This is a genomic window from Pseudoalteromonas sp. SG45-2, assembly GCF_014164115.1.
GTDB classification, from domain to species: Bacteria; Pseudomonadota; Gammaproteobacteria; order Enterobacterales; family Alteromonadaceae; genus Pseudoalteromonas; species Pseudoalteromonas distincta.
The window spans coordinates 1-230,686 of record NZ_JACJEO010000001.1; the positions used below are offsets into that span (position 1 = coordinate 1).

Sequence of the window (230,686 nt, forward strand, 5' to 3'; positions counted from 1 at the left end):
TTTCAACTTTAGCAGGCTCTTCAGTGGCTACTGGTGTTTCAACTTTAGCTGGCTCTTCAGTTGCTACTGTCGTTTCAGCTTTAGCAGGCTCTTCAGTTGCTACTGGTGTTTCAACTTTAGCAGGCTCTTCAGTTGCTACTGGTGTTTCAACTTTAACTGGCTCTTCAGTGGCTACTGGCGTTTCAGCTTTAGCCGGTTCTTTAGCTTTTACTGGCTCTTCTACAGCTTCAACTTTTGCTAAGTCTTCAACCGCAACGGCTTGTTCAACTTGTTGCGACGCATCTACCGGTGTTTCTTCTGATTTCGCTTTAAGTTCTGCTTCGTATTCTGCAGCAGCTTGATCAGCAACTGGAATAAATGCAGGGGCTTCATCAGATTTAACTTCTGCTTCACCTTCAGGGCGACGACGACGTTGACCAGATGCACGAAGATGACGAGGAGAACGACGTGAACGTGTACGTGTTTGCTCTTGTTCGTCTTCAGTAGTTGCTGTTTCATCGTTAGAATCAACAACATCAACTTTCTCTTCTTTAATGTGAGCTGTTTTTTCTGCCGGAGTTTGCTTTTGCTTTTCTACAGCAGGAGCTTGCTCTTGAACTTGTGGAGTTTCAGTTACAGCCGTTTGCTCAGGTGCTTGCTCTGTTGAGTTAGCTTGCTCAGCTTTTTCATCTTGCAGACGTACTTTTTTACGTATGTTACGACGTTGACGGCGAACTTTAGGCTTCTGCTCTTTAGGCTCTGCAGCTTGTGCTGGCTTAGAATCAGTTTCTACTTCCGCCTTTGCAGGGGCTTCAGTTTTAACTTGATCTTTTTCTTGGTTTTTATGCTCTGGGCGCTTACGAGAGTTAGGGTTACGACGGCGCTTGTTGCGGTTCTCGCTTCTCTCTTGAGTCTCGGTGCTTGCTGCTGAGTCAGTTTTAGCTTCCTCTTCAGCGGCTGGACGCTCATTGCGCGGCTTGTTAGTGCGTGGGTTATTATTACGACGACGTTGATTGTTATTACGACGACGATTATCGTTACCACGACGCGCATTATTGCGCGTTTCTTGCTGCTCTTTTTCTACAGCTTCTTTTTTCTCTTCTTCAGATTCACTTGCAAATAACGACTTAAACCAATTACCAATAGCAGCTAGTAAGCCACCTTCAGTTTTAGTTTGTGCTACCGCAGCAGGCTCTACGGCTTTAGCTGGCGCTGCTTGTGGAGCAGGAGTAGAAGGCATTACCACACCTTTTAGCATCGGCTCTTCACGGACTGGCGTACTTGGAGATTTTGACATCTCGAATACTTCAGGCTCTGGTGCAACAACTTGTCCGTAACTTACAGTTTCAAGTGTTTCGTCTTTACGTAAGCGCATAACTTCATAATGTGGTGTTTCCATATGTTGATTTGGAATAATCACTACGTCACATTTATGATGTTTTTCAATGCGATGAACACTACGACGTTGCTCATTTAATAAATAAGCAGCAACAGCAACAGGCACTTGTGCATTTACTTGTGCTGTATTGTCTTTAATTGCTTCTTCTTCAATTAAGCGAAGAATTGAAAGTGCTATTGATTCGTTTGAACGAATAGTACCTTGGCCACTACAACGTGGACATGGGCCTTGGCTTGCTTCACCTAATGAAGGACGCAAACGCTGACGCGACATTTCAAGTAAACCAAAGCGTGAGATTTTACCAATTTGAACGCGAGCACGGTCTGGGCGCGCTGCATCTTTTAAACGATTCTCTACTTCACGTTGATGGCGTGGAGGAGTCATATCAATAAAGTCGATTACAATTAAACCACCTAGGTCACGAAGACGTAATTGACGTGCAATTTCATCGGCCGCTTCTAAGTTTGTATTAAGTGCTGTCTCTTCAATATCGCCGCCTTTAGTTGCCTTAGACGAGTTGATATCAATAGATGTAAGTGCTTCAGTAGGGTCAATTACGATTGAACCACCAGAAGGAAGACGTACTTCACGCTGGAATGCAGACTCAATTTGGCTTTCAATTTGATAATGTGTAAATAAAGGCGTGTCACCTTGATAAAGCTTAACACGGCTCATAAAGTCAGGACGAAAACGCTCAATGTGCGCTTTAGCTTCTTCAAAAACACGTGGTTTATCAATTAAAATTTCGCCAATGTCACGACGTAAATAGTCGCGTATTGCGCGGAAAATCACGTTGCTTTCTTGGTGAATCAAAAACGGTGCTTTAGCACTGTCGGCTGCTTGTTTAATTGCATCCCAATGTACTAATAGTGCTTTTAAATCGTAGTTAAGTTCTTCAAATGACTTACCAACACCCGCTGTACGAACAATTAAGCCCATGCCTTTAGGTAGTTCTAAACGGCCTAAAGCTTCTTTAAGTTCAGTACGCTCATCACCTTCAATACGACGAGAAATACCGCCAGCACGAGGGTTATTAGGCATAAGAACTAAATAGCTACCAGCAACGCTGATAAAAGTAGTTAACGCTGCGCCTTTTTGGCCGCGTTCTTCTTTATCAACTTGTACTATTACTTCTTGACCTTCTTTTATTACGTCGCGAATGTTAGGGCGACCATGAAAAGTGTAACCTGCAGGGAAGTAAGTACGTGCAATTTCTTTTAAAGGAAGGAAACCATGGCGGTCAGCACCGTAATCAACAAATGCTGCTTCAAGAGATGGTTCAATGCGAGTGATTTTGCCTTTATAAATATTGGCTTTTTTCTGTTCGTGACCTGGGCTTTCGATATCTAAATCATAAAGGCGCTGGCCATCAACCAGTGCTACGCGCATTTCTTCTTGCTGCGTTGCATTGATTAGCATACGTTTCATATTGTTACTCTACTTATTTATGTCGCTGACATGACGATGTTTTTCTCGCCTGTTCAGTTGTCCCTATTTTTAGAATGTGCAGCCTCACGACTGGGTCTTTAACGGAACGGCTCTGTATCTCGTATGCAGTATTTTAAATGCTGGCAAACAATAGCGATTATTACCGCTATTAAATTCTTAATGGTGCTAAAACTGTCGGCTTTTCAGCTACGTTTACAAGTTTTACCCAGAAGTCGGCCTGTCATATTAATCTTACTAAATATCATTCATATTAGGCGCGTAGGGCTCATTAAGTTGGTGAGCAATACAGACTGATGTATCGCTAATATCCGTTTTAAGAGCAAAAATCGCTGCCGATGTTAATGAACGCTTATTTATTAGATTTTTTTAATTCTAAATAAGCTGCTGTACGGTACTACAATAATTGAGCTAGTGCTGAACGACGTTTTTTACGTCGTCACTATCAGACAAATTATCTGTTCATTGCTTTCTCTAGCACATTAAAAATCGCTTCATGTTCAAACTTAACCAGCAATATATTACGCGCATTGCCGTTAATTGATCGCACGTGTTAACTGAGGAGGCATAAAAGCTTTGGAAAACTTAACTCGGATCTGTATGATCGGCTACCCAGAATGTGCATCACGAATGTTTTAATGTGTTAAAAAGCACCGTTGTTATTTGCAAATACTAAATATTTGCGCTGCTGATTATCCCACTATTATTACAGTGTTAGCAACTAAATTATTTTACTTAAATTAGTGATTAGGCAATGTCAGAAAAAAACGACTTACAAGTAACTTATGTCACGATCAATGAAGACCATTTAGGTCAGCGTATTGATAACTTTCTTATTACCCATTTAAAAGGGGTGCCTAAAAGCGCTATTTATAAACTTTTGCGCAAAGGTGAGGTACGCGTTAATAAAAAGCGTATTAAGCCTGTATATAAACTACAGCTTGACGATGTACTGCGTATTGCACCTATCAGAGTTGCTGAGCGTGAAGAGTTTGTACCATCAAAGTTAGACAAAGTAACTCGCCTAGAAAACGATATTTTATTTGAAGATAAATACCTTATCGTCATAAATAAACCTTCAGGTATGGCTGTTCATGGTGGCAGTGGTTTAAGTTATGGTTTAATTGAAGCGCTGCGCGCGCTTCGCCCAGAAGAGCGCAGCCTTGAGCTAGTACATAGGCTTGACCGTGATACATCGGGCTGTTTGCTTATTGCAAAGCGCCGTTCGGTGTTAACAGCATTGCATGAACAACTTCGTGAAAAAACCATGGAAAAAAATTACTGGGCACTTGTAGAAGGGCAGTGGGACTCTAAAACTAAAAACGTTACTGAAGGGCTGCGTAAAAATACACTTAAATCGGGTGAACGCGTAGTACGTGTAGATAACACTGAGGGCAAGCCTTCGCATACGCGTTTTAAAGTACTTGAACGTTTTAACGATTGCTCACTTGTACAAGCATCTCCTGTTACAGGACGTACGCACCAAATTCGTGTTCATACGCAATGTAAAGGTCATCCTATCGCGTGCGATGATAAATACGGTGACCAGGGGTTTGATGAATCTATGCGTAAAGTTGGGTTAAACCGTTTATTCTTACATGCACACGATTTAAGTTTTTATCATCCTAAAAACGAAACAACGATGCGTATTGAAGCGCCCCTTGATAAAACGCTTAAAAATACATTACTAAAATTACGAGACGCAAAACAGTGATTGCAGTGACACCGATTAAAAAATATAAGCTCGTCATTTTTGATTGGGATGGCACCGTTATGGATTCAGTAACTAAAATAGTTAACTGTATTCGTAGTAGTGCTGAGTCACTTAATTTAGTGGCGCCAAGTGATTTAGCAATTAAAAATATTATTGGTATGTCGCTTGAAAAAGCAATTGATGTTTTATTTCCCAATAATGCCGCGCAGCATCAAGCGCTAATTAAGGGGTATAAACACCAATATAGTGTTGATACCACGCCAACTCCTGTATTTAATAATGTTGCAAACGTTTTAGGTGCCTTAAAAGATCAAGGCATTGTTTTAGCGGTTGCCACAGGTAAAGGTCGAGATGGATTGGAGCGTTTACTTGAACAAAGTAAATTGCGCCACTTTTTTAGTGCAACGCGAACTAGCGACGAAGCGCAATCAAAGCCCTCTCCAGATATGCTGTATCAATTACTTGAAGAGCTTGGAATAAGCGCTCAAGACGCTGTAATGATTGGTGATACCCAAATAGACATGACAATGGCAAAAGCTGCAGGCATGGATAGAATTGGCGTAACAATGGGGGTACATAACGCACAGCAGCTAAATGAGCTTAGCCCTGTTGCAACGGTAGATAATTATCTGCAATTACAACAGGTTTTGCTTGGCTAATTTATTTAATTAGAACTTGTTTTGAGCGGTAAGCACATCAATACCAAACTCAGCCAGTAATTGGCTGAGTTTAATTAATGGTAATCCAATTAAGCTATTAGGATCGTCTCCGCTTAGTTTTTCAAATAAACAGATACCCAACCCTTCACTTTTAAAGCTGCCAGCACAGTTATAAGGCTGCTCTGCGTCGCAATAAGCACTAATTTGTGCATCACTTAGGGTTTTAAACGTCACATTAAAAGGTTCTACGCAGGTTTTTTTTGTTCCAGTTACAATATCGTAAACACAAAGCCCAGTTAAAAATGTTACAGTATTACCGCTAAATAAATTTAGTTGTTTTAGAGCATTTTGTTTATTGTGCGGTTTACCTAAAATTTGATTGTTAAACACAGCGACTTGGTCTGATCCAATTGCTAACCCTTTTTTAAAGTGTTTATTAGCTGCTGAGGCTTTTAACTCACTTAAACGCTTAACCAGTTCAGTAGGTGTTTCGCATTCAAGTGCTGATTCGTCAACGTCGGGTGAAAACGTATCAAAGGGTAAATTAAATTTTTGTAATAAAGACTGCCTAAAAGGCGAGCTTGACGCTAAAATGAGTGGAAGCTTCATGGACTGTTTTCCTACGATAATTCAGATTGAGTTAGGATAAATCAGATCCGAGAGTAAAACACGTTAAAAACCAAGTAAAAATGGTTTTTTACTTTGACTAACAAACTAACTATCTATATGATGCAGCCCCTATGCAAAAGGTGAAAATTCCCATCACTCTTCATCCAGGCAAAGCAGCGCAGCACCGTTTAAAGTATGACGGAATTGTACCGCTTGAAAAACTTACTCGTTTAGAGAAAGTTGTGCAGGAAGAAGTAGGTGAAATAGCGGTAAAAATACATTGCAAAAACGATGATCAAGGTTTCGCTGTGATTAGAGGCAATTTGTCCACACATGTTACTGTCATTTGTCAACGTTGTAATGGTGATTTAGGGTTGGATTTGGTTCAAGACTTTGCATATTCACCAGTAGGTGAAGATACAGAGTTAGATATTTTTCCTGAAGACTACGACGAAGTAGCACTTGATGAAAATGGTGAAGTTAACGTTTTTGATTTAATTGAAGACGAACTAATTTTAGCAATTCCATTAGTGGCTACCCACAACGAAGCTTCATGCAGTTATTCAGCAAAGCCTGCCAGCTTTGGTGTATTAAAGGCGGAAGATGATAAACCTAATCCATTTGATATTTTGAAACAACTTAAGAAAGATTCTTAGGAGAAGACTATGGCTGTACAAAAAAGCAAAAAGTCTCGTGCAAGACGCGGCATGCGCCGTTCACACGATGCGATCAGTGGTCCAACTTTAACTGTAGATCAAACATCTGGTGAGACTCATCGTCGTCACCATGTGACTGCAGATGGTTACTACAAAGGCGTTCAAGTAATTTCTAAATAAGAGATTACTTATATGCTGAAAGATCTAACCATAGCGTTAGATATGATGGGGGGCGATTACGGCCCCCGTTCATCTATTCCTGCTGCCGTTCATGCGGTGAATGCTCATGCCAATTTAAGTCTCATTTTATGTGGCAATGAAGACGTTATATCTAAAGAACTCGAATCCCTCGATTCTTTACCCCATCCTAGACTCATAATTCGTCATTGTAGTGAAATAGTTACTAACGCCTGCGAACCTGCAATTGCTGTACGTTCAAAAAAAGATTCATCTATGCGTGTTGCCCTTGATTTAGTTAAGTCGGGCGAAGCTCAAGCGTGTGTTAGCTCAGGTAATACCGGCGCTTTATTTTTTATGGCTCACTACGTATTAAAAATGCTGCCAGGTGTTAAACGTGCTGCACTTATTTCATCTGTTCCTACAGAAAGCCAAAACCCAGTATATTTACTCGACTTAGGTGCTAATGTGCATTGCGATGCGCAAATGCTCTATCAGTTTGGCATTATGGGCTCTGTAGTTGCTGGTCAAGCACTTGGCTGCGATAACCCTCGCGTTAGCTTATTAAATATTGGCGCTGAGGACATTAAAGGCCACGATGATATTAAACAGGCTGCACAATTAATGCAGCAAAGCTCACATATTAATTACATTGGTTATAGCGAAGGAAGTGATATTTTTTCTGGCAAGGCTGATGTTATTGTATGCGAAGGGTTTGTGGGTAACGTGGCGCTTAAAACATGCGAAGGCATTGCCAAGCTTATTATGAATAAGTTTACAGCTGCGCTCGAAAAGCACCTTTTGTATAAATGTATGGCGTTTATATTGCGTCCAATAATAAAAAAACTCTATAAAAGGGTGAACCCCGACCAGTATAACGGTGCTTCTCTGGTAGGATTGCGCGGTATTGTCGTTAAAAGTCATGGAAATGCGTCAGCTAAAGCATTTCAAGCAGCAATTGATGAAGCGGTAAAAGAGGTTGAACGTCAACTTCCTGATAAAATAGCCGCTATTTTCGAAAAAACACATTCTAAAGACACGGCGGTTAATCAATAATTGATGTGCCGTGTATTTCATTATTTATTTGTTTAATTAAAAAGAGCAAAGTATGGCACAAAAAATTGCACTTCTATTTCCAGGTCAAGGCTCGCAAAGCGTTGGTATGTTACAAGAGCTACTAGAGAGTTCTGACATTGTTAAAGCAACATTTGCAGAAGCATCAGATGCACTGGGTTACGACTTAGCAGAGCTAGTTCTTAATGGCCCAGAAGAAAAATTAAATCAAACTCATCGTACACAACCTGCATTATTAACTGCAAGTGTTGCTATTTACCGTGATTGGCTTGCAGCAAACCCAGATGCAGACGTTGTTATGGCCGGTCACAGCTTAGGTGAATATTCAGCACTAGTATGTAGCGACGTACTAAGCTTGAGCGAAGCTGTTAAGCTTGTTGAAAACCGTGGTTTATACATGCAAGAAGCTGTACCTGCAGGCGTAGGTTCAATGGCTGCGATTATTGGCTTAGGCGATGAAGAAATAAAAGCGGCATGTGCTGCCTCAGCGCAAGGTGAGGTTGTATCTCCAGTTAACTACAATTCTCCTGGTCAAGTTGTTATTGCTGGGCATAAAGCGGCAGTAGATAGAGCATCACAAGCATGTAAAGATGCTGGTGCTAAACGCGCATTACCACTTTCGGTTAGCGTACCTTCACATTGTGAACTAATGAAGCCAGCAGCTGATAAGCTAGCGGTAGACTTGGCCGCTTTAACATTTAATACACCTAAGTGTGATGTAATTAATAATGTTGATGTAAAAGCTGAATCGACCGCTGATGCAATTAAAGATGCACTAGTACGTCAACTATACAGCCCAGTTCGCTGGACAGAAACAGTACAAGCCTTGGTTGCACAAGATGTAACGCAAAGCTACGAATTTGGTCCTGGTAAAGTATTAACAGGGCTTGCGAAACGAATTGATAAAGCAATGGTTTGTGGCTCAGTAAACGATGCCGCTTCAATCGCTGCAGCTAAATAAGAGTATATAAAATGTCTAATTTATTTTCTTTAGAGGGCAAAATTGTCCTAATTACTGGCGCTAGCCGTGGTATTGGTAAAGCAATTGCAACAACATTAGTTGCGCAAGGTGCAAAAGTTGCAGGCACTGCAACAAGTGAGTCAGGCGCTGCTAAAATCAGCGAGTACTTAGGTGACAATGGTAAAGGTTATGCATTAAACGTAACGGATCCTGCCTCTATTGAAGCGACACTTGCCGCAATAAAAGCTGATTTTGGCGATATTGACGTACTTGTTAATAACGCAGGTATCACACGTGACAACCTATTAATGCGTATGAAAGAGACTGAGTGGGACGATATAATCGACACTAATTTAAGCTCAGTTTTCCGTTTATCTAAAGCGGTACTTCGTCCAATGATGAAGAAAAAGAAAGGCCGTATTATTAACATTGGCTCAGTAGTGGGTACTATGGGTAATGCAGGTCAGGCTAATTATGCAGCGGCTAAAGCAGGCGTCATTGGTTTTTCTAAGTCACTAGCGCGCGAAGTTGCATCACGTGGTATTACCGTTAACGTAATTGCACCTGGTTTTATTCAAACAGACATGACTGATAATTTAACTGACGAGCAAAAAGCAGCAACACTTGCAAATGTTCCAGCAGGGCGTTTAGGTCAACCAGACGAAATTGCAGCTGCGGTATGTTATTTAGCATCTGACGCTGCTGCGTACGTATCAGGTGAAACTTTGCATGTAAATGGCGCGATGTACATGGTTTAATAACCATTGTACCCACATTATTACCTAATAAAGTTAAGTAAGTTACCTCAAAAACATTGAATTATTTGTGAACTTGCTTTAAACATACTTGAAATCGCTGCGAAAATAAGCGATAAAAGACAAAACACACACTCAGAGGTTTGACCAGACAATTATTTATGGTCAAATCATTGAATCAGAGAATTATGCCGCGTAAACTACGCGGCAATCTGAAAATAACGCATCGGCGTTTTTAATAAAGGAAAGAAGAATGAGCGATATCCAAGAACGCGTAAAGAAAATTATCATTGAACAACTAGGTGTTAAAGAAGAAGAAGTTAAAAATGAATCTTCTTTCGTAGATGACCTAGGTGCAGATTCTCTTGATACTGTTGAACTAGTAATGGCTCTTGAAGAAGAGTTTGATACTGAGATCCCAGATGAAGAAGCTGAGAAGATCACTACAGTACAAACTGCTATCGATTACGTAACAGCACACGCTGAGTAATTAATCGCACGTTAAAGGCAGCATCCGCTGCCTTTAATTTTTTATATCCAAACCACCTCAAAGTTCGTGATTCAAAACTTAAGCCTCAATGCTCAATTTTAGCTAAAAATTAATTTTGATTGTGTTATGCGTTTTTAATCTATTTTGGGACTAGCACTTTGAGGTAGCTTGGGTATGATCATCCCCTTGTAAATATCCCTTATTGGAGGCAAACCGTGGCTAAACGTCGAGTCGTCGTAACTGGCTTAGGAATGTTGACGCCGCTAGGTAATGATGTTCAATCAACCTGGCAAGGCTTATTAGATGGCAAAAGTGGCATTCAAACAATAACCCACTTTGATACATCAAAATTTGGTACTAAATTCGCTGGTTTAATAAATGACTTTGATGCAACTGCATACATGTCAGCGAAAGATACTAAAAAAATGGACTTGTTTATTCAGTACGGCATTGCAGCGGGTGTTCAAGCCTTTAAAGATTCAGGCCTTGAAATTACTGAGCAAAACGCAACACGTATAGGTGTCGCTGTGGGCTCTGGTATTGGTGGCTTAACGCTTATCGAAGAAAACCACATTAAGTTATTAAATAGTGGTCCGCGCAAGTTATCGCCATTTTATGTGCCGTCTACCATTATTAATATGATCTCAGGTCATTTATCAATGATGCATGGACTTCGTGGTCCAAATATTTCAATTGTAACTGCCTGTACTACTGGTTTGCATAATATTGGCCATGCAGCGCGCATGATTGCCTACGGTGATGCAGATGCAATGGTTGCTGGCGGTGCAGAAAAAGCGTGTACCCCAATTGGTATGGGTGGCTTTAATGCTGCACGTGCACTTTCAACCCGCAATGACGACCCACAAGCGGCTTCTCGCCCTTGGGATAAAGACCGCGATGGCTTTGTGCTTTCTGACGGTGCAGGTGTTGTTGTAGTTGAAGAGTACGAACATGCAAAAGCACGTGGCGCTAAAATTTATGCTGAGCTAGTTGGCTTTGGTATGAGCGGCGATGCGTACCACATGACATCACCACCAGAAGATGGAGCCGGTGCTGCCCTTGCAATGCAAAACGCACTAAATGATGCGCAAGTGAACGCTGAGCAAATTGGTTACATTAACGCACACGGTACATCTACAAATGCAGGCGATAAAGCAGAAACTGCCGCTGTTAAATCTATTTTTGGTAATGCAGCTAAAGATGTAATGGTAGGCTCGTCTAAATCGATGATGGGTCACTTGTTAGGTGCTGCAGGCTCGGTTGAATCGATTATTTCGATTTTATCACTGACAGATCAAAAAGTGTCGCCAACTATCAACCTTGATAACCCAGACGAAGGGTGTGACTTAGATTATATTGCTCACACTGCACGTGATGCAAAGTTAGACTTTGCACTGTGTAACTCGTTCGGTTTTGGTGGTACTAATGGCTCGTTGCTATTTAAAAAGGTATAATCTTTTTTAACAACGAATCAAATTATAAGAGCTCAGTTGTTTAACTGGGCTTTTTTTATATGCCAAATAAAATGCAAACAATAATAGCAGTAGATCAAAACAGCACTTTAAGCACGCGTGACAGAGGCTTAAATTACGGTGACGGCTTTTTTACAACGGCTAAAGTTGTTAATGGGCAAGTACAGTATTGGGCTCATCATAAAGCGCGTTTGATTGAATGCGCACAGCGTTTGGGTTTTCCTGAGCTAGATTTTAATCGCCTTGAAAACCAAATTGCTTTGCATATAAAAGCTGCACCACTCAACGTGCTTAAAATACTTGTAACGCGAGGCGAAGGCGGACGTGGCTATGGGCTGCCAAGTGAGTGTAATATTACTATTTTATTGAGCATATTAGATTACCCTAGTAATTACGAAGCGCTTGTTAAAAAGGGTGTAAATCTCGAAATAAGCCCAATTAAATTAGCAGCACAGCCTTATTTAGCGGGTCTTAAAACACTAAACCGGCTAGAGCAAGTACTAGTTAAAAAAGCAATGCAAACGCAAAACTGCGACGATGTGTTAGTGCTTGATTACAATAACAATGTAATTGAAGCTTCTGCAGCTAATATTTTTGCGATTGAAAATAAGCGTGTGTTTACGCCATTGCTTGATGAGTGCGGAATAAAGGGCGTTTATCTGCAATCGTTATGTGATAAATTGCCTGTTGAATTTAAACGCGTGAAAGTAGAAGACTTAACCCAAGCAGACGCCGTATTTGTGTGTAATAGCTTAATGGGAGCAGTACCTGTAAAACGTATTGAGCAACAGGTATTTAATACAGACGACAGCCACGCATTACTAACTAAATTATTAGCCAAGGAGGCTGAGTGTTAAAAGTTATTTTATCGGTACTTTTTTTAGCTGTTATAACCACTGCTGTTGGTTACCAGCAATTACAAGCAACAATAAATAGCCCGTTAAAGGTAGCAAAAAACACACAATTTGAAGTTAAGCATGGCACTGGCTTTAATAAGTTATGCCAACAATGGCAAGCTAAAAACTGGGTAGAAAGTTGTTGGCGTTATCAGGTAATTGCCAAATTAGATCCCACACTTACCGACTTAAAAGCGGGGCTTTACGAGCTAACAGCCGATAGCGTTATTAACAACGTAAAAAAAATTAACCAAGGTCAGCAAATTAGTTTTAGTTTTACCATAATTGAAGGTCAAAACTTACGTGAAGTACTAAGTGCTATTAAAAAAGCTGATAATTTACAAAACGATTTAAAAACTGACGAACTAAGTACTCAAATACTGGGTAATGACACGCACTTAGAAGGCTGGTTATTCCCCGACACTTACCATTATCATAATAACGATACTGCAAGCAGTGTATTAAGACGTGCAGCACAAAAAATGCAGCAAACGTTAGATGATGCTTGGCAGCAGCGCGCCGCTAATCTACCCTATAAAACAGCATACGAAGCACTAATAATGGCTTCAATTATTGAAAAAGAAACAGGCCTTGCCAGTGAACGTCCGTTAATTGCATCAGCGTTTGTTAATCGATTAAACACCAATATGCGCCTGCAAACCGATCCAACCGTAATATACGGGCTAGGCGCTGACTTTGATGGTGATATTAAACGTAAAGATTTGCGCGATTATACGCCTTACAATACGTATCGTATTAATGGTTTACCGCCAACACCGATTGCAATGCCATCAAAAGCCGCTATTTTAGCTGCAGTTAATCCGCCGCAAAGTGAATACGTTTACTTTGTATCAAAAGGCGATGGTAGCCACCAATTTTCAACCACGTTAAAGCAGCATAACGCAGCAGTTAAAACGTATATATTAAATAAAAAGAATTAATATTTTATGAAACCAAAATTTATAGTAATAGAAGGGCTAGAAGGCGCGGGCAAATCAACCGCTATTTCGTTATGCCAAGACTTTTTAAACAAACAAAAAATAGACTTCATTAACGTGCGCGAACCTGGTGGCACGCCATTGGCTGAATCGCTTCGTACGCTTGTAAAAGCAGAGCATGAAGAAGAGATTGCCTTTGAAACCGAGTTGCTTATTATGTACGCAGCTCGCTCGCAGCTAATGCACAATGTTATTACCCCAGCGCTTGATAAAGGCCAATGGGTACTTGCCGATCGTCATGATTTATCGTCTCAGGCGTATCAAGGTGGCGGGCGTGGTATTAGCTCAAATACACTAGCTTCACTTTCGTCAATGGTGTTAAAAGGCTTAAAGCCAGATTTAACTATTTACCTTGATATTGACCCAGTGATAGGCCTTGAGCGCGCAAAAGGGCGTGGTGAGCTTGACCGTATTGAACAAGAAGCCATTGAGTTTTTTCAACGTACACGTATGCGTTATGTTGAACTTGCTAATGACGACAACACAATTAAAACCGTTGATGCAAACCAAAGTATTGATAAAGTACATCGCGATATTACCAATGTACTGCATTCATTTTTTGAAGGCCTAAAATAATATGCCATTGCCTTGGCTACATGATACTCAAGCACGTTTAGCGAAAAGTTATCGCGCAGAGCGTTTTCATCATGCGCAATTATTTTGTGGGCCTGTTGGCGTAGGTAAGTTTGAGTTAAGTGATGAGCTTGGGAATGCTTTGTTATGCCAAAATATAGCTACGCAGGTAGCTGCGCAAAACAGTATGCTAAAACCTTGCGGACAGTGTAAAAGCTGTTTACTTAACCTGGCTGGCACTCACCCTGACAAACGTTTAACGCAAGTTGATGGGCAAAGTATTGGTGTAGATGATATTCGTGGCATTAGTGATTTTATGAATCACTCAGCAGCGCAAAATGGCAATAAAGTCGCGATAATCGAAAATTGCGAAAAAATGACCACAGCAGCAGCTAACGCATTATTAAAAACGCTTGAAGAGCCAACTAATAGCCGCTTTTTAATATTAACCACAAGCCAACCAGAGCAGCTCCCTGCAACTATTTTAAGTCGATGCGCTAAAAGTGATGTAAAAATAACTAATACAGCACTTGCTCAGCAATGGCTAGAGACATTAGACATTCCTAACTATAGTTGGTTAGCACTTTTTTATAACCAACCGCTGCAAGTAAAGCATTGGCAACAGCAAGACCAGCTAAAAAATATTGATACACTGTATAAGTTTGCAACTGAGTTTAAACAAAGCCATAATTTCAAAGCGTTAGTCGATATAATAAATAAACAGCCTGAACTTGTTCGTATATTTACTTTGTTTTTAAGCGTGCAACTAAAGCAGCAATTACTGCAAGGCATGAGTTTTGACGCTTATCAAAGTGCGCAAAATGCATTAGGCGAGTTTTTACAAAATAACACACAAGTACTTGGCCTTAATTTATCGCTTGCTGTATCACGATTAGCATACACATTGCGAAATTCTTAAAAGGATTAATCATGCAAGAACTACTAGTAGACATAGACGATTTAGACGAGTTATACCGTTGTTATATGCCTTACTTAAAAAAAGGTGGCTTATTTGTACGCACTAATATGCGTTACGAAGCAGGGCATTCATTAGCGCTTAGAGTTACTTTGCCCGATGCCTTAGAAGATGACGTAGTGACAGGTAAAGTGTCGTGGATCACGCCACAAGGTGCACAAAGCTCTAATCCTCCAGGTATTGGTATTAGCTTTTTAGATGATAAAACAAACCTAAACGCTAAAATCGAAAAGCTCCTTGGGACTATGTTAAACTCAGGCGATCAAACATATACCATGTAGTTATAGGGTCGGTTTTTCATTGAGATTAACGCGCCCTATATTGGGTTCTTTTAATTACTAACATAATAAATTAAACGAACAAATTTAAACCCTGAACATAATACAGGCCTTATAGTGATTGTAGATTCTCATTGCCATTTAGACCGTCTTGATTTTGATAAATTAGACTTAAACCTTGACCAAGTTCTTGATAAAGCGCGTGCAAAGCAAATAGAGCATTTTTTATGTGTAAGCGTAACGCTTGATCAGTTTCCAAGCATGCTTGATAAAATTAAGCATTACGACGATGTATCAGCCTCATGCGGTGTACATCCACTTGATCAAAAAGACGCCCTTAATAAACAGCAACTAATCGACTTAGCCTCACACGAAAAAGTTGTTGCCATTGGCGAAACGGGTCTTGATTACTATTATTCAAAAGATACTCACGCAGTGCAGCAAGCCAGCTTTGTTGGGCATATTGAAGTGGCTAACGAATTACAAAAGCCGTTAATTATTCATACTCGTGATGCCCGCAGCGATACCATTAATTTAATGCGTGAGCACAAGGCCGAAAACTGCGGTGGTGTATTACATTGCTTTACCGAAGATTGGGATATGGCAAAAAAAGCCATAGACATGGGTTTTTATATTTCTATTTCGGGCATTGTTACCTTTAAAAATGCTATTGAGCTAAAAGAAGTAGTAAAGCAAATACCGCTAGATAGATTACTAATAGAAACCGACTCGCCTTATTTAGCACCGGTACCGTATCGTGGGCAAACAAATCAGCCAGCGTACGTAGAAGATGTTGCTTATTACATTAGCGAGCTTAAAGGCATTAGCTTTAATGAACTTGCTAAAGCGACTACCGAAAACTTTTATTCTTTATTTAAATTAGCAGCTAAAGGCTAAATACATGATTACTCACACGGCAAACCTTCCTATTTTACTAATGGGGCCAATGGTGCGCCGTGCAGAGCAAACTGGAGTCTGCATTCAGTTTGCTACCTCCAATCCTGCAAACTGCCAAATAAACTTATTAAATGTTGAGTGTTATAGCGATCAACATACTGTTTCTTTGGGCGAACATTTATACCTGCATTTCGTTATCATAAAGCCAATAGACAACAAACTCCCTGTAGATAGCTTATTAAGCTATGAGCTTGTAATTGACGATGCAGCAATCGATTTATCGCCCTGGTGCTATAGCAATCAAACAACGCCTGCATTTGTAATCCCCGATAAACTGAGTGATATTTTGCATGGCTCATGCCGTAATGCACATCACCCAGCAAAAGACAGCTTAGTGTCTGCAAGTCACTGGCAAAATACTCAGCGCGGTAATAATAATCAAGGCGCACAATTGTTATTACTGAGCGGTGACCAAATTTATGCCGATGACGTAGCAGGCCCCATGTTATTAGCTATTCATCAGTTAATTAAAGCCTTAGGTATTTATAAAGAGCAACCACTTGCCATTGAGCTACCGGATGATATAAATGAGCAACTTTATAATCGCCATTTGTTTTTACCAAAAACGCCTTGGCAAAAACGCTCAAAGTTAGGTGTTGGTTACTGGCTAAAAAAAGACGAACCTCATTTTTCAAGCGTAAAAGCCTACAATCACCTTATCCATTTTGAAGAATATATAGCACTGTATTTATTAAATTTTAGTGCTGCTGCTTGGCAATGCGTTGATATACAAAACACAACGTATTCAGGTCAAAACAAGCAAAACAAAACTATTTTTGACGCTGAAAAAACAGCACTGATTGATTATGCAAAAGGCTTAAGTGAAGTAGAGCGATTGTTTGCCAATGTATCTACATTAATGATGTTTGACGATCATGATGTAACCGACGATTGGAACCTCACCGCTGGGTGGGAGCAAGCTATAAATGAAAATCCAAGTAGTAAACGGATCATCAATAACGGCTTAATTAGTTATTGGCTTTTTCAAGGAATGGGGAACGATGCACTAAATAAAACAGGCGAGTTACTAACACCTTTTAAGCAAAGCCGTACTGCTAATAATTTATGGCAGTTTAAAGCATTTGATAAACCACTAAACGATTTTAGTTTTTGGCATTATGAGTTAACTACAACCCCAAAAGTAGTGGTGCTAGATACACGTACGCACCGTTGGCGAAATGAGCAAAACTTTAATGAGCCTTCAGGCCTACTTGATTGGGAGCGTTTAACAGAGCTTGAAGAAAGCCTATTAAGCCACGATCAGGTTATTATTGTATCGCCAGCCCCTGTATTTGGTGTTAAATCAATAGAAGCCATTCAAGCCATGTTTAACATATGTGGCCAACCGCTCATGGTTGACGTAGAAAACTGGATGGCGCACGAAGGATCAGCCAAAAAGCTACTCGATACCTTTAGACGAACCGACACCCCAAACGAAACGCTTATTTTATCGGGAGACGTACATTACTCCTTTTGTTTTTCGGTACAAAAGCGTTTTGGCGATCACCCCAATCGAATTTGGCAACTTACCGCCAGTGGTATTAAAAACGAGTTCCCGCGTAAGTTAATAAACATACTCGATAAGCTCGACTCAATTTTATACGGCCCAAAAAGCCCATTAAACTTTTTTACCAAACGCTGGCACATGGAAGTAGATAAACACCAAACCATAGGTGAAGGGCAAAAATACTTAGTAAGCGACTCCGCTATTAGTTTAATAACACTAGAGCAGGGGAATTTAGCCCGATATCAACTTATACACGGTGAAGGGCATTTAACTGAGTTCGATTTAGAAGAACAGTAATTCTTAATCAATAATTAAATAAATTAAAAGCCTATTTGCACAAAGAGAAGCGAAAGAGGAGTAAGGTTGTTAAGAAAGCAGCGCTTAATTTATTCAAAATCAGCTAAAAATCTATTTGCACAAAGAGAAGCTAAAGAGGAGTAAATGAGAAGGCATAATGCTAATAAAAACAGTATTTTATATTCATTCCCTTCTCTAAAAGCGAAGCGCCTCTTAACCTCTTAGGAAAAAATCACTAATTACAGGCGCTGCTGTTACAAAGCAATGCTTAAAATTATTCAATTTATTTATAAAAACCAGCTAAAGATCTATTTGCACAAAGAGAAGCGAAAGAGGAGTAAATGAGAAAGCAGAATGCCATTCAGGGTATATTTTTGGTTTTATTACTTCCTCTAAAAGCGTAGCGCCTCTTAGCCTCTTTGTGAAAAAATCACTTATAACGGGTACGATTGTTACGAAAGCCATGCTTAAATTATTTAGTCTATTCACCAATAAATCAATTAAAGAACTATTTGCACAAAGAGAAACGAAAGAGGAGTAAATGAGAAGACATAATACTAATAAAAACTGCGTTTGGTGTTTATTTTCTTCTCTAAAAGCGCAGCGCCTCATATCCTCTTAGTGAAAAAGTCACTAATTACATGCGCTGCTGTTACAAAGCAATGCTTAAAATTATTCAATTTATTTATAAAAAACAGCTAAAGATCTATTTGCACAAAGAGAAGCGAAAGAGGAGTAAATGAGAAAACATAATGCTATTCAGGATATGTTTTCGGTTTTATTTTCTTCTCTAAAAGCGCAGCGCCTCATAACCTCTTTGTGAATAAATCGCTTAAAAATTTAATGTACAGTTACTTATAGCCCTTTGGATAACGACTTAAAACCTAAGTAAATAATTTTTATGAATTAAAGCGCTTTATGCCATCGACTAGCTTTAGAACATTGAAGTTTATTAGTAAACCAGTACTTATTTCTGCAAGTTTCATATAAGTTATCAATTGTGCAGAGTGAATTGGAAGAAGCTTATCAACCGCCTTCAGTTCAATTATTAATTTATTAGGTAATAAAATATCTAACCGGTAACCTGTATGTATATATTGATCTTTATAATATATCGGCAGCTCAACTTGGTTTTTAGCAGATAAGCCAATTTTACTTAATTCATATATTAAGCAAGTTTCGTAACTTGATTCTAATAACCCTGGGCCTAAATTCCTGTGTACTTCTATAGCGCAACCTATTACTGTTTTTGTTAATGTATCAGTATCCATAGGTATCCTTTTGCTTAATTTACAAGCATTTAATCAACTAAGAAAGAGTTCTAAAATAAGACTTAAGTGTAGTACAAATAAAATAACAAAATTGAATACTTGTAGGCTATATGAAGCAATATATTAAGTTGTCACTCGTTTGTTGAGCTATTTACTGATAAAATCAATCAAAGAACTATTTGCACAAAGAGAAGCGAAAGAGGAGTAAATGAGAAGACAAAATACTAATAAAAACTGCGTTTGGTGTTTATTTACTTCTCTAAAAGCGTAGCGCCTCTTAACCTCTTAGTGAATAAATCTCTTATTAAAGGCTTTGCTTGTCACGCTAACAAGTTAACCGTAAATTTAACCTTGGCGGTAGACGCTGAACTTGCTCGCGTGAGAAGCGCAGCTTCTAACCACTCTATATTAGGTAATTACTTGGCTTTGTATTTAACCATGCTCTTTTCTGCTTCGTTTAGACGCAGGTAACTTACTACTCAATATTGCTAAACATAAAATAGTCATAAACAACATTGAGTTTGCACCAGCTTGTAAAGAGTAATCTACCAACGAATGCAGCAACATATCTATAATTGCAATGGCACAGCCAAAAGCAACGCCCTGAAACAACGCTGTTTTACGCTTTCGCATAGTTGCTATACATAACCATAAACAATAAAGTATAAGTGAGCCCAGTGCGGCTGTAGTGGGTATACCCAGCTCTACTGCAAACTGTACGTAATCGTTATGGGCATTATCGTAGTAACCAGAATACGGCTCAGACTGATACGCCGGAAACGCAGTATAAAATGTACCACCACCAGAGCCCAACAAAGGCTTATCTAAAATGAGGGGTATTGAATCACGTACAACTTCGTCGCGGGTTTCTGATGAAATACTGGTTTCGCTTATACGCTGTTTAACTTTTTCTACATCGAATATAGCGCCGATAATAATTAAATCGATTATAAAAAAACTAACTATAAGTAGTTTAAACGCTTTAGGTTTTTGCCTGTAAATAAAAAACGCGAGTAAGCTAACAACCATTAATGCAATAAAAAATGCCGAGTTACCCATACGGCTACGCGTTAAAATTAACGCAACAATAATAATAATTAACGAAATACGTAAAATTATTTTCGAGCTTAGAAGTATTTCGGCCCAAGCCCTAAACGTTTGTTTTAATGTTTGTTTGTAATCGCTATTAGAGCGTTTTAATTCGCTAACTAAAACACCAATACCCAAACATAAGCATAAAGCTAAAAAGTTAGCCAAAAAATTAGAGTAAGTAAACGTACCAATAGCACGGTCGGTATGCTTATAACCAAATAGTGGGCTAATAATATCAGGCGATAAATTTAAATAAGTAGCATATAAAGCTTGAAACACGCCGGCACTTATAATTGCATATATTAAATTTTTAATACGCTTTTCAGTATTACAATAAATAAATAATAGCCAACAAAATAAAATCATAAAACTTGTTTTAATAAGCATTTGTTTAGTTTGAAACGGGTCAACACTTACGGTAAATATTTGTACTGCGCATACGCCCGCAACTATACCGAGTACAGTAAATAAGGGCCAAGAATATAACGGAGGGTATAAATGGTGCTTGTTATTAATACTGCTGAAAACTAAATGGATGAAAAAGGTAGCAATAATTAATATCCCCATTGCTAAAATTGCCCAAGGGCGGTAACTACCTAATGGTAAGGGCAGCAAAAATAAAATTGCACAGAGTAAAAAAAATATAAAACGATTCACAGGGTTCTCTAAACTAAGAGCCTAAAAGAAGGACTAAAAAAATAAGCCATATAAAGTAAAACGCAGCCAAAAGGCTGCGTTTTTATTATTTTATTAACGGTTAGTTACCGACTTCAGATATACCTGCATCACCACCTGTGCCGCCTGCACCTTGCGGTACTGCAGTTGTTGGTAAAGTAACAATTACCGGAGCAGCAGGAGCTGGTGCGCCACCTGGGCCAGCTGCTGTTGCTTCAGAGGCAACAGTGGCATCAACGCCAGCTGTAATAGCAGCAAGTGTAACAGTATCGCTGTCAACCCCAGCAGCTACAAGTGCAGCTAAAAAATCAGCAATAAGTGGGCTATCGGCTCCAATTGCGTCTACAACTACAGTCATCATAGAATCAACTTGAGCAGCAGTACAATTTGTACAAACGCCGTTAATAGCAGCTACTAAGTCGGTCTTTAGCTGATCTGGATCTGTTTCAGCAGTTGCGCTATTTAAAACGTTGACTAAATTAGTCATGCCTTCAGTTTGTACTACAGCATCAGTATCCGTTTGTGCATAACTTGGTAAAACTGTAAGTGCAGATGCACCTGCTATTAAGCTGGCTAATATAAATGATTTCATCTCTTGTCCCTTGGTAGAGTATTAATTACAAAATTTTAGCGCATCGGTGCAAAAAGTAAACTCTTTATTTACGCCATTATCACTAGTTTTTATTATTTTAGTTGGCGGCATTATTAAATTACCCTGCACGCCATCGCAACCTAAACTTTCAAGTACCTTTAAAGTTTCAGGTTTTTCAATCAAACAAGCTAAAACTTTAATACCAAAGCCATGACAAATATTATTAACTGTTTGAATAAAAAATTGGCTTTGAGTGTTATCTAATAAGTCTTGAATATAGCTACCATCTATTTTTATATATTCAATGTCTAACCCTTGTAAGTATCTAAACGAGGTTAAACTAGTACCAAAGTGTTCAACACAAACATTTATGCCAATATCTTTTATTGTATCTATATGTAAAGAGGCAACATGTACGTTGTAAAGTAAGCTAATTTCATGCAATTCAAAAATCAAGTTTGTTTTAATAATTGGCTTAGTGTGTGCATAAAGAGTAAGCCATTCAATAAAATCAGTTGAATACAACGAAGCCTTACTAATATTTAACGCAAATGTATCGTCTGGGTGTTGCTCTTTAACGTTTACAAAGTTACGAATTATTTTTTTGTCTAACTCTTCGGTTAAGTTAAGCTTTTCGGCCATAGCAAATAAATGGCCATTATTAACCTTTTCGCCTTCATGCGTAAAATGAGCAAACACCTCAAAGTAGCATTGCTTGTTTTGTGAGTTAGTGCGTTTAACTGGTTGCACCGAAAAACTAACTTCACCAGTAGCAATAATTGACTGAATAAGCGAACGCCACTCTTTAACACTAAACAAAGTATCTTTATCTACTTTATTTACAGCCGAATCGCCAATGGTGCAGCCGGTATCAAGGGCTGAAAGTACACCCCCGATAGATGAGCCTTTATCAACATTTACTAATGCTAAGTTAGCAAAACCATTCACGTGTAAGCTGTTTTTCATTTTACTAAAAGCATCATTTATATCGAGTCGCGTTCTATTTAAAAATTGTATATCGAATGGGACTAAAGCAATAAAAGTACTACCGTTAAGTCTAAATATTTTAGAATTAGTTAAAGCACCAAACACATTTTGCAAAGTAACGCTTACATCATGTACGTGCTCGTCACCATCTTGGTAACTTACAGTTTGGTTAATATTAGCAAGTGAGGGGAGAGTAACCATCATGGCAGTGATTGGAGTGTCGCTAGTAATGGTGTCAACCACTGAGTTAAAGTGGTTCTCAAACGAACGGCGGTTACCTAGCCCTGTGAGTGAGTCTACATATACTTCATCGGTAAGTGCTTGTGTTTGCTTTGTTAAAGAGTCAAAGGTGCTTTGTAGGTTCATTACCATATTGTTAATGGCTTTAGTTACAGTACGTAGCTCGCGTGCAACTGGTATTTCGTCGTTTAATGTAAAGCGTTTACGCGTAACCAAGTGTGCTTGGTTTTCCACTGCTTTTAAAGGTCTAAACACTGCACGTAGTATTAAATATGCTACTGCAAGCGACGCTACCAATAATAATAAAGAACCATAAAAGCTGCGTTTAGTATGTTCCCATAGCGTTAAATACGATTGCCCAACATGGCTTGTTACTTCAAGCACTCCAGCCATAATCCAGCCATTGTTTAATTCTGATTGCATAGTAGGGGCTTTAAGCTTTACTGCTGTAATAAACCAATTAGGCACAGATTCAACGCGTTTTGGGCTTGTTAGGTCAAAAACTATTTTATTATCGGCGTTAGTAAATTTTATTTGTTTGTAATAACCGGAGTCGAAAATAGCGGTTGCCATGGTTTGGGCAATCATTAAGCTATCTTCTTCAAGGTAGGGCGATATAGAAAGCCCTAAGCTTGTTGCTGTATCTTGCGCGTGGCTACCCATTTGTGTTTGTAAGTATTGGCGAGTGGTATCAACGTCAGTAATTATGCGTACAAAAAAAGAAAGTACCGAAATCAATATAATAAGGCCATATACTTGGGTTTTTAAACTTAATCCATTTTTAAAAAGTCGAGACATAACTCGGTGTTCCTTTATCACTTTTGGCGGGCGCAAGCTCACCTTGTTCAATTCGCTCTAACATGGTGTTCCAGGCAGAAACACCACGGCTATTTTTTACTTTATTACCTAACCCTTTTGATTTGGCTAACCATAAACCTTGGCCATTAAAACTATAGATAGGTGTTAAGTCAGGGCGCTTATTAGCGGGTAGTAGTTTAGTGTTAAAATTGCCTAAAACAAAGGGGATTTGATCAGGAGTTTCAATATAAATAAGTACCATATGAGGTTGATTAACTGTTTTTTGACGTACATACATTAAACGTACTTTATCTTCGGGTACGCCCAGTGCTATTAACGTAAAGTATTTGGCAATTACGTAGTCTTCACAATCACCCATACCAACGCCTAAACTCTCAAGTGGGGTGGCCCAATAATCTTTTTGGTGCCAAAGCTCATCATCGGTTTTGTATTTAATGTGTTTATTAAAAAAGTCATTCACTAAATGGATTTTTTGCCATTCACTTTTATCAGCTGACTCATCTATAAAACTTAGCCAATTTTTTATACGTTTATGCCCTTCATCACCATACTGTTTTTGAGCGCGCGCAATTATATCGCTATTGCGTAAATACAAAAGCGTATTTTGTGCGCATACAAAAAAAGACACTAATAATAAAATGTAAAACCCTAAACGCACAAATGTTCCTTAAGTCTGTGTCCCCTGATAACAAAACAAGCCTAGTATAGTATTGGTAGCTTTAAAAGGGTAGGTCATCAAAAAGTATTAGGCACTATGTTAGTGCAATGCAGTTCACTTTTGGTGCAACATAAAATTAACAAAAAAACAATCAAAAAGTACTCTTTAATTATTGAGTGCATTATTGTGTTGTGTATAATAGCAAGCTCACACGGCATGTGAAACGCTCGAAAAGGAATTTTAGCTTTGCAGTTCCTTTTTTTGTTGTTTAACAAAAATAATGAAAGGAATTAAAGTGAAAGTTTTAAAAGCAGTATTACCTGTAGCTGGCCTTGGTACGCGTATGTTGCCAGCCACAAAAGCCATCCCTAAAGAAATGCTTCCTCTGGTAGATAAACCTTTAATTCAATACGTAGTTAACGAAGCTGTAGCAGCTGGCATTAAAGAAATTGTGCTTGTTACACATGCTTCAAAAAACTCAATTGAAAACCACTTTGATACAAGCTTTGAGCTAGAAGCCACATTAGAGGCGCGCGTAAAGCGTAGTTTACTAGAAGAGGTTCGCTCAATAGTGCCAAAAGATGTAACCGTAATTTCGGTTCGCCAATCGGCACCACTAGGCTTAGGCCATGCTGTTTTAGCAGCGCGCCCAATTGTTGGTAATAACCCATTTGCAGTAATGCTACCTGACGTAATTATTGATAAATATAAATCAAATTCAAAAACTGACAATTTAAGCCAAATGATCGACCGATTCGACAAAACGGGCTACAACCAAGTAATGGTAGAGCCCGTACCGCAAGAGCAAGTGCATCAATACGGTGTAGTAGATTTAGCCGGTAAAAAAATTAACGCAGGCGAAAATGCTGCAATTAAAAACATGGTCGAAAAACCAAATAACGATGAAGCACCGAGTAATTTAGCTATTACAGGGCGTTATGTTGTATCTACAGCAATTTGGGATTTACTAGAATACACCCCTCCTGGAGCTGGCGGTGAAATACAACTTACTGATGCTTTATTACAATTGCGTCACCTAGAAACGCTTGAAGCCTACCATCTAAAAGGTAAATCTCATGATTGTGGTTCTAAATTAGGTTACATGTTGGCCAATGTAGAATATGCAATGCAATCAAGCCATATGGGTGAAGAGTTTACTAGTCTCGTTAAAAAGCTAATAGATTAATATTTTCATTCCATTATCAAGTCAAACTATAAAGTCACACTAATCTATTTTACAAAGGAAAATAATTGTTGAGTTTTTTAACCCAAGGTGAATTAGGGCGCGCATTAATAAAAAGTATGACTGGCCGTTATGCTCTGTATGCTGTTCAGATGCTTTCACTTATGATTCTTGCAAGAGTTTTTACACCAGAGCTTTTTGGTATATTTGCTGTTATCCAAGTGTTCGCAACTTTCTTTATACTTTTTAGTGAAATGGGTTTCGGGCCTGCATTAATAAATCAAAAAGAAATACCTAATGGGGTTAGAGACGGTATATTCTCTGTAACTGCTATTATAGGAGTATTTATAGCTGCTTCGTTTTTATTGCTTTCGCCCCTAATATCTTCATTTTATGAAAATGAAATATATAACCTTTTGGTTATTCCAGTTGCAGTTAGCGTTTTATTTAATACTGTCTCAATTGTCCCTTTGGCTATATTACAACGCGAGCAAAAGTTTATTTTAGTAGCCGGTAGTGATATTGCAGGTGAAATAACGTCAGTAATAGTTGTTTTTGTATTACTAGCATTTGTGCATCCAATTTTTGCTTTAAGTAGTAAACCTCTTACAATTAGCATTATTCGGTGCTTTTTTCTTTGGTATTTATCAGGCACTTGCTTAATTGGAAAGCCCCAGTTTGGTAGGCAATTTTATCACGTAAAAAAACTGCTTAGTTTTTCAGCCTTCCAGTTAGGGTTTAATATTATGAATTACTTCTCCAGAAGCTTAGATAATATCTTGGTTGGAAAATATTTAGGTGTTTCTAGTTTAGGTATTTATGACAAGGCATATCAACTTATGAGGTATCCCCTCATGTTATTAACATTTGCAATGACACCAGCCATACAACCCGTGTTGACTAAACTTAAGAATGATAAAAGTGAGTTCGAAAGGTTGCATAATCAGTTGGTTAATTATTTAGCAATCGCCGGGTTGGTAGCTGGTATAAGTATATACTTTTTAGCAGATTTTATTGTTTTAATCTTACTAGGTGAACAATGGGAAGGGGTCTCAAATATACTAAAGCTCTTGTCAGTTACTATACCAATTCAAATGATGTTGAGTTCAAGTGGTGGTTTTTTTCAAGCTGCTGGTAGAGCTGATTTACTATTTTATTGCGGAGTTTTTTCTTCAGTTGTCAACGTAATTGCAATTATATTGGGAATTTATTTCGGCAGTTTAGAGTCATTATGTATAGCACTAATCATAAGCTTTTCAATTAACTTTATTCAGTGTTACACGGTTTTATCAATTTATATACTTCCGCGCGGTTTGAGCGGACTAGTTAAAAAAGTTTGGTGGATCTTAATAATTAATATTATTTTTATTAGCTTCGCCATAATGGAGTTTTTTAATGTCACCTACATTTAGTATAATAGTACCCATTTTTAATGTTGAAAACTATCTAGAGGAAGCAATAGATTCTCTTTTAGGGCAAACTTATGATGACTTTGAGATCATTTTAGTTAATGACGGTTCTACAGATTCTAGTGGAAATATTTGTAAGGAATATAAAGAAAATAATGAAAACATAATATTAATTGAACAAAATAACAAAGGTTTATCTGAAGCAAGAAATACTGGAAAGAAGAATGCATCCGGTAAGTTTATTTATTATTTTGACAGTGATGATGTTTTGGATAAAAACTCTTTGATGGATTGGTATAATATTTTTAAAGACAGTGATGTCGATATTATTTTATTTGAGGGGGTACCATTTGGTATTGAAAATAACTCCTTAAAGTATAAAAGAAGTACAACCCACTATAATAAAACTTTAAAGTCTAATGATTTTCTGTACGATTCTAAAATTAATCAAACTTATACACCGATAGCCTGTCTTTTTGTAGTTAAAAATCAGATTGCTAATATCAACGAATTTTACCCTAATATAATTCACGAAGATGAGCTATATTATGCAAAGCTTCTGCTAAGGAAGCCTTTGAACGTTTATGTATCACCAAATGCCTACTTTAGACGAAGGCTAAGACCCAACTCAATAATGACAAAGAAGAAGTCGGATAAGAATTATTATGGCTATGAAAGGGCGCTGATAGAAATCTTATTAGACGACAAAATATTGAGAAATAGAAAAACTGTACTCTTAATTATAAACGATTTAATTCGTCAAATGTGTAAAGTTGCTGCACAGGTGGATGGCAAAGCTATTTCTTTTAAGAAAAGAATTTCTTTATTACGTATTTTCAAATTAATCTTAAAAAAGAAACTCGTTTCTAAAACTTGTATTTTTTGTTTATTTCCAGACTTTCAAAGGTATAGATAATGAAAGTAAAAGTATCGGTTTATATAACTACCTATAATCGACTTGAGCTTTTAAAGCGTGCAGTGGAGTCTGTTTTAAATCAATCCTATCAAGATATTGAGATTATTGTTGCTGATGATGGTTCGACAGACGGTACTCACGCTTATTTAAAAGAGATGCAAGAACAAGGTTTATTACTGAGCACTATCAATGAAACCGGTAAGTCTAAAGGAGCATGTTATGGGCGAAATAAAGCGTTATCTTTAGCCACAGGTTATTTTATTACTGGTTTAGATGACGATGACTATTTTGAAAATTGGCGAATTGATAGTTTTGTTCAGTATTGGTTTAAATTAGAGCAAGAAAATACTAATGACATAGCAGGTTTGTTCGATGGTGTTTTAGAGGTTCGTGAAAATGGCGAATTTACGCATAATAATTCAGAATGTGTCGATTATGACATGCTTAGATCGCTCAATTACATTGGTAACCAAGTATTTACTAAAAGGGATTATTTTTTAAAAATAGATGGCTTTGATGAAAAAATGCCTGCTCTACAAGACTGGGATACGTGGATACGATTGGCTAAAAAATATGGGATATTTAAAAATATAAAAAAGAATTCTTATATAATAGTTCAGAACCATGGCCTAGAACGGATCTCGGAAAAAAAAGCAAATAACATCAGAAAAGCTTTTGAACGCTTAAATTTAAAACATAAACCTTCAAACCTGAAAGAAAGATCATCTAGGATAGTAGCTATGTGTAACTATTCACAGATTAATGTAAAAGTAAGTGAGCTACTCATATTACTCATTACTTTTGAGTTTAGAGTTATATTACGCCGAATCAAGAAGGCATTAGAGCGTGTTTAAAAATAGGCTTTTTTTACATTCTCCAGCTCTATTTTTTATTTTATTTTTTAGAGCGTCACTAGACCCAGTTTTAGAGTTTACTAAAATTGGTGGCATTGGTTTGGGGGCACTGCTTAACCTTTTAGTGGTAGTGTTATTTTTTATTTGTTGTAAAAATAATAAGTTTGTTTTACCTAAGTCTTTCTTATACGTATGGGGTGCATTCATTTGCATAGGCTTGGCATCTATTATCGTGTCACCAGATAAAGTTCAGTCACTGCGCTCTTTTTTTTCAATCTTGACATACTGGGCAATGTTTTGTTTTGTCTACTTTTTTGTTAAAGATGATCGTGATTTAAAGTTCTTTTTAAGATTTACAATTTATAGCTCTATAGTTCCTTTTATCTTTGTGTTTTTTGAATTGTTATTTCCTGAGGGAAGTACTACCAGAAATGGATTTAGACTGTTCGGTAGCTTCTCTCACCCGAATATATTTGCTTTTTACTTGGTGTTAATTACTACACTTTGTTTTTTTTGTATAAAAACTAGACTTTTTATCTTTTCAAAACAATTTATTAGAAGAGTAAAAATAATTTTATTTATTAGTCTAATTTGCTTAGTGATGACTAAAACTAGAAGTGCATGGTTAGCATTAATTATAATGTTCTCCGTATATGCACTTTTAGTTGAAAGAAGGTACCTATTATATTTATTTTTATCATTATTAATGCTTTTATTGATACCTGAAGTGCAAGATCGAGTATTGGATATTTTTTCAGGTTCTAGTGTAGATAGCTTAGATGTGGGCGAAAGTTTAAATTCTTATGAGTGGCGAAAAGTGGTTTGGTTTGCCTCTTGGGATTACATAGCAGAAAGACCATTTCTAGGCCACGGCTATGACACTTTTTCTTATTATTTTTTAGATTTTTTTCCATTAGAAGAAAGTAAAGGATTTGATGCACATAATGCATATGTACAAATCACCTTTGATATGGGGTTCTTAGGACTACTCGCTTATCTTCTAATCTTTACCTTTATTTTGAAGCGCCTCTTAATACAGTTTAAAAAGGATAAAAGAGGGACGTCAATTATTATTGGCTTAGTAATATCTTACTTAGTCGCTGGCTATTCAGACAATATGTTATTTTATCTATCCTATAACTGGTATTTTTGGGGCTTATTGGGTGGCTTCTTTTTTAAAAAAAATTCATGTAAAAGGGCGGTTATATGAATATTTCTAAGTTAGATATCTCAGTGTTATTAAGAGCAATATCGATATTTTCTATTGTTGCTGGTCATTTTCATTGGCTTGGCATAGCCGGCGGGGCTTATTATCTTATTTTTTTATCTGGTTTTAACTTTGTTCTTTTTACTGCAAAGAAAGCAATAGACTCTAAGGTAACTAACGCTGGGTTTAATGCTAAAAAATTTTATCGTATATACTTCTCTTTTATATGGAAAATAGTTTTACCCACTCTGCTTTACACTGTTTTTTTATATAGTGTGTTAGGTGAGTTTCATATAGGAGGGCTTCTATTAATTTCTAATTTTTATGGCCCTGACTATGCCAATGGTTTAACCTTCTGGTTTATCGAAGTTTTAATACAAATATATTTACTTTTTTCAATTGTTTTTTATATAAACACGAAGTTTTTTGTTTTTCATAAAAGCCCTTATTATTTCATGCTGGTTGGCTTTTTAGTAAGTTATACAGTTTCTATTATCTGTAGGTTAACGTGGGATACATCTTATTATTTAGATAGACTACCTCACTTAATGATTTATATGTTTTTCGCCGGAGGCATGGCTGCACTTAGTAAAAACATTCGACTGAAAATGATTACTACTTCAGCATTGAGTATAATATTGATGGATCTAATCTATTTCGGATGGAGTAGTAGAATTTTATTTTTATATTTTGGCTCGCTGTTTACAATATGGTTACCTTATATTCTTATCCCAAGAGTTATAAATAAAATAGTTACTATTGTAGCTTTTTCATCGATGTTTATTTATCTAACACACTTTCAAACATTGTCATTATTAAATAAAATTTTTAGTTCTGTTTCTCCTGGATTAGCTGTATTGATGTCATTTTTAGTAGGAATAGTTATTACTAAGGTATGGAAGAAAAGACATTCATATTTAGAACGTATGTTTACCATACTACATATAAAGGAAAATAAGTGAATATTACATATTTTATAAACCAGTATCCGAAAGTAAGCCATACTTTTATACGTAGAGAAATATTAGAGCTGGAAAATAATGGTTTTAACGTACAACGAGTTTCACTTAGGGGGTGGGATACTGAATTAAAAGATAGCGTTGATATAGAAGAGCAGGCTAAAACAAATTATGTCCTTAATAGTGGGCTTGCAGCGTTATTACCAGCGTTTTTAAAGTCTTTTGTTAGCTCACCAAGAAGGTTTGCTAAAGCACTAAAATTGGCATTAAAAATGTCTAAAATGTCAGAAAGAGGCATGCTTTATCACGTAGTCTACCTTATGGAGGCATGTACGTTAGCTAATTATGCAAAAGTAGTGAAGAGTTCACATATACATGCACATTTTGGTACAAATTCGACAGAAGTAACAATGCTAGCGAGTATCCTCTCGGGTATTGATTATAGTTTTACTGTGCATGGACCAGAAGAATTTGATAAGCCACTAGGCTTGCATCTAAAAGAAAAAATAAGTCATTCAAAGTTTGTTGTTGCAATTACTAGCTACTGTCGTTCGCAATTATTTAGGTGGGCTGATTTCAAAGATTGGGATAAAGTTGAAATTGTCCACTGCGGTTTAGATTCGGATTTTTTAAAGGGCCAACCAGCTCCTCCAGTAAGTAACAATGTAAAAAAGTTATTATGTATTGGCCGTCTTTGCGAGCAAAAAGGACAGTTATTGCTGCTTAAAGCTTTGAAAAAAGTTTTAGATGAAGGTGAGAATGTAGAATTAGTTCTTGCTGGTGATGGCGAGATGAGAGCTGATATAGACAAATATATTGCAGATAACAGCTTACAAGATAATGTTAAAATTACCGGATGGATTAGCTCTAATGAAGTTCATGATTTGCTATTGCATTCTGATGCAATGATTTTGCCCAGTTTTGCCGAGGGGCTCCCAGTAGCAATTATGGAAGCTTTAGCCGTTGGGCGCCCAGTGCTCGCAACTTACATAGCAGGTATCCCAGAACTAATAACACATAATAAACAGGGGATTTTATTTCATGCCGGTGATGTAGTAGCTATAAAAGAAGCTATAAAAAGCTTTATTAATATGCCAGACGACGAGATTAAAAATATGGTTTCTTCTGGGTATGCTTCTGTAAATGAAAGACATAATATTGAGACAGAGGCTAGAAAATTAGCGTTATTAATAAAAGGTGATAAATGATTACTTTTTTTAGTGTAATAGCAAGTTTATTTATATTGCTATTTATAACCTTTCCAAGCTTATTTTTATCAGCTGAACTACTACTAGGTCTCTTAAATAAACGCGTCGCTAATAAAGTTGATTTTAATAAAAATGAACTAGAAGGAGTATACATTGTTATACCTGCACACAATGAAGAAATGATTATTAAAGACACTTTAGTAAAATTGAAAAGTGAAGTTAATTCTTTATCTAAAGTTTTAGTTGTTGCAGATAACTGTACTGACGCTACAGCGCCTATTGCTGAGGCATTAGGCGCAACAGTAGTTATACGAAACAACAATGAACTTTTAGGTAAGGGTTATGCTATTCAAGCTGGAGTTGATTATTTACAAGCTCTATCACCTGAAGTTGTTATTGTGTTTGACGCTGATTGTGAGTTTACGAGCGGAAGCTTTAATAAATTAGCTAAACGATGTATTGATGAAAACTCTGTCATTCAATCGGCATACATTATGAAATCGCCGGAGCATGCAGATATAAAAATTAAAGTAGCCGAGTTTGCTTGGTTTGTTAAAAATGTCATTAGGCCAAAAGGATTGGCGCTATTTAATATAAACTGCCAACTACAAGGATCTGGGATGGCATTCCCTGCGAGTGTATTAGAACAAGTTTCTTTCTCATCTGGCAGTATTGTTGAAGATTTAGAGTTAGGGTTAAAGCTTAATGCTATGAACGAGGCAGTAATTTTTGATAACTCTTCCCTGGTTATTAGTTATTTTCCTACTTCTGCAGCCGGAACTGATAGCCAACGAACACGTTGGGAGCATGGACATTTAAGCTCCATTAGTATGCTCCCAAAGAAATTTTTGCAAGCTTTATTAACGTTTAAAATCAAGAGTTGCTTTACTATATTAGATGCCATGTTACCGCCCACAGTTTTATGGTTGTTTATTGTGTTTGGTAGTACCTTTTTATGCTTTGTATTCATGTTATTTAATGTATTTATGCCCTTTTTACTTTCGGTTACTTCATTAATTACTCTTTTGTTTAGTTTAAGTTTAGTCTGGTTTGTAGCTGCTAGGCATATTATACAAACTAAAGATATTTTATTAATGTATAAATATATTTTCTCTAAGCTAACTGTTTATAAAACTTTTATTACAAAAAGACAGAAAAAGTGGGTGAAAACAGATAGAAGTGGTGGCCGAAATGAGTAATGAAAAAATTCTAAATAAAATTAGCTATTTAGAGAGTAAAGATTTAGATACTTTTATTGATAACTTAATTACGACTAATAGGCCAGTCTCTTTAGGTTTTGTAAATCAACATAGCATAAATCTAATGCACAGTGATGAAGCCATTTATGAGCAGTTTCTCTCTTTATCTTACCTCCTTCGAGATGGTATAGGTGTCAAGCTAGCTTGCAAATATAAAGGTATAGACCCTAAAGATAATTTAAACGGAACAGATTTTATTCCTAAAATTATTAACGCTATTAATAAGTCTGACCGCGACGTTAATTTTTTTGCCTTTGGTACTTCTGAACCGTGGTTAAGTGAAGGTGCTTTTAATCTTTTTAAGACTGAAGATGTCATTACTGAAAATGGTTTTCAAGATGAAGATGTATATATTAAAAATTTTAAGTTAAACGCTCAAGAAAACGCTCTTAATTGCGTTGTTCTTGCTATGGGGATGCCAAAACAAGAAAAGCTGGCAGAGTTATTGTCCAAAATTCAGGTCCCCTCAATAATAATTTGTGGTGGAGCTATAATAGACTTTCAGGCTGGAAAAGTTAAAAGGTCGCCCGAGATCCTTAGAAAGCTAGGGTTAGAGTGGTTATATAGGCTTTTATCAGAACCTAAACGACTTTTTAAAAGGTACGTGATAGGTATTCCAAAGTTTTTTTATAATTTAATAGTCAATTAATTTTCAGAGGTTTTATTTGTCTAATATTAAGAGAGATCCCGCCATTTGCAGTTTACTTAATAGAATGCCTGAAAGTGTACAAAATAGCTTTACAGAAGAGCAGTTGGTGCATCTCAAGATTGCTATAGGTGCCAGACAGTGGGGGCGCCATACAATTGATTTTAGAGGGGTAGTAAAGTTTTTCAAATATAGGTACTACTATGTTTTGTTAGCAGGTAGAAACAGAAGAGACCTTAGTGAAAATGAAGAAAAAGTAGCTTGGTTTTTACAAATATTATTTATTAGTTTAATTACGTTTGTGGCAATTGTTGTTCTTATGTTAATTATTTATATTGTTAAATCTGCTTTAGGGATTAATATACTTGAAAATTATTCATTTGGTTTATGGGATTCAATAATTAAACTCTTCGAGTAAATATTTATAATTTGTTTAATAAAGTTTATGAGCATTTTCATTTGTTTATTTATTGCTATTAATTGGTTAGTTAATGGTTTGTTGTTTAAGATTAATGTAGTCATAATTACTAACTTAGTTGAATGAACTTATTTGCTCAGGTAGAATTAAGAGAGTTTAGTCATTCTAAATTTATATAAAGATACCTATAGGGATAGATAGTATGAAATCTTCACGGACGTTCAAGCCAACGGGCTCGTCTGATGCTAATTTTTATCGGTTATTCGATATTTTTGCATTATTTTTAGCCTTTCAATGCTCAGCTTTATTTTATAGCTTCGAGCTTTCTCCCATCTATATGGTTTCGGTTTTAACTGTTGCTTTGAGTTTTTTATATTGCGCTGAAATATTTTCCGCTTATCGCTCTTGGCGAGCAGGTAAATTTAGAACCATGGTGCTTTGCGCTTGGGGTGCTTTGTTTTCTGCATTTGTTGTTTTGTTTCTTATATCGTTTGCTTTTAAGTTTACAGAGTCGCTTTCGCGTATTGGGTTAGGTCTGTGGTTTTTATTAAGTATCACTTACTTATATGCATGGCGCTTTGTAGTGCATTTATACAAGCGTCATAGACGTAAATTAGGTTTGAATTTACGCAATGTCGCAATTGTTGGAGCAACAGAATCAGCGGTTAATTTGTATAATGAAATAACTAAAAATGACGAACTCGGCTTTAATTTTTTAGGTTTTTACGATGACCGCCAACCAGAACGCCTGTTTGAAAACTCAACAAAACATGATGTTGCAGGACGTATTCAAGATGCGGTTAATGCAGCTCGCAATGGTGAAATAGGTGTTTTGTATATTGCATTGCCAATGAAGGCAGATAAACGCATAGCTGATATTTTGCGTCAACTAGGTGATACAACGGTTGATGTGCATATAATTCCCGACTTTTTAATATCTAATTTAATACACGCGCGTATAGAGCATGTAGGTGACGTTGATACACTTAGTGTATTTGAATCACCATTCATTGGTGCCCGTGAATTTATAAAACGTACTGAGGATATAATAGTAGCCTTTATTATTTTAATGCTGATATCGCCTATTTTAATTGCCATTACATTTGCTGTTAAATTTACATCTAAAGGGCCTGTAATTTTTAAGCAAGACCGGTACGGATTAGATGGGCGTAAAATTAAAGTATGGAAGTTTCGCTCAATGAGTGTTACCGAAAACAGTGCAGTGGTTACACAAGCTACTAAAAATGATGCACGTATAACACCTTTAGGTGGTTTTTTACGCCGTACAAGCCTCGACGAATTACCTCAGTTTATAAATGTTTTGAAAGGCGATATGTCTATTGTAGGGCCACGGCCTCATGCTGTTGCCCATAATGAGGAATACCGTAAAAAAGTAGAGTTTTATATGTTACGCCATAAAGCTAAGCCAGGAATTACTGGTTGGGCGCAAATTAATGGCTGGCGCGGCGAAACCGATACTCTTGATAAAATGGAAAAACGTGTTGAATTTGATTTACATTATATTAAACACTGGTCTTTATGGTTTGATGTTAAAATTATTTTTATAACAATTTTTAAGGGATTTAAAAATGCAAATGCATACTAAAAAACTAGTTTCATTAAGTGCTTTTTTAACTGTGGTTGTGGCTACACCTGTAGCAGCTAACTTAAAGCCTGGTAGTGTTATCACTAAAGACGGTGCTGAAATTACACCGACTTTACAAACAGGTATTAGCAGTAACAACAATTTTTTTAGCACACCAGAAAACGAAGAGTCGCGATTAATCTGGACTATTACTCCTAATATAAAAGCGGCGATTGAAGATGGCCCAGACAGCTATAATCTTGATTTGCGTTCAAGTAGCTCGTTACATAATAAAGATACCGCTGACAATTTCACTCAAGTAAATATTGGTGCTGGTGTGCATAAAGAATTTACTAGCCAACATCGTTTGGATATTAACGGTGATGCCGATTGGCTATATGAACCTCGAGGTAGTGGCTTAACTGAAGGTCTTGGTGATGCTGTTAATGAGTTAGTTAAATATCAGGAGCAAAATGTCTTAGCGCGATACGAATATGGTGCACAAAGCTCAAAAGCACAAGTTGCTTTGAAAGCTGGTTTTTTTAGTAAGAAATATCAAAACTTTAGAGAAGTATCGCAATATCGTGATTATGATAAATCGTTAATTGGCGTAACTGGCTACTATAATACTCAAGCATCAACTCGTACCTTTTTAGAGGTTAAACAAGAAAACTATCGTTACGACTCTCTGCAAGCTAATGGTATATCACGCGATAGTGACGACGTGAAAATACTTATAGGTATGGAGTGGGAAGCGACAGCCGTTACTTCTGGATCATTTAAGTTGGGTTATCAAAATAAAGATTTTAGCTCAAATGAGCGTGAAAGCTTTAGTGGTTTAAGTTGGGAGGCTGGCGTTAGTTGGCAACCACTTAGTTACTCTACCGTGCAATTTAAAACTAGTCGCTCAGCTAAAGATCCTTTAGTGCAGGGCGATTACATTAAAGAAAGTACATATGGTGTTAATTGGACTCATAGCTGGAGCGATTATTTAAGCTCACTAGCGGGGCTTAGTTATACTAATGAGCAATACACTGGCGATATTGGTCGTAAAGATAAAACTAAAAGCGCGCGTTTAGGTTTAAACTATGTTGCGAGTAAGTTCGGGATGGTATCTACCTATGTAGACTTTATTGATAAAGATTCTACCCAAAGCGCAATAGAATTTGATCGTATTATTGTTGGTGTTAATTTTACATTTGCATTAAAGGCTAATTAATGAAGTTTATTTTTAGTTTAACGCTGCTATTTTTAAGTAGCGTTTGTTTTGCTCAAACTGCACACAGTTATGTATTAGGTGCAGGCGATAAGGTTGAAATAAAAGTATTTGGACAGCCTGATTTAGAAGTTACTGCATTATTAGGGAATAGTGGAGAGATCAACTACCCGTTTTTAGGAAAAGTTAAACTAGCGGGGCTTAACATTTCTGAGGTTGAGCAGGTTATCACTCAGGGATTAAAGCCTGACTACTTAGTTAATCCAAATGTTTACGTTCAGGTTGTTCAATATAGGCCTTTTTACATACATGGTGAAGTTGAAAGCCCAGGGGCTTACCCTTACCAGCCGGCTATGACAGTTAACCAAGCCATCGCCCTAGCGGGTGGTTTAACTGAGCGAGCCTCTATTGATAAAATTTATATTTTTAAAGAGCAGACTAAACAGCAGCAACAAAAAGGTAGCTTAAATAGCCAAATTGCAGCGGGCGATACTATAAAAATTGAACAACGCTTGTTTTAAGCAATCTATAAGGCAGTATTTAATGAACCAAATAAATGAAAGTATAAGCAATAATGAAGAGATTATTGACTTTGGTGCTTATCTCAATGTTGTAAAGCGTGCTAAATGGCGAATTTTAGGGTTTTCTATAATAGTTACACTTCTTACTATTATGGTTTCACTTACCTTAGTTCCTAAGTATGTAGCCACAGCTACATTATTAATTGAAGCAGAACAGGCTAAAGCTGTTAGTTTTCAAGAAATATATGGCTTAGATTCTAATAAGAAAGAATATTACCAAACTCAGTTTGAAGTAATAAAGTCAGACAGTATAGCCCGTGAAGTTATAACTAAGCTGGATTTAAAAAGCCATAGCGACTTTATTGGAAAACCTTCAGCTATTGGGGAGTTCAAATCTTTTGTTAAAAAATCTTTGCCTTTTTTAAATAAAAAAGATACTACAGTATATTCTCCGCAAGAACAGGCTGAACGTAAAATGATTGGCTTATTGGCCGCATTTAGATCTCGTCTAACAGTATCACCAATCTCTAAAACTCAGTTAGTAAGAGTAAGTTTTGAGTCGAGTGACCCAAAATTAGCTGCGCTTGTAGCTAATACTGTTGGTGAAGTTTATATCGAAAGCCAAATACGTGCCAAAATGGGTATTACTCAACAAGCATCAAGTTGGTTAAACACACGTCTAGCGCAATTACGCATTCAGTTAGATAACTCAGAAGAGCGTTTGCAAGCTTATCGAGAGAAACAAAAATTAGTTGATATTGAAGGTATAGCAGGACTTGCCACACAAGAGCTTGAGCAGATTTCTCAGCAGTTAATTGTTGCGCGTAAAGAAAAAAACAACCTTGAAAGTATCAACAGGGTAATTAGCGAATATGGTAATAATAATTTGGAGCTTTTAGGCAGTATGCCGGAAATAACATCACACCAAGTTATCCAAAATGTTAAAAGAGAAGTGGTCATAGTTGAGCGTAAGCTAAGTGAGCTAGGTGAGGTGTATGGCCTTAAACACCCTCGCATTATTTCTGCGAAAGCAGAACTTGCAACCGTTCAAAGTAATTTGAATAAACAGATAAAAGGGCTTGTAACAGGTATTGAAAAAGAGTTAAACCGAATTGCGCGCACTGTGAGTGCTCTCGAGGGGGATTTAGCTAAAATACGTGCTGAATATCAAGATATTACTCGTAAAGAGACTCAATATAATCAATTGAAGCGTGAAGTAGAGACCAATCGAAATATATTTAATACGTTTTTATCACGTTCAAAAGAAACTGAAGTTACTAGTGATTTTAGCTCTGCAACTGCGCGCTTTACAGACCGTGCATATACGCCTAGAGACCCATCAAAACCAAATAAAAAGCTCATTGTTGCACTTGCCTTTTTTGCAAGCCTAGGCTTTGCACTAGTTATGAGTATTATATTTGATGCGCTTAATGACACTGTTAAAACTAAAAATGATGTTGAAAACAAGTTAGCTCAGCGTATGTTAGGGTTATTACCGCACGTACCGATGCCTAAAAAGAGTGTATTTCCGATACATGCGTACCTTGAGGGTAATTATAGGCGTTTTGCAGAATCGGTACGTACGTTTAGAACTAGTTTGTTATTAACTCAGTTAGAGCGGGATCATAAAGTAATTGCAGTTACTTCTAGCTCATCGGGGGAGGGGAAAACGACCACTTCAGCTAATTTAGCGATGTCGCTTGCACAAATGGGTAAAGTATTATTAATTGATGCTGACCTACGCAAGCCAAGTATTGCTAAACGCTTTGATATTCCGGTATTTCACCCAGGGTTAAGCAATTTAATAGTGGGTACTGAACAGTTAACTGAATGTGTACATGTTGATGTAGAATCGGGCGTAGTTATTATGCCAAGTGGCCAAATTCCTAGTAACCCGTTAGAGCTTTTATCTAACGCACGCTTTAGTGAAGTAATAAAGAGACTTAGAGCTGAATACGACTATATAATCATTGATACACCACCAACACAAGCCGTGAGTGATGCATTAGTTATAGCGCAAAGTACAGACTCAGTAATTTATGTTGTTAAGTCGGATATTACGCGCATAAAACCTATTAAAGCGGGTATTGAGCGTTTATTTGAAGCTAAAGCGCATGTTGCAGGTATTGTGCTTAACCAAGTAGATATGGGTAAAAGTAAAGACGAACACAGCCATGGCTATTACGACTATTACGACTATTCACAAAAGCCTGAGCAGCCAAATGCATAGTAAAATGGTAAAGCAGTGATTGATATTCATTCTCATATTTTGCCAGGAATTGATGATGGTGCTAAAGATTTAATGGAATCTTTAGCACTATTAACTATTGCACAAAATGATGGTATTACCCATATGGTTGCCACGCCTCATATACATATTGGGAGATTTAATAACTCGGTCTCACAATTGTATAGCGAGCTTGCTAATTTGAAAGCACAGGCATTAGTAAATAATATTAATATTAAGCTAGCTGTAGCCGCTGAAGTTAGGCTTGATGTAGAGCTAATGAGTTTGGTGCTTGGTAATAAACTCCCGTTCATTGGTACGCTTAATTCAGTAAATTATTTACTATTGGAGCTACCACACTCTCATGTACCGCAAGGTTACGATAAGTTTATAAATTGGCTAGCCAAACAAAATATAAAAGTGATTATTCCTCATCCTGAGCGTAATCGTGATATTCAAGTAAATCCTTTTTATATTAATCGTTTAAAGCAATTAGGGTGTGAGTTTCAGTTAACAGCGTCAAGCATTGAAGGTGCATGGGGCGAAACTGCAAAAAATATTAGTATAGATATGCTAAAAAACGGTTTAGTAACTTATGTTGCATCTGATGCCCATTCAGTTAAGCGCAGGCCGCCTATTTTGAGTAAATCTAAGCAAATAGTTAGTGAGCTAATTGGTCAAAATGATGCACATGATTTATTTTTTACTAACCCAATGCGTTTAACTGAGTCGTTGTTTAATGAGTAATTTAAATACAAACCGCCTCACACAAATTGCAATACTTGCAGTTGCTACATTAGTTATAGGTTATCAGAGTTTACAAAGTATGCGTGCAAATACATGGTATTTTAATGCAGTCAATATTTTAAAGCAGCCTGTAAGCACAATTACTCCTGAAGAGCTAGAGCTTGCAGATAAGGCAATTACGTATGCAACAAGCCAAGACCCTTTACAGCCTCATTACTGGCAGTTAAGTGCTTATATAACAATGCTCAATCTAGCTGTAACTAGCGAGCAAAATAAGAATAAGCTTTTGGTTTATCAACAAGCAGAAAAAGATTTATTAAAGTCATTAGAGTTAAGGCAAACATGGTCAGAAACTTGGATTGCACTAGCGCAAGTAGTTAGTTATCAAGAAGGGCCTACAGAACGAGTATATGAGTATATTCAGCAGGCTAAAAAATTTGGGCCGTACAAGTTTGATGTGCAGCTTGGCATTATTCAAATAGCGTTAATGAACTGGCAGCAACTTTCCCCAAAATATAGAGCATTGTATGTGGCCGAGCTTAACTCTTCAGTTCAGTATGGCAATAAATTTTATGAGATTTTCAGATTGGCAGAGAGAATTAATCGTCTACCTATAATGTGTTTATCACTGCAATTTGGTTCTCATCTTGAAGCCATTAGAAGAAATTATACCTTTAAAGATTACTGTGGCTAAAATAACTAATCGGTTTTAGGTAGATAATATTGGATTCGAATTTCCAGAGACGTTAATTATTTCTTTTTTCTCTGAAAATAAAAATTATAGAGCTATAAAGGGTGTTTTGGCTATGAGGTTTATTGGGTTGGATGGTTTGAGGGGCTTAATGTGCCTTTGGGTAGTTATTGGTCATTCAATAACTATGGCTGGAGTTGAGTTAGATAAAAACTCTTTCTTTGGTAAAATACTTGGAAAAGGTTTAGCCGTAGATGTTTTCTTTATAATAAGCGGATTTGTAATTACTTTATTACTTTTGAGTAAGGATACACCTTATGGAAAGTATCTTAAGCAAAGAGTACTGAGAATTTTTCCTGCTTATTTATTCTTTTTATTATTATCAGCTTTGATACTTAATGAAACTCTATTTACTCTCCAGAATTTTCCTGAAGACATAGGGAAAACTGCTGATAGACTAAAATATACAACTGCCTCATTAGAAGACTTTAAATTGCACTTTTTTACTCATTTATTCATGCTCCATGGTATTACTCCATCGTTCATTCTTAGCAATCCCACATACACCATAATGGGCCAAGCTTGGAGCTTAACACTTCAATTTCAATTTTTTCTCCTTGCACCACTTTTTATATTTATTTTGCGTAAACATGCTTTTTTTCTAGTATTCATAGTTGTATTGATTCTAGCTTCAAGTCGATTTTTTTTGGATATAATGGGGCACCACTCATTCTTTTTAGTTAATTCTAATATGTTTTTTGTGGGTATGTTTAGTGCGATTTTATTAAATGCTAAGAAAATGAATAAATTAACAAATAAAAATTTTTATTCTGCATTAATTATATTCTTACTTTCCGTATCACTTTACCAATGGGTTACTGAACGGTTTTTAGCAGCTTTACCTATTATAATTTGGTCTATTTGCTTTTTTATTGAGGTTTCTCTTATAGCTTCTCCGCTAAAGTCGCTTTATAGAGTGGTGTTAACTAATCGCATTTCAATATTTTTAGGTAACATATCTTACTCAATGTATTGCAGTCATATGTTTTTCCTTTATGGTATTTCATTTGTTTTGATTAAATATAACACTGTTTCAACGTTCTATACTCCTACTATGCTCATAGTACCTTTTTTACTTACGATTCTTGCATCGCATTTCTCGTATGAATATATTGAAAAGTACTTTATTAAATTAGGTAAAAATTCGAAAAAAAATAATTTCCAACAGCGTGCTATTTAATCTAGTGTTATTAGCGAACTTGTATGTAAAACGAGAGTTGTATTAGAAGGCTTTAAGCTTTAGAAAAAGATTGACTCCTAGAAACTAACCGATTTGAATCTAGCACAATAAGCAACTCTTATGGGCGCTTACAATCATTAATTCACAAAATCATTCATATTTTAGATGAAGAAATTCGGGAGATTGAAATGAAATTGATCTCCTCATTTCAGCTGGTTCCATAATGAAAGTTAATCATGAATTATTTCTCAACAGCAATTTAAGCAGCCGCTTATGTTGGCTCAACACCAAAGTTAAATGAGTCTGGCTCATTCAAAGGAAGAACCACTTTAAGTAAAGTCGGGGCATCACGGATTAGAACGAAGATATTTTTAGCAGCAGTCATAGCGGGTACCCATAACCTTGATATAAGTGCAAAGAGAAGTGACTTCTAGCGGCAGACAGAAGCAAGATGTAAGACTTAGGAGCTACAATGAAATGAGAAAGCTAATTAAAATCTGCTATTAGTCTAATAGAAAACCAAGTCAATACCGATATGAGTTAGCATAAAATCAGGGTTGCGAGTGCTACGAAGTGACGGGATTTACACTCTTTATAAAAATATTAATACACTCTTGGCTTGTGTACTCTCTAAGGTATTACTAAACTCAATGAAGACACTTATCAACATGTCTACTACTTAGCTGTCTCTAGCTAACTAAGCAATTTATTTTCAATTTGACTAAGCATAAAGAGGAGTTTCTAATGAAAGTCCAATCAAGCGCTATATTAATTAAACTTTTAACTATTTCTTTTTTTATATTTTTATTGTCTATAAGTAAAGGTTATTCCAAAAGTTTTCAAGATGAATCAAAACACCAATTAGGTGATAGACTTTTATCTACTTTACTTGCGAATGAGGCGCACTCACACGCACTCACAGATGCCATAGCTTCATTGTCAAAAAGTGATGACATTATTTATTTGAATGATATGCAAATAAAAACAACTATTGAGCTGTACAAAAATGGATTTCTCGAAGCTATTTCTGATAGTAAATATAAACGTTTATTATCTTTAGAGGAGCGAAGTCCTTCAAAGAGGATAGAAATATTACAAACTTTATTTATTCTATTTCCTAGTAGTACTCAAGCCATAATTTCCTATCTAATTAAAAATAACCTTTATGATAAAGAAACTCTGTTTTCAATTTTTTTTAAGAGTAAACCTGATCTTTCAGTTGCTTCAGAAAATACAACTGAACCTGACATTATGCGAATTGGATGGGGAGGGGGAGGTGCCTTCAGTAGTATTGTTGAGTATAAAAACGAGGTTTATGCATCTTCTGATGTTACAGGAGTATGGAAGTATTATGGAGATAGCTGGCAGCCGTTTGTAAAAGGACTTACAAACTATAATATTACTGGTCTTTTAGTTCACAACGACACTTTGCTAGCTGTAACAAAAAAACAGGTTCTTGAACTCATAAATGAAGTTATGTGGTCCCCTGTAGGTTTAAAGTTAAATACCTACCGAAGTACTACTCTTCAGTTATTTTCAACATCGCAAGCAGGTACTACTTGTTTTGCGGCATTAGAGGCTCAATTAGGGTGTATAGATATTTCTGGTGATGTTACAAAAAAGCCACTTTCAATTGATAAATTAAAAGGGGTTTATTTTGATGAGAGTCCAGATTATATATATGGTTATAATGGCACTAATTTGTACCGAATAAATCTTCTTGATGGTAGCCACAGACTTGAACACACCTTTAAAGAGAATATCCTACGCATTGCGCGAATAAGTGGTAATGCAAACGCTTTTGTTTTCACAACTAAAGGAGTTTACGACCTCAATTCTCACGTACCTATAAACGCAGATCTAGCTAATAAAAATATAGTAAATGTTTTTATTGATAACAGATTGGATAATAAGAATTTTATAGCTTTAGGGAGTACTTGGAATGTAAGCCTGTATGAGTTAATTGTAGAACCTTTTGGGTTGTCATTAGGTTCGAAGGTGTCTGTAAACTATGGTACATCACTACCTTATAGGAAGTGGCGTAAATCTATAACTAAACCAATTGGAATGCCGAGTGCGGTTAAGGGTAGCATATGGTTTAGTGATTACTGGGGTATATATCAACATGATAGAAAATCGGGTAATTTCTATGAGAAGTCTTATAACGCAAGTAACTTTGTAGGCACTGATATTCATATTGATAATGAAAAGCTATATATTGCTAGTATGGATAATGGCTTGGTATCAATGGAACTGAATCAACCAAACCAATTTATAAATATTTTCCCTAGAACTTCTGGAGACTGGTTATTAGCTGGACACTCATGGTCAGTGGAAACTAACGATGAGGCTGTTTTCGCTACCTTATCTCCTTGGAATTTGCCCCAAGACTATTTGATAACTGCAGATAAAAATAACAATTTTATTAATGTGCAAAGAATAGACAGTTCTCAAAGTAGAAATGATAGTGGCTCTTTTTGGGGGCAAAGTTATTCAAGGAAAATTTCAATATCAGAAAATATCTATGTATACAAGGATGGGGACAATGGTGGTTTGTATAAGTTATCACCGTCGCTTGATGAGAATATTGAACAAAGCACCAGTGAAAAAGTATTTTCGACTAATCATAATAGAGTTTATCGTTCCCTTATAAAAACCGATGACTTTATAGTGACATATCATATTGATGATGAGGAAATGTTGTACTTTCATGATGTTGATAATGGAAGCTTAATTAAAACGGTAAAAGCTCCAAGTGGCTTTTGGGCTTTCAATCTAGAGTATATTGATGGATCTCTATACCTTTTAGGTTCACTTGAGAAGGCTGTAATTTACAAGTTTAACGAACGTGATAGTACTTTTACTGAAATAGTTAACGAACCTTCATCCTCTGCTTTTTTGAGTATGAAACAAGCCCCTGACCATTCGCTCACTATTGCGGGTGCAGTAAGCTGGGGGGGAGAGTCTAATGGTAAAGTGCTATTAAATACTTCACAAAACAATGGCTGGATAGATATGACGTGTTTAATGGCGAACGAAAGTGGTGTTGTAGATATTGTCTATACTGACGATAGTCGGTTTGTATATCTTCTTCAACAGGTCGGTTCTATAATCAGGATCAAAACCTCTATTTTGAAATATTACCAAGGCTGTTAAGTTTAGCTAGATAAATACTCGCATTTTAATTAGTCCTACAACTTAGTTGCTCTCTCAACTGCACGAAATAAGGCTTCAGTAAATATAGTTTGTGGTGGGCAATATAATTAGCGATGGATTTATGTGGAACCTAGTATAGTTTCCAGCTCATAAGGTGTCAGCATAACACTATAGCTCTGAGTTAATATTAGGGCATATTAATAGCTGTAAAAAGAAAATACTTTTCAATTAGAATAAGCCATTTTAAATATGCCTAAAATAGTAGCTTGGTGTTCTTAACTGGTGAAATGCATTATTAAAATACAAATGCAAAAAGGCTTATTGATTTTTAACTACTTCTAATAGTGTAGTGTTTTTTACTTTTTTGGTAAGCAAACACTCTATTAATCAAAAAAGCCCAGAGCTATTTTTGCTCTGGGCTATAAAATGACTCTAAATTGAGCCTAGCGTTAGCTAAAACACTTTCTTGGTTCATTAGGGAGAAGAAGAAAGTACTTTAAAGTGTAGTAAAACTACTAAATAAAGCATAACTAATTTTGCCCCTTGGTTACATTTGATAACAAAGGATTAGATTAATTATGTGTAATTTGTACTTTAGTTTAACCCCAGCTTATTAACTGCGTATTTTGCACTAGATCTCGTGGTAGTGAATTTTTAATCTTATTTTTTTGCCATTTCCCCAGCCCAATAGGGCAACCACACAGTGTTAATACCACTTCACCAATTGTTTGAGTTACTTCAGTTAAGCGTATATCTTTACCTTGAAAATAATCATTTGCTTGCTCGTTATTTAAAGCAAATATATTGTTTTTACACTCATTGCCAAATACGGTTGCAAATTCGTGCGTTAGTCTCACGCCATTTTTATGAATAATGCCAATTTGAATACCTAAGCGTGCGTACTTAATTTTATTTTGCAGGGCTTCAAACCCCTGCGGGAATAACCAAAGTTCTTTATCGCGCTGCATTAAGTTGCCAGGTAGGTTAGTTAACCCAAAATGCTTTTTAAGTGATTGCATAAATGCGGCACTTTGCTTTTTATCAAACTCGTTAAACGGAAATGCGCCTTTTTTAACTGTTTGATTTGGATTATTACAGCTTGTGTGCTTTTTAAACTTAGCAATAAAAAAGCCTTCGCTATCGAAGGTTTGCGGCCATACATGCAAATAGCCTTCACTTGTTGTTGCTTTACTTGCACCTTCAAATAAATCACTTAGCGACTCAGGCGCTATATAGTCGCCAAATTCACTCAGTAAATAATCGCACACTTGTTGGTTTTCGAGCGGGGTAAGTGTGCACGTTGAATACACTAATGTGCCACCTGGCTTTAATGCGTAAAATGCACTTTTAATTAAGTCTTTTTGCACTTGGGCTATTTGTATGTTTGATTCTATTGACCAGTTTTTAAGTGCGTCGGCATCTTTACGAACTGTACCTTCGCCAGAGCAGGGCGCGTCTAGCAATATGCTATCAAAGCATTCAAACATGTAGTTACCAAATATAACACCATCAAAATGCGAGAGCGCACAGTTACCTACTCCCATGCGTTTTAATGTAGCGCTAAGTACTTTTAGGCGCGATGACGAAAGCTCGTTTGCAACAAGTACACCTTGGTTATTCATAAGCGCAGCTAGTTGTGAGGTTTTAGAACCCGGTGCTGATGCCATATCAAGCACATAATTATTTTGAGAGTCTGCGAGTTCAATACTTTGCTTTAAGGCGATGGGCGGCAGCATTGAACTTGCTTCTTGTACGTACATTGCACCGCTTAGGTGTAAGTCGGTATTACCGAGGGCTAGGTTTTGTTCTTCATTGCTTGGGCGCTCTAGCCAAAAGCCTTCACTGCACCAAGGGATTGGGGTTAGCAGCCAATTTTTTTCAGTTGCACGTTTTACAAATTCTTCAATGCTAATTTTTAAAGTATTAACGCGGATAGATTTTCTGAGTGGCCTGCGACACGCATTTAAAAAGTCATCTAAGTTTAGATGCGCTGGTAAATAGGTTTTTACGTCGTCAATAAAGTGCTCAGGAATAAAAGTGTTGGCGTTCACGCGTTAGCTCATACTATAAAAATAAAGCGCGATAATAGCATTTATATAACGCATTTTCAGCGTTTAAAAACGTAACATCCAATTCACTGCTATGTCGACACTTTATTGGTTTGGCCTATTTTAAAGCGTATTTTATACGACTTTAGATTAATAGTGTCGACAATGGGTGTGTTTTTCAGCCGTTTTGATAGGTTTAAGGGTTGACATGATTTTTTAATAAGCCCATAGTAACCACATTAATTGTCGACAATCTAAAAAATAACTTATGACACACACGTTTTTAAACGAAGCGCCTATAACTACCGCATCAGATCAAGTATTTGTAGATATGCGCCGTGAGATTGTTGAGGGCAGCATAGTTCAAGGCAGTAAAATATCAGAGCCCGAGCTTGCCAAGCGTTATGGTGTAAGCCGTGCAACGCTTAGAGAGGCGTTAAATCGCCTAGAAAGTTGCTACCTTGTTGAGCGTAAAGCTAACGTAGGTTGCCGAGTAGTTGCTCTTACCGCTGAGCGCTTGATTGAAGTGTACCAAGTTCGCAGTTCGCTTGAAGGCTTAGCATGTAGGCTTGCTGCCGACAATATGGAACCCGAAGAAGTAAAAGGCTTAAAGCAATTACTTAATCAGCACCTACAAACACAACGTGTTAAAGAGGGCGAATCTTATTATCAAGAAGCCGGCGATTTAGATTTTCATTATCGTATTATTCAAGGCAGTAAAAACGCGCATTTAATTCATTTACTATGTAATGAGCTCTATCAATTAATACGGATGTACCGTGTACAAATGGGTATGGTGGGGCCGCGTGTATCAAAAGCGTTTGATGAGCATTTAGCTATTATTAACGCCATTGAAAACCACGACGGCGAACTGGCCGAAATGCTTATGAAGCGCCACATCAGTGCATCGCAAGCAAATATTCAAACCAAATTTGATTTATTAACTGCTAAAAGTTAAGTAGAGCAGTTAAACAGTCACAATTACAGATTAAAACTATAAGTTACTCCACGTAGCAACCGTTCAAAGTTAGGAGAAAGTAATGTCAGCAGGATTAAAATTTAAACAGGCTATTGCTAATAATCACCCTTTACAAGTTGTAGGGACTATTAACGCATATACAGCGATGATGGCTGAAAAAATGGGTCACCAAGCTATTTACCTCTCAGGTGCCGGTGTTGCAAACGCCTCGTTTGGTATGCCTGATTTGGGTATGACAAGCCTTGATAACGTGCTTGAAGATATTCGTCGTATTACTGGTGCTAGCGATTTACCACTACTTGTTGATGCCGATACCGGTTGGGGTGGGGCATTTAACATTGCACGCACAGTAAAAGAAATGACTAAAGCGGGTGCGGCGGGTTTTCATATAGAAGATCAAGTAGCGCAAAAGCGCTGTGGTCATCGCCCTAATAAAGAAATTGTAAGCCAAGGTGAAATGGTTGACCGCATTAAAGCGGCGGTTGATGCAAAAACCGATAGCGATTTTTATATTATGGCGCGTACCGATGCATTTCAAAAAGAAGGTTTAAACGCCGCTATTGACCGTGCAGCTGCCTGTGTTGAAGCCGGTGCTGACGCTATTTTTGCAGAAGCCGTACACGACCTTGCTGATTACCAAGCATTTGCAAAAGCGATTAACGTTCCAATTTTGGCAAACATTACTGAGTTTGGCCAAACACCTATTTACACAAAAGAGCAGTTAAGTGATGTGGGCGTTAAAATGGTGCTTTACCCACTAAGTGCATTTAGAGCCATGAACAAAGCGGCATTAAATGTGTATTCAGCAATTTTAAATGAAGGCTCACAACAAAGCCAAATTGAAAATATGCAAACGCGCTCTGAGCTTTACGACTTTTTAGATTACCACACGTACGAGAACACACTCGACACCCTTTTTTCATCAAAATCTGACAAATAACAACTATTAAAATAGATACCACACACAAATTTAAGATAGGAGAAGATCATGGTAGATAAAGCATTAAGCGGCGCGGGTTTACGCGGACAAGTGGCTGGTCAAACAGCATTGTGTACTGTTGGACAAAGTGGTTCTGGTTTGACGTATTGTGGTTACGATATTAGCGAACTTGCCGAAAAAGCGCAGTTTGAAGAAGTGTCTTTTTTACTTTCACGTGGTGAGTTACCAAACACAAGCGAATTGGCAGAATATAAAGCAAAACTAAAGAGCTTACGCGGCTTACCAGATGCACTTAAAACCGTGCTTGAAAATATTCCTAAAAACGCGCACCCAATGGATGTAATGCGCACGGGTTGCTCAATGTTGGGTAACCTTGAAATGGAGCTTGATTTTAGCCAAGCTAATGATGCAATCGACCGTATGGTTGCTGTGTTCCCAAGTATTATTTGTTACTGGTACCGCTTTACACACGATGGCGTACGCATTGAAACACAAACTGATGACGACTCAGTTGGCGCACATTTTTTAACACTGTTACATGACAAAGCACCTAGTGAATTGTTTGCACAGGTAATGAATGTATCACTAATTTTGTACGCAGAGCACGAGTTTAACGCCTCTACTTTTACAGGGCGTGTGTGTGCATCAACTTTATCTGATATTCATTCTTGCGTAACTGGTGCGATTGGTACGCTGCGTGGTCCATTACATGGTGGTGCTAACGAAGCGGCAATGGACATGATTCAAGGTTTTACAAGCGCTGAACATGCTGAGAAAGAAATTATGGGCATGCTTGAACGTAAAGACAAAATAATGGGCTTTGGTCATGCCATTTATCGCGAGTCTGATCCGCGTAATGTAATTATTAAAAAGTGGTCTGAAAAACTAGCGGCTGTGGTGGGCGATACCGTGCTTTACCCTGTGTCTGTTCGTTGTGAAGAAATTATGTGGCGCGAGAAAAAACTGTTTTGTAATGCCGATTTTTTCCATGCATCTGCTTATCACTTTATGGATATTCCAACTAAATTATTTACGCCAATATTTGTAATGAGCCGTGTTACTGGCTGGACTGCCCATGTAAAAGAGCAGCGCGCTAACAACCGTATTATTCGCCCAAGTGCCGATTACACTGGGCCTGACGCACGCAGTTACACACCAATAGAGTCACGTTAAAAAAATGGGTGAGCACGCATGTGCTCACTTTTTTATTGCACATAGCCATTAGCGAGTAGTTTTTCTCAAACTTTTTATTAAACACGCTAGCTGTGAGCAAACACCGTCACCAAATTAGCGAACCCTTACCATGACCATAATTAATAACACCCAATACCGTAAACCCTTACCAGGCTCAAACGTCGACTATTACGATACGCAAGAAGCCGTGGATGCAATTAAGCCAGGTGCATACGCCACGCTACCTTATTCATCACGTGTATTTGCTGAAAACCTAGTACGCCGATGCGACCCCGCCATGTTAACCGATGCACTTAACCAGCTAATTGAGCGCAAACAAGATTTAGATTTTCCGTGGTATCCGGCGCGCGTAGTGTGCCACGATATTTTAGGCCAAACAGCACTTGTTGATTTAGCTGGGCTTCGTGATGCAATTGCAGCAAAAGGCGGCGATCCGGCTAAAGTGAATCCGGTAGTACCGACGCAGTTAATAGTGGATCATTCACTGGCGGTAGAGCATGCCGGTTTTGATCCTGACGCATTTGAAAAAAACCGCGCCATTGAAGATAGACGAAATGACGACCGTTTTCATTTTATAAACTGGACTAAAACAGCGTTTAAAAATATCGACGTTATTCCACCGGGTAACGGCATTATGCATCAAATTAATCTTGAAAAAATGTCGCCGGTTATTCAAAACCGAGATGGCATTGCATTTCCAGATACACTAGTTGGTACCGACAGCCACACGCCACATGTTGATGCACTGGGCGTTATTGCCGTGGGTGTAGGTGGGCTTGAAGCTGAAAGCGTTATGCTGGGCCGCGCTTCTTATATTCGCTTACCTGATATTGTAGGTGTTGAGCTTACAGGCAAACGCCAACCCGGTATTACCGCTACCGATATTGTGTTGGCCATTACTGAATTTTTACGCGAACAACGTGTTGTGTCTACTTATTTAGAGTTTTACGGTGAAGGTGCCGACGCGCTAACACTTGGCGACAGAGCAACCATTTCAAACATGACGCCTGAATTTGGCGCAACTGCCGCCATGTTTTATATCGATGATAAAACAATAGATTATTTGCGTTTAACAGGGCGTGAAGAAGAACAAATTGCCCTTGTAGAAAACTACGCAAAAACAGCAGGCCTTTGGAGCGATAGCTTAAAAACCGCAAAATACGAACGTGTACTTAAGTTTGATTTATCAAGCGTGGGGCGCAATATTGCAGGTCCATCTAATCCGCACCGCCGTGTATCGACAAGCGATTTAGCTAAAGAAGGTATTTCGGGCGTTGTTGAAAATGAAGAAGGCTTAATGCCAGACGGCGCATGTATTATTGCGGCTATTACTAGTTGTACTAATACCAGTAATCCACGCAATGTAATTGCTGCAGCACTCCTTGCCCGTAATGCAAATGCTAAGGGTTTAATGCGCAAACCTTGGGTTAAAACTTCATTAGCACCAGGCTCAAAAGCAGTGCAATCATACCTTGAAGATGCAAACCTACTAACAGAGCTTGAGCAACTTGGCTTTGGCATTGTTGGTTTTGCGTGTACAACTTGTAACGGCATGAGCGGGGCGCTTGACCCTGAGATTCAAAAAGAAGTAATTGAACGTGATTTATATGCAACGGCTGTACTTTCAGGTAATCGTAACTTTGATGGGCGCATTCATCCTTATGCTAAGCAAGCATTTTTAGCGTCACCTCCTTTAGTTGTTGCGTACGCTATTGCAGGTACTATTCGCTTTGATATTGAAAAAGGGATACTTGGACAAGATCAACAAGGCAACGATATTACGCTTAAAGATTTATGGCCATCTGACGAAGAGATTGATACGGTTATTAAGCAAAGTGTTAAGCCTGAGCAATTTAGAAAAGTATACGAGCCGATGTTTAATTTAACCGTAGATTACGGTGAAGATAACGACCCACTTTACGATTGGCGCCCAGAAAGTACGTACATTCGTCGCCCTCCTTATTGGGAAGGTGCACTTGCGGGTGAGCGCACTATGACCGGTATGCGCGCGCTTGCAGTACTTGGCGATAACATTACAACGGATCATTTATCGCCATCAAATGCAATTATGGCAAGTAGTGCTGCTGGCGAATACCTGACCAAAATGAACGTCCCAGAGGAAGACTATAACTCGTACGCAACGCACCGGGGCGATCATTTAACAGCGCAGCGCGCAACCTTTGCAAACCCAAAGCTGCTAAACGAAATGGTGTTAGATGAAAACGGCGACGTTAAACAAGGTTCTTACGCTCGCCTAGAGCCACAAGGCACTAATACCCGTATGTGGGAAGCAATCGAAGCGTATATGGAGCGTAAACAGCCACTTATTATTGTAGCCGGTGCCGATTACGGTCAAGGTTCGTCGCGCGATTGGGCTGCAAAAGGCGTAAGACTTGCAGGCGTTGAAGTAATAGCAGCAGAGGGCTTTGAGCGTATTCACCGTACTAACTTAATTGGTATGGGGGTTTTACCGCTTGAGTTTAAAGCAGGCACAACGCGTAAAACTCTAAAGCTGGATGGCAGTGAAACGTACGATGTAACGGGTGATTTAAAACCAGGCGCCACAGTTAATTTAAGCATTACCCGCAAAGATGGTGAAGTGCTTACTGTGCCTATGAAATGTCGTATAGATACCCAAGAAGAGCTTTCTATTTACGCAGCTGGTGGTGTGTTACAACGCTTTGCTCAAGACTTTTTAGAAGCAACGCAATCTGCATAAGGGCAAACACTATGTTTAAACCGCAAATTAAAGTGCCTGCAACTTATATGCGTGGCGGCACCAGTAAAGGTGTATTTTTTAATTTAACTGATTTGCCAAAGCCTGCTCAAGTAGCAGGCGAGGCGCGCGACAATTTATTACTGCGTGTTATTGGCAGCCCCGATCCGTATACCAAACAAACGGATGGAATGGGCGGCGCTACATCAAGCACCAGTAAAACCGTAATCCTAAGTAAAAGTGAGCAAGCCGACCACGATGTTGATTACTTGTTTGGTCAAGTGGCGATAGATAAACCTTTTGTAGATTGGAGCGGTAACTGCGGCAACTTAACGTCAGCAGTCGGAGCTTTTGCCATTAATAATGGTTTGGTCGATAAAAACCGAGTACCTAATAACGGTGTTGCTATTGTGCGTGTGTGGCAGGCTAATATTAAAAAAAGCATATTAGTGCATGTCCCTATGACCAATGGCGAAGTACAAGAAACCGGCGACTTTGAGCTCGATGGCGTTACATTTGCTGCAGCTGAAGTAAAACTTGAATTTATAGACCCAGCTGATGGCGATGGCGCGTTATTCCCAACAGGTAACGTAGTTGATGACTTAGAAGTACCAGGTGTTGGTACTTTAAAAGCCACGATGATAAATGCAGGTATTCCTACTGTATTTATTAACGCCGTTGATATTGGTTATACCGGCACAGAGCTGCAAGACGATATAAATAACGATGTTGCAGCGCTTAAAAAGCTTGAAACCATTCGTGCTTATGGCGCTGTTAAAATGGGCTTAATCACTAATATTAGTGAAGCGCAAGCTCGCCAACATACGCCAAAGGTTGCGTTTGTTGCAGCGCCTTTAGCTTACAAAGCGTCTAGCGGTAAAATGATTGAGGCTGGCAATATCAACTTATTAGTACGTGCTATGTCTATGGGTAAACTGCACCACGCCATGATGGGCACAGCCGCTGTAGCTATTGGCACTGCCGCAGCTATTGAGGGCACACTTGTTAATATAGCCGCTGGTGGCGGTGCATTGAGTGAAGTTAACTTTGGTCATCCGTCGGGCACGCTAAAAGTAGGTGCTGAAGCTAAAAATACTGCAGGTAATTGGCTAGTTACCAAAGCAAGCATGAGCCGCAGTGCACGAGTATTAATGGAAGGGATTGTAAGAGTCCCTTACTAATCATTGGTGAAGTTAAGCGCAACTAAACATTTATTTTAGTTAAGCAAACAAATTTTATAAACGTTTGCTTAGCTAAAGTAAAACCTACTCACACTCGTCATAAATAATCCTTTTTCATTAATTTTTCGAATTATCGTCTTTTTTCGCTCTCATCCACCGCATTTACTTGAAGAATATAATTAACAAACTAGATTATATGTAATATTCATTTAATAAAGTGAATATATTGTATCAATATGTGCTGGTTCTTTATGAGTGTCTATAGGTTATTGAATAATAGAGATGCTGATAAAGAAGTAGCTCATAGAATAAAGATAAATACTTCTATAAAACGTATAAATATGTAGCATAACTATATAGCTTAATGGTATTTTTAATGTTCTAGTAACAAAAGTTATGATTGTGTACTTTTTTGATGCTTTTTGAATATAAAAGCTTACATAAATCACTATCAACTAAACTAATTTCTGATACTCATTCCAGGCTATCAAGGAGAAATAAATGGTAAAGCGTACGATCAAATTTACACCTATTGCAGCTTCAGTTGCACTTACATTAGGCTTAACAGCATGTGGTTCTGATAACGACAGAAATATTCCTGTTACACCTGTAGAATCTTTCACTGCAACGGGCGATGCACAATTTAACATTGAAGTAACAGGTAAAGCAGTTAAAGGTTCAATGAAAAGTGCAGTAGTAACTGTAATGACTTTAGATGCATCTGGTCAAAGCGTTCCTGTTGCATTTCGCTCAGCTGCTTCAGCAGAGGCTGAGTCTTTTTCTGAAGAAGCACTATCACAAGATGCTGCAGATGCAGCGGTAGAAGCAAGTAAAATTGCCGCTAACCCTGAAGTGCTAACTGATGAAAACGGTCGTTACAGCATCTACCTAGATGATGATTTTACTGGACCTGTTTACATTACTGTTAAAACGTCTGAAGAAGGCGATGATAGCTTTTTACGTTGTGATGCTTACGTAGGTTGTGGCACTTACGATGAAGCGCCAGAAGTTGACGACGAAAATGATGGCGATACTGATATTGAGTTTGGCGAATGGTACAAAACTGACCTAGAGCTTTCTGTTGTTAAGTTTATTCCAGCTGTTGAAGCAGATACATCTGGAGCGAGCGGTGCAGCTGGCGACGATAATGTTATAGGTTCTTATAAAGCTAATGTTACTTTTTTAACATCGTTAGTGGCGGGTCTTCTTCTTGACTCAGGTTCAAGTGTAGATGAAGACGCTATTGCTACAGCTAGCTTAAACACTGTTGTACAAGTGATGGGTCAAGACGCAGCACTTTTACTTTCTGCTATTATTGGCGATTTATCTAACGGCGGCGCTGTAGATTTAAGCAATGTTGATGGCGAAGAAGAACTTACTGACGGTATTTTAGCAATTGCACAGCTTTCATCTTCAATTCAAGGTTTACCTTCAATTGGTGATGTAATGAGCAGCATTAAAGCTGGTATTAAATCAGGCCAGTTTAAAGGTAATACTGACGCTGGCATTGCTGCAATAGCTACAATGTTACAAACAGCAATTACAAATACTGCAAACATTTTTGTTGCTGTAGCAACGGGTGATGAAACTGCAATTGAAAATGCTTTAAAAGCGGCATTCTCTATTAACAACCCTAATGCAACACAAGCACAAATTGATGCGTTTGCCGCTAATTCAGTAGGTATTGCTAAAAAAGCAAAAGCAGCTAAAGACAAAGCTGTTAAAAATGGTGCAGCAACTGATGCCGGCCTTGCAGCCGCTGCAGTAAAAGTTAAAAAAGCACTAGAAGTAATTGGTTGTACTGGTGCAGAGTGTACAGTTGGAGATGATTTTTATACAGCTCTAGCAGCTGCTTTAACAGTAGAAGTTACAGCTTCACAGACTGCACTTACTGCATTAGAAATGGATATTGAAACAGCTCAAAGTTCACTTGCTGATGTTCAAGCAATGGGTGGCGATGCTCTTACGGCTGATAACGCAGCTGCATTTGTAAGCGCTGTAACATTACTGAAAAATGAAGCTGCTACTGCTGGTTTAACAGCTAAAGCGGGTTCTATTTTTGTTAAATCACAAGGTTATGTAACTGCTGCAAAAGCGTTAGTTACTCAAAGCTCTGATTACCAACAGATTCTTGATTCTGCAACGTCTTTACAAACAGATGCAGGTGTTGCTGTAACTGACACCGTTGCATACGACGCTGCATTAGCTGCACTAGTAGCGGAAGCAGAAGCAGCGATTGAAACGTTTGATATTGCTCTTGCTGCTGCAAAACTAGTTGCTGAAGACACTGCAGACGTTGCTGATGAGAAAAAATCAGCAGCAGACACAGCTGAAGCAGCTTCTACAAGCGCACTTGCTAACGCAGAAGGTGCAATGGTAGATACAGCCGCAAACGCAACTGAAGCTCTTGAGCTTGCAATGACTGCTGTTACTGCTGCGTCTGACTTTGCTGCTGCTGTTGATGCACTTGAAATTGCTATTGAGCAAGCACTTGTTGCTGCTAATGCTTACCTAGACCTTGAAGGCGAAGGCGCACAAGCAATGATTGATGCGCTTACAGCTATGCAAACAGCTGCTGAAGCTCAAGGTGAACTAGCTAGCGAGCAATTTGTAACAGCTTATAACCTACAACTTGTTGCTGAAGCGGCGGTTGCTAAACTTGAAGTACTAACTTCTGTTAAAGCTACATCAGAGTCATTATCGACTATGACTGTGCTTACTAACACTGGCGGTCAAGCGGTTATCGATGCAGCAGATGTTCTTGCTGACGTAATTGATGAACTAGCTGAAATGGGTAACTCAGGTGAAGGTACTTCTACTCGTCAACCTGATTGGTCATATAACTATGACTTAGATGCGCTAGTTTTAGAATTAGAGAACGAAACTACCGGTGAAATGATCAGTGCTTCAGCTTCTTACCAAGGCGAGCAATTAGTTGTTGCTTGGGGCGCTACATTAATGGGTGAAAATGACGCAACTGTTTCACTTGTTACTGCTGATACACAAGCACAAGCACTTGAAGATTGTGTTGATTTTGCTGCAGGTACAATTGATGCTACGCAAATTGATTCATGTTTAATATTCACATTTGATGGTGCAGTAAATGCTGACACAATTGATGATGCTGAAATTATCGATACGCAAGCTTGGAACCACGTTGAAATTATGGACGGTGATTCTGGTTTCACTGGTATGCTAAACCTTACTGCAACTGAAGAGTCAGATTCTTCAAGTATTACACTTGAAGGTATGTCTGGCGACTTAGACTTTAAAGTAATGGGTATGGTTGACAGTAGTGGTGATGAAGATGAAAGTACATTAGAAGTTATGGTTAAAGGTGACGCAGCAATGGGTTACACATTATCTCTAACTGGTATGGAATCTACAGGTTACACTGGTGATGTTAAAGCTATGTACAATGGCGAAATGATGTCATTTGGTACTGCTTCTAAAGTTACTAACGGTGTATCTATCACTTACATCGATGGTGATGTAGTGCCTTACACTGATGTTGATTTAATTGATTCATCTAAGTAATATTTAAACTATAAAAGGGGAAAGCAGCGCTTTTCCCTTTTTTTATAGAAAGCGATTAAATTATGAAAAAAAAAATTCTCTTGTTAGGATTTTCAACAGCTTTTATTTCTCCTCTTGCTTCCGCAGATAACCAATTTCAAATATTTACTCATTTTGACGCAGAAATTTATACTGAAGCACAACCAGTACAAGCCTTTGTAGATGATTTTGATGCACCATTAAAGTCGGGTGACAGTGCATTTACCTATAATATTTTTGAAGTGGGTGTTGGCTACGGTAATTTTAAAGTGGGTTTACAAAGTCGTTATGACTATGTTCTTAACTTTGATCCTGATACAGCTAAATATACTCATACCGAAAAGAATGACTTAGAGTTTGAAGATAGATTTTATACCTATTACCTCGATGCTAAACAAGCAACGTCTAATGGTGTATTCGTATCTTATGATTTTAAATTTTTAGATAAAAATGCATTAACAATAACACCTAAGCTTTCTGTTTTTGCCAGCTCACACTATCAAGATGCGACAGTAAATGGTGAAATTTTTAGTGATGAAGTTGAAGGTGCTGTAACTGTCGATTACAACTTTTCAAAAGATATTTTATTTAAAGAATTTACACCTTCACAAAAGCCTGAAGGGCTAGGCTATAGCCTAGATATTTTTGCCGATTGGCAAGTAAATGATGAGCTTAAAGTTGGTTTTAGCGTAAAAGATTTGCTCTATAAAACTCAGTACGAAGACAGTGGCTCTGTAAAGGGTCAAACGACTGAAATTCCATTTAGCGAAGATGACAACGGCGATATTATTACTCAGCCAACAGTTTCATTAAAAACATCTGCATTTGGAAATACGGTATCTCATGATTTCGAAATGGAAATGCGACTACAAGCATTTGCCGATTACAGAATAAACGACCGATTTTCGACTCAGTTAACTTTAAAACGTTACGATAAAGACACGTTTAGCCAATTAAAAGGCCGTATTCACTTTTGGGATCATTGGCGAGTACAAGCAGGCTACGAAACAAAAAGCGAAGCATTTTTAGTTGGTATAGAAAACGAATATTTTGGTCTTAATTTACAAACTGATAGCCTAGATTTAGATAAAGCCTATTATGCGAATGTGAATTGGTACGTGAACATTAAGTTTTAAGGAATGAAGATGTTAAAACAAATTATACCTTTAGGGGTCGCTATTGCATTGGCAGGTTGTGGCTCTTCATCAGACAGTGACAGTTCAGAATCTGTTGCAGTGAGTGAAATTGCTACATCTTCTTCTGTGAGTTTTTATGTATCTAATTGGCAATCACCACAGGGCACGCTTAATGTTTTAGATAGCGATGGGGTGGTGCAAGAATCAATTGAAGTCGAAAACATCAATACTGCGAGTGTAAGTGTAACTCCACTTACTTTTAATAGTTTTGAGTTTATACCTAGCGATACAGCTCTACCTTGTCCGCGATTTACAGGGTGTGGCAGAACTGTGCGTGGTGATGTAAATGACTTAAACGCAAACCGGTTAATTGACTACCAAGAATTGACAACCGTTACCCTTAATTACAAAGCGGATGCATTTAGTGCACCGGGTGTAAATAAGGTTTATTTATCGCCATTGAGTAAAGCAATTACAGAAGAAGGCTTTAGTGCTACACAGGCGAGTTTATCAGCCACGCCTTTTTATCATTTAACGCACAGTAATTTAAATGCAAGTGTTGAAGCAGAAATGGTGACAAATGCCTTCACCTACGCGGCAATTTTAGCTGGTGTTGCTGATAGTTCGTTTAGTGTTGAAAGTGCTTTTAATGCATTTACTAACTTGGAGACTGACCAGCAAGCTTGGCAAGATTACAGCGACTTAGCAGCGCAGTATGTTACAGACAACTTATTTAGCGACCAAGGTAATGCTTTGCTGAAAAATGTAGCTGGTCAAGTTAAGCAAACGATTGCAAGTGTAACTACATTTGCAAATTGGCAGGCTCGCTCAGCAGAAGTGCAAAGCTTAGACTCAAGAGAGTTACTTGTTGATACGCGAAATATAATTGGTGTTGCAAGACTTCAAGAAAAAAGCTATTCAGATGAATTAGACGCAAAATTTACTGAGCTTGAAGGTGCGTTTGATGAAGATACACAAAGAACCCTTGATGCACTTAGTAATGCTTTAAACGAAGTTATCACAAATTATTCACCACTAGCTGATGGCTCTACACCATCAGGGCAATATAAGCTTCGTGATTTAGATATTGATTACAACCAATCACCTTATACTTGGGCTATTACTGGCACATATGATGAGTTACCTATAACCATTGATTTATCAATTCCAACTTTCAGAGTAAGTGGTGTATTAGGAAATAAAATCGAAGGTGTAATGAGCGCAACGGTCACAAATGGTACTACGGTATTAAGTGTGGATGTAAGTGAGTTGCTGATTGAGTTTGATGGCATAGATGCTCAAAGTGAATTAAACCCAGAAGCCGATACGGGTATTACACAGGTAACGACCAACGTAATTATCAATAAAGCAGCGGGTAAACTCGAAGGTGATTTATCAGTAAACTTAAATCGTTTTGTTAATTCACTAGGTGAGGAGTCAACCACGTTATCTACTTTTGATTTTAATGGTGATTACGTAAGTGACATTCAAAGCACTGCATTTCATATCACAGCAGTAGAGGCTTCGCCTTTTGTTGGTGAAGATAATGACGATTTAGCATTTACTTTTGAATTAGATTTTCCATTGAGTGGTGCAAGCGATTTTAAATTTGCGTACGTAGGCGATGTGGAAAACTTATCAGAACTTACTTCTACAGATATATTTGTTAGCATACAAAATCGCGCGTTAGATTTACGTATTCGTGATGTTAGTGGCAACATTAATCTAATAGCGAAAGGCGAAAATGGACGTTGGTTAGATGTAAAGCAAAAGGGCCGTAATTACAGTGGCGGTTTATATTTTGGTGATACTATACTAGCTGATGTTACTGCGGTACGTGGTATTCCTGGTGTTTTATTTCCTAATGGTGAGTTTGAGTCGTTATTTTAACCATTAGATTAAATAATTAAAAACTCAGCATATGCCTTACAGCTCAGCGCTTTTTGCGATGAGTGAAGTGTTTTTATAACTATTCGAAATCCGGTATTAGTTTTCTAGTATCGGATTTTTTAATGTTTGTTATATTAGTTAAATGCGCCTGAATCGAGGTAGCTGCCAATCCCGAGTGTAAACATCCATAGCCCCCATAAGCTGTGTTCAATAACACATACGACCGTTGAGCGGCTTTGTGCGTAGGTATACGCAAACAGTAAACCGCCCAAAAAGGCTAAGGCTACTGCAATCCAATTTGCATACACAATATGCGCCAGCGCAAATACACTCGCACTGACTACAATACGCACTGCTTTTTTTGGCATGATGCGTTTATAACGATGAAAAAAATACGTTCGGAATATTAATTCTTGAGGAATAACCGACAGTATTGGATACAGCACCAGCAGTAAAAGCCAATCATTAAACGAGTTACGGGGAAGGGTAAACCAGTTGCCTTGATGAATAATCCCGTAAAACATGCCTGAGAACAGCGCACCTAAAAAAAAGAAGCTAAACACACGCCTTTTAACAGCAGAAAATTGCCCAAGGCTTGTGAGTCTAAACCGTTTAAAATGGGGATCGCCTAGTAGCAACATACAACACACACTCATAAGTATAATAAGCGCAGGGATAAGCCAATTAGCTAAATGCTCGCGTAATCCAAAACCCAACAAGGGCAGCAATATAAAAATGAGGGTAAATTCAAACCAGCGGTATTGATTAGCGTTCAAGGTCGTCTCAACTTGCTTTTTTTAATAAGCTAACAAGCTAAGACGACACTTTTATGACGAGGGGGCTTACTTTGCTGTTTCCTCTTCATCAGGGAGGTATTTGTACAAGGCAATAATGGTGGCAAAAATGCTTACAAAAGTAATACCCATTAAACCAAACACTTTAAAGTTAACCCAAAAATCGAGCGAAAAATTGTATGCAATATAAATGTTTAGTGCCGCTATACCAGCAGTTATAACAACCCACATTAAGTTAAGCTTATCCCATAATGGTTCTGGGACAACAATGGCTTGTTTTGTATCATTAGCGTTTTCGAGGATTGAGCTAAGCGCTTTTTTAACGAGATTTTTATTAAGTACATAACGGCTAACAAGTAACGTTAAACTTAAACCTGCATATATCAGTGTTGCTTTCCATTTAATGTATTGCTCATCATGAAGTACCAGCGTTAGCGTACCAAACACGGCAGCAATGCCAAAAAATATCCAATGACGAGTAGGTACATTGCCATGTTTAAAGTAGCTATAAGCAACTTGAATAAGCGTAGTGGCCATCAATAAACCGGTAGCCCAATAAATATCGACGAGTTTAAACACTGCAAAAAACAGTATGAGTGGAATGTATTCAATTAATGCGTGCATAGTCTACCTAAATTATACAAAAAAGAGTCAAAGGCTTTTTACCACATAAAGCTTAGCAACTACAAGGTTGACTTGTTGCCCTGTAACCCTTAGCCTGCGTGGCTTTATTACCAATTTGGTTTGGTATTTTTCATATCATCATATTCCCACGCTTAACCAACACTGATTTGGCGTGTATTTAGGAGCCTAAAATGAATAAAGCAGAACTCGTTGCTGCCATTGCACACAAAAGTGAATTAACAAAAAAAGATTCTCAAGCGGCACTTTCAAGCTTGCAAAAAGTCATTACTAAATCGCTTTCTGAGGGCGATCAAGTTCAAATTAATGGCTTTGGTACCTTTGCGCTAAGTTATTACCCAGCGCGTACTGGGCGTAACCCACAAACAGGGGCTGCAATTGAAATAGAAGGCGCAAATAAAGCGGTTTTTAAACCAGCTAAGGCGTTAAAAGATCTGCTTTAAATAGCATTACTTAGCTTGGTCATTGATTGAGCTTTGCGTGGAGTTATTAAACATAAAATTATGGGCGTTGCCCATCACGACAACAAGTTGTGCGTCTACAAAATAAACATAATGCCGAGCGTTAGTTGTAGGCGTTGAGCTTGCTCACGCGAGAAGCGAAGCTTCTGTATTTAAATCACCAAGTAGCAAAGCTATGTCTGATCTATGTAGTTTTTTCATCCCTTCTAAATGATTTACATGGCATTATAAATTCCACTTAAATTAACTCCTTTATTTTCAATTGCTTGTTATCGGCACGCATCGTGCTTTTTTGATTGTGTATTTTAAATATACCTTTTAAGAAAATAAGGAGATCTCAATGAGTACATTACAAACAAGCACACGTTTACAAGGCAAAAAAATCGCAATTTTAGCCACTGATGGATTTGAGCAAAGTGAGCTTTTATCTCCACGCAGCGCATTACTTGATGCTGGTGCAAACATCGAAATAGTATCAATTAAAGAAGGCCAAATTACTGGCTGGGATGAAGACAAGTGGGGCGATAAAGTAACAGTAGATAAACTAGTTACAAACGCGGATCCTGCTGATTACGACGCGCTTATGCTTCCTGGTGGTTTATTTAATCCAGACAGTTTACGCCAAGATAAAGATGCTAAAGCATTTATTGATGGATTTTTTGGTGCAGAAAAAAACAAACCCGTTGCTGCTATTTGCCACGCACCGTGGTTGTTAGCTGAAATTAATAAATTGCGCGACCGCACTATTACTTCTTTTCCTAGTATTAAAAGCGATTTAATTAATGCAGGTGCTAATTGGGTTGATCAAGAAGTATGTGTAGACCAAGGTTTGGTAACAAGCCGAAGCCCAGCTGATTTAGAAGCATTTAATGCTAAGTTTATTGAAGAGATTTTAGAGGGTAAACACCAAGCTCACTAATTTGTTTTTCAAAAACAAAAAAGGGCATTTAAATGCCCTTTTTTAATGCCTAAATTTACACTTTTTATAATGCGGTTGCCGCTTTCATTTCACTAACAAATGCTTTTAACTGCGTTGTCATTGCGTCTAAATCGTTAAGGTTAGCTTCAATAATTTTAACTACAGCAGAGCCTGAAATAGCACCTGCTGCGCCTGCATTAAGTGCCGCTTTTACATCATCTGGCGTTGAAATACCAAATCCTAAAAGAGCAGGAGCTGCATGGTATTCTTTTAATTTAGTAACAATATTACCCGCTGGCATTTGTGCTTTTGTATCGGTACCGGTAACACCTGCGCGCGATAGTAAATACGTATAACCACGACCGTAAGAGGCGCATTGGCGAAGTGTGTCGTCATCCGCATTAGGTGTTGCTATAAAAATTGGGTCTACACCGTTATCCATTGCTGACTTTCTAAATATTTTAGATTCATGCAGAGGCACGTCAGCCACTAAAATAGAGTCTACACCTACCGCTTTTGCATCTTTATAAAATGCTTCTATGCCGCGCTTAAAAACTAGGTTTGAGTAAAGCAATAATCCAATTGGAATATCGGCGTTATACTCGCGTATCTCTTTAATAACATCAAAGCAATCTTGCGTGTTAATGTGCATATCAAGTGCGCGAATATTAGCTTTTTGAATTACAGGACCATCCGCAATCGGATCAGAAAACGGAATACCAAGCTCAAGTGCATCAGCGCCGCCGTCAATTAGGCTTTTAATAATCGCAACACTTTGCTCTTTACCTGGATCGCCAATTGTTACAAATGGTACAAACGCACCTTGTTTTTTCTCGTTAAGCGCTGCAAACATTTTGCCGTAACGATCCGTTTTTACTTGGCTCATAGCTGACCTCTTTCAGATAGTACATTGTGAACGTGTGCTAAATCTTTATCGCCACGACCACTTAAATTAATAACTAAAACGCTTTCCTCGGTTTGCTCTTCTGCATACTTAAGTGCATAAGCAAGCGCATGGCTTGATTCAAGCGCCGGAATGATCCCTTCGTTTTTAGCAAGTGATTGAAACGCATCAAGCGCTTCTGTATCTGTGATACCCACGTATTGCGCTCGACCGGTTTCGTGTAAAAATGCGTGCTGAGGACCAACCGCAGGGTAATCAAGACCCGCTGATACAGAGTAAGACTCTTCAATTTGGCCATCGTCGTTTTGCATAATGTACGTGTAAGTACCGTGTAATATACCTTTAGTGCCTTTACAAATTGTTGCACCGTGCTCATTTGTATCAAGCCCTTTCCCAGCAGGCTCAACACCAATTAATTTAACGCCTGGCTCGTCAATAAAGTCGGTGAACATACCAATTGCGTTTGAACCACCACCAACACAGGCAATTACAGCGTCAGGTAAACGACCTTCGGCTTTAAGTACTTGTTGTTTAGCTTCTTCACCAATAACTTTTTGATACTCACGTACAATTGTTGGGAATGGGTGAGGACCAGCAGCTGTGCCTAGTAGGTAGTGCGCGTCTTGATAATTAGCTGACCAGTCACGCAGGGCTTCATTTACTGCATCTTTTAATGTGCCAGAACCCGCTGTTACCGGAATAACCTCTGCGCCCATTAACTTCATTCTAAATACGTTTGGTTGCTGACGTTCAACGTCTTTTGCGCCCATATAAATTCGACATTTTAAACCCAGTAATGCACATGCAAGCGCGGTTGCAACGCCGTGTTGGCCTGCGCCTGTTTCAGCAATTACTTGTTTTTTACCCATGCGCTTAGTAAGTAACGCTTGGCCAAGTACTTGGTTGGTTTTATGTGCGCCGCCGTGTAATAAGTCTTCACGCTTTAGATACAGTTTTACTTTTGGGTTTTTAACTAAATTGCGCGTTAAAGTAAGTGGGGTAGGACGACCCGCATACTCGTTTAATAATTTACTTAGCTCAGCCTGAAACTCAGGATCTTTTTGTGCTTTGTTAAATTCGTTTTCTAACTGCTTAAGCGCAGGGACAAGTAACTCGGGTACAAACATACCGCCAAACTCGCCAAAATAAGCTGGATTTTGCATTTTAACCTCAATAATTTCTGATGCTTGTAAAAGCATTATGTAATTTGTTAGGGCACTTTTTACCCGCAGATTCTTCAACGCCTGAGTTTAAATCAAGGCCTAAGGCACCTTTAAAAAGCGCATCTTTAATATTGTCTGGATTTAAGCCTCCAGCGAGCATAAACGGAGTGGTTGCATCATGAAGCACCGACCAATCAAATGCTTTACCTGTACCGCCAGCTTGTGTATCGCTGTGTGTATCGTAAAGGTGTCGGTCAACGCCATTTACAGGTGTTGGCAATGCATCTTTTATTGCTTGGGCTTTCCAAATCTCGCAGCCGGTAGGTAACTGTGTACGCAACTGAGCGATGTAATCGTCACTTTCTTGACCATGTAATTGAACTGCCGCCAATTTTAGCACACTTGCGTATTGAGCAACTTGATCAATTGGGGCATCTACAAACACACCCACAAAATTAAGCGGGGCACTTTGGCTAAGCTCTTTTGCGCAATCTAAATCAACATAGCGTGGCGATTTAGGATGAAAAATTAAACCACCATAAACAGCACCGTTTTGATATGCCGCTTGTGCATCTTTGGTACGTGTTAAACCACATACTTTATTGTCACCTAAAATAACACGGCGACATGCTTGCTCTAAATCACGCTCGCCCATAAGTGAGCTGCCAATTAAAAAACCATCGCATAATGGAGCTAAACGTTTTACGTCTTGATGGGTGTAAATACCCGATTCCGAAATAACCACTTTATCAGCCGGAATAAGTTTGCGTAGCTTTTCGGTAGTGGCTAAATCGGTGCTTAAATCGCGTAAATCACGGTTATTAATACCAATAATTTGTGCATCAAGCGCAAGTGCACGGTGTACTTCTTCTTCATTACTTACTTCGGTTAATACCGACATGTTCAGAGAATCGGCAACTGCGTGCAGTGCTTTATAGCTTTCGTCATCGAGTACTGAAAGCATCAGTAATATAGCGTCACCGCCATAAATACGCGCCATATACACTTGGTACTCATCTATAAAAAAGTCTTTACAGATAAGCGGTTGTTCTACTTGGCTGCGCACAAATTCAAGATAGTCAAAACTGCCTTGAAAATATTTAGCATCAGTTAACACGCTCATGCAGGTAGCGTATTTTTTATAAACCGATGTGATTTCGGTTAAATCAAATGGCTCTCTAATTAGCCCTTTTGAAGGCGATGCTTTTTTACACTCTAAAATAAACTGTGTGCCTGGGGCGGCTAATGCTTTGTAAAAACTACGGCTTGTAGGCACTGCAAGGTGTTTAAAGCTTTCAAGCGGGCGTGCGGCTTTACGCTCAATTAGTTCTAATTTTTTATCAGCAACAATTTTGTCTAATACATTAGCCATTACTTACCTCAATAATTGCATTTAGTGTGTTCATGGCTTGCCCTGAACTTAATAATGTTTGTACTTGCTTTGCCCCTTCTTTTAACGTTTCTGCTTTACCTGTTAGGTATAAAAGGGCAGCTACGTTAACCACAATGGCAGCATTATGTGCATCTGTGCCTTTGCCTTGTAAGATGGCAAGGCTAGCATTTGCGTTGTATTGTGGGCCTTCACCAGCGAGTTGTTCAAGTGAATAGTTTGCAAGGTCAAAGTCGCTTGGGTTTAGTGTGTACTGTGTAAGCTCGCCATTATTCAGCTCAACTACCGTTGTTGGACCGTGTAGAGCTATTTCGTCAGTGCCCGAGCCGTGAACAATCATAGCGCGCTTTGTGCCAAGGGTTTTAAGTGTTTGTGCCATTGGCATACATAACGCTTCGTTGTACACACCTAACAATTGCACATCAGGTGCTGCTGGGTTAGCAAGCGGGCCTAAAATATTAAAAATAGTGCGTGTTTTAAGCGCTGTACGCACGCCCATCGCATGGCGTACGCCACTGTGATAGTGCGGTGCAAACAAAAAGGTAAAATTGGTTTGCTCAAGGCATTTTGCTGCCTGCTCTGGGCTCATATCTATATTAATGCCCAGCGCTTTTAGTAAGTCGGCAGAGCCTGAATTACTCGATACACTGCGATTACCATGTTTTACCATGTTAATGCCGGCAGCAGCGGCAACTATGGCTGCTGTTGTGCTTATATTTATTGTGTTTGAACCATCGCCGCCAGTGCCACAGCTATCAGCAAGTTGTGTACTGCTGGTAGTAAAAGCAACAGCGTTTTCGCGCATTGAGGCTGCAGCACCTGCTATTTCATCGCTTACTTCGCCTTTAATTTTAAGGCTTATTAGTAGGGCGGTTAGCTCAATCTCGCTCATGTTACCTTGCATTATTTCATCAAACAGTGCTTTGGCGTCTGCATAGCTTAATGATTGCCCTGTAATTAGTTGTTCAATAGCGTGTTGAACATTTATGGGTTGTTCTGGTTGTGTACTCATAATGTCCTCTATTATTTGGCACGTGTTAAGTAAGCGACACTTTGCTGAAGTAGCATTGCGCCGTTTGGCGTCAGTATTGATTCTGGATGAAATTGATAACCCAATGCATTGTCATCATGATGATAAATAGCCATAGGGATATCTTCATACTGGGCAATAACCTTTATATTACCAGGCACTTTTGTTGCCATTAATGAATGGTAACGTGCTACAGGCATTGTATTGCCCATACCATCAAATACAGGATGTTCGCCTAAATTAATAATTGAAGACTTACCATGTACGGTTTCACCCGCGTGACCGATTACTCCGCCATAGCTTTGTGTTAACGCTTGTTGGCCTAAACAAATGCCTAGCATTGGGAAGTGGCCTTTAGAGAGCTCAATAAGCTCCATTAAACAGCCTGCATCGCTTGGTGTTCCAGGGCCAGGCGAAAGTACTAATAGTACTTGTCCTTGCTCTTGGCGCATTTTATTAAAAATAACCTCAGCGCTAATGTTGTTTCTGTAAACAACCAGTTCGCAGCCAAGCATCGTCAGCTCATCAACAAGGTTGTATGTAAATGAGTCAAAGTTATCTAAAAAATAGATTTTGATAGGATTTACTTTGCTCATTTTATACCGCCTTATACGTAGATTTTATGGCGGTGATAACCGCTTGTGCTTTAGCGCGAGTTTCGTTTGCTTCTGAAATAGGATCTGAGTCAAACACCACACCGGCACCGGCTTGCACATACGCTTTGTTATTTTTAACAAAAGCTGAGCGAATAACAATACAACTATCCATTGCGCCATCACCAGTTAAGTAACCTACTGCGCCGCCATAACTGCCACGGCGCTTACCTTCTGTTTGACGAACAAGCTCAGCAGCACGAACCTTTGGTGCACCAACAAGCGTGCCCATGTTCATACATGCTTGGTAAGCGTGCAGTGCATCAAGCTCGGGTTTTAGTGTACCAACAACGCGTGACACCAAATGCATTACTTGTGAATAGCGGTCTACTTTTAATAGCTCTTTAGCAAAACGAGTACCTGCAACACTAATACGTGCTACGTCGTTACGGGCTAAATCAACCAGCATTAAATGCTCGGCGCGCTCTTTTTGATCGTTTCTTAGTTCAAGCTCAATACGGCTATCTAGGTCTGGGTTTATTTGCCCATTAGCAAATTTACCACGCGGGCGAGTCCCCGCAATTGGGTATACTTCTACTTGCTTATTACTTACGTCGTACTTAAGGGCCGACTCAGGAGACGCGCCAAATAATGCAAAGTCTTCATCGCGCATATAAAACATGTAAGGGCTTGGGTTTTGCTTTTTAAGCTGACTATACGCATGTAAAGAATCAGGGCAAGGTAGTGAAAATGTACGCGACGGCACTACCTGAAAAATATCACCATCTACAATGTTCTTTTTAAGCTTAACAACTTGCTCGCAATACGTTTCGTCGCTTATATCAACGCTTACTTCACATTCGCCACTTTGCATATCCGCACTAAATTCTGCTGCGTTATCGCACAGCGTATTTAACCGCTCAAGCTCTTTACCTACTTCAAAACAGTTAGCGTGTACGTCTGGGCCGTTAAATACATTACCAATGAGTTCGGTTGTTTGCTTTTGATGATCAATAACAACTAACGTTTCAGCTAAATAAAATACGTAATCTGGGCAGGTGTTTTCGCCATCAGGTACATCACTTAATTGCTCAAAGTTTGCCACCATATCGTAGGCAAACACACCGCCTAAAAATACCGAAAACGGATTTTCGGTAGTGCTTTGAATGCTGTTAATACAGGTACGAAGAGCGCTGAAGGCGTTATCGGCAACAAGCTTACTTGCTTCGTCTATATCGCTGCTGGTGTCTTGGTAGTTAAGTGTAAGCGTTGTGTCGTTTAATTGTGAATCACAGCTCTTAACATTTGCTTGTAAGTAGCTTAATAATTGCTTGCCGTTATTAGATTGTGCGCTAACAGTTACCGTTTTACCCTTACATACAATGCGCAGGGCGCTATCAACTAAAATTAAACTTTTTACACTGTCTTTAGAATCAATCTCAGCCGATTCAAGCAGTAGTGAGTTAGGCTTATCAAGTGCCGCGTATAATGCAAGAGGGCTACTAATATAGTCGCGTACTTGCGTAATGCTTGTTACTTCGCCTGGTGTGGTAGTTATATGACTAAAAATCAAACCTCATTCCCTCAAAAAATTAAACCCCGCAGTGCTTTTGCAATGCGGGGTTTGAATAACGATATCTAAATTACAAACAGATCATTACCGTCCCGCTATATCAGGCGCCACCACCAACGATGTGTAAGAGTAAGACCGTTATTCATGTTTTTCTGCCTCAAAATTTATTAAATATTTTTAACGTATATGTTTCGTAAAATTTAGTTATAAAAAAACCCGCATAGTTGCGGGTTTTGAATTTTTGCTAGACACGACAATTCATCACCCGAAAATTACGAGTGCCACCACCAAATAGTGTTTAAGTTTGAATTGATCATTATTGTTAATTCTTAATGTGTCTGAAAGTGGCTACAGTAAAACGTATCTTATGCTTTTGTGTCAAGTGTTTATTTAAAACAATTTAGTCAAAAAAGTTGTTATACTTACATAAACACCAGTAACCCTTAATTTTAAGCAGTTTTCTTTTGATAAAATATGATTTACATAGCCATACCACACATTCAGACGGGCGTTTAACGGTTGAAGAATTATTGCATCGCGCTGTTGATAAAAATATTGATGTGTTTGCTATTACCGATCATGACACTGTGGCGGCTATTAAGCCTGCTCAGCAATTTATTGAAGCAGAAAACTTACCGCTTTCATTAATAACGGGTACCGAAGTGTCTACCAAATGGGAAAGCTTCGAAATTCATATTGTAGGTTTAAATATTGATATTAATAATATTGACCTTACTTCTTTATTAACTGCTCAGCAGCAAAAGCGAGAAGAGCGTGCACTAGAAATTGGCGCACGCCTTGCAAAAAATGGCTTTGATGGCATTTACGAGCAAGCTAAAGAGCTGGCAAAAGACGCGCAAATTACGCGCGCACATTTTGCACGCGCTCTTATCGAGCGCGGTGTAGCTAAAAATTTCCCGGGTGTTTTTAAAAAGTACTTAGGGCGCGGCAAAACAGGCTATGTACCTAGTTGCTGGTGCACCATGCAAACCGCTGTAGAGGCAATACATGCTGCTGGTGGTGTTGCTGTACTTGCGCACCCAAGTAGCTATCAAATGTCAAACAAGTGGCTACGCAAATTATTAGTAGAATTTAAAAGTGTAGGAGGAGACGCAATGGAAGTTGCACAACCTCAACAGGCGCCAAGCGAACGTCAATTTTTAGGTGAACTCAGCCGTGAGTACGAACTACTTTGCTCGCAAGGGTCTGATTTTCATTTTCCGACAAGCTATTTAGAGCTTGGCAAAAATTTATACTTACCGAAAGACTGCCAAGGTGTTTGGCAAGTTTGGGAAGGACAAGAAGGGGCATTAACATGAGTCAATTATTCCATATTCATCCTGATAACCCGCAACCAAGACTGATTAGTCAAGCCGTTGATATTATTAAACAAGGCGGCGTTGTTGTTTACCCAACAGATTCGGGCTATGCCATTGGCTGTAACATTGGTAATAAGCAAGCCAAAGAGCGCATAGAGCGTATTCGTGGTATTGAAAAAAACGATAATTTTACGCTAGTTTGCCGTGATTTATCGGAGCTATCTACTTATGCACGTGTAGATAACCAGCTATTTAGATTAATTAAAAATAATACGCCAGGGCCTTATACCTTTATTTTTAAAGGCACAAAAGAAGTCCCTAAGCGTTTATTAAACGACAAGAAAAAAACCATTGGCATGCGTGTAATTGAACACCCAATTGCTTGTGCGTTACTTGCCGAACTTGGCGAGCCATTAATGTCGTGTTCTTTAATTTTACCCGGGCAGCAGTTTACTGAATCTGATCCGGATGAAATATTAGAGCGATTAGATAAACACGTTGATTTAATTATTCACGGTGGCCATTTAGCCGAGCAAGCAACCACAGTAATCGACTTGTCGGAAGATGAAGTTAAAATATTGCGTGTTGGTTGTGGTGATACAAGCCCGTTTGAGTAATAACAAGTGAGCGAAAGTAATGCTGATACAAAAAGTAGTGAAAAGCCAGTGCAGCATAAGCTGCCACTGGCTTTTTTGCATGGTAAAGCGGTTGTAGATAAACCAGAAGACTTATATATTCCGCCCGATGCGCTCGAAATAATATTAGAAACCTTTGAAGGCCCGCTCGATTTACTGCTTTATTTAATTAAAAAGCATAAGCTTGATGTGCTCGATCTTTCTATTTTTAGTATTACAGAGCAGTATGTAAGTTACGTTGAAATGATGACCGAGTTTCAACTCGAACTTGCCGGCGAATATTTAGTAATGGCTGCGTTACTTGCACAAATTAAGTCGCGCTTATTACTCCCTGTTCACGAAGAGCTTGAAGAGGAAGAAGACCCTCGCGCTGAGCTTATTAAACGCCTGCAAGAATATGAGTTATTTAAAAAAGCCGCCGAAAACCTCGATGATATCCCCCGTGTTGGGCGTGATATTTTTATAGCGCATGCCGCTATGCCAATAAATGAAGACACAAGTCATAACCTCCCTGATATTGAACTTAAAGACTTAATGCTGGCGTTGAGTGATGTTATGGCGCGAGCAAAAACGTTTGAACATCATCAAATTACTGCTGAAGTACTCTCAACCCGAGAGAGAATGAGCCAAATATTACAACAGCTATCGAAAGCAAATTCAGCAGTGGTATTTAATGCGCTTTTTACGCCTGATGAAGGGCGTAGTGGTGTTGTGGTTAGTTTTATAGCCATGCTAGAGCTCATTAAAGAAGGACTTGTTACTTGTTTGCAAGTAAGCCCAGAGAGCTTAATTTATGTCAGCTTGAGCGAGCAATCCACCCTATAAACTTATCTGTTTAATCCTCAACTTTTAAAAACTGACTTTAATTATCAAAGTTCTGTGCGTATACGCACGTAAAGTGTTTGTAAATGTTATTTTCATTTACGGCTATGCGCTATATTGTAACGTCATAGCATTATAGGACGTTACACATGTTTAAAAATACACCTTCATCTTACGGACTTGTCGCCATTATTTTACATTGGCTCATGGCGTTGACTATTTTTGGCCTGTTTGGTTTAGGTTTATATATGGTTGAGCTTACTTATTATGATAGCTGGTATAAAGGCTCGCTCGATTTACATAAAAGCATTGGTATTACACTTGTGGCCGTATTTTTATTTAGAACTTTATGGCGTGCTTTATCTACACAACCTAAACCATTAGGTGAAAGTAAAGGCATGAACCAATTAGCACATACTGCGCATATTGCTATGTATATTATTTTGGCCGTTATAGTTGTTGCAGGGTATTTAATATCAACCGCAGACGGACGTCCAATAGAAGTGTTTACCTTATTTAACGTATCAGCGCTTGATTTTACATTTGATGACCAAGCCGATATTGCAGGAAAAGTACATTATTATGGCGCGTGCACATTAATCGGGTTTGCAGTATTGCATGCACTAGGGGCGTTAAAACATCACTTTATCGATAAAGATAAAACCTTAATCAGAATGATCAAACCATTAAAGGATGATTAAAATGAAAAAATTATTAGTAAGCACAGCCGTTTCGGCTGCAATGATGTTATCGGCAACAGCCGCTAATGCAGCTGATTATGTAATTGATACGAAAGGCGGGCACGCATCTGTTAACTTTAAAATTAAACACTTAGGTTACAGCTGGTTATATGGTCGTTTTAATACTTTTGACGGCACATTTAGTTACGATGCTAAAAATCCTGATGCATCAAAAATTATGGTAAATATTGACACCACAAGCCTTGATTCTAACCATGCAGAGCGTGATAAGCACCTACATGGTAAAGATTTTTTAAATGTGGATAAATACCCAAAAGCGACATTTAAAAGCACCAGCATTAAATTTGATGAAGATGGTGAAGAGGCCGACGTAACCGGCGAATTTACGCTGCATGGCGTAACTAAAACTATTACCTTTGAAATAGATAAAGTGGGTGAAGGTAAAGATCCGTGGGGTGGATACCGCGTAGGTTTTGAAGGCGAAACCAGCCTTAAACTTACCGACTACGGTATTGATTACAACTTAGGGCCTGCATCTACTCATGTTGATATTATTTTATCAATAGAAGGCGTTCGTAAGTAATACAGTTATTGAATATAAAAACGCCACTTACTGTGGCGTTTTTTTTGCTTAACAGAAACTCAAATTAAGCGACTTTGAATTTGTTTATTTTGTGCTATTAATACGTGACTTTAATAGAGGCCTTAAATCCTCAGGCAACCAGCGCATAAGTAAATCGTTATAAGCCTGCGTTTTTTTAATAACTTTAAGCTGCTCATTAAGAATAGCGATGTCTTTTGCGCCTTGCTCGTTTTTAGTACAACCAATAAAGCCATAACTGAGCGCTGGAGATTCGGTTAATGGACGCTGCGTTAAGTTTTCTTCAAAGTGCATTGATTTAGCTAAATAGTAATGCTCGCTTGGGTAACCCAGCAAAATATCAATTCGTTTTAGGTTAAGCATATATGTAAGGCTCGCTAGGCTATCGCGTGTGGGTCTAATTACTAAATCAATGTTGGGTGTACTGTTTATTAAAGTATCTATCTCTTGGCCGTAAGAGCGGCTCATAGAAACTCCAAGAGTTAGTTTTTTATCTTGTATTAAATTGAGTAGTGATACTTCTTTTGATTCCGCTATATTTAGCGCTTTGGCCAGCTTTTTATGCATTGCTATTGAAGGCGAGAGGCCTGTTGTTGAGCTTTCTTCTGTGAAATAAATATGCTCTTTTCTGTAATCATTTTTATAAAGCGATAACGCACAAACATTATTTGAAGTATTAGACAGCTCTTGAATTACTTTACCTGAGGGGATAAGCATGCGGTTAAAGGTAATATTAGGAAGTTGTTTTTCAAGTAAAGAAATTATGCTTTCGTCACGGCCTTGGTGTTGATATTGACCATTTAAAATATAATAGGGTGCAAAATCGTGCGCTAGCCAGTTTATGGTTCTAGCATTGCTTATTGAGCTCAGACAGAAAAAAAGTAAGAAAGTTAAAAATATACGGAGCATTACAACAGCTACCAGTAATTATTATTGTAAAACTATTGTAACCAATAAAGGGCTAAAAAGTAAAATGCCAGCAACAAGGCTGGCATAATATCTTATCAATAATTGCAATAATAGAATGGCAATTAAAGTTATATGTTGCTTAGTTAGCTTTTAGCCACTTAACAAACTGGCGTGCATCACTCGCTTTTTGAAATAATGCATTTTTTAAACCTTGTGTATCACTGAAGATTACACGATGTTTGTTTACTGAAATTGATTGCACTGGATGTGCTATTTGGATCATAGACCCGTTATATTTATAAGACATAATAAAACTCACTTTATTCTTGTTATTTATTCTGCGCTATATTTGTATAGCAAATTGCAGTCAATAAATTAACGATGTTGTGTTTAGCTTCATTACAGTGTTGACGATCTTTATGACACTTTTGCGATGATAGTAAAAAATCATCTCGGTATTATTCAAGGGGTTCTCGCCGTACAATAACTTAGCTTTCAAATATACGTTTTGCGGGGCTTACTGGATCAGGGTAAATGGTTAACCGCGGCGGTTTCTTTAAACCAGAGAGGGAAGGTAACTTATATATAAATTGTGTGCAAGCTATTTATTATAAAAATATTTATAATAAATCTTATCAACTGCTTACAAAGCCCATTTTTAGTTACCAAAGGATAAGTATGAATTACCTAATAGTGAGTGATATTTATGGTTTAACCCCTGCTTTAAGTAAGTTATCACAGGCAATTAGTTCAAATTTAGTGATTGTTGACCCATACAATAACAAGATTCAAGCTATTGAAAGTGAACAAGATAGTTATAATAATTTTATACAGCAGTGTGGCCATGACAAATACACGGACAAACTTCTAGAATGCTTTGAGAGTTTAAAAGTGCCGACCACATGTATTGCGTTTAGCGCAGGGGCAAGTGCAGCATGGCGGGCACAGTTATTAACAGGCAATACACACCTTAAAAAGTTAATTGGCTTTTATCCGTCGCAAATTCGTAATTATTTAGCGTTAGATGCAAATGTACCCTGTGAATTCATATTCCCAGAAAGTGAGAGTCACTTTAATGTTGATGAAGTTATTAAAGCTTTAAGCACCAAAGCGGGTGTTAAGTGCTATAAAACCAATTTTTTGCATGGTTTTATGAACGAGTACTCAACCAATTTTAATGCGCAAGGGCTGGTTGAATATAGTAGCTATATAAAACAGAGCAGCCGTTAAAGCGTGTTTAGCTGCTTTTTATTAATATCAGGAAAATCAGTACGGGTATTATATTTTGCATACAGCGTTGTAAAAATGCTGCTGCCGGATAACTTATCTAACTCTTTTATAAAGGTTTTAGCACTAGAACGAGCGGGTCTACAGCATGTTTGATACTGTTTTATTATACCCGCGACAGATAAACCTTGTTTTTGTAGCTTAAGGTCGGCCTGTGCAAAAAAAGCCGCACCCGTCCAATAAACACGTTGCTGGGCGCGTTGTTTCCACATATCGGCAGAGAGCTTATTAAGTGGCTGTGTTTTAGTTTTGGTTTGCAGGCGGGCACGATCAAATCCTGCATTTAAACGTTGTACAAACTGTGGCTGGGTGATTATACCGCTGTCACGCATTATTACGTTTTGCATATAACTGGCAAAACCTTCGCTTAGCCAAAAACCGGAGTAGGGAAGTAGCGGCAAATATAAATGCGAAAGTTCATGGTATAGCGTCCAATCTTTAGTGAATGCATTTAAACTGGCGTAGCGATCTATATGTAGTTCAATCCCATCGGGGTTATTGCGCTTAACTGTAGCCCAAGGTACAGGCTCAAAAGCAAAGTATTGCGGTTTTAAATAAATAGGCAAAGTGGTTTGCTTTAAAGGCCCCAGTGTATTTTGTGTTTTTTCAACACTTTGATTAACCCATGTAGACACCGTATTTTGAGCATTACTTGAGAGCGAACTAAGGTTATGTATGACTACTTCAGCGGCTAATACGTTAAAAGAGCTGATTGATAGTAGCAGTACAAAAAAGTATTTCATTAAAATGCTCCACTGTAATTTAATAACTGGTACGCCAGGCTTAATATACAAGACCAACTAAATGGATAAATAATCACGCCTAATTCTTTATTTTTTAAAATGATAGTAACTATAAAAGTACAAATACAGACACCTCTAGCTAAGCATGGTTTAATCAATTAATCGTTATTTTAAGTTAGGTTTTAGCCATGACGTATCAGCATATTCAAGTTCCTGAGCACGGCCAAAATATCACTATTGATGAACAAGGACATTGGCAAATACCGTTAGAACCTATCATTGCTTTTATTGATGGCGATGGCGTGGGGCTGGATGTTATGCCGGTGATGCGCCACGTTGTTGATAGTGCAATTGAGCATTGTTATAAAAGTGCACGGAAAATTCATTGGATGCAAGTTTATAATGGCGAGCAGGCCGCAAAGCTGTATGACGGTGACTGGTTCCCGCAAGAAACAATTAACGCGGTACGTGCCTGCAAAATTGCCATAAAAGGGCCGTTAACCACACCACTGGGTGGTGGCTTTCGATCGCTTAATGTTGCACTCAGGCAAGAAATGGATTTGTTTGTAAATATGCGCACTATAAAAGGCTTTAGCGCACTTCCTTCTCCTTTAAAAAATCCTTTTTTAACAAACATAACAGTGCTTCGTGATAGCAGCGAAGACGTGTACTCAGGTATTGAGTGGCAAGCAGGCAGTGTAGAAAGTGAAAAAATGCTCGATTTTTTATGTGAGGAAATGGGCGTAACCCGCTTAAGGTTTTCACAAGAATGCGGTATTGGTATTAAAAATATATCTAAAGAAGGCTCTGAGCGACTAATGCGCTTTGCCATTAACTATGCACTTAAAAACGATAGTGAATCATTAACGCTAGTGCATAAAGGCAATGTACTTAAATTTACCGATGGGGCATTTAAGCGTTGGGGGTATGCACTTGCACAAAGCGAATTTAATGCCACTGCACATGAAAATGGGCGTTGGCTGCAAATAGAGCGAGTAAATCAAGCACCTCTAATTATTAAAGAAGTTATAGCCGACAACATGCTGCAGCAATGTTTAATGCACCCAGAGCAATTTGATGTAGTGGTGACGACTAATCAAAATGGTGACTTTTTAGCGGATATGCTGAGCGCACAAGTTGGCGGTGTTGGCATAATGCCTGCTGCAAATTTAAATAACGATGTCGCATTTTTTGAGCCTACACACGGCACGTTTGAACGTATAGCAGGGCAAAATAAAGCAAACCCCAGCAGTAGTATTTTAAGTGCGGTATTAATGCTTAAATTTATGGGATGGGACGAGGCCGCATTACTAATAGAAAATGCGTTAGAGCAAACATTTAAAAGCGGTGAAGTAACCTTTGATTTAGCGCAAGAGCAGAGCGATAACTCAAGTATTCATAACTCGACAACCTTAACTTGTACTGGCTTTGCAAAGAAGGTTATCGAGCACTTTTAAACACATTCATTATTAAGCTGCTGAGGCAGTTTTTACTCTGTGCATGCAAGGGCGGTTGGTTAACTGCGCTGCACGATGGTAAATCTCATGTGCTTGAGGTTCATCGCACTGCGTACCACTAAGCGTATCCATTAACGCAACAACAATAATTGCAGGAACCTGGCAGCAATATTCGTCTAAAACGGCTTCTGTCGTTTGTGCATCAACATGGCAAAGTGGGTGGTTTTTAAGTTGGTATGCGTTTAGCAATGTATCCACTTCTAATACATCATTTGGTTGGTGCTTTGTTTTACGGCATTTACAACCAAACTCATCAACTAAAGTAGCTAATGCTTGGTAAGTTTCAGTGGTGTTAGTTTTTGCGCATAACTGCTCTTCAATAAACTGATGTAAGTTAGCATCAATAAATAACCCGTCTTGTTGTGTGAAGCTTGATGTTGTCATAATTATTACTCTTAGTTTGTTGGCTTAACTTCACTCTAGCGCTAAGTGTATTATTAATGAAATTGTTGTTTTCAATAACTGACATTGATTTAATCAATAGTAAGTTTTAAAACTAAATAAAAATAGAAAACATACCTAAATTATACTAATTAATTTGGTGCAGAGCGGTAAAAACGTGCACAAAACTGGAACAAGGGGATTAGTTGATGAGTTAAGGTGGATGCTTAGTTAATTGTTTTTATTGAATTTTAATTGTTTTATGAAGTTGGTACTAAGCTTGCTAATCTTACACTGTAGGTAGACTCCTATATCGACGATTTCCAAAAGCGCCATGGTATTTTCCCAAAGTTGAATACCACGGCGCTTTTTTATTTTGAGCATTTATTTTATTTAGTCGTTACAGTAGCAATAACAATAGTAATATTAAATTTTAATAAAGTAGGGAATAGCCACTAAAATAGCGCCTACAATCAACAGCATGCTAACACTGCTCATAAAATACGGAAATACCAATAGCGACAAACCAATACAAAGCGGTACTACGGCTTTTTTTCTTCGCCCGTAAGTAAGGTAGCCAATACCTATGCCTCCAAACAAAACACTCCACGCAATTATTGATGCACTATCCATTTGTAAATTACCTATTTTGAAATACTGATTTAAATTACGACCGACATAGCCAGCTTTTCAATACCATGTGAAGGGATCCATCTTTTAAATTCCACGAAGCCATGCTTTTTATATAAATTTATTGCAGGAGTATTAGCAACCGCAGTCTCCACTATTGCATGAGAAAAATCATCCATTGCTAAAACATAACTTATTAGCTTACTTGCGATACCTTTTTTAAAATGACTAGGATCAACGGTTAAACTGCAAATATCTAAATACTCGTTGTTTGTATCTACTTCTATAACGGCTGCTAAACATTCATTTTCGCTGTAGCCATAAAAGGTTGTTTCTGATTTTTTTATACCTTTAATATTACGCGCTAAAGGAGGAAAGTTATGCGCGCCGATCAGTTTAGCCTCTATAGCGTAGGACTTTTGAAAGACAGCAAAAATTATATTTGCAATATCGTTATTCTTATTATTAAGTTTGTTTATCATTATATTCTTCTAATGAAAGTAAAGCTTGGACAGTATGCGCGATAGTAAAATACCTGGTGCTTGATGTGATGAAAATAATAATTTATCTATCTGCAATCGTTTTAGCAAACGCTAATAACTCACGCCTTAACCATTGGTGCGCCGTTGCATGGTGCAGCAGTGGGCTCCATATCATTTTTACTTCAATAGGCACTATTTGAAATGGTACAGGGCTGATTACCAAATCAGTATGAGAGGTTAATAACTTAGCTTGCCTGCGCGGTAGGGTGGCAATAAGTTGCTCTGATTGGCAAAGCAGGCTTGCGACCATGTAGTGGCGAGTAAAAACACGTATTTTACGGGTTTGTTCTAGTTGCCAAAGCGCTTCATCTACCCAGCCTAATTTTTGTTTTCCTGATTTATTAGTAACAGCGGCTTCAGGCCCCCAGCCGGCACGATTTACCCAAATATGCTCTTTTTTTAAGTAGTCGTCTAACCCTGATTGTTGTAAAAATGTATTTTTAGGATGGGTTAAACAACAGTAATTATCGCGCCATACACTGGCTTGATGAAACGAGCGTGGCAAACCATTAAAGCGATTTATTGCTAAATCTATAGTGCCTTTTTCCATGTCTTGCAGGTTTATGTCGCTTGGACTTAATACATCAAAATTAATACCGGGATTTTTACTAAGCTGCGCAGTTATAAAAGGGGCTATTAAGGTCGACTCTATGTAGTCATTTGCCATTATTCTAAAGGTAACTTCAGCGGTTGCAGGGTTAAATTGCTCACTAGGCTGCGTAATAGCTTCGGCCATTTTTAAGAGCGCCTCAACTTCAGGCTTTAACGCAAGTGCCTTTGCCGTTGGCGTCATAGAGCCTGCGGCACGCACAAGTAGCGGGTCGTCAAATAAATCGCGCAAACGTTTTAATGCGTTACTCATAGCCGGTTGCGTAAGCGCGAGTTTATTTGCAGCTTTCGACACACTTTTTTCATCTATTAACACATTTAAATAAACGAGAAGGTTAAGATCGACATTTCTTATATTCATATGGGCGTGTTGGCCTTTCAGGGTTGAAATTTGTTCAATCTAGGGGCGATTTAATCGCGGCGCGAGGTTTGCCACCTAGTGGGCTAAGTAAAAATCGAGCAACAAAGAGTTAATCGTCCCTAGAAAGAACCCTATGGGCAGTGTGTATTTGGCCTTTATGCAGCGTTAAAGTACATTTATGGGGAGCCACCACACTACATGTACTTTGCCTTGCTTATAAACCAAATACACGGCTGCAAAATTAACCTCGAAAGGTCAATACGCCCAATAAATTCTATTTATATGGTTTATTAATTATCTAAATTAAAGCCTGCTTGCTAAGGTGTAAACAATTAATAAAAATAACCGCCATAACTGGCATCAATATAAGTGCTGTATTTATGCAAAATAGGCTAACACATCAATCTAATAATACGCTGCAAAACGTTATTGCCAGTAAGCTTGCACGATCTGTTTTTGCTGGATTTGAGGCGATGTTTTCGCAATTTTTAAATATTACACTGGGTGCACAAAGCCGTTTTGAACAACGACAGTACCATAGTGTGCAAAGTGCTATGCGTGAACGTTTACAAGTGTATGAGCGCGAAGTGAAAAACGTGAGTGAAGCCGTGAGAGTTATTGCTTATGCTGAGCTTACTTGCCCGCAAACGTGGCAGTTAGCTAAAAATATTTACGGCGATATGGTACAAAATCACGAAAACAAACCTATTGCGCATACTTTTTTTAATTCAACGTTTGGCGCAATTTGGGACGATAAAAAAATTCGTACTGTGCATTTGTTTGTATTAAAAGCAAAGTATCGTAGTGAGCCGCGCTCTTATGAAAGCTTAGTGAGCAGGGTATCGCTACATAATGGGTTTAATAACGCCGTTAAAACGCTTATCACTAATCAAGTATTTAGAGTGCCGTTTAGTCATTTAGAACTTGATGTAGCCACATTACAAAGTACGTTAATGCAAGGCGCTAAGCAGCAATGCAAACAGGTGTACGAACTTATAAATTTAAACGACGGTTATATTGAATACGCCAACTCATTATTTTTTAGAAACAAAGCCTGTTATTTAATTGGGCGCTGCATTGCTAAAAATGGCGACAATATGCCTTTTGCTATCGCTATTTTAAATACCGATGAGGGACTAAAGCTTGATGCTGTAATGATGGGCGCCGATCAATTAAGTTTATTATTTGGCTTTGCACGCACCTATTTTATGGTTGATACCGATAAGCCCGCTCGTTATGTAGATTACTTAAGTGTGTTAATGCCACACAAACAACGCTTTGAGTTATTTAACGCCATTGGTTTTATAAAGCACGCCAAAACTGAGTTTTATCGGTATAAGGTCGATACGACTAAAAATAGCCCAGCCAACTTCAGGTATGTTAAAGCGCCAGGTACGCCGGGTATGGTAATGCTGGTATTTACTATTGAAGGGCTAGATTACGTTTATAAAGTAATTAAAGACAAATTTAGTGCGCCAAAAACAGCCACCAAAGCACAAGTGATAGACAAGTATAACTTTGTAAAACAAGCCGATAGGGTTGGTCGTTTGGTAGATACGCACGAGTTTAGATATTTAGCGTTTGATTTAAGCCGTTTTAGTGATGAATTGCTTGAGCAGATGAAAAACCAAATTGGTAGCAGTATGGTTATATCGGGTAAGGCACTCATTTTAAAGCACGTTTATGTTGAGCGTAAAATGACCCCGCTTAATTTATATATTAACCGATGCGATAACAAAACCTTAGAGAGCGTGATGCATGACTACGGTAAAGCAATTAAAGAATTAGCTAGCGCTAATATATTTCCGGGCGACATGCTAATGAAAAACTTTGGCGTAACGCGATGGGGGCGAGTGGTGTTTTACGATTTTGACGAAATTTGCCCACTAACCGATTGCAACTTTAGAGACGTTCCACAAACCCAAAATGCACTCGAAGAGCTAAGTAGTAACTCGTATTTTGATATAGCTGAAAACGATATATTTCCGAGCCAATTTAAGGTGTTTTTTAGTGCCAACGATATTGCGTTTAATTATTTTAATAATGAGCACAGTAACTTGTTTTTAGCGACGTTCTGGCAGGATTGTCAGCAACAAGTACATAATGGTTATCTACCCGATGTTTATCCTTATAAACAAAGTTGGCGCTTTTGAGGTTGTTTGAATCTGTGTTCATCCCCATCTATATGTTATTACAGTTTTTAAACTTGGAGCAACAATGAAATATATTTCTCATGAAGATGGCAACCTTGCATTTAGTGAAACCGAAAAGCCGGTTTTAAAGAGCCATGAAGTACTTGTTAAAGTTGCAGCAATAGGTGTAAACCGTGCAGACAGTATGCAGCGCCAAGGTAAATACCCGGCCCCTGCGGGAGATAGCCCTATTTTAGGTTTAGAATGTGCGGGTACAGTTACTGAGCTTGGAAAAGATGTAGATAAAAGCTGGCTAAACAAGCGTATTTTTACATTGTGCTCTGGTGGTGCTTATAGCGAATATGTAGCAGTTGATGCAAAACAGCTTATGGAATTACCCGATGATGTAACAATGGCTGAAGGCGCTGCAATAAGCGAAGTGTATTTAACGGCATTTGGCGCGTTATTTGAGCTTGGTAAATTACAAAAAGGGCAAACAGCGCTTATTCATGCAGGTGCTAGTGGTGTGGGCGGTGCAGCAATTCAAATGGCTAAAAGCGCAGGTGCTACCGTAGTTATTACCGCTGGTACGGATGATAAATGCCAACACGCAAAAGAACTCGGTGCCGATCATGCAATTAACTACAAAACCACCGACTTTGTAGAATATATGAAAGCAAATGAGTTAACAGCAAATGCAATTGTAGATCCTGTTTCGGGTAGTTACTTAAATAAAAATGCCGCTATTGCAGCCATGGATTGCCAAATTGTGATGCTTGCATTTTTAGATGGACGTTTTGCAGAGGTTGATTTTGCGGCGCTTTTACAAAAGCGTATTTCGTTTCATGCCTCAACGCTTAGAAATCGTAGTATTGAGTTTAAACGTCAGGTGCGCGACGACTTTGTAGCGCGTTTTTACAATGATATTGCCACTAAAAAGTACGACTTTAACTTGTATAAAACATTGCCTTGGAGCGACGCAAACGAAGCCCATGCTATTTTAGAGCGTAATGAAAACGCAGGAAAAGTGGTTTTACTTGTAGAGTAACTCTTTAATTTTAGGGTTTAGCCCATATACTAAGCCCTATAAAAAACACTTAAGGTTTAATAATGAATCCAATACTAGCAATACTTAAAGAGCGCAATGTAAGCGACGAAAAAGTAAAAGCATTGTTTGAAGCGTTTACTCAAAACCCAATGATGGCAATGGCGCTTGTTCAAGAGCTTGGTATTCCGCCAGAAAAGCTACAGCAACTAATGGCAGTCGTGATGACTCAACCGCATCTTATTAAAGAAGCGACTGACGAACTTGGTTTAGATTTTGAAAAAGTAAAAGAAGCGAAAGAAAAACTAAATCAATAATTTGTTATGTCATGAAACAAAAATAAATAAAAAAGCATAAGTATTTACTTATGCTTTTTTAGTTGGCTTATTCTTTTATGACTACTCTTTTGGAAGTAGTACGGTGTCGATAACATGAATTACGCCGTTGCTTGCTTTTACATCAGCTTTTACAACTTTAGCGTCATTTATCATTACGCCCATGCTGTCGGCTTTAACCATAACTGATTGGCCTTGTAGTGTTTTCGCACTATCTACCTTCATTACTTCGGCTGCCATCACTTTTCCAGACACTACGTGATAAGTTAATACCGCCGTTAGCTTATCTTTGTTTTCAGGCTTGAGTAACATTTCTACAGTGCCTTCAGGTAATTTAGAAAATGCAGCATCTGTTGGTGCAAAAATAGTAAAGGGTCCTTTACCTTGCAGTGTTTCAACTAAACCTGCGGCTTTAACAGCAGCAACAAGAGTAGTGAACGAACCATTTTCAACGGCTACTTCAACAACGTCTTTTTTCATACCATGATGATCAGCATAAGCCATTGTAGTAAATCCAAGGCTTGCAGTTGTAAACAATAATGCAGTAGTAATTTTCTTAAACATTTTATTTTTCCTTTAAGTTAATACCCGTTGGTTTCGTTAAATGTTACGACGCTCTAAATTTAATCGATCAATTAAAATTAGTAGTCAACATGTTTTGTTACATCATTGATTGAACTGCAGCTAAATAGCAAAGTCATATAAACAGTTACTTAATTAAAGACTTGTTCAATTGAAGGGAATAGGCATGAAATTAGTTTATAAGTTTTGGAAAAACAACCGCTCTCTTATCGTATTTATTGCACTAATGAGCGTATTTAGAAGCGCTGTAGCCGATTGGTACGAAGTGCCAACAGGCTCTATGAAGCCAACAATTCAAGAAGGTGACAGAATACTTACCGATAAAATGGCCTACGATATTCGTGTCCCATTTACGCATATAAAACTACTTAAACTAGCGGACCCACAAACCGGTGATATTATTGTTTTTGACTCACAAGCTGCCGATAACCGTTTAATTAAACGTGTAATTGGTGTGCCAGGAGACACCGTTGCGCTTGAAAATAATGAGCTCATTATTAATGGTAAAAAACTTAATTATGCAGATCAGCAAAGCAACATAGACTCGCTTGATAAAATCGAAGATTTAAACGGGTTAGCGCATTCGATAAGAGTGGCAAATATTCCTTCACGTTTATCGGGCTTTGACGCAATTACAATTCCTGATGATTATTATTTAGCAATGGGCGATAACCGCGACAATAGCGCTGACTCGCGTGTAATAGGTTTAATTCCGCGTAATGAGTTATTAGGAAAAGCAGAGCGCGTTATAGTCTCACTTGATTACGATAACTATTACTTACCAAGAAAAGACCGCGTATTGAAAAAGCTCAATTAAATAAGATAATTAATTTTATAGTTAAAATATATAAGCTTGGTAAGAACACTACGCTCTTGTTCGGTATTTAATATACGACTAAACATTACTTTAGCCCATAAAAAAACCGCTGACATATCAGCGGTTTTTTTATTGTATGAGTAATATTACATTACGCGCATACCAGGCTCTGAGCCGTCATCTGGGTTAAGAATATAAATTTCTTTTCCGCCAGGGCCTGCTGCTAATACCATGCCTTCAGACATACCAAAGCGCATTTTACGAGGCTTAAGGTTAGCAACCATAACGGTTAGCTTGCCTTCGATATCCTCAGGTGCGTAAGCTGATTTAATACCCGCAAACACTTGGCGAGTTTCGCCGCCTAAATCAAGTGTTAGCTTAAGTAGTTTATCTGCGCCTTCTACGTGCTCTGCTTTAGCAATTTTAGCTACGCGTAGGTCTACTTTTGCAAAATCATCGAACTCAATCTCGTCGCTAATTGGCTCTTTTGCAAGTGGGCTGTTAGGGTCAATTGTTACTTTTGGTGCTAAGCTTTCTTTAGATTCTTCAACCATTTTGTTCACTTTATCCATTTCAACACGTTGCATTAACGGTTTAAATTTATTGATAGGGTGGCTTACTAGTGCATTTTGAACGCCGTCCCATGCAAGGTCGTCATTTAAAAACGCTTGTACGTTGTCTGCCATTCCTGGTAGCACGGGTTTTAAGTAAGTAATTAAAACGCGGAACAAGTTAAGACCAAGAGAACACACTTCGTGTGCTTCTTGTTGCTTAGTTTCGTCTTTAATTAATACCCAAGGCGCTGCGCCATCAATAAATTGGTTTGCTTTGTCGGCAAGCGCCATTATTTCGCGAATTGCGCGGCTGTAATCGCGGTTCTCGTAGTGTGTTGTAATGCTCGGTGCAGCAGCTTGAAACTCTGCTAACAGCTCTGGTTGCATAATAGTGTTGCTTAGCTTGCCATCAAACTTTTTAGTAATAAAGCCAGCACAACGGCTCGCTATGTTGACTACTTTACCTACTAGGTCTGAATTTACGCGCTGTGCAAAGTCTTCTAGGTTTAAATCCAGATCAACAATACCGCTGCTTAATTTTGCTGCGTAGTAGTAACGTAAGTATTCTGGGTTTAAGTTATCTAAATAAGTACGCGCTTTAATAAACGTACCCTTTGATTTAGACATTTTTTCGCCATTCACAGTTACAAAACCATGAGCGAATACGTTAGTTGGCTTTCTAAAATTAGCGCCTTCTAGCATTGCTGGCCAAAATAAGCTGTGGAAGTAGATAATGTCTTTACCAATAAAGTGATAAAGCTCTGCGTCTGAACCTTCAGCCCAAAACGCATCAAAGTCGAGGCCTTTTTCGTCACATAGGTTTTTAAAACTCGCCATGTAACCAATAGGTGCATCTAACCAAACGTAAAAATATTTGCCTGGTGCATTTGGGATTTCAAAACCAAAATAAGGTGCGTCACGGCTAATATCCCACTGTTGCAAGCCATCGGTAAACCATTCGTCTAGCTTGTTAGCCATTTCTTGTTGAATAGTTCCCGAGTGTAACCACTCTTTTAGCATGCCTTCAAATGCTGGCAGGTCAAAAAAGTAATGCTCAGAATCTTTAAGTACAGGCTCAGCACCTGACATTACAGAACGCGGGTTAATAAGTTCGGTAGGGCTGTATGTAGCACCACACGAATCACAGCTATCGCCGTTTTGGTTTTCAGACTTACACGTCGGGCAAGTACCTGTTACAAAGCGGTCTGGTAAGAAAATACCTTTTTCTGGATCAAATAATTGCGAAATAGTGTGCTTTTTAATATGACCGGCATCGTTTAGGCGGTTATAAATAAGTTCGCTTAATTCTTTGTTTTCTTGGCTGTGGGTGCTGTGGTAGTTATCAAATTTGATATTAAAGTCAGCAAAGTCGCGTTGGCGCTCTATGCTCACTTGTTTTACCATTTCTTCAGGCGTGATCCCTTGCTTTTGCGCATTAAGCATAATTGGCGTGCCGTGGGCATCGTCTGCGCAAACATAATAAGCTTCGTGGCCTTGTAGTTTTTGAAAACGTGACCAAATATCAGTTTGAATATATTCCAATAAATGACCTAGGTGAGTAGGGCCATTTGCATAAGGTAATGCGCTGGTAATCAGGATCTTTCGCTGCGTCATAATCATTCCGAATTGAGGATAAAACGCCGTTTTTATTATACAAACGGCAATTATCATTAATTTATCTACAAGCTATCTGCTTAGAGTGCGCACAGCTTATGGATTTTTATTAATTGACTGGTGTTAATGCCCTGAATGTTACATAATTCCGTGGCACTTTTCATCAAAGAAACGCTATTTAATTGCTATGTTTGGACTGTCGAAACTATTCTCTTCTAAATCGGTGCAAAAACAACCGATTATAACTGCCTTAGCGGCATATCGTAGTGCGGCTTTTGCCGTCGGTATTGACGAAAGCTTCATTGATACTATTACTCAAAATGACGATAAATCACTACACATTAAATTAACTCTGCCATTTGCTGGGCAATCAGAAATGCCTTTAGTTGAGCAACACGTAAGTGAAAGCTTAAATGTGCCTGTAACAATTAGCGCCAAGGTTATCATTAAAGAGGCGGCTAAGTTTAAAGCGATTAAACATATTGTACTTATTGCCTCAGGCAAAGGTGGGGTAGGTAAGTCGACTACTGCTGTTAACTTGGCAGGCGCGCTTAAAAATGAAGGCGCAAAGGTGGGTATTTTAGATGCTGACATTTATGGCCCATCTATCCCAATGCTTTTAGGATTAGTGGGCGCAGAGCCCGTCACTAAAGATAACAAACAGCTACAGCCTTTTGATGCAAATGGCATTAAAGCGCAGTCAATTGGCTTTTTAGTTCCAAGCGATGATGCCACGGTGTGGCGCGGGCCAATGGCGTCAGGCGCGCTGAGCCAGTTACTTAACGAAACCGATTGGGGCGAGCTTGACTACTTAATTGTTGATATGCCACCGGGCACCGGTGATATTCAGCTTACAATGAGCCAAAAAGTACCCGCTAGCGGCACTGTTATTGTCACTACACCGCAAGATTTAGCGCTAGCCGATGCGCAAAAAGGCATTGCTATGTTTAATAAAGTAAACGTACCGGTGCTTGGCTTAATAGAAAATATGAGCCACTACATTTGCACTCACTGTGGTGAAGCTAACCACGTTTTTGGTAAAGACGGTGCACAAAAACTGGCGCATAAGCACGGCGTGCCTGTACTTAGCCATATTCCACTTGCAATAGATATACGCGAGTATTCTGAGCAAGGTAAACTTATTGCAAGCGATAACGATGCCGCAATAAGCAAAACATACAGCGCAGCAGCAAGGTTAATAGCCAGCACGCTTTATTATCAACAGCATCACAATGCAATTGAAATTGTGATTACGGAAGATTAATAAATAATGAGACTTTCAGACACACATATTAAAGAATACTTAAGCGATGGCCGCATAGTTATTGAGCCTGCACCAACGAGCGAGATGATTTCAGGTGTAACGGCCGATTTACGCTTGGGTAATAAATTTAGAACGTTTAATGCGCATAACGCGGCATACGTCGATTTAAGTGGTCCAAAAGATCAGTTAAATAAGGCCATGGAATCGATCATGAGTGAAGAAATAGTGCTTGATGAAGGTGAAGCATTCTTTTTACACCCAGGTGAACTTGCACTAGCTATTACCCATGAAAAAGTAACTCTACCAGCAGATATAGTAGGTTGGTTAGATGGACGCTCATCGCTTGCGCGTTTGGGTTTAATGGTGCATGTAACCGCGCACCGAATAGACCCCGGCTGGAGCGGTAATATTGTTTTAGAGTTTTACAACTCAGGTAAATTACCACTGGCACTACGCCCACTGATGAAAATTGGTGCTATGAGCTTTGAAATGTTATCGGGCCCGTGTGAAAACCCATACAATATTCGTAAAGATGCAAAATATAAAGATCAAAGCAGCGCAGTAGCAAGTCGTATTAGTGACGATAAATAATCACCAAATATAGGCATTACTCGTCCATTTTATGAAGCGCATAACCCAGTAGCTCAAAATACTGGTTAAGCGCTTCATTTGCTTTATTAATATGCTCACTATTTGGGTATATTAAATTACTACTTTTTAAGCCTCCCACCAAAAAGCTATTTTTTATATATGTGTGGCCTTCAATACAGGCTTCAAAACACCGTGCTGCAAGCTCTTCGGGCATGCTCATATAATTCATATTGTGGGCTTTATCGTGTTCTATACACGTTTGTACAAAGTTATTTGCATCAATACCATCTTCATCTAAAAACACATGTTTATAAAAACTGTTCAAAGCATTATTAAGTGGATGTGATAAATTAGGCGTGTTTGAAAGCCACAATTTTGAGGCAAAGCCAAAGCGTGGTTTTGTTGCAAATAAGTGCTCGCTTATATGATGGTCAAACGCATGGAACCATTCGTGAGCAAGTGCACCACCGCCTGCATTTTTTGCAAGAGCAAGTGTTTGAGAGGCTGCATTATAATGCGCTTGCACGCCTTTTTGACCACCATGGCCAAATGCAAAGTTAAGCTTCCCGCGCAGGCCAATTGCTTTAGGTGGTAAATGCAGTATTTGCGCAAGGTCGGCCAGTGCATCGTAAATTAAATTGGCGCTAATGTAGCGCTCTTCTTTAGTTACCCATTTACCAACGACCATTGACCTAAAGCCGAAGGTATCTCTTATATCGCTAAAGTCGACTTGGTCGTCAAAGCGATAGTCGGGTCCTTGGCGAGTAAAGCCACGTTTTAGTCTGTTAGGGTAGTTACGCATTGCAAGTTTCATATAGTAACGAATTTAATCTAAGTAACGTGCTTTTACGTGCTCGGGCATGTGTTGGGTTTGTTTTTGTATTAATTCATTAAGCGTATTATAAAGTGGTGCGGGATTTAGCTGCTCTATTAAAAACAAACTATGCGCTACAGCCTCAAGTGTGGATAGGCTGTCGGCCCGAGGGGCTTTACGAATAGCATAACGATTTTTAGGTAGCTGTTTAAAACTGACCGTTTTAAATTGATTTAGTAATGTGGTGAGCTGCAAAATTTTGTAGGCTTTTTTCCATGTACCATCAACCACGATTAAATGGGTGATTTTTTTTACATTTGGTTGCTCAGTGTTATCGTCTAAATTTACAGCGTGTTCGTTAGGGTAGAGTAAAACAGTTGAGCTTACTGGCAGTGTTTTTAGTATGGAAAAGTCATCATTATTTTCGCCTTTGATTATTTGGCAATCAGTTAGGCATAAATTGAGTAGTTTAGCGGTATTTTTTGCTATTTTTTCTTCACTCGGGTGCTGTAGAATAATAACCGTAACTTTGTTGTTTATATTTGTAATTGCGTTGCAAATACAGGTGTTTAGTGAAAAGTTACAATGATTACAAAGTGTGCGTGCCATTTAATAAACTTTTTGTTGCCAGTATGATCCTCGCAATTATACATTTATAAGGTAATTAAGTTGGTTTTTTTTACGCATCAATATAAAGTAGTACTATTAAACTGTAACTTACATGGATTGTTTTAAGGGCTTAAAATATGACAGAAATAAATATTGATACATCAGCATTAGAGAGTATGGAATCGTTATTGGGTGAGCAGTTTGCTGATACACTTGATTTTTGCTGCTCAGAGTTTGAACGTTTAGGCTCAGAAGTGTTAGCAACCATTGGTAAAGATAAAGAAGCAGCTATTCGCCACTCCCATAGCTTAAAATCGAATGCGGCGCAGTTTGGTGCTTCAAGCCTTGCTGAAGTATCGCGTGTTATTGAACAAAATTTAAACCTAGATAACTTAGCTGAAGCTATCGACGCATCTAATAGCTTAATGGCTCAAGTAACAGGCTCTCAAGCTAAGCTAAATGAATGGTTAGCATCTCGTTAATTATTGAAGCTGAAACGTGAATTTATTTCAGTATTAAGCACCTAAATTGACTGGCATTTTACGCCTTTACTAGGTTAGTCTAAAGACTCACTAGGGCGTGTTGATCTTTCGGGATTGAATTTGCAACGAGTGTCTGGTTTTTAGGTTAGGCAGAGCCTATGCAGTGTGGTTTTTCCACATAAATAGGCGATAACAACACATAAAATCCAAACACGCATTGCCCAGAGGGTTCTTCCTAGGGGCTATTTTCTCTTTGTTACTCAATTTTTACTTAGCCCACTAGGTTACAAATCTCGCGCCGCGATTAAATCGCCCCTAGGTTGAACAAATTTAATCCATAAAGTCAATACGCCCTAAAGAGGTAAAAATGTCTGATATTAAAAAGAGTCACAAATTAGAAGGTGTATGTTATGACATTCGTGGGCCGGTTTTAGCACAAGCTAAAAAAATGGAAGACGAAGGTCAAAAAGTATTAAAATTGAATATAGGTAATCCAGCTGCTTTTGGTTTTGATATGCCAGAAGATATGCACCGCGATATTATCCGCAACTTATATTCAGCCCAAGGTTACTGTGACTCTAAAGGCCTCTATTCAGCCCGCGTGGCTATTTATCAGCACTACCAACAACGTGGATTACATAATTTAGATGTAGATAGTATCTATATTGGTAATGGCGTAAGCGAACTTATTCAGATGATCACCCAAGCGCTATTAAATAATGGCGATGAAGTGCTTATTCCAGCTCCAGATTATCCACTTTGGACTGCTTCTGTCACATTATCGGGTGGTAATCCGGTGCATTATTTATGTGATGAAGAGCAAGATTGGTTTCCGGATATTGCAGATATAAAAAGCAAAATAACGTCTAAAACTAAAGCTTTGGTATTAATTAATCCTAATAATCCGACAGGTGCGGTTTACAGTGACGATTTGCTAATGCAATTAATTGATATAGCGCGTGAACATAAACTGCTGTTATTGAGCGATGAGATTTACGAAAAGATTTTATACGATGGTATAACGCATACTTCAATCGGCTCACTGTGTGATGATGTACCAATCATTACTTTCAATGGTTTAGCAAAAACCTACCGTGCAGCGGGGCTAAGAATGGGGTGGATGGTTCTAAGCGGTCGTACCTCGGTAATGGATGATTTACGCAAAGGCCTTGAAATACTTTCATCTATGCGTTTGTGCGCCAATGTGCCTGCGCAATATGCAATTCAACAAGCGTTGGGCGGCGTGCAATCAATTGATAATTTAATTAACCCAGGTGGGCGCTTATACGAGCAGCGCGATATTGCATGGCGCGGGTTAAACGCTATTGAAGGTATTAGTTGTAAAAAACCAAAAGGCGCGCTCTATGCGTTTGCCAAAGTAGATACAGCACTTTTTAACGTTAAAGATGATGAAAAGATGATGTACGATTTGCTAAAAGCCGAAAAAATATTACTTGTACATGGCAGGGCGTTTAATTGGCCCGAGCCGGATCATTTTAGATTGGTATTTTTACCAAGCAAAGATGATTTATCGGATGCGATGTTAAAAATGAAGCGTTTTTTTAAAGACTATCGTCAAGTATAGTTATTTAAAAAATAAAAAAACGAGCCAAATTTGGCTCGTTTTTTACTTTAGTCATGAATATATTGGCTAATACGCTTTATCTACACGCACCGTGTTGTCGTTCAAGTACACTAATCTTACGTTATCGCCTTTGCTAAAGCGCATTGATTGGTCTTGATCTTGAACAACCATAAACTGGTCGCCGTTTTCAACTTGTATTAATAACTCTACAAAATGATTTTGCTGATAATGACTTTGCTGCTGCCTATTGTGTGCAACACTGCCGCCAATTACCGAGCCTAATATTGTTGCTACTGTGCGGCCGCTACCGCCACCAAACTGGTTGCCTACAACACCACCGAGTAATGCACCGCCGAAGGTTTTCCAGCCGTTGTTTTTGTCTTGAATGATTTCTTGTTCGGTAATATTGCGTACCGATTTTACGTCACCAAATAAAACTTGCTGCACAGGGACTGCTTTATTGCGCTCGTATTGAGCAAAAGTTGGCGCGCTCACACTAAGTAGGGCACACATTATTAATATTATAGCTTTCATAATAATCTCCTATTGGTAGCCTTTATGGGCTTATTAGCCCGTAAAGGCTTAGTAACTACCAACCAAATGTCGATTTTTCTTTAGTTTTACGAATTTCAGTTTCGTCAGCCCATTCAACTAGGCCGCTTTCCATATCCATTAAACGCATCGTAAATTTATAGTATACGTCTGATTTATCGGCATTTGATTTAACTATGCTCGATAAATTTCCGTATAACATATATTGCGCGCCAATTTGTTTACCAAATGCAACGGCTGTTGCAGGGTTAACCAGGGCATCTTCGTTTTGAAACGTTAATTGCTCACGTACTGACTCAACACGCGTCATATCTACAAAACGGAACTTACCACTGCGTAGCATTTGCGTTGAGATTGAATCGGTGATTGATTCAGTATCAATGTGCTCACTAGTTTTATTTTTAATACGCTCAACAAATACTACGGGGCGTTTATTAGCGGTCATTGTGCCAACAACGGGTGAGCTGAGTAATGAATCGGTCATTTGGCTCGCTACTTTTTGTAAGTCGGTAGAGCCAAAATTAATATCGGTTGTTTCTACTGCTTGTGCGTCGCCATAACTTACTACGGCTTTATTAGCACAGCCACTTAATACTAAAGCGCTCAGGCCAACTAAAGCGTAAGTTGATGCTGTTTTAAATTTGTTACTGATGATCATGGTTGTTTCCTTTAATCTTTAAATTCTTGTGATTCGGTAGACACTTCTCTTACTGCTAAAGAAAAGGTAACCGCATCAGAGCTCGGTGCTAAGCCCGGTAATTGTGTTTTTGCAAAACCAAATAAGGTGAGTGCTTGCCAAGGTGAGTGGTTGCCTTTAATAACAAAGCCGTCTTTATCAAACCAATTAAATTGATACTGTAAATACTGTGATTTTTTATACTGGCTCGAAAGTGTCACTACCACATCGGTTAATTGGTTAGTTTGACGTGTTTTCACATCAGTAATGGCCAGCTTTTTACCAAGCTCTGGGTTATCTACACGTAATTGCTCATTAAACTGGTTTTTATTTTGTTCAACAGAAATACCCGATGTAACCGGTTGGCTGGAACATGCACTGAGCATTAAGGCTGCTAATAATGGCGCTATGTATTTCATGATGGCTCCTAAAGTTGAACTACGTGGTAATTAAAGTAGTTATTAATAGAGGTTAAGTAAATTAACGTTAACCCTTGCTTACTAATGGTAAAATTTATGGGTGCTTGTGTGCCTATATGCAGAGAATGCTCACCTGTATTTAGGCTTTGCCTTGCGACACTTATTTGATTTGGAAGTGTAAGCCAGCTGCGTGTATCAGCTTGCTCAGACGCCAAATTATAAATATTAGCAAGTATGTTACCTACATCACCGGCACTGCGAGCAAGTTCTGCCCGTACTTTCTCTTTGGCTACTAATCTGAGTACTTGGCGAGCGACTTTTGCAGGTATTTGATCTTCTAGAGTTTTAGCTGCAAGTGCCTCAATGTGTACCAGTGGGCTAAGCGCCAAGCTTTGTGCATCTATATTTATATTGTTAAGGCGGCGCACATAGGCATTATCTTTATATACCGGCATCGCCAAGCTGTAAAAGCGTGCATCGCCACGTGATGAATAAATTGGCAAGCGCAGTTTAAATTCATCTTGTTTTGGTACTAATCCTTGTTCAAATAAAACAATTACTTCGCCTTGTGATGAAGAAATAGTGGGCGTATCGCCAAAGCGTTTTTTAAATTCATTTAGATCTTGGTCAAACCCTTGTTTTTTAGCAAGGCGCATCACATCTTGCTGTAAATAAATATTGTTAGGTTGTATAGCCAATGCTTTTTTATAATCGATATAGGCGTCGTCGTATTGTTTAGCACTTTGGTAAAGCAAAGCAGATAAGTAAAATGTGTAGGCATTTTGAAAGCCATTTTTTATGTTTCTGGTTACATTGCTCATGCTTGGGTAGTGTTGCTGAGCTTCTTTAACGGTTGAGTCTACTTCTGCTTCATTCTCGCTAAGCGCATCAACTTGTACTTTATTAGCTCGGCGAATTTCGACCAATGCGCCTTCAACATCATTTTTATACACGTAGTTAAGTGCTTTATAACTATGAAGCATGCTCATTTCGTAAGCGGGTGGCACATAAGTTATTGCTGAGTCGTTGGTAAATAAAGCGTTACTTTGTTCAAGGCCCGCACTAACTTGTATTTTGGCGGCTTCACGCTTTTTTTGCATTTGCGTATACACGTTCTCAAATTTACTTTGTGCATCATCTGGTGTATTTGCTAAGTCGTTTAAACGAGCTTGCTCAAGTTGGTTGAGTAAGTAGCTGCTGTGCAGGGTGCTATTATTAGCAATAAGGGATTGCGCTTCTTCGATGTTGTTTTTCTCGATCGCATTTCTTATTGGTGTCATTTGTGTGGCATAGTCATTAAATAGGTCATTAAAACCCATTGTGCTACACCCACTTAAAATAAAACAAAAGCTTAAAATTATACTGCGGCGCACTGAGCACTCCTCTTAATTTACCTGTATACATTAACATACTATTTTTAGCTAAATGTGTGAAATATTGTAAAAAATCGTAGAGTAAAACTGCCTGCTAATAAAGAAATATAAAGTGACATTAGTGAACAAAGTGTGAATTTTTTTTGGTTTATTATCACTCCACTGAAATAGTATTTTCGCTTTAGCGGTCTTGCTAAGAGTTATATCACTTAGAGGAATTAAAAAATGAAAAAGTTTACAGGTGCAGCAATGGCTGTAATGGTAGCAGGTTTAGTTGGTTGTAATGCAACAGAGGCAGAAACGGCAACATCAAGTGCAGTTGCTAGTAATGGCGCAACAACTGATTTAGTTCATTGTTATGATGCGAATGTATGTGGTGGCCATAACGATTGTAAAACAGCTGAGAATGCATGTGCAGGTCAAGCGTCATGTAAAGGGACTGGTTTTGTAGCAATGCCTGCAAAATCATGTGCTGACGTTGGCGGTACAGTAAAAGATAAATGGGTTGGCAGTGTAGCTAAAGCAGATTTAGTACATTGTAACGATGTAAATGTGTGTGGCGGTCATAACGATTGTAAGACTGCTAATAATGCTTGTGCTGGACATGCATCATGTAAAGGCACCGGTTTTGTATCAATGCCTGCAAAAGCATGTGGTGATATTGGTGGTTCTGTAGGTAGCTAATACCAATTTATCGAACGCATAAAATAAGCTTGAACGATGTGTTTATTATTCAGGCTTATTAAGGAAGTTTATGACAAATCGTTTTTTAGGTTTTGGTTTAGGACTAAGAGCCCCGCATTTTGAGCAAATTATTGCAGATAAACCAGCTGTAGATTGGTTTGAAATTATTTCAGAAAACTATTTTGTAGCCGGTGGAAAACCTTGGCATTATTTAAATAAAATAAGAGCAGATTATCCGATTGTTATGCATGGGGTATCAATGTCGATTGGTAGTATTGACCCTATTGATAAGGACTACTTAAATCAGTTAAAAAACACAATTGCGAGGGTTGAGCCGCATTGGGTGTCTGATCATTTATGTTTTACCCAAGTGGGCGGTATTAATAGCCACGATTTACTACCAATGCCTTACACCTCAGAGGCGCTTGATCATTTAGCAAATAAAATTTCGCAAGTTCAGGACTACCTAGGGCGCGAAATGATTTTTGAAAATGTATCGAGCTATTTAACCTATAACGATTCACAAATGAGTGAGTGGGAATTCTTAGCGCAATTACATAAGCAAACAGGCTGTAAGTTTTTAATGGATGTAAATAATGTTTATGTAAGTGCGCGTAATCACGACTTTAATGCAATGGATTATTTATCAGCTATTCCGAGTACAGCTATTGCACAAATTCACTTAGCAGGACATCAAGACTTTGGTACGCATATTATAGATACGCACGATGAAGATGTTCCCGATGCGGTATGGGACTTATATGCTCAGTATGCAAAAACATTAAATCCGGTAAGTACCATGATTGAACGCGATGATAATATTGGCTCCCTTGATGATTTAATTACTGAGCTTGAGCATGCCAAAGCGCTAGTGAAACCGTTTTGGGATATAAGGTCATGAGTGGTTTAGCAAAGCTGCAACAACAGTTTATGGATTTACTGCAAGGAGAAAGTTCGGATATTAGCGAGCAAATTGCGCAGCAAGGGCAGTTAAATACACAACAGCGACTCTCTATTTATCAAAGCGCTTATAAAATTCGCTTAAGAGCCGTGATTGAGCAAGATCACGAACAGTTGGGCATTTACTTAGGTGATGATTTATTTGAGATGATGGTTGATGGTTATTTAGCTTTATATCCTTCAACTCATACGTCACTACGAATTTTTGCAGAGAAGCTACCAGATTATTTAGCCGCTAATACTCCTTTTAGTGATTACCCCATACTTGCAGATATAGCAAAATTTGAACGACTATTACTAAGTACTTTTGATGCAAGCGATAAAACATTACTTAATGTATCAGAGCTTGAAAGTATTGAACCTCAGCAATGGCCAACTTTACTATTAAAATTACATCCAAGTGTTCAGTTAGTTGTGTTTAATACGTTGGCGGTTGAAAGTTGGCAGGCAATAAAACAAAAGCAAACACCGCCAGAGCCAAGAGTCTCAGAACCTCGCTTTTGGGTTGTAGCACGTGATGCTCAAAGGCGTACACAATATTTAAGCGTTGATGCACAAGAATACCGCTTACTGAGTTTATTAAAACAAAACACACCCTTTGCACAGTTATGTCAATCCTGTTTAAATGAACTCCCAGGCGAGAAAATCGCTGGGTTTTTAATTACTAAAATTAATCAATGGCTTGAACGTGGTTGGTTAATTAGCGAGTGAGTTAAAACAATATAGTTATTTTTCGTTGCGAAGGAATTTTTTTGAAAGCCACCATATACACATTAATTGCTTTAATTGCGTTTGCCGCAAATTCTCTTTTTTGCAGAATGGCCTTAGCAGAAGGTTATATAGATGCTTGGAACTTTACTGTTATTCGCTTACTTAGCGGGGCTGCATGTTTGGGCATTATAATGGCTATTTATACCCATAATTTAAAACGTAAAGGCACATTCAATCCCGCTATTTTAAGTGACAGAGGAAGCTGGCGAAGCAGTATTAGCCTGCTTGTTTACGCGCTTTGTTTTTCGATTGCCTACGTAGAGCTAGATACCGGTACCGGTGCACTAATTTTATTTTCTGCTGTGCAACTTACTATGATTGGCTGGGGTATTTATCAAAAAGAGCAATTAAGCGTACTCCAGTGGTGTGCATTTATAGTGGCGTTATCTGGTTTTGTATATTTAATGCTGCCATCTGCAGCGGTGCCTTCATTATTAGGTGCATCACTTATGGCACTCAGTGGTGTGGCATGGGGTATTTACAGTATTCGCGGTAAAGTGTGCGTATCGCCACTGCGTACTACTGGGTTTAACTTTATAAGAAGCTTAGTTGCTATCCCTGTTTTATTACTTGTAGGTATGAGTTATTTAAAAAATATGAGTATTGAAGGGGTATTACTTGCGTGTGCCTCGGGGGCAATAGCGTCTGGAGTTGGTTATAGTGTTTGGTATGTAGCAATGCCACTACTTAAAAGTACCCAAGCTGCGGTTGTGCAACTTTGTGTGCCGGTACTTGCTGCCATTGCTGGTGTTATGTTTTTATCAGAGCAGGTAACAATTGAGTTTATAGTAGCAAGCTCGTTAATATTAGGGGCCGTGCTGGTGTTTATTTTAAATAAAAAGAAGGCTTAATAAAACCTAACCTTCTTTTAGGTGTGGGCTTACGTTTGTTACAAAGCGTTTATAAATAGCAGGTAAGTTATCAAGTATTGCCTGCTTACCCTGTAGTTCACTGTTTTTTATGTATTCAAAAAGTACTTGCTCGCTAAGTTTATTCACTAATAATTGTGATTGCTTAATATGGCTTATATGCCAAAGCTCAGGTGCTACGCCACCTAAATCATGCTGGTAAGGGCGATAAAAACCAAATTTAACTAAGTTAGTATCAAGCCAATTACTTAAAGGTGCAAACGGCCCACCTTGCAGGTATTCATCAGGTGTTAGCTGTAGCTTATAATCATCACTGACCGCAGCTTTATCAAACACATCTAAGTCAGTCCCTAAATGGTGTCTGCTTGCGCCAGGTAGTGCAGAGTAGAGCATTATTGCTATGCATTTATCTACATCATTTAATTTAGTTAAATCTACAACCTTTTGCTGTTTATTATAAACAGGTCGAATACCTAAAAACTTATTATTCCAAATAATTGACTGGCGTTCAAAGTCGCGAAAACTTGAGGCAATAGTAAGATCAAATCCCGCTTTTTTAGCTGCACTTTGTAGTGCTAAAAAGTCGCTAATAATAGCGCTGTGCAAGCGATGATTTTGTATGTCAGTTAAATGTGTATCACTTTGCCCTGTGATACACATTATCGATGTTGGTTTAGTTACATCCATTATGCTAAAAGTTGCTCTAGTATTTGCTCGTAAATGTCGGTAAGGGCTATTAAATCATCGGTACTTACGCATTCATCTACTTTATGAATAGTTTCGTTACGTGGGCCAAGTTCAATTACTTTAGCACCTGTTTGTGCAATAAAGCGACCATCTGATGTGCCGCCGGTAGTTTCTAGGTTTGTGGTTAAACCGGTTACTGATTTAATCGCTTTTACTGTGGCATCAACAAGTGGGCCGTGCTCGGTAATAAAAGGTAAGCCATTTACTATCCAGCTTAATTCATAATTTAAGTTATGCTTTTGTAGTATGTCATTTACACGTTGTTGTAATTGCTCATGTGTTACTTGCGTGCTAAATCTAAAGTTAAACTGTACTTCTAGCTCACCTGGGATCACGTTGCCTGCACCTGTGCCGCCATTAATATTTGAAATTTGAAAGCTGGTAGCAGGGAAGTATTCATTTCCGTTATCCCACACCGTTTGGCTAAGCTCAGTAAGGGCAGGGGTTGCTAGGTGAATTGGGTTTTGTGCTAAATGTGGATAGGCGACATGCCCTTGTACACCCTTAACGGTTAAAAAAGCGGTAAGTGAACCTCTGCGGCCATTTTTAACAACATCACCTAATACATCTCGTGATGAAGGCTCGCCTACTAGGCACATATCAATTTTTTCACCGCGCGCCTCTAGCGTATCAATTACACGGGTAGTCCCGTTTATAAACGGGCCTTCTTCGTCAGAGGTTATTAAAAAAGAAATTGAGCCTTTATGATCTGGATGTTTAGTAACAAACCGCTCGGTTGCAACAAGCATTGCAGCTAACGAGCCTTTCATATCGGCAGCGCCGCGCCCATGTAATAAACCGTCTTTTATTAATCCTGAAAACGGCGGGTGTTGCCAATTTTTCTCTGGGCCTGTTGGCACAACATCAGTGTGGCCTGCAAAACAAAAGTGCGGTGATTGTGTGCCTTTTCGAGCCCATGTATTTAATGTGTCGGTAAAAAATAATGACTCAATATTAAAACCAACCGCAGCAAGGCGATCGTTCATCATCTGTTGGCAGCCAGCATCCTCGGGCGTTACTGACTCACGTTGTATTAGTGCTTGAGCGAGTGCAATTACATCATCTTTCATGATTTAAATATCTCATCGTATTGGGCTGCTTTAAAACCTAAGTGGTAACTGCCATTGTTAATAAGTACTGGGCGTTTGATCATTGCAGGTTGGTCAACTAACAATGGGATAGCACTTTCTTTCGTCAAACTCTGTTTTTGCTCATCAGTTAGTGCGCGATAAGTTGTGCCACGTTTATTAACAAGCTGTTCCCAATCGAGTTTATCTGCAAAATCACTTACCATTTGCTCATCTACGCCATCTTTGCGGTAATCATGAAACGTAAATTCGATGTTGTTGTCGGCTAAGTATTTTTTTGCTTTTTTTATCGTGTCGCAATTGCTAATACCGTATAGAGTGATCATAAATTTAGTTCTTCTTAATAATAGTTAATAAGGTATCTACATCCGCATTTACATGCGAATGTGAGTAATGAAATGTGCCGAGATTATGGCCGTTAAGTAAGATTAAACTGGCCAGCATAGGCGTTTCTAGTTCGCGTAAATCAAAATAAGCGAGGCGCTGGCCTTTACTTATTTCACTACCATTTAATTGTGCAATATGAGTATGTGTAATTGATTGCGAACCGGTAATAGTTAAGTTGATTAAAACTTTTAAACCATTTTTAGCCTGTAAAATAAACTCAGTACCTGCGTTTTTTACTTGTAATAACGTGCCATCAAACGGCGCTAAAATTTTGTGGCTACTGAGCTTTACAGTAATACCAGGACCGAGAATACCAAACCTAAAAATAGGTTCGGGGTGTTCTTGAAGCGGTATTACTTTACCTGTAAATGGGCTTGTAATAAGGATGGCACTGCGGGGAGTTTTATTGAGTGCTAGATATTCAATTGTTTGTGCTTTCATATGCTATTGGGCCACCACGTTGTAACCATCTTTTTTTAAGGCGTTAAGTGCTAGTGAGGCCGTTTGCTTTTTTACTAAAATATAATCGGTATCGTAGGTTGAGATTGAAAAAATAGAAATTTTAGCGCGTGCTAATACACCCGATATATTAGCCATTATTCCGGTCAGCGAAAAACCAAGTGGGCCAACCACCTCAAGTGCTTGCCAATCAGATTCGGTATCTAAACTCTCTATTTCAAAGCTACTAGGGCAAACAATAGATAGTTCATCCTGGGTTTTAGATATAAAAAATAAAGGAAGCTTGAGTAGCGCCGCAGGTATATCGGCGTCAACATCTAAACTGTGAATAGATAAAACCGTGCTGTGTAATTGTAATGTTTGTTTTGACATTAAACGCCTGCGATACAGCATTATTGATAGCTTTATAGTATAGATTATTGCCTTCAAGTTAAAGGTGTAAGCGTGACTAAAATGAGCATTTGGAAGTGGGTTTTAATAGAGATTAAAAACTTACCCACAATTTCTGTGGATAAGTATGGGGGTTGCAGGGTATAAATAGCCTAACTAGTTAATTATTAAATAAATAATAGCTAGGCTATAAAAAGCACACGTTGTGTTTAATGTGCTATTAGCGCTTCTGCTTGGGCTGCCTGAATTGCAGTTAAGGCGATTGTATACACAATATCATCGACTAATGCACCACGGCTCAAGTCGTTTACGGGTTTGCGCATACCTTGAAGCATAGGGCCGATACTTATTAAGTCGGCACTGCGTTGTACTGCTTTATATGTTGTATTACCTGTATTTAAATCTGGGAATATAAATACAGTCGCTTTACCAGCTACAGGGCTGTTAGGTGCTTTTTTAAGTGCTACATTTTCCATTATAGCGGCATCGTATTGTAGTGGGCCGTCGATAATTAAATCAGGACGTTTTTGTTTTGCTATTTTTGTGGCTTCACGTACTTTTTCAACATCGGCACCCGTACCTGATGTACCCGTGCTGTAGCTTATCATGGCTACACGTGGCTCTATGCCAAATGCAGCTGCAGAGTCGGCAGATTGAATCGCTATGTCAGCAAGTTGTTCAGCATTAGGGTCGGGGTTAATTGCACAGTCGCCGTAAACTAACACTTGATCAGGTAGCAGCATAAAAAATACGGATGATACTAGTGATGATCCTGGCGCTGTTTTAATTAACTGCAGGGGCGGGCGAATTGTATTGGCAGTGGTATTTACCGCGCCCGATACTAAACCATCTACTTTACCTTGCTCAAGCATCATTGTGCCAAGTACGACGTTATCTTGTAGTTGCTCTTGTGCTACTACAGCAGTTAGGCCTTTGCTTTTACGAATTTCGACCATAGGCGCAATATAATCATTTATAATACTTTTTGGCTCGATGATACTTACATGTTCGTTTAGCTCAATACCTTGCTGCTGTGCAATACGCATTATTTCTTCGCGATCGCCAAGCAATATAGTTTTAGCAATGCCACGTTGACCACAAATAGCAGCCGCTTTAATTGTACGAGGTTCATTCCCTTCTGGTAATACTACGGTTTTATCTGCTTTACGTGCTTTATCGGTTAATAAATAACGAAATGCAGGTGGTGATAACTTACGCGTTTTGCCTACACTTTGAGCTAGAGTATCGAGCCAGCTTGAATTGATATGTTCTGCGTTGTGATCTTTTACTTTTTCAATGCGTTGGTCATCATCATTTGGTACTTCCATATTAAAGTTATGCAGTAATAGTGATGTGCGCCATGTGTCGGCATCGGTTGCGAGTATTGGTAAACCGGTTTGCATGGCTTGTTCACACAAAGCCATAATACGTGGCTCTGGCTCAAAGCCACCGGTGAGTAATATAGCGCCAAGTTTAGTGCCGTTCATAGCAGATAAACACGCAGCAACAAGTATGTCTGAGCGATCGCCTGGTGTTACTAATAAAGCACCTGGCGTAAAATAATTTAAAATATTAGAAACCGTACGAGCGCAAAAAGTGATACGACGCAGGCGACGATGAAGCATATCGCCTTCGTTAATTATTGTTGCTTTTAAATACGCGCTTAAGTCTTTTACGCGTGGCGCTACTAAGTCAAAATCCCACGGGATTGCGCCAAGCAACATAAACGGATTTTTTTTAAAAATAGGTAAAGACGCTAAACGATTTAACTCGTTTTCAAGCTCTTCGGGTTTGTAAGCGTCGACTAAATCGGCGCGTGCACGGCCTTCTTCATCAAGTGGCGCATTTACTTTATTAAAAATACAGCCCAGTACACGAGGATGATCGATTCCACCGTAATTACCTGCTGCAATTTCTAGGCGGTCTTCTATTTGAGTAATGGTGTAATTACCAGGGGTAAGTACAAATACAATTTCAGCGCCGAGTGTTTGCGCAATTTCGCGGTTTACACGCCCAGCATAAGGTTGGCGACGAGTAGGCACCATACCTTCAATAATAGCTACTTCATCGTCGTTTATTTTACTTTCAAAGCGTTCAACAATTTCCTCTAGTAGATCATCACCTTTACCGTCGCCAATCATTTGCTCAGCATAATCAAGAGCAAAAGGGGTGGGTGGGTTAATAGGTGAACCTTGAGTGACTATTTGTGTTGATTTTTCAGGACCTGTTTCGCCTGAACGAGGCTGAGCGATGGGTTTAAAAAAGTTAACTTTAACTGTTTTTTGCTCAAGAGCGCGAACTAAACCAACTGATACCGACGTTAAACCCACACCGGTAGACACAGGAATTAACATAATACGACGTGCCATATTAAAGCTCCTTTACGATGTTAGCGGCATCAAGTGCAATAACCCACTCTTCGTTGGTCGGCATTACTACCACTTTGGATGAAGTATTGGCTGAACTAATAATACCTTGATTACCAAAACGTGCATCAAGATTGCTCTTCTGGTCACAACTGAACCCTAAAAAAGCTAATTGATTAATGACATTTTCACGTATGATATCGGAGTTTTCGCCAATGCCGCCAGTAAATATAAGTGCATCTAAACGTTGTAATGGTACCATGTAGGCTGCAATTTGTTTGGCTAGTCGGTAGCAAAAAATATCCAGCGCTAAACGTGCTTGTTTATGTCCGGCAACAGCGGCTTCTTCAATCGTTCGACAATCGTTAGAGAGTTCGCTAATACCTAGTAGGCCGCTTTCTTGGTTTAATAAATTATCTATTTGCTGAGCGTTGTAACTAAGCTGTGTAGTTAAAAAATTAAATAAACCGGGGTCAATATCTCCACTGCGAGTACCCATAACAATACCAGCCAATGGCGTTAAACCCATACTGGTATCAACACTTTTACCATTTTTTATTGCAGTAACAGAGCAGCCATTACCTAAATGAGCACTAATGAAATTACTCTTCTCTATAGGCTGATTTAATAATTTAGCAGTTTGTCCTGCTACATAGTAATGACTTGTGCCGTGCATACCATAGCGTCTTACACCGTAGCCTGTATAAAGCTTATAGGGTAGGGCGTAAAGGTAGGCAACTTCATCCATAGTTTGATGAAATGCTGTGTCAAATACTGCTACTTGGGGTAAACCTATAAATGAAGCTTGTGCAGATGAAATACCTAACAAGTTCGCATGACCATGTAGCGGCGCTAAAGAAGACGCTTTAGTAATACCGTTAATTACGTCTTCATCAATTAAGACTGACTTTGTGAAATGCTCTCCGCCATGAACAACACGGTGCCCAACAGCAATAAGGTGCTCATCAAGGTTATGATCCTTTATTAAGCTTACAAGCGTATTTATAGCCTCAGCATGTGCTTGATTAGCCGCTAAGTCGATAACCGTCTTAGTTCCATTAAATTTGTATTTAATGGAGGGGGCTTTGGCGCCCAAGCGTTCAGCAAGGCCTGATATAATTTCGTGACCGTCGTTTGCATCAATAATGGCAAACTTTAAACTAGAGCTACCACAGTTTAAAACTAAAACATGTTGGGATTCAGGGGAGGTTGTTGGCATAGATTCAATTTCCATAAACAAGTTTAGTAAGTGAACGTTAATACGTGATAGTTACACTTACGGTATTAAATAAAGCTAAAACAATTAAATGTTCAACTGCAAAGTGGTTAACTCAATGTTAAATATTTTACCTTATTTATGATGTTTAAGTTAGGATTGTTCGCCATTAAAGGGGAAATTTAAGCTCTTTTACTGAGAAAGTGTAACTCCCTCATTTTGTGTTACACTTTGGTATAGCTCGTTTTCTATTGTATTTAAAAGCAGTATCTGTGAGGAGTCATGATGCAAAAAAGTGTGATGTCACAACTACAAACAGGCCGTTTGTATGGTAAAAAATGGCCAATGCGTAAAGAGCTTGCGCCTTTGTTTTTAGAGTTTAGAGTGATTAGAGCGACTGAGCTTGCCATTACAGTAATGCCAATCTTGGCTATGCTAACGTTGTTTTTTCAGCTTAATTACTTAGGTTCTGATTTTTTACCGCAAGCTATTGCGAGTGCATTATTTTTTATATCGTTACCTTTACAAGGTTTATTTTGGTTAGGTAAACGAGCGCAAACGCCTTTAGATCCTGCGATGCAAAAATGGTACAACGAGCTGTACACTAAAATGGCGGCTAATGGATATCAAACGCAGTTAAGTGAGAACAAGCCCCGTTATATGGAGCTTGCTAACTTACTTAAAGATATGTTTGAAAAAATGGATAGAGCATTTACTAAAGAGCAGTTTTAGCGGGTTATACCATCATCTATTTTGGTAAACTGAGTAATATAAAATGATAAGGTGACATTGTGTTCACCTTTTTGTTCGAGTGCTGTCCAGTGCTCGGGTCTAAATTTCCATGCAAATGGCGTCATCATTATTAAGTTTTTAATATCAGTAAAGCTAAGCGCTACATGCTCTGTTAAAAGAGTCTGTTCTGCTTTTTGAAACCCTTTTGGCGTGGCTATTTCAGTATGTTCGTTTACTTCTGAATATATATACGATTTTAGCTCTTTTAAATGATAAGGGCCTGGGCTTGCTACTACTAATGTTGCGTTTTTATTAGCAAGACGTTCAATCTCTTCCTCAAACAAAGGTGCAAATACGCTAATAAGTACATCAGCAAATTGACTTTTAAAAGGCGCTTGGCTAATTGATGCAACACTAAAATAGCAATTAGGGTAGCGCTTTGCCGCATATTTCACGGCAGATTTTGAAATATCGACACCGTATACAACTGCGTCTGTTTTACTTGCTATTGCTTGGGTATAAAACCCTTCACCGCATCCTAAATCTATAACCGTATTCGCACTTATTCGACCGACTAAATCGCTAAGATTTTGTTGTAAAAAGCGGTAGTATCCACGCTCTAAAAATGCGCGTCTAGCTTGTACCATTTCAAGGGAGTCGCCTGGTTGTTTTGAATTTTTTTGTTGCACAGGCAGTAAATTAACATACCCTTCTTTGGCAAAATCAAAGCTGTGGTTATTAGCACAACGAAGTGTTGAATCAGCTTTCAAAAGTGCGAGGTTACATAGCGGGCATTGATATTGTAGACTCATGAGTCTAGGTAGTCCTTATCGTAAAAAGTTTTTACCCAATGCGGGCGATAGGTGATCATAATTGTTATAGCCATGCCGTTGAGCATTGCTTCAGGAAACCAAATTATGGCACTTAAATAAACGTAGTTATCTGCAAGTTCTTGCCAATTGTATTGCCCTATAGCTAAGTAAAGTAAAGCACCTAGGCCTATTTTTATACAGGCTATAAATCCTGCGGTTATAAACGCACAAACAAATATATAAACAAAAAAATGACGAGGTAAATATTGGTAACTAATTATAAAGCCAAGATAGCTCAATAAAATAGGAATAAACGCACCAATAAACAGTTGTACTGGTAACAGCTCAAGTTCAATTTGACCAAAGGCAGCGAGTAGCGCTGTGGCAAGTAGGCTACTTAAAATAGTCAATCGCCAGCCTAAAATTAATGTAGCAGCCGTAACACCTAGGATGTGTAAATCAAGGCCAGTTAAAATGCCAGCCTTTATTCGCCAAAGCACTGCAAACACTAACGCACATGCAAGAACTCCAGTTTGACGGGCTGGCGTATTAAGCAATGTTTTATATGTTTTTTTATCAAAGCTTAGTAGGGCAATAATAATTACAAGGGCCCAAAGTAGCCCTTGTATTGTTATGCTGAGCATAGTAATTACTTAAATGTTGACCATATAGGGGCATGATCTGAGGGTTTTTCAATACCGCGCAGTTCGTAGTCAATACCAGTATCTATACAGCGTGCTGCAAGCTCATTAGTCGCAAGTACTACATCTATTCGAAGCCCTCGGTTATCTACAAACCCTTTAGAGCGATAGTCAAACCACGAATATTGATCGTCTGTTTCTGGGTTTTGTTCTCTAAAGGTGTCTTTAAAGCCCCAATTAAGTAATGTTGCAAGCCATTCACGCTCTACCGGTTGGAAAGAACATTTACCCGTTTTTAACCAACGCTTTGCATTAACTTCGCCAATACCAATATCTAAATCGGTGGGTGATATGTTGATATCGCCCATAACAATGACGTCTTGATCAGGGGTGTGGTTGGTTTCAAGGTGTGTCATTAAATCTTTATAAAATTGTCGTTTATAAGGAAATTTAGTTTCGTGATTAATATTATCACCTTGTGGGAAATAGCCATTCATGACTGTAAGGTCGCGACCGTTATCTTGTTCAACAGTGACGCTTATCATGCGTTTTTGAGATTCCTCTGTATCGGTAGCGAAGCCTTTTAAGACCGATTTAGGCTCTTTTTTGCATAACATAGCTACGCCATAATGGGCTTTTTGGCCATGAAAGTAGACGTGATATCCCATTTTTTGTACATCTTCTAGTGGGAATGCTTCGTCATGAACTTTAATCTCTTGCAAGCCAATAACGTCTGGTTGATGTTTGTCGATAATTGCTTGTAATTGGTGGAGACGAGCACGCAGACCATTGATATTGAAAGAAATCACTTTCATAAAATTTACCTTAAAATTGGATCTATTTAATGAATTAAATTGTATCAGTAAATACGCGTACATAACATGACTGAAATGAGAAAATAGCTGCACAAATGTTGATCAATTGGTGAGTAAAGTTTAAACATTGTAAATGCAGTATTAATTATTTTAAATAAATAAAAAATTCAATTGAACTTAACTTTATTGAATATATAATGCGCGAAATTCACTTGTTTAGCTCGTTCAAATAGGATCTCTCATGAAAACACAACTACTTTTAGCTACTGCTTTATTAGCATCTGCAACTGCTTCAGCACAAAGCAATACTTACTTCAGTCAAGATAATAAAATTGAGTCTAAGTTATGTGTACTAAGCGCAAACGAAGGCTTTAGTGTTGCTCGTAAAGAAGCTGCTCAGCACGGTGTTTACTTATCTCGTTTTTCTAAAAGCATTTTATGTAATGGTGAAGATATTCGCGATATTGCTAAAAAAACGGCATTAAGCAACGCATCAGTTGAGAAAGTAGAAGTATTTGCAAAAGATGCTCAACAAGAAACTCAATTATGTATGACGGCTTTAAAACAAGGTTTAGCACCTGTTCGCCAAAAAATTGGTAACTTAAACTCATTAAAATGTAATGGTCAAAACGTTACTGAGTTTGTTAAACGCTACCAAAACGCAGCAATCTAATTATTAGCTGAACTATATAACTAAAATTGAGATACCTGGTTTTACCGGGTATTTTTTTGCAAAAATTACAAGGTTGTTTGCAAAGCTTGCAAGCTTAACTCATTGAAACTGTTCAATAAATGCACCAATCAAGATTAAGTTGTTGATTCTTATAAGTTAACTATTATTGGCATTGGATTTGTATTAGTTAAAGTGACATTTAATTAATTACGAAGGATACGTCTTATGAAAAAGTTAACATTAGCAGCCACTATTTTAGCATCATTAAGCCTAGCGGCTTGTTCATCTAATCAAGGTCTTGAAAGAATAGACAGTGACTTTGCAAGTTTAGATAATGACAGCGATGGCTACATCTCAAAAGTTGAAGCTGATGACGATAGCATTTGGGGCCATTTTTCAAATATTGATACCAATATGGATAACGAAATTAGCCGCAAAGAATTCAACACTTACATGAAGTTAAACAATGGTAAAGTAGCCACTGATTCTGAAGTAAGTGAGTCGGCATTTAAAGCTGAAATCGCTAAATTCGATAAAATTGAAAGCAGCTTTTCGAGCTTAGATAACGACAGTAATGGCTATATTTCGGTAGTTGAAGGTAACGATGATGATATTTCAAATCACTTTGGTTACATGGATAAAAACCAAGATAAGCGCATCAGTAAAAGCGAGTTTATGGGTTACATTAAAAAATACGGTAACGCAGTAGCTGAAGATGATGCATTAGAAGCCATTAAACACAGCTAATATTTGTTGTTTTAAAGAGTAAATTAAAAGCCAGTGATAATCACTGGCTTTTTTGTGTTTAAAATCTAGTTATTTAGTAGATATATTTTCCTAGTTTGGCGTTGTTCTGTCATAATAGATGGCTGTGTATTTTTATTTGTTAAGGGTGTGTATGGCTGGTCGGCGAATTAGTGATGAACAACTAGTTGAGATCATTGAAGCAGCTATTTTTGTTGCAGATAAGCCTGTGAGTAAACGCCACCTTAAAGATACTGTATTAATAGATTTAGCTATTTCTATGGCGCGAATAAACGACGCAATAGATACAATACAAGAACATTTTCAAACTCGTGGTATTCGCTTAGTTGAAGTTGGTAGCGGTTATCGTTTTCAGGCATGTAGTAGTTTAAGCCCTTGGTTAAATAACTTGTGGCAAGAACGCGCACCAAAATACTCGCGTGCTTTACTGGAAACATTATCACTTATTGCATATAGGCAGCCCATTACGCGCGGTGAAATTGAGCAAGTAAGGGGTGTTACTACGGGTTCGAATATTATTAAAACCCTACTCGAAAGAGAGTGGGTTAAAGTGGTAGGGCATAAAGAGGTTCCGGGTAAGCCGGCTTTATATGCAACTACTAAACAATTTTTAGATTATTTTTCGTTAACTGGACTTGAAAACTTACCTGCGCTGCCAACAGAGCAGCAAAGTAAAATTAACCAGTTATTGAGCGATCCTTCTGTGAGAGAACCATCCGAATGAGTATTATACAAGGTGAAAAGTTACAAAAAGTCTTAGCCCGTGCAGGCGTAGGCTCACGCCGTGAAATGGAAAAATACATTGATGCAAACCGCGTTAGTGTAAACGGTAAAGTGGCAAAGTTAGGAGACCGTGTTGAAGAAACCGATTTGATTCGTGTTGACGGGCACACTGTAAAGATTGAAGAAAAAGCAGATAGAATCTGTCGTGTGATTATGTATAACAAACCCGAAGGTGAGTTAAGCACACGTAAAGATCCAGAAGGGCGTCGTACAGTATTTGACCGACTTCCTCGTATTGATGGTGAGCGTTGGATTGCGGTTGGCCGATTAGACGTTAATACTTCGGGTTTGATGCTCTTTACTAATGATGGTGAATTAGCTAACCGCTTGATGCACCCAAGCTATGAAGTAGAGCGTGAATACTCTGCGCGTGTATTTGGTGAAGTAACCAATGAAACGGTTAAAAACTTACTACGTGGTGTTGAGCTTGAAGATGGTCCAGCCAAATTCACGACTGTAACCCCTATGGGTGGCGAAGGCGTTAACCGCTGGTTTAACGTAACGTTAAATGAAGGACGTAACCGTGAAGTACGTCGTTTATGGCAGTCTCAAGATGCGGAAGTATCTCGTCTTATTCGTATTCGTTACGGTAAACTAGAGCTTGATAAGCGCGTGCCACAAGGTGGTTGGATGGAGTATGATTTAGAAACAGTAAACTACTTACGCAAAACCGTTAAATTAGGGCGCGAGACACAAACTAAGCTTTCTGTTATGCCTGAAAAACGCAAAGATAAACGCGCTAAAATCAACCAGATCCGCAAAGCAGTTAAAAAACACAATCAACGTGTTAAGCCTACCAAACGTAAATAATAAATTAGTTATTTATTGCACACAAAAAAGCCGCTAATTGCGGCTTTTTTAATGTGTTGTTTAAATTTTTTAAACTCTAAATTACTTTTTTACTTGAGCATCTAACGATTCGCCATTCACATTACTAGAATCGTCACTCATTAAATATAAATATGTAGGCATTAAATCCTCTGGTGTAGCAAGCGTTTCTCTATCTTCGCCAGGGTATGCAGCTGCACGCATAGAGGTACGCGTTGCACCTGGGTTAATACAGTTTACACGAATATTCGTTTTACCTACTTCACATGCCCATGTTTGCATCATACCTTCTACTGCGAATTTTGAGATGGCATAAGGCCCCCAAAATTCACGACCTTTTCGACCTACACCTGATGACGTAAATACTATCGATGCATTATCAGACTTACGAAGAACAGGAAAAAGTGCTTTAGTGATCATAGCTTGTGCAGTCACGTTTACTTTCATTATGTTTTCGAACGTAGATGAGCAAAAATGTTCAAGCGGACCGAGTGACCCTAAAATACCTGCATTATTAAGCAATCCATCAAGGCGTCCAAACTGATATTCGATTGTTGCAGCAAGGTCACGGTAGTTTTGCTTCGTTGCGCCTTTTAAATCCATAGGGACTATTGCAGGTTTAGGGTAGCCAGCATTAACAATTTCATCGTAAACACATTCAAGTTTATTAGTTGTTTTTCCTAATAAGATAACTGTAGCGCCGTATTTTGCATACGTAATTGCTGCTACTCGGCCAATACCATCACCGGCGCCTGTTATTAAAATAATTTTATCTTTAAGTGCGTTTTCAGCCGCTTGATATGTGTGCATAAAAGTACCCATTCATCTATTTTTTTTGATTTTAACATAGCGAAACGTGAAGTAATCGAATTTATTGTAAAATTAGGTGGCGAAAATAGAAACTTTACGTTAAGTTTAACTGGTCTAATGTCTCATTAATAACCTGATTACATTGTTTTAACTTAATACACTGATTAAACACACTATAAAAATAAAATATGTGCGGAGCCAACAATATGAAAAAAATGCTACTTTCACTCTCTGTTACAGCTGCCTTGGCAGGTTGTGGCGGCGGAGAAACGTTAGAAGATGTTAAGAACGACACAGCAACCGTTATTCCAACAGCAACGGTTACTTTTGACCCTGCTGCAGGTATCTTATCGGTACCTAATGATTTATTAATGAGTGGAACCCAAGACGGTACACTTAATATTCCTGGAGAATTAGATGACAACAATGTGTCTATTTCTCGAGCAGCTTATGCAGATCCTCAGCTTGCTCTAGGCGCACTTGACGGTTGGTCTTCTCAGGTTCCTTATAAAATCGATTTAACATTCCCACCAAATGTTAGCTTAGATGAAACGTCTGCTGGGACACCAGGTACAGTTCGCATTTTTGAAGTAGTAATGGGTGCAAGTTTAACTGACGCAGAATGTTCAGTTGTTGCTGCCGGTACAGCTTGTAAATTGGTCGGTGAGCTTACTTTTGGTGTTGATTTTGTTACTCAAGCTTCTGGTGATGCCGTTGCAATTATTCCTTTAAAACCATTTACGGCAGGTAGCTCATACATCAATGTACTAACTACTGGTCTTAAAGATTCATTAGGACGCTCTATCGAGCCTTCTTCTACTTATGGTCTGGTTAAGCAAGAAGCGCCATTAATTACAGAAGCCCAACTTGGTTTGCAGGGCGCTGTTAACAGTTACGAAAATGTAGTTGTAAGTTCAGGAAATATAACAAAAGAAGATATTATTTTTTCTAGCGCAATGACTATTCAGTCTGCGGGGCCAGTACTTGGGACAATTAAAAAATTGCTAGCTGCAAGTTTGCAACAGCCTGCGATGCCAACGCCTGCGCTTCAAGTTCCTGAACAACCTATGGTAAATGTGCAACAGGTATTTGCTTCTCAGGGTGTAGAAGTGTCTGCTGCTTTCTCTGGTGTGCAATATCAAAAAGGTAGCATTATGCTACCGATGTATCTAGGTACACCAACGGGTACTGATATTAGTGATTTAAGTGATACATATTGGCAAGGTATGTGTGATAACGCGGTGGCAATAATCGGTTACAAGGCCGTTGCTGGTGATGCATTTCCGACAGATCCTATTAGTGAAAATGATGGTTTATGTTCTGCATTAAGTGACGGGCAATTACGTGACTTAGGACTAGATAGCACACGTCATTTAACAAAATATAACTCCATTCCAAAAGTACAAAGCATGGCAAATGTGCCAGTGCAAGTTACTAAGCCTATTTTACCAATAATTAATGGTGTACGTGCGCAGTTACAATTAGATCCTATCGCAATGCCTGATAGCGGATGGCCAGTTGTTATTATGCAACACGGTATTACAACACAAAAAGAAAGTATGCTTGCTTTAACGGCGCAGCTTTCTATTCAAGGCTTTGCAACAGTTGCTATTGACCATCCAAGACATGGTGAGCGTGGAATAGATGTTGATGGTGATGGAACAGACGACTTTAATGCAACAACGGGTTCTGTGCTTAGTTACATGAACTTAAGTTCATTACTTGTTGCGCGTGATAGCTTACGTCAATCAGCGGCTGATTTATTAGGTTTACGTTTAGGTCTAAACTTTATTAATGATGCAACGATTAATGCGCAAGATGTAACTTACATTGGTCATTCATTAGGCTCTATTGTAGCCCCTGCATTTATTGCACAAGCTAATAACCCATTAGCGCCAACCGTTGACCCATTATTTAATGTAAACACAGTAGCACTTGCAAGCGGCGGCGGCGGTATAGCTAGCTTCTTACTAGAATCAGCTGCATTTGGTCCATTTATTCAAGGTTCAGTACTTTCACAAGCAGGTACAACAGAAGCTGATGAGTTTAACGCGTATTTACAAGTTGATGCAGTGTCTAACTGTGGTGCAGTATTGCCAGATATGGAAGCATATTTAACCTGTGGTTATAACGAGTATGTAGCTTCGTTAACTACAGCTGGCGAAACAAGTAAGCTTACTAATATTCAAGGAGTGTTTACTCAATTTGCATTTGCGGCGCAAACAGCACTTGATAGTGGCGATCCAACTAATTATGCAGCCACTGTAAAAGCATTAGGCACTCCTGTTTATACTAATGTTGTTGTGGGCGATGGTGTTGATAACAAGCCTGACCAAGTGATACCACCAATGGCAGCTAATAATCCTATTTCTGGCACAATCCCATTAGCTAACTTGATGGGTCTTGAAACAGTAAGTACTTCGCAAGCATTGAGTGAAACACCAACAAGCTACTTAGTTAAATTTACTAAAGGGCATCATGGTTCTATATTAACGCCAGCTCAAGATGCTGCACAAGCTGCAACTGTTGAAGGCAGTGCTGCCGCTAATACAGAAATGCAGTTGCAAGTAGCTACTTACTTAGCTGCTCGCGGTCGAATGTTATTAGTTTCCAACCCTGAGGTTGTGACTGATTAATAACCAGTAAAATAATTAACCTTTAAAAGCCACTGAAAAGTGGCTTTTTTTTGCTTTAAAGCATGCTAAATTAGCTGAAATTTATAAATGGAGAAACCAGTTGGAATTTTTATACGAATACGGTTTGTTTTTTGCTAAAACAATTACTTTTGTTATCGCTATAGCAGTTATTCTAATGCTAATAGTTGGCGCTGCAGTTAAGCCTAAAGCCAAAAAAGGTGAAATACAAATTGACGACATATCAGAGCAATTAGTCGATCTTAAAGAAAGTTTTCTACAAAATACGCTGGGTAAAAAAGAGCTTAAAGCACACCAAAAGCAGCTTAAATCGCAAAGTAAAAAAGCAGATAAAGATGAGCCTAAACCTCGTTTATATGTAATTGACTTTGTGGGTAGTATGGACGCTCACGAAGTAGAAAGCTTACGAGAAGAAATAACAGCCATTATCTCTATTGCTAACCCAAGTAAAGACAAAGTACTTATTCGTTTAGAAAGTGGCGGCGGAGTAGTGCATGGCTATGGACTTGCTGCATCTCAGCTACAGCGTATTAAAAATGCCGGTATTCCTTTGAGTGTTGCAATTGATAAAGTAGCAGCGAGCGGTGGTTACATGATGGCGTGTGTAGCCGATGAGATACTAGCAGCCCCTTTTGCCATAGTTGGATCTATTGGTGTGATAGCTCAAATACCTAACTTTAATAAAATATTAAAGAAAAATGATGTGGAATTTGAGCAAATTACTGCAGGTGAGTTTAAACGTACGCTTACTTTATTTGGTGAAAACACAGATAAGGCCCGTGAAAAATTTCGTGAAGAAATTGAACAAACACATGATTTATTTAAAACGTTTGTAAGCACTCAACGCCCAAGCTTAGATATAAACTTAGTTGCGACAGGCGAGCATTGGTTTGCAACTCAAGCGATTGATAAAGGTTTGGTAGATGTTATAAAGACAAGTGATGATGCATTACTGGAGCAGCAACATGAGCGCCAAATTTATAAGATTAAATACAAAATTAAAAAGGGATTAAGCGATAAGCTAGCTCTTGGCCTGAGTAGTGGTGTAAATAAAGTGGGAATAAACTTACTCTCTAAATTTAAATCCCTAAATCCTTAGATTAGAATTTTTTTACGATTCAGTTTAATTATTTCTACTCGAAAAAAAACCTTGATGTATTGCATCAAGGTTTTTTTATAGCTGTATAAATGTAGCTTATGAGTCAATAGACTTATGATAATCTTCTAAGTCTTTAGCTGCATTAGGGTCGTTAAAGATGCTCTCATCAAGTTCACCTTCAGACTTGGCAACAACACAGGTAACCATACAATCACCGGTTACATTAACTGCTGTACGTGTCATATCAAGTAATCTATCTACACCGATAATAATTGCAATCCCTTCTACAGGTAAGCCAACTTGGTTAAGTACCATCGCCAGCATTATTAGACCAACACCTGGTACGCCTGCTGTACCTACAGAGGCAAGTGTTGCTGTTAGTATAACCATTAGATAATCAGAAATTGTTAAATCTACACTAAACACTTGTGCAATGAATACGGTAGCCACACCTTGCATGATGGCAGTGCCATCCATGTTAATGGTAGCACCCAGTGGGATAGTAAATGAGGCAACCGAGTTATTAGCACCTAGTTTTTTAGTAGCAGTTTCAAGTGTAATAGGCATAGTTGCGCTTGAGCTCGAGGTACTAAATGCAAATAAGCATGTGTGCTTCATTTTTGCTAAGAAAATAAGCGGGTTTAAGCCCGTTAATATTTTTAAAAGCAATGTGTAGTTTACGAAAGCATGTAATAACAGTGCAAGCACTACAACGCCAAAGTATTTGGCTAGGCTAACAATTAAGTTAAGCTCAATTGTTGTAAATAGTTTTGCCATTAAAAAGAACACGCCATAAGGTGCAATGTTCATTAACAGCGTAACTAGTTTTAAGATTACTGTGTTTAAATCTTCAAAAACACTTGCTACGCGTTTGCCTGTTTTACCACTTAATGCCATTGCTACACCAAATAATAGTGCAAACACTATAACTTGAAGCATATTACCCTTGGCCATGGCTTCAAATGGGTTAGTAGGAAACATATCTATAATTACACGTGCAAGGGTAGGCGCTTCTTTGGCATCATAAGTTGCATTAGATGGCAAGCTTATACCTTCACCAGGGCTAAATAATAAGGCAAGTGTAATAGCCACCGTTATAGCAATAGCCGTAGTTAATAAATATAAACCAATAGATTTACCACCTAGGCGGCCTAGTTTTTTAGGGTCACTTAAGCTACAGGTACCACAAACGAGCGATACAAAAACAAGAGGCACAACTAACATTTTTAAGCTGGCAATAAATATTTGGCCACCAACATGGAAAATACCATCAACAAAAAAGGCTTTAATTGGCAAAGAGAATAACCCAAGTGGTATTAGATAATCGTCTTCACCAGCTAATATAGCCTGAAATATAAAACCTACTGCAACCCCAAGCGCCATACCAATCATGATGCGAGTGGTTAAACTCATTGAACGGATTTTTGACATATTCCCTGATCTACATTTTATAAATTTGCCATAGACTACCAGCAAGGAAATATTTACTACAGAAAAAATTGGTATTTATTTAAAATTATTTTGCGCAAAAAAGTAATAAAAAACTGAGATTTTAGACTAAGTTATAGGTTAATATTAAGTGAAAATTAATTTTGATTATAATAACAACGCTAGGGAGAGGTTCATGCCTTTAATGCGACTGCTCGGCATTTCATTGCTAAGTTTTTTACTCACAGCCTGTGGTGGCGGTGGGTCACTTGAAAAAGACGGCTCTATTAGTGATGGTGATTCCACGACGGAAACATCAACCTATACAATAAGTTTGAAAGGTTATTTGAAAGCGAGTGATACTGAGTCGAATAGTGTTACTGCTGATGCTCCTTTAGAATTAAGAGCTAGTTTAGTTAATGAAGATGGTGATGCAGTGTCTGGCGAGCGTATTACATTCACGTTAGCGGATTCTATTGGTGAGCTAGACCCAGTAGCAGGTACCGCTCTTACTCAATCAGATGGCGTAGCGACTATTGAACTAATAGCAGGTTCAAGTGCAGGTGCAGGTGAAGTTACAGCCACTTTTACGATTGATAGTGTCAGTTACACGGATACATTTGCTTTTGAATCTGATGGTACCGCGTCAACAGAACCTCAGTTAAGTATCACAGCTGTAAACAGTTCAGGTGAGAATACTCGTAATGTTGATTATTCAAACCCTCTTACTGTTCAAGTTGAGCTAGAGATTGATGGAGAGCCTGCTGCATTTAAGCTTGTTGAATTCGTACTCACTGGTTTAGGAACAATCAATCCAACTAACGGCACAGCACTAACAAATGCTCAAGGCATTGCAACAATAAGCCTTCTAGCTGGTACAGAAGTTGGTGCAGGTTCTATAGTTGCAACCTACACTGATAATGAAAACATTGTTTACAGCTCTGATGGTTATACATTTACTACCGAAGGTGATGCACCCGTTCAGGGTGAGTCGTTAGACTTTTCTATAGGATTGAGTCTTACATCTTCGACTTCATTGACCGAAATTAGTACCATTAGTGCAGCCGATAGTGGTGTGGTTAAAGCAACTGTTCTTGATGGTGATGGTATTAAAGTAGAGGGGGCCGTTGTTAATTTTTCTTCTACCCTAGGTAATCTTATCCCAAGCATTGGAACAGCATTAACAAACGAAAATGGTATAGCTTCACTTAATTTAACTTCAGGTACTGTCGAAGGTGCTGGTTTAATAACCGCACAGTATGAAGGTGTGGAGAAAACGTTGGGCTTTTACACCCGAGGCGATGCTGTAAACCCAGATCAAAGCACTGCGGATATCAATTTTAAAATTTTGCAAAACTGTCCGGTTGATTTTAAAACAACTAGAGATGCAAGTTTATGTGAAGAGGTAACAAGTATTTCAGGTGATTCTTCAGCTATTTTATTTATTGAAGTGACTAATGAAGACTCTACAACACCACTTACTCAAGCTTTAGTAACCGCTACTACTACTATTGGATCTATTACTCCTTCAACAGGCACTGCAATTACAGATGCAAATGGTATCGCACTACTCGATATTGTTCCTGGGCAAGATGTAGGGGCAGGTGAAATCACCGTGTCTGTACTTGATAGTAACTTGACTAAAGCGTTTCAGATTGCTGCGGTAGATATCGAAATTTCTATTTCGAGCTCTATTGCTGATGATGAGCTATTAGCGGCAGGGGCTACGGCTCTAATTTCTATTGAAATTTCTAAAGATGGTGAGTTATATACAACTCCATTAACGGTTGAATTCTCATCGGGCTGTGTAAGTTCGGGGCAGGCATCAATTGATGAAACAGTGACTAGTATTGGTGGATTTGCACGTTCTACATATCGCCCTTTAACTTGTGTGGGTGGTGATATTATTACAGCAACGGTTATTACTGGTGGAGATACCGTTTCTGCAAATACTACAATTAATGTATCACCTGCAAATATTGGTTTTTTACAGTTTATAGATGTTACAGAGCCTGTAATTGCATTAAAAGGTACTGGTGGTGCTGACCGTACTGAAATTTCAGAAGTGACTTTCAAACTTGTCGATTCAAACGGGAACGATTTAGCGTCAAGAACGGTTAACTTTGAACTTTCAACTGCTGTAGGTGGCATTACATTAGGCACTGCCAGCGCTATTACTAATGCCAGTGGCGAAGTGAAGACATCAGTACTATCGGGTTCGATTGCAACACCTGTACGTGTTATTGCATCAAGTGAAGAAGAGGTAGAAGGTAATACAGTTGTTGTAACAGCCCCTTCAGATATTCTTGTTGTTAGTACAGGTATAGCTGATCAAAATAGTTTTTCGCTATCGCGTTCTATTTTCAATCCCCATGCATTAAATGTTGATGGTAATACAGTAGCGGTTAACGCACGTTTAGCCGATCACTTTAATAATCCTGTTCCAGATGGTACGGCCGTTACTTTTATTACAGAAGGTGGAGTTATTGAGCCAAGTTGTACTACAACGAATGGAGCATGTAGCGTTACTTGGACAAGTAGCAACCCGCGTCCTTTTACTGATTCAATGTACGAAAATACAATTGCTCAAAAATGTGATGGTGGATTACCGTGCCCATTAGGTATTTTAAATAATGATCTTACAATAGATTTACCACTTGGTGGACGAGCAACCGTTCATGCATATGCTATTGGTGAAGAGACTTTTTCAGACTTAAATGGTAATGGTTACTTTGATAGCGAAGACTTCTTTGATGATTTATTTGATATCCCAGAAGCTTTTATTGATAACAATGAAGATGGTACTTTTGGCGGCGAAGATTGTAGTGATGGAACAGACCCATGTTCTCGTGACAATTCAACAGGTGATGAGTTTGAAGAGTTCGTAGATTTTGATGGTAATGGTTCTTGGACTACCCAAAACGGTTTATACAATGGTTTACTATGTCGTGAAGAAGACGAAACCGCAGGCCTATGTAGCCGTCAATTGGTTAATGTATTTCAAAACCAAGAGATTGTTATGTCGGGTGATGCGGCATTCTTTAGATTAGTAACCTATGCTGATGATTGCTCTGCTATTGCAGGCGTAACAGCATCTGAGGTGCATATAAACAGTGATCCAGCGAGCCCATTAGTACGTCGCTCACAAGCTGATCCAACAAGCCAACAGATGTGTCAAGTCAGTGAAATAGATTTAACCCAGACTCCAACAGGGACTAGTAGTGTCAGTCTGATTATGTATATTGCAGATATGTATAATAATCCTATGCCTGCAGGTACTGAGGTATCTATTAGTACTGATAACGGTGAAATTACTGGCGAAACTAGTTATGTATTTCCTAATACTACGAGCTTTGTTCCAGTAGGTGTTTCTTTTGGTATTAAACGGGAACCTTTGACAGGTGGTAACGATAGTCCATCGGGTAGCTTAAATATATCAGTTGAAGCTCCTTCAGGTTTAGTTTCACCATTTTCAGTTTCAGTAGTCGACGATTTATAATCGTTTAAAATAAAAAATGCCAACCTTTAGGTTGGCATTTTTGTTTCTGTTCTATATATTCCACATCAATTAATCTAAAAACACCGGTTTGTTTAATTTAACGACAAAAATTGTTCGTTTATTCAGTAAATACTGAAAAGTTTGTATTAAAAGCTTGTAACAACTAGTGTTTGTAGATATACCTATAAATATTCGCGCCGCTTATGTCGGCAAAACACATTTTTAATATTTGGTTAGAAATAGGCAACTATGGGCAAATCGCTAGTAATTGTAGAGTCACCTGCTAAGGCTAAAACAATTAATAAATATTTAGGTAATGACTTCATCGTAAAGTCCAGTATTGGGCATGTACGTGATTTACCTACTTCAGGTTCGAGCAAAGCTAAAGTGCCGGCAACTAAAACGCCAGCAGAAGTTCGCAAAATGGAACCTGAAGAGAAAGCAGCGTATAAAAAGCAACGAGATTATACTAACCTAGTCGCGCGTATGGGTATTGATCCTGAGCAAGGTTGGGAGCCGCATTATGAAATCCTGCCAGGTAAAGAGAAGGTTGTTCAAGAATTACAAAAGCTGGCTGAAAATGCAGATCAAATATACCTCGCAACGGATTTGGATAGAGAAGGGGAAGCAATTGCTTGGCACCTTCAAGAAATCATTGGCGGCGAACCTGAAAAGTATAAGCGCGTAGTTTTTAACGAGATTACCAAAAACGCAATACAACAAGCCTTCGAAACACCAGGTGAGCTTAATACTGACATGGTTTACGCTCAGCAAACACGACGCTTTTTAGACCGTGTTGTAGGCTTTATGGTTTCTCCTTTGTTGTGGGCAAAAGTTGCACGTGGTCTATCTGCAGGACGAGTTCAGTCTGTTGCGGTACGCTTATTAGTTGAGCGTGAACGTGAAATTAAGGCATTTATCCCTGAAGAGTTTTGGGATATTCACGCTGATGTTAAGAATACTGAGTCTGAGTTACGCTTAGAAGTAACCAAACAAGCAGGAAAGGCATTTAAGCCTGTAAATGAAGCTCAGGCTAGCGCAGCTGTTAAAAGCCTTGAGAATGCAGAATACAAAGTAATTAGCGTTGAAGAAAAACCAAGTAAAAGTCGCCCAAGTGCGCCATTAATTACTTCAACCATGCAACAAGCGGCAAGTACACGCCTAGGTTATGGCGTTAAAAAGACTATGATGCTCGCTCAGCGTTTGTATGAAGGCGGTTATATTACTTATATGCGTACCGATTCAACCAATCTTTCAAAAGATGCGGTTGAAATGTGTCGTGAGTATGTAACGAACGAGTTTGGTGCTAAATATTTACCAAAAGATCCAATTAACTATAGCTCTAAAGGCAATGCACAAGAAGCGCATGAGGCAATTCGTCCTTCAAGCGTTACAGTGTTGTCTGGTCATATCGAAGGCGTAGATGCCGATGCTAAAAAGCTGTATGAGTTAATTTGGCGTCAGTTTGTAGCGTGTCAAATGGTACCTGCTGAATACGACTTAACAACACTGACTGTTGCAGCTAACGATTTCCAGCTCAAAGCAAAAGGCCGCGTGCTTCGCTTTGATGGTTGGACAAAAGTACAACCTGCGGTGCGTAAAAAGAACGAAGAAGATCAATCACTGCCAGCTGTTAAAGAAGGTGAAATACTTACTTTAATAGAACTTGATCCTAAGCAGCATTTTACTAAGCCGCCAGCTCGCTTTAGTGAAGCTAGTTTAGTAAAAGAGCTTGAAAAGCGTGGTATTGGTCGTCCATCTACTTATGCGTCGATTATATCAACAATTCAAGATCGTGGTTATGTACGTGTAGAAAATCGCCGTTTCTTTGCTGAAAAAATGGGTGAAATTGTTACTGACCGCTTAGTTGAAAACTTCACTGATTTAATGAACTTTGATTTTACAGCTAAAATGGAAGGTCGTTTAGATGACATTGCTGAAGGCGAGCGTGTATGGACTCAAGTTTTAGATAAGTTTTATGCTGATTTTTCAACGCAACTAACTGTCGCTAAAGACGAGCCAGAGAATGGTGGCATGCGTCTTAATGAGATGGTTGAAACCGATATAGAATGTCCTACATGTAGCCGCAAAATGGGCATACGTACGGCTTCAACCGGTGTTTTCTTAGGGTGTACTGGTTACAGCCTTCCGCCAAAAGAGCGTTGTACTACAACAATGAACTTAGTGTCGGGCGATGAAGCGGTTGCTGCTGATGTCGAAGACGTAGAAACCGAAAAATTAATGCAGATGAAGCGTTGTCCTATTTGTGAAACTGCAATGGACTCATACCTAATTGACGAAACCCGTAAACTACATGTGTGTGGTAATAACCCAGCATGTAAAGGGCATATAGTTGAAGAAGGTACCTTTAAAATTAAAGGCTACGACGGACCAATTATCGAATGTGATAAGTGCGGTTCTGACATGGAGCTTAAATCGGGTCGCTTTGGTAAGTACTTTGGTTGCAATAACGACGAGTGTAAGAACACACGTAAGTTACTTAAAAATGGTGAGGCTGCTCCACCAAAAGAAGATCCTGTTCACATTACTGAATTAGAGTGTGAGAAGTCAGATGCGTATTTTGTTTTACGTGATGGCGCTGCGGGTATATTTTTAGCCGCAAATACTTTTCCTAAGTCACGTGAAACACGTGCACCCAAGGTTGAAGAACTAAAACGCTTTAGAGACCGCATTTCGCCTAAGTTTTATTATTTAGCAGATGCACCAGCTAAAGATCCTGATGGTAATCTTGCTGTTGTACGCTATAGCCGTAAAAATAAATCTCAGTATGTTATGACTGAAGTTGACGGTAAAGCTACCGGCTGGACTGCTCATTATGAAGCAGGTAAATGGACAGAAGAAGCGAAGAAAAAAGCAGCGCCTAAAAAGAAAGCAGCTGCAAAAAAGGCACCAGCTAAAGCTAAGCCTAAAGCGAAAGCTAAAAAAGAAGATGAATAAGCTCGTTATTGCTTATTCATAGCTTTTGTAGATTTAAAAAATCATAAAAAAACCGGAATGCACAGCTTGTGTCTATTCCGGTTTTTTTGTGCCTAGTTGAATGCTTTCGCAACGGCTTTATTAGCAGTACATTCACCTAAGCGTGTTACCAATTTGATTAAAAACATGGTCATTTTAGCGTATTAAATAACTCAGTTACTGCGTTAAAAACTATTCATATATGACTGCATAGATGCAGACAGTAGGCATTGCAGGGAGCAGCTGCCGAGAACAAATATATGTCATGCTTTTTCGCTTAGCTATTGAGCTTTATTCTTAGCGCTATAATTGATCACTAATTAAATGTAATTGGTATAATTAAATCTTAACAGAAGATACTTTTTTATAGCCTTCAGATTCAAGCTCATCATTTACGCATTTTAATACGTAGGCATTTAGCTCTTCATTGCTTACGTCATCATCTTTAGCCCAGTTAACACACATTTCTGTGTATTCTTTTATCATTTCGGCTGAAGCTGTTGGCGCATCGTCTGCAACCGCGTAAGTCGCAGATACTGCAAATAGTGGTGCTACGATTAGTGCTAGCAATGCTTTTTTCATTCGTTTATTCCTAAAAAAATGGTGTGATGACTGATTTATCCAGTTTAAAGTTAGGTATAAATCAGTAGTGCCCAATCCAGAACAACTCTGTTGGTATGTTGATTTTTAATCGAAATTGAAATAAAAGATAACGAAATTTTTTTATCGTGAGGATGAGTAATTTACTTGTCGGTTTTTAAACTTTAGTAAGTACAGCATTATAAGCTGGAGTAATATATTTAGTAGCTAAGAAAACTTGATTCTGCGCTTTATATTAATAACCTTTAGATTGTTTTAGGAAAAGTGATTTTTTAGGTTCAAAAATGAAATGGATAAGCGCCATTGTATATTTCTGCTATGAGGATATTTTAAATTTGTAATATCAGCCGTATTATTTGCTTTAACTGAATGTCTAAATGTTGAAACTAAAAGTCACTAGAATGCGTTAAATACAAAAAAGCCCAAGTGAATAGCTTGGGCTTTTTCGTGTGTAACGCGCTTACGTATACACTAAACGTAACTTTTGAGTCATTAACACTGAGCGTAAAAACATGCGTAAGGCTCAAGTATTGTGGTGCCTCGGTCTAACTTTGCGCTGTGGTGGCTAAGCTCGGTGTATTCTTTAACGATTGATGTTGGCATATCAATACTTGTTTGCTTAGCGCTGAGATTGAACATACAAAGCATTCTTTGCTTTCCAAGCGTTCTATAAAAAGCAAGCACAGGCTCTGGCGTTTCTATAAATTCAATATCACCTTCAAGTAAAACTGTTTGGCTTTTTCGCCATGCCATAAACTCACGGTAGGCATTTAAAATTGAGTTGTTATCATCTGTTTGTATAGCTACTGATTGCTGCTTATGTGCATTATCAACGGGTAGCCAAGGTTTTACTTCACTAAAACCTGCATGAGATGAATCAGCTAGATCCCAAGGCATTGGTGTTCTACAGCCATCACGCCCTTTAAAATTAGGCCAAAATGTAATGCCGTATGGGTCTTGTAAATCTTCAAATGCCACACTTGCTTCACCTAAACCTAGCTCTTCACCTTGATACATACACACGCTGCCGCGAAGAGAAGCTAATAGGGCGGTTAGCATTTTACATTGTTGAGGGTTTACTTCGCCATTTTCGCTCCAGCGGCTCGCTACGCGCTCTACATCATGATTACTAAATGCCCAGCATGGCCAGCCTTCAGTCATACGTTGTTCTAGAGTTTGAACCGTAGTTCTAATATATTCACTTGAGTAATCATTTGTTAATAGCTCAAAGCTATAACCCATGTGCAGTTTGTCGCCACCTTGGGTGTACTGCGCCATTGTAGCTAATGAATCTTCTGATGAGATTTCGCCAAGCGATACAGTACCTGGGTATTTATTAAGTAATGTGCGAATATCTTGCATAAATTCAATATTTTCAGGCTGAGTATTATTGTAGTAATGGTACTGAAATGCATACGGATTATCTTCACTAAAACCACGACCCTGGCGCTTATCTTTTGGTTTAGCCGGATTATCACGTAATTGCGCGTCGTGATAGCAAAAATTAATTGCATCAAGCCTAAAACCATCAACGCCTTTTTTAAGCCAAAACTCAACATTATCAAGCACAGCTTTTCGAACATCTGGGTTATGAAAGTTAAGATCCGGTTGTTCGGTTAAAAAATTATGTAGGTAGTATTGCCCGCGACGAGGCTCCCACTGCCAAGCACCACCACCAAAAATAGATAGCCAGTTGTTTGGGGCTGTTCCATCATCTTTTGCGTCAGCCCAAACATACCAGTCGGCTTTACTGTTATTTTGATTTTCACGGCTATCAGTAAACCATTGGTGTTGATCTGATGTATGGCTTAACACCTGATCAATAATTATTTTAATATTACGAGTGTGGGCTTCGCTTATTAGCTCATCAAAATCATTTAGGTCACCAAAAAGCGGGTCAATGTCACGATAGTCGCTAATATCATAGCCAAAGTCTTTCATTGGCGATTTGAAAAAAGGTGAAATCCAAATAGCATCAACGCCTAAGCTTTTAATGTAATCAATACGATTAATAATCCCTCTTAAATCACCAATGCCATCGTTGTTGCTATCTTGAAAGCTACGCGGATAAACTTGATAAATAACCGCACCTTTATACCACTGCTTTTGGGTCATGCTTTTCTCCGTCATTCCACACAGTATTTAGACTATTTTTATTTGTGATTACGATTAATCACGTTATTTGCAAAAAGCATACGTGAAGCCTTGTACACTGTAAAAAGTCTGCATACGTATGCACTAAAATTAACGCAATTAAATTATTAAAAATAAGTATTTATAGCTAGTTTAAAGGTGTTTTATTTATGTATTGGATTTTTACCAATTATGGTGCTCACTTACTTTCTGACTTTTATTAAACATAACGGTTTGTCATACAAGAGAAAATATATTTTATGTTTTGAATTTAATGGTCTGACCAATTAAACATTTGAATTGTGTCTAATATTTCTCATTCTAAATAGCGATACTAATTAGTTTCACTTTGTTTACATTGCGTCCTGTTAACTTTTAGTTTTTGATACAGTAGATTTTACATGTAATGTTGATTGCGTCATTTTCAATAATTTTATTTACAACAAAATCAATTGTTTAATGTTTGTTTGGCAAGGTTTTTATTAATCTGAAGTCGTGCTATAACTGTTGAATACGTATGCATAAAGTTGTTAATAAAATAAAGCTGGCGTTAATATTCATCCTGACAACAAAATTAGCTCGCCTGTTTGACTATCACTCAAATAAAGAAGCGAGTATCACAATATGGGTAACGGGAAAAACATCATGTCTATGTTCAAACCAAGTATATTAACGTTGGCAATGGCTACTGCAGGATTAGCAAGCTTTGCCTCTGTAGCAGCACAAGAAGATACAGCTAAAAATGATGACGTTGAGGTTATCGAAGTAAAAGGCTTTCGTGGCAGTGTTGTAGAATCAATCAACACAAAGCGTTTTTCTACTCAAGTCGTTGAGTCAATTTCAGCAGAAGATATAGGTAAGCTACCTGATTCATCTATTGCTGAGTCTATTGCACGCTTACCAGGTTTAACAGCGCAACGCCTAGATGGTCGCGCAAGTAGAGTATCAATTCGTGGTTTTGGTGAAAACGAAAGTGGCACCACATTTAATGGCCGCGAGCAAGTATCTATTAGTGATAACCGCGGCGTAGAATTTGACCTTTACCCATCAGAAATTATGAGCGGTGTAACTGTTTATAAAACACCAAGTGCAAATTTAGATGCAGAGGGTATTGCGGGCATAATTAACATGCAAACAGTTCGCCCACTAAGTAAAGGTGAACGTGTTGTTCAAGTAAATGGACAGTATGAGCAAACAAGCTTTGATAAATTAAACCCTGACGGCAACGACGACGGTTACCGTGGCACTTTCTCATACATCGACCAGTTTGCTGATGACACTATAGGTATTGCATTTGCACTAAACACCATGAGCTCGCCAAACCAAGAAAAACGTTGGAATTCATGGGGGTACCCTGAATTCACTGCTGAAGATGGTAACTCGTATTCAATTTTAGGCGGTGCTAAACCATATGTTCGTTCATCAACGCTTGAACGTGATTCAGCAATGCTTGTTCTAGAGGCAGCGCCTACAGATAAACTAAATATGACGTTTGATGCGTTGTATGTAGACTTTACAGACGAGCAAATTTTGCGCGGCATTGAAGTTCCTTTTGCTTGGGGTCAAGGTAGTATTGATGCAAGCAGTGCTATAGTAGATGCAGAAAGTGGATTTATAACAAGTGCTGTAACACAAGGCCAACGTGTTGTTGTGCGTAACGATTACCAAGAGCGTGATGCTGAACTAACTGCATTTGGATTTAACACTAAATACGATATTGATGATTCATGGTCAGTAGAATTTGACGCAAGCTACTCGCAAGTTGACCGTAAAATTTGGAGTATAGAAAGCTACTCAGGTACAGGGCGTGGTGATTCTCGCGGTGTAGCAGATAACTTAGGTTATGCTTTTAATGGTGGCAATACTGGCGCTACTTTTTCACATGACTTAGATTACAGCGATTATGATCTAATTCAATTAGGTGGGCCGCTTTCGTGGGGTGCAAGCTCTGCACTAAATGATGCATATGGATTAACTGGCACAGAGTATGAAAACCAAGCTCAAGACGGTTTTATTAATGCTCCAACTATTGAAGATGAATTAGTTACATTAAAACTTGCAGCGTCTAAAGTACTAGAAAACGAATACATTAGCTCAATTGAATTTGGCTTAGGTTATAAAGAGCGTGAAAAGTCTAAATCTTCGCAAGGTTACTTCTTGACTTTAACTGATTTTTCTCTTGAAAACCCAGGAATGCTTAGTGTACCTGAGCAATACCGTTTAGGCAGTGTTGGCCTTGACTTTATTGGGCTAGGCGACATGATAGCCTACGATGTAAATGGTTTAGTTAATGATGGTTACTATGAAACCCTTGACGAAAGTTTAACTAGCTCAACTCATGCAACTAAGTCGTGGACAGTAAAAGAAGAAATCACCTCAGCATTTGCACAAGCTAATATTAATGCAGAAGTAAGTGGTCTTCCATTAACTGGTAATGTTGGGGTGCGCTATGTTCATACAGATCAATCCTCTCAAGGTAATGCTTTTGGTGTAGATGGGAATACTGGTCTAGTCATTACTTCACCTACAGATATTGGTCACGATTATTCTCACGTTTTACCAAGCTTAAATTTATCACTTGCGATTGATGAGCAGCAAACAATACGTTTTGGCGCAGCTAAAACAATCTCACGTGCGCGTATAGATGAAATGAACGCCTCTGTTAATGCATCATATAATGATACACCGGATGAAAACGGTAACTTTTGGTCTGTATCGGGTGGTAACCCTAATTTAGAACCTAAAGAAGCAACAGGCTACGATTTATCTTATGAAAACTACTTTAGTGATGAAGGTTACTTCTCTGCTGCATTTTTCTATAAAGACTTAACCCAGTGGATTTTTGACGGTACTTACGCGATTGATATGTCGGGTGTTGCGGACCCATCAACAGGTGAAGTACCAGCTACGTCAGAAGGTACTGGCAGTGGCAAAGTAAATGGCGGCGGCGGTGACCTATACGGTTACGAGATATCTCTAGCGTTACCATTTAAAATTTTCCACCCGTCTCTTGAAGGCTTTGGCTTAATTGCTAGTCATACAGGTATTGAATCTGATATTGAAGATGGAAATGGCAATGAGTACGAACTACCGGGTCTATCAGATAAAATTCAAAGCTTAACGGTTTACTACGAGATGAATGGCATGCAATTACGAACCAGCATGCGTAAGCGTAGTGACTTCAAAGGTGATGTTTACGGATTAGGCTTTAATACAGAGCAAGTGAATATTATCGGCGAAACAATTTGGGATATTCAGGCAGGTTATGACTTCTCTGAAGCAGGGGTTGAGAGCCTTGAAGGTTTATCAATTCAGTTCCAAGTTCAAAACTTAACAGAAGAGCCGTTCACATCGCTTTCTGGCGATAACGCGCTACAAGTTCGCGACTACCAAGATTACGGTCGCACTTACTTGTTAGGCTTTAGCTACCAGCTATAATAAAGGTTGTGTGTAGGAGCCCTTGTAATTTGTTTTACAAGGGCTTTTTTATAGCTACTTTATCAAACTTAACAAAGCTTTAAACTGTAAACGTGGACAATAATATGAAACCAATAAAACACGTCGTAATCGCAGGCGGGGGCACAGCAGGGTGGATAACAGCCGCCTTGCTTAATAAAGTGTTAGGTAAAGTAATCAAAATAACCCTTATTGAGTCAAGTACTATTGGCACTATAGGCGTGGGTGAAGCAACAATTCCGCCTATTATTCAGCTTAATAACGCACTGGGTATAAACGAGCAAGAGTTTATAAACGCTACTAATGCATCTATAAAACTAGGAATTGAGTTCGAAAATTGGAAAACCACCTCTCATAGCTACATGCATGCTTTTGGCTCATTTGGAAAAGACTTCCCCTTTTGCGATTTTTACAATTTTTGGGTAAAAGGGCACATTAGCGGTACAGAAGAAAGCTTATGGGATTTTTCTCTTAACTACCAAGCAGCTAAACAGCATAAGTTTGCACCATTAAATACCATACCTAACACGCAATTACCTGGCTTAAGCTATGCGTACCATTTTGACGCAACTTTATATGCCGAGTTTTTAAAAAAGCTCGCAATGTCACGCGGTGTTGATCATATTGATGCCAAAATAGAGCAGGTTGAACAATGCCCTCTATCAGGGAATATAAAATCATTAACCCTTGATAGCACACAGCAGATAAATGGCGACCTTTTTATAGACGCTACAGGGCAGCGCGCCTTACTCATAGAGCAAACCCTTAATACAGGTTTTGTAGATTGGTCTCATTACTTACCATGCGACAGCGCCGTGGCGTCGCAGTCTCAAGGTACTAGCGAGCTAAAACCTTATACGCGTTCAATTGCACACAGCGCAGGCTGGCAGTGGCAAATACCGCTGCAAAGCCGAATAGGTAATGGCTTGGTGTACTGTAGCCGTTATTTATCTGACGATGCAGCAACGCAGTTATTATTAAACAATTTACCCGCTGAGCCCATTACGGCGCCACGTGTTATAAAATTTAAAACAGGACGGCGTTTAAAGCAGTGGCATAAAAACGTGGTGTCGGTTGGTCTTGCTAGTGGCTTTTTAGAGCCGTTAGAGTCAACTAGTATCCACTTAATACAAAGTGCAGTAACCCGTTTAATAAAGCTGTTTCCACACAATGGCATAAGCGAAACTTTAGTTACTGAATTTAATAAGCAAAGCGTGATAGAAATAGAGCACATACGCGATTTTATTATTTTGCATTACAAACTGACGGAGCGAGAAGATTCTGCTTTTTGGCGACAATGCAAGCAAATGGACATTCCTCACTCATTGGCCCACAAGCTCAAATTATTTAAGGAAACTGGCAAAGTAGTGCGCGAAAACGATGAACTATTTGCCGAAGTTGCTTGGCAACAGGTATTTATTGGCCAAGGCCTCATCCCCGATGATTACAACAGTATTGTTGACTCATTAAGCAGTGAACAACTAAACGACTTATTTTCTACATTAAAAACGCTTATTACCTCAACAGTAGATCAATTACCCACTCATAAAGATTTTTTAGCAAAAATTAAAAAGGCCTGATGATGCGATTTTTAAACACACTTTTACTTGTAAGTGCCTGTACTTTACCAACCATTAGCTACGCACTTAACGTTGAGCCTGCTAATTGGTGGGTTGGCATGAACAAAAATACCATAACCATCATGGTGCATGAGCAAAATATTGCAAACGAGCAAATTAAATTAGCTAAATACAATGGTGTTAAGTTAAATAAAGTAACCCGTACAGATAACCCAAATTATGTATTTTTAAATATTACTATTACTGATACCGCTAAAGCAGGAACGCTTGTGTTTAACACCAGCGAAGCGAGTCAAAATTTTGAGTTTTCACTACTTGAACGTAATAAAAACAGCGCAAACCGCCAAGGGTTTACATCATCCGATACGCTTTATTTAATTAACCCAGATCGCTTTGCTAATGGTGATAAACAAAACGATAGCGTTCCTAGCATGTTAGAAGCCGCTGATCCTAGTACTAAGGGCGGGCGCCACGGTGGTGATATTCAAGGTGTTATAAACGCATTACCGTATTTAAACAATTTAGGCGTTACACAGCTTTGGCTTACCCCAGTGCTTGAAAACAACATGCCAGATTATTCTTATCATGGTTATGCAATTACAGATTTTTATAATGTTGACCCACGTATGGGCTCAAACCAGTTATATAAAACGCTCTCGGTAAAAGCAAAAGAGCAGGGCATAGGCCTGGTAATGGATATGGTTCTTAACCATTTTGGCTCTGAGCATACTTGGGTTAAAGATAAGCCAACTAAAGATTGGATTAACTTTAATGGCGAGTTTAAAAAAGGTAAAAACGCCACAAGCCATGCGCGCCAAACTATACAAGACCCACACGCGAGTGAATACGACAAGCGCCAGTTTAACGATGGTTGGTTTGTAGAAACCATGCCCGATTTAAATCAGCGCCAGCCACTGTTAAGTGAATACTTAATTCAAAATGCTATTTGGTGGATAGAATACGCCGATTTAAGTGGTATTCGTGTTGATACCTACTCTTACTCAGATAAAGCATTTTTGAGTGATTGGACAAAAGCCATAATGCAGGAGTACCCAAACTTTAATATTGTTGGAGAAGAGTGGACGTCAAACCCTGCTATTGCCTCTTACTGGCAACGTGGCAAGCATAACCAAGATGGTTATACATCAAGCTTACCAAGCGTGATGGACTTTTCGTTGCAAGAGTCGGTAATTCAAGCGCTAAATGAAGAAGAAAGCTGGAACACGGGCTGGGTTAAAGTCTATGAGTCGTTAGCTAATGACTTTTTATACCCAGATACAGATAACATTATGGTATTTGCAGATAACCACGATATGAGCCGTGTTTATACTGAACTTGGCCAAGACGTAGCTAAAACAAAAATGGCGATGACGTTATTTTTAACCACACGTGGTATAGCGCAAATGTATTACGGCACCGAAGTACTATTGGATAACACCCCAAGTAAAGACCATGGTGATATTAGAATCGACTTCCCGGGTGGATTTAAAGGCCAAACACGTAATGCCTTTACGGGCGAGGGGCTAACAAAACAGCAAAAAGACATGCATAACACCATTAGTATGCTGCTTAATTTTAGAAAAAACAGCTCAGCATTAGATAAAGGAAAGCTTGTACATTTTACGCCTCAACAAGGCGTGTATAGTTACGCGCGTATTAGCGACGAGCAAACGGTGTTGGTATTTATGAATAAAAACACAAAAGAGCTAACTAAGAATATTGAGTATATGCAGGAAGTAATACCAAAAAATACCAAAGCACTTAACTTATTCACCCACAAAACACAGGTGTTGGGTAATACAGTTGCTTTACCGGCAATGAGTGCAACGGTATTAATTATAAATACCTCTCAATAGTTTACCTGAATACGTATGCAGCAACTGTATGGTTGCTGCAGTAATCTTTAGTATAAAGTTAATAACAATACTGACAAAAAAGACACACAATGAAAAAATCAGTTTATGTATCCGCAGTACTTTGTAGTGCACTTATTGCTACAGGGTGTTCAGAAAATAACAAACCTGAACAACAGCAAGCACCTACCCACACGCAAAATGAGCTTACCAAGCCGGTTGTATATCAAGTATTTACGCGTTTGTTTGGTAATACCGAAACAGCCAATGTGCCATGGGGCACTAAAGAGCAAAATGGTGTAGGTAAATTTGCCGACTTTAACGATGCAGCCCTAAAAGGCATTAAAGAGCTAGGTACCACGCACGTTTGGTATACCGGTGTGTTACACCATGCGTTAGTAGGCGATTATACCGACTACGGCATTTCGCAAGATGACCCCGATGTAGTAAAGGGCCGTGCAGGTTCACCGTATGCTATTAAAGACTACTACGATGTAAATCCTGATTTAGCAGTTAATGTTACTCAGCGAATGGATGAATTTGGCGCACTTGTTGAGCGTACACATAACCATGGCATGAAAGTCATTATTGATATAGTGCCTAACCATGTAGCACGAAATTACCAATCCCTTGGCAAACCTAAAGGCGTTAAAGACTTTGGCGCACAAGACGACACCACTAAAGCGTACGATAAAAATAATAACTTTTACTACGTACCAGGGCAGTCTTTTCAGGTGCCAACATCGCCAGAGTACAAAGTATTAGGGGGTAATGAAAGCCCATTAGCGGATGGCTTTTTTGATGAAACACCCGCTAAATGGACAGGTAACGGTGCCCGTGCACCAAAACCCGATATAAACGATTGGTACGAAACAGTAAAAGTAAATTATGGCGTAAAGCCAGATGGTAGCTACGATTTTGTTCAATTGCCAAGTGAATACAAAAATAAAGACTACCGTGCTCATTATGCATTTTGGCAAGATAAAGAACTTCCTAACAGCTGGTACAAATTTAGAGACATAGCACTTTTTTGGCTCGATAAAGGCGTTGATGGCTTTAGATACGACATGGCCGAAATGGTGCCAGTAGAGTTTTGGAGTTTTTTAAATTCGTCGATAAAAATGCAAAAAAGCGACGCCTTTTTGTTAGCCGAAGTGTATAACCCGCTAATGTACCGTGCGTATATTCACCAAGGTAAAATGGACTACCTTTACGACAAAGTAGGCTTTTATGACACACTAAAAGCCATTATGCAGGGTAAGCAAGCTGCTAATACTATTTTTGCAGCCCAAAGCCAAGTTACTGATATTGAAGCGCACATGCTGCACTTTTTAGAAAACCACGACGAACAACGCATCGCGAGCCCTGACTTTGCAGGTAACGCTGTGTGGGGTAAACCGGCTATGGTGGTTTCTAACTTAATGAGCCGCGCACCCACGTTATTATATTTTGGTCAAGATGTGGGAGAAGATGGCTCAGAAAACGCAGGATTTGGCACAGCTACACGCACCAGTATTTTTGACTACATTGGCGTGCCAGCGCACCAAGCATGGATGAATAATGGCAAGTTTGACGGTGCTAATTTAACACAAGAGCAAGTAGCACTTCGTGACTACTACAAAGCGATTATGTCACTAAATAGTTTACCTGCTGTGGTAGGCGGTGAAATGACTGAGCTTAGCGTTACAGGAAGTGAGCGAGTTGTAGGTTTTACGCGCAAACTTGGCCAACAAGCGCTGTACGTATTAAGTAACTTTAGTGAACAACCTCAAACAATTACGGTTAATTTATCAAAGGCACAATTAGGAGCAATGAGTGAAAATACGCTATTAAATGATTTACTTGAAAATCACACCACCCAGCTTAAAGCTCACCCGCAAGGCGCTACATTTAACCTCACACTTGATGCATTTAGCAGCGCAGTTTTAACTAATAAGGCTAATCATGAATAATCAAAATAATAATTATGACAGCAACAAACCAAACCTGAGTTTTTGGCAAATATGGAATATGTGCTTTGGTTTTTTAGGTATTCAATTTGGCTTTGCACTACAAAACGGCAATGTGAGCCGAATATTTCAAACATTAGGCGCACAAGTTGATGATATTCCCATTTTATGGGTTGCAGCACCGCTTACTGGTTTAATCGTACAGCCTATTATTGGTTACTGGAGCGATAAAACATGGGGGCGCTTTGGTCGTCGCCGTCCGTTCTTTTTTATAGGCGCAGTGTTAACAACGCTTTCACTATTTATTATGCCGCATTCGCCAACGCTTTGGATTGCTGCCGGTATGTTATGGATTATGGATGCGTCAATCAACGTAACCATGGAACCGTTTAGAGCACTTGTTGGGGATAACTTGCCAGAAAAACAACGCGCTACAGGTTACGGGTTACAAAGTTTTTTTATTGGTATTGGTGCGGTACTAGCCTCAGCATTACCATGGATGATGACCAACTGGTTTGATGTAAGTAACACCGCAGCGCCAGGGCAAATTCCTGAATCTGTTAAATACTCATTTTATTGGGGTGGGGTGGTGCTACTTGTTGCTGTGCTTTGGACCGTTGCACGTACAAAAGAGTACAGCCCAGAGCAATTAGCGGCTTTTGAAAAGCAAAGCGCTCAACCTACTACAAGCAAACTGGTTGATATTAACTTTAATAAAGGCGCCATTATTTTTGTAGTGCTGGGTTTAGCAACCCTTGCATTAGTAATGGGGCTATCGCTTGAAAAAGAATTATACCTACTTGCTGGTGGTTTATTAGCGTTTGGTATTGTGCAGTGGATTGCAGCAGCGCTTAAAAGTGCTAACAAAACTCAAGGTGGTTTTTACCAAGTAGTACAAGATGTATTTACAATGCCAGGGCCTATGAAGCAACTTGCATGGGTGCAGTTTTTTAGCTGGTTTACGTTGTTTGCTATGTGGATATACACCACAGCAGCAGTAACAAGTTTTCATTACGGCAGTAGCGATGCAACCTCTAAAGCATTCAACGATGGTGCAGACTGGGTGGGTATTTTATTTGCCGCTTACAATGGCTTTGCAGCTATTGCGGCTATGTGTATTCCGTTTTTAGTTAAAAAAATGGGATTAAAAGGCGCACATTGCTTTAATTTATTGCTAGGCGCGTTAGGCCTTGCAAGCTTTATGTTTATTCAAGACCCTAAAATGTTACTTATTCCTATGATTGGGGTAGGGTTTGCGTGGGCGTCTATTTTATCGCTGCCTTACGCCATGCTAAGTAACGCACTGCCAAGTAATAAAATGGGCGTTTACATGGGTATTTTTAACTTTTTTATAGTTATACCTCAGTTACTTGCCGCCAGTATTTTAGGACTTATATTACGCCACGTATTTTCTAATCAGCCTATTTACGCATTGTTAATTGGTGCAGCCTCGTTTGTTGTCGCTGCCGTTGCGGTAATGCGCGTTAAAAATTTACATTAAGGACACACAATGAAAAAATACAACCTTATAACCGCCTCACTTTTAACGTTAGGTTTAACAGCTTGTGGCGCTCAAAACACAAGCACAACTAATGAAAGTACCACTGCACAGCTTAAATCGGCACCAGGCGCCCCAGGCGCAGAGCCTTTTTGGGCTTACGCAGGTAAAACAGGTATTGGTACATCGCACGAGCAATACCAAAACGGCCAATACAGTGATTCAGCTGCAACGGGGGATGTGTCTAAAGTATGGTTTTCAATCGCTAAAGGTATGATCACCGAAACCATGTTTGGGCTTATTCACCAAGCTCAAATAAAAGACATGCAATTTATAGTAACAGGTAAAGACTTTACCGTTAGTGAAGCTGATGATTTAGATGTCAACATTGATTACTTACATAAAGATGCACAAGGTCGCCCACTTTCTCTGGCTTATAAAGTAACAAGCACTGATAAACAAGGCCGCTTTACACTTGAAAAACACATATTCACCGACCCTGACGGACAAACATTGTTTGTACGCAGTATTTTTAATACGTCACTTAAAGGCGTAAAAGCGTATGTTGCTGTTAACCCTTATATAAACAATAACGGCTTAGGTGATTTTGCAAAAACCACTGAGCACGGCTTAGTCGCTTGGGAAGATGATAATTATTTAACATTGCAATCATCTACACCATTCAAAATGCAAAGTGTAGGCTTTACAGGCGTAAGTGATGGCATCACTTCACTTAAAACACAGCAAACACTAAGCAAACAATATTCAAACACTGGCGATAAGGCCGGTAACGTCACTCTGCTGGCAGAACTTGGTAATATCGATAGTAATAATGCCACATTTGATTTAGCACTAAGCTTTGGTAAAACCCTGCAGCAAAGTATAAAGCAAGGCGAAAAAAGCTTAGCAAAAGGGTACCAAGCGGTGCTTGATCACTATAACGGTAAAGGTGAAGCGCTAGGCTGGGAAGATTACCTACAAAGTCTCAAACCGCTCAATAAAATGATTGAACAAACAGCCGATAACGGTAAGCTTTTATACACCAGCGCCATGGTTCTAAAAGCACAAGAAGATAAAACACACGCAGGGGCATTAATTGCTTCTCTATCTAATCCATGGGGCGAAACTGTTTCAGCCAAAGAGGGCTCTACTGGCTATAAAGCAGTATGGGTGCGCGACTTTTATCAAGTAGCCATGGCCTTTATGGCACTCGGCGATACAGCCACAGCAAAAACAGCGTTTGAATACCTTGAAAAAGTGCAAGTAAATAGCAAAACACCAGGTAATAAAGGCGATACAGGCTGGTTTTTACAAAAAACGCACGTAGATGGTGAGCTTGAATGGGTCGGCGTACAGCTTGACCAAACAGCTATGCCTATTATGCTTGCTTGGAAGTTACATAAAGCCAATGTACTTAGTGATGAAGAGCTAAAAAGCTGGTACGGAAAAATGTTAAAACCCGCGGCTGATTTTTTGGTTGATGGCGGCCTTGCTAAAATTTTATGGAACGACACGCAAATTACACCACCGGCAACCCAACAAGAGCGTTGGGAAGAGCAAAGCGGTTATTCGCCTTCGACTACTGCAGCAATAGTAGCTGGCCTTATTACAGCCAGTGATATTGCAACACTAAGTGGCGATGATACAAACGCAAAGCGCTACTTAGATACAGCTAAAAAATACAGCAGCGATATTGAATCGCAAATGTTTACCACTAAAGGTAACTTAAAAGGCGAGAATAGCGATGGCGAATACTTTATTCGTATAGGCCAAGATACCGATGCAAACTCAAACACTAAAATTAACGCTAATAATGGCCGCGAAGGGTTTAATAAAAAGCAAATTTTAGATGGCGGTTTTTTAGAGCTAGTACGGTATGGCGTACGCGGTGCAAATGATGAAAGCATCGTTAAAACACTACCTGAGTACGATGACGAAACACTAGAAGATAACCTACAAGTTAAATACAGCTTTAGCTTTGACGACGGCAGCGGCACATTTGCAGGCTACCGCCGCTATGGTAATGATGGCTACGGCGAAGATGAAGTAACGGGCACAAACTATGCCGAGGGTGGCAGTAATACACCAGGCCAACGTGGTCGTGTATGGCCGTTTTTCACAGGTGAACGTGGCCACTATGAAATAGCAGCAGCTAACGCAAACAACGCCTTTGATGATGCTAAACAAGCGCAAATTAAAAATAGTTATGTTAAAGGTTTGGAGCAATTTGCCAATAAAGGGCTAATGCTACCAGAGCAAGTATGGGATGGTGTAGGTGTAAATAAAGCTGGTCATGCGTTAGGCGAGGGCACAAACTCAGCAACGCCACTTGCATGGACACATGCAGAATACATTAAGCTTGTACGCTCACTCAGTGATAAACAAGTTTGGGATTATTATCCAGTGGTTGGCGAGTCACTTAAAGACTAATATAAAGCAAGCTGCAGTTATTAAAAAGGCTTCTAAATAAATTTAGAAGCCTTTTTTACTATTCAGTTATTCTGTATTTAAACTAATATGAATCAGCAATAATACTTAATTATTTGTTGGTAATAACTAGATAACGAAATTTTTATCTTGTTATCAGTACGATTTTCTTACCTCAAAATAGATCACCTAATTAGGCGATTTGATATGAAGGGTGCTCTTCATATCAAATGAATGCCACCCTTTTATTACATTATTTGAGGCCACATTTATTATCAAACCAAGATAACAACTCTGTATAAAACTCTTTTTTATGATCGTAGAAAAGCGTATCAGAAAAGTGATCAGCATCTTCTAGCTCAATATATTTAAAGTCTTTTTTGTACTTTTCAAGCTCAGATACAAAGTCTCTACTGTGTTTTACTGGAACACGACTGTCGATATCGCCATGTACAACCAGTATAGGAATATTTACTTTATTTACTTGCTCTACAGGAGAGACACCAGTAATAGTAGGGCGTTGTAAGATACTTAAAAAGCGATTTTCGTTAAGAGTTGCATTGATACGACTCAAATCACTTACACCCGCACCGGCAACAACACATTTATATATGTTGTTTTCACGCATAGATGCAGCAAATGCAGCATAACCACCATAACTCCAACCAAATAAAGCAAGCTTATCTTTTGTTGCTAAACCTTTATCTATTAAATATTGTGCGGCGTCATCTAAATCATCTTGTTTTTTCAAGCCCCAGTTATTATCACCGGCTATCCAATGCTCCAAACCGTAACCTGTAGAACCTCGGTAGTTTGGTTGAATAACTACGTAACCATGATAGGCGAGTAACTGTGCCCAGTCATCAAATACAACAGAGTCACGAACCCAAGGACCACCGTGAGGGAGTACTATTGCGGGGTAAGGACCTTTAGTTGCAGGAATAGTTACGTATGCTTTTATTTTACGTCCATCTCTTGCTTTATAAGAGATATATTTAACGGTTCCTAATTTACTTTTATCAATAAACGGAAGGCGATCACCAATCTTAGTTAACTTCTGTTTATTAGTAACAATGTAATAGCTGCCAGGGTTATCGTCAGCAGATACTCTCACTACTAATACATTATCGTTATCAGAGCTACTGATGATTTGTACAAATTTACCTTTAAATAAAGACGCAACAGATTCGTTAAGTGCTTGTAGGTTAGGATCTGTGAAATAAAACTTAGGTTGCTTAGTTGTATAGCGAAAGCCTTGTAAGGTGCCGTCGGTATCAAGTATAACACCATCGGTATCTACAGACTTAAGACCAAATTGACGTTCAGAATACTGACCTGTTTTAATATTATAAATATAAATGCCAGTCGTATTTTCGCCTAAGTTGGCATTAACATAAACTTCGTTAGGGTTACCTTTCGCAAACCCTAAAATCTCAAAGTTTTCACGCTTTTTAGGACTAACTTGCTTAATTACTTTCCAATCATCATTACCTTTATCTCGGGCATAATAATCGATTGCGTTATCAGACTTATTCCAACCTTGGGCTATTCTTATTTCACCGTCGTAGTCAGAAACGAATGAGCCTGATACTTTTTCATTTCCGCGCATTACAGTAACGCTTCGTCCAGTATTAATATTAAAGCGCACTACATCTGGAATGTAGTTATTATTAATATCAACCTCTACTAATACTTCATCTTTTTTGTCAGGAAGTATATTTATTATATTAAATTGAACATTTCGTTTTTTCTTAAATGGTAATAGCCAGTCGCCTTTACCATCTGCATCGGTTATTGCAAACTTATTAACCCAGTATTTGCGACTTCCATCTTCTAATATTTGCCTAAACATAACGCCAAGTTTTTCATCGTTTAACCATACGATTGAAGATATCAGCATTTTATCAGCGCCTAATCTTACAGGCTCTGCATCTAGGTTATTTGGATCTCTTATCTCAATTATATAGTCACCATTTTTAGTAGTCGCTCTTAAAATAGCAAGCTTCTTACCATCAGGTGATGCTACAACACTGCGTATAGCAGATGACATTGAGAAAGCATCAATACTGCTTACTTGTGCCGCATCTTCAGTTTCGCTATTAGCAAAAGAAGATAGGCCTAGTAGGGTTAATCCTACTAATATTCTTTTTTTAAATTTCATTTTTATTCCCTCAAAAAAAATGGCCTAAAATTTTAGGCCATCTGGATTGAATATTTACTCAGCCAATTCTAATTAAAAAGAAGCTGTAAAACTGATGTATGGGCTACGACCTGAAGTGTCATAACCAACACCTAGAGGGATATTAGTGTTTGAAAAAGAACCACTTGGATCTACTTTAGGAGGAGCTTCATTAAACACGTTACGAACACCAAAGTTCACTTTATAAGCATCGTTAGACCAAGTCATACCGATATTATGTACAAAGTAGTCATCGGTGAAGCCAACTGGGCGACATTTAAGTGCTTCACCGTTAGCGTCGGTTAAACCACGACAACCTGCAGTGCCTTCTTCAAATTCACCTAAATCATCCTCATCTTCACGACCTTTACCGATGAAACGCGTTTCCCAGTTAAATCTAAAATCAGAGTATTTAAGTTGTAAGCGAGCGGTACCACGCCATTCTGGAGAATCTGGCTCGCCCATATTGTCATCAATAGTACCAAGCACGTCAAAAACTTGCTCTGTCATGCGAGTAGCTTGAAGATCAAGTGTAATACCTAGGTTTTCTTCTGCAATTACTGTATCTGTTTCAAAGTAGATATTGTAATCAAAACCTTTAGATGAGATTAAACCAATATTGATAAAGCTAGCATCAACTAAATCAATTTGACCATTTTCATCACGCCCGATACGGCTACAGAAAGCATCATTACCATCAGCAGAATAACACTGACCAATACTGTAACCAGCGCTTGGCTCTGCAATACTATTCGTTACTTCAATATCAAAACGAGTTAATGACATTGTTAAATCAAATGCATCAGTGAACGGTTGTTCAAAGATAAAACCATATGTTTTAGCCACTGATGTTTCAGCACTAAGCTCAGTTGTACCGCCAGTTTCAATCTCAGCGCTGTAAGCAGCAGTGTATGAGTCAGTTCCATTTTGACCTAAACCAAGAGTAGTTGGATCAATACCTGATGCTTGACAAGCGTTTAGTACAGCTGTATCACGTGTTTCTTCAGCTGCATTATATGTAGCTGCTGAACCTGGGTTCAATGGGTCGATATTACGAGCATCTTCCGGAACAACACATGGATCGGCAACTGTATTAAAACCAGACGTACCGTTTAAGAAACGCTCGCGTAGGTTAGGTGCTCTGTACGAAGTACCTTTTGTTGCACGTAGAGTAAACCACTCAACAGGACGGTAAATTGTTTTAAGACTATAAGTCGATTCTGCATCGTAGAAAGATTCTTCAGAAACACGGCCAGAAGCTGTAAATGTAAGTTCTTCAGCGCCTTTAACACCTTTAAGTAAAGGGAATTCAACTTCTGTGAATATTTCCTTTAAGTTACGTGAGCCATCAGCGCCTTGGTCAGCAAAATAGCCCCATAGTAAGCCTTGAGATGCAGCAGCATTTGGATTTGATTCAATTTCATCACGACGATATTCAACCCCAACGATACCTGCAACAGTTTCGTTGTTCCATGGTAATGCGAAGAAATCACCACCCATGAATGCATTGAAAACAAACTGGTTTACTTTAGTTTCGATATCGCGGTCGATAAATAAGTAAGCAGCTTCTTCAGGTGAAAGCGTACCGCCACCTTCTTGATAAATACTATCTGCAAATAAATTAACAGGAACACATCCATCAGAACCGGTACCACAGGTAACAGTACCATCATCATTAAGAACAGCGGTTTCTAATGAGTTAATTAAGCGCTCTTCATCAATACCAACACGGTGGTCAGTACCTTTTGATGCGCTGTACGATACAGACGCGTCGTAGTACCAATTGTCTAAACCGATGTTTTCAAACATACCAAGATTACCAGTAACACCAGTAACTAAACGATATTGTGAAACTTCAACCTCAGTTTGATCACGGTCACCACGAATATTGATGATTGGCTGAACGGCTTCTGGTCCACCAGGGCCCACACCTAACACGCCAAAACAGTCAATACCGTTTGTTCCACAAGGGTTATATGGGTTTGATGCCGCTACTTGTTGGAATATCTGTGCACCTGGGCTAAAAATTGGTGATTTACGACTAGCGTATAAACCTTCGTAGTAGAAAGTTGTATCGTTATCATCTTGGAAGTTATATTCACCATTAAGCATTAGTGAAATACGTTCATTTTTACTTCTGTAATCACCACTTTTGTAATAATCAGATTGTTGGAAAGCGTATAGAGGGTCTTGGAAATCAACGTCACGGAAACCATCGCCGTTACCATCTACAAATACACCATCATTTATACCATCGCCATCAAAATCGCCCGCTACCCATGAAGGTAAAAACCCTTCAAGACTTGATGGTACAGTTGATTCGCTGAAGTTTGGAATACCAGTGTTTGTAAAGTCAGGTGTATAATAAACACTACCAAAGAAAGATGGTACGCTAATACGGTTTGTTAGAGGGAAAATGTCACATGAATCTTCACCGCTTGCTACAGGACCATAGCCACTGTTTCGGGTTACGATACTGCCATCTTCAGCTTCCCAAATACGCTCTTCACACCCTTTAACAAAAGGGTTGCCAGCTAAAGATTGAGATTTCTGTTCTGAATATTCAACACCAACGGTGATAAAACCATTATCCATGGTTTTGCCCCACATACCCGAAAGTACAGTTTCTTCACCGCCTTCACCTTTAGGTTGACGGTAAGATGCATCAAAAATAAAGCCTTCAACATCTTTTTTTAATATTACGTTAGCTACACCCGCTACTGCATCAGAACCATAAACGGTTGATGCGCCATCAAATAAATTCTCTACACGCTCAATCATTACACCTGGTATTAAGTTCAAATCAGGTGAAGTTGGCGCACCACCTACACCTGCTGGAGCCATTCTTCGACCGTTGATAAGTACAAGAGTACGCTCAGCACCTAAACCACGAAATCCGATTGTTGCAGCGCCTGGACCGTTATCTAGTACAAAACCACCAAATGTATTATCTATTTGAGCACCAGCCGCTTGGCTGGTTGACTGGAGCATTGAACCTGCATCAAATAAACCCATTTCACGAGATAAGTCACCGTTGATAATTTGAATTGGCGATGCATTTGAAAATTCAGCTTTTCTTATACGCGAACCTGTTACAACAATTCGCTCTGGCGCTTCTTCTTCTAGTTCAACGTCTGAGTTTAAGTCATTTTCCTGGGCTAGCGCGTTAGGCGCTAAGGCTACAGATCCTAGCAATAAAGAATATCTTATTGCATTTGATAGTGCTTTAGTTTTAAACATATGTAAATCCCTGAGATATTATTGTTATTTAAGCTATAAATCATAAATTAAACAAAGTGAAATATAGCATCACAATAAATTTACATTATTGAAACTAAATAGTAAATGCGGTTAATGGTGAGTAACTACGCAATAGGTGCTGAAACAGTCAGTTTTGGGCCTTAAAAGTGATTTTTTTCGCTATTTTTTTTTTAATTGTCTGTTTTTAAATGGTTTTCTTGTTTGTAAACGAATGTGAATGGATGTAATCGGCATATACATGGAAAGAGAAGGCTCAGCTTGACTTTCTAGGAATGAGAATAGGAGGCAACAGGGTGCTTTGAACTTCTTCACCACGTATCAGTTTTAATAGGTTCTCTACTAACATTTGCCCAGCAATAGTGGTGTTTTGCTCTATTGTAGTTAGTGGTGGGTTTACATAACTTGCAATGGCTATATTATCAAAGCCGACTACCGCAACATCTTTCGGCACGTTAATATTTGCTTCTTTAAGTGCGCGTATAGCCCCAATAGCAATTAAGTCACTTGCAGCAAATAAGGCGTTAAATTTAATATTATTAGCAATTAGTGAGCGTGTTGCGTGATAGCCAGATTCTTCAGTAGAGATAGCATTAGCCATTTTACGCTCATTTATTTTAACGTTGTTAGCCAATAGCTCATCTTTAAAACCCTGAAAACGACTAAAAAATTCGGGGCTGTGATCAGAGGCGTCACCAATAAAAGCGCAATCAGTTCTGCTATGCGCAATAAAGTGCTCTGCGGCGAGCTTACCGCCACCGTAGTTATCACAACAAACAGTTAAATCGGGACGGTTATCTACCGTTGCACCCCAGCAAACAAACTTAGTGTTTTGTTCAAGTAAGGTGTTAAATTTTGGTTGGTAATCAATGTAATCGCCATACCCGAGTAAAATAATGCCATCAGCTCTGTGGCTGTCTTCGTAGTCTGCTTGCCAATCAGCACTGGCCGATTGAAATGAAACTAATAAATCGTAACCTTCTTTAGCGCAAGCACGGGTAATACTGCCAAGCATGGCTAAAAAGAAAGGATTTATTTGGGACTCGTCAGAAGTAGGATCTTCAAACAACAATAATGCAAGCGTACTACTTTGTTGAGTGCGAAGGTTACTCGCATTTTTATCAACTTTATAATTAAGCTTTTTGGCTATATCGAAAACACGCTTGCGTGTTTCTTCATTAACAAGGTGGCTGTTACGTAAAGCGCGAGATACAGTCGATTGAGATACCCCTGCATAGTGGGCAATATCAAATGAGGTAGCTTTACCTTTCATTGTTACAACTTAATTAAATTGATAAATTATTGTGTCATTTTCGTTTATTGATGAATAATTTCAAGCTTTTTGTGAATTAACGTATATTTTTATTGATAAATTCCTGACACCGGTGTCATAATGTCAGTGTTTTATCATTTTGTTGTCAAAACGTATTCGCTGTCTATATCTTTATAGGCAGCATTTTTTACTGTGATAGCTACTTTGAGGTGATAGCTCAAAGTATAAATAACAATGGTACACCATTGTAAAATAATAAGCATGAGTCGCTTAACAAAAGAGATAATACTATGAGCCCAAACGCTTCTGCCCAATTTGATCCCATCTTAGTTGCTGATGTCGGCGGCACTAATGCCCGCTTTGCTTTAATAACTGCTTTTAATGAACAGACTAACCAATTTATAATAGAGCACATTAATATTTTTCCTAGTGCCAATTTTGGTTCTCTTGAAAGTGCGCTCGAGCAATATTTACAAACAGTCCCACATATTGCACCCAAACGCGCATGTTTAGCCGTTGCAGGGCCAATAAAAGCCGGGCAAGTGCATTTAACCAATTTAGGTTGGCATTTTAGCGTCAGTGAATTTAAAACTCATTTTGATTTACAACAACTTGAAGTCATTAATGATTTTGCTGCCTTTGCTTACGCTGCCCCTTACTTAGATCCTAAACAAAATGTCATTGTTAAATCAGGTCAAGCTGATGATAACGCAAACATTGGTGTTATAGGTCCAGGTACTGGTTTTGGTGCCGCGTGCTTAGTTAGAACGTCTCAATCTACCGCAGTGCTAAGTTCAGAAGGGGGGCATATATCACTTGCACCTGTTAATGAACTCGATACTTTATTATTAAATGAGTTACGTAAAGATCATCCCCATGTTTCTATCGAAACAGTTTTTTCAGGTCCTGGCATAACGCATTTATACAAAGCAATGTCTGCGGTTAAGGGTGTAACAGCTAAAAATTTAGATGCCGCACAAATTAGCAGCCTTGCAAATAGTGGTGAATGTGATGTGTGTGATGCAACCTTAAACCAGTTTTGTGATTGGATTGGCAGTGTTGCCGGTGATTTAGCGGTTGTTTATGGCGCGTTAGGTGGATTATTTATTGGCGGTGGAATACTACCTCGTATGCAAGCGAGACTTCTTGAGAGTCGTTTTGTTGAACGATTTTCGCAAAAGGGTATTATGTCGCAGTACGCAGGACAAATCCCTGTAACACTCGTAACACAAGACAACATACCGCTTATTGGCGCTGCTGCGTGTTTACACAATAGCAAATAGGGCTTTGGTCTTACAGGTTGTATTTGGATAATGGACAGATGAAAAAAGTAACCATAAATAGTGTAGCAAGCCATGCAGGGGTTTCTAAAAAAACCGTCTCACGCGTGTTAAACAATGAGCCTAATGTAAGTGCCGCCACCCGAGAAAAGGTGCTTGCGGTATTTAAAGAGCTTGATTACACCCCAAATCCAATTGCACGAGGTCTTGCTCAAAATCGTAGCTTTATTATTGGCTGTTTATACGATAACCCAAGTAAAAGTTATATTACCCGAGTGCAAACGGGCGCCTTAGAAGCGTGTAAAGAAAACAACTATAATTTATTGATACACCCTTGTGAGTTTCGTGGTGAAGCACTTATAAATAATATTGAGCAATTACTACAAACTTCTCGATTAGATGGCATTGTGCTAACACCTCCTTTTGGTGATTTTGCTGAGCTTGCTTCTTTTTTAAAATCTAAAAAAATTCCTTATGCAAGAGTTGCTTCAGCTTTACTACAAGATGATTCAATTTCAGTGCGTAGTAACGACGAGCAAGGCGCATTTGAGATTACCGAGCATTTAATTAACCTCGGTCATAAATCTATAGCCTTTATTAAAGGGCACCCGGATCACAGTGCCACGCAACAACGTTTTAAAGGTTACAGGCGTTCACTTGCAAGCCATGGTATAGAATTTGATGAGCGCTTAGTCGAGGAGGGTAACTTTAGTTATCACTCAGGTGTAGATAGTGCACGCAGCATATTAGATTTATCCCCTAGGCCAACCGCTGTATTTGCATCAAACGATTACATGGCGGCTGCCGTACTTAAATTAGCAACTCAGCGCCAATTAAAAGTGCCTGATGACATTTCAATAGCTGGGTTTGATAATGCGCCCATTGCACGTCATATTTGGCCTGGGTTAACAACGATTGCACAGCCCGTTGAAGAAATGACTAAACAAGCCGTAACGCAACTTATTTTACACATAGCTCAACCACAAGAGCAGCCGTATCAGGTAACGCTTGAGTCGCGCTTGATTACACGCGAGTCTACCTCAGCAATAAAATAGTGAGTTTAAAACACTTTCACAGTAGCCCGAATATGAGTGACGCTTATTCGGGCTTTTTTTACTCTGAACTTGCTAAAACATGGTTTGTGCCTAAAAATCAATTAGGTCATTATTCGGTCATGTTAAAATATTAAACTATTTTTGTTACTCGGGGTTGACACCGGTGTCATTGCTATGCGTTAATACAGTGACACCGGTGTCAGGGTTGTTGTGAGAGGCTCCCTGGTAGCGTACCTTTGAACGGGTAAATCAAAGATGCTCAGTACAGTTATTTACGTGGAGTCTGTAGTTGCTACTGAGCCTTTATCCTCTAACTAATAGAGATGAGTTAAATTATGTTACATCCTCGTATTCAAGAAGTTACCCAGCGCGTTATCGAACGCAGTAAAAATACCCGTCAAGATTATTTAGATCGCATTTCGCACGCAAAAAAACAAACAAGAGTTCGTGCCGGTTTAGGTTGCGGAAATATAGCCCATGTTATGGCTGCATGTAGCAGTGATGACAAAGCGCGCTTAAAGGCTGATGAGCAGCCAAATCTTGCTATTATCAACTCATATAACGATATGTTATCGGCTCATGTGCCATACAAAGACTACCCAGATTTAATTAAAGACATTGCAACAAAATACGATGCTACAGCTCAAGTTGCTGGTGGCGTTCCTGCAATGTGTGATGGTGTTACGCAAGGGCGTGACGGCATGGAACTTTCACTTTTTTCTCGCGATGTAATTGCTATGTCTACAGCAATTTCTCTTTCGCACGATGTGTTTGATGGCGTTTTTTGTTTAGGCGTTTGTGACAAAATTGTTCCTGGTTTATTAATTGGTGCATTGTCGTTTGGTCATTTACCTGTGTTCTTTTTACCAGCAGGTCCAATGCAATCAGGTATTCCGAATAAAGAAAAAGCACGTATTCGCCAAAAGTTTGCACAAGGTTTAGTGAGCCGCGAAGACTTACTTGAAGCTGAAAGTGCGTCTTATCACAGCGCTGGTACGTGTACGTTCTACGGTACTGCCAATTCAAACCAAATGTTGATGGAAATAATGGGCTTACACCTTCCAGGTAGCTCGTTTATTAATCCTTACACTGAGCTTCGCGATGGCCTTACAGGTAATGCTGTAGAAACTATGCTTAAGCAGCTTACGGATGATAAAGAAAGCCCTTGTTTAGCCGATGTGATCAGCGAAAAAACGATTATAAATGGTTTAGTGGGTCTGCTTTCTACAGGTGGTTCTACTAACCATGCAATCCATATTGTTGCGATAGCAAAAGCTGCCGGCATTCAGGTTACGTGGAAAGATATGTCTGACTTATCAGAAGTTGTACCACTTCTTACACGTATTTACCCTAACGGCTCAGCTGATGTAAACCACTTTCAAGCAGCAGGCGGTATGGGTTTCTTAATGCGAGAACTAGCAAGCGCTGGTTACTTACATACAGACGTTAAAACAATGCTTGGCGATGGTTTAGCACCATACATGACAGAGCCTCGTTTAGATAAAGACGATAGCTTGATCATGAGCGACTCAACTGGCCCAACTAAAGTTAAATGGGTAGATTGCCCAGCAAACTCGCACGATGAAGAAGTACTTCGCCCAGTGAGTAACCCATTTAGTAAGCAAGGTGGTCTGCAACTTCTAACTGGCAACTTAGGTAAAGCTGTTATCAAAGTGTCAGCTGTTGCTGAAGAACATCAAACCGTTACTGCTCCTGCAAAAGTATTTAGTTCACAAAGTGCTCTGCAAGATGCATACACTCGTGGCGAATTAAACCAAGACTTTATTGCCGTGCTAAAAGAGCAAGGCCCTAAAGCGAAAGGTATGCCAGAGCTACACAAGTTAACGCCAGTAATGGCAACGCTTCAAGATGAAGGCTTTAAAGTAGCCATTGTTACTGACGGTCGGATGTCGGGTGCATCAGGTAAAGTACCTGCTGCTATTCACTTAGCACCAGAGGCAGTAGAAGGCGGCGTTATTGCTAAAATCCGAGAAGGCGATTTAGTGACGCTTGATGCGCCAAACGGAATATTAAAAGTACACGTTAGCGACGAAGAACTTGCTAAGCGTGAAGCAGAGCTTAGCCTGCCAAGTGCAACATTTGGTACAGGTCGTGAATTATTTACTGGATTTAGAAATATCGTAAGCAGTGCCGATTTAGGCGCGAGTGCTTTTGGACTTGAATAAATATTAGCCATACTGGGTAATGAGGAACAAGTAATGAGTATTGAAAAAATCTTAGCATCGGCACCCGTAGTGCCAGTGGTTGTAATCGAAAAATTAGAAGATGCAGCACCACTTGCAAGAGCTTTATACAACGGTGGCTTAAAAGCCTTAGAAATAACACTACGTACACCCATTGCTGCAGAAGCTGTAAAGCTAATGAAAGCAGAAGTACCTGAAGCCTATGTAGGTACTGGTACGGTAGTAGATAAGGCAAGTTTTGATCTTTCGGTTGCTGCTGGTGCAGATTTTATGGTGAGTCCAGGTGTGAGCGATGAGCTTATTGCTTTAGCTAAAACATCAGATATACCATTTTTACCAGGCGCTGCAACTGCAAGTGAAGTTATGCAACTTGCGTCGCATGGTTTTAAGTATTTAAAATTCTTCCCAGCAGAAGCTGCAGGCGGAACAGCTATGCTTAAATCAATCGGTGGCCCATTACCACATATTACTTTTTGCCCAACTGGCGGCATTAGCCTAGCAACTGCTCCTAATTATTTAGCGCTTAACAACGTTATTTGTGTTGGTGGTACGTGGATGCTAGATAAACAACTAATTGAAAATAAAGACTGGCAAGCAATTGAAGCGCTTGCTCGCCAAGCAAGTGAACTTAAATAGGAGTCTAAAATGATTAATGTAGCAATTAACGGTTACGGCCGTATCGGTAGAAATGTTTTACGTGCACTTTATGAGTCAGCTCAAAACAGCGAAATTAAAATTGTAGCAATTAACGATTTAGCACCAGCTAACGTAAATGCACATTTAACGCAATATGACTCAGTTCATGGTCAATTTTCAAAAAAAGTAACACTTGAAAACAACACTATGCTAATTGGGGATGACGTAATTACGTTAACGCAAGAGCGTGACCCTGCAAACTTACCGTGGAAAGAGCTAAACGTAGATATCGTTTTAGAATGTACTGGTTTTTTCACTAAACGTGATGACGCTGCTAAGCACATTACTGCAGGCGCGAAAAAAGTAATCGTATCTGCTCCAGGTACTGGTTTAGATGCAACAGTAGTGCATGGTGTAAACAGCGACGTAATTAATGCTGATAGCAATATCATTTCTAACGCTTCTTGTACTACTAACTGTTTAGCGCCAATTGCAAAAGCAATTAACGATACAGTAGGTATTGAGCAAGGTAGCATGACGACTATTCACGCTTACACCAACGATCAAAACTTATCTGACGTTTACCACCCAGATTTATACCGTGCGCGTAGTGCAACTCAATCTATGATCCCAACTAAAACAGGAGCTGCGGCAGCTGTTGGTTTAGTATTACCAGAACTTGCTGGTAAATTAGATGGTATGTCGGTACGTGTACCTACAATCAATGTTTCTTTAGTTGATTTTACGTTTATCACTAAGCGTGATACGACTGCAGAAGAAATCAATGCAATCATGAAAGAAGCATCAACGGGTTCAATGAAGAGTATTTTAGAATATAACGAGCTTCCGCTTGTTTCTATCGACTTTAACCATAACCCAGCGTCGTCTATCTTTGATGCAACGCAAACTAAAGCCAATGGCAAACTAGTTAAAGTAATGGCTTGGTACGACAATGAGTGGGGTTTCTCAAACCGCATGTTAGACCAAGTTAAAGCATTAGGTCAGTACTTATAATTGACCTTGTAAAAGTTTAGCTTTATCCAACCAAGCCACGCATTGCGTGGCTTTTTTGCGTTTAGTTTATCTGTATATTTGCAATTCAAAATTAGAAGGGAACTATTTGTATTTTTTATACCCTAAATTTTGTTAATATGTGGGTGTGTAAATCAATGGAATTTCGTTGTATTTAATCAACTCAACGACGCAAGGAATAATAAAAATGATCAGAGCTCTATCGCGAAAAGTATTTCGCACAAATCATCTTCAGATAGGTGAGGGCAACATAAGTGGCTACATAGCCTGCTTTTTAGCAATACTGAGTTGCTTAGGCGTATTAGCGTTTCACTTTCCTGAATATTTAACCACACCAGAGCTGAGAAAAAGCTACAGCGTCGACTTTTTACGTCAGCTTATGTTTGCATCATTATTGGTCTCGGGCAGTTTAGGATTACTTAACTTTGTACGTAATACCAATAAGCGTTTAGGGGCTACAGCGTGGTTTTTTATTTTACTCGCTATTATGTTTGGCGGACCAAACGTTGAAGTAAACGAATTTGCTTCTGATACACCTTATATAGGGCTTGATTGGTTTATTTTAGATTTACTCGGCTCAACACTTATATTTATTGTGATTGAAAAGTTATTACCTCATCGTAAAGATCAAAAAATATTACGTAGCGAATGGCGAGGCGATTTAAACCACTTTTTTGTAAATCATTTAATTATTGGTTTTGTATTACTCGTTACTAACCACTTTGTGCATTATGGCTTTGGCTGGGCTGTATCATCTACAGTACAAGGTTATATAGAGCAAACACCCTTTATAGTGCAGTTGTTTTTAATAATACTCGTGGCTGATTTAATGCAGTATTGGGTGCATCGTGCCTATCACGAAGTCCCTTTATTATGGCGCTTTCATGGCGTACATCACAGTGCTAAAGAAATGGATTGGTTAGCGGGCTCTCGCCAGCATATTCTTGAAATACTCGTAACGCGCAGCTTAGTGCTCACGCCTATATTTGTACTTGGTTTTTCACAGCAAATAATTAGTTTGTACGTAATAATTGTGGGTTTGCAGGCTGTGTTTAACCATGCAAATGTGCGTGTGAAATTTGGTTGGCTAAAATATTTTATGGTTACACCGCAGTTTCACCATTGGCATCATGCGTCAGATAAAGCCGCGATTGACCGAAATTACGCTGCACATTTTTCGTTTTTAGATTATGTGTTTGGTACTGCTGTTAAAGGCCAAAAAGAGTGGCCACAAGCGTATGGTGTAGTCGGGGATTACATGCCCGTAGGTATGCTTAAACAACAGGTTTACCCGTTTAAGCGCACTAAATAAGTTCGGAAAATCCGAATAAACATAAAATAAAAGCGAGTAAGGTGTTACATTTTGCTCGCTTATATTATTAATATTAAATTTATTTTAGCTCTGCTAATAACTCAGTAAATGTAGGTCTTTGATTTAATGTAAATTGCATGGCACATTTTGCCATATCGGACATTTTAGCAAAGAGCTCACTTTGTCTATCATCGCCAGTTACCGTGCCTAATAAGTCTTCAATTAAACACCCTAATGCACGTACTTCAATTAACTCGATTTGCTTTTGTTGATAATCACTTAACATGGCTAAGTTTGTGGCTGCACCAAAATCACCAAATAATACATCAGCATCTTTGTTTATCATGGTGTTATGCGCATACACGTCGCCATGGCTTACTTTACAAATATGCAAGTGATGTAAGGTACTTACCATTTGCTGTGCAATTTTTAAAATAGCGTGAGTTGAGTAATGGCAATCATCATTAAAGGTATCACGAGTACAGGTTTCAAGGCTTGGAGGCAGGCCTAAATTAGCAAAGCTTTTATCTATTAGCTCCATTACTAAACCTAGCTGATCACTTTGCTCAATGTAGGCAAGTACTTGAATTAAATTAGCGTGATCGCCTGCTTGTAAGCAGCAATTTACTTCATCAAGCGGGTAGCCGTCGCTGGTAATTGCGCCTTTAAATAATTTAATCGCTACAGCACTTTCAATAGCTTGTGCTAAATGAATAACGCCCGATGCACCTTGGCCAATAACATGACTAAGTGTGTAATCGTTAAGAGACTTATTTTCTAAGCAGCTTTTTGTAAGGCACTGGGCTTTATTAAAATCGTTACCGGCAAACGCAAGCCAAGCAAGTTTAGGCAATTCAAACAGCCAGTCGTCTACGTGTGTTAAGTTATTAGCAGAGAGCCTAACAAGCTCAAGGTTTTTACACTGCGCCATGCTACTTGGCAGTTGCTTAAGTTGATTGCCTGCAAGCGCAAGCTTTTTAAGCTGGGTATAATTACCGAAATCTTCAGGCAATTCGCTTAACGTATTATCGGTGAGTATTAGCCACTCAATATTTTTTGGCAGGCTGTTTAAAGCAAATTCAGAAATTTGGTTACCTTTAAACGCGACCATAATTAAAGCAGGGCATTTAGCGAGCACTTTAGGAATATGCTTAAACTGATTAAACGATAAAAACACACGCTTCAGGTTTGTTAAACAGGCAAATTCATCAGGTAGTGTTGATAAGTTATTATTTGATAAATCGAGAACTTCAAGCGTGTCAGCTAAGCTAAAGATTTCTTCAGGAAATGTCGTTAGCTCTTCTACCAATTGCAGGCGAGTAGCACCAACAAGTTTGCCACTTTTAAGCTCTTTAAGGGAGTTCATATTAATACCATGTTCTAAAAATGAAAAAGCCAACATAGCTGTTGGCTTAAAGTCGTTCTAACTTACTAAATCGCTCTTTAGAATTGCGCGTTATGGTAAACGTTTTGCACGTCGTCGCAATCTTCTAACATTGCTAAAAAGCGTTCCATAACTTCAACGTCTTCGCCTTCAATCGGCGTTTCAATTTGTGGCACAAAGCTAATTAGGTCTTCGTCAAATTCAGTCACGCCCATTTCTTCAAGCGCTGTACGTGTATTGTTGTACTCTGTGTGAGGAGCAAAAACAGTAACTTTACCGTCATCTACTTCTACGTCAGTTACATCAACATCAGCCATCATAAGAGCTTCAAGTACTGCTTCGTCGTCATCACCGTCAAATACAAAAATAGCAAGGTGATCAAATAAATGTGAAACAGAGTTTTGAGCGCCAATTTTAGCATTCGCTTTGGTAAAACAAACACGTACATCAGCAAAGGTACGCTTGTTGTTGTCTGTTAAACAGTCAACAATAATCATACAGTTACCAGGGCCGTAACCTTCGTAACGTGTTGCTGCGTAGTCTTCACCGCCGCCGCCTTTTGCTTTGTCTATTGCGCGGTCAATAACGTGTGCTGGTACTTGGTCTTTTTTAGCGCGTTCAATTAAACGACGTAATGATAAGTTACCATCTGGATCTACACCGCCGTTTTTTGCACAAATATAAATTTCTTTGCCGTACTTAGAATAAACTTTAGTTTTAGCACCCGCAGTCTTAGCCATTGAATCTTTTTTGTTTTGGTAAGCTCTTCCCATCTGCGTTTCGCCTTAATATATGTAAATAATAGAATAAAATTATAATGCGTATTCTAAAGGTAAATGCATTCAAGGGCTAGTAAGTATTAAAACAGATTAAATCGGTAACGTTTAAAAGCCATGTAAACTGTATTTTATTAATGGGATCATCGAGGGTTCTAGACGTTGGAATTATATCTATTATGTGTAAATTTAATTCAATAAAAAAGCAACCTGTATAACAGGTTGCCTTACTAAGTAATAAAAAGTAAGTGTTACTTACCAAATACGTACACGCTCATCTTCAGGAAGGTATAACGCATCGCCTGGTTTTACATCAAACGCTTTGTACCATGCATCATGGTTACGCGGCGCTTGTGCTCTAAAGCGACCTGGGGCATGTGTGCCACCACGCAGTTGGTTAAGCATGCTTTGCTCAGTACGTTTTTCTTTCCATACTTGTGCCCACGCAAGGAAGAAACGCTGATCGCCAGTAACGCCGTCAATAACAGGCGCTTCTTTACCATTTAAACTGAGCTTGTACGCGTGATAAGCCATTGATAGCCCACCTACATCACCAATGTTTTCGCCAAGGCTATTTCGACCATTAACAAAATTACCTTCGATTGGCTCGTATTTACTGTACTGCGCAGCCAGTTGATCGGCTTTTTTGTCAAATGCAGCGCGGTCAGCATCAGTCCACCAGTTACGTTGCACACCGTTTTCGTCAGATTTTGAACCTTGATCGTCAAACCCATGACCCATTTCATGACCAATTACAGCGCCAATACCGCCATAGTTTACAGCCGGATCGGCATTTGGATCGAAAAACGGCGGTTGTAATATCGCAGCCGGAAATACAATTTCATTAAACGAGCTATTGTAGTAAGCGTTTACGCGTTGTGGCGTCATGCCCCAGCGGTTACGGTCTGTTTTTTGTAGCTCTTTTTCAACACTTTCTGCATGAAAAAATTCACGCATGTTTTTCACATTACCGATTAAATCGTTTTTAGTAATGCTTAAACCTTCATAAGACTGCCATACATTGGGGTAACCAATTTTTGGTACAAATGCAGCCAGTTTAGCGCGCGCATTTACTTTAGTTTCATCGCCCATCCATTCTAGGTTATCAATACGTTCACCAAGGGCTGTACGAAGGTTTTCAACTAGCTCTGACATTTGTTGTTTTGATGACTCAGGAAAGTAACGTGCTACGTATATTTTACCAATAGCAAAACCAAGCGAACTTGTACCCGACATTTCACTGATTGCACGCTTCCAACGAGGGCGAGGCTCTTGTTGTCCGCTTAGTTCTTTACCAAAAAAAGCAAAGTTAGTATTAAATACGTCTTCTGATAGTAAACCTGCGTTACCGCTAATAGCGTGATACGTTAGGTAGTCTTTCCATACTGCAATATCTTCTTGATTGATTAGCTCAATCATCGCTTTTATTGGCTCAGGCTGAGATACATTTAACTGAGGTACTTTATAACCTGTTTGCGCAAAGTATAAATCCCAGTTAAAACCAGGATAAGCAGTGCTTAAATCGGCGCGTTCAATTTGGTTTAGCGTTAAATCGCGATTACGGCGCTTTTCACGAGGCCAATGACCTTGTGCAATTTTGGTTTCAAGATCAACAATTGCTTGAGCGCGCTCAGCGGTATTTTCTACTCCTGCAAACTCAAGCATGTCAGCAATGTGGGCAACATAAGCTGTACGGGTTTTAACAAAGCGCTCAGCGTCCTCAAGGTAGTAAGAGCGATCTGGTAAGCCTAACCCACCCGCACCTAGTGACATTTCATATTTGTTAGGGTCTAATCGATTAAACCACATGCCGCCGCCAAAAGGGGCTTTATTACCGGTTAACCAAGATTTACCAAACATTTCAGCTAAATCGTCGGTTGACGCTATATCACTAATTTCACTTAACAATGGCTTGATTGGCGCTACACCTAGTTTATTAAGTGTTTCGGTATCCATATAGGCATTGTAAAAATCAGCAACGAGTTTTTCTTCTGCGTTTAAATCTTTACGTGCGGCTATTTCTTCAATAATAGCTTTAACATCGTCTTCGCTTCGCTCAGCTAATCCAGAAAATGCACCATAGCGGGTTTTATCTGCAGGCATTTCGTAGTTGTCATACCACGTGCCGCTGGCATACATAAAAAAGTCATCGCCTGGTTTCACTGCTTCGTTACGAGCTGTTAGATCAACACCAAAACTACCTAACTCTGCTTTTTCTGTCACTGCTGCAGTGACTACTTTAGGTTGTTGCTCGTGTGTTTTTGTTGTTTGCGGCTCTGAACAACCGGTAATAAATGTGGCAGCTAATGCTGCGGCAATTAAACTCTTTTTCATTACTTACTCCTGAGTATCACTGATTTAATTAAAGCAGCAGTGAATTATTTTTATTGTTACGAATATTTAACTTATCGATTGTTATTGATATTAATCAGACAAACAAATCTTTTGAGGTGAATCACCACAGTGCTCGATAAAACTAATATAGGAGAAAAGAGAAAGGCTAATAGGTTCTATAAACGCTTTATTTAGCTCGAATACTTGAAGGTATCCGAGCTAAGAGGGGTCACACACTATTTATTTTTTATGCTGTAGTTCCCACATACGGGCGTATTCTCCGGCGAGTGTAAGTAATTCATCGTGCTTACCTTGCTCAATAATTTGTCCGGCTTTGAGCACAATAATGGTGTCTGCATCGGTAATAGTAGATAACCGATGAGCAATAACAATACTCGTATGGTTACTGGCAACTTCACGCATTGCTGCGAGAATTGCTTGCTCAGAATGAGAGTCGAGTGCAGATGTTGCTTCATCAAAAATTAAAATAGGGGATTTTTTCAAAATAGCGCGGGCAATGGCAATACGCTGTTTTTCGCCGCCTGATACTTTTAAACCGCGCTCGCCAACCAGTGTTTTATCGCCTTTATCAAGTGTGCCTATAAAGTCTTTTAAATGCGCCATAGCAATGGCTTCGTCAATTTCAGCATCGCTTGCTGATGGTCTGCCGTAAGCGATATTTTCACGAATGGTGGTGTTAAACAGCACGGTGTCTTGCGGGACTATTGCAATAGCTTTTCGTAAACTATTAAGTGTAACTGAGTTTATTGCTTGATTATCAATACTGATTTCACCGGCGCTTACATCATAAAAACGATAAAGCAGTCGCGCCAATGAGCTTTTACCAGCCCCACTGGCACCAACAATAGCTACTTTGCTGCCTGCTTTAACACTAAAGCTAAGATTATTAAGAATAGGGCGATGCGCATCGTAACTAAAACTTACATTATTAAATGTTATTTCACCTTGGCTAATATTGAGCTCTTTAGCATTAAGTGCATCGGTTATTTGTGGTTTTTTGTTAAGTAGCCCAAGCATGTTTTCAAGGTCGGTTAGCGCGCGTCTTATTTCGCGGTACACAAAGCCTAAAAAGTTAAGCGGTAAAAACAATTGAATCATATACGCGTTGATCATCACTAGTTCACCAATAGAAAGCGTACCTGCAACTACCTCGGTTGAGCCCAACCACATTAACGCGGTAATAGCACAGGCAATAATAAGTGCTTGGCCTGAGTTGAGGGCGAGCAACGACATTCTATTTTTTAAACGGGCTTTTTCCCAGTTTGCTAAAAAGGTGTCGTACGTTTTGGCTTCAAACTGCTCATTATTAAAATATTTTACAGTTTCATAATTAAGCAGGCTGTCTATTGCGCGGGTATTACTTTTATTGTCGGCAGCATTTGCTTCTCTAATAAAGCGGTTTCGCCACTGAGTAACCACCACAGTAAAGGTAATATAAATAGCAACTGCCAGTAATGTAATCAGCGCAAACCAAACAGAAAACAACGTGCCAAAAATAATCGCAACGGTCAGTATTTCAAACAAAGTAGGCACAATGTTAAACATTAAAAAGCGCATTAAAAAACTTAACCCACTAGTACCGCGTTCTATATCGCGGCTAATACCGCCAGTTTGCCTATCTAAATGAAAAGCCAGCTCAAGTGAGTGCAAATGCTTAAATACTTTTAAACCAATATCACGCATAGCGTGCTCGGTTACGCGAGAAAATACAGCATCTCTTATCTCACCTAAAAATACGCTAGCAAAACGCAGTGCACCGTACATCAATAACAATAAAGCGGGGATAACTAACAGTGGGTTAATCGACTTATCTACCGAGTCTATAATTTCTTTAAGTGCCCACGGCATTAACAAAGTGGCACCTTTTGCGCCTATAAGCGCCATAAGTGCAATAAAAACACGGCCTTTAAATTTTGTAAGGTAGGGCCACAGTGTTTTTACACTTTGGCGTAAATTCATGGCGTCGGGGCGTTTTTCTGTGCTTTGTCTGGGGCGCATTAGTGATCTCTGTTAAAACTAAATACTTAATTAATAAGCATTGTATTTTAAATGCTTGCCCTTATATACTACGCATCCCTTATTTTAGTTTTAAAACGTGAATGTTTAAATTTAGAGTGTTTTTAACTGCCTTTTTGCTACTTGCTGCACTTTTTAGTGTGCAGAGCAATGCTATGGGCGCCTCACAAAATTTAAATATTACTGTTAGTACGCAGGTTTCGCTTACTGATATTGCCGATTTAACTAAAATACAGCCTATTAGTAAGTCTGTAGATACTGCGCAGCATAAAAAAACGCATCAAACCGATTTTGACGCGCACCAACCAAGGTTAACTGCCAATAATTCATCATTGTTTTTGCACACTGTTCAAAGTGAGCCAGAATACGATGTGGTTTTTGAATTTTTTGCTCAAAATCTTGTTAGGCATATATTCTTACGACCAAGAGCGATTAATCCTATACAGCCTTGGTATACGCTTGTAACTAATAGTAAAAAGTCGCGCTTGAGTGGCTGGAAAGACGTTAATTTACTCTACAGAGCTGTAACTACCTACCACGCTTAATTTTCCTTATTTAATTTTATTAGGTTTTAACTTTTAAAGTTTTAGCCTGCAGATTAATTGTGCTTTTAAAAAGTACGTTGCTAGCTTTGCTGGCAATAAGGATTCAACATGTTAAGTTTTAAAAAAGACAAAAAACCGTCTACGGCTAAGTTCAAATTAAGCTATATAGCCATGCTAATAGTATTGGTTTTATTAGCTATCAGCGCATTACCAAATTTATACCCAAATAAATCGTGGTTGCACATCAGTGCTGCTCCGCACAGTGAAACGCAATCTTTACCGAGCACTAAAACGCTAGTTACTTTTTTAAATAACCAAGGGTTAGAGGTTGAGCAGGGTTTAGATAAGCAATCAACTATTAATGTACTTTTAAACGAGCCAACTAAAAGCGCTCAGGCACAAGCGGCTATAAAAGCGCAATACCCAAACACGCAAGTTAAAATTGTTGAGCATGCAACCAGCCCTACATGGTTACAAAATTTTGGTTTATCACCAATAAAGCTGGGCCTTGATTTAAATGGCGGTGTGCTATTTGTATTAGACGTAGATTTAGATAAAGCCGTTGATGAGCAGTTAGTCAGTGCGTATCAACAAGCTAAATCAATCATTATTAAGCAAAAAGCACATGGCGTAAAAGCGCAGCAAACTCAGCACGGGTTTGAAATAAACGCATTGCCTAATGCAACAGACAAGTTAACCCCCGTTATTGAAGAGCTACAAAGCCGGTTTGCTAATTTAGCCGTTGTAACAAGCAATAACGGCAGCGTTAAAACTGCCAAATTTAGTTATTCGGAGCAAGGCCGCAGCAGCTTTGATAAAGAAGTAATGGGGCAAACACTCACAACCCTTCGTTCACGTATTGAAGAGTTAGGCATTACCGAAGCGGTAACACAGCGCCAAGGAAAGCACCGCATTCGTATAGAGCTACCAGGCGTGCAAGATCCAACCGAAGCAAAACGTATTATTGGTGCAACAGCATCGCTTGGTTTTTATCAATTAAAAGAAATTGGCGGGCAAACATTTAATATGCAATCGGGCGGAAAGATAAAGCTCGATCCTGTGCCAATTTTTACAGGCGATCATATTAATAATGCAAACATAGGCCGCGACGATTGGGGTAAACCATTGGTACAACTAAGCCTAGACGGCCAAGGCGGGGATGCAATGTCGGCGTTTTCAAAAGCCAATATTGGTAAGCCAATGGCGACGGTTTACTCTGAGTACTCTCAAAATGCTAAAGGCGAAGTAGTTAAAAAAAGCGAAGTTATTAACGTTGCCAATATTGCTCAGCATTTAAGTTCGCGTTTTAGTATTACCAATATGAAAAGCCAACAAGCGGCAGCCGATCTGGCATTATTACTACGTGCAGGCTCGCTTACAGCACCCGTTACAATTGTGCACGAACAAACAATAGGGCCAAGCCTCGGCAGCGAAAATATTAGTAATGGCTTAGCCGCGCTTATGTTAGGTATGGGTATTACCCTTGCATTTATGGCGCTTTGGTATCGTCGTTTAGGCCTTATTGCAAACGTGGCACTTATATTAAATTTAACGTCGCTTGTGGGCTTAATGTCATTATTACCAGGGGTTGTGTTAACGCTTCCGGGTATCGCTGGCCTGGTGCTAACCATAGGTATGGCGGTAGACACTAACGTAATAATATTTGAACGCATTAAAGAAGAACGCCGCCAAGGCCGTGCACCATATCAAGCTATTCAAGAGGGTTATAAACAAGCCGCAAATACAATATTTGATGCCAATATAACCACCATGATAACCGCACTTATCTTATACGGCATAGGCTATGGGCCCGTTAAAGGTTTTGCCATTACACTCGCACTGGGGCTTTTAACGTCTGTATTTACAGGTGTGTACGTATCAAAAATATTAAGCCAAACGTTGTATTTAAAAATGGGTAAAAAAGTAGGAGAAAAAGCACATGCTTAACACTTTTTTGAAAGGCGAGGCGGGCACACGTTTACGCTTTATGGGTATGCTTTTAAGTGCCATTTTAGTGCTGCTATCCGTATTTACGCTTACGCAAAAAGGTCTAAATTTTGGCCTAGATTTTACCGGCGGTTATTTAACTGAGTTTACAACCAGCCAAAGTGTTGAACTAAAAGAGCTTCAATCGTTTATTGCTAAAAATCACAACGGTGAGTTTGAGCTAACCGCGCAAGGTAATAGTCATTTTCAATTAAGAGAAGCGCCAAGTGCATCAACAACAGCTAATAGCCTTGATTGGCAAAGCGCTGTTACACAAAACGATGATATAAACGCACAGGTATTATCGTCAGCTTATATTGGCTCACAAGTGGGCGATGAGTTATTTGATCAAGGCTGTTTAGCAATGTTTGCTGCAATGATTGCGGTAATGATTTACCTTGCAGTGCGTTTTGAATGGCGATTAGCGGTAGGCTCTGTGGTTGCGCTAGTGCACGATTTAATACTTGTACTTGGGTTATTTTCACTATTACAAATTGAGTTTAACCTGACCGTGCTGGCCAGCTTACTGGCTATTATTGGTTACTCACTTAACGACTCAATAATAGTGGGGGATAGAGTGCGTGAGCTTTTACGTGTTCAATCAAATAATGTACTTAGCCCAGCGACTATTATTAATAATGCGATTAAAAGCACACTAACGCGCACCTTAATAACGTCGGGTACCACACTTGCGACGGTTGCGAGCGTTTGGTTACTTGCAGGCGCACCACTGCAAGGCTTTGCTATAGCATTATTTACCGGCATTGTAGTGGGTACGTTCTCGTCTATTTGTATAGCGGCAACCTTGCCAGAGCTATTGGGCTTAAGCGCTAAAAACTACGAAGTTAAAGTAGATGCCCACACGCAAACATTATTAGATATGCCATAAGGTTTTTAATAAAGCACAAGCAAAGAGCTGCACCAACCAACAGCTCTTTGCTTGTTTAATGCTAATTTAAGCCCCGCTAGTATTCCCACCAAACTTGCGGGGGTTTAAAACAATGGTTTTAAGCCTAGCAAAAATGTTAAACTAACTGCCTTATTTTTACTGCCAGTATTGTATTAATCCCCATGAATAAAACCCACGTTATCGAACATCTTCGTTTTGCGCTAGAAGCGCAGCTTACAACAGCAAAAGTAGCGGCAAAAACCGCGCACGACACCGCCACACATGAAGAAAACATAGCCGAAAACAAATACGATACCCTAGGGCTCGAAGCCGCTTATTTAGCACAAGGCCAAGCCCAGCGCGTAAACGATTGCTATAAAAGCATAGAATTGTTCGAACCTGCCTTTAATGAAAAACCAACCGACAAAATAGCTATCGGTTCGTTGGTGTGTTTAGAAGATGATAACGCAGCCCAAAAATGGTTTTATTTAGGCCCTGCAGCTGGTGGTTTAACAGTAAACGTTAAAAAGCACGCAATTGCTGTTGTAACACCCGGCGCACCAATGGGTAAGCAGTTACTAAATAAACAGATTGATGATGAAATTACGTTAACAATTGCAGGTAAAGCCCACGAATATGTAGTGGTAGAGATTTTATAAAGCTTTGGTTTTTAAGAGAGAAACGTTTACTGGCAGAGCCATACCAAAGTAATAAACGCTTTTTTATAAATTAATTGTCGGATGGCATGGCTTCGCCACTTATCCGACCTACGTCAATGCTTTAATACCTGACGTGGTGAATATGTAATCTTTAAATGTAGGTCGGATAAGCGAAGCGCCATCCGACAAAGGTAATTTTGTCTCATAACACTATTAAAAGTCGTTTTGGTGCAAAACAACAGAGCCTATTTTATAACATGGCTAATCATTTGTTTACATTGAAGTTATTTAGTGGAATTACTGGGCTAAGTAATACACGTCGTTTTGGGATGTTATAAAACCCCAAAGTGGTGTTCGGTAAGTTGCTAGTTCACTACATCAATTTAGGAGTTCATTTAAAGCACATGAATAATAATTTAGTCAAAGTTTGCTATACAGGTGAAACTGGTTCTAGCGATATAAGAACATTTCATAGAGATGATATTTTATATGTTTCTTTAAGAGACGTACTTATTACGTTAAATAAAGAAAATCGTGAAATTAATGAAAATCATGTCGCTAAATCTATGGTGAACGTGCTTAAAGGGCAATTGAATGCGCTTGATTCAGATGAATATATTATGGAACCAGTCATAGGTGGCAAGTATTCTGATGATGAAGAAATTTTTGTTACACAACCTGGGTTATATCGAGTTTTATCTAGTGATAAAACTATTGCAGGTAAAACTTTCCAAAGATGGTTGTTTCATGAGGTTGTACCTTCATTAACCAAATATGGTGAATACCCACCACCGTTAGTTTCTCAAGACTCTGATGTTAAAAGGCTAGCTACTACTCTTTTAATGGAAATTGAACAAAGAGAAGAGTTGGAACGTAAAACTCAGGAACAATTTAATACACATGAAAAAATGCTAAATCATCTTGGCAATAAATTACAAAATATAGAATCGAACAATCAACAAATTGATTTTATGTGTGTTATGGATTTTTGTAATTTACACGGAATTGACAAAACAGAGGAGCAGCTTGTTCTTGGGTGGTGTATAAAAATCTGTGCAGAAAAAGGAGAACCATCAAGAAGAGTCATAGTTAAATCGCAGGAAGTTCTTCAATTCCCTATGTATGTATTAGTTGCTGCAGCTAAAGAATTACAAATAGATAAATAATTAGGGGACACCCAGCCTAATTACCAACACGATAAACTATTACCTTTGTTCATAAATCTATTGTCGGATGGCATGGCTTTGCCATTTATCCGACCTACGCCAATGTTGTATATATCCTAAATTTACGCTTTATTTATCTAATAGGTATCTAATAATATAGTGGACATACAATGCAATATCGTCGGAATTATGTAAAAGGAGGGTCATATTTTTTTACTGTTAATTTGCTCGACCGTAATAAATCGTTGTTAGTTGAGCATATTGATTTATTAAGAGAGTCTATCCGCGTTGTTAAATTCCAAAGGCCATTTTATATAGATGCATGGGTTGTGCTACCCGATCACCTTCATGCGGTTTTAACCTTGCCAGACAACGATACGGATTATTCTGGGCGCTGGCGAGAAATTAAAAAGCGATTTTCAAAATCACTCCCAAAAACAGAGTTTTTAACTCAAACAAGAAAACGTAAAAATGAGCGAGGAATTTGGCAACGCCGTTTTTGGGAACATACCATCAGGGATGATAATGATTATTGGCACCATGTTAACTATGTTCATTTTAATCCGTTAAAGCATGGTCTAGTTAGTCGAATAGTTGATTGGCCTTATTCAAGTTTTCACAGAGCCGTAAAGCGAGGGATTTATACGAATAACTGGTGTGGCGAAAAGATATAAATTATTTGTAGGTCGGATAAGCGAAGCGCCATCCGACAAAGCCATAGCAACATAATACACTTTAGCTTTGTACAAAAGTTTGTTGTTGAATGAAATAACTTTGGCCTTTATTACGCGTCGGATGGCATGGCTTCGCCATTTATCCGACCTGCGAATTAGCTTTTTTCACAAATTTCGCTGTTACCATCATTTCGCCAATGCCTTCTACTTTACAATCAAGTTCGTGATCTTTTTTATCAAGCACTCTTCTAACGACCGCTTTGGTGCCAATTTTAATTACTTGCGAGCTGCCTTTAATTTTTAAATCTTTGGCTACGGTCACTTTATCGCCATCATTAAGTAAAGTGCCGTTGGCATCTTTTACTAAAATTGCGTCTTCATCATTTGTAGTATTTGGGTTCCACTCATGGGCGCACTCGGGGCAAATAAGCAGTTGTTGGTCTTCGTAAACATATTCACATTGGCATTTTGGGCAAGCAGGCAGCGACATTTTTAACTCTCATAAGGTGTTGTTTTGCGTATTTTAATCTGCATTATTAGTTAATCAATATTTTTCATCTTCACGCTAAAAATATCTCGTTTGTGCGTTTTTAAAAAAGGGCATATAAAGCACATGTCGCTTAAGCAATTTAAGCGCTAACTCGTACAGTAGGTACCTGTTAAAGCACCCATCATATTAAGTGATTCGCGCAATGCCCACTTAGTACGATGGGTGTTTCTATTTATAATGCTTAGTATTTTACTAAGCATGCTTTTTATATTTTGACTTAACTAGGAAAAGTCGTGTTTAAAACCTTAATTGTGGTTGATAACAACGAGCAAACTCTTGCTCAATCGTTCGAAAATGTAATTACGTTTAATACCTACTTACGTGATTACCCAAAACATAACGAACCAAAAACACGCATTATTAATCTGTGCGACTCAAGCCAATACTTGAGCAAAGGTTACTATTGCTCGTTACTTGCTGAGGCGCGCAAACACCAAGTTTTACCCAGTGTAAAAACCATTAATGCACTTCGTAGTGGCCAAGCTCCTATGTTAAATGTGGGCCAAATAGATGGCACACTTTATTTTGGTAATGCCCAAAACGATTTACAATCAAAAGCGGCAAAGTCGGTATTTAAACAATACCCAACGCCTATTTTATTTGTTGATGAGCAAGGCTTATTGCAACAAGGCTCGATGTCGTCTTTAAGCGAGCAGCAGTACAGCGAATTTGTAGCCAAGCTAGATAACTTTACTAAAACGCAGTGGCGTATTAGTTCTGTGCAACGTCGTTTTAGATGGGACATGGCAATACTTGTTGATCATAACGAAAAAGTACCACCGAGTGACAAAGACGCCATTGCACGTTTTATTAAAGCAGCGGCTAAACACGGTATTTATGCACAAGCATTAAGCTTTGACGAAATTGATAACATTGCCCAGTTTGATGCGTTATTTATTCGCCAAACTACAGCGATTGACCACCCAACGTATCGCCTTGCAAGCAAAGCGCAAAGCCTGGGTTTAGTGGTTATTGACGATGCTGAGTCTATTTTACGTTGTTGTAATAAAGTGTATTTACACGATGCATTTAATTATCAAAAAGTGCCAAGTTTAAAAACGGTTGTAGTGGCTGATCAAGCAAATGAAACGCTTGAGCAATTAGAAGAAGCGTTTACGTATCCGCTTGTTTTAAAAATGCCTGAAGGGTCGTTCTCAAAAGGTGTGTTTAAAGTTTCAAACCGTGATGAGCTTGCCGCTAAGCTTACAGAGCTGTTTGAATATAGCGCATTAGTGCTTGCACAAGAGTACATGTATACCGAATATGATTGGCGAGTGGGTGTGTTAAATGGCCGTGCAATTTATGCATGCCGCTATTTAATGGCGCGTAACCATTGGCAAATTTATAACCACGACGCTAAACGGTTTTTCTCTGGCGGCTTTGAAACTCTACCAACCTTTGAGTTACCAAAAGCGGTGTTAGATGCAGCATTAAAAGCATGTAAAACAGTGGGTAGGGGTTTATATGGCGTAGATGTTAAAGAGCATCAAGGCAAAGCATATGTACTTGAAGTAAACGACAACCCAAGTATTGATCACAAGGTAGAAGACGGCTATTTAGGCGACGAGCTATACATGATCATTATGGATGAGTTTAAACAACGCTTAGAAGCACGAGGCCGTGGGTAATAACATGAGCAACCTTGTTATTCGAAAGGCGCTTAGTAGTGATTTAAATGCACTGATTGACGTTGAAAACGCTTGCTTTAATAACGATAAATTAAGTCCGCGTAGTTTAAAACGCTGGCTTAGTGCAAAACACGGTATTTTACTCGTTGCCCAAAATGGCGAGCAAGTATGTGGATATGGATTAGTGTGGTGCCATAAAGGGACTCGTTTAGCGCGTTTATATTCGCTTGCTGTAAAACCTACAATGCAAGGTAAGGGCGTTGCAAAGACATTGCTTACTAGCCTTGAAAAAGAAACGTATGAGCGAGGGCGTATTTACCTTCGTTTAGAAGTGGCTGTAAATAACCAAGGTGCGATAGGGCTTTATAAAAGCTTAGGTTACAGAGTGTTTGGTCAATATAGCGATTATTACGATGACCACAGTGACGCACTACGAATGCAAAAAAACATTCGACAAACGAGTGAGTTAAAAGTGGCGCGTTTAACGCCGTGGTATCAGCAAACTACTGAGTTTACGTGCGGACCTGCTGCACTATTAATGGCAATGGGCGCACTTGAGCCAACAACTGAGCTTACCCAATCGCATGAGCTGGCACTTTGGCGTGAAGGTACCACCATTTTTATGACATCGGGTCATGGTGGTTGCCATCCGTTTGGTTTGGCACTTGGGGCTAATAAGCGTGGTTTTAAAAGCGAGGTAATGGTTAATACCACAGAGCCTTTGTTTTTAGATGGCGTACGTAACGAAAACAAAAAAGTGGTACTTGCCACCGTGCATCAACAATTTGTAGATGGTATTGCACAAGCAAATATACCGCTTACGTATAAAGATGTAGAGCTTGAGCATATTGAGCAGTGGTTAAGTAAAGGCTTTAGTGTGCTGTTATTAATTAGTACATACAGTTTTGATGGTAAAAAATCGCCACACTGGGTGTGTGTTACGCACCTTGATGAGCACTGCGTGTATGTTCACGATCCGTTTTGTGAGCCCGGTAACGATAAACAGCTCGCAATAGATTGCCAATATGTACCTATTGCACGAAGTGATTTTAGCAAAATGTCAGCGTTTGGTAGCCAACGTTTAAGAACGGCGGTGGCTATAGCTAATAAAATATAAGGTTAACAGTGACTTTTTTAGATTTAATTGATGTAGCCCCGTATTCATGGGCAGCTATTGGTACTGCGGCTTTTTGTGGTGCTATTATTGGAATAGAGCGCCAATTGCGCGGCAAGCCTGTAGGTATTCGTACATCAGCCCTAATAACGTTGGGTACGTATTTGTTTTTATCCACTGCGTTTAATTTACAAGGGGATGTAATAGATCATTCTCGTGTAGTTGGGCAAATAATTACAGGTATTGGCTTTTTAGGGGCAGGCGTTATGCTCGCAAAAGATGGTGCGGTAGTTGGCGTAACCTCTGCTGCAACCATTTGGGTGCTTGCATCAATAGGCGTGATGATAGCGACAGAAAACCTTGGGGCTGCAATAAAACTCTCGGTGCTGGTGGTCGGTATTTTATACGGTGTAGACGTACTTGAGGCTAAATTTAAAAGCTTAAGCAAAGGCGTACACACTAAAGTAAAAAACTATCAAAAGCGCTATTATCGAAAAGAATTTAACGAATCAGAACGCCACTAAAAGTGGCGTTTATTAATTATAGCGTAATTGTTTGATATTGGATGGCATCTTCAATAGGAGCTGGGCGCCCAATAAAATAGCCTTGTACGTTATCAACGCCTAGTTTTCTTAGTGTGTTTAATTCATCTTGATTTTCTATACCCTCAGCTACAATTGAGCAATTAATAGCTTTGGCAAATCCGCATAGTGCTTTAGCTAATAAAAACTTTCTACTGTCTTTATTTATATTTTGAGTGAGGCTTATATCTAACTTAATGATATCTGCCTCTAATTCTAAAATATGTTGAAAAGACGAATAGCCAGCTCCAACATCATCTATAGCTAATCTTACGCCTTTGCTTCTTAATGGTTGAAGTGCAGTTCGCATCGCTTGGTAGTCTAAAATAGGTGAATGTTCAGTCACTTCTAAAATTATTCTATTACAATCGATGCTTTGTAATACTTTGTCTATTGAGCCTGATAAAATATGCTGAGGTGAAGTATTTATAGTGATATAAGCTTTTTCATCAAATTGATCTAAGCAATGTAATGTATTTTGTATAGCAAGTATTTCTAATGCTTCTCCTAAACCCAGTTTTTCAGCATCTTTAAACCAAATATCAGGTGTTTTATAGGGTTCAATAAAAAAGCGTGACAGAGATTCATAACCCGAAAGTTGGTTGGTTGATAAATTAAATATGGGCTGAAAATAAATCGTAATATCGTTTGTTTTTATAATATTTTCAATAAGCGACTTTGACTCATTATTTAAAATGTCAGACTGAACTTTTTTTTCGATTAACTCAGTAGCTATTTCAGAAATGAGCCTAAGAAATGACAAATCTTTGTCGTTCAGGGCATTGTCTAATACGGTTTTATAACAGCAAAAAGTTCCATAAACTTTTCCGGTGGATAAAATAATGGGTACACCAATATAAGAGCCAATATTTAGCTTTTCTGTGACTGGCATGTTGCGGGTTATTGGGTGCTCAAGAGTATTAGGGATTATTTGTTCTAGCTCGTTATCAGATATTTTTTTACAGTAAGTTTCGCAAATTGGATCTGAATTACCTACTGATACGCATGTATTTGTAGTTTGGTTATCTACCACTTTAAAAACGCGCTCAGTATTGGTGAATTTTGAAATAAACGCGACTTCCATACTTAAATGTTTTCGTACAAGTGAAAGTAACTTTAATAACTTTGATTCAATAGAAGCATCGCTTTGTGGATCAAAAAGGTGCTTACTAAGTTTATCTCTCATGCAGTTACCTTGGTATGGCGTAAATTATATTATTGATAAGAGTATAATTTATGTATAAAAAAATGCCAATTTAGAGTGTCGTCGCTGGTTAGCCAAACAACTTTCTCCTAACTACTTTTCTGTAGCCACTGGGTGTTTGGCTTAATACTTTTTTAAACACGCGGGTTAAATGCCCTTGGTCGTTATATCCAACTTCTAAAGCCACTTCTTGAATTGATAAATTTGATGATGCTAATAACTCTTTCGCACCTTCTACGCGTAATTGTTGCCAATACTCAATAGGGCTTTGGTTCGTTGCGGCTCTAAAGCGGCGGGTAAAAGTACGATAGCTTAAGCTAAATTGGGCAGCGACTTCTTGCAAGTTTAGCTCGGTGGCTAAATTCGTTTTTAGCCAAAATTGAATTTGCGCAATTAGCTCATCGGGGTGGCGGTCTACTGCACCTTCTAAATAGCGTTGATCTTCGTAGGGTTTGCGTATTTCGTGCGAAAAATTACGCTCTACATGCTGCGCGGCGGCTTTTGTGTAGTACTGGCTGATAATATGTACGATAACATCTGCAAGGGCATTAAGGCTTGCTACGGTATACATGCGCTCTGATTGGGTTATAAAAAAGTCGGGCTTTAAGCGCACCTGCGGGTAGTCATGGCTAAATTGTTTGGCGTAATGCCAATGGGTGGTAGCAGGGTGGCCATCAAGTAAGCCAGCCTCAGCTAATAAACAGTTGCCAGTACCGACACCAATTATATGGCTGCCTACGCTAAAGCTTTCACTTAGCCAATCAACTATTTCTTGATTTGTTCGCACCACTGGGCGTGGGTTCCGCCAAATACCCGGCACTATAATCAAATCGCTGTAGGGCGCGTTAGTTGTTATGCAATCAGGATTTATAGCAAGGCCTGCACGGGTGGGTATAGATTCAGCACTTTTAGCCACTAAATTTATAGCAAGTGGCCTAAAGCTTTGCTTATCAAGATGCCCTTTAGCAAAGGCCTCGCCGGCTCTCAGCATTTCTATAGGCAGCGTTAAACTAGTCACTAATAAATGCGGATATACCGCTATAGCAATGTTTAGAGGTGGATTAGTGTGTTTATCAGTCATATAAATGCTCCGACCAGTACATTTTGGCCTTTTGTGCTGAATATTTGGCTATTAAAGCACAATGTGTGGTGCGTAATCCATTTAAACTGCCTCTTCTCCTTATAACACGTTTCTAAAAGGTAAATTATGACAGCATTACCCGTTATAGTAGGCATGGGTGGCATTAACGCCGCTGGCCGTACTTCTTTTCATCAAGGTTATCGCCGTATCGTGTTAGATAGTTTAAATGCTCAAGATCGCAGTGAAACATTTTTAGGCCTCGCCACACTGATGAATCTAGTAAGCGTTGTAAACGGCCAATTACAAGATACACAAGGTAATAATGTTGAGCAAAGCGACATAGAAGCACGCTTTGGTGAGCAAATTATTGCTGGTACACTTATTCGTAAAATTGAAAAAGAACACTTTGATGCCGACGCAACACCGTGGCAGCAAAAAATGACACTAACCGCATCAAGCGATAACGCAATTGTGTTTGAAACGCGTGCTCGCGACTTACCTGCACCTATTCCAGCTAGCTGGCAAGTTGAAGAGCTTGAAGGCAAAAAAGTTAAAGTAACTATTGCAGCCGACTTAGACGTAAAGCATGACTCAACACGCGATAACCCAATTAAATCTGCTGGGCAATTTCCGACTGGGTTTGATCCATCAGTTATGTATAACAGCCGCTATCAGCCTCGTGGTTTGCAAGCCACTATTTTTGCAGCTACAGATGCGATTAAATCAACAGGGCTTGATTGGCAGCATATTATGAATAGCGTAGAGCCAGATAAAATTGGTACCTATTCAGCATCGGTAATTGGCCAAATGGACGACAAAGGCCTAGGTGGTTTAGTAAAAGCGCGCCAACAAGGCGACCGTGTTAGCACTAAGCAGTTAGCACTGGGCTTAAATACAATGTCTACCGATTTTATTAATGCCTATGTTACGGGCAATGTAGGGACTACGTTTTCGACCTCGGGCGCATGTGCAACGTTTTTATATAATTTACGTGCAGCGGTTAATGACATACAAGCAGGGCGTACACGCGTTGCGGTTGTCGCAAGTGTTGAGTGTGCTATTACACCAGAAGTTGTAGAAGGCTTTGGTAACATGAGCGCACTTGCAAACGTTGAAGGTTTGCGCCGTTTAGATAACTTATCAAATGATGAAGAACCAGATTACCGTAATAGCAGCCGCCCATTTGGCGATAACTGTGGCTTTACATTAGGTGAGGGCGCGCAAGTTGCTATTTTAATGGATGATGCTTTAGCCCTTGAGTTGGGCGCTGATATTATGGGCAGCGTACCGGATGTGTTTGTAAATGCAGATGGCGTTAAAAAGTCGATTACATCACCTGGCCCTGGTAACTATATTACAATGGCAAAATCAGCCGCACTTGCTAGCAGCTTATTAGGTAAAGAAGCACTGCAAGAACGTAGCTTTATTTTAGCCCATGGTTCTAGTACACCGCAAAACCGTGTAACAGAGTCTTTGATTTATCATAAAGTAGCGCAAACGTTTGCTATTGATAACTGGAAAGTAACAGCGGCAAAAGCGTATGTTGGCCATACTATTGCACCTGCAAGTGGTGACCAGTTAGCGATTGCGTTAGGCATATTTAGTCATAATATTATGCCGGGTATTACCACTATTGATAAAGTGGCTGATGATGTTTACAGCGACCATCTTGATATTCGTAATAGCCATTACGAGTGCGCTGATATGGATATTGCTTTTATAAATTCAAAAGGCTTTGGCGGTAATAATGCAACAGCGACTGTACTTTCACCAAAAGTAACAATGCAAATGCTTGCTAAGCGCCATGGCGATGATGTTATGACTAGTTACACACAGAAAAATAGTGTGGTTAGCGCTTCGCAGAAAACGTATCAAACGCAAGCTGATTTAGGCCAGTACGAGCTTATTTATCGCTTTGGCGACGGACTTATTGACGACAACGACATTGTAATAGACGAGCAAAGTATTCAGTTACCAGGCTTTGAAAAAGCAATTACGTTTAGCACAACAAACTCCTATCAAGATATGTTTTAAGCACACATACTTGTTAGCAAGGCGCTTTTTAAGCGCCTTTTTTAATGTCTCAAATATATTTATCTATTAAGTTTTTTCTAAGTTAAGCTCATTAAATGAACTAATTTTTTGTATTTACACTTGCTTTTATATCGATCGTTTGTTTCTATTATATAAACACTATCTAGGATGGATAAAATCGATGAAAAAACTCATATTAGCGCTTTCTTTTACTTCTGCTTTTACTCAACTCCCTGCGTTTGCTGACGACTTTGTCCCTGCTGAGGTGATTAATAAAAATTACGATCAACTTACTAATACCTCACCGCGTGCGTCTCGATTAGAAGGAATTAATTTAAGTAGTTATCTTGTTGATGAAAACGGCCAAGTGAGCGATATCGAAATTGTAGCTACAGCTGGTCAAAAAAAGTATCAAAGAGAAGTAATGGATTACGTGTCTAAGCTCAACTACAAAAGTGCAAAATTAAATGGCGAGACTATACCTGTAGCAAAAACTATTACTGTAAGTTCGCAAAATTTACATGCTGGATTTTCAAATGATAAAGCGTCTCGCGGCTTTTTTAATGATTATGAACAAGCTAGTAAGTTAATCGATGAAAAGAAATACGATGAAGCTAAAAGCCGTATTAATGAGTTAGAAAACGAACATACGAAAAATACGGTTGAGATTGTTTTGCTTGCATGGCTTAAAAGCCAGCACAGTTATTTTGTACAAGACTGGAAGAGCTTTGATCAGCACATCAACGAAGCGTTTTTATTTAGAGGTAACCTACCAGATCAAATTCAAAAGCGTGTGATAAAAAATGCATTACAATGGTTTATATCAAAACAAGATTATGTACGTGCCTATGACGCAATAGATGCGTTAGGCAATATTGAATCCATCACTTTTACACAGCAAAATAAGAAGCAGTTATTAGCTCAAGTTAATGATATTTATAAAAGTTCTGGCGATATAAAACAACAAATAGAGCTATTGCCTAAGCAGGCGGTATTACCTTTATTGTCAAAAAGTGAAGTAGCGCTTGAAGCGCAAATGCCGCTAACTAAAGTTCAGTTACGCTGCGAGAACAAAGTAGTAAATTACGATACAAGCACAATTGATAAAATTGTAATTTCACAAAACGATGTGCGTTGTGGGTTATTAATTAAAAGCGCTCAAGCACAAACCGTAACGCTAAAGCAAAGTGGTGATAGCTTTTTATAAGTTTTACGTATTGGTTAATGATATAAAACCCCGCAAATATTATGCGGGGTTTGTGTTTTTACTTATATATATTTAGCAATTAAGCTATGTTTGTGGCTTCGTTTCCAAACAATGTATCGCTTAGCGAGTAGGGTTGTTAGCCCTATTACAACGGCTATAAATAAAAGTGTTGCTGTGTAACTCATGCCATAACCTTCAGGCAAACCAACGAGCGTATCTGCGTAGGTCATATCGCTAAAATTAAAGCCAAGAATAGGTATAAGTAACCAAGCGATAGCATGTAATAAATACAAATGCACAAGGTATGAAAACATACTTGTTTTACCCAGGACTTGTAAAAAGTTATGCGAAAAATCGGTTTTTAAACCACTTAATGCCTTTAAAGAAATAAGCCCAAGGCCAACAGTAAGTAACATAAACTGCAGCGAAAGCGGATACTTTGTTGGGTTTAGAAACGACATAACAGTGAGTAATGAGTTTGTATGTATAGCAAACTGTGACATGTCACCGTATAAGTTAAACCCACGTAAAATGCCATAAAGCGCAAGGCAAGTAACCCCTAATAACAATGCGTGATTCATCACTTTTTTACTGTATTGTTGCGCTTTGTAATAAACACCAGCGCAATATGCCAATGCCATTAAGCCAACAATAGGGGCAACTGGGTAGGTTGTTCTAATTTGAAAATCAAAAGGGAGATCAAGTACATTTTTTTGATGTGCAATAGACCAAGCAGTATGTGCAAATGTATTAGGCTCAAAGCTTGTTCCATCAAATAAATTATGCCCAAACACCAGTAATAAGCCTGCTACAAAAATGGCATAAATGCCCAGGAAACGCAGCAGTCCTAAAATAACAAAGCCCCAGCCGATAGCCCAAATAACTTGTGCGTATAGCATTGGGTATAGTGGGTTAAAGCTCCAAGACCACGAAACAATAGTAAATTCAAACAAAATTAGCACTAAACCACGAATAATCAAGCTTTGTGAAAATGCTTTAGTGGATACATATTTATGCTCTGTTATAGCCGCAGATAGACCTGCTAAGAATACGAAGAGTGGTGCGCAAAAGTGAGAAACAAAACGCGTAAAAAAGGTAACGGGATCAGTCCCTGGAATAGTCATCGGATCGGTAACTGAGTAATTAAGGCAATAATACATACCATGGTCAATAACCATAAATATAATTATAATGCCCCGTAATATATCAATATGATGTAAGCGGTTATCGGTTGAAGGTAGCGGCATAAGAGAGCTATATAGAGTGATTTAAAACTGTATTTATTATATGTTATATTGTATCAAATTGAAATCGTGTATTTATATTTTACCAGTGATTATACACACGTAATACGACCAATATTTGCTCGCATTACTTGTAATAATACAGCCAATTATCACTTAAACTTTTTTACATACCTTAGCGTTATAAAATTAATAATGGCAAGCAAAATGGCTATTTCGTAACGGCTATAGGCCACAGCTATACCAATTAAGCCCATATTCCAAATACTGGCTGCGGTTGCTGTACCGGAGGTTGATTTGTTATTTTTCAAAATTGCGCCACCGCCAATAAAACCAATGCCAGTAATGATGCCTTGCAACATTTTAGATTGAGCTTCTGCGCCATCTAAAACCGACATCGCTATTAATGCATACCCACACGATGCAACAGCAACAAGAGGAAAGGTACGAAGGCCTGCACCATCATGGCTACGCTCTCTGTCGTAAGCCATAGGTAGCGCAAGTAGGTAGGCAATACCTAAATGTATTAAGTTATCGATGATTTCATTCCACTGTAAATCAATTTCCATTATTGAGCCTATGCGGGTTAATTTTGTTAATAATAAGCAAACAGTGGGCCATTGCATAAATAACTAATAATCAATGGTTTATTGTAGGAAGCTGAGTTTAATAAAAATTATTGAGGAAACTTTTACATGTTTTTATTACTATTTTACGCGATAGTTAATTTGATCTGAGTTTTAAAGCCCCGTACTCTTTTATCATACCTAAAAGACACCTATGTGAACCTTTCGCCTTTAAATAAAACATTAATCACACCCACTAAACTTGAAAAAACAGCGTTACTATTTTGCGCTGGGTTATCTGTTTTTGCTTTTTTATTTCCTGAACTTCTCACAGAACACTTACAACCTACCATTAATAAAATTTTAGGTTATTTAGGGTCGCCATTTTTTATATTGCAGCTGGTGGGTGTTACAAGAAAGTTTATAAATGATTTTAGGTAGTAATACTTACATTTTTTTACAGAGTTACAATAAAAAACGTATACAATTTAGGTAATATTTTGTTAAGGATGAATGATGAAAACAATTATTGTACTTTTGTTTTTTTATTGCCTTTCTGGCTGTACAGTTGCGGGCGCTATTATTGATGGGCAAGCACAATCTCAGGCGCGTAATGATAAAAATAGTATTAGCCCGGCGCAGTCAACACCTTATAAAAACCCACTAGAGCCAGTACCTACAGATAAAAACGGATTTAACTTTACTGATATGGGATTAAAGATAGATTCGGCTCTTGTTAGCCTAGTTAAAGGGGAAAGCACTACTACGCAAGTATGTAGGCAGGTCACTAAAAGTCTAAAAGAGTGTGTAGAGGTAGAAAAGTCATCTCTACACACTAATGAGTCTAAGCAGTTAAAAACTGATGATGAAATAATAAGTGTTGGTCAATAAAGCTGCTTATAAAAAAGTAGCTATGGTCGTAGCCTGCTTGCATTTCAAGTGTAAGCGGGTAGCCTTTTTTATCTGCAATAGCGACTAAGTTTTCTGGCTTAAGTTGTTCTTGTAAAAAACCATCGGCATCACCTTGACTCACTAACATAGGTAAGTAATTAGCTTGCTCTGCGTTTTTCATCAGCTCGCAGCTGTCGTATTGCTTCCAAAGCGCTTTATCATTTCCTAAATAACCAGTAAATGCTTTTACACCCCAAGGGCATTCAATCGGATTTACAATAGGGCTAAAAGCCGAGGCACTTACAAACGCAGTCGGGTTTTTAAGTGCGACCATTAATGCACCGTGCCCGCCCATAGAGTGACCGCTAATTGCTTTTGTGCTTGTTACCGGAAAATGTTGCTCTATCAATGCTGGTAATTCACTAACAACATAATCGTACATATTAAAATGGGTGTTGTAAGGAGCTTGCGTGGCATTTACGTAAAAGCCTGCGCCTTGTGCAAAGTCGTAGCTGTCTTCATTGGGTACGTTTTCGCCACGCGGGCTAGTGTCAGGCGCTACAATAGCAATACCCAGCTCTGCTGCTTTTTTAAATGCACCGGCTTTTTGCATAAAATTTTCGTCGGTACAGGTTAATCCCGATAACCAATAAAGTACCGGTACTTTATTTGCTTCACTTGCGCCAGGTGGTAAAAATACGGCAAAGCGCATAGTGCAATGTGTACTTTGCGAGCTGTGAGTATATTGCTTATGCCAACCGCCAGACACTTTTACACTTGAGATATTTTCTAACATACTTAATCCTTAAAAGCCGTAAACTTAAAAGTATTACGGCTTATTAATAAGCTATTTTACGAATGCAGTTTATTAGTAATGAATGACTGTACGAATACTTTTGCCTTCGTGCATTAAATCAAACGCTTCGTTAATATCTTCAAGGCTCATTGTGTGAGTAATAAAGTCGCTAAGAGCAAATTCACCTGCCATGTAACGCTCAACAATTTCAGGGAGTTGTGAACGGCCTTTAACGCCACCAAATGCACTACCACGCCATACACGCCCAGTTACCAGCTGAAACGGACGGGTTGATATTTCTTGGCCTGCACCTGCCACACCAATAATGACCGACTCACCCCAACCTTTGTGGCAACACTCAAGCGCTGAGCGCATTACGTCAACATTACCGATACATTCAAACGAGTAGTCAACGCCGCCATCTGTCATTTCAACAATAACTTCTTGAATTGGCTTGTCGAAATCTTTTGGGTTAATTAAATCAGTAGCACCTAGTTTTGTAGCTAAATCGAATTTAGTGGTGTTTATATCAACACCGATAATACGACCTGCACCAGCCATTTTTGCGCCAATAATCGCAGACAAACCAATACCGCCTAAGCCAAATATAGCAACAGTGTCGCCAGGCTTTACTTTAGCTGTGTTGGTAACTGCGCCCATGCCCGTTGTTACACCACAGCCTAGTAAGCAAATCTCTTCTAGTGATGCTTCTTTATTTACTTTAGCAAGTGAGATTTCTGGCAATACAGTGTACTCAGAGAAAGTTGATGTACCCATGTAGTGATAAATTGGTTGGCCATCTTTAAAAAAGCGTGTAGTGCCGTCTGGCATTAGGCCTTTACCTTGTGTTTCGCGCACGGCTGAACACAGGTTAGTTTTACCTGAAGTACACATTTTGCATACGCCACATTCTGCAGTGTATAAAGGAATAACATGATCCCCCACTTCAACACTCGTTACGCCTTCGCCAACTGCATAGACAACACCAGCTCCTTCGTGACCTAAAATAGCAGGAAATATGCCTTCAGGATCTTGTCCTGATAATGTAAATGCATCAGTATGACACACACCTGTAGCGGTAATTTTTACCATAACTTCGCCTTTTTTAGGCATCATCACATCAACTTCTTCAACACTAAGTGGTTGATTAGGACCCCAAGCAATGGCAGCTTTTGATTTAATAAATTCAGACATGTGTTTTATTTCCTTTAACTGGCTATTAAAAAATAATTGTAGACCCAATTTGCTTGGGTGATGGGCTTATTGTATTTGTTTCTCAAATAATGATAATCTCAATTTTATTAAAACACTTTTACAGTATGGTAATAATGGCACGTTGGGATGGAATTGATGAGTTTATAGCGGTTGGTGAAGAGGGCAGCTTTACTGCGGCTGCAAAAATGCTTGGGCTTTCGGTTGCGCATATTAGCCGCCATGTTACGGCGCTTGAGCAACGTTTAAATACCCAGCTTTTAACTCGTACTACTCGTAAAGTGGTTTTAACTAAAGAAGGTGAAGTGTACTTACATCAAATAAAGCACTTACAATACGCTATGGACGAGGCAACTCAAGGCCTTGCTCAGCAACAAAGTACGCCTAAAGGTAAAATAAAGCTCACAGCACCAGTTATGTACGGAGAGAGCTTTATTATGCCCATAGTGCATAATTTTATGAAGGAGCATCCCGAGGTAGAAGTTGTTGCCACACTAAGTAACGAGCAAGAAAACTTATTAGAGGGCGGATTTGATTTAGCCATAAGGTTAGGGCATTTAAAAGATTCGAGCTTAAAAGCGCGTAGGTTAAGTGCGCGGCGTTTTATTATGTGCGCTGCACCGCAGTATTTAACGCGATTTGGTGAGCCGCATACTTTAGGCGAGCTAAACAGCCATGAATGTTTAATTGGGAATAGTAGCTACTGGCGCGTAAACGAAAATGGGCGCGATAAACACATTAAAATAGCAGGGCGGCTACAGTGTAATAGTGGTTGGGCGCTGGTGGATGGCGCAAAAAAGGGGCTCGGTATTGTACAACTCCCAGACTACTACATTGAAAACGAAATTAACTCAGGGCAATTGGTGCCTATTTTAACACCCTATCAACCACAGCAAGAAGGGGTATGGGGCGTATATCCACCAAGGCAGTTTGTGGCGACTAATGTACGGGTATTGCTCGATTATTTAGTTAAAGGGCTGAAAGCTTAATCGCGAATTAATGGTTAAGCATGTATTGCTGTAAATATAGCCAAGTATCAGATTTTTAAATTATTTCTTACATTTTACGCCATACCCAAAGGCACTTTTTTCGTGCTACTATTGCTCAATACTTTTACGATAAGTGTTAAAAATAATATGTTTCAACCGGTTAGCTTATTTATAGGGCTTAGATATAGTCGCTCCTCTAAAGGAAATGCGTTTATATCGTTTATTTCGTTTTTTTCTATTGCCGGTATCGCTATTGGTTTAATGGCATTATTTACGGTAAGCAGTGTAATGAACGGGTTTGAAAATAGCCTAAAAACCAATATGCTTGGACTTATTCCGCATGTTGAAGTTAGCGCAGGTAAAAATACTGCCACCCAAATGGGCACCCTTAAAACCGACCTCGAACAATCTCCTTATGTTGATCATGTAAGCTTATATCGCCACGGCGAAGCTATTTTGCAAACGAATAAAGACTTGCACGGCGTTTTACTACAAGGCCTTTATAACGACAGCGGGTCTTTGTATAAAATTACCGATAAAATAGTGCAAGGCGATTGGAAAACTGTATTAAACAAAAATTACAACATTGCTATAAGCCGTTATTTGAGTCGTAAATTAGGCGTTAGCGTGGGTGATAAGCTTCGCGTTATTATGCCTAATGCTTCAACATATACACCTCTTGGGCGAGTACCCAGCCAGCGTTTATTTAAAGTGGCCGCAATATACGAAACCGGATCTGAGATAGATATGGCACTTGCGTTTACAAGTGGCGCTTCACTACAACGGGTATTAAAGCTGGATAAAAACACTGCCCCAAATTTAAGTGTTTCATTGCACGAACCTTTCGAACTAGATGAGTTTATTGAAGCAAGCCAGCGTATTTTACAAGATCATAATTATAGTGATTGGCGCAGTACCCAAGGTACTCTATTTGCAGCCGTTGCTATGGAAAAGCGCATTATGTCTATGTTGCTTGCCCTCATTGTATTGGTGGCTGTATTTAATATTGTATCGGCATTAACCATGATGGTAAGCGAAAAACAAGGTGAAGTGGCCATACTACAAACGTTAGGTTTAACGCCTTCGCAAGTGCAAAAAGTGTTTATGGTGCAAGGCTTATATAACGGCGTAATTGGTACAGCAATAGGCGCATTTTTAGGTGTAATATTTAGTTTATATATAAATGAGCTACTTGCATTAGTGGGCTTAAACTTATTGGCAGGTATAGAGCTTCCGGTAAAATTTGATATTTTGAGTTTAGTAATAATAGCGTTTGCCAGTATTGCTATGAGCTTTTTAGCTACCTTATATCCTGCGCGTAAAGCCGCAAAAGTAAAACCAGCAGAGGTATTACGTTATGAATGATTTAGTAATTAGTTGTGAAAATTTAAGTAAAGTTTATCAAGATGGCAGCAACCAAGTTGAAGTATTAAAAGGTGTTGATTTAGCGCTGCAGCAAGGTGAAATGCTCGCTATTGTAGGGAGTTCTGGCTCTGGTAAAAGTACGCTTTTACACATACTTGGCACATTAGATACCGCAAGCTCAGGTAGCGCTAAAATTAAAAACCAAGAAGTTGCAAAACTTTCGCGAACAGAGCAAGCCGCATTTAGAAACCAAAACTTGGGCTTTATCTATCAATTTCATCACTTATTAATGGAGTTTAGCGCAGTCGAAAACGTGGCTATGCCATTATTAATTAAAGGCTTGAGTGCAAAAGAAGCCAAAGCTCAAGCGCTCGATATGCTCGAAAAAGTAGGCCTTGCACATCGCAGCTCGCATAAACCGTCTGCGCTTTCTGGTGGAGAGCGCCAACGCGTGGCTATTGCCCGTGCACTGGTTACAAAACCTGCGCTTGTGCTTGCTGATGAACCAACCGGTAATTTAGATAAACAAAATGCGATTAAAATTTACGATTTAATTAATGAGCTTAACCAAAGCTTAAACACCAGTTTTGTGGTAGTTACACACGATTTAGAACTTGCCGATAAGCTGGGCAAAATAGCTTATTTAGACGATGGAAAACTAGCTATTAAAGAGTCGCAGCATGTTGCTTAGTGCATTTTTAAGTAAACGTTTTAGAGCCTATTCAGGCCACAAAGATGAAAAAAACGGCTTTGTTAGTTTTATCGCTAAAGCGTCGACTATTGGTATTTTATTAGGTGTCGCGGTTTTAATTGTGGCGCTGTCGGTAATTAATGGTTTTGAGCAGCAACTAGTACATAGATTACTAAGTGTTGTGCCACAGGTTGAATATGTAGCACCAAGTAGACCCATCGCGAATTGGTCGCAAAAAATTGAGGATTTACAAACACAACCGCATGTAACAGGGGCTGCGCCATTTATTGCAGTGAATGGGATGGCGCAATATAAAAGCCAGCTAAAAGCGATAGAAATTCGAGGTGTTGAGCCATCGCTAGAGAGTAATGTATCGGCGGTAAACCAGTTTACCAGTGGTAAATTAGTGAGTCAGTTAGGCCTTGACGATGTAATTTTAGGTAAGCAAATAGTAAAACAGTTAGACGCCAAAGTAGGCGATAACATTACATTACTTATTCCGCAAATTAGTCAAAAAGGTCAATCATTATTAGCGCCTAAACGCGTAACACTTAACCTTGCAGGTGTTATAGAAATGGGCGGACCGATTGATAGTACCGCTGCATTTATACATCTTAACAAAGCACAGCAAACATTGGGTTACGATGAAACCCAAGTAACAGGGCTGCGTTTAAGTGTTGATGATGTGTTTTCGGCGCACCAAATAGCGCTAAAAGTAGGGCAAACTATTGACGACTACGTGTATGTTTCCAGTTGGTTTAGAACCCAAGGTAGCCTTTATCAAGATATTCAAATGGTGCGTACCATTGTTTATATTGTGGTGTTTTTAATTATAGCGGTAGCCAGTTTTAATATTGTGTCCTCCTTGGTGATGGAAGTACGCGAAAAACAAGGCAATATCGCAATTTTAAAAACCATGGGCGCGAAAGACAGTACTATTTTAGCCACCTTTGTAATGCAAGGCTTAATGCAAGCATTTGTAGGCGTGGCACTAGGGACACTAATTGGTGTGGTATTAGCGCTTAATATAAGTGAGCTTTTTACGTGGATAAGCCAATTATTTGGAGCCAATCCACTTGAGGGCGTTTATTTTATAGAGTTTTTACCAAGTAAATTAGTACTTGAAGACATTGGTATTACAGTGATTGTTACGTTTGTGCTTGCGATACTTGCCACTATTTATCCTGCATGGCAAGCAACGCGCGTAGATCCTGCCAAGGTGCTTGGTAACTAGGTATAAGAAGCTCAGATAAAAATTAATAGGGTGGTATTAGTAAACCTGTTAAACTAGGTGCTTATTTAAAATTAAGCAATAACTGCTTGGTTGCTATACCTCACTTTGGGATTTACTTTGACTAATAACGATATTTTACGCCGCATTCGCTACACTTTTAACTTAACTGATACTGCTATGGTCAATGTTTTTGCATCAGCAGAGCATACGGTCACCAAAGAGAAAGTAATTGCATGGTTAACTAAAGAAGGTGAAGAGGCTTTTACCCCAATAAGTGATACTGAGTTTGCAAGCTTTTTAAATGGGTTTATTAATACCCAACGTGGCAAACGCGAAGGTGAGCAACCAGAGCCAGAGAAAAAGCTAAACAACAATATTATCTTTATGAAGCTACGTATTGCTTTAAATATGAAAGCAGAAGATGTTATAGCAACACTTGCACTTGTTGATTTTGATTTAAGTAAGCATGAGTTAAGCGCATTTTCTCGTAAAGTAGATAACAAACATTACCGTGTTTGTAACGATCAAATATTACGTTTGTTTTTAACCGGCGTACAAAAGCAGCATCGTCCAGAAGAGTCTGCTTAGTAACTGGTTTTAGCTAATTAGCTTTTAATTAATGGGCTTGTGTATGTGCAATGCTACATAAAGCCTATTATCAATGGTAAACCCCAACACTTAATAATTAAATACATTTATAACAACACCAAGTTACTTATTGGTTTACTTGCGTGTAAAAATTATATTGCCCCCGCACAAATAGTTCACAGATTAACGCTAATTTTGGCAAAATAAAGATAATAATTGCATTCGTAAGCTATAACGCTGTAAAGCTCGGTCATAACAGCGTAGGATCAAGTTACTTTCGAATGAAAATTAGGTTTGCACTTTAGGTGCATTAACATATAAAAAATTATGCAACTAACTGCAAAACCATCACTTCCTAATGCATTACTTATTTCTATTAGTACACCACAATTTAAAGGCGACGAAGCAACAGAATCGCTTGCAGAGCTTGCTCGTTTGGTAACTACATTAGGCTTTAAAGTAGTAGGTACACAATCGCAAAAGCAAAGTTCTACCCAAAAAGTTAATGTACTGGGCTCAGGAAAACTAGCTGAAATAGCACACCTTACCGGCAATAAAGGGATGGTTGAAAACGAGCAAGAAGATGATTTACTTGATGAAGACCCTTTAACCGAAATATCCTCAGAAATTCCATCAAACGATTTAGAGTTTGCATGTGCCGATGTAGTGGTATTTGACTGCGATTTAACGCCTTCTCAACTGCGTAATGTTGAGAACCAATTAGGTGTAGAAGTATTTGATCGCACTGGTATTATCATTGAAATATTTAGCCGTCATGCGCGTACTAAAACAGCAAAATTACAAGTTGAAATTGCTCGCCTTAATTATGTCGCGCCACGGCTTCGTGAAACATCAACAGGTGATAAAGAACGCCAAATGGGTAAAGGTGCGGGTGAAACCACACTTGAGCTAAATCGCCGTAAGGTGCGCGATCAGTTAGCAGAATTAAAGCGCGAACTTGTTAGTGTTCAAGATGTAATGATGGACAGACGTACGCAGCGCTCTGAGCTATTCTCAGTGGCTTTAATTGGTTATACCAATGCGGGCAAGTCATCAATGATGCGCGCAATTACAGGTAGTGATGTAGAAGGCGAAAACAAACTTTTTGCAACGCTAGATACCACTGTTCGCGCGCTGTATCCGATTACCCAGCCTCGTATATTGGTTTCAGATACGGTTGGTTTTATTAAAAAATTACCTCATGATTTGGTTGCTTCATTTCATTCAACGCTCGCTGAGGCACATGATGCGTCGTTACTGTTATATGTTGTAGATGCTTCAGATCCTTCTTTTCGCTCACAACTTGAAGTAGTACATAAAGTACTGGCAGAAGTTGGGGTAGAAGGTAGCAAAAAATTATTAGTACTGAATAAGTCAGACCAATTAAGTACTGATCAACAGCAGTCGCTAATGGATGAGTTTCCTGATGCGATGATGACTTCTACACGTAATCCAGATGATATTAGTAAACTGCACAAATATATTATTGGCATTGCTCAAGAGGACATGATTGAAGAAGAGATTGTTATACCGTACACAGCTAAAGGTATTGTGGGCGAAATTCGATCGAGTATGAGTGTTGTTAAAGAAGAATATGAATACAGCCATATTAAATTAACAGTGCGTTCGAGTGCGATTGATTTAGAACGTTTAAAAAAGAGAATGTTGAATTTATAATAAATTCAGTACATAAAAAGCACAGCCAATTGGCTGTGCTTTTTAGTATTAGTCCTAACATACGTAAATTTAACGCTGCTAGCTCTGAACATAGCTCTGAGATAAATTCCCTACCCAGAGCCTCAGTTACTTAAAGACGAAACTAGGAAAAAGCGTTGTCGCTTAGCTCTTCTTGCATTTGCTCGCGCATTTTAAATTTTTGCAGTTTACCTGTTACTGTCATTGGGTAGTTTTCTACGAAACGGATATGTCGTGGCATTTTAAAGTAGGCTAGTTTGTCTTTTAAAAACTCACGAATTGCTTGCTCATCAAGTACAGCATCTTCTTTTGGTTGGATCCAAGCGCACACTTCTTCGCCATACTTTTCATCGGTTATACCAAATATGGCAGCATCTTGAATGCCAGGGTAGGTGTAAAGTACTTCTTCTATTTCTCGAGGGTAAATGTTTTCGCCGCCGCGAATAATCATATCTTTTATACGCCCAACAATCGTAACAAACCCTTCTGTATCCATGACACCTAAATCGCCAGAGTGCAGCCAACCTTCGTCATCTATTGTGGCTTTTGTTTTAGCTTCGTCATTCCAATAGCAGCGCATTATGCCTGCACCTTTACTACACACTTCGCCAGGTTGACCAATTTTTTGAATGTTACCCAGCTCGTCAATTATTTTAACCTCGGTATGGGCAAGTGCGCGGCCAACCGTTGTTACTTGCCGCTCTATTGAAGAGTCTGTTTCGGTAATGTTATTTATGGGGCTGCACTCCGTTTGCCCGTAAGCAATCAGTATTTGATGCATGTTCATTTGTGTTTGTACTTTGCGCATTACTTGCTCTGGGCATGTAGAGCCTGCCATTACACCCGTGCGTAAAGTACTTAGGTCATAATCGTTAAAGTTACTCAGCTCAAGCTCACTAATAAACATAGTAGGTACACCGTGCAGCGCTGTACATCCTTCTTGTTGAACTACATCAAGCGTGGTTTTTGCATCGAACGAATCACTAGGGTAAATGGCTGCTGCACCTTTACTAACACACAATAAGCTACCCAATACCATTGCAAAGCAATGATATAACGGGATAGGGATACATAACTTGTCATCGCTCGTAAAGTGCATAGATTCGGCGACGAATAGCGCATTATTTAAAATATTTTTATGAGTGAGCGTTGCGCCTTTTGGGTTGCCTGTTGTACCTGATGTAAATTGTATATTGATGTCTTGATCAGCATTTAAGTTTTCACCTATTGCTTTTAATTCAAGCTCATGAGCTGCTGTTGGCAAGTTAATAACATCATTAAAAGAGTGCATACCAGGAGATGCTTCATCGCCAATGCGGATTATATTTTTAAGAGTGGGTAGTGCTTTTAAATTAAGTGTGTACTTATCGCAAGTTGCAAGTTCTGGCGCTAAACCATTAAGCATTTCTAAGTAATCACTGCCTTTAAAATTTGATGCTGTGATTAGAGTTGAGCATTCAACACTATTTAAAGCATATTGTAATTCGTTAGGACGATATGCCGGGTTGATGCACACCATTATTGCGCCAATTTTTGCCGTTGCAAATTGGGTTAAGCACCACTCAATATTATTAGGAGACCAAATACCAACGCGCTCACCTGGTTTTACGCCAAGGGCAAGTAACCCCATAGCAAGCTGATTAACTTCTTTTTGAAATTCTTTATACGTTAATCTAATACCTTGGTGATGAACTACAACAGCTAACGCCTCTGGGTTTTTGTCGACAATGAAGTCAAAGTAATCGCCTATAGTTGAATTTGTTAAAGGTGTGCTTTGTATACCTTTAAAGTAGCTTTGAGATAACGGCAAGTGATTTATTTGGTCTACTTCTTTTACCGGGGTAGTGTGTGCGTGCATTGCTCTCTCCATGAAAATGTGTGTGAGTTATGTAAACTACAAAGTTAAAATAAACACATATTGTCGACAAAGAGAAGTACGGTTAGACTAATGTATTATTAGATTAATAAAAGCTAATACTACTTTTTAGACACAAAAAAACGCGTCTTACAATGTAAGTACGCGTTTTTAAACGAGTAATGAGTTTACATTTCGTCGCTGCGGTATGTTTTTTTCATGATATAAACGTAAGCGTTTACAAAAGCATTTTCTTGGTACTTTTTAAGGCCTGTTTCTTCAAAATCAATAGGGATGGGGTTGCGTTTTAACTGCTCTTTAACTTCAGTTGTAGTAAATAAACGTACATCTAAGTTGTTGATTAATTGAATTGCAGTTTCCATTTTAAAGCCTTTTGCACTGCCAGCAAATTTACCTTTAGGCTGACGCTCACGAATTGCAACAGAATCAATTTGGTAATCTTGCATTAGTTTTGCAAAATCGAATTGAAATTTACGCATTACTTCAGTGTCGTTACCGTTACCTAAGGTAAAGCGTGTTTGGCGCACATCGCGAATATCAAATACGTCATTATCTTTACTTAAAATACAAAGTAGTACATCACTACCGGTAATTTCTACACCACATGTTCTCATGTCTATTCTCTAAAATAACTTAATTACGCAGTATTATACGCAACGCACATTAAAATGCGAGTGTGGGTATAGCTGTAGGCGCGTAATTACTGCATTGATGCTTTTATATTTTAATAAAATGATTTTTTTGCTTTAAAAGCTACATTTTGTGGATAAAACGGGTCGATTTCACCCCTTTAAACTTGTAATTAAATGCGCGGCACGCGACAATATATCTTTGTAGTTGAATAGACTCCTCATCTACATATATTAGTCAATGCTTATTCGTAAAAGCGTTGTCGAGTCATTCTCATTTAATTTATTAAAAATACACGTGATACATTGTAGGTGTCACCACTGTAGCAAGGATTTATAATGCCAGTTATTACTCTTCCAGACGGAAGTCAACGTAGTTTTGAAAACCCTGTAAGCACGCTTGATGTTGCAAACGACATTGGTCCTGGTTTAGCTAAAGCGACCATTGCGGGCCGTGTAAATGGCGACCGTGTTGATGCATGTGATTTAATTAGTGATGACTCTCGTCTTGAGATCATTACCGCTAAAGACGATGACGGCCTTGAAATCATTCGTCACTCTTGTGCTCACTTAATCGGTCATGCAGTTAAGCAACTTTTCCCAGACGCAAAAATGGCAATTGGTCCTACCATTGATAACGGTTTTTACTACGATATCGATATGGAACACTCACTATCACAAGATGATCTTGAAGCAATTGAAAAGCGTATGCTGCAACTTGCAAAAACCAACTACGACGTAGTGAAAAAAACAGTAAGCTGGCAAGAAGCACGCGATACATTTGAAGCGCGTGGCGAAACATACAAAATAGAAATTTTGGACGAAAACATCGCTAAAGATGACCGTCCTGGGTTATATCATCACGAAGAATACGTAGACATGTGTCGTGGACCTCACGTTCCTAACATGAAATTTTGCCAAAACTTTAAAATAATGAAAGTGGCGGGTGCATATTGGCGTGGTGATTCAGAAAACAAAATGCTACAACGCATTTACGGCACCGCGTGGGGCGATAAAAAGCAACTTAAAGCGTATTTAAAGCGCCTTGAAGAAGCTGAAAAACGCGATCACCGTCGTATTGGTAAAGCGCTTGATTTATGGCATTGGCAAGAAGAAGCGCCAGGCATGGTATTTTGGCACAACGATGGTTGGAGCATTTACCGCGAGCTTGAAGAATTTGTACGTGAAAAATTACGCGAATATGAGTACGAAGAAGTAAAAGGTCCAATGATGATGGACCGTTCACTTTGGGAAAAATCAGGTCACTGGGAAAAATATTCAGAAGCAATGTTTACCACTGAGTCTGAAAAACGTGAATACGCAATTAAACCAATGAACTGCCCTGGTCACGTGCAAATCTTTAACCAAGGTTTAAAATCGTACCGTGATTTACCACTTCGTATGGCTGAATTTGGTTGTTGTCATCGTAATGAACCATCAGGTGCACTACACGGTTTAATGCGTGTACGTGGCTTTACACAAGATGACGCTCACATTTTCTGTACTGAAGAGCAGATAATGGACGAAGTGTCAGCGTGTATTAAGATGGTTTATGATACATATGAAACATTCGGATTTGAGAAGATTGTAGTTAAGCTATCTACTCGCCCAGAACAACGCATTGGTGAAGACCATATGTGGGATAAAGCAGAGCTTGCTTTAGCTGATGCACTTAAGCTAAACGATATTGAATTTGATTATCTTCCGGGCGAAGGCGCGTTTTACGGTCCTAAGATTGAATTTACTTTGTACGATTGTTTAGACAGAGCGTGGCAGTGTGGTACAGTGCAATTAGACTTTGCATTACCGGGTCGTTTAGGTGCTACTTATGTAGCAGAAAATAACGAGCGTCGTACACCTGTAATGATACATCGTGCTATTTTAGGTTCTATTGAACGCTTTATTGGCATTTTAACTGAAGAGTACGCTGGTTTATTCCCGACGTGGCTTGCACCAAAGCAAGTGGTAATTATGAATATTACCGATAAACAGGCTCCTTATGTTAAAGAAGTTGTACAAAAATTAAATAAACTTGGAATTAGAGCCGCTGCTGACTTGAGAAATGAGAAGATTGGCTTTAAAATCCGTGAGCATACACTGAAGCGTATTCCATATTTACTTGTTGTTGGCGATAAAGAAGTTGAACAGCAAGAAGTAGCAGTGCGTACTCGCACAGGTGAAGACCTTGGCAAATTTAATGTTGATGATTTTGTAGCTAAAATTAGTGAAGAAATTAAAAATCGACAGTAAAAATCGAGCGTGTAAGGCATTAACAAACAGCCATTTACACGCTTATATTATTGATATTCTTGGAGGAACGTACTATTAGAGGCGGCAAGAAAGGGCAACAAACAGCTCAAAAAAATCGTATTAACGAAGAAATTACAGCGCAAGAAGTTCGTTTAATTGACATTGAAGGCGAACAAGCTGGAATTCAGTCATTACAAGACGCGCAAACTATGGCCGATGCAGCGGGTGTTGATCTTGTTGAGATCAGTCCAAACGCTGAGCCGCCTGTTTGTAGAATCATGGACTACGGTAAGTTCATCTTTGAAAAAAGCAAAGAACTAAAAGAGCAGAAGAAGAAGCAAAAGCAAATCCAGATAAAAGAAATCAAATTCCGTCCTGGTACGGATGAAGGTGATTATCAGGTTAAGCTTCGCAACTTACGTAAGTTCTTAGAAGCTGGTGATAAAGCTAAGATTACTATCCGCTTCCGTGGTCGTGAAATGGCTCACCAAGAAATTGGTATAGAATTATTAAACCGTATCAAAGCCGATTTAGAAGAGCTTGCAGTAGTTGAGTCTTTCCCAAATCGTGTTGAAGGCCGCCAAATGGTTATGATGATGGCGCCTGTTGCTAAAAAATAATTTTTAAGCGATAATACGCACCGAAATTAGCTCAGGTCTGCAAGCAATATGCGAATATTCACCTGAGTTAACCGGTCTTAAAGCAAGATTGCGGCATTTATGTTGGGTCTTCACCGGAACATGGCAGTAAGTTAGGCCTAAAAGTGGAGCTATAGAAATATATCTCACGCCTGCTTACTAATTTAAAAGCAATACAATTGGAGTTATTGCAATGGCTTATAAGCTAAAAAGTCACAGTGGCGCTGCTAAGCGTTTCAAAAAGACTGCTTCTGGCGGTTTCAAGCGTAAACAAGCGCATCTTCGTCATATTCTGACTAAGAAAACTTCTAAGCGTAAGTTACACCTACGTCCTAAGATGATGGTTCATAAAAATGACCATGGTCTAGTTTCACGTATGTTACCGTTCGCTTAATAGGGGTTTTTAGAAATGGCAAGAGTTAAACGCGGCGTTGTCGCACGTGCACGTCACAAAAAAGTTTTAAAACAAGCAAAAGGTTACTACGGAGCACGTTCACGTGTTTACCGCGTAGCTTTCCAGGCTGTTACTAAAGCGGGTCAATACGCTTACCGTGACCGTCGTGCGAAGAAACGTACTTTCCGTCAATTATGGATTGCACGTATCAATGCTGCTTCACGTCAAAATGGTCTGTCTTACAGCCGTTTTATCAATGGTCTTAAAAAGACTTCTGTAGAAATCGATCGTAAGATCCTTGCAGATATCGCTGTTTACGACCAAGTTGCATTCGCAGCGCTTGTAGAAAAAGCAAAAGAAGGCCTAGCCGCTTAAGCTTTTTTATATAAGTATTAAAAAGGAGCCTATGGCTCCTTTTTTTGTGCCTGTAATTTAGTAACTTAAACCAATGATTAATACTAATTCGCTTAATTAAATGATCTATTTTGAGGGCGGAAAAACGTGTTGATAGCTAGGCAAAAAATTCGCTATTTAGTTGTTCTCGGCAATTGCTCCTGCATTGCTCTACCTTCTGCATCCATGCAGACGTAAATGAGAGTTCTTTAACGCAGGTAGCGACATGTTTAGCCCCGCAAAATGATTAAGTATTATTGCGCATTGGTATAATACTTAATAAGGTTATAAAGCCTAAAAAAACAGGTGTGAATGATTGAAATGTATTTTGCTGCATTTTTTTGTTGAATCACCGCAGTTTCCTCATTATAAAAAATTTAGTTGATATAATTTATATAATTAAGGCGTTTGTTAGAGAATTATATGTTTGCAAGTTTACTAATTTTATCTGCAAGTGTGGCGTATGACGCACACTTACCTCCACTCATTGAGTGGCAGGGGAAAAGCGTAGAGCTTTTACAAAAACAAGGCCCGTTAACTACTGACTTTGAGTTATCTGCAGGTGAAGCGTCGCCCGATTATGCAAATACAATGGCATTTGTAGATAGGTTAGTTGCTGCAAACCCTACTCAGTTTCAATCTCAAACCATTGGCTATAGTAATAGTAAGCGTGCAATAAAAATGCTAATTGCCAGTGAGCAAGGTTTTTTTGAAGCAAGGCAAATGGCTAATAGCACTAAGCCAACTATTTTTATCCAGGCAGGAATACATTCTGGTGAAATAGACGGTAAAGATGCCATGTTTATGTTACTCAGAGATATAGCGACGGGTAAGCGCCGTGACATTTTAAAAAAGGTAAACATATTATTTATTCCTATTTTAAATGTAGATGGCCACGAACGTAGCAGTGCATTCAATCGCATTAATCAACGGGGCCCTGCAAAAATGGGCTTTAGAACAAATGCTAATAACCTTAATTTAAATCGTGATTTTACTAAATTAGATACCCCAGAAGTTAGAAGTGTTTTAAAGGTTATTAACGACTACAACCCAAATTTATACATTGATGTACACGTTACCGACGGCGCAGATTACCAATACGATGTGACTTATGGTTACAATCCGGTATTTTCGAGCGAATCGCCTGCGGTATCAGATACATTAAACCAGTTTTTTAAACCTCTCATTGACGATACGCTAGCGAAGCAAGGACACATCCCAGGACCACTTGTTTTTGTTATGGACAAGCGCGACTTTAAAAAAGGGTTAGCGGGCTGGGTTGCTACGCCACGTTTTTCAAATGGTTGGGGGGATTTAAAGTCATTGCCGACTATTTTAGTCGAAAATCATTCATTGAAGCCTTACAAGCAACGTGTATTGGGAACTTATGTATTTTTAGATGGTGCTATTACTGCGCTATCAAAGCACAGTCATGAATTAGCTAATGCAGTAAAAAAAGAACAAGAATTTGTTCCTAAACAGTTAATAGTAAAGCGTGGCTATGCTAAGCAAGCTGATACGATTGCGCAGTTTAAAGGCATTGAATATTCATCAAGCATGAATTCACTTTCGGGTCAAAATGAAGTGAAATATTTGGGTAAAGCACATACATATACTGACTTACCTATTTATTGGCAAAAAGATGTACAACATACAGTTGAAGTACCTAAAGCTTTTTTTATTCCGCCTGTATATAGCAACATTATTGAGAAACTAAAGTTACATGGTGTCTCTATTAATAAACTTGAAGGGGCAAACACACAGCCTTTGAAAGTTGCAAAGGTGGCTGACTACACGTTTGATAAAGCACCATTTGAAGGGCGTTTTAGAGTATCAGCAACTTTTGATTACGTCCCTGCTATAAATGTAGATTTAGATGGTTGGTATCAAGTCAATACTCAACAAAAAGCAGGTGAGCTTGCTGTGCATTTATTGCACCCAGAAGCTCCTGATTCATTTTTTGCGTGGGGTGAGTTTAATACTATTTTTCAGCGTACCGAGTACATGGAAAACTATGCGCTAATTCCGTATGCACGCCAAATGCTAAAAGATAACCCAAAGCTTGCGCTTAAGTTTGATGAAAAACTTAAAGATAAATCATTCGCGAGTGACGCAGAAGCTCGATTAAACTGGTTATATGAACAAAGTCCATTTTATGATCAAGCGTACTTAAAGTATCCAATACTTATGTCATTCGAAGAAGAAGTTGTTATTCCAGATCAAAAAAGTAAAGAAATTTAATATGGAAATCATAACTATACCTGTCACTGCCTTTGCACAAAACAGCCGTATTATTTGGTGTAGCGAAACTAAACACGCTGTGGTTATCGACCCAGGTGGCGACACTGATAAAATAATAACGGTCCTTAATGAGCATAAACTAGCATTAAGTGCTATTTGGTTAACGCACGGGCATTTAGATCATGTGGGTGGGGCTGATATTTTACGAAATCAATTTAACGTACAAATTATTGGTCCACAAAAAGATGAGTACTTTTGGTTTGAAAACTTACCTATGCAAGCACAGATGTTTGGATTTAAACCCATTGAACCGTTTTATCCGGATATTTGGCTAAACCATAATGACACCGTGAGCGTAGGTAAACTTAGCTTTTTAGTGAAACATTGCCCGGGGCATACACCCGGTCATATAGTGTTTTACCAACCAGACTATGAGTGCGTTATTGTCGGTGACGTTATTTTTAAAGGCTCAGTAGGGCGCACTGACTTTCCTAAGGGGAACAGTGAACAACTTATAGAGTCGATTAAGACGCATATTTTAACCTTACCTGATAATACTAAAATATTGGCAGGACATGGTAGCGACACTACGGTGGGGTTTGAAAAGAAAACAAATCCTTTTGTAAGTGGTAAGTTTGGTTAAGTTGCTTATTTTAAGTTTACAAACTGCATAAACATTAAAAATAAGCAGACTGAGTTTTAAAATGGTTGTATAATTTAACCAGTTTATTTGATAAATAAGAAATAAAATGTCTCTAAATCACGTAGATCGCCAAATATTGGCACTTTTACAACAAGATGCTAGTTTATCAACCGCAGAAATTGCAGATAAAGTAGGCTTGTCTCAATCTCCATGCTGGCGTCGAATCGCTAAGCTAGAGCAAGATGGTTATATAAAAAGCAAAGTGGCTCTTTTAGATGAGAAAAAACTTGGCTTTGATATGCTTGTATATGCACATGTGCGTTTATCAAATCACGGTAAAAAGAATCTTGCTGAGTTTGAAAAGCTGATCATGAGCTACGACGAGGTAACAGAGTGTTACACTATGGCTGGTACCATGGACTTTATGCTACGCATAATTTCACAAGGCATAGAAGGGTATGAGCATTTTGTGCGCGATAATTTACTAAGCTTAGAATACGTCCAAGAAGTACATTCTAATGTAACAATGACATGTGTAAAACGCAGTACTTCCCTTCCTTTGTAAAAGCACTTCTTTTAAAAGCTAAACCATTTTTAGTTTAGCTTAACCACATAATGATAATTGTTAACTGAGCGCTAATTTGGTAGAATTTAGCGCTTTTTTTGATACCCATTACACCATTTGAGGACCTCAATGTTTAACTTACTCAGTAGGGCGCCTAGCTCTGCTAAAAACGATATTCTATCTGGATTAACTGTGGCGTTAGCCTTAGTCCCAGAAGCAGTTGCGTTTGCCTTTGTTGCAAATGTAGAACCTTTGGTTGGTCTATATGCCGCGTTTATCGTTGGTTTAATTACGGCTATTTTTGGTGGTCGCCCTGGTATGATTTCAGGTGCAACCGGTGCACTAGCTGTTGTTATGGTAAGTTTAGTGCTTGATCACGGTGTTGAGTATCTATTTGCAACTGTGTTGCTGATGGGAATACTGCAAATTCTCGCGGGTGTATTTAAGCTCGGTAAGTTTATCCGTATGGTTCCTCATCCGGTAATGCTTGGTTTTGTAAACGGGTTAGCAATTGTTATATTTTTAGCTCAGCTAGGGCAGTTTAAAGTGCCAGATGGTATGGGCGGACAAGAATGGATGACAGGTAATCCATTATTTATCATGCTTGGCTTAGTTGCATTAACCATGGCAATAATCCACTTTTTGCCAAAATTGACTACAGCAGTGCCTTCATCTCTAGTTGCTATTGTAACTGTAACTGGATTAGTGATTGGATTTGATTTAGAAGCGCATACAGTATTAGATTTCTTAAAAGGAATGACTGGAGACGAAGCTGCAACAATCGCTGGCGGCTTGCCTGAATTTCATATTCCTATGGTGCCGTTTACTTTCGAAACGCTACAAATTATTTTTCCTTATGCACTTATTTTAGCGGCTATTGGTTTAATTGAATCATTATTAACGCTTAGCTTAATTGATGAGATTACAGAAACCCGTGGTCATAGTAATAAAGAATGTATTGGTCAAGGTGCTGCAAATATTACCTGCGGTATGTTTGGTGCAATGGGTGGTTGTGCAATGATTGGTCAATCAATGATCAATATAAATTCAGGTGGTCGCTCTCGTTTATCAGGTATAAGCGCTGCACTTATGCTACTTGGTTTTATTATTTTTGCCTCTAGCTTAATTGAAATGATCCCATTAGCTGCACTTGTTGGTGTTATGTTTATGGTTGTGCTTGGCACATTTGAATGGGCAAGCTTTAAGATGATGAAGCGTGTACCGCTATCTGACGCTTTTGTTATTGTGCTTGTGTCGGGAGTAACAGTTATTACCGATTTAGCTATTGCAGTATGCGTAGGTGTTATTGTATCGGCATTAGTATTTGCTTGGCAGCACGCAAAACACATTTACACAACAAACTATATTGATGAAAAAGGTGCAAAAGTATATGAGCTGCACGGGCCGTTATTCTTTGGCTCTGTTAAAAACTTTTCTGAGTTATTCGATGTGAAAAATGATCCTAAAAATGTGATTGTTGAATTTAAACACAGCCGCGTATCTGACCACAGTGCAATAGAAGCAATTGATACACTTGCTGACAAATACACAAAAGCAGGTAAACAACTTCATTTACGTCACTTAAGTAAAGACTGTACGCAGTTGCTTCATAAAGCACGAGATTTAGTTGAAGTGAATGTGATTGAAGATCCAACCTACAAAGTAGCATCAGATAAACTAGCTTAATTTACACAAGGCTATTGATATTTAAAAAGCGGAAGGCGGATAACCTTTCGCTTTTTTAGTGTCTCGACTATTTGTTTGCGGTAAGACTCTTAAAAAGCAAGGCAAGCTGTAGTGCTATGCAAACTCATAAATCTATATAATAAGACTACCTAATTTTGTGAAAATTAGCCCTACATAGGTAAAAATAATAAAAATAACAAACGCCTATTTTATGGGATTAGCTTTAACCATACGGAGTAAACATCTATTTTGAACTGGCAATCTTTAGTCGATAACAGGCAACGTTTTTTTTGGCTTTTGCAAATCGCGGGCTGGATTGGTTACGCGTTAGTAAATTATATCGGCTCTAAAGTATTTGAAATGCGTGATATATATGTATTTGTTATTTTATTGAATGCTTACGCTGGTTGTTTGATGACAGTGCCGCTTAGGTATATTTACCGTAAAATTTGGAATGCCTCGCCCTGGGTGTTAATGATTGTAGTATTTGGTGCCTCTTATATAACGGGCACTCTATGGGCTGTCGTTCAAAAATTCAATCTATGGGAAATATACCGCCATGGTTATAGACCAGAGGAGTGGTTTTATTACCTGCAGCAAGGTTTAGATTCGGTTTATATTATTTTATGTTGGAGTGGTTTGTACTTTGGCGTTAAATATTATCAGTTATTACAAAGTGAGCGACAAAAAGCGTTAAAGGCCACAACGATGGCACACGAAGCGCAACTAAAAATGCTCAGGTATCAGCTCAACCCCCATTTTCTATTCAATACACTTAACGCTATTTCTACTTTAATTTTGGTTAAAGAAAACAAAGATGCTAACTTAATGGTAGCAAGGTTAAGTGACTTTTTACGTTACACACTTAATACCGATCCAATTAAAAAAGTACCGCTTGAGCAAGAGCTACATGCTCTCATGCTTTATTTAGAAATAGAGCGCGTCCGTTTTGATGAGCGATTGAAAGTAAATGTAGATATTAGCGAGCAAGCAAAAGAGGCTTTAGTACCGAGCTTAATTTTGCAACCAATTATAGAAAACGCGATTAAATATGCCATTGCCCATCTGACAGAAGGTGGTGTAATTGATATTAAAGCACAAGTATTTGCGAATGAATTATTACTAGAAGTGGGTGACAACGGCCCAGGCACTGAAATACTTGATGGCCAATTAGTTAACGCTCAAGGTGTAGGTGTTGCTAACACCAAAGATAGATTAAAAACGTTGTATGAAAATAATTATTCGTTTGTATTATCACATAATACGCCAAGTGGATTAAAAGTTAATCTGCGAGTACCTTTTGAGAAGGCTGTGAAAAATGACTAAAATAAAAACACTCATTGTTGATGATGAACCGTTAGCGCGAAAAGGTTTAGCGGTAAGACTTGAAGAATATTCTGATATTGAAGTAATTAAATTGTGTAGTTCAGGCGCTGATGCAATTGAAATGTGCCAAAGCGAGAAAATCGATTTGGTTTTTTTAGATATTCAGATGCCAGGTATGAATGGCTTTGAGGTGGCAAGAGCGCTTAGCGAAAGTACAAAAGTACTACCTGCTATTGTATTTGTAACTGCTTTTGATCAGTTTGCTGTAAAAGCATTTGAAATTCATGCTCTCGATTACATTTTAAAACCCGTTGATGATAACAGATTAAAACAGGCGGTAGAAAAAGTGCATACTTATTTAAAAACGCAGCAAGACAACGCCCATAAGAAAAAACTAGCGAGTTTTGTAGCCGGTATTACTGGTAATAATTGCGAAGAAATATTAAAAAAATTAGCCACTGGCGATACCTTAACAGATAGACGTTACCCAGAATCGCTTGCAGTAAAAGAGCAGGGTGAAATTATACGGGTACCTGTAGCGACTATCCAATGGGTTGATGCTGCAGGTGACTATATGTGTTTACATTGTGAAGATGGACAAACGCATATACTTCGTAAAACAATGAAAGAGCTTGAGCAAGAGCTAGACCCTCAGTTATTTGTGCGTGTACACCGCAGTGCGATAGTAAACACAAAACAAATTAGTAAGCTGGTTACACAAGTAAGTGGCGAGTATTTATTAGTACTTGAAAACGGACAAGAATTAAAAGTGAGCCGTAGCTATCGAGATAAGGTTAAAGCGGCATTAGCAAGTTAAAGCCAACGCTTTTATTACAGGTACAAAAAATGCGAGCTAAGCTCGCATTTTTTATATTTAGTAATTATACCAATCCGCAACAATACTTAGTTATTTTGCGGGGCTAACGTGTCGCTACCTGTGTTAAAAAATTCTCATTTACAACTGCATGGATGCAGAAGGTAGAGCAATGCAGGAGCAATTGCCGAGAACAACTAAATAGCGATTTTTTGAATAGCTATCAACACGTTTTTCTATCCTCAAAATAGATCACTTAATTAAGCGAATTGGTATTAATTATGCGACAGTTACAATTTTCATTGTGTTAGTTGCGCCCACAGTTTCCATTGAGTCACCGTGAGTAATAATTACTGTATCGCCAGACTGTAAAGAACCTTGAGAAACTAAAGTATCAAGTGCCGCTTTTACCATACCGTCTTTTTCAGTTTTTGTAGAATCAAAAAATACTGGGTAAACACCACGATAAAGTGCTGTTTGACCTAATGTACTCGCATGGCGTGAAAGCGAGTAGATTGGTAAGCCAGAGCTGATACGTGACATTAATTTAGCCGTGCTACCAGATTCAGTAAGCGTGATGATAGCTTTAACAGAATCTAAGTGATTAGCTGCATACATAGCAGAAAGTGCAATAGATTCTGCATTGTTAGAAAAACGACTATCTAAACGATGCTTAGAAACATGCGTTTCTTTTTGAGATTCAGCACCTAAACAAACACGTGCCATAGTTGCAACAGTTTCTTCAGGGTAATCACCAGCAGCTGTTTCAGCTGAAAGCATTACAGCATCTGTTCCATCAAGAACAGCATTTGCAACATCCATAACTTCTGCACGTGTAGGCATAGGGTTATCGATCATCGATTCCATCATTTGCGTTGCTGTTACTACAGTACGGTTTAATGAACGAGCACGACGAATAATTAGTTTTTGCTTGCCCATAAGAGCTGCATCACCAATTTCAACACCTAAATCACCACGGGCAACCATTACAGCGTCAGACGCTAGAATGATGTCATCAACAGCTTCTTGTGTTTCAACGGCTTCAGCACGTTCAATTTTTGCAAGTAGTTGTGCTTTTGAACCAGCAGCTTCAGCAAGTGAGCGTACGTAGCGCATATCGTCGCCACTACGTGGGAATGATACGGCAATGTAATCTACGTCAATTTCAGCGGCAGTTATTAAATCTTCTTTATCTTTTTCAGTAAATGCTGGAGCAGTTAAGCCACCACCTAAACGGTTAATACCTTTATTGTTAGATAAAACACCGCCAACAGTTACAGTACAATGTACTAAGTGCCCAGCTACTTCATCAACAGTTAGTTGAATAAGGCCGTCATTTAGGAGTAGTAAGTCGTTAGGGCTAACGTCGTTAGGTAATTCTTTATAATCAATACCTACAGAGTTAACATCGCCTTCGCCTTTTTCCATTTTTGCATCAAGAGTGAACTTTGCACCCACAGAAAGCGTTACTTTACCTTCTTTAAAAGTAGAAACGCGGATTTTAGGGCCTTGAAGATCAGCAAGAATAGCAATATGCTTGCCTAATTTTTTTGCAATATCGCGTACAGCTTGCGCACGGTCTTTATGATCTTGGGCAACACCATGTGAGAAGTTTAAACGTACTACATTAGCCCCAGCGATAATAATTTTTTCTAAGTTGTTATCTCTATCGGTAGCAGGTCCAAGGGTAGCGACTATTTTCGTGCGTCTTAGCATCAATTTCTCCTGTTTGCTTGGTGAAAGCATGTTGACGTTATTTTGTTGAATTAAAATATCTATATTAGATTAAAATATTTTAATTATGTGCAAACTTCAAAGGTTTGCCACTATTTTATACAAAACTATTGTGTCATCATTATGACACCGGTGTCAGAATGCGTCAATGATCTTAATTTCAATTAGCGTTGCTTTTAGTCACCCCGAGAGCATTGATGTTTGATATAATTACGTAGCTTATTTATCTGTAATAAAAAAGCATGTTGTATGGGCTCATAGTTAGTATTTTATGACTGTATGAGTATAATGCACGCGGTATTATTTAATTTATACACTGAATTTTCTAACCAAATAGTTGTTACCGAGGAGGACACTAGATGCAAGTTGCATTAGTAGGGTTAGGCGTTATGGGAAAAAATCTTGCCCTAAACTTGATTGAAAAAGGGATAACGCTAGTCGCTTATGATAAAAACCCACATGCGGGTGAAGAGTTACTAAGTTGTGCCAAATCACAAGGCATGGCTGATAGGCTTCACATTGTCTCTGATTTAAGTGACATGGTAAGGCGTTTAGAGGCACCTCGTTCTATTTTATTACTTGTTCCAGCTGGTGAGTTAGTTGATACAGTTTGTAATGAACTTGTAGAGGCCGGCGTTAATTGTAACGATATGATAGTCGATTGCGGCAATAGTAATTATAAAGACGGTATAACGCGTAAACTCAAATACCAAAATAAATTTGAATTTGCCACTATGGGAATTTCTGGCGGTGCAGAAGGCGCTCGCCATGGTCCTGCAATGATGGCAAGTGGTTCTGAAGGTGGTTGGGAACGTATTGAGCCATGGTTTGAAAAAGTAGCTGCTAGCTATAATGGCGATTCATGTTTTGCACGTGTTGGCCAATCAGCAAGTGGTCATTTTGTAAAAATGGTTCACAACGGTATTGAATACGCACTGATGCAACTTATTGCAGAAGTGTACCAATTACTTCGTTTAGGTACTAATCGTTCTCCAAAAGAAGTAGCTGAGATATTTAATGACTGGTCAGAAGGTCAATTAAATAGTTACTTACTGTCTATTTCTAGCCATATATTGTCACTTGAAAATCATAATAATGTACCGCTTGCGGACTTAATTGATAATAAAGTTGGCGCTAAAGGCACTGGTCTTTGGACTGCGCAAAATGCACTCGAACTTGGTATTGCTGTCCCTTCACTTGTTGCTGCTGTTCAAGCTCGTCATTTAACTAATGCATGCAACACAACGGCTGCACAAGAGATGACATATGCATCTAAATCAACGAACAATGTTGAAATTGATTTAGAAGAGCTAAAAGACGCGTTCTTACTTGCAAGCTTACTTGCGTATCGTCAAGGTCTAGCGCTAATTAAAGGTGCATCACGTACTCATCAGTGGAAAGTAGATTTATCTAAAACGCTTCAAACGTGGCGCGCTGGTTGTATAATTCGTGCTGACTACCTTGATAGCGTTGCACAAGGTGTTGAATTTATTGACACTCTTGAAAAAGAGTCTAACTCTTTGCGAAAAATTACCGGTCAAGCAATAATGACTGGTTTAGCATTCCCTGTATTGGGAGCTACACAAACGTATTTAGCAACATTAACTACACCGAGTAATGGGCATTTAGTTCAAGCCCAGCGTGATTACTTTGGTGAGCACGGCATAAAAACCCACAGTGGTGAAATGTGTCATTTAACTGATTTAGTAGATATAGACGCTAAAGTTAGATAAAAAACAGTTGTTTAAAACGATAAAGGCACGCTATTTAGCGTGCCTTTTGTATTTTTACAGGCTAAAAATTAACGGCTCAACTCACCACGTAAGTTATCTTGCATTAAATGACGAATCGTTTCGACTTCAAGCTTTTGGCTAAATAAATAATGTAACTTAGTTAAACATGCTTCAAGAGTCATATCGTACCCACTTATTACACCAATATTTAATAGCGCATTACCTGTTGCATAGCCACCCATGTTTACATGACCTTTTAAACACTGAGTTAAGTTAACAATTACGACGCCACGTTTACTTGCTTCTTCGAGTATTGACAAAAAGCTCGGATCTTGTGGTGCATTACCTACACCAAAACTCAGTAGCACCAGTGATTTAATATTGCCATTGACCAAGCTTTTAACTACCTCTTGGCTAATGCCAGGGTACAAATAAAGCACCCCGATAGGTTGAGGTGTAATAGGTGTAACTTGCAGCTCATTTTCAACATATGGGCTAAGCTGACCCTTAATAAGTTGAATATTAATACCCGATAACGCGAGAGGGTCTAGATTCGGCGAGGCAAAAGCATTAAACCCATCCGCGTGTGCTTTAGTTGCTCTATTACCTCTAAACAGTTGGTTATTAAAAAAGAGACTTACTTCACCAATAGGATAATTTGCAGCTAAATACATGGCATTAAGTAAGTTTACTTGGCCATCAGAACGTAATTGTGAGAGCGGAATTTGTGAGCCGGTTACAATCACAGGTTTAGTCAAATTTTCGAACATAAATGACAGCGCTGAGGCTGTATACGCCATAGTATCAGTGCCATGGAGTACCACAAAGCCATCATAATCTTGGTATTTATCTTTGATATCATTAGCAATGAGTTGCCAATGCTCTGGAGACATGTCTGAAGAATCTATAAGAGGGCAGTATTCGTGAATATCAAACAAAGGCATTTCATCACGATTAAATTCTGCGTTATTCACTACGGTTTCTGTTAAAAAACCTTCAGCTGGAATATAGCCTCGACTCGATTTTTTCATACCTATAGTACCGCCAGTATAAGCGATATAAATGCGTTTACGTTTCATAAAAAAAGCCCAGTAAAAAAACTGGGCCTAGTATAACGTTAAGCAGCTTTAAATACAGCTGATTAGGTGAAGCTATGCACTTTTATTGTGCAACGTTACACACTAAACAGCGTGCGTATACACCTTGTGGATCGTTGTAATCTTTAAGGTTTTCAACTTCAGTACTTAATTGGTTAATAACACTTCGTAAATTAGCTTGTGTTGCTAACACAGATGTTTTTTGTGTTTGCAAACCAAGCATAGATTTAATAGACGCATTACCAAAAATGTTTTGAATCATTCTTTCTTGCGAGCTTAAATCTTGTTTAATAGTTTTAACTTCATAATGATTAAGCTTGGCAAGTGCAGCAGCGGCTTCAATCGCACCTTGTTTGTCGCCTAGCTTATCAACCAAACCTAGTTCAAGTGCTTGAGATGCAATCCATACGCGGCCTTGGGCAATTTTGTCAACCTGCTCAGGCGTCATATTACGCGCATCAGCAACAACATTTAAAAAGCGACCGTATGCTTCCTCAACGTTCATTTGAATTACTTGACCCATCTTTTCATTTAGTGGACGAGTGATAGAAAAGCCAGCCATTTCGGTTGTTGCAACGCCATCTGAATAAACACCAATTTTCGATAAGGTTTTCTCAAATGTCATAAACGTACCAAATACACCAATTGAGCCTGTAATTGTACTTGGTGCTGCCCAAATTTCGTTTGCAGCAGAGGCAATCCAATAACCACCTGATGCAGCCACAGAACTCATTGAAGCAATAACAGGTTTACCAGCAGCCTTAAGGGCTAATACTTCAGCACGAATAACTTCAGAGGCAAACATACTACCGCCACCAGAGTCTATACGTAGTACAACCGCTTTAACTTTATCATCTAGGCGTGCTTTACGAAGTAGGGCAGCTGTAGAGTCACCCCCAATTTCGCCTGCTTTACGCTCACCATCAACAATCGTACCTTTAGCAACAACTACCGCTACTTTTTCGGTAATAGGGTTATCAATTTCAATAGGCGGTTTAATTAAGCTTAAGTATTCACGAAATGAAACTTGCTTAAATGTCTTACCATCTTCTTGTGTGCCTACTAAATCAATTAATTGTTTACGAACTTGCTGATTTGTTTTTAAAGAGTCAACCCACTGGTGATCAAGTGCATATTTACCTGCATCGCCATCGGCAGCTTTCATTTTTTCTAGATATACGTCCATTGTTTCGTCAAAATTTGACTCATCAAACGGGCGAACAGCGGCAACATCTTGTTTGTATTCGCTCCAAAGAGCGCCTAACCAAACGCGGTTAGCTTCTTTAGCTGCATCGGACATGTCGTTACGAATAAAAGGTTCTACTGCTGACTTAAATGTACCAACACGGAAAATATGCTGCGTTACTTCAAGCTTTTCAAGTGCATCTTTAAAGTAAAGCGGGTACATGCCATAACCTTCAATACCTACGCTGCCGTATGGGTGCATAGCTATTTCGTCAGCATGCGATGCAATATAGTATTGTGCTTGAGTATAGTAATAACCCGATGCAATTACTTTTTTGCCAGCTTGCTTGAAGGCATCAATAGCCTTTGTAATTTGCTTAAGTTTATTTAAATGTGCTTTAGGCATCTCTTGTAAATCAAGCAATATCACCGAGATACGATCGTCTTTAGTCGCTTCGTTTATTACTTCAACAATATCGTCGAGTAATATTTCGCTTGGTGCTTCAGAACCAGAAGTTGCATCACTAATTGCGGCTTCAACTGGGTCTATATATGTTTTCTCTTCAACAATAGGGCCATTTAAGTTAAGCCTGAGTACAGAGCCATTTTCAACTATTATTTGATCATCGTCACTTGAGAGTGACACAAAGAAAACAATTACCAGTAATAAAAACAAAATGTTTAGTATTAAGCGACGAGAAAAATTAATTCCAGCCCAAATACCTTTAAATACCTTTGCTATCAAAATAGCTCCTTAATTTGGTACAGTTAATACATTAGTTCCATCTTAGCCTAGAATAAAAATAAATTTAACTGCTAAATCGTAACGAAGTGTTTATGAACCTATATAAACGTAAGTTTTTACTGCTATTTTTAATTAAATGCATGCACATATTGCTTATTACTTGCCATTAAAGCAGAATTAGCTAATGTATACAGGTTAGACCAGTTAACGGGGCACAAGATGTTAGAACAACAATTACAACTAAAACACACACAATTACGTAACCGCTTGGTTATGGGCTCAATGCATACAGGCCTTGAAGAGGGCTGGCATAACCGCAAACGCTTACGTGCATTTTATGAAGCACGTGCAAAAGGTGGCACCGCGATGTTAATTACAGGCGGATACAGCCCTAATTTACGTGGCAAGCTAACACCTATTTCTTCCTCATTTAATAGTTATTACGATGTGTTTAAGCATCGCGCTTACACAGATGCTGTGCATAAACACGGTGGAAAAATTTGTTTGCAATTATTACATGCTGGACGTTATGCATACCATCCTTTCAATCAAGCACCAAGTGCAATAAAAGCACCTATTAATCCTTATAAACCTAAAGCGATGTCGCTTGGCTCGATTAAAAAAACAATTAAAGACTTTGCGCATTCTGCCTATATGGCTGAAAAAGCCGGCTACGATGGCGTAGAAGTCATGGGTTCTGAAGGGTATTTGATTAATGAGTTTATGGCGCCTCATACCAATAAACGCGATGATGAGTTTGGTGGCAGCTTAGAAAATAGAATGCGACTTGCACTTGAAATAGTTAAAGCTGTAAGAGCAAAAGTATCTGAAAAATTCTTAATTATTTTTAGATTGTCGGTCATTGATTTGATTCCAAACGGTTCAACACCAGAGGAAGTTGTTATTCAGGCTACCGAACTTGAAAAAGCGGGTGTTGATATATTTAACACTGGTATTGGTTGGCACGAAGCGCGTGTACCGACTATTGCGAGTATGGTGCCACCGGGTGCATTTAAAGAAGCATCAAAGCGTTTAAAAGACGTAGTTAATGTCCCTGTGATTGCTGTTAACCGAATTAATACTCCAGAAATTGCTAACGATATTTTAAATGCAGGCGAGGCTGATTTAATTTCGATGGCACGTCCATTATTAGCTGATCCTGAGTTTTTTAATAAGTACGTAAACAATCAATCTAAACAAATCAATATTTGTATTGGCTGTAACCAGGGTTGTCTAGATCACGTATTTAAAAATAAACGTGCTACGTGTTTAGTTAATCCACAAGCTGCATTTGAGCTAGATTACCCGCTAGAGCAAGCAGCTAAAGCTAAAAATGTATTAGTTGTCGGTGCAGGTCCTGCTGGTTTATCAGTAAGTTGTTACTTGGCTCAAAAAGGGCATAACGTCACGTTAATTGATCAAAAATCGCAAATGGGCGGTCAATTTAATTTAGCCATGCAAATACCGGGTAAAGAAGACTTTAACCATACACTTACTTACTTCACTAATGAGCTCGAGCGATTAAAAGTAACTGTGGAGCTTAGTAAAGCTTACGACGATTCAATGCTTAAAGATTATGATGATATTGTTTTTGCAACAGGCGTTAGGCCGCGTGAAGCCTCTATTAAATGTAGTGATGATAAGCGTGTGTTTGCTTATGACGAAGTCATACGCGGCGAAGTAGAACTGGGCAAATCAATCGCTATTTTAGGTGCTGGCGGTATTGGTTTTGATATGGTTGCTTTTTTAAGTGAACATAAATCACAATCTATTAGCGAGTTTAAAACGCAATGGGGGATTGAGTGTGATGCACAACCTCATAAAGACGAGCGCCAATTGTATATGTTAAAACGCAGTTCGGGTCGTTTTGGTAGTGAGCTTGGTAAAACCACTGGTTGGATACATCGCCAAGTTGCTAAACAGCATGGTGTTAAACAAATTGCTGACTGCCAATATCAAAGTTTTGATAAGAATGGGTTAACAATTAATGTTGCTGGAGAAGTTCAAGTACTGCCGGTAGATACTGTTATTGCGTGTATTGGTCAGGTTTCTAATAGCGAAGTGCTAGAAGGTTACACAGATAACGCAAAAGTGCATGTGATAGGCGGAGCTAAATTGGCTGCTGCAATTGATGCTAAACGCGCTATTTTTGAAGCTCTACAAGTGGCGAGAAGTATTTAACCTTTGTAAATAAATTGAAATAGTTTATCAATCTATACGGTCTTTTTTGTTTATAGTCTATAACTTAATAAACATTGAACACACAGGATACGCATGAATAAACTAATCAGTTTTTATAACATAATATTGGGTAAACTATCGTTTTTAGATGGTTTACCTGCTTTACTATTTCGCTTAATTTTAGCTCCCGTTATGATCATCGCAGGTTATAACAAACTTGCTATAAGTACTGAAACAGAAGGCTTTCTAAATAACTTTTTAGCATCGCCTGATGTCGTTCAATGGTTTGGTAATAGTGAATGGGGTTTAGGCTTACCGTTTCCTGATTTACTAGCCTTCTTAGCTGGATGGAGTGAATTTTTAGGTGGTTGGTTGTTATTATTTGGCCTTTTAACTCGCTTAGTCAGTATCCCGCTTATGTTCACAATGGTTGTAGCGGCTACTTCAGTACATTGGCATAACGGGTGGTTTGCAATAGCGCCGACTAATCCAGAAACAAGTGCTGCGCAAGTACTTGATTGGTTATCTATCCCAGGTGCAAAAGAAAGCCTCGAAAACTCATTAGAAGTACAAGACAGGATAGGAAAAATTCGAGACTTAGTTGAAGAGCACGGCTTTCCTGATTACCTATACGAAAAAGGTAAACCATCTATTTTAAATAATGGCATAGAATTTTCGGCAATTTATTTTGCTATGCTCTTAAGTTTATTTTTTATGGGCGGTGGGCGTTTTGTTAGTTTTGATTACTGGTTAAAGCGAAACGTTATAAAAAAATAGCGCATTAAATGTATTTTATTAACGGCTGCATAGTTGACCCTTTGCGGCCGTTTTGCATTTTAATTTCTCGGTATTTATTATTTAAGGTTTTAAATGTTACTCTATCGTTTTGAATTTTGAGGAATCGTTATGAACGCTATCGAGCTTTTACTTACTCGCCAATCAGACTCTAAACTAACAGAGCCGGGCCCTACGCCTGAGCAGCTCGACATAATTAAGCAAGCAGCATTACGTGTTCCTGATCATGGCTGTATAGCACCGTGGCAGTTCATCATTGCTCAAGGTGATGCACGCAATAAACTGGGTGAAATTTACCATCAAAGTGCAGTGGCAGAGCAACAGACAGAAAAAGTAATTAACCGTGCTAAAGAGCTTCCCCTTCGTGCGCCTATGATTGTAATAGCAATTGCTAAATATCAAGAACACCCAAAAGTTCCTCGTATCGAGCAGGTACAAAGTGCAGGCTGCAGTGTATTAGCAATGCAACAAGCTGCATTTGCTCAAGGTTTAGGTGGTGTTTGGCGCACAGGTTACTTTGCACAAAGTAGAGCAGTCAAAAAAGCGCTTAACTTACATGAGCAAGATGAAATTGTAGGGTACTTATACATAGGTACTCCTCAAGTCGAGTGTAAAAAGTCACCTCGCCATAAACCAGAACATTATTTTAGTAATTTGTGAAATAGTATGAACTTTATGCAATTTGCATAGTCATAATTCATTAAGGTTACCAAGAGTAGTATAAAAGAGTTAGTGGTTTGGCTGTGAGAAGCGCTTGGAAGCACAAAAGTTAATAATTCTTCTTCAGTTTGTTTTTTAATCGGTTGTTTTTTGATACATTATGGAAAGTCTTAATAAAAATAACGATAAAGAAGACGAAAACAATGGGAAATTTATTTTTACAGGAAAAAGAAAACTGGCTTGCGTGGTCAATTTGGGGAATTGTTGGTGCTTTTGTAACCTTGTATGTTGCAATGAGTACAAATGCAGCGCATTTTATAGCAGGCTCTGCAATAGGTATGCTAATACTGTTAACTTTGTGGATGCAACAGTCTAAACGTTTTGACTTTGGACGGGCATTTAAAGTGTGTTGTTATGTTTTAGCGCTAAGTGTACTCCCCGCTTTTATGTTTGTAATAGTGCCAAGTGATGATTTAAATCGATTTGACTTAATTTTTCAAAGTGTAACATTCGCGGCATTGAGTTTATTGGCTTGTTTAATTTGTTCTTGGATTGCTCGCAGGCCTAAACAATATTACTGAGTATTGAATTAATAAGCGTGTTGAAGTAATTAGCTTAACAAAAGCGCAATGTGACTTGTTTTTAATCGTTTAATTATTATTTACGATTAATTTATATTTAGCTCTTTACAAGTAACACGTTTAACCATATTATTCGCGCCGTACGGAGAGATGGCAGAGTGGTCGAATGCACCGGTCTTGAAAACCGGCATGGGTTTATAGCCCATCTAGGGTTCAAATCCCTATCTCTCCACCATTATTTAAAAAAACCGCCTTATAGGCGGTTTTTTGCTTTGTGGAGTTTAATTAATGACTAAAGCAACGAACCTATCAACCTCACAGCTATTAATAAAACATCTTTTATTATGGGTGGTATTTGGTTACTGCTATCAAAGTGCTATTAGCTTGTTGGCAAAAATGGCGGTCGACGCACAGCCAGAATATCCATTAATTACCGCTTTTGCTTATGGTCTTGGTTTTAATATTTTGGCTGCCCATCTTATTACTAAATATGATAAACATTGGCCAGTAATTGGCTCTGCTTTTATTGGTTTAGTAGGCTTAGTTGCAGTGCCATTTTTATTGTCTGGTGAATCTGGATTATTAGCTATTCCTTTACTTGTTGGAATTTTATTCACTTTACCGCTTTGTAGTTATATTGTTGGCCTAATTAAGCTAAAACTCAGCAAAAACTAGCCCCAAACGGGGTTTATTTTGTGATAGCATATACGTGTCTTTTAACTAACAAAACGTGAAAAACACATTATGTCAGATAATTTTACTACAGATGCTGAAAAAGCAAGTTACGGTATTGGCTTACAAATGGGTGAGCAACTTAAGTCTAATCCTTTTGAAGGCTTAAACCTAAATTCAGTATTTGAAGGCATGAAAGATGCGTACGCTGGTAGCGCATTTCAAGTTGAGATCCCTGAGATTCAAGCTGCATTCGAAAAAATTAACGAAGAGATCCAAGCTCGTCGTGAAGAAGAATCTAAAGTACTTTCTGCCGAAGGTATTGCATTCTTAGAAGAAAACGCAAAACGTCCTGAAATCACAGTAACTGAGTCTGGTCTTCAATATGAAGTACTAGCGACTGGCGAAGGCGAAAAGCCAACAGCTGAGTCTACAGTACGTGTTGATTACCACGGTACACTAATTAACGGTACTGTGTTTGATAGCTCATACGAGCGCGGTCAACCAGCTGAATTTCCAGTTGGTGGCGTGATCAAAGGCTGGACTGAAGCATTACAAATGATGCCTGTAGGTACTAAATGGCGTATCTACGTTCCTCATGAGCTTGCTTATGGTGAACGTGGCGCAGGTGCTGCAATCGCACCTTTCTCAACGCTTGTATTTGACGTTGAACTACACGAAATCATTTCTTAATTTAAATAAATTTTAAAATTAAGAGTTTAAAAAGCCGTATTCAATCTGAATACGGCTTTTTTGTGTCTGTAATCTAAGTGTTTTATACCAATTCGATTAATTAAGTGATCTATTTTGCGCTAAGAAAATAGGGTTGATAACAAGGCAAAAACTTTTTTAACTAATTGTTATCACTAATTGCTCCTGCATTGCTCTACCTTTTGCATCCATGCAGTCGTATATCATAATTTTTTACGCAGTTAGCGCAAAGTTTAATCCCTTGAATTGATCAAGTATTATTGCCGATCGATATTATATATTCTAAAAATAAAAAAACCGCATTAATAAAATGCGGTTTATAAACTAAAACTACTTTTAATTATTAAAAATAGCCACGAACACCAAAGCGGAAGTTTCTGCCTGGTAGTGGGGCTTTATCTTTAATAAATGAGCTATGTACAAAACCTAACTCATCAGTAATGTTATCAACGTTTATATACAGCTGTGCATCGACACTGCCTAAACCTAATTGGTAATTAGCTTGTGCATCAAATAACGTATAGCCATCAGTTTGAGTTTCAAAGGCAGTTACATCGTTTTGATCAAAGTAATGAGTACCCGTTAATGTTAGTTGTAAGTCACCTAAATCGTACTGTAACTCAGAGCCTAATTTATTGGCAGGGATACGTGGTAAATTACCTTCGTCGTCTTTTAGTTTTGCACGAGTTGAGTCACCAAATACTTTAACCATAGCGCTTGGTGTTACTTGGTAATGCGCGTCAAACTCAATTCCATAAAGCTCTGCGTCTTTACTTGTAAATTGATAAACCGCAACAGCATCGTCATGTGCACCAATAGCTGATTCTAAACCATCTTCTTCATCGTAAACTAACCCCGTATTTTCTTGAAAATAAAAGTTTTTGATATCGTTATAGAAAAAGTTAACGGTGTAACCAAAATCACCGCTAAAGCGTCTAAAGCTTAAATCTAAGTTTGTTGAAGTTTCCTGCTTGATATTTTCTGGCTCAAAATGCGCTTCATTATCTTCAATATTGTAACCAAGGCCTAGCTCGTAAGTGCCAGTTGCAATGTGTAAACCGTTAGATAAAAGCTCTGCCGAAAGTGGTGCTCGTTCTGAATGAGAAATACTCGTAGCGATACTATGACCCGGCTTGTATTGCCAAATGGCACCAGCAGAGGCACTTAAATTGGTAAAACTTTCATTATACCCAATGGTTTCTTCGTCGCTGTGATCTATTTCTACTTCATCGTGGCTATGCTCGTGTGCCGTGATTTGGCTTTCAATTTTGTAATCTTCAACACGTGCGCCAAGTTCAATTGTAATGTCGCCAAATTCACGCTCTTCTAGTAAATATAATGCGTTAGTTGTAGTTACACTTGCGGGTGTAAAGGCTTCTTCACCAATTGCATCGTAGTCAGAATCGCTGTAGTGATAGCCCATCATTCCGTGCCAATCAGCAAACTTATGCTCTACATTTAAACGTGCTTCAGTCGTTTTATTTTTAAAAGTAGTACCAATTTCGCCATCTTCAATTTCGCTGTGCGAGTAATCTGTGTAGCCAACACGTAGGTTGATGGTTTCAATCCAGTTATTATGAAGGGCGTAACTTACAAGCCCTTGCCAGCGATCTTGCTCTAAATGTGCATAAACCGGCTCTTCAGCTGCTTCGTCTTCATGTTCTGCATGCTCTTCTTCAGTTTCACCTTCGTGATCGTGATGATGCTCATGCCCAGGAATACCGTAATCGGTATCAATGCTACCGTACGAAAAACCAATCGTTAAATGATCGCCAACATAGCTAGTACCAAAGTTAAGTGTTTCGCTATCAATAAAAGTATTTTCTACAGAATTCTCTGTTTCTACATCGCCATCATCGTCGGCAATAGTGAAGGTAGGTGTTTGGTAATCATCGCCACTGCGCTTAGTGCCATCAAAATGAAAGTTAAAGCCTTCATTACCTGTTTCAAGTTTTGCAGCTACTGTGTTTGAGTTTGACACTGTATCGTGGCTGTATTCAGCAGCACCCGTAAGCTCGTCGATATTGTCTGTAGGAATGCGGTTATCAACCACGTTTACAACACCGCCAATTGCACCAGAGCCATAAAGTAGGGTACTTGGGCCACGTAATACTTCAATTTGTTCTGCTGCTAGGCTATCGCTTGATGTCGCATGGTCTGGGCCAATACGTGATGCATCGCTGGCATCTAATCCGTTTTGTGTGATTTTAACGCGAGGGCCATCTAAACCACGAATAATTGGGCTTGATGATACAGGGCCAAAGTAACTTGCATTTACGCCTGGTAAACCTTTTAGCGTTTCACCAAGAGTTGGTTTAGATTTATTTCTTAATTCATCACCTGAGAGCACGCTTACTGGCGATATCATCTCGAGGCTATTTTTATGAAGTGCAGAGGCATAAACAACCACTGTCTCAACTGATGTTGGTTTAAGTGACACAGACAGATTATTTGAAGATTCGCTTACAGCAATACGAGAGTCTACGTAGTTGTCTTTACTAATATGTAATTGGCTATTTGCATCGATTTCTATAGCAAATTCGCCTAAATCATTACTTTTAACGCTTTGGTTTTTACCATGCACATGAATTGAGGCATTTTTAATTGGTTGATTTTTATCATCCATTACTTTGCCAGTAACAGTGGCAGCCAAAGCTGATTGAGAACATAAAACAGAAAAAATAGCAGAGGAGATTAATGTTAACTTTGTCATGGATATATTGGTTCGCGGTTATTATGTTGTGATATAATATAACACCGCAAAATCAGTGAATCAACAATGTTATAGTATAACTTTGTGTTTTGCGATGAATGATCTAAAAATGACGATTAAACCAATTTTATAAAAATTATAATAATAGGTATGTTAATAGAAATACTTATTTATTTAAGTGCGAGACTCATAGCGCTGCAGGTTTATCTGTGTATTTAAGAGCGGCTATCTATCATTATCAAATCTAGTTTATGCTGCGCTCTTGTCTGGTTTGTTATATCTATAGATTCAATCATTTCGCATTCGTCGCGGATCATCTCTGAAATAAGGCTAGGGTAGTGACGGCAGTCTTCTGGACGGTCAAGGTAAATACTGCAGGTATACATATTTTTAGCGAGAGGCTCCTTTTTAGGCGCAATTTCTAAAAATGGGCACACTTGAAGTCTTAAGCCTGTTTTTGGGTCAAACCAAATTTCGTTGTTTTTAACGTACTCATAAATTTCGGGGTTAAAGAGCTCCCATAAATCTATTTCTTCTTTCGTTGCGCTTAAGTCGCCGCCACCATATTTAATACAGCATTTACCACACTGGTTGCACTCTTTCATAATTTGCTAATTTAGTTGGCTGTTAACACATTTAAGTTAGCTATTAGTGTAGCACCAAATTTATTATTAACGCTCTACTGAATTGCCCCAGTGTTTGCTTTTTGGGTGTGTAAAAAAGTTAGATACAATAACTTAAGTTAAAACCCCTTGTTACATTTTATATAGTACAGGCTTTATTTAATGCTTTACTCTAAGGTGGCGAAAAATATTATGAAACCTGCTTGGGCAGCTGTGTAGTTATTAAATGTTGCTGAGCGGGATCCCTAAGTAGGATGTAATTATGAAAGAAGCTGTTACTAAGTTAAAAACAGAATTTAATGCAAAGTTATTATATTGGAACAACCTCAAAAGTAGCAAAGCCAAAGCGGCAATCATCTTATTATTTATAGTTGTCATTGCACTTAAAGTGTTTACGACCATCTTTACGTTGGATTGGGTTGCAAGTTTATTCAGTGTGTGAGGTTACTAAGAGTAATTGCGATAAAGTTTAATTACAGTGTGTTTAACGCCTACGCGATGTTCATTATTAATGTATTATTACGCTATACACCAAATTAAATAAATCAGTTGTTTAAATACATTTTATAATGACTGTAATGATACATTTTAGCTAAATTGAGTCAGTAAATTAGTTTAGTTGCACTAAAGGATAACCAGTGATGATGAATACAAAAATATATAAAGCGGTACATGACCTAGCAGAAGATTTAATGGCGGCGGCTAACAAAAATAACCGAGAAAAATTTGAATCTTTATTTGCTCAATTAAAAGCGATTTGTATTGAAAACGAAAATACCTCAAAAGATCACCCAGTACAATGGGAAACTTTGGCTGATTTTACCGAAGAGCTAGAAGAGGCAATCACGACTTATGAAAAAGCATTAGAAAAGTCTGTTGCGATTAATAACAAAGATCACATGTCATCAGTTTCTTTTTCAATGGCTACACTGCAGCTAGAACTTGGTCAAAAAGACGAGGCTATTAAAAATCTTCAAAATGCTAAGGTTAGTGCTAATAAAATTGAAGATAAAGAGCTTAAAGCTGAAATACACGATCTACTAGAGTCACTTATTGAAGAAGAAGGTTAAATACTTAAAATTTACTAGCTCAGACTTGATCTGACAGTTACCCATATTAAATACTATTTCTTTGGATTTAGCTTAAGTTAGTACAATTTAATGAAACGCTGATGGTTTATACCCTCAGCGTTTTTTATTTCCGCTATTTATAGCTTATCCATAAAGTTCACAATGTACTTTGCAATCTCAACTGGTTTTTCTTCAACACTAAAGTGTCCTGAATCGAGTAAATGTATTTCAGTGTTCGGTACATCTTTTAAATATGCTTTAGCGCCTGCGGCTATAAACGCAGGGTCGTTTTTACCCCATACAATTAATGTTGCTGGTTGGTACTTGCGTAAATAAGCTTGCCATTTAGGGTAGTCGAGAAGGTTATTGTAGTAATCTTGTAGCAATTGTACTTGAATTACTCTATCGGATTTAGTTTGTAAAAAGTGAAGATCGTGCGTCCAGCTATCAGGGCTCATTACTTCTGGGTTACTTTGTACGTCTCGTAAATATTGCTTATTAATAATGGCTTTATTAGACGTGAACGAATAAATTTTATCACTCTGCGCTTGTGATTTGTCCTCATTCGCGGCTTTAAAAAAAGCTTGCCTCGGTAGGGTTAGCCCCTCTAAATACGCATTACCATTTTGTACAATAAGTGCATCAAGTTTATTTGGGTTATTTAACAACATTCTAAAGCCCACAGGAGCTCCAAAGTCCTGTATATAAAGGCTGTAGTGCTTTACTTTAAGTGTTGTTAGTAATCCTTCAACGTATTGAGCTAGAAATTAAAAAGTATATTTTTCAGTTTTTGGGTTTGGGCGTGCGCTATAACCAGAGCCTAAATAATCAGGTGCAATCACATGATAACGACCTGATAAGAGTGGGATGAATTCTCGGTAGCTGTGTGAAGACGACGGATACCCATGTAAAAGTACAATGGTTTGCTTATGCTGCGCGCCAGCTTCTCGGTAAAATATCTTTTTACCATTTACATTTGCATATTTGTAAGTGGTTTTTGAAGGCCATACAGCATCAGCGGCATATACTTGAGCGGTAAACGTAGATATTGAAACTAATAAAAACACAATAAATGAGACGATGTGAGCAGGTTTTACTTTAAGGCTTTTTTGTATATCTAGGGGCATAGGTAAACTCGTTATTTTTGGTAATGTCGCTTTATTTACCAGACCTGTTATTTACACATTTATATTCAGATAATAACGCTGTAGTTTCACAGCAAAGAAGTGCACAGCTGGAGTAAGTGCAGCTTCGGACCTTACAAGATACTGATGAGCCAATAGTGGGCTAGGGCGTTAGCTCTTTATTGGCCGCTTTTTTGTATTTGAAATAGCTTATTAAATAAACGGCTATTGGAATCGTTGGGCTTAAAAATATGTGAGGATGGAAATAGATACCACGTTCGTCATATAGAAACATATATAACGCGAGCGCAAACGTTGAAGGTAAGGGGAAGGTGATGGCACCGTGCCCAACAGCAGCAAATAGTGTCCACGAGAAAACACTAGGCCAAAGCACAGCTCTGATGTAAGCACCTTTATTAGTCGCTTTAGCCTTTTTAGCGTAATTACGTGAAACAAAATAAGATATTACCGTTGGAAACAAAGTTAAAATGACACTTAACAGTATAAGCATAGTGATTCAATTCCTTTTGATATTATTTGCATAACCCAGTTTTTCACAATGTGTTAATTGGTTTGAGTTAATACCGTTTTTAAAGCAGCAATTTGCTTAATTTCATCAGCTGTTAATGCTTGATATAACCTAGGATAGGGCCAACCATAGCCCCATCTGAAAGTCGATGGTATATAAGGGCTGCCACCAAATCGAACTCCAGCAAGCATAATGTTCGCTATACTCGTTTCGCCGGCTTCAATAACACACTGTTGCAAGGCTTTATCTGCTTCTAAACGTTGCCAATAAGTGCCACCTTGCCAGTAGGCGTAGTCGTGCGCTTTACAACATGCAAGCCACAACTTTTTATCTTTTGTGGTGCCGTCCGGAAAAGCACTACAGCCATCTGATGTGAACGGTTTTATATTTTCAGCATTTACTGTATTACTTAATATGCTCAGTAAGACAATGGGACTGAAACGCATTATTTTCATGCGAAAGAGTGTATTAGTAAAATTATACATGATTCTAAGTGTTACTGTTTTAGTTACAAATAATAACACTTTAAAAAGTATAAAAAAGGTTTTTACTGTTTATAGACCAGTTATGCTTATATGATAATTTTGATTTAGAGCTTTGTGTTTAGATATTCTATGTGTTCTATTTTCTTCGCTAGTTGCGAGGTGTTAATACTAAAAGTGCTGGTTAAAAAATTTACTACAATATTAGATTAAGGTTTACACATGGTGTGTTGCATTTGTACTTTAGGAGAGGAGCTGTGCTAGAACAAATAGAAAATTGGATTGACGCTACAAATTTAAAATACAGTAGTCAAAAAGTGAGTTGTGATAAATTCATTAATGAATTTTATGGGTTTTATCCTGCCGAGTTTTTAAAAAACGCGTATTACGTTGTTGTAGACCAAATACCAAAGCCAAACTTTGCGGGTCTGCGAGAAATGGGTTTAGGCGATTTTGTAGATATGGATGTAGCAGGAATAACGTATAAAAATACATATTATATACTTCCTGATGCTGCCAAAGATTTGAGGGTTCATTTTCATGAGCTTGTGCATGTAGCGCAGTGGCTTAAACTTGGTCCAGACGTGTTTATCCTACGTTACATTAGCGAAATTCAACGTGTGGGATACAACGACGCACCGCTTGAAAAAATGGCATATGCGCTGGATGAGCAATTCGTAAGTAAAGGCGATAAAATAGATGTGCCTAAGTACGTATCTCAAACGCTGTAATTCAACCTTAGGTTTAAAGGAATTTATATGAACAAGGTTATTGGGTGTTTACTTACTTTAGCGTGTATTAATGCTAATGCAGCTTCGTTTGAAGAAGACATTGTTTCAGCTTTACTTGAGCGGACAACTCATGATGTGGCTTACGACGGGGCTTATCGCTCTATTGGCTATCCTGGTGGTGATGTACCTAAGAATGTAGGTGTGTGCACCGATGTAATAATTAGAAGTTACAGAAAGTTAGGCATCGATTTACAGAAACTCGTGCATGAAGACATGCAAAATAACTTTACACTGTATCCATCTAAACGTATTTGGGGTTTAAATAAGCCTGATAAAAATATAGATCACCGACGTGTTCCAAATTTACAAGCTTACTTTGAGCGCCATGCAAACGTATTAAGTAAATCTAACAAAGTGAGTGATTATAAAACCGGCGATATAGTAACGTGGATGTTACCAGGTAATTTACCTCATATAGGCATGGTGATTAATGAATCATCTCAAGATACAGGTAATCCACTCATTGTGCATAATATTGGGCGTGGGCCGCAAAAAAGTGACATGCTTTTTGATTACAAAATTACAGGGCATTACCGGTTTGTTCCACAGTATTGATGCGCTCAATAAACGGTATATGTAAGTATTAATTTTATTTCAGATTAATACTTACATTGCCATTGGGTTTACAGCAGCACAACAATATTTCGCCTTCACGGACAAACGCAAGTGGCTCTTCGTTATACTCAACACTGCCTGATACTAAAGTTGCTCTACAAGCGCCGCAATAGCCTTCACGGCATTGGAATGCGACGTCTATTTTCATGGATTCTAAGCAGTGTAGAAGAGAAGGGCAGCCAGCGGTAAATTCTATACACTGGCTGTTTTCTGCAAGCGTTATGCTTGCAGTAGACTTGTCACTCATTATAAATCAAAATCACCAAATTCTGATGCATCAACTTGAGAGTCTATTTGACCAACAAGGTATGAGCTTATTTCTGCTTCTTGTGGTGCTACTTGCACGTTATCAGACACTAACCACGAGTTTATCCACGGGATAGGGTTACTGTTATTTTCAAACTGTGCTGGCAAACCAATCGCAGTCATACGTGCATTGGTAATGTATTCAACGTACTGACATAAAATATGTTTATTTAAGCCAATCATCGAACCATCTTTAAATAAGTATTCGGCCCACTCTTTTTCTTGCTCTGCAGCATCAACAAACATTTTAATTGCTTCGTCGCGGCACTGGGCAGCAACAATCGCCATTTCTGGATCGTCCTTACCGTCTTGCATAATGTTTAAAATATGCTGAGTACCAGAAAGGTGAAGTGCTTCATCGCGTGCAATTAGCTTGATGATTTTAGCGTTACCTTCCATTAGCTCGCGCTCAGCAAATGCAAACGAACATGCAAAGCTTACGTAAAAGCGAATCGCTTCAAGAATATTTACTGACATCATAGCCAGGTAAAGTTTCTTTTTAAGCTCAAATAAATTAATGATAACTGTTTTACCGTTAATCTCGTGTTTGCCTTCACCGTATAAGTTGTAAAGCGATACAGAGTTAATTAAGTCATCGTAGTATTTAGTTACGGCATCAGCACGTTCGCTAATTTTATCGTTGCTAACAATGTCATCAAAAATAAGCTCAGGTGCTTGTGTTACGTTACGGATAATATGCGTGTATGAGCGGCTGTGAATTGTTTCACTGAACGCCCAAGTTTCTATCCATGTTTCAAGCTCTGGTAGCGATACAATTGGAAGTAGAGCCACGTTTGGCGAACGACCTTGTACACTATCAAGCAGTGTTTGGTATTTTAAGTTGCTTAAAAATATATGCTTTTCGTGATCTGGTAATGCTTGAAAGTCTAAACGGTCTTTACTTACATCTACTTCCTCAGGACGCCAAAAGAAAGACAGTTGCTTTTCAATTAACTTTTCAAAAATTGGGTATTTTTGTTGGTCGTAACGAGATACGTTTACAGTTTGGCCAAAAAACATTGGCTCTTGCATTTGGTTATTATGGTTCCGGCTAAAAGTAGTATAAGACATGTTTATCACTCAAAAAACTATCAGAAAAAGCGGGCTAAATGCCCGCTTAAAATAAAAATCAGCAGTTATATTTTACACGCGCCGCCTTCACAATCGTCATCTTCCACTTCTGGAGCATCTTCTTGTGAATCTGAGGCGCCATCGCGAGTATTGTGGTAATACAAGGTTTTAACACCTAGTTTGTACGCGCTTAGTAAGTCTTTTAATAAGACTTGCATAGGTACTTTACCGCCTTCGAACTTGTTTGGATCATAATTTGTATTTGCAGAAATTGTTTGGTCAACAAATTTTTGCATTATGCCAACAAGCTGTAAATAACCATCGTTTGATGGAATGTCCCATAGTAGCTCGTACTGATCTTTTAAACGCTCATACTCAGGAACAACTTGTTTTAAAATACCGTCTTTACTTGCTTTAACGCTAATATGTCCACGTGGTGGCTCAATACCGTTAGTTGCGTTAGAGATTTGCGACGATGTTTCTGATGGCATTAACGCACTTAGTGTTGAGTTACGCATACCGTGCTCTTTAATACTTGCACGTAGTGTATCCCAATCAAGATGAAGTGGCTCATCACAAATTTTATCTAAATCACGTTTGTACGTATCTGTTGGCATAATACCTTGTGAATACGTTGTTTCGTTAAACTTAGGACACGCGCCACGCTCTTTAGCAAGCTCGTTTGATGCTTTCATTAAGTAATATTGAATAGCTTCAAAGGTTTTATGTGTTAATGCATTAGCGCTGCCATCAGAATAACGTTTACCGTTTTTAGCTAGGTAGTATGCGTAGTTAATTACGCCTATTCCTAGTGTACGACGACCCATAGTTGCATTTTTAGCAGCCGGTACAGGGTAGTCTTGGAAATCAAGTAAGTTATCAAGTGCGCGTACTGCAAGTTCAGCTAGCTCTTCAAGCTCATCAAGTGACTCTATTGCACCTAGGTTAAACGCAGAAAGTGTACAAAGGGCAATTTCGCCTTCTTCGTCATTCACGTTATTAAGTGGCTTAGTTGGCAATGCAATTTCTAAACATAAGTTAGATTGGCGAATTGGCGCAACTTTAGAAATAAATGGGCTGTGTGTATTACAGTGATCCACATTTTGTAAATAAATACGACCAGTACTTGCACGCTCTTGCGCAAACATAGAGAAAAGCTCAATGGCTTTAATGCGTTTTTTACGAATAGACTCGTCTTGTTCGTATTTAACGTAAAGTGCGTCAAACTCAGCTTGGTCTTCAAAAAATGCATCATAAAGGCCAGGCACATCTGATGGGCTAAATAATGTAATGTAATCATCTTTAATTAAACGAGAGTACATTAATTTATTAAACTGTACGCCGTAATCTAGGTGGCGAACGCGGTTGTCATCTACACCACGGTTATTTTTAAGTACAAGTAGGTTCTCTACTTCTAAATGCCAAAGCGGGTAGAATAATGTTGCTGCGCCGCCACGTACACCACCTTGTGAACAACTTTTAACCGCTGTTTGAAAGTGCTTATAAAAAGGGATACAACCTGTGTGATACGCTTCGCCGTTACGAATATGGCTACCTAGCGCACGAATTCGACCTGCATTAATACCAATTCCCGCACGTTGTGAAACGTATTTAACAATAGCTGAGGACGTTGCATTGATTGAATCAAGGCTGTCGCCACATTCAATCAATACACACGAGCTAAACTGGCGAGTAGGCGTACGTACACCCGACATAATTGGCGTTGGTAGAGATATTTTAAATAAAGATACTGCATCGTAAAAACGTTTAATGTAATCAGTACGTGTTTCACGTGGGTAATCTGAAAATAAGCTTGCCGCAACTAAAATATATAAAAACTGTGCACTTTCGTATATTTCACCCGATACACGGTTTTGAACGAGGTACTTACCTTCAAGTTGCTTTACAGCAGCGTAGCTAAAGTTAAGATCGCGAGAATGATCAAGGTATGCATCAAGCTCATCTAACTCTTGCTCTGTGTAATCTACTAGTAAATGAGCATCGTAGCGTTTATCGCCAACCATTTTTGTTACGTGGTCAAATAAACGTGGTGGCTCAAATTGACCGTACGCTTTTTTACGTAAATGGAATACAGCTAAACGTGCAGCTAAGTATTGGTAATCAGGCGATTCTTTTGAAATCTGATCCGCTGCTGCTTTAATGATGGTTTCGTGAATGTCTTTAGTACGAATACCGTCGTAAAACTGAATGTGCGACTTTAATTCAACTTGCGAAACCGAAACGTTGTTTAAACCTTCGGCGGCCCACTCAATAACGCGATGGATCTTATCCAGATCAAGAGGCTCTTTACGCCCGTCACGTTTGCTTACAGATAACTGTTGGTTCATTTGCCTGTATTCCTTGGGAATTATGTATTTTGACCAATGCTTTATACCTCGCCGGGGCAAGGTATATACTCATTTATTATAAGTTTCGCCATATTTGCGAATTTAATTGAATAACATTTGGCCACAATATCTGGTGTTGTTCAATTTAGAGATCACAAGATAGTGTGGTCTGAGTTGTTTTGCAAGGGACATAATTGCCCCTATTTGTGGATAACTTCGGGATAACGTATTTGTGTTAGTAGATACTCACCTTCGAACAATCATTTAAGTTGAAATATGTAAAAATCAACTAATGATCTGCTAAATTTACGCATTTTAAAAATAAATTTTGACTGCTTTTTTTATCAGCAAGCTTTGCGTAAAAACTAACACAATCACAATATATAGTGTTTATTAATTAACATGGCACTATATATGGTTAAAACCATCAATTGGGCTTTGCCAGTTAAAATCAGCATTCCAGCTGTTGGCTTCATCAATACTTGGTATGTAACCCCAAAGTGCCGTTGCTGTGCGCATACCTGCGGCTTTGCCTGCTTGTATGTCTCGCTGTGCATCACCAATGTACAAACAGCGTTTTGGTTGCACTCCCATAAGCTTTGCACAGTGTAGCAGCGGTAAAGGGGATGGCTTAGCTTCAGCTAAGGTGTCGCCACTTATTACTACACTAGCATTTTTCAATGCGGGAATTGCTGCCACTAAAGGATCAGTTAAAAACCCTGGTTTGTTAGTCATGATCCCCCATTTGATCTTTTTCTGATCAAGGGCAATAAGCAACGATTCAACACCGCTGAAGCAATGTGTGTGATTTGCTATGTTTGCAGCGTATTCGTCAACTAATTGCTTAATAAGCTCGCTTTGAGGTTGTGTGTCCCATAACTCTTTAAAACCAGCCTCTAATAATGCGCCTGCGCCGTTAGATGCCGCAGGACGGTATACATCACTACTAACAGGCTCTATTTTATTATTAATGAGAACTGCATTTAAAGCCGCACCTAAATCATCAGCGGTGTCGAGTAGAGTGCCGTCTAAATCAAATAAAAATGCATCGTACTCAATAAGGGGGAGGGGGGCTTGAGAGTTAGCCATTAAGCTAACTTCTCAAAGTACAGTATGTAATTTACGCTAACGTCACTATTGAGCGTATATTGCTTTGATAGTGGATTATAAGAAAGGCCTGTACTTGCACGAACTTTTAAACCCGCTTGCTCTGCCCATGCAATGAGCTGCGCAGGTTTTATAAACTTTTTATGGTCGTGTGTACCTTCAGGCACCATTTTTAAAAGCTTTTCAGCGCCAACAATGGCGTATAAATATGCCTTAGGTGTTTTGTTTAGGGTTGAAAAAAACACGTCTGCGCCTGGTTTGGCAAGTGCAGCTACTGCATGAATGATAGATGCTGGGTCGGGAACGTGCTCAAGCATTTCCATACAGGTTATTACATCAAAGCGCTCTGGGTGTTGCGATGCAAACTCTTCTGCTGGCACTTTTATGTAATCTACATTTATGCCAGTTTCTAAACTGTGCAACTTAGCAACAGTTAAAGGCTCTTGCCCCATATCGATGCCAGTTACTTTTGCGCCCATGCGCGCCATGCTTTGGCTTAAAATACCGCCACCACAGCCAACATCGAGTGTTTCTTTATCGAATAAGCCTTGCGTTTTGTTTGCTATAAAATCTAAACGTAACGGGTTAATTTCGTGAAGAGGTTTGAATTCTCCGTCTAGGTCCCACCAACGCTCGGCGATGGCTTCAAATTTTGCTATTTCTGCGTGATCTACATTTTGATGTTCGGTCATAAAATACTTCCTCGTCAATCTGAGGCCATTATATAGGGCTAAATTGATAAATCGCAAAGTTTTGCGCCTGTAAATTAAAATTAATTGTGATAGCATGGCTGTTAGAAATAATAACAATACTCTTAATACCCAATACCGGGTTGTTGAGAGCTGATACTGAAGGAATGTGATATCAAATGACTGATCTCGCCAATGAAATTCTGCCAGTCAATATTGAAGACGAGTTAAAAAACTCCTACTTAGATTACGCAATGAGCGTAATTGTAGGACGTGCATTACCAGACGTACGTGACGGCTTAAAACCTGTTCATCGCCGCGTTTTGTTTGCAATGAACGAGCTTAGTAATGACTGGAACAAGCCTTACAAAAAATCGGCCCGTGTGGTCGGTGACGTAATCGGTAAATACCACCCACACGGCGACAGTGCAGTTTATGACACGATAGTTCGTATGGCTCAGCCATTCTCACTGCGTTATATGCTAGTAGATGGCCAAGGTAACTTCGGTTCGGTTGATGGTGATTCAGCAGCGGCAATGCGTTATACAGAAGTACGTATGGCTAAAATGTCGCATGAGTTATTAGCCGATCTTGAAAAAGAAACGGTTGATTTCGTTCCTAACTACGATGGCACTGAGTTCATCCCTGATGTTTTACCAACGAAAGTTCCTAATTTATTAGTGAATGGTTCGTCAGGTATTGCAGTAGGTATGGCTACAAATATACCACCACATAACTTAACTGAAGTTGTAAATGGTTGTTTGGCACTTATTCAAAATCCAGATTTAACTATTTTAGAGTTAATGGATTATATTCCTGGTCCTGATTTCCCAACGGCTGCAATTATCAACGGTAAGAAGGGTATTGAACAAGCCTACTTAACTGGCCGTGGTAAAGTGTACATGCGTGCACGCGCCGACATCGAAACCGATGAAAAAACAGGCCGTGAAACAATCATCGTTCACGAAATTCCTTATCAAGTTAATAAAGCTCGTTTAATTGAAAAAATTGCTGAGCTGGTTAAAGATAAGAAAATTGAAGGCATTAGTGCGCTACGTGATGAATCAGATAAAGACGGTATGCGTATCGTTATTGAAATCAAACGTGGTGACGTAGGCGAAGTTATTTTAAACAACTTGTATTCACAAACTCAGTTACAAACTGTGTTTGGTATGAATATGGTTGCTTTAATTAATAACCAACCTAAATGTTTCAATTTAAAAGAAATGTTAGAAGAGTTTATTATTCACCGTCGTGAAGTAGTAACTCGTCGTACAGTATTTGATTTACGTAAAGCCCGTGACCGTGCACACACGCTTGAAGGCTTAGCGATTGCGCTTGCGAACATTGACCCAATTATCGAACTTATTCGTAAATCCCCTACACCTGCTGAAGCTAAAATTGCTTTAACAGCGCGTCCGTGGGAATTAGGTAATGTACAAGGTATGCTTGAAAAAGCAGGTGAAGACAATGTTGCTCGTCCAGATTGGTTAGCAAGCGAACTTGGTATTCGCGATGGTCAATATTATATCTCTGAGCAACAAGCTCAAGCAATTCTTGATTTGCGTTTACATAAGCTAACAGGTCTTGAACACGAAAAAATCTTGACCGAATACCAAGCGTTATTAGAACTAATTGCTGAACTACTTTATATTTTGGCAACTCCTGAGCGTTTAATGGAAGTTATACGTGACGAGCTAGTTGAAATTAAAGAGCAATATGGTGATGAGCGTCGCACTGAAATTAATGCAGCTGCTCACGATATCAGCCTTGAAGACTTAATTACCGAAGAAAACGTAGTCGTAACGCTTTCTCACGAAGGTTATGTGAAGTATCAAGCATTGTCTGATTACGAAGCACAGCGTCGTGGTGGTAAAGGTAAGTCAGCAACGAAGATGAAAGATGAAGATTTCATCGAACGTCTATTAGTTGCAAATACACACGATACTATATTGTGTTTCTCTACGGCCGGTCGTTTATATTGGCTTAAAGTATATCAGTTACCATTAGCGAGTCGTGCAGCGCGCGGTAAGCCAATTGTTAACTTGTTACCACTTGAAGCTGATGAACGTATTACTGCTATATTGCCAGTACGCGAGTACGCAGAAGATAAATACATCTTTATGGCAACAGCATTTGGTACAGTTAAGAAAACACCATTAACGGCTTACAGTCGTCAACGTGCAAGCGGTATTATTGCTGTTAACTTAAATGATGGCGATAGCCTGATTGGGGTTGATATTACCGATGGTAGCAACGAAATTATGTTGTTCACTGATGCAGGTAAAGTTGTACGCTTTAAAGAAGCTGAAGAAACAACAGTTGTTGATGAAAACGGTAACCCAGTATTAGACGAAGAAGGTAACCCTGAGATTCGTTTCAAAGGCGTTCGCCCAATGGGTCGTACCGCTACAGGTGTTCGTGGTATTAAAATGGCCGATGATCAACGCGTAGTATCGTTAATTGTACCAAAAACTGACGGTGCTATTTTAACGGTAACTGAAAATGGTTACGGTAAGCGTACACAACTAGAAGATTACCCATCTAAGAGCCGTGCAACACAGGGTGTTGTATCTATCAAGGTGAGTGAGCGTAACGGTGCTGTTGTTGGCGCTGTACAAGTTGATGATAACGACGAAATCATGATTATTTCAAATCGTGGTACCTTAGTACGTACTCGCGTTAATGAAGTTTCTACGGTTGGACGTAACACCCAAGGTGTTATTTTGATCAGAACTATTGACGAAGAGCAAGTAGTTGGTTTACAACGTATAGAAGAGATTGAAGTTACAGAAAGTGACTTGATTGATATTGAAGACGTTGAAACTGTAGATACGGTTATTGATGAAGTAGCGGATGATAATCCTCCTTCAGAATAATTGATATTGAAAAAGCGGCCTTGGCCGCTTTTTTTAATGTTGTTGAAAAAAATTAATAGGGTGTGAAGTTATATTCATTCACTAAAACTCAAAGGTTTAGTGGGTGGGTATTGAGCATTCATGCTTAGTAGTTAAATTACTGGAATGAGGCAAAGGTAATGAGTAAATATAATTTTTGTGCGGGGCCAGCTATGCTTCCGCAAGCGGTTATGAAAAAAGCACAAAAAGAGTTTCT

General features: G+C 38.8%; 197 protein-coding genes, 1 tRNA gene and 2 pseudogenes (1 of these 200 cut by a window edge). 127 read left to right on the forward strand and 73 right to left on the reverse strand.

Annotated features, from left to right (window positions below; translation table 11 throughout):
• Positions 1–2,806, reverse strand: a 2,806-nt coding sequence (gene rne / locus H5116_RS00005; protein WP_182715273.1) for a ribonuclease E, incomplete at its 3' end; no start/stop codon positions are given.
• A 772-nt stretch (positions 2,807–3,578) separates the two neighbouring features.
• Here rne and rluC point away from each other — a divergent pair.
• Positions 3,579–4,538 (forward strand): 23S rRNA pseudouridine(955/2504/2580) synthase RluC, encoded by a 960-nt coding sequence (gene rluC / locus H5116_RS00010; RefSeq protein ID WP_002962392.1) that lies wholly within the window; start codon positions 3,579–3,581, stop codon positions 4,536–4,538.
• Positions 4,535–5,197, forward strand: coding sequence for an HAD-IA family hydrolase (locus tag H5116_RS00015; RefSeq protein WP_182715274.1), 663 nt, complete (start codon positions 4,535–4,537; stop codon positions 5,195–5,197). The genes rluC and H5116_RS00015 overlap by 4 nt, the downstream gene beginning before the upstream one ends.
• A gap of 9 nt (positions 5,198–5,206) precedes the next feature.
• On the opposite strand, the gene H5116_RS00020 is transcribed toward H5116_RS00015, so the two are convergent.
• Positions 5,207–5,806 carry a nucleoside triphosphate pyrophosphatase gene (locus tag H5116_RS00020; protein WP_182694138.1) on the reverse strand — a complete coding sequence of 200 codons (600 nt, stop codon included), beginning with the start codon at positions 5,804–5,806 and terminating at the stop codon, positions 5,207–5,209.
• A 131-nt stretch (positions 5,807–5,937) separates the two neighbouring features.
• On the opposite strand from H5116_RS00020, the gene yceD reads away from it, so the two are divergent.
• The 14 genes from yceD to H5116_RS00090 all read left to right on the forward strand — a co-directional run bounded on the left by yceD (position 5,938) and on the right by H5116_RS00090 (position 17,873).
• Positions 5,938–6,462, forward strand: a complete 525-nt coding sequence (yceD, locus tag H5116_RS00025) for a 23S rRNA accumulation protein YceD (RefSeq protein ID WP_007375269.1) — start codon at positions 5,938–5,940, stop codon at positions 6,460–6,462.
• Between the two features lie 9 nt (positions 6,463–6,471).
• Positions 6,472–6,642 (forward strand): 50S ribosomal protein L32, encoded by a 171-nt coding sequence (gene rpmF, locus H5116_RS00030; protein ID WP_002962381.1) that lies wholly within the window; start codon positions 6,472–6,474, stop codon positions 6,640–6,642.
• Between the two features lie 12 nt (positions 6,643–6,654).
• Positions 6,655–7,695 carry a phosphate acyltransferase PlsX gene (gene plsX, locus H5116_RS00035; protein WP_182715275.1) on the forward strand — a complete coding sequence of 347 codons (1,041 nt, stop codon included), beginning with the start codon at positions 6,655–6,657 and terminating at the stop codon, positions 7,693–7,695.
• A gap of 52 nt (positions 7,696–7,747) precedes the next feature.
• Positions 7,748–8,674 carry an ACP S-malonyltransferase gene (gene fabD, locus H5116_RS00040; protein WP_039490050.1) on the forward strand — a complete coding sequence of 309 codons (927 nt, stop codon included), beginning with the start codon at positions 7,748–7,750 and terminating at the stop codon, positions 8,672–8,674.
• An 11-nt stretch (positions 8,675–8,685) separates the two neighbouring features.
• Positions 8,686–9,432 (forward strand): 3-oxoacyl-ACP reductase FabG, encoded by a 747-nt coding sequence (fabG, locus tag H5116_RS00045; protein WP_182715276.1) that lies wholly within the window; start codon positions 8,686–8,688, stop codon positions 9,430–9,432.
• Between the two features lie 250 nt (positions 9,433–9,682).
• The gene (gene acpP, locus H5116_RS00050; RefSeq protein WP_002962377.1) at positions 9,683–9,919 is read left to right on the forward strand and encodes an acyl carrier protein; all 237 of its coding nucleotides are present in this window, start codon (positions 9,683–9,685) and stop codon (positions 9,917–9,919) included.
• A gap of 215 nt (positions 9,920–10,134) precedes the next feature.
• Positions 10,135–11,373 (forward strand): beta-ketoacyl-ACP synthase II, encoded by a 1,239-nt coding sequence (gene fabF, locus H5116_RS00055; protein ID WP_002962376.1) that lies wholly within the window; start codon positions 10,135–10,137, stop codon positions 11,371–11,373.
• Positions 11,374–11,432: 59 nt separating this feature from the next.
• Entirely contained in the window at positions 11,433–12,248 is an 816-nt protein-coding gene (pabC, locus tag H5116_RS00060) for an aminodeoxychorismate lyase (protein ID WP_165724003.1), read from the forward strand.
• Positions 12,242–13,228 carry an endolytic transglycosylase MltG gene (gene mltG, locus H5116_RS00065; RefSeq protein ID WP_182715277.1) on the forward strand — a complete coding sequence of 329 codons (987 nt, stop codon included), beginning with the start codon at positions 12,242–12,244 and terminating at the stop codon, positions 13,226–13,228. The genes pabC and mltG overlap by 7 nt, the downstream gene beginning before the upstream one ends.
• 6 nt (positions 13,229–13,234) lie before the next feature.
• A complete protein-coding gene (gene tmk, locus H5116_RS00070; RefSeq protein ID WP_002962371.1) occupies positions 13,235–13,861 on the forward strand; it encodes a dTMP kinase in 627 nt (208 codons plus the stop codon).
• 1 nt (position 13,862) lies between these two features.
• On the forward strand, positions 13,863–14,777 hold the full coding sequence (locus tag H5116_RS00075) for a DNA polymerase III subunit delta' (RefSeq protein ID WP_182715278.1): 915 nt from the start codon (positions 13,863–13,865) through the stop codon (positions 14,775–14,777).
• 11 nt (positions 14,778–14,788) lie between these two features.
• Entirely contained in the window at positions 14,789–15,115 is a 327-nt protein-coding gene (locus H5116_RS00080) for a PilZ domain-containing protein (RefSeq protein WP_002962367.1), read from the forward strand.
• Between the two features lie 114 nt (positions 15,116–15,229).
• The gene (locus H5116_RS00085; RefSeq protein WP_024600474.1) at positions 15,230–16,009 is read left to right on the forward strand and encodes a TatD family hydrolase; all 780 of its coding nucleotides are present in this window, start codon (positions 15,230–15,232) and stop codon (positions 16,007–16,009) included.
• Positions 16,010–16,013: 4 nt separating this feature from the next.
• Positions 16,014–17,873: an alkaline phosphatase D family protein gene (locus tag H5116_RS00090; protein ID WP_182715279.1), complete on the forward strand. Its 1,860-nt coding sequence runs from the start codon at positions 16,014–16,016 to the stop codon at positions 17,871–17,873.
• An 899-nt stretch (positions 17,874–18,772) separates the two neighbouring features.
• On the opposite strand, the gene H5116_RS00095 is transcribed toward H5116_RS00090, so the two are convergent.
• From H5116_RS00095 to H5116_RS00115, 5 genes are all read right to left on the reverse strand, one after another.
• Positions 18,773–19,144 (reverse strand): GxxExxY protein, encoded by a 372-nt coding sequence (locus tag H5116_RS00095; RefSeq protein WP_182715280.1) that lies wholly within the window; start codon positions 19,142–19,144, stop codon positions 18,773–18,775.
• A 432-nt stretch (positions 19,145–19,576) separates the two neighbouring features.
• Positions 19,577–20,893 carry an O-antigen ligase gene (locus H5116_RS00100; RefSeq protein ID WP_182715281.1) on the reverse strand — a complete coding sequence of 439 codons (1,317 nt, stop codon included), beginning with the start codon at positions 20,891–20,893 and terminating at the stop codon, positions 19,577–19,579.
• A 100-nt stretch (positions 20,894–20,993) separates the two neighbouring features.
• Positions 20,994–21,503 (reverse strand): hypothetical protein, encoded by a 510-nt coding sequence (locus H5116_RS00105; protein WP_182715282.1) that lies wholly within the window; start codon positions 21,501–21,503, stop codon positions 20,994–20,996.
• Between the two features lie 21 nt (positions 21,504–21,524).
• Complete coding sequence (locus tag H5116_RS00110) at positions 21,525–23,528, reverse strand: EAL domain-containing protein (RefSeq protein WP_182715283.1); 2,004 nt, start codon at positions 23,526–23,528, stop codon at positions 21,525–21,527.
• Positions 23,512–24,207, reverse strand: coding sequence for a transglutaminase-like cysteine peptidase (locus tag H5116_RS00115; protein WP_182715284.1), 696 nt, complete (start codon positions 24,205–24,207; stop codon positions 23,512–23,514). Before H5116_RS00115 ends, H5116_RS00110 begins: the two co-directional genes overlap by 17 nt.
• Before the next feature lie 295 nt (positions 24,208–24,502).
• On the opposite strand from H5116_RS00115, the gene galU reads away from it, so the two are divergent.
• The 19 genes and pseudogenes from galU to H5116_RS00210 all read left to right on the forward strand — a co-directional run bounded on the left by galU (position 24,503) and on the right by H5116_RS00210 (position 45,649).
• Complete coding sequence (gene galU, locus H5116_RS00120; RefSeq protein WP_182715285.1) at positions 24,503–25,393, forward strand: UTP--glucose-1-phosphate uridylyltransferase GalU; 891 nt, start codon at positions 24,503–24,505, stop codon at positions 25,391–25,393.
• A gap of 65 nt (positions 25,394–25,458) precedes the next feature.
• Complete coding sequence (locus H5116_RS00125; RefSeq protein WP_182715286.1) at positions 25,459–26,802, forward strand: lipopolysaccharide biosynthesis protein; 1,344 nt, start codon at positions 25,459–25,461, stop codon at positions 26,800–26,802.
• Positions 26,786–27,715, forward strand: coding sequence for a glycosyltransferase family 2 protein (locus H5116_RS00130; protein ID WP_182715287.1), 930 nt, complete (start codon positions 26,786–26,788; stop codon positions 27,713–27,715). The genes H5116_RS00125 and H5116_RS00130 overlap by 17 nt, the downstream gene beginning before the upstream one ends.
• Entirely contained in the window at positions 27,715–28,569 is an 855-nt protein-coding gene (locus H5116_RS00135) for a glycosyltransferase (RefSeq protein WP_182715288.1), read from the forward strand. Before H5116_RS00130 ends, H5116_RS00135 begins: the two co-directional genes overlap by 1 nt.
• The gene (locus tag H5116_RS00140) at positions 28,562–29,779 is read left to right on the forward strand and encodes an O-antigen ligase (RefSeq protein ID WP_182715289.1); all 1,218 of its coding nucleotides are present in this window, start codon (positions 28,562–28,564) and stop codon (positions 29,777–29,779) included. Before H5116_RS00135 ends, H5116_RS00140 begins: the two co-directional genes overlap by 8 nt.
• Positions 29,776–30,738, forward strand: coding sequence for a hypothetical protein (locus H5116_RS00145; RefSeq protein WP_182715290.1), 963 nt, complete (start codon positions 29,776–29,778; stop codon positions 30,736–30,738). Before H5116_RS00140 ends, H5116_RS00145 begins: the two co-directional genes overlap by 4 nt.
• Positions 30,735–31,943, forward strand: a complete 1,209-nt coding sequence (locus H5116_RS00150; RefSeq protein ID WP_182715291.1) for a glycosyltransferase family 4 protein — start codon at positions 30,735–30,737, stop codon at positions 31,941–31,943. The genes H5116_RS00145 and H5116_RS00150 overlap by 4 nt, the downstream gene beginning before the upstream one ends.
• Positions 31,940–33,142: a glycosyltransferase family 2 protein gene (locus tag H5116_RS00155; protein WP_182715292.1), complete on the forward strand. Its 1,203-nt coding sequence runs from the start codon at positions 31,940–31,942 to the stop codon at positions 33,140–33,142. The genes H5116_RS00150 and H5116_RS00155 overlap by 4 nt, the downstream gene beginning before the upstream one ends.
• A complete protein-coding gene (locus tag H5116_RS00160) occupies positions 33,135–33,851 on the forward strand; it encodes a WecB/TagA/CpsF family glycosyltransferase (protein ID WP_101216861.1) in 717 nt (238 codons plus the stop codon). The genes H5116_RS00155 and H5116_RS00160 overlap by 8 nt, the downstream gene beginning before the upstream one ends.
• A 16-nt stretch (positions 33,852–33,867) precedes the next feature.
• Positions 33,868–34,266 (forward strand): 3-phosphoshikimate 1-carboxyvinyltransferase, encoded by a 399-nt coding sequence (locus tag H5116_RS00165; RefSeq protein WP_182715293.1) that lies wholly within the window; start codon positions 33,868–33,870, stop codon positions 34,264–34,266.
• 202 nt (positions 34,267–34,468) lie between these two features.
• Positions 34,469–35,872: an undecaprenyl-phosphate glucose phosphotransferase gene (locus H5116_RS00170; RefSeq protein ID WP_182715294.1), complete on the forward strand. Its 1,404-nt coding sequence runs from the start codon at positions 34,469–34,471 to the stop codon at positions 35,870–35,872.
• Positions 35,856–37,070: an outer membrane beta-barrel protein gene (locus tag H5116_RS00175; protein ID WP_182715295.1), complete on the forward strand. Its 1,215-nt coding sequence runs from the start codon at positions 35,856–35,858 to the stop codon at positions 37,068–37,070. The genes H5116_RS00170 and H5116_RS00175 overlap by 17 nt, the downstream gene beginning before the upstream one ends.
• On the forward strand, positions 37,070–37,588 hold the full coding sequence (locus H5116_RS00180) for a polysaccharide biosynthesis/export family protein (protein ID WP_182715296.1): 519 nt from the start codon (positions 37,070–37,072) through the stop codon (positions 37,586–37,588). The genes H5116_RS00175 and H5116_RS00180 overlap by 1 nt, the downstream gene beginning before the upstream one ends.
• 22 nt (positions 37,589–37,610) lie before the next feature.
• Positions 37,611–39,818 (forward strand): polysaccharide biosynthesis tyrosine autokinase, encoded by a 2,208-nt coding sequence (locus H5116_RS00185; protein WP_182715297.1) that lies wholly within the window; start codon positions 37,611–37,613, stop codon positions 39,816–39,818.
• Positions 39,819–39,833: 15 nt separating this feature from the next.
• Positions 39,834–40,562 carry a tyrosine-protein phosphatase gene (locus H5116_RS00190; protein WP_101216707.1) on the forward strand — a complete coding sequence of 243 codons (729 nt, stop codon included), beginning with the start codon at positions 39,834–39,836 and terminating at the stop codon, positions 40,560–40,562.
• Positions 40,555–41,256 (forward strand): VpsP family polysaccharide biosynthesis protein, encoded by a 702-nt coding sequence (locus H5116_RS00195; protein ID WP_182715298.1) that lies wholly within the window; start codon positions 40,555–40,557, stop codon positions 41,254–41,256. The genes H5116_RS00190 and H5116_RS00195 overlap by 8 nt, the downstream gene beginning before the upstream one ends.
• 112 nt (positions 41,257–41,368) lie before the next feature.
• Positions 41,369–42,493, forward strand: coding sequence for an acyltransferase (locus H5116_RS00200; protein WP_182715299.1), 1,125 nt, complete (start codon positions 41,369–41,371; stop codon positions 42,491–42,493).
• A gap of 326 nt (positions 42,494–42,819) precedes the next feature.
• A pseudogene (locus H5116_RS20505) lies at positions 42,820–42,927 on the forward strand (IS110 family transposase); the annotation flags it as partial.
• 310 nt (positions 42,928–43,237) lie between these two features.
• On the forward strand, positions 43,238–45,649 hold the full coding sequence (locus tag H5116_RS00210) for a hypothetical protein (protein WP_182715300.1): 2,412 nt from the start codon (positions 43,238–43,240) through the stop codon (positions 45,647–45,649).
• A gap of 599 nt (positions 45,650–46,248) precedes the next feature.
• On the opposite strand, the gene rsmF is transcribed toward H5116_RS00210, so the two are convergent.
• Positions 46,249–47,700 carry a 16S rRNA (cytosine(1407)-C(5))-methyltransferase RsmF gene (gene rsmF / locus H5116_RS00215; RefSeq protein ID WP_182715301.1) on the reverse strand — a complete coding sequence of 484 codons (1,452 nt, stop codon included), beginning with the start codon at positions 47,698–47,700 and terminating at the stop codon, positions 46,249–46,251.
• A 265-nt stretch (positions 47,701–47,965) separates the two neighbouring features.
• Here rsmF and H5116_RS00220 point away from each other — a divergent pair, with 265 nt between their 5' ends.
• From H5116_RS00220 to H5116_RS00255, 8 genes are all read left to right on the forward strand, one after another.
• On the forward strand, positions 47,966–48,655 hold the full coding sequence (locus tag H5116_RS00220; RefSeq protein WP_024590401.1) for a GntR family transcriptional regulator: 690 nt from the start codon (positions 47,966–47,968) through the stop codon (positions 48,653–48,655).
• 82 nt (positions 48,656–48,737) lie between these two features.
• Positions 48,738–49,616 (forward strand): methylisocitrate lyase, encoded by an 879-nt coding sequence (prpB, locus tag H5116_RS00225; RefSeq protein ID WP_182715302.1) that lies wholly within the window; start codon positions 48,738–48,740, stop codon positions 49,614–49,616.
• A 48-nt stretch (positions 49,617–49,664) separates the two neighbouring features.
• Positions 49,665–50,789: a 2-methylcitrate synthase gene (prpC, locus tag H5116_RS00230; protein ID WP_182715303.1), complete on the forward strand. Its 1,125-nt coding sequence runs from the start codon at positions 49,665–49,667 to the stop codon at positions 50,787–50,789.
• 130 nt (positions 50,790–50,919) lie between these two features.
• Positions 50,920–53,529: a Fe/S-dependent 2-methylisocitrate dehydratase AcnD gene (gene acnD, locus H5116_RS00235; protein ID WP_182715304.1), complete on the forward strand. Its 2,610-nt coding sequence runs from the start codon at positions 50,920–50,922 to the stop codon at positions 53,527–53,529.
• Between the two features lie 11 nt (positions 53,530–53,540).
• Positions 53,541–54,707 (forward strand): 2-methylaconitate cis-trans isomerase PrpF, encoded by a 1,167-nt coding sequence (prpF, locus tag H5116_RS00240; RefSeq protein WP_182715305.1) that lies wholly within the window; start codon positions 53,541–53,543, stop codon positions 54,705–54,707.
• A 501-nt stretch (positions 54,708–55,208) separates the two neighbouring features.
• On the forward strand, positions 55,209–58,244 hold the full coding sequence (locus tag H5116_RS00245; protein WP_182715306.1) for a hypothetical protein: 3,036 nt from the start codon (positions 55,209–55,211) through the stop codon (positions 58,242–58,244).
• Positions 58,245–58,306: 62 nt separating this feature from the next.
• Positions 58,307–59,398, forward strand: coding sequence for a hypothetical protein (locus H5116_RS00250; protein ID WP_039489982.1), 1,092 nt, complete (start codon positions 58,307–58,309; stop codon positions 59,396–59,398).
• A gap of 9 nt (positions 59,399–59,407) precedes the next feature.
• On the forward strand, positions 59,408–61,288 hold the full coding sequence (locus tag H5116_RS00255; protein ID WP_182715307.1) for a hypothetical protein: 1,881 nt from the start codon (positions 59,408–59,410) through the stop codon (positions 61,286–61,288).
• A gap of 134 nt (positions 61,289–61,422) precedes the next feature.
• Here the strand turns inward: H5116_RS00255 and H5116_RS00260 are convergent, their stop codons facing one another.
• Together H5116_RS00260 and H5116_RS00265 are read right to left on the reverse strand one after the other, a co-directional pair.
• Positions 61,423–62,064 carry a CPBP family intramembrane glutamic endopeptidase gene (locus tag H5116_RS00260; protein WP_002961594.1) on the reverse strand — a complete coding sequence of 214 codons (642 nt, stop codon included), beginning with the start codon at positions 62,062–62,064 and terminating at the stop codon, positions 61,423–61,425.
• A 66-nt stretch (positions 62,065–62,130) separates the two neighbouring features.
• Entirely contained in the window at positions 62,131–62,706 is a 576-nt protein-coding gene (locus H5116_RS00265; protein WP_033028426.1) for an inner membrane-spanning protein YciB, read from the reverse strand.
• Positions 62,707–62,897: 191 nt separating this feature from the next.
• Here H5116_RS00265 and H5116_RS00270 point away from each other — a divergent pair, with 191 nt between their 5' ends.
• Both H5116_RS00270 and H5116_RS00275 read left to right on the forward strand, forming a co-directional pair.
• On the forward strand, positions 62,898–63,167 hold the full coding sequence (locus tag H5116_RS00270; RefSeq protein ID WP_007375441.1) for an HU family DNA-binding protein: 270 nt from the start codon (positions 62,898–62,900) through the stop codon (positions 63,165–63,167).
• A 358-nt stretch (positions 63,168–63,525) separates the two neighbouring features.
• On the forward strand, positions 63,526–64,104 hold the full coding sequence (locus H5116_RS00275; protein ID WP_024595007.1) for a type 1 glutamine amidotransferase domain-containing protein: 579 nt from the start codon (positions 63,526–63,528) through the stop codon (positions 64,102–64,104).
• A 64-nt stretch (positions 64,105–64,168) separates the two neighbouring features.
• On the opposite strand, the gene trpA is transcribed toward H5116_RS00275, so the two are convergent.
• The 6 genes from trpA to H5116_RS00305 are packed head-to-tail and all read right to left on the reverse strand — an operon-like array spanning position 64,169 to position 70,757.
• Positions 64,169–64,990 (reverse strand): tryptophan synthase subunit alpha, encoded by an 822-nt coding sequence (gene trpA / locus H5116_RS00280; protein WP_182715308.1) that lies wholly within the window; start codon positions 64,988–64,990, stop codon positions 64,169–64,171.
• The gene (gene trpB / locus H5116_RS00285) at positions 64,987–66,171 is read right to left on the reverse strand and encodes a tryptophan synthase subunit beta (RefSeq protein WP_002961582.1); all 1,185 of its coding nucleotides are present in this window, start codon (positions 66,169–66,171) and stop codon (positions 64,987–64,989) included. The genes trpA and trpB overlap by 4 nt, the downstream gene beginning before the upstream one ends.
• A 7-nt stretch (positions 66,172–66,178) precedes the next feature.
• Positions 66,179–67,543: a bifunctional indole-3-glycerol-phosphate synthase TrpC/phosphoribosylanthranilate isomerase TrpF gene (trpCF, locus tag H5116_RS00290; protein WP_182715309.1), complete on the reverse strand. Its 1,365-nt coding sequence runs from the start codon at positions 67,541–67,543 to the stop codon at positions 66,179–66,181.
• Complete coding sequence (gene trpD, locus H5116_RS00295) at positions 67,536–68,573, reverse strand: anthranilate phosphoribosyltransferase (RefSeq protein WP_002961580.1); 1,038 nt, start codon at positions 68,571–68,573, stop codon at positions 67,536–67,538. Before trpD ends, trpCF begins: the two co-directional genes overlap by 8 nt.
• Positions 68,574–68,584: 11 nt before the next feature.
• Complete coding sequence (locus H5116_RS00300) at positions 68,585–69,187, reverse strand: aminodeoxychorismate/anthranilate synthase component II (RefSeq protein ID WP_182715310.1); 603 nt, start codon at positions 69,185–69,187, stop codon at positions 68,585–68,587.
• 1 nt (position 69,188) lies between these two features.
• Positions 69,189–70,757, reverse strand: coding sequence for an anthranilate synthase component 1 (locus tag H5116_RS00305; RefSeq protein ID WP_182715311.1), 1,569 nt, complete (start codon positions 70,755–70,757; stop codon positions 69,189–69,191).
• Between the two features lie 464 nt (positions 70,758–71,221).
• Here H5116_RS00305 and rnm point away from each other — a divergent pair, with 464 nt between their 5' ends.
• From rnm to H5116_RS00330, 5 genes are all read left to right on the forward strand, one after another.
• Positions 71,222–72,076 (forward strand): RNase RNM, encoded by an 855-nt coding sequence (gene rnm / locus H5116_RS00310; protein ID WP_138488940.1) that lies wholly within the window; start codon positions 71,222–71,224, stop codon positions 72,074–72,076.
• A complete protein-coding gene (locus H5116_RS00315; protein WP_002961576.1) occupies positions 72,073–72,693 on the forward strand; it encodes an L-threonylcarbamoyladenylate synthase in 621 nt (206 codons plus the stop codon). The genes rnm and H5116_RS00315 overlap by 4 nt, the downstream gene beginning before the upstream one ends.
• Before the next feature lie 6 nt (positions 72,694–72,699).
• Positions 72,700–73,536 (forward strand): ScpA family protein, encoded by an 837-nt coding sequence (locus H5116_RS00320; RefSeq protein ID WP_182715312.1) that lies wholly within the window; start codon positions 72,700–72,702, stop codon positions 73,534–73,536.
• A 146-nt stretch (positions 73,537–73,682) separates the two neighbouring features.
• A complete protein-coding gene (locus tag H5116_RS00325) occupies positions 73,683–74,234 on the forward strand; it encodes a cytochrome b (protein ID WP_182715313.1) in 552 nt (183 codons plus the stop codon).
• Between the two features lies 1 nt (position 74,235).
• Positions 74,236–74,817, forward strand: coding sequence for a YceI family protein (locus H5116_RS00330; RefSeq protein ID WP_039489966.1), 582 nt, complete (start codon positions 74,236–74,238; stop codon positions 74,815–74,817).
• A gap of 84 nt (positions 74,818–74,901) precedes the next feature.
• Here H5116_RS00330 and H5116_RS00335 read toward each other — a convergent pair whose 3' ends face one another.
• Both H5116_RS00335 and H5116_RS00340 read right to left on the reverse strand, forming a co-directional pair.
• Entirely contained in the window at positions 74,902–75,744 is an 843-nt protein-coding gene (locus tag H5116_RS00335; protein WP_149602820.1) for a transporter substrate-binding domain-containing protein, read from the reverse strand.
• A 139-nt stretch (positions 75,745–75,883) separates the two neighbouring features.
• A complete protein-coding gene (locus H5116_RS00340) occupies positions 75,884–76,051 on the reverse strand; it encodes a hypothetical protein (RefSeq protein WP_002961566.1) in 168 nt (55 codons plus the stop codon).
• Between the two features lie 371 nt (positions 76,052–76,422).
• Between H5116_RS00340 and H5116_RS00345 the strand changes: the two genes are divergently transcribed.
• Positions 76,423–76,974 carry a hypothetical protein gene (locus H5116_RS00345; protein WP_182695149.1) on the forward strand — a complete coding sequence of 184 codons (552 nt, stop codon included), beginning with the start codon at positions 76,423–76,425 and terminating at the stop codon, positions 76,972–76,974.
• On the opposite strand, the gene H5116_RS00350 is transcribed toward H5116_RS00345, so the two are convergent.
• A complete protein-coding gene (locus tag H5116_RS00350; RefSeq protein ID WP_039490175.1) occupies positions 76,971–77,774 on the reverse strand; it encodes a hypothetical protein in 804 nt (267 codons plus the stop codon). The two genes, H5116_RS00345 and H5116_RS00350, sit on opposite strands and share 4 nt — an antisense overlap.
• A 188-nt stretch (positions 77,775–77,962) precedes the next feature.
• Between H5116_RS00350 and icd the strand changes: the two genes are divergently transcribed.
• Positions 77,963–79,231: an NADP-dependent isocitrate dehydrogenase gene (gene icd / locus H5116_RS00355; RefSeq protein WP_182715314.1), complete on the forward strand. Its 1,269-nt coding sequence runs from the start codon at positions 77,963–77,965 to the stop codon at positions 79,229–79,231.
• A 12-nt stretch (positions 79,232–79,243) separates the two neighbouring features.
• On the opposite strand, the gene H5116_RS00360 is transcribed toward icd, so the two are convergent.
• The 4 genes from H5116_RS00360 to H5116_RS00375 form a co-directional block, all read right to left on the reverse strand.
• On the reverse strand, positions 79,244–79,675 hold the full coding sequence (locus H5116_RS00360; protein WP_002961558.1) for a hypothetical protein: 432 nt from the start codon (positions 79,673–79,675) through the stop codon (positions 79,244–79,246).
• A gap of 423 nt (positions 79,676–80,098) precedes the next feature.
• Entirely contained in the window at positions 80,099–80,305 is a 207-nt protein-coding gene (locus H5116_RS00365; protein WP_007375422.1) for a hypothetical protein, read from the reverse strand.
• Positions 80,306–80,334: 29 nt separating this feature from the next.
• Positions 80,335–80,784 carry an N-acetyltransferase gene (locus H5116_RS00370; RefSeq protein ID WP_182695151.1) on the reverse strand — a complete coding sequence of 150 codons (450 nt, stop codon included), beginning with the start codon at positions 80,782–80,784 and terminating at the stop codon, positions 80,335–80,337.
• 82 nt (positions 80,785–80,866) lie between these two features.
• Entirely contained in the window at positions 80,867–81,814 is a 948-nt protein-coding gene (locus H5116_RS00375) for a LysR family transcriptional regulator (protein WP_154903270.1), read from the reverse strand.
• Positions 81,815–82,194: 380 nt separating this feature from the next.
• Between H5116_RS00375 and aceK the strand changes: the two genes are divergently transcribed.
• The 3 genes from aceK (at position 82,195) to H5116_RS00390 (ending at position 85,308) form a co-directional block, all read left to right on the forward strand.
• Positions 82,195–83,967 (forward strand): bifunctional isocitrate dehydrogenase kinase/phosphatase, encoded by a 1,773-nt coding sequence (gene aceK / locus H5116_RS00380; protein WP_182715315.1) that lies wholly within the window; start codon positions 82,195–82,197, stop codon positions 83,965–83,967.
• A gap of 64 nt (positions 83,968–84,031) precedes the next feature.
• A complete protein-coding gene (locus H5116_RS00385) occupies positions 84,032–84,994 on the forward strand; it encodes a zinc-binding dehydrogenase (RefSeq protein WP_024595341.1) in 963 nt (320 codons plus the stop codon).
• Between the two features lie 62 nt (positions 84,995–85,056).
• On the forward strand, positions 85,057–85,308 hold the full coding sequence (locus tag H5116_RS00390) for a DUF2999 family protein (RefSeq protein WP_182715316.1): 252 nt from the start codon (positions 85,057–85,059) through the stop codon (positions 85,306–85,308).
• A gap of 81 nt (positions 85,309–85,389) precedes the next feature.
• On the opposite strand, the gene H5116_RS00395 is transcribed toward H5116_RS00390, so the two are convergent.
• Positions 85,390–85,890, reverse strand: coding sequence for a fasciclin domain-containing protein (locus H5116_RS00395; protein WP_182715317.1), 501 nt, complete (start codon positions 85,888–85,890; stop codon positions 85,390–85,392).
• A 184-nt stretch (positions 85,891–86,074) separates the two neighbouring features.
• Between H5116_RS00395 and lepB the strand changes: the two genes are divergently transcribed.
• Entirely contained in the window at positions 86,075–86,725 is a 651-nt protein-coding gene (gene lepB / locus H5116_RS00400; protein WP_024597614.1) for a signal peptidase I, read from the forward strand.
• Between the two features lie 146 nt (positions 86,726–86,871).
• Here the strand turns inward: lepB and metG are convergent, their stop codons facing one another.
• Complete coding sequence (gene metG, locus H5116_RS00405; protein WP_024597613.1) at positions 86,872–88,893, reverse strand: methionine--tRNA ligase; 2,022 nt, start codon at positions 88,891–88,893, stop codon at positions 86,872–86,874.
• A 187-nt stretch (positions 88,894–89,080) separates the two neighbouring features.
• On the opposite strand from metG, the gene apbC reads away from it, so the two are divergent.
• Positions 89,081–90,157 carry an iron-sulfur cluster carrier protein ApbC gene (gene apbC / locus H5116_RS00410; protein ID WP_182715318.1) on the forward strand — a complete coding sequence of 359 codons (1,077 nt, stop codon included), beginning with the start codon at positions 89,081–89,083 and terminating at the stop codon, positions 90,155–90,157.
• Positions 90,158–90,163: 6 nt separating this feature from the next.
• Positions 90,164–90,748 (forward strand): dCTP deaminase, encoded by a 585-nt coding sequence (dcd, locus tag H5116_RS00415; protein WP_002959670.1) that lies wholly within the window; start codon positions 90,164–90,166, stop codon positions 90,746–90,748.
• 16 nt (positions 90,749–90,764) lie between these two features.
• Here dcd and H5116_RS00420 read toward each other — a convergent pair whose 3' ends face one another.
• The gene (locus tag H5116_RS00420; protein WP_182715383.1) at positions 90,765–91,550 is read right to left on the reverse strand and encodes a CLCA_X family protein; all 786 of its coding nucleotides are present in this window, start codon (positions 91,548–91,550) and stop codon (positions 90,765–90,767) included.
• Between the two features lie 24 nt (positions 91,551–91,574).
• The gene (locus H5116_RS00425) at positions 91,575–92,171 is read right to left on the reverse strand and encodes a tRNA-uridine aminocarboxypropyltransferase (RefSeq protein WP_182715319.1); all 597 of its coding nucleotides are present in this window, start codon (positions 92,169–92,171) and stop codon (positions 91,575–91,577) included.
• A gap of 137 nt (positions 92,172–92,308) precedes the next feature.
• On the opposite strand from H5116_RS00425, the gene H5116_RS00430 reads away from it, so the two are divergent.
• Positions 92,309–92,653: an Hpt domain-containing protein gene (locus H5116_RS00430; protein WP_002959674.1), complete on the forward strand. Its 345-nt coding sequence runs from the start codon at positions 92,309–92,311 to the stop codon at positions 92,651–92,653.
• Positions 92,654–93,020: 367 nt separating this feature from the next.
• Positions 93,021–94,238, forward strand: coding sequence for a pyridoxal phosphate-dependent aminotransferase (locus H5116_RS00435; RefSeq protein ID WP_024597609.1), 1,218 nt, complete (start codon positions 93,021–93,023; stop codon positions 94,236–94,238).
• A gap of 66 nt (positions 94,239–94,304) precedes the next feature.
• On the opposite strand, the gene H5116_RS00440 is transcribed toward H5116_RS00435, so the two are convergent.
• The 4 genes from H5116_RS00440 to H5116_RS00455 are packed head-to-tail and all read right to left on the reverse strand — an operon-like array spanning position 94,305 to position 97,258.
• Entirely contained in the window at positions 94,305–94,772 is a 468-nt protein-coding gene (locus H5116_RS00440) for a glycine zipper 2TM domain-containing protein (protein WP_002959676.1), read from the reverse strand.
• A 55-nt stretch (positions 94,773–94,827) separates the two neighbouring features.
• On the reverse strand, positions 94,828–95,448 hold the full coding sequence (lpoB, locus tag H5116_RS00445; protein ID WP_007375407.1) for a penicillin-binding protein activator LpoB: 621 nt from the start codon (positions 95,446–95,448) through the stop codon (positions 94,828–94,830).
• Positions 95,449–95,459: 11 nt separating this feature from the next.
• On the reverse strand, positions 95,460–95,885 hold the full coding sequence (locus H5116_RS00450) for a YcfL family protein (RefSeq protein WP_002959678.1): 426 nt from the start codon (positions 95,883–95,885) through the stop codon (positions 95,460–95,462).
• Positions 95,886–95,893: 8 nt separating this feature from the next.
• Positions 95,894–97,258: a COG3014 family protein gene (locus H5116_RS00455; protein ID WP_182693202.1), complete on the reverse strand. Its 1,365-nt coding sequence runs from the start codon at positions 97,256–97,258 to the stop codon at positions 95,894–95,896.
• A gap of 225 nt (positions 97,259–97,483) precedes the next feature.
• On the opposite strand from H5116_RS00455, the gene H5116_RS00460 reads away from it, so the two are divergent.
• The 4 genes from H5116_RS00460 to H5116_RS00475 all read left to right on the forward strand — a co-directional run bounded on the left by H5116_RS00460 (position 97,484) and on the right by H5116_RS00475 (position 100,524).
• The gene (locus tag H5116_RS00460; RefSeq protein WP_024595110.1) at positions 97,484–97,942 is read left to right on the forward strand and encodes a hypothetical protein; all 459 of its coding nucleotides are present in this window, start codon (positions 97,484–97,486) and stop codon (positions 97,940–97,942) included.
• A 70-nt stretch (positions 97,943–98,012) separates the two neighbouring features.
• Positions 98,013–98,843, forward strand: a complete 831-nt coding sequence (locus H5116_RS00465; protein WP_154903261.1) for a DUF692 domain-containing protein — start codon at positions 98,013–98,015, stop codon at positions 98,841–98,843.
• Positions 98,840–99,613, forward strand: coding sequence for a DNA-binding domain-containing protein (locus tag H5116_RS00470; protein WP_024595108.1), 774 nt, complete (start codon positions 98,840–98,842; stop codon positions 99,611–99,613). The genes H5116_RS00465 and H5116_RS00470 overlap by 4 nt, the downstream gene beginning before the upstream one ends.
• A 41-nt stretch (positions 99,614–99,654) precedes the next feature.
• Complete coding sequence (locus H5116_RS00475; RefSeq protein WP_024595107.1) at positions 99,655–100,524, forward strand: DMT family transporter; 870 nt, start codon at positions 99,655–99,657, stop codon at positions 100,522–100,524.
• A gap of 6 nt (positions 100,525–100,530) precedes the next feature.
• On the opposite strand, the gene H5116_RS00480 is transcribed toward H5116_RS00475, so the two are convergent.
• The 7 genes from H5116_RS00480 to H5116_RS00510 all read right to left on the reverse strand — a co-directional run bounded on the left by H5116_RS00480 (position 100,531) and on the right by H5116_RS00510 (position 107,198).
• Positions 100,531–101,229 (reverse strand): M15 family metallopeptidase, encoded by a 699-nt coding sequence (locus H5116_RS00480; RefSeq protein WP_182715320.1) that lies wholly within the window; start codon positions 101,227–101,229, stop codon positions 100,531–100,533.
• A complete protein-coding gene (gene dapE / locus H5116_RS00485) occupies positions 101,229–102,359 on the reverse strand; it encodes a succinyl-diaminopimelate desuccinylase (RefSeq protein ID WP_154903259.1) in 1,131 nt (376 codons plus the stop codon). The genes H5116_RS00480 and dapE overlap by 1 nt, the downstream gene beginning before the upstream one ends.
• Positions 102,356–102,703: an ArsC family reductase gene (locus H5116_RS00490; RefSeq protein ID WP_165742933.1), complete on the reverse strand. Its 348-nt coding sequence runs from the start codon at positions 102,701–102,703 to the stop codon at positions 102,356–102,358. Before H5116_RS00490 ends, dapE begins: the two co-directional genes overlap by 4 nt.
• 4 nt (positions 102,704–102,707) lie before the next feature.
• Positions 102,708–103,205: a PTS glucose transporter subunit IIA gene (locus H5116_RS00495; RefSeq protein WP_002959694.1), complete on the reverse strand. Its 498-nt coding sequence runs from the start codon at positions 103,203–103,205 to the stop codon at positions 102,708–102,710.
• A gap of 3 nt (positions 103,206–103,208) precedes the next feature.
• On the reverse strand, positions 103,209–103,595 hold the full coding sequence (locus tag H5116_RS00500) for an ACT domain-containing protein (RefSeq protein ID WP_002959696.1): 387 nt from the start codon (positions 103,593–103,595) through the stop codon (positions 103,209–103,211).
• Positions 103,596–103,822: 227 nt separating this feature from the next.
• A complete protein-coding gene (gene pta, locus H5116_RS00505; protein ID WP_002959697.1) occupies positions 103,823–105,982 on the reverse strand; it encodes a phosphate acetyltransferase in 2,160 nt (719 codons plus the stop codon).
• Position 105,983: 1 nt separating this feature from the next.
• Positions 105,984–107,198: an acetate kinase gene (locus H5116_RS00510; RefSeq protein WP_024596542.1), complete on the reverse strand. Its 1,215-nt coding sequence runs from the start codon at positions 107,196–107,198 to the stop codon at positions 105,984–105,986.
• Between the two features lie 282 nt (positions 107,199–107,480).
• Between H5116_RS00510 and yfbV the strand changes: the two genes are divergently transcribed.
• On the forward strand, positions 107,481–107,927 hold the full coding sequence (gene yfbV / locus H5116_RS00515) for a terminus macrodomain insulation protein YfbV (protein ID WP_024596543.1): 447 nt from the start codon (positions 107,481–107,483) through the stop codon (positions 107,925–107,927).
• Here the strand turns inward: yfbV and H5116_RS00520 are convergent.
• The 3 genes from H5116_RS00520 to xthA are packed head-to-tail and all read right to left on the reverse strand — an operon-like array spanning position 107,924 to position 110,195.
• Entirely contained in the window at positions 107,924–108,739 is an 816-nt protein-coding gene (locus H5116_RS00520) for a putative RNA methyltransferase (RefSeq protein WP_182715321.1), read from the reverse strand. The genes yfbV and H5116_RS00520 overlap by 4 nt on opposite strands.
• Positions 108,736–109,383, reverse strand: a complete 648-nt coding sequence (locus H5116_RS00525) for an energy-coupling factor ABC transporter permease (RefSeq protein WP_182715322.1) — start codon at positions 109,381–109,383, stop codon at positions 108,736–108,738. Before H5116_RS00525 ends, H5116_RS00520 begins: the two co-directional genes overlap by 4 nt.
• A 5-nt stretch (positions 109,384–109,388) precedes the next feature.
• Positions 109,389–110,195, reverse strand: a complete 807-nt coding sequence (xthA, locus tag H5116_RS00530; RefSeq protein WP_024596546.1) for an exodeoxyribonuclease III — start codon at positions 110,193–110,195, stop codon at positions 109,389–109,391.
• Between the two features lie 241 nt (positions 110,196–110,436).
• Between xthA and H5116_RS00535 the strand changes: the two genes are divergently transcribed.
• The 4 genes from H5116_RS00535 (at position 110,437) to rluB (ending at position 113,226) form a co-directional block, all read left to right on the forward strand.
• On the forward strand, positions 110,437–110,868 hold the full coding sequence (locus H5116_RS00535) for an exonuclease III (RefSeq protein WP_154903246.1): 432 nt from the start codon (positions 110,437–110,439) through the stop codon (positions 110,866–110,868).
• A gap of 225 nt (positions 110,869–111,093) precedes the next feature.
• On the forward strand, positions 111,094–111,615 hold the full coding sequence (locus tag H5116_RS00540; protein ID WP_002959711.1) for an EF-hand domain-containing protein: 522 nt from the start codon (positions 111,094–111,096) through the stop codon (positions 111,613–111,615).
• Positions 111,616–111,766: 151 nt separating this feature from the next.
• Positions 111,767–112,357 (forward strand): SMC-Scp complex subunit ScpB, encoded by a 591-nt coding sequence (gene scpB, locus H5116_RS00545; protein WP_002959713.1) that lies wholly within the window; start codon positions 111,767–111,769, stop codon positions 112,355–112,357.
• The gene (gene rluB / locus H5116_RS00550; protein ID WP_024595359.1) at positions 112,354–113,226 is read left to right on the forward strand and encodes a 23S rRNA pseudouridine(2605) synthase RluB; all 873 of its coding nucleotides are present in this window, start codon (positions 112,354–112,356) and stop codon (positions 113,224–113,226) included. The genes scpB and rluB overlap by 4 nt, the downstream gene beginning before the upstream one ends.
• A gap of 81 nt (positions 113,227–113,307) precedes the next feature.
• On the opposite strand, the gene H5116_RS00555 is transcribed toward rluB, so the two are convergent.
• Positions 113,308–114,054 (reverse strand): YciK family oxidoreductase, encoded by a 747-nt coding sequence (locus tag H5116_RS00555; protein ID WP_182715323.1) that lies wholly within the window; start codon positions 114,052–114,054, stop codon positions 113,308–113,310.
• A 206-nt stretch (positions 114,055–114,260) separates the two neighbouring features.
• Between H5116_RS00555 and H5116_RS00560 the strand changes: the two genes are divergently transcribed.
• Both H5116_RS00560 and sohB read left to right on the forward strand, forming a co-directional pair.
• Complete coding sequence (locus tag H5116_RS00560; RefSeq protein WP_182694966.1) at positions 114,261–116,690, forward strand: VolA/Pla-1 family phospholipase; 2,430 nt, start codon at positions 114,261–114,263, stop codon at positions 116,688–116,690.
• A 100-nt stretch (positions 116,691–116,790) separates the two neighbouring features.
• On the forward strand, positions 116,791–117,807 hold the full coding sequence (gene sohB / locus H5116_RS00565; protein ID WP_182681383.1) for a protease SohB: 1,017 nt from the start codon (positions 116,791–116,793) through the stop codon (positions 117,805–117,807).
• A gap of 96 nt (positions 117,808–117,903) precedes the next feature.
• Here sohB and H5116_RS00570 read toward each other — a convergent pair whose 3' ends face one another.
• Positions 117,904–119,238, reverse strand: a complete 1,335-nt coding sequence (locus H5116_RS00570; protein WP_024606768.1) for a dicarboxylate/amino acid:cation symporter — start codon at positions 119,236–119,238, stop codon at positions 117,904–117,906.
• Positions 119,239–119,431: 193 nt separating this feature from the next.
• Here H5116_RS00570 and H5116_RS00575 point away from each other — a divergent pair, with 193 nt between their 5' ends.
• Entirely contained in the window at positions 119,432–122,734 is a 3,303-nt protein-coding gene (locus H5116_RS00575) for an Ig-like domain-containing protein (protein WP_182715324.1), read from the forward strand.
• Between the two features lie 249 nt (positions 122,735–122,983).
• Positions 122,984–125,692, forward strand: coding sequence for a type I DNA topoisomerase (gene topA / locus H5116_RS00580; protein ID WP_149602799.1), 2,709 nt, complete (start codon positions 122,984–122,986; stop codon positions 125,690–125,692).
• Between the two features lie 357 nt (positions 125,693–126,049).
• Here the strand turns inward: topA and H5116_RS00585 are convergent, their stop codons facing one another.
• Positions 126,050–126,292, reverse strand: coding sequence for a hypothetical protein (locus tag H5116_RS00585; protein WP_002959734.1), 243 nt, complete (start codon positions 126,290–126,292; stop codon positions 126,050–126,052).
• 510 nt (positions 126,293–126,802) lie between these two features.
• A complete protein-coding gene (locus H5116_RS00590) occupies positions 126,803–128,425 on the reverse strand; it encodes an alpha-glucosidase family protein (RefSeq protein WP_182715325.1) in 1,623 nt (540 codons plus the stop codon).
• A gap of 663 nt (positions 128,426–129,088) precedes the next feature.
• Here H5116_RS00590 and H5116_RS00595 point away from each other — a divergent pair.
• The 6 genes from H5116_RS00595 (at position 129,089) to H5116_RS00620 (ending at position 141,209) form a co-directional block, all read left to right on the forward strand.
• Positions 129,089–131,881, forward strand: coding sequence for a TonB-dependent receptor (locus H5116_RS00595; RefSeq protein ID WP_182693524.1), 2,793 nt, complete (start codon positions 129,089–129,091; stop codon positions 131,879–131,881).
• 104 nt (positions 131,882–131,985) lie between these two features.
• Positions 131,986–133,479, forward strand: a complete 1,494-nt coding sequence (locus tag H5116_RS00600; protein WP_182715326.1) for a tryptophan halogenase family protein — start codon at positions 131,986–131,988, stop codon at positions 133,477–133,479.
• Complete coding sequence (locus H5116_RS00605; protein WP_182715327.1) at positions 133,479–135,335, forward strand: glycoside hydrolase family 13 protein; 1,857 nt, start codon at positions 133,479–133,481, stop codon at positions 135,333–135,335. Before H5116_RS00600 ends, H5116_RS00605 begins: the two co-directional genes overlap by 1 nt.
• A gap of 89 nt (positions 135,336–135,424) precedes the next feature.
• On the forward strand, positions 135,425–137,284 hold the full coding sequence (locus H5116_RS00610; protein ID WP_182715328.1) for an alpha-amylase family glycosyl hydrolase: 1,860 nt from the start codon (positions 135,425–135,427) through the stop codon (positions 137,282–137,284).
• Positions 137,277–138,782: an MFS transporter gene (locus H5116_RS00615; RefSeq protein WP_182715329.1), complete on the forward strand. Its 1,506-nt coding sequence runs from the start codon at positions 137,277–137,279 to the stop codon at positions 138,780–138,782. The genes H5116_RS00610 and H5116_RS00615 overlap by 8 nt, the downstream gene beginning before the upstream one ends.
• Positions 138,783–138,791: 9 nt before the next feature.
• On the forward strand, positions 138,792–141,209 hold the full coding sequence (locus H5116_RS00620; RefSeq protein WP_182715330.1) for a glycoside hydrolase family 15 protein: 2,418 nt from the start codon (positions 138,792–138,794) through the stop codon (positions 141,207–141,209).
• Positions 141,210–141,459: 250 nt separating this feature from the next.
• On the opposite strand, the gene H5116_RS00625 is transcribed toward H5116_RS00620, so the two are convergent.
• From H5116_RS00625 to H5116_RS00635, 3 genes are all read right to left on the reverse strand, one after another.
• Positions 141,460–143,367 (reverse strand): S9 family peptidase, encoded by a 1,908-nt coding sequence (locus H5116_RS00625; RefSeq protein ID WP_182715331.1) that lies wholly within the window; start codon positions 143,365–143,367, stop codon positions 141,460–141,462.
• 72 nt (positions 143,368–143,439) lie between these two features.
• On the reverse strand, positions 143,440–146,625 hold the full coding sequence (locus H5116_RS00630) for a TonB-dependent receptor (RefSeq protein ID WP_024596124.1): 3,186 nt from the start codon (positions 146,623–146,625) through the stop codon (positions 143,440–143,442).
• 274 nt (positions 146,626–146,899) lie between these two features.
• Positions 146,900–147,916, reverse strand: a complete 1,017-nt coding sequence (locus H5116_RS00635; RefSeq protein ID WP_024596123.1) for a LacI family DNA-binding transcriptional regulator — start codon at positions 147,914–147,916, stop codon at positions 146,900–146,902.
• A 290-nt stretch (positions 147,917–148,206) separates the two neighbouring features.
• On the opposite strand from H5116_RS00635, the gene glk reads away from it, so the two are divergent.
• The 6 genes from glk (at position 148,207) to H5116_RS00665 (ending at position 155,435) form a co-directional block, all read left to right on the forward strand.
• On the forward strand, positions 148,207–149,199 hold the full coding sequence (gene glk, locus H5116_RS00640) for a glucokinase (protein WP_002959751.1): 993 nt from the start codon (positions 148,207–148,209) through the stop codon (positions 149,197–149,199).
• A gap of 38 nt (positions 149,200–149,237) precedes the next feature.
• Complete coding sequence (locus tag H5116_RS00645) at positions 149,238–150,251, forward strand: LacI family DNA-binding transcriptional regulator (RefSeq protein ID WP_182197028.1); 1,014 nt, start codon at positions 149,238–149,240, stop codon at positions 150,249–150,251.
• Positions 150,252–150,586: 335 nt separating this feature from the next.
• Positions 150,587–152,437, forward strand: coding sequence for a phosphogluconate dehydratase (edd, locus tag H5116_RS00650; protein ID WP_182692865.1), 1,851 nt, complete (start codon positions 150,587–150,589; stop codon positions 152,435–152,437).
• Positions 152,438–152,470: 33 nt separating this feature from the next.
• Positions 152,471–153,091, forward strand: coding sequence for a bifunctional 4-hydroxy-2-oxoglutarate aldolase/2-dehydro-3-deoxy-phosphogluconate aldolase (gene eda, locus H5116_RS00655; RefSeq protein WP_002959756.1), 621 nt, complete (start codon positions 152,471–152,473; stop codon positions 153,089–153,091).
• Positions 153,092–153,100: 9 nt separating this feature from the next.
• Positions 153,101–154,105 (forward strand): type I glyceraldehyde-3-phosphate dehydrogenase, encoded by a 1,005-nt coding sequence (gene gap / locus H5116_RS00660; protein ID WP_002959757.1) that lies wholly within the window; start codon positions 153,101–153,103, stop codon positions 154,103–154,105.
• 205 nt (positions 154,106–154,310) lie between these two features.
• Positions 154,311–155,435, forward strand: coding sequence for a sterol desaturase family protein (locus tag H5116_RS00665; protein WP_024597617.1), 1,125 nt, complete (start codon positions 154,311–154,313; stop codon positions 155,433–155,435).
• Between the two features lie 79 nt (positions 155,436–155,514).
• Here H5116_RS00665 and H5116_RS00670 read toward each other — a convergent pair whose 3' ends face one another.
• From H5116_RS00670 to H5116_RS00685, 4 genes are all read right to left on the reverse strand, one after another.
• Complete coding sequence (locus H5116_RS00670) at positions 155,515–156,837, reverse strand: leucine-rich repeat-containing protein kinase family protein (RefSeq protein ID WP_259398753.1); 1,323 nt, start codon at positions 156,835–156,837, stop codon at positions 155,515–155,517.
• 41 nt (positions 156,838–156,878) lie between these two features.
• The gene (locus tag H5116_RS00675; RefSeq protein WP_002959761.1) at positions 156,879–157,592 is read right to left on the reverse strand and encodes a YebC/PmpR family DNA-binding transcriptional regulator; all 714 of its coding nucleotides are present in this window, start codon (positions 157,590–157,592) and stop codon (positions 156,879–156,881) included.
• Positions 157,593–157,850: 258 nt separating this feature from the next.
• Positions 157,851–159,929, reverse strand: coding sequence for a M13 family metallopeptidase (locus H5116_RS00680; RefSeq protein WP_182715332.1), 2,079 nt, complete (start codon positions 159,927–159,929; stop codon positions 157,851–157,853).
• 240 nt (positions 159,930–160,169) lie between these two features.
• Positions 160,170–161,948, reverse strand: coding sequence for an ABC transporter ATP-binding protein/permease (locus H5116_RS00685; RefSeq protein ID WP_182715333.1), 1,779 nt, complete (start codon positions 161,946–161,948; stop codon positions 160,170–160,172).
• Between the two features lie 101 nt (positions 161,949–162,049).
• On the opposite strand from H5116_RS00685, the gene H5116_RS00690 reads away from it, so the two are divergent.
• The 6 genes from H5116_RS00690 to H5116_RS00715 all read left to right on the forward strand — a co-directional run bounded on the left by H5116_RS00690 (position 162,050) and on the right by H5116_RS00715 (position 167,885).
• Positions 162,050–162,511: a hypothetical protein gene (locus tag H5116_RS00690; protein ID WP_182694981.1), complete on the forward strand. Its 462-nt coding sequence runs from the start codon at positions 162,050–162,052 to the stop codon at positions 162,509–162,511.
• Between the two features lie 108 nt (positions 162,512–162,619).
• Positions 162,620–164,458 (forward strand): protein translocase subunit SecD, encoded by a 1,839-nt coding sequence (gene secD / locus H5116_RS00695; RefSeq protein ID WP_182715334.1) that lies wholly within the window; start codon positions 162,620–162,622, stop codon positions 164,456–164,458.
• A complete protein-coding gene (gene secF / locus H5116_RS00700) occupies positions 164,451–165,386 on the forward strand; it encodes a protein translocase subunit SecF (protein ID WP_182715335.1) in 936 nt (311 codons plus the stop codon). Before secD ends, secF begins: the two co-directional genes overlap by 8 nt.
• Positions 165,387–165,568: 182 nt before the next feature.
• Complete coding sequence (locus H5116_RS00705) at positions 165,569–166,045, forward strand: GreA/GreB family elongation factor (protein ID WP_010555055.1); 477 nt, start codon at positions 165,569–165,571, stop codon at positions 166,043–166,045.
• Between the two features lie 404 nt (positions 166,046–166,449).
• Positions 166,450–167,211 carry a BRO family protein gene (locus H5116_RS00710; RefSeq protein WP_182715336.1) on the forward strand — a complete coding sequence of 254 codons (762 nt, stop codon included), beginning with the start codon at positions 166,450–166,452 and terminating at the stop codon, positions 167,209–167,211.
• Positions 167,212–167,381: 170 nt separating this feature from the next.
• On the forward strand, positions 167,382–167,885 hold the full coding sequence (locus H5116_RS00715) for an REP-associated tyrosine transposase (RefSeq protein ID WP_182715337.1): 504 nt from the start codon (positions 167,382–167,384) through the stop codon (positions 167,883–167,885).
• 139 nt (positions 167,886–168,024) lie between these two features.
• Here the strand turns inward: H5116_RS00715 and H5116_RS00720 are convergent, their stop codons facing one another.
• Positions 168,025–168,375 (reverse strand): zinc ribbon domain-containing protein YjdM, encoded by a 351-nt coding sequence (locus H5116_RS00720; RefSeq protein WP_182715338.1) that lies wholly within the window; start codon positions 168,373–168,375, stop codon positions 168,025–168,027.
• A gap of 293 nt (positions 168,376–168,668) precedes the next feature.
• Between H5116_RS00720 and H5116_RS00725 the strand changes: the two genes are divergently transcribed.
• The 3 genes from H5116_RS00725 to H5116_RS00735 are packed head-to-tail and all read left to right on the forward strand — an operon-like array spanning position 168,669 to position 171,701.
• The gene (locus tag H5116_RS00725; RefSeq protein WP_024605990.1) at positions 168,669–170,063 is read left to right on the forward strand and encodes a RimK family protein; all 1,395 of its coding nucleotides are present in this window, start codon (positions 168,669–168,671) and stop codon (positions 170,061–170,063) included.
• 4 nt (positions 170,064–170,067) lie between these two features.
• Entirely contained in the window at positions 170,068–171,180 is a 1,113-nt protein-coding gene (locus tag H5116_RS00730) for a GNAT family N-acetyltransferase/peptidase C39 family protein (RefSeq protein ID WP_182715339.1), read from the forward strand.
• An 8-nt stretch (positions 171,181–171,188) separates the two neighbouring features.
• The gene (locus H5116_RS00735; protein WP_002960746.1) at positions 171,189–171,701 is read left to right on the forward strand and encodes an MgtC/SapB family protein; all 513 of its coding nucleotides are present in this window, start codon (positions 171,189–171,191) and stop codon (positions 171,699–171,701) included.
• Positions 171,702–171,717: 16 nt separating this feature from the next.
• On the opposite strand, the gene H5116_RS00740 is transcribed toward H5116_RS00735, so the two are convergent.
• Both H5116_RS00740 and H5116_RS00745 read right to left on the reverse strand, forming a co-directional pair.
• Complete coding sequence (locus H5116_RS00740) at positions 171,718–172,944, reverse strand: EAL domain-containing protein (protein ID WP_182715340.1); 1,227 nt, start codon at positions 172,942–172,944, stop codon at positions 171,718–171,720.
• An 88-nt stretch (positions 172,945–173,032) separates the two neighbouring features.
• On the reverse strand, positions 173,033–174,043 hold the full coding sequence (locus H5116_RS00745) for a GlxA family transcriptional regulator (protein WP_182715341.1): 1,011 nt from the start codon (positions 174,041–174,043) through the stop codon (positions 173,033–173,035).
• 126 nt (positions 174,044–174,169) lie between these two features.
• On the opposite strand from H5116_RS00745, the gene H5116_RS00750 reads away from it, so the two are divergent.
• Together H5116_RS00750 and H5116_RS00755 are read left to right on the forward strand one after the other, a co-directional pair.
• The gene (locus H5116_RS00750; protein ID WP_182715342.1) at positions 174,170–176,077 is read left to right on the forward strand and encodes a beta-ketoacyl synthase; all 1,908 of its coding nucleotides are present in this window, start codon (positions 174,170–174,172) and stop codon (positions 176,075–176,077) included.
• Positions 176,078–176,258: 181 nt separating this feature from the next.
• Positions 176,259–177,284, forward strand: coding sequence for an energy transducer TonB (locus tag H5116_RS00755; RefSeq protein ID WP_182715343.1), 1,026 nt, complete (start codon positions 176,259–176,261; stop codon positions 177,282–177,284).
• 62 nt (positions 177,285–177,346) lie between these two features.
• Here H5116_RS00755 and H5116_RS00760 read toward each other — a convergent pair whose 3' ends face one another.
• Complete coding sequence (locus H5116_RS00760) at positions 177,347–178,531, reverse strand: DUF1624 domain-containing protein (protein WP_182715344.1); 1,185 nt, start codon at positions 178,529–178,531, stop codon at positions 177,347–177,349.
• Between the two features lie 149 nt (positions 178,532–178,680).
• Entirely contained in the window at positions 178,681–179,097 is a 417-nt protein-coding gene (locus H5116_RS00765; RefSeq protein ID WP_002960738.1) for an MgtC/SapB family protein, read from the reverse strand.
• Between the two features lie 513 nt (positions 179,098–179,610).
• On the opposite strand from H5116_RS00765, the gene H5116_RS00770 reads away from it, so the two are divergent.
• Positions 179,611–179,985, forward strand: a complete 375-nt coding sequence (locus H5116_RS00770) for a hypothetical protein (RefSeq protein WP_008134020.1) — start codon at positions 179,611–179,613, stop codon at positions 179,983–179,985.
• On the opposite strand, the gene fghA is transcribed toward H5116_RS00770, so the two are convergent.
• On the reverse strand, positions 179,939–180,781 hold the full coding sequence (gene fghA / locus H5116_RS00775) for an S-formylglutathione hydrolase (RefSeq protein WP_024595630.1): 843 nt from the start codon (positions 180,779–180,781) through the stop codon (positions 179,939–179,941). The two genes, H5116_RS00770 and fghA, sit on opposite strands and share 47 nt — an antisense overlap.
• A 72-nt stretch (positions 180,782–180,853) precedes the next feature.
• Positions 180,854–181,975 carry an S-(hydroxymethyl)glutathione dehydrogenase/class III alcohol dehydrogenase gene (locus H5116_RS00780; RefSeq protein WP_002960732.1) on the reverse strand — a complete coding sequence of 374 codons (1,122 nt, stop codon included), beginning with the start codon at positions 181,973–181,975 and terminating at the stop codon, positions 180,854–180,856.
• Between the two features lie 134 nt (positions 181,976–182,109).
• On the opposite strand from H5116_RS00780, the gene H5116_RS00785 reads away from it, so the two are divergent.
• The 6 genes from H5116_RS00785 (at position 182,110) to hflX (ending at position 188,537) form a co-directional block, all read left to right on the forward strand.
• Positions 182,110–182,982 carry a LysR family transcriptional regulator gene (locus tag H5116_RS00785; protein WP_182715345.1) on the forward strand — a complete coding sequence of 291 codons (873 nt, stop codon included), beginning with the start codon at positions 182,110–182,112 and terminating at the stop codon, positions 182,980–182,982.
• Between the two features lie 147 nt (positions 182,983–183,129).
• Positions 183,130–184,347, forward strand: a complete 1,218-nt coding sequence (locus tag H5116_RS00790) for a lipoprotein-releasing ABC transporter permease subunit (RefSeq protein ID WP_033029508.1) — start codon at positions 183,130–183,132, stop codon at positions 184,345–184,347.
• Positions 184,340–185,038 carry a lipoprotein-releasing ABC transporter ATP-binding protein LolD gene (lolD, locus tag H5116_RS00795; RefSeq protein WP_007375330.1) on the forward strand — a complete coding sequence of 233 codons (699 nt, stop codon included), beginning with the start codon at positions 184,340–184,342 and terminating at the stop codon, positions 185,036–185,038. The genes H5116_RS00790 and lolD overlap by 8 nt, the downstream gene beginning before the upstream one ends.
• Positions 185,028–186,272 carry a lipoprotein-releasing ABC transporter permease subunit gene (locus tag H5116_RS00800; protein ID WP_182715346.1) on the forward strand — a complete coding sequence of 415 codons (1,245 nt, stop codon included), beginning with the start codon at positions 185,028–185,030 and terminating at the stop codon, positions 186,270–186,272. Before lolD ends, H5116_RS00800 begins: the two co-directional genes overlap by 11 nt.
• A gap of 117 nt (positions 186,273–186,389) precedes the next feature.
• The gene (locus H5116_RS00805) at positions 186,390–186,860 is read left to right on the forward strand and encodes a DUF1456 family protein (RefSeq protein WP_182715347.1); all 471 of its coding nucleotides are present in this window, start codon (positions 186,390–186,392) and stop codon (positions 186,858–186,860) included.
• Between the two features lie 327 nt (positions 186,861–187,187).
• On the forward strand, positions 187,188–188,537 hold the full coding sequence (gene hflX / locus H5116_RS00810; protein WP_024595635.1) for a GTPase HflX: 1,350 nt from the start codon (positions 187,188–187,190) through the stop codon (positions 188,535–188,537).
• A 142-nt stretch (positions 188,538–188,679) separates the two neighbouring features.
• Here the strand turns inward: hflX and H5116_RS00815 are convergent, their stop codons facing one another.
• Together H5116_RS00815 and H5116_RS00820 are read right to left on the reverse strand one after the other, a co-directional pair.
• Positions 188,680–190,413 (reverse strand): AMP-binding protein, encoded by a 1,734-nt coding sequence (locus H5116_RS00815; protein WP_182715348.1) that lies wholly within the window; start codon positions 190,411–190,413, stop codon positions 188,680–188,682.
• A 185-nt stretch (positions 190,414–190,598) separates the two neighbouring features.
• Positions 190,599–191,045, reverse strand: a complete 447-nt coding sequence (locus H5116_RS00820) for a DUF3010 family protein (protein ID WP_024595637.1) — start codon at positions 191,043–191,045, stop codon at positions 190,599–190,601.
• 354 nt (positions 191,046–191,399) lie between these two features.
• On the opposite strand from H5116_RS00820, the gene thrS reads away from it, so the two are divergent.
• From thrS to H5116_RS00870, 10 genes are all read left to right on the forward strand, one after another.
• Positions 191,400–193,310, forward strand: a complete 1,911-nt coding sequence (thrS, locus tag H5116_RS00825) for a threonine--tRNA ligase (protein ID WP_024595638.1) — start codon at positions 191,400–191,402, stop codon at positions 193,308–193,310.
• Between the two features lie 59 nt (positions 193,311–193,369).
• Positions 193,370–193,930 (forward strand): translation initiation factor IF-3, encoded by a 561-nt coding sequence (gene infC / locus H5116_RS00830; RefSeq protein ID WP_002960714.1) that lies wholly within the window; start codon positions 193,370–193,372, stop codon positions 193,928–193,930.
• 211 nt (positions 193,931–194,141) lie between these two features.
• The gene (gene rpmI / locus H5116_RS00835; RefSeq protein ID WP_002960713.1) at positions 194,142–194,342 is read left to right on the forward strand and encodes a 50S ribosomal protein L35; all 201 of its coding nucleotides are present in this window, start codon (positions 194,142–194,144) and stop codon (positions 194,340–194,342) included.
• Positions 194,343–194,357: 15 nt separating this feature from the next.
• Entirely contained in the window at positions 194,358–194,717 is a 360-nt protein-coding gene (gene rplT / locus H5116_RS00840; protein WP_002960711.1) for a 50S ribosomal protein L20, read from the forward strand.
• 441 nt (positions 194,718–195,158) lie between these two features.
• Positions 195,159–196,976, forward strand: a complete 1,818-nt coding sequence (locus tag H5116_RS00845; RefSeq protein WP_182674173.1) for a M14 family metallopeptidase — start codon at positions 195,159–195,161, stop codon at positions 196,974–196,976.
• A 1-nt stretch (position 196,977) separates the two neighbouring features.
• A complete protein-coding gene (locus tag H5116_RS00850; RefSeq protein ID WP_182694046.1) occupies positions 196,978–197,619 on the forward strand; it encodes an MBL fold metallo-hydrolase in 642 nt (213 codons plus the stop codon).
• Positions 197,620–197,725: 106 nt separating this feature from the next.
• Complete coding sequence (locus tag H5116_RS00855) at positions 197,726–198,184, forward strand: Lrp/AsnC family transcriptional regulator (RefSeq protein ID WP_002960703.1); 459 nt, start codon at positions 197,726–197,728, stop codon at positions 198,182–198,184.
• Between the two features lie 129 nt (positions 198,185–198,313).
• On the forward strand, positions 198,314–199,870 hold the full coding sequence (locus H5116_RS00860) for a SulP family inorganic anion transporter (RefSeq protein WP_182715349.1): 1,557 nt from the start codon (positions 198,314–198,316) through the stop codon (positions 199,868–199,870).
• Between the two features lie 249 nt (positions 199,871–200,119).
• Positions 200,120–201,196, forward strand: a complete 1,077-nt coding sequence (locus H5116_RS00865) for a sensor histidine kinase (RefSeq protein WP_024596641.1) — start codon at positions 200,120–200,122, stop codon at positions 201,194–201,196.
• Positions 201,189–202,013: a LytTR family DNA-binding domain-containing protein gene (locus H5116_RS00870; RefSeq protein ID WP_024596642.1), complete on the forward strand. Its 825-nt coding sequence runs from the start codon at positions 201,189–201,191 to the stop codon at positions 202,011–202,013. The genes H5116_RS00865 and H5116_RS00870 overlap by 8 nt, the downstream gene beginning before the upstream one ends.
• Before the next feature lie 276 nt (positions 202,014–202,289).
• Here H5116_RS00870 and pyk read toward each other — a convergent pair whose 3' ends face one another.
• The gene (gene pyk, locus H5116_RS00875) at positions 202,290–203,726 is read right to left on the reverse strand and encodes a pyruvate kinase (protein ID WP_024596643.1); all 1,437 of its coding nucleotides are present in this window, start codon (positions 203,724–203,726) and stop codon (positions 202,290–202,292) included.
• 377 nt (positions 203,727–204,103) lie between these two features.
• Between pyk and gndA the strand changes: the two genes are divergently transcribed.
• Positions 204,104–205,477 (forward strand): NADP-dependent phosphogluconate dehydrogenase, encoded by a 1,374-nt coding sequence (gene gndA / locus H5116_RS00880; RefSeq protein WP_024596644.1) that lies wholly within the window; start codon positions 204,104–204,106, stop codon positions 205,475–205,477.
• Positions 205,478–205,545: 68 nt separating this feature from the next.
• Here gndA and ansA read toward each other — a convergent pair whose 3' ends face one another.
• Both ansA and sppA read right to left on the reverse strand, forming a co-directional pair.
• Positions 205,546–206,556: an asparaginase gene (gene ansA, locus H5116_RS00885; RefSeq protein ID WP_182715350.1), complete on the reverse strand. Its 1,011-nt coding sequence runs from the start codon at positions 206,554–206,556 to the stop codon at positions 205,546–205,548.
• An 82-nt stretch (positions 206,557–206,638) separates the two neighbouring features.
• Positions 206,639–208,504 carry a signal peptide peptidase SppA gene (sppA, locus tag H5116_RS00890; protein ID WP_182715351.1) on the reverse strand — a complete coding sequence of 622 codons (1,866 nt, stop codon included), beginning with the start codon at positions 208,502–208,504 and terminating at the stop codon, positions 206,639–206,641.
• A gap of 219 nt (positions 208,505–208,723) precedes the next feature.
• Here sppA and H5116_RS00895 point away from each other — a divergent pair, with 219 nt between their 5' ends.
• The 7 genes from H5116_RS00895 (at position 208,724) to H5116_RS00925 (ending at position 214,086) form a co-directional block, all read left to right on the forward strand.
• Entirely contained in the window at positions 208,724–210,685 is a 1,962-nt protein-coding gene (locus tag H5116_RS00895; RefSeq protein WP_182711306.1) for an FAD-dependent oxidoreductase, read from the forward strand.
• A 93-nt stretch (positions 210,686–210,778) separates the two neighbouring features.
• Complete coding sequence (locus H5116_RS00900) at positions 210,779–211,462, forward strand: DoxX family protein (RefSeq protein WP_024596647.1); 684 nt, start codon at positions 210,779–210,781, stop codon at positions 211,460–211,462.
• 129 nt (positions 211,463–211,591) lie between these two features.
• The gene (locus H5116_RS00905; RefSeq protein ID WP_138489000.1) at positions 211,592–212,140 is read left to right on the forward strand and encodes an NAD(P)H nitroreductase; all 549 of its coding nucleotides are present in this window, start codon (positions 211,592–211,594) and stop codon (positions 212,138–212,140) included.
• Between the two features lie 203 nt (positions 212,141–212,343).
• Positions 212,344–212,721 carry a hypothetical protein gene (locus H5116_RS00910; protein WP_024596649.1) on the forward strand — a complete coding sequence of 126 codons (378 nt, stop codon included), beginning with the start codon at positions 212,344–212,346 and terminating at the stop codon, positions 212,719–212,721.
• Between the two features lie 144 nt (positions 212,722–212,865).
• Positions 212,866–212,956, forward strand: a tRNA-Ser gene (locus H5116_RS00915).
• A gap of 53 nt (positions 212,957–213,009) precedes the next feature.
• On the forward strand, positions 213,010–213,396 hold the full coding sequence (locus tag H5116_RS00920) for a hypothetical protein (protein ID WP_024597253.1): 387 nt from the start codon (positions 213,010–213,012) through the stop codon (positions 213,394–213,396).
• Positions 213,397–213,465: 69 nt separating this feature from the next.
• Positions 213,466–214,086, forward strand: coding sequence for an FKBP-type peptidyl-prolyl cis-trans isomerase (locus H5116_RS00925; protein ID WP_002962890.1), 621 nt, complete (start codon positions 213,466–213,468; stop codon positions 214,084–214,086).
• 361 nt (positions 214,087–214,447) lie between these two features.
• On the opposite strand, the gene H5116_RS00930 is transcribed toward H5116_RS00925, so the two are convergent.
• Entirely contained in the window at positions 214,448–216,817 is a 2,370-nt protein-coding gene (locus H5116_RS00930; protein ID WP_182715352.1) for a TonB-dependent receptor, read from the reverse strand.
• A gap of 215 nt (positions 216,818–217,032) precedes the next feature.
• The gene (locus tag H5116_RS00935) at positions 217,033–217,422 is read right to left on the reverse strand and encodes a YkgJ family cysteine cluster protein (protein WP_149602763.1); all 390 of its coding nucleotides are present in this window, start codon (positions 217,420–217,422) and stop codon (positions 217,033–217,035) included.
• 280 nt (positions 217,423–217,702) lie between these two features.
• Between H5116_RS00935 and H5116_RS00940 the strand changes: the two genes are divergently transcribed.
• Together H5116_RS00940 and H5116_RS00945 are read left to right on the forward strand one after the other, a co-directional pair.
• The gene (locus tag H5116_RS00940) at positions 217,703–217,882 is read left to right on the forward strand and encodes a hypothetical protein (protein WP_002961145.1); all 180 of its coding nucleotides are present in this window, start codon (positions 217,703–217,705) and stop codon (positions 217,880–217,882) included.
• A gap of 199 nt (positions 217,883–218,081) precedes the next feature.
• Positions 218,082–218,510, forward strand: coding sequence for a hypothetical protein (locus H5116_RS00945; RefSeq protein WP_002961147.1), 429 nt, complete (start codon positions 218,082–218,084; stop codon positions 218,508–218,510).
• 137 nt (positions 218,511–218,647) lie between these two features.
• On the opposite strand, the pseudogene H5116_RS20510 reads toward H5116_RS00945, so the two are convergent.
• Both H5116_RS20510 and H5116_RS00955 read right to left on the reverse strand, forming a co-directional pair.
• Positions 218,648–219,637 (reverse strand): annotated as a pseudogene (locus H5116_RS20510) (alpha/beta fold hydrolase).
• Positions 219,638–220,198: 561 nt separating this feature from the next.
• Positions 220,199–220,609 (reverse strand): hypothetical protein, encoded by a 411-nt coding sequence (locus H5116_RS00955; protein ID WP_182715353.1) that lies wholly within the window; start codon positions 220,607–220,609, stop codon positions 220,199–220,201.
• Positions 220,610–220,902: 293 nt separating this feature from the next.
• On the opposite strand from H5116_RS00955, the gene H5116_RS00960 reads away from it, so the two are divergent.
• Both H5116_RS00960 and H5116_RS00965 read left to right on the forward strand, forming a co-directional pair.
• Positions 220,903–221,376 carry a hypothetical protein gene (locus H5116_RS00960; RefSeq protein ID WP_182715354.1) on the forward strand — a complete coding sequence of 158 codons (474 nt, stop codon included), beginning with the start codon at positions 220,903–220,905 and terminating at the stop codon, positions 221,374–221,376.
• Between the two features lie 27 nt (positions 221,377–221,403).
• Complete coding sequence (locus H5116_RS00965) at positions 221,404–221,991, forward strand: DUF1287 domain-containing protein (protein ID WP_182715355.1); 588 nt, start codon at positions 221,404–221,406, stop codon at positions 221,989–221,991.
• A gap of 34 nt (positions 221,992–222,025) precedes the next feature.
• On the opposite strand, the gene yfaE is transcribed toward H5116_RS00965, so the two are convergent.
• The 5 genes from yfaE to ubiG form a co-directional block, all read right to left on the reverse strand.
• Positions 222,026–222,298: a class I ribonucleotide reductase maintenance protein YfaE gene (yfaE, locus tag H5116_RS00970; RefSeq protein ID WP_076923973.1), complete on the reverse strand. Its 273-nt coding sequence runs from the start codon at positions 222,296–222,298 to the stop codon at positions 222,026–222,028.
• Positions 222,298–223,428: a class Ia ribonucleoside-diphosphate reductase subunit beta gene (nrdB, locus tag H5116_RS00975; protein WP_002961159.1), complete on the reverse strand. Its 1,131-nt coding sequence runs from the start codon at positions 223,426–223,428 to the stop codon at positions 222,298–222,300. Before nrdB ends, yfaE begins: the two co-directional genes overlap by 1 nt.
• A gap of 65 nt (positions 223,429–223,493) precedes the next feature.
• Positions 223,494–225,776: a class 1a ribonucleoside-diphosphate reductase subunit alpha gene (gene nrdA, locus H5116_RS00980; RefSeq protein WP_002961160.1), complete on the reverse strand. Its 2,283-nt coding sequence runs from the start codon at positions 225,774–225,776 to the stop codon at positions 223,494–223,496.
• A gap of 408 nt (positions 225,777–226,184) precedes the next feature.
• Positions 226,185–226,865 (reverse strand): HAD family hydrolase, encoded by a 681-nt coding sequence (locus tag H5116_RS00985; RefSeq protein ID WP_182715356.1) that lies wholly within the window; start codon positions 226,863–226,865, stop codon positions 226,185–226,187.
• Complete coding sequence (gene ubiG / locus H5116_RS00990) at positions 226,865–227,575, reverse strand: bifunctional 2-polyprenyl-6-hydroxyphenol methylase/3-demethylubiquinol 3-O-methyltransferase UbiG (RefSeq protein WP_182711299.1); 711 nt, start codon at positions 227,573–227,575, stop codon at positions 226,865–226,867. Before ubiG ends, H5116_RS00985 begins: the two co-directional genes overlap by 1 nt.
• Positions 227,576–227,751: 176 nt before the next feature.
• On the opposite strand from ubiG, the gene gyrA reads away from it, so the two are divergent.
• Positions 227,752–230,451, forward strand: a complete 2,700-nt coding sequence (gene gyrA / locus H5116_RS00995; RefSeq protein ID WP_002961163.1) for a DNA topoisomerase (ATP-hydrolyzing) subunit A — start codon at positions 227,752–227,754, stop codon at positions 230,449–230,451.
• 158 nt (positions 230,452–230,609) lie between these two features.
• Positions 230,610–230,686, forward strand: the 5' portion of a protein-coding gene (serC, locus tag H5116_RS01000; protein WP_024595544.1) for a 3-phosphoserine/phosphohydroxythreonine transaminase. It continues 1,006 nt past the right edge of the window; the window shows 77 of its 1,083 coding nt (coding positions 1–77); its start codon is at positions 230,610–230,612; its stop codon lies beyond the right edge, outside the window.

What these genes read in the sequence shown, in the direction of transcription:
- H5116_RS00690 (WP_182694981.1), top strand. Translation starts at nt 162,050, where the DNA reads ATGTTTAAATTTAGAGTGTTTTTAACTGCCTTTTTGCTACTTGCTGCA.
- H5116_RS00770 (WP_008134020.1), top strand. Translation starts at nt 179,611, where the DNA reads ATGAAAACAATTATTGTACTTTTGTTTTTTTATTGCCTTTCTGGCTGT.
- H5116_RS00270 (WP_007375441.1), top strand. Translation starts at nt 62,898, where the DNA reads ATGAATAAAGCAGAACTCGTTGCTGCCATTGCACACAAAAGTGAATTA.
- H5116_RS00470 (WP_024595108.1), top strand. Translation starts at nt 98,840, where the DNA reads ATGAGTGGTTTAGCAAAGCTGCAACAACAGTTTATGGATTTACTGCAA.
- H5116_RS00755 (WP_182715343.1), top strand. Translation starts at nt 176,259, where the DNA reads ATGAAAAAACTCATATTAGCGCTTTCTTTTACTTCTGCTTTTACTCAA.
- rluB (WP_024595359.1), top strand. Translation starts at nt 112,354, where the DNA reads ATGAGTATTATACAAGGTGAAAAGTTACAAAAAGTCTTAGCCCGTGCA.
- H5116_RS00820 (WP_024595637.1), bottom strand. Translation starts at nt 191,045, where the DNA reads ATGAGAACATGTGGTGTAGAAATTACCGGTAGTGATGTACTACTTTGT.
- H5116_RS00685 (WP_182715333.1), bottom strand. Translation starts at nt 161,948, where the DNA reads ATGCGCCCCAGACAAAGCACAGAAAAACGCCCCGACGCCATGAATTTA.
- H5116_RS00250 (WP_039489982.1), top strand. Translation starts at nt 58,307, where the DNA reads ATGAAAAAAAAAATTCTCTTGTTAGGATTTTCAACAGCTTTTATTTCT.
- H5116_RS00675 (WP_002959761.1), bottom strand. Translation starts at nt 157,592, where the DNA reads ATGGGAAGAGCTTACCAAAACAAAAAAGATTCAATGGCTAAGACTGCG.
- H5116_RS00430 (WP_002959674.1), top strand. Translation starts at nt 92,309, where the DNA reads ATGACAGAAATAAATATTGATACATCAGCATTAGAGAGTATGGAATCG.
- H5116_RS00365 (WP_007375422.1), bottom strand. Translation starts at nt 80,305, where the DNA reads ATGGATAGTGCATCAATAATTGCGTGGAGTGTTTTGTTTGGAGGCATA.
- H5116_RS00105 (WP_182715282.1), bottom strand. Translation starts at nt 21,503, where the DNA reads ATGAAATCATTTATATTAGCCAGCTTAATAGCAGGTGCATCTGCACTT.
- H5116_RS00335 (WP_149602820.1), bottom strand. Translation starts at nt 75,744, where the DNA reads ATGCTCCGTATATTTTTAACTTTCTTACTTTTTTTCTGTCTGAGCTCA.
- H5116_RS00680 (WP_182715332.1), bottom strand. Translation starts at nt 159,929, where the DNA reads ATGAAAAAGAGTTTAATTGCCGCAGCATTAGCTGCCACATTTATTACC.
- H5116_RS00705 (WP_010555055.1), top strand. Translation starts at nt 165,569, where the DNA reads ATGAATAAAACCCACGTTATCGAACATCTTCGTTTTGCGCTAGAAGCG.
- H5116_RS00370 (WP_182695151.1), bottom strand. Translation starts at nt 80,784, where the DNA reads ATGATAAACAAACTTAATAATAAGAATAACGATATTGCAAATATAATT.
- plsX (WP_182715275.1), top strand. Translation starts at nt 6,655, where the DNA reads ATGCTGAAAGATCTAACCATAGCGTTAGATATGATGGGGGGCGATTAC.
- H5116_RS00855 (WP_002960703.1), top strand. Translation starts at nt 197,726, where the DNA reads ATGTCTCTAAATCACGTAGATCGCCAAATATTGGCACTTTTACAACAA.
- H5116_RS00740 (WP_182715340.1), bottom strand. Translation starts at nt 172,944, where the DNA reads ATGAGAGATAAACTTAGTAAGCACCTTTTTGATCCACAAAGCGATGCT.
- secF (WP_182715335.1), top strand. Translation starts at nt 164,451, where the DNA reads ATGCTTAACACTTTTTTGAAAGGCGAGGCGGGCACACGTTTACGCTTT.
- H5116_RS00730 (WP_182715339.1), top strand. Translation starts at nt 170,068, where the DNA reads ATGAGCAACCTTGTTATTCGAAAGGCGCTTAGTAGTGATTTAAATGCA.
- H5116_RS00200 (WP_182715299.1), top strand. Translation starts at nt 41,369, where the DNA reads ATGAGGTTTATTGGGTTGGATGGTTTGAGGGGCTTAATGTGCCTTTGG.
- H5116_RS00080 (WP_002962367.1), top strand. Translation starts at nt 14,789, where the DNA reads ATGCAAGAACTACTAGTAGACATAGACGATTTAGACGAGTTATACCGT.
- H5116_RS00175 (WP_182715295.1), top strand. Translation starts at nt 35,856, where the DNA reads ATGCAAATGCATACTAAAAAACTAGTTTCATTAAGTGCTTTTTTAACT.
- H5116_RS00345 (WP_182695149.1), top strand. Translation starts at nt 76,423, where the DNA reads ATGAATTACCTAATAGTGAGTGATATTTATGGTTTAACCCCTGCTTTA.
- H5116_RS00860 (WP_182715349.1), top strand. Translation starts at nt 198,314, where the DNA reads ATGTTTAACTTACTCAGTAGGGCGCCTAGCTCTGCTAAAAACGATATT.
- H5116_RS00360 (WP_002961558.1), bottom strand. Translation starts at nt 79,675, where the DNA reads ATGACAACATCAAGCTTCACACAACAAGACGGGTTATTTATTGATGCT.
- rpmF (WP_002962381.1), top strand. Translation starts at nt 6,472, where the DNA reads ATGGCTGTACAAAAAAGCAAAAAGTCTCGTGCAAGACGCGGCATGCGC.
- trpCF (WP_182715309.1), bottom strand. Translation starts at nt 67,543, where the DNA reads ATGGCTAATGTATTAGACAAAATTGTTGCTGATAAAAAATTAGAACTA.
- H5116_RS00480 (WP_182715320.1), bottom strand. Translation starts at nt 101,229, where the DNA reads ATGGATGTAACTAAACCAACATCGATAATGTGTATCACAGGGCAAAGT.
- H5116_RS00020 (WP_182694138.1), bottom strand. Translation starts at nt 5,806, where the DNA reads ATGAAGCTTCCACTCATTTTAGCGTCAAGCTCGCCTTTTAGGCAGTCT.
- H5116_RS00170 (WP_182715294.1), top strand. Translation starts at nt 34,469, where the DNA reads ATGAAATCTTCACGGACGTTCAAGCCAACGGGCTCGTCTGATGCTAAT.
- H5116_RS00535 (WP_154903246.1), top strand. Translation starts at nt 110,437, where the DNA reads ATGAAAACACAACTACTTTTAGCTACTGCTTTATTAGCATCTGCAACT.
- ansA (WP_182715350.1), bottom strand. Translation starts at nt 206,556, where the DNA reads ATGAAACGTAAACGCATTTATATCGCTTATACTGGCGGTACTATAGGT.
- H5116_RS00965 (WP_182715355.1), top strand. Translation starts at nt 221,404, where the DNA reads ATGAACAAGGTTATTGGGTGTTTACTTACTTTAGCGTGTATTAATGCT.
- glk (WP_002959751.1), top strand. Translation starts at nt 148,207, where the DNA reads ATGAGCCCAAACGCTTCTGCCCAATTTGATCCCATCTTAGTTGCTGAT.
- H5116_RS00760 (WP_182715344.1), bottom strand. Translation starts at nt 178,531, where the DNA reads ATGCCGCTACCTTCAACCGATAACCGCTTACATCATATTGATATATTA.
- H5116_RS00870 (WP_024596642.1), top strand. Translation starts at nt 201,189, where the DNA reads ATGACTAAAATAAAAACACTCATTGTTGATGATGAACCGTTAGCGCGA.
- acnD (WP_182715304.1), top strand. Translation starts at nt 50,920, where the DNA reads ATGACCATAATTAATAACACCCAATACCGTAAACCCTTACCAGGCTCA.
- prpB (WP_182715302.1), top strand. Translation starts at nt 48,738, where the DNA reads ATGTCAGCAGGATTAAAATTTAAACAGGCTATTGCTAATAATCACCCT.
- H5116_RS00195 (WP_182715298.1), top strand. Translation starts at nt 40,555, where the DNA reads ATGAGTAATTTAAATACAAACCGCCTCACACAAATTGCAATACTTGCA.
- H5116_RS00815 (WP_182715348.1), bottom strand. Translation starts at nt 190,413, where the DNA reads ATGCACGCACACACTACCCCGGTAAAAGAAGTAGACCAAATAAATCAC.
- yceD (WP_007375269.1), top strand. Translation starts at nt 5,938, where the DNA reads ATGCAAAAGGTGAAAATTCCCATCACTCTTCATCCAGGCAAAGCAGCG.
- eda (WP_002959756.1), top strand. Translation starts at nt 152,471, where the DNA reads ATGAGTATTGAAAAAATCTTAGCATCGGCACCCGTAGTGCCAGTGGTT.
- H5116_RS00710 (WP_182715336.1), top strand. Translation starts at nt 166,450, where the DNA reads ATGAATAATAATTTAGTCAAAGTTTGCTATACAGGTGAAACTGGTTCT.
- H5116_RS00665 (WP_024597617.1), top strand. Translation starts at nt 154,311, where the DNA reads ATGATCAGAGCTCTATCGCGAAAAGTATTTCGCACAAATCATCTTCAG.
- H5116_RS00440 (WP_002959676.1), bottom strand. Translation starts at nt 94,772, where the DNA reads ATGAAAGCTATAATATTAATAATGTGTGCCCTACTTAGTGTGAGCGCG.
- H5116_RS00945 (WP_002961147.1), top strand. Translation starts at nt 218,082, where the DNA reads ATGATGAATACAAAAATATATAAAGCGGTACATGACCTAGCAGAAGAT.
- H5116_RS00135 (WP_182715288.1), top strand. Translation starts at nt 27,715, where the DNA reads ATGAAAGTAAAAGTATCGGTTTATATAACTACCTATAATCGACTTGAG.
- H5116_RS00910 (WP_024596649.1), top strand. Translation starts at nt 212,344, where the DNA reads ATGGGAAATTTATTTTTACAGGAAAAAGAAAACTGGCTTGCGTGGTCA.
- H5116_RS00920 (WP_024597253.1), top strand. Translation starts at nt 213,010, where the DNA reads ATGACTAAAGCAACGAACCTATCAACCTCACAGCTATTAATAAAACAT.
- H5116_RS00395 (WP_182715317.1), bottom strand. Translation starts at nt 85,890, where the DNA reads ATGTTTAAGAAAATTACTACTGCATTATTGTTTACAACTGCAAGCCTT.
- H5116_RS00765 (WP_002960738.1), bottom strand. Translation starts at nt 179,097, where the DNA reads ATGGAAATTGATTTACAGTGGAATGAAATCATCGATAACTTAATACAT.
- H5116_RS00750 (WP_182715342.1), top strand. Translation starts at nt 174,170, where the DNA reads ATGACAGCATTACCCGTTATAGTAGGCATGGGTGGCATTAACGCCGCT.
- secD (WP_182715334.1), top strand. Translation starts at nt 162,620, where the DNA reads ATGTTAAGTTTTAAAAAAGACAAAAAACCGTCTACGGCTAAGTTCAAA.
- H5116_RS00905 (WP_138489000.1), top strand. Translation starts at nt 211,592, where the DNA reads ATGAACGCTATCGAGCTTTTACTTACTCGCCAATCAGACTCTAAACTA.
- tmk (WP_002962371.1), top strand. Translation starts at nt 13,235, where the DNA reads ATGAAACCAAAATTTATAGTAATAGAAGGGCTAGAAGGCGCGGGCAAA.
- H5116_RS00425 (WP_182715319.1), bottom strand. Translation starts at nt 92,171, where the DNA reads ATGGCACGCACACTTTGTAATCATTGTAACTTTTCACTAAACACCTGT.
- H5116_RS00350 (WP_039490175.1), bottom strand. Translation starts at nt 77,774, where the DNA reads ATGAAATACTTTTTTGTACTGCTACTATCAATCAGCTCTTTTAACGTA.
- scpB (WP_002959713.1), top strand. Translation starts at nt 111,767, where the DNA reads ATGGCTGGTCGGCGAATTAGTGATGAACAACTAGTTGAGATCATTGAA.
- H5116_RS00075 (WP_182715278.1), top strand. Translation starts at nt 13,863, where the DNA reads ATGCCATTGCCTTGGCTACATGATACTCAAGCACGTTTAGCGAAAAGT.
- H5116_RS00265 (WP_033028426.1), bottom strand. Translation starts at nt 62,706, where the DNA reads ATGCACGCATTAATTGAATACATTCCACTCATACTGTTTTTTGCAGTG.
- H5116_RS00940 (WP_002961145.1), top strand. Translation starts at nt 217,703, where the DNA reads ATGAAAGAAGCTGTTACTAAGTTAAAAACAGAATTTAATGCAAAGTTA.
- H5116_RS00185 (WP_182715297.1), top strand. Translation starts at nt 37,611, where the DNA reads ATGAACCAAATAAATGAAAGTATAAGCAATAATGAAGAGATTATTGAC.
- H5116_RS00560 (WP_182694966.1), top strand. Translation starts at nt 114,261, where the DNA reads ATGAAAAAAATGCTACTTTCACTCTCTGTTACAGCTGCCTTGGCAGGT.
- H5116_RS00985 (WP_182715356.1), bottom strand. Translation starts at nt 226,865, where the DNA reads ATGGCTAACTCTCAAGCCCCCCTCCCCCTTATTGAGTACGATGCATTT.
- yfaE (WP_076923973.1), bottom strand. Translation starts at nt 222,298, where the DNA reads ATGAGTGACAAGTCTACTGCAAGCATAACGCTTGCAGAAAACAGCCAG.
- xthA (WP_024596546.1), bottom strand. Translation starts at nt 110,195, where the DNA reads ATGAAAGTGATTTCTTTCAATATCAATGGTCTGCGTGCTCGTCTCCAC.
- H5116_RS00555 (WP_182715323.1), bottom strand. Translation starts at nt 114,054, where the DNA reads ATGCACACATATCAAGCGGCTGAAAACGCACTTAAAGATAAAATTATT.
- trpD (WP_002961580.1), bottom strand. Translation starts at nt 68,573, where the DNA reads ATGAGTACACAACCAGAACAACCCATAAATGTTCAACACGCTATTGAA.
- H5116_RS00615 (WP_182715329.1), top strand. Translation starts at nt 137,277, where the DNA reads ATGAATAATCAAAATAATAATTATGACAGCAACAAACCAAACCTGAGT.
- H5116_RS00785 (WP_182715345.1), top strand. Translation starts at nt 182,110, where the DNA reads ATGGCACGTTGGGATGGAATTGATGAGTTTATAGCGGTTGGTGAAGAG.
- icd (WP_182715314.1), top strand. Translation starts at nt 77,963, where the DNA reads ATGACGTATCAGCATATTCAAGTTCCTGAGCACGGCCAAAATATCACT.
- H5116_RS00490 (WP_165742933.1), bottom strand. Translation starts at nt 102,703, where the DNA reads ATGATCACTCTATACGGTATTAGCAATTGCGACACGATAAAAAAAGCA.
- H5116_RS00210 (WP_182715300.1), top strand. Translation starts at nt 43,238, where the DNA reads ATGAAAGTCCAATCAAGCGCTATATTAATTAAACTTTTAACTATTTCT.
- H5116_RS00095 (WP_182715280.1), bottom strand. Translation starts at nt 19,144, where the DNA reads ATGGATACTGATACATTAACAAAAACAGTAATAGGTTGCGCTATAGAA.
- pabC (WP_165724003.1), top strand. Translation starts at nt 11,433, where the DNA reads ATGCCAAATAAAATGCAAACAATAATAGCAGTAGATCAAAACAGCACT.
- H5116_RS00790 (WP_033029508.1), top strand. Translation starts at nt 183,130, where the DNA reads ATGTTTCAACCGGTTAGCTTATTTATAGGGCTTAGATATAGTCGCTCC.
- H5116_RS00930 (WP_182715352.1), bottom strand. Translation starts at nt 216,817, where the DNA reads ATGACAAAGTTAACATTAATCTCCTCTGCTATTTTTTCTGTTTTATGT.
- prpC (WP_182715303.1), top strand. Translation starts at nt 49,665, where the DNA reads ATGGTAGATAAAGCATTAAGCGGCGCGGGTTTACGCGGACAAGTGGCT.
- fabD (WP_039490050.1), top strand. Translation starts at nt 7,748, where the DNA reads ATGGCACAAAAAATTGCACTTCTATTTCCAGGTCAAGGCTCGCAAAGC.
- H5116_RS00245 (WP_182715306.1), top strand. Translation starts at nt 55,209, where the DNA reads ATGGTAAAGCGTACGATCAAATTTACACCTATTGCAGCTTCAGTTGCA.
- H5116_RS00800 (WP_182715346.1), top strand. Translation starts at nt 185,028, where the DNA reads ATGTTGCTTAGTGCATTTTTAAGTAAACGTTTTAGAGCCTATTCAGGC.
- H5116_RS00645 (WP_182197028.1), top strand. Translation starts at nt 149,238, where the DNA reads ATGAAAAAAGTAACCATAAATAGTGTAGCAAGCCATGCAGGGGTTTCT.
- H5116_RS00610 (WP_182715328.1), top strand. Translation starts at nt 135,425, where the DNA reads ATGAAAAAATCAGTTTATGTATCCGCAGTACTTTGTAGTGCACTTATT.
- H5116_RS00340 (WP_002961566.1), bottom strand. Translation starts at nt 76,051, where the DNA reads ATGTCTTATAAATATAACGGGTCTATGATCCAAATAGCACATCCAGTG.
- H5116_RS00625 (WP_182715331.1), bottom strand. Translation starts at nt 143,367, where the DNA reads ATGAAATTTAAAAAAAGAATATTAGTAGGATTAACCCTACTAGGCCTA.
- H5116_RS00595 (WP_182693524.1), top strand. Translation starts at nt 129,089, where the DNA reads ATGTCTATGTTCAAACCAAGTATATTAACGTTGGCAATGGCTACTGCA.
- lolD (WP_007375330.1), top strand. Translation starts at nt 184,340, where the DNA reads ATGAATGATTTAGTAATTAGTTGTGAAAATTTAAGTAAAGTTTATCAA.
- H5116_RS00110 (WP_182715283.1), bottom strand. Translation starts at nt 23,528, where the DNA reads ATGTCTCGACTTTTTAAAAATGGATTAAGTTTAAAAACCCAAGTATAT.
- apbC (WP_182715318.1), top strand. Translation starts at nt 89,081, where the DNA reads ATGTTTGGACTGTCGAAACTATTCTCTTCTAAATCGGTGCAAAAACAA.
- H5116_RS00935 (WP_149602763.1), bottom strand. Translation starts at nt 217,422, where the DNA reads ATGAAAGAGTGCAACCAGTGTGGTAAATGCTGTATTAAATATGGTGGC.
- H5116_RS00375 (WP_154903270.1), bottom strand. Translation starts at nt 81,814, where the DNA reads ATGAATATAAGAAATGTCGATCTTAACCTTCTCGTTTATTTAAATGTG.
- ubiG (WP_182711299.1), bottom strand. Translation starts at nt 227,575, where the DNA reads ATGACCGAACATCAAAATGTAGATCACGCAGAAATAGCAAAATTTGAA.
- H5116_RS00450 (WP_002959678.1), bottom strand. Translation starts at nt 95,885, where the DNA reads ATGAAATACATAGCGCCATTATTAGCAGCCTTAATGCTCAGTGCATGT.
- H5116_RS00630 (WP_024596124.1), bottom strand. Translation starts at nt 146,625, where the DNA reads ATGTTTAAAACTAAAGCACTATCAAATGCAATAAGATATTCTTTATTG.
- H5116_RS00620 (WP_182715330.1), top strand. Translation starts at nt 138,792, where the DNA reads ATGAAAAAATACAACCTTATAACCGCCTCACTTTTAACGTTAGGTTTA.
- edd (WP_182692865.1), top strand. Translation starts at nt 150,587, where the DNA reads ATGTTACATCCTCGTATTCAAGAAGTTACCCAGCGCGTTATCGAACGC.
- H5116_RS00605 (WP_182715327.1), top strand. Translation starts at nt 133,479, where the DNA reads ATGATGCGATTTTTAAACACACTTTTACTTGTAAGTGCCTGTACTTTA.
- fabG (WP_182715276.1), top strand. Translation starts at nt 8,686, where the DNA reads ATGTCTAATTTATTTTCTTTAGAGGGCAAAATTGTCCTAATTACTGGC.
- H5116_RS00145 (WP_182715290.1), top strand. Translation starts at nt 29,776, where the DNA reads ATGAATATTTCTAAGTTAGATATCTCAGTGTTATTAAGAGCAATATCG.
- H5116_RS00715 (WP_182715337.1), top strand. Translation starts at nt 167,382, where the DNA reads ATGCAATATCGTCGGAATTATGTAAAAGGAGGGTCATATTTTTTTACT.
- H5116_RS00255 (WP_182715307.1), top strand. Translation starts at nt 59,408, where the DNA reads ATGTTAAAACAAATTATACCTTTAGGGGTCGCTATTGCATTGGCAGGT.
- acpP (WP_002962377.1), top strand. Translation starts at nt 9,683, where the DNA reads ATGAGCGATATCCAAGAACGCGTAAAGAAAATTATCATTGAACAACTA.
- metG (WP_024597613.1), bottom strand. Translation starts at nt 88,893, where the DNA reads ATGACGCAGCGAAAGATCCTGATTACCAGCGCATTACCTTATGCAAAT.
- thrS (WP_024595638.1), top strand. Translation starts at nt 191,400, where the DNA reads ATGCCAGTTATTACTCTTCCAGACGGAAGTCAACGTAGTTTTGAAAAC.
- gap (WP_002959757.1), top strand. Translation starts at nt 153,101, where the DNA reads ATGATTAATGTAGCAATTAACGGTTACGGCCGTATCGGTAGAAATGTT.
- fghA (WP_024595630.1), bottom strand. Translation starts at nt 180,781, where the DNA reads ATGTTAGAAAATATCTCAAGTGTAAAAGTGTCTGGCGGTTGGCATAAG.
- H5116_RS00600 (WP_182715326.1), top strand. Translation starts at nt 131,986, where the DNA reads ATGAAACCAATAAAACACGTCGTAATCGCAGGCGGGGGCACAGCAGGG.
- rluC (WP_002962392.1), top strand. Translation starts at nt 3,579, where the DNA reads ATGTCAGAAAAAAACGACTTACAAGTAACTTATGTCACGATCAATGAA.
- H5116_RS00900 (WP_024596647.1), top strand. Translation starts at nt 210,779, where the DNA reads ATGAATAAACTAATCAGTTTTTATAACATAATATTGGGTAAACTATCG.
- H5116_RS00330 (WP_039489966.1), top strand. Translation starts at nt 74,236, where the DNA reads ATGAAAAAATTATTAGTAAGCACAGCCGTTTCGGCTGCAATGATGTTA.
- H5116_RS00385 (WP_024595341.1), top strand. Translation starts at nt 84,032, where the DNA reads ATGAAATATATTTCTCATGAAGATGGCAACCTTGCATTTAGTGAAACC.
- H5116_RS00300 (WP_182715310.1), bottom strand. Translation starts at nt 69,187, where the DNA reads ATGAGCAAAGTAAATCCTATCAAAATCTATTTTTTAGATAACTTTGAC.
- hflX (WP_024595635.1), top strand. Translation starts at nt 187,188, where the DNA reads ATGCAACTAACTGCAAAACCATCACTTCCTAATGCATTACTTATTTCT.
- H5116_RS00435 (WP_024597609.1), top strand. Translation starts at nt 93,021, where the DNA reads ATGTCTGATATTAAAAAGAGTCACAAATTAGAAGGTGTATGTTATGAC.
- gndA (WP_024596644.1), top strand. Translation starts at nt 204,104, where the DNA reads ATGCAAGTTGCATTAGTAGGGTTAGGCGTTATGGGAAAAAATCTTGCC.
- topA (WP_149602799.1), top strand. Translation starts at nt 122,984, where the DNA reads ATGGGCAAATCGCTAGTAATTGTAGAGTCACCTGCTAAGGCTAAAACA.
- H5116_RS00925 (WP_002962890.1), top strand. Translation starts at nt 213,466, where the DNA reads ATGTCAGATAATTTTACTACAGATGCTGAAAAAGCAAGTTACGGTATT.
- H5116_RS00895 (WP_182711306.1), top strand. Translation starts at nt 208,724, where the DNA reads ATGTTAGAACAACAATTACAACTAAAACACACACAATTACGTAACCGC.
- H5116_RS00780 (WP_002960732.1), bottom strand. Translation starts at nt 181,975, where the DNA reads ATGTCTGAATTTATTAAATCAAAAGCTGCCATTGCTTGGGGTCCTAAT.
- H5116_RS00160 (WP_101216861.1), top strand. Translation starts at nt 33,135, where the DNA reads ATGAGTAATGAAAAAATTCTAAATAAAATTAGCTATTTAGAGAGTAAA.
- H5116_RS00635 (WP_024596123.1), bottom strand. Translation starts at nt 147,916, where the DNA reads ATGAAAGGTAAAGCTACCTCATTTGATATTGCCCACTATGCAGGGGTA.
- lepB (WP_024597614.1), top strand. Translation starts at nt 86,075, where the DNA reads ATGAAATTAGTTTATAAGTTTTGGAAAAACAACCGCTCTCTTATCGTA.
- H5116_RS00420 (WP_182715383.1), bottom strand. Translation starts at nt 91,550, where the DNA reads ATGCGTAACTACCCTAACAGACTAAAACGTGGCTTTACTCGCCAAGGA.
- H5116_RS00275 (WP_024595007.1), top strand. Translation starts at nt 63,526, where the DNA reads ATGAGTACATTACAAACAAGCACACGTTTACAAGGCAAAAAAATCGCA.
- H5116_RS00220 (WP_024590401.1), top strand. Translation starts at nt 47,966, where the DNA reads ATGACACACACGTTTTTAAACGAAGCGCCTATAACTACCGCATCAGAT.
- H5116_RS00670 (WP_259398753.1), bottom strand. Translation starts at nt 156,837, where the DNA reads ATGTTGGCTTTTTCATTTTTAGAACATGGTATTAATATGAACTCCCTT.
- trpB (WP_002961582.1), bottom strand. Translation starts at nt 66,171, where the DNA reads ATGCAAAATCCAGCTTATTTTGGCGAGTTTGGCGGTATGTTTGTACCC.
- H5116_RS00090 (WP_182715279.1), top strand. Translation starts at nt 16,014, where the DNA reads ATGATTACTCACACGGCAAACCTTCCTATTTTACTAATGGGGCCAATG.
- H5116_RS00540 (WP_002959711.1), top strand. Translation starts at nt 111,094, where the DNA reads ATGAAAAAGTTAACATTAGCAGCCACTATTTTAGCATCATTAAGCCTA.
- H5116_RS00720 (WP_182715338.1), bottom strand. Translation starts at nt 168,375, where the DNA reads ATGTCGCTGCCTGCTTGCCCAAAATGCCAATGTGAATATGTTTACGAA.
- gyrA (WP_002961163.1), top strand. Translation starts at nt 227,752, where the DNA reads ATGACTGATCTCGCCAATGAAATTCTGCCAGTCAATATTGAAGACGAG.
- H5116_RS00745 (WP_182715341.1), bottom strand. Translation starts at nt 174,043, where the DNA reads ATGACTGATAAACACACTAATCCACCTCTAAACATTGCTATAGCGGTA.
- yfbV (WP_024596543.1), top strand. Translation starts at nt 107,481, where the DNA reads ATGCAAAAAAGTGTGATGTCACAACTACAAACAGGCCGTTTGTATGGT.
- H5116_RS00500 (WP_002959696.1), bottom strand. Translation starts at nt 103,595, where the DNA reads ATGTCAAAACAAACATTACAATTACACAGCACGGTTTTATCTATTCAC.
- H5116_RS00520 (WP_182715321.1), bottom strand. Translation starts at nt 108,739, where the DNA reads ATGAGTCTACAATATCAATGCCCGCTATGTAACCTCGCACTTTTGAAA.
- nrdB (WP_002961159.1), bottom strand. Translation starts at nt 223,428, where the DNA reads ATGTCTTATACTACTTTTAGCCGGAACCATAATAACCAAATGCAAGAG.
- dcd (WP_002959670.1), top strand. Translation starts at nt 90,164, where the DNA reads ATGAGACTTTCAGACACACATATTAAAGAATACTTAAGCGATGGCCGC.
- H5116_RS00465 (WP_154903261.1), top strand. Translation starts at nt 98,013, where the DNA reads ATGACAAATCGTTTTTTAGGTTTTGGTTTAGGACTAAGAGCCCCGCAT.
- pyk (WP_024596643.1), bottom strand. Translation starts at nt 203,726, where the DNA reads ATGCTAAGACGCACGAAAATAGTCGCTACCCTTGGACCTGCTACCGAT.
- nrdA (WP_002961160.1), bottom strand. Translation starts at nt 225,776, where the DNA reads ATGAACCAACAGTTATCTGTAAGCAAACGTGACGGGCGTAAAGAGCCT.
- H5116_RS00180 (WP_182715296.1), top strand. Translation starts at nt 37,070, where the DNA reads ATGAAGTTTATTTTTAGTTTAACGCTGCTATTTTTAAGTAGCGTTTGT.
- aceK (WP_182715315.1), top strand. Translation starts at nt 82,195, where the DNA reads ATGCAAAATAGGCTAACACATCAATCTAATAATACGCTGCAAAACGTT.
- prpF (WP_182715305.1), top strand. Translation starts at nt 53,541, where the DNA reads ATGTTTAAACCGCAAATTAAAGTGCCTGCAACTTATATGCGTGGCGGC.
- H5116_RS00130 (WP_182715287.1), top strand. Translation starts at nt 26,786, where the DNA reads ATGTCACCTACATTTAGTATAATAGTACCCATTTTTAATGTTGAAAAC.
- pta (WP_002959697.1), bottom strand. Translation starts at nt 105,982, where the DNA reads ATGGCACGTCGTATTATGTTAATTCCTGTGTCTACCGGTGTGGGTTTA.
- H5116_RS00510 (WP_024596542.1), bottom strand. Translation starts at nt 107,198, where the DNA reads ATGCCAACAACCTCCCCTGAATCCCAACATGTTTTAGTTTTAAACTGT.
- rpmI (WP_002960713.1), top strand. Translation starts at nt 194,142, where the DNA reads ATGGCTTATAAGCTAAAAAGTCACAGTGGCGCTGCTAAGCGTTTCAAA.
- lpoB (WP_007375407.1), bottom strand. Translation starts at nt 95,448, where the DNA reads ATGATCATCAGTAACAAATTTAAAACAGCATCAACTTACGCTTTAGTT.
- H5116_RS00585 (WP_002959734.1), bottom strand. Translation starts at nt 126,292, where the DNA reads ATGAAAAAAGCATTGCTAGCACTAATCGTAGCACCACTATTTGCAGTA.
- dapE (WP_154903259.1), bottom strand. Translation starts at nt 102,359, where the DNA reads ATGAAAGATGATGTAATTGCACTCGCTCAAGCACTAATACAACGTGAG.
- rplT (WP_002960711.1), top strand. Translation starts at nt 194,358, where the DNA reads ATGGCAAGAGTTAAACGCGGCGTTGTCGCACGTGCACGTCACAAAAAA.
- H5116_RS00155 (WP_182715292.1), top strand. Translation starts at nt 31,940, where the DNA reads ATGATTACTTTTTTTAGTGTAATAGCAAGTTTATTTATATTGCTATTT.
- H5116_RS00570 (WP_024606768.1), bottom strand. Translation starts at nt 119,238, where the DNA reads ATGTCAAAAATCCGTTCAATGAGTTTAACCACTCGCATCATGATTGGT.
- H5116_RS00390 (WP_182715316.1), top strand. Translation starts at nt 85,057, where the DNA reads ATGAATCCAATACTAGCAATACTTAAAGAGCGCAATGTAAGCGACGAA.
- H5116_RS00845 (WP_182674173.1), top strand. Translation starts at nt 195,159, where the DNA reads ATGTTTGCAAGTTTACTAATTTTATCTGCAAGTGTGGCGTATGACGCA.
- H5116_RS00315 (WP_002961576.1), top strand. Translation starts at nt 72,073, where the DNA reads ATGAGTCAATTATTCCATATTCATCCTGATAACCCGCAACCAAGACTG.
- H5116_RS00495 (WP_002959694.1), bottom strand. Translation starts at nt 103,205, where the DNA reads ATGAAAGCACAAACAATTGAATATCTAGCACTCAATAAAACTCCCCGC.
- trpA (WP_182715308.1), bottom strand. Translation starts at nt 64,990, where the DNA reads ATGAGCCAAGTAAAAACGGATCGTTACGGCAAAATGTTTGCAGCGCTT.
- H5116_RS00575 (WP_182715324.1), top strand. Translation starts at nt 119,432, where the DNA reads ATGCCTTTAATGCGACTGCTCGGCATTTCATTGCTAAGTTTTTTACTC.
- H5116_RS00590 (WP_182715325.1), bottom strand. Translation starts at nt 128,425, where the DNA reads ATGACCCAAAAGCAGTGGTATAAAGGTGCGGTTATTTATCAAGTTTAT.
- H5116_RS00460 (WP_024595110.1), top strand. Translation starts at nt 97,484, where the DNA reads ATGAAAAAGTTTACAGGTGCAGCAATGGCTGTAATGGTAGCAGGTTTA.
- H5116_RS00325 (WP_182715313.1), top strand. Translation starts at nt 73,683, where the DNA reads ATGTTTAAAAATACACCTTCATCTTACGGACTTGTCGCCATTATTTTA.
- H5116_RS00850 (WP_182694046.1), top strand. Translation starts at nt 196,978, where the DNA reads ATGGAAATCATAACTATACCTGTCACTGCCTTTGCACAAAACAGCCGT.
- H5116_RS00955 (WP_182715353.1), bottom strand. Translation starts at nt 220,609, where the DNA reads ATGCGTTTCAGTCCCATTGTCTTACTGAGCATATTAAGTAATACAGTA.
- H5116_RS00525 (WP_182715322.1), bottom strand. Translation starts at nt 109,383, where the DNA reads ATGCTCAGCATAACAATACAAGGGCTACTTTGGGCCCTTGTAATTATT.